We start from the raw sequence: 230,686 nt of genomic DNA, 5'->3' as shown, positions 1-230,686 counted from the left end.
CCCGCCTGGAGCAGCGTCTCCGGCGTGCCGGTGTCGAGCCAGGCGAAACCGCGGCCGAGGTCCACCAGCTTGGCGCGGCCCTCACGCACGTAGGCGAGGTTCACGTCGGTGATCTCCAGCTCGCCGCGCTCGGAGGGTTTGAGGTTCTCGGCGATGTCGACGACGTCGCTGTCGTAGAAGTACAGGCCGGTGATGGCCCTGTTGGAGCGGGGTTTCTCGGGTTTCTCCTCGATGGAGATGAGCCTGCCGTTCTCGTCGGTGAGGCCGACGCCGTACCGGCCTGGGTCGCTCACCGGGTATCCGAACAGCACGCATCCCTTGACGTCGCGGGCGTTCTCCTCCAGCACCTCCGAGAACGACGGCCCGTGGAAGATGTTGTCGCCGAGGATGAGCGCGGAAGGCCCGCCGCCGATATGGGAGGCGCCGATGAGAAACGCCTGTGCGATGCCGTCCGGCGATTCCTGGGCGGCGTAGGAGATGTTCAGCCCGAAGCGTGAGCCGTCGCCGAGCAGGCGCACGTAGTTCGGCAGCTGGTCGGGCGAGGAAATGAGGAGGATATCCCGGATACCGGCCAGCATGAGCACCGATATCGGGTAGTAGATCATCGGTTTGTCGCTCACCGGGAGCAGTTGTTTGGAGACCGCGGCGGTGATCGGATGCAGCCGCGTCCCCCGGCCTCCCGCGAGCACGATTCCCTTCACGGCCTGTACCTCTCTGCTGCGTGGAAGTGGTCCCGAGGCTAAGCAGCGGCGAAGGCGGGCGGCAAGGTCGCGGGCCGGAGAAGGGGGGTCCATTAGGGGTTTCGGTAACGAACCTCCTGGCCCGGGAAATCGCTGAATAGGGGACCGTGCACGGGCCGTCGCGAATGGGTGCGGCAAGGGGCCGGATTTAGGGGAGGGTAGGGGCTGACCGGCATCGCCCGGCCCACAAGAATTTCGTGATGAGCACATGGGAAAGGAGCCCGGCGGTGCGGAATAACGCTTTACGCCGTGCCGTCGCCGTGTTAGCGGCAGCGGTGCTGGCACTCACACCGGCCGTTCCGGTCCGGGCGGAGCAGGGGGCGGGCGACGCGCGCACGCTGCAGGTGCCGGGGCTGCGCGAGCCGGTGCGGCTGGTGACCGATCGCTGGGGCGTGCCGCACCTGTACGCGCGCAACACCGACGACGTGTTCCTGGCGCAGGGCTTCAACGCCGCGCGGGACCGGCTGTTCCAGCTCGACCTGTGGCGGCGGCGCGGGCTCGGCCTGCTGTCGGCCGCCTTCGGACCCGCGTACGTGGAGAAGGACCGGGCCGCGCGGCTCCTGCTGTACCGCGGTGACATGAAGAAGGAGTGGGCCGCCTACGGGGCGGGCACGCAGCGCGCGGTGACCGCGTTCGTCAACGGCATCAACGCGTACGTGGACTGGGTGAACGCGCATCCGGATGCGCTGCCGCCGGAGTTCCGCCGGCTCGGCCACCGTCCTGAGCGGTGGCGGCCCGAGGACGTGGCGCGGATCCGCAGCCACGGGCTGGCGCTCAACGCGTACCCGGAGATGCTGCGCGCGGCCGCGATGTGCAAGGGCGGGCAGAGCGCCGCGCGGGCTCTGGTGCGGCTGGAGCCGGCGCACGAGCCGCAGGTGCCGGACGGGCTCGACCCGTGCGACGTGCCGCTGGACGTGCTCGACACGTATCTGCTGGGCATCACGCCGGTCACCTTCGACGGCGTCACGTTGCGGCAGGCGCCGCTGCCTTCGACGGAGGGGTCGAACGCGTGGGCGCTCGCGCCGTCGCGCACCGCGACCGGCAGGCCGATCCTGGCCGGCGACCCGCACCGGTCCTTCACCGCCCCGGCGCTGCGCTACGTCGCCCACCTGTCCGCTCCCGGCCTGGACGTGATCGGCGCGGGCGAGCCCGCGCTGCCCGGCGTGTCGATGGGGCACAACGGCCGCGCCGCGTTCGCGCTCACCGTGTTCGCCGCCGACCAGGAGGACATCCAGGTGTACCGGCTGCACCCGGACGACCCCGGCCGCTACCGCTATAAGGGCCGGTGGGTGCGGTTCACGACGGTGCGTGAGGAGGTTCCGGTGGCCGGCTCGCAGCCGCGCCAGGTGGAGCTGACCTTCTCCCGGCACGGCCCGGTGCTCAAGGTGGACGCCGCGCGGGGCCTGGCGTTCGGCCTGCGTACGGCGTGGTCGGAGCCGGGGACGGCGCCGTATCTCGCCGGTCTGGACGCCATGACGGCGCGGAGCTGGCCGGAGTTCGCCGCCAAGGTGCGGCGCTGGGGCGCGCCGCCGGAGAACCTCATCTACGCCGACACCTCGGGCGCCATCGGCTGGGTGCCCGGCGCGCTGGTGCCCAGGCGGACGCGGCACGACGGGCTGCTGCCGGTGCCCGGCGACGGCCGCTACGAGTGGGACGGCTTCCACGACGGCTCCGAGCTGCCCAGGGTCAGCAACCCGAAGAGCGGCATCGTGGCCTCGGCGAACGAGTTCAGCATGCCGCCGGGTCATCCGCTGCGCGTCGGCTACGAGTGGGAGCCGGCGGTCCGCAAGGAACGCATCGTGGACGTGCTGTCCGGCTCGACCGAGCACACCACGTCCGCCATGGCGCGGCTCCAGCGCGACCACGCCGACGAGTACGCCAGGCGCATCGTCGCGATCCTGCGCGACATCCCCGCAGGTGACGACCCCGACACGGCGGCCGCGCTGGAGCTGCTGCGCGGCTACGACGGCACGGCGGACACCGGCTCCCCCGGCGCGGCGCTGTACGAGCCGTGGCTGTCGGGGCATCTCGGCCCGGCGTTCCTCGCCGCGTTCGTGGATCCGGCGGTGGCCGTCAGGGTGCCGCGCGCCGACGTCCGCCAGATCATCGACGCGCTGGAGCGGCCGGAGCGCTGGTTCGGCCCCGGCGGCGCCGCGGCGCGCGACCGGCTGGTGCAGCGGACGCTGAGCACCGCGTACGCCGAGGTGCGCGGCAGGCTCGGCGCGGACCCGGCCGCCTGGCGCTGGGGCGACCTGCACCATGTGCTGTTCCCCCACCCGCTGGGTGCGCACGTGGGCCCGATCTCCCGTGGCGGCTCGCCGACCACGGTGGACGCCTCGACCTACACGCCCGGGACCTACCAGTCCACGTCCGGCGCGGCGTACCGGATGGTGCTGGACGTCGGAGCCTGGGACAACTCGACGTTCGTCAGCGCGCCCGGCCAGTCCGGCGACCCGGAGAGCCCGCACTACGACGACCTCGCCGCCGCCTGGGGCTCCGGCACTCAGGTGCCGCTGCTGTACAGCCGGTCGGCGGTCGCGAAGAACACGGAAAGCGTCATCACCCTGGTGCCCGCGGCGTCCGGCCGCGGGTGATCGCCGCCCCGCACGGCAGCCCTCCGGAGACGGCTCCGGAGGGCTGCGTGCCGAGCGGTGAACGGATCACCGCGGAAGGAACGACATGGACGAGCGTTGGATCAAGCATTTCCACCCCGCGCCCGAGGCTCCGGCGCGGGTCATTGTGCTGCCGCACGCCGGAGGCGCGGCGAGCGGCTACTTCAAGCTGTCGGCCGCGCTGCACCCGGCGCTCGACGCCCTCACCGTGCAGTACCCGGGCCGTCAGGAACGCCGGCACGAGCCGCCGCTGACGGACGTGCGCCTGCTGGCCGCCGGCATCGCCGGCGCGCTGCCCCCGGATGAGCGGCCCACGCTGGTGTTCGGGCACAGCATGGGCGCGCTGGTCGCGTTCGAGCTGGCGCTGCTGCTGGAACGGCGCGGCGCGGCACCCCACGCGCTGATCGCCTCGGGCCGGCGTGCCCCGTCCACCTACCGGGACGAATGGGTGCATCGGCGGGACGCGGCCGGGGTGGCGGAGGAGCTGCGCAGGCTCAACGGCACCGACCCGGTGTTCCTGCAGGATCCCGAGCTGTTCGAGATGGTGCTGCCGGCGTTGCGGGCCGACTATCAGGCGGTGGAGACGTACGAGTGTGCGGAGGGTGCCGCCGTTTCCTGTCCGCTTGTGGTGTTCGTGGGGGACGACGATCCGAAGACCACGGTGGATGAGGCGCGGGCCTGGGAGCGGAACACGACCGGTCCGTTCGATCTGCGGGTCTTTCCCGGTGGGCACTTCTACCTGGAGGATCAGGTGAACGAGGTCTCTGACGCGCTCGTCGCGCTGGCCACGTGAGCCCGCGTGTCACCCGCACGTCTCCGATAGCCAGTCCTCGATCGCGGCGGCGGTCTGCCGGGCCTCGGACTCCAGCATGCTGAAGTGGTCGGCGGTGACATCGCGCACCGCCGTACCCGGCGTGATGACGGGATGCCAGCCCGCGCCGGCCGCCGCCCCCGTGCCCTGGGACGTCGCCACGTCTTGGACGGCGCGCACGTACAGGGTCGGCGCGGCGAGCTCGGCGGGCCGCCACTGCGCGAGCAGGGCCGCGTACCAGCCCATCGCGGACAGCCGGGCGGCGGTGAACGGCCCGAACACCGCCTCCCTGTCGAGCAGGCCGCCCACGATCGACGACCAGACGGCGGGGCTCTCCCCCGGCTGGGGGACGTGCGTGTCGAGCAGGATCACCGCGGACGGCCCCTGCCCGGCCTCCGTCATCGCGGCGGCGAGCGCGTGCGCGAACACCCCGCCGGCGGAATAGCCGACCAGCGCGTACGGCTCCCCGTCCGCCGTGACCGCCTGGGCCAGGCCGTGCACGAGGGCGTCCAGCGAGGCCGGCAGGCTCTCCTCGCGGACGAAGCCGGGGATCGGCAGCACGGCGAGGTCGCGCACGTCGCGGAACTCGGCGGCCAGCGGCCCGAACTGGTGCGGCCCGCCGAAGGCCATCGGCGAGTTCAGGCAGAACAGCCGCGGGCGGCGCGCTCCCGTGGCCAGCACCACCGGGGTGCGGGCCGGGGCGTCGGCCACGTCGTAGCGGGGGCGGACGGCGGCGGCCGCGTGCAGCAGCGCCATGCCCTGCTCGATCTTCCCGGCGGCGGCCGCCTCGCGGAACAGGCCGCTCAGCGTCTCCGCCGCGCTCGGCACGTCCTGCGTCACCGGGTCGTCCGTGGCCGGTGCGGGGGCGATCTCCTCGGCCAGCAGACCGGCCAGGGCGCTGACCGACGGGTAGTCGAACGCGGCGGTGGCGGGCAGCCGGACGCCGGTGTCGGAGGCGAGCACGTTGCGCAGTTCCATGGCGGCCAGGGAGTCCAGGCCCAGCCCGACCAGGTCCGCGTCCGGCTCGACGGGCGCCGGGTCGGCGTGGCCGAGCACCTGGGCGGCGCGCCTGCGTACCAGGTCGATCAGCCGCTCGCGCCGTTCCTCCGGGCTGAGCGCGGCCAGCGGCTCGCGCTCGTTCTCCCGGGCCGCCGCCGCGCGCCGCACGGCTGGTGCCAGCTCCTGGAGCAGAGACGGCACGCCGTCCGTACGGGCGCGCAGGGCGGCCGGATCGAGCCTGATCGGCGCCAGCACGGCGGTGTCCGACCGGCGGGCCGCGTCGAACAGCGCCAGCGCCGCGTCCACCGGCAGCGGCAGCATGCCCCAGCGGCGGATGCGGGCCAGGTCGTCCTCGCGCAGCTCGGTCTGCATGCCCGCGTCGCCGCCCCACAGGCCCCAGGCCAGCGTGCGCGCCGGCAGTCCGGCGGCCCGGCGGTGTTCGGCGAGCGCGTTGAGTAAGGCGTTGGCGGCCGCGTAGTTGCCCTGGCCTGGGCTGTCCACCAGCGACGCCGAGGAGGAGAACAGCACGAACTCGGCCAGGTCGTGCTTCTGGGTGAGCTCGTGCAGATGCCAGGCGGCGTCCGCTTTGGGGGCCGCAACCCGGTCGAGCAGGTCGGGGGTGAGGTCTTCGATGACGGCGTTGGCGCTGACGCCCGCCGTGTGGACGACGGCGCGCAGGGGGTGGGCGTCGGGGATCTGCTCCAGCAGGGCGGCGAGGGCGTCGCGGTCGGCCACGTCGCAGGCGGCGATCGTCACCTCGGCGCCCAGCCCGGCCAGCTCGTCACGGAGGTCGGTGGCTCCTGGGGCGTCCTGGCCGCGGCGGGAGACCAGGAGCAGATGGCGTACGCCGTGCTGGGTGACCAGATGCCTGGCCATCAGGGCGCCCAGGCCGCCGGTGCCGCCCGTGATCAGAGTGGTTCCGTCCACCGGCCAGGCGGGGGCGGGATCCTCGGTGAGGCGGGCGCGGTCGAGTCTCGGGGCCCATGCCTGGTTCTCACGGAGTGCGATCTGGGGCTCCCCGGTCTTGAGCAGGGCGGCCTGTGCGGCGGTGTCGAGGTCTTGGGCAGGGGCCAGGTCGATGAGGGTGATGCGGCCGGGGTCCTCCGCCTGGGCGGCGCGTACCAGGCCCCAGACCGCCGCCTGTGCCGGGTCGGGCGTCTCATCGTCCGTTACGGCGACCGCGCCGCGCGTGATGACCGCCACCGGGCGCGTGTCGCCCTCCGACGACCAGCTCTGCAGCTCGGCCAGCACCTTTCCGACGGTCTGTCGCACCCGGGTCGGCAGATCGCTGTTCGGTGTCGCCGCTGAAGCGTCCAGCACTCGGATTCCGTTCGCGGGCGCTTTGTCGTTGCCTGTGGCGAGGGGCCGCCAGGCCAGCTCATACAGCCAGCGCGTTCCGGTCGCGCTGGTCAGCTGGGTTTGTGCCAGCGGGCGGGCCGTCAGCGCCTCGACCGACACCACCAGGCCGCCTGCCGGGTCCGCGATGTCCAGGCGGGTGACCGCCTCGCCGTCCAACCGGCGGAGTCTGACGCGCAGCGACGACGCGCCCGATGCGTGCAGGGCCACGCCGCGCCAGTTGAACGGGATCAGCGGGCCGTCGTTGTCGTCCCCCGCCCCGCCGTCCGCCTCGGCTTCCAGTCCTGCGAGCATGCCCACGTGCATGGCCGCGTCGAGCAGCGCGGGGTGCACGCCGTACCCGGCCGGGCCGGCTTCGTCCTCTGGCAGCGACACCTCCGCGTACAGGTCGTCACCGTGTTTCCAGGCGCGGGTCAGCGCTTGGAAGGATGGGCCGTAGCCGTAGCCGTGGTCGATGAGGCGGTCGTAGAGGCCGGTGGCGTCGAGCGGCTGGGCGCCTGCCGGCGGCCATGCCTGCCGCAGCTCACCCGGCACGCCGGACGTCGCGGCTGCGGAGGTAAGGGCGCCGGTGGCGTGCTGCGTCCACTCGCCGTCGTCTTCCGGCTTGGAGTGGATGGCGATGTGGTGCCGGCCGTCCTCGTCGGGGGCGGTCACCGTGATGCGGAGGATGGCGCCGCCGGTGGTGTCGTCCTGGCCTGTGGCCGTGTCGGGGATGGACAGGGGTGCGTGCAGGGTGAGCTCGTCGATGAGCGGGCAGCCGAGCAGTTCCCCGGCGCGCAGCGCCAGCTCGACGAACGCGGTGCCGGGCAGGATCGGGGTGCCGTTGATCACGTGGTCCGTCAGCCATGGCTGGGCCGTCGCCGACAGGCGGCCGGTCAGGATCGCGCCGCCGTCGGGCTGCTCCACCACCGCGCCCAGGATCGGGTGATCGACGGCTGTCTGGCCGAGCGCGGCCGGGTCGCCTGCCGAATCGAGCTGCAGCCAGTAGCGGCGGTGCTCGAAGGGGTAGGTGGGCAGGTCCGGGTGGCCGAGGCGGGCGCCTCCTGGGGTGTTCCAGGCGGGCCAGGCCGTCCAGTCCAGGTCGGTGCCGCTGGTCCAGGCCTGGCCGAGGCCGGTGATGAGGTGAGCGCTCTCATCGCGGTCGCGCCGCAGCAGCGCCACCACCTGCGAGGCCGGCTCCTCGTGCTGGGTGAGGGTCTGTTCGATCATGGGGGTGAGCTGGGCGTCGGGGCCCGCTTCGATGAAGCAGGTGACGCCTTGCTCGTGCAGGGTGGTGACGCTGTCGGCGAAGCGGACCGGGCGGCGTACGTGCTCCACCCAGTAGGAAGGTTCGGTGATCTCTTCGCCTGCCAGGTCGCCGGAGACGTTCGAGACCACAGCGAGCTCCGGGCGGCGCAAGGTCAGCTTTGTCACGACCTGTTCGAACTCGGCCAGCATGGGCTCCATCAACGGCGAGTGGAAGGCATGCGACACCCGCAGCGGGCGGGTCCGATGCCCCTGCTCACGCGCCCACGCGACCACCTCATCGACCTGAGCGGCGGCACCGGAGACCACGACCGCGCCCGGCGCGTTCACCGCGGCGATGGCCACCTGATCGTAACGAGCCAGCACGGAGGCGATCTCGTCCTCACCGCAGCCGATCGCGGCCATCGCACCACCGGCCGGCAACGCCTGCATGAGCCTGCCGCGAGCGGCCACCAGACGGCACGCATCCGCCAGATCCAGCACCCCGGCGACGTGCGCGGCGGTGATCTCACCCAGCGAGTGCCCAGCCACGAAGTCCGGCCGCACACCGAACGACTCCAGCAGCCGGAACAAGGCAGTCTCGAAAGCGAACAACCCGGCCTGCGCGAACACCGTCTGATCCAGCACCCCGTCAGGGGCCGAATCGCCGAGGATGATGTCGCGCACGCTCAGCCCACCGGCCAGCCCGGCTACGACATCCGCTCCGGCGAGTTCGGCTTGCAGCAGCTCGCAGGCTTCGTCGAAAGCGCGAGCGAAGACCGGCAACGCCGCATACAGCTCCCGCCCCATCCCCGACCGCTGAGCACCCTGGCCCGAGAACACCACAGCCAAACGCCCCGCCCGCGCCCGACCCTGAACTCCAGAGGACGCCTCCAGCTCGCCAGCGGCCAAGGCTCGCAGCCCGGCCAGCAGGTCGTCCCGGCTCGTTGACGGCAGCACCGCCCGATACTCCAGCGCGGCCCTGCGAGCCAGCCCAGCAGCGACCTCTACCGGTTGCGCCTTCTCGTGCTCAGCCACGAAGGCGGCCAGCCGGTCGGCCTGAGCCCGCAGAGCAGCCTCGGTCTTGGCCGACACCATGACCGGCACAACGGAGCCGGTGGTGCCGTTCGTTGCAGCCGGTTCGCCTACACCGGCCGGTGCTTCCTCTGCGGGTGGTTCCTCGATGATGACGTGGGCGTTCGTGCCGGAGATGCCGAACGACGACACGCCTGCCCGGCGCGGCCGATCCGGGTTCTTCGGCCAGGGGCGAGGTTCGGTCAGCAACTCGACCGCCCCGGCGGACCAGTCCACCTTCGACGACGGGGCGTCCACGTGCAGGGTCTTGGGCAGCAGCTCGTGCCGCATCGCGAGGATCATCTTGATGATCCCGGCCACGCCGGCGGCCGCCTGGGTGTGGCCCAGGTTCGACTTCACCGACCCCAGCCACAACGGCTCCTGCCGACCCTGACCGTAGGTGGCCAGCAACGCCTGCGCCTCGATCGGGTCGCCCAGCGAAGTGCCGGTGCCGTGCGCTTCAACCACATCGACATCACTTGGTGCAAGACCGGCCGCCGCCAGCGCCTGAGCGATGACTCGTTCCTGGGAGGGCCCGTTAGGGGCGGTCATGCCGTTGGAGGCGCCATCCTGGTTGACCGCACTCCCCCGCACCACGGCCAGCACGCGATGCCCGCGACGGCGCGCATCCGACAGCCGTTCCACGACCAGGACGCCCACACCCTCGCCCCAGCCGACACCATCGGCCGCCTCAGCGAAAGACTTGCACCGCCCATCAGCCGCCAGGCCGCGCTGCCGGGAGAACTCCACGAACGCGTCCGGCGTGGCCATCACCGTCACCCCACCCGCCAGCGCCAGATCGCACTCACCATTACGCAGCGCCTGCGCGGCCAGGTGCAAGGCCACCAGCGAGGACGAGCACGCGGTGTCCACCGACACCGCAGGCCCCTCCAGACCGAACGTGTAAGCCACCCGGCCCGAAATCGTGGCACCACCGGTCCCCGAAGGCGCGTAATCGTGGTACATCACACCCGCGAAAACACCGGCACTGCTGCCTTTCAGCGAGGTCGGATCGATCCCAGCACCTTCCAGCCCGGCCCAGCACACCTCGAGAAACTGCCGCTCCTGCGGGTCCATCTCCGCAGCCTCACGCGGACTGATCCCGAAGAACGCCGGATCGAACTCCGCCGCCCCATACAGGAACCCACCCTCCCGCGCATACGTACGCCCCGGCCTGCCCGGCTCAGGATCGTACAAACCGGCGACATCCCAACCCCGATCGCCCGGGAAACCACCCACGGCATCCACACCGCCCACCAGCAACCGCCACAACTCCTCCGGGCCATCAACCCCACCCGGATAACGACACGCCATCCCCACGATCGCGATCGGCTCCCGAGCGCGGGCCGTGAGCGCGCGGTTCTGCTGGCGCAGCTTGGCCGTCTCACGGAGAGAAGCGCGCAGTGCCTCGACGAGCTTGCCCTCGTTCTCCGCCATCTCTTCAGCCCTCCTCGGTCTCGTCATCCGGCTGCCCGTCGTGCAGCGCCATCCTGATCAGGCTTTCCGCGTCCAGCTCGTCGATGGCGTCGAGGTCCTCCATCTCGTCGGGAGGTGCGGTTCCGTTCGTACCTGCCGGGGTCACTCCGGCGAGTTCCAGCAGGCTGTCCAGCAGTCCGGCGGCGCGCAGCTTCGCCAGCGGCACGGTCTGCAGCGCCCTGCGGATCGCCGCCTCGTCGTGGCCGTTGCTCTCGGGGTCAGGCATCGGCGCGATCTGCTTGAGCACGTAGTCGGCGACGGCTCGGACCGACGGGTGATCGAACACCAGCGTGGTCGGCAGCCGGAGCCCCAGCGCCGCGCCGAGCCCGTTCCGCAGCTCGACCGCGGCGAGCGAGTCGACCCCCAGCTCTTGGAACGCCTGGTCCACGGGTACGGACGCGGGTGAGTCGTGGCCGAGTACTGCGGCTGCTCGGGCGCGTACGAGTTCGATGACCGCCGTCCGGCGTTCGGTCTCCGACAGCTCGGCCAGCCGATCGGCGAACGAGCCCGCACCGGCCGCGACCTCCGCCGTGGCCCTGCGGCGTACCGGGACCAGCTCGCGCAGCAAAGCCGGCAACCGGTCCGCCCCGGCACGCAAGGCACTGACCGACCAGCCGGCCGCCACCACGACCCCGCTGCGGCCCTCACCCACCAGCCGATCCAGCACCGCCAAGCCCACATCAGCCGTAACCGGGATCAGCCCCTCACGCAACATGCGCTCCCGATCCCGATCCGACAGCCGACCGGCCATGCCCTCCTCGGCGTCCCACACACCCCACGCCACCGACACACCCGGCAACCCAGCACGCACACGATCGACGACCAGCGCATCCACCGCCGCGTTCGCAGCCGCGTAATTACCCTGACCCGCCGCACCCAACGTCCCCGCCAGCGACGAGAACACCACGAACCGGGCCACCTGACCGTCGCGCGTCAACTCATGCAGATGCCACAACGCATCCACCTTCGGCCGCAGCACCCGCTCCACACGCTCAGCCGACAGCGACGACATCACACCGTCGTCCACGACACCCGCCGTATGCACCACCGCGCACAGCGGCCGGTCGTCGGGGATCTGCTTGAGCGCACCGGCCAGGGCGTCCCGGTCCGCGACGTCGCAGGCGGCGATCGTGACGTCGGCGCCCTTGCCGACCAGCTCGTCGCGGAGGTCGGCGGCTCCTGGGGCGTCCAGGCCCCGGCGTGAGACCAGCAGCAGATTGCGTACGCCATGCTCGGAGACCAGGTGTCTGGCCACCACGGCGCCCAGACCACCTGTGCCGCCGGTGATCAGCGTCGTCCCATCGACCGGCCACACGGCGTCGGTCGTATCGATGGATGCTTCGGTGGATGTGGCGTGCGTCATGCGGGACACCCACAGTCGGCCGTGGCGCAGCGCGACCTCCGGCTCGCCGGACGCCAGTGCGGCGCGCACGTCGGCCGTGAGGAGGTTGTCGTCGCCGGCCGATGCTCCGTTCATGCTGAGAGCGTTCGGAGCGAGGTCGATGAGGGTGATGCGGCCGGGGTCTTCGGCTTGGGCGGCGCGTACCAGGCCCCAGACCGCCGCCTGTGCCGGGTCCGGCGTTTCGTCGTCCGTTACGGCGACCGCGCCGCGCGTGATGACCGCCACCGGGCGGGTGTCGCCCTCCGACGACCAGCTCTGCAGCTCGGCCAGCACCTTTCCGACGGTCTGTCGCACCCGGGTCGGCAGATCGCCGTTCGGTGTCGCCGCTGAAGCGTCCAGCACTCGGATTCCGTTCGCGGGCGCTTTGTCGTTGCCTGTGGCGAGGGGCCGCCAGGCCAGCTCATACAGCCAGCGCGTTCCGGTCGCGCTGGTCAGCTGGGTTTGTGCCAGCGGGCGGGACGTCAGCGCCTCGACCGACACCACCGGGCCGCCTGCCGGGTCCGCGATGTCCAGGCGGGTGACCGCCTCGCCGTCCAACCGGCGGAGTCTGACGCGCAGCGACGACGCGCCCGATGCGTGCAGGGCCACGCCGCGCCAGTTGAACGGGATCAGCGGGCCGTCGTTGTCGTCCCCCGCCCCGCCGTCCGCCTCGGCTTCCAGTCCTGCGAGCATGCCCACGTGCATGGCCGCGTCGAGCAGCGCGGGGTGCACGCCGTACCCGGCCGGGCCGGCTTCGTCCTCTGGCAGCGACACCTCCGCGTACAGGTCGTCACCGTGTTTCCAGGCGCGGGTCAGCGCTTGGAAGGATGGGCCGTAGCCGTAGCCGTGGTCGATGAGGCGGTCGTACAGGCCGGTGGTGTCCAGCCGCTCGGCGCCCGCAGGTGGCCAGACCTGCCGCAGCTCCTCCGACACGTCGGGCGGCACGGCGGCCGGGGTGGCGCTGAGCGTGCCACTGGCGTGCTCGGTCCAGCTTCCGCCGTCGTCCCGGGAGTGGATGCCGATCTGGTGACGTCCGTCCTCGTCGGGCGGGCTCACGATGACCTGGAGGGTGATGCCGTTGGCGGTGTCGGGGACGGGCAGGGGTGCGTGCAGGGTGAGCTCGTCGATGACCGTGCAGCCGATCAGCTCACCGGCCCGCAGCGCCAGCTCGACGAACGCGGTGCCGGGCAGGATCGGGGTGCCGTTGATGGCGTGATCGGCCAGCCACGGCTGGGCCGTCGCTGACAGACGTCCGGTCAGGATGGCCCCGCCGTCGGGCTGCTCCACCACCGCACCCAGGATCGGATGGTCGGCCACCCCCAGGCCCAGCGCGGCCGGGTCGCCCGTCGGGGTCGAGTGCAGCCAGTAACGCCGGTGCTCGAAGGGGTAGGTGGGCAGGTCCGGGTGGCCGAAGCCAGCGCCTCCTGGGGTGTTCCAGGCGGGCCAAGCGGTCCAGTTGAGGTTGACGCCTGACGTCCAGGCTCGGCTCAGTCCGGCGACCAGCTGAGCGGTCTCGTCCCGGTCGCGCCGCAGCAGCGCGATCACCGAGGCGGGCTCGGCACGGCTGTCGTCGGCTTGGTCGGGAGCCGAGCTTTCATGCGACGCCAAGGTCTGCTCGACCATGGGGGTGAGCTGGGCGTCGGGGCCCGCCTCGATGAAGCAGGTGACGCCTTGCTCGTGCAGGGTGGTGACGCTGTCGGCGAAGCGGACCGGGCGGCGTACGTGCTCCACCCAGTACGCGGGCTCGGTGATCTCTTCGCCTGCCGGCTTGCCGGAGACATTGGAGATGAGCGCCAGCTCCGGGCGTCGCAGTGTCAGCCCGGCGACGACCTGTTCGAACTCGGCCAGCATCGGCTCCATCAACGGCGAGTGGAACGCATGCGACACCCGCAGCGGGCGGGTCCGATGCCCCTGCTCACGCGCCCACTCGACGATCTCGGTGACCTGAGCGGCGGCACCGGAGATCACGACCGCGCCCGGCGCGTTCACCGCGGCGATGGCCACCTGATCGTAACGAGCCAGCACGGAGGCGATCTCGTCCTCGCCGCAGCCGATCGCGGCCATCGCACCACCGGACGGCAACGCCTGCATCAACCGCCCACGGGCGGCCACCAGACGGCACGCATCCGCCAGATCCAGCACCCCGGCGACGTGAGCGGCGGTGATCTCACCCAGCGAGTGCCCGGCCACGAAGTCCGGCCGGATGCCGAAGGACTCCAGCAGCCGGAACAAGGCGGTCTCGAAGGCGAACAACCCGGCCTGGGCGAAGACGGTTTGATCCAGCACCTCAGCGTCGCCGAGGATGATGTCGCGCACGCTCAGCCCACCGGCCAGCCCGGCTGCGACATCCGCTGCGGCGAGTTCTGCTTGCAGCAGCTCGCAGGCTTCGTCGAAGGCTCGGGCGAAGACCGGGAACGCCGCATACAGCTCCCGCCCCATCCCCGAACGCTGAGCACCCTGGCCCGAGAACACCACGGCCAAACGGCCCGCCCGCGCCCGACCCTGAACCCCAGAGGACGCCCCCAGCTCGCCGCCAGCCAAAGCGCGCAGCCCGGCCAGCAGACCATCCCGATCCGACACCGGCAGCACCGCCCGGTGCTCCAAAGCAGCCCGGCGCGACAGCCCACCCGCCACCTCCAGCGGTTGCGCCTCCTGATGCTCGGCCACGAAAACCGCCAATCGGTCGGCATGGGCCCGCAGCGCAGCCTCAGTCTTGGCCGAGACCAGCACCGGCAGCACGGTGCCGCCCGCGTCAACCGGCTTCGGGCTTTCCTCGGCGGGTGGTTCCTCGATGATGACGTGGGCGTTCGTGCCGGAGATGCCGAAGGAGGACACGCCCGCGCGGCGCGGCCGATCGGCCTGCTTGGGCCAGGGCTTCGGCTCGGTGAGCAGCTCCACCGCTCCGGCGGACCAGTCCACCTTCGACGACGGCGCGTCCACGTGCAGGGTCTTGGGCAGCAGCTCGTGCCGCATCGCGAGGATCATCTTGATGATCCCGGCCACGCCGGCGGCCGCCTGGGTGTGACCCAGGTTCGACTTCACCGACCCCAGCCACAACGGCTCCTGCCGACCCTGACCGTAGGTGGCCAGCAACGCCTGGGCCTCGATCGGGTCGCCCAGCGCGGTACCGGTGCCATGGCCTTCGACCACGTCCACCTGATCCGGCTTGATCCCGGCCGACGCCAGCGCCTGAGCGATGACCCGCTCCTGGGAGGGCCCGTTAGGGGCGGTCATGCCGTTGGAGGCGCCATCCTGGTTGACGGCACTCCCCCGCACGACGGCCAGCACGCGATGCCCGCGACGGCGAGCGTCCGACAGCCGTTCGACCACCAGGACGCCCACACCCTCGCCCCAGCCGACACCATCGGCCGCCTCAGCGAAAGACTTGCACCGCCCATCAGCCGCCAGGCCGCGTTGCCGGGAGAACTCCACGAACGCGTCCGGCGTGGCCATCACCGTCACCCCACCCGCCAGCGCCAGATCGCACTCACCATTACGCAGCGCCTGCGCGGCCAGGTGCAAGGCCACCAGCGAGGACGAGCACGCGGTGTCCACCGACACCGCAGGCCCCTCCAGACCGAACGTGTAAGCCACCCGGCCCGAAATCGTGGCACCACCGGTCCCCGAAGGCGCGTAATCGTGGTACATCACACCCGCGAAAACACCGGCACTGCTGCCTTTCAGCGAGGTCGGATCGATCCCAGCACCTTCCAGCCCGGCCCAGCACACCTCGAGAAACTGCCGCTCCTGCGGGTCCATCTCCGCAGCCTCACGCGGACTGATCCCGAAGAACGCCGGATCGAACTCCGCCGCCCCATACAGGAACCCACCCTCCCGCGCATACGTACGCCCCGGCCTGCCCGGCTCAGGATCGTACAAACCGGCGACATCCCAACCCCGATCGCCCGGGAAACCACCCACGGCATCCACACCGCCCACCAGCAACCGCCACAACTCCTCCGGGCCATCAACCCCACCCGGATAACGACACGCCATCCCCACGATCGCGATGGGATCGTCGGTGACCGCCGCCGTGCGCCTGACCTTTCTCTGGTCGGCCTGCCGCCCCAGGAGGCGGCCTAGGAGGAAGTCCGTGATCGCGTTCACGGACGGGTGATCGAAGATGAGCGTGGCCGGCAGGGTGAGCCCGGCCGCGCGGCCGAGCCGGTTGCGCAGTTCGACGGCCATCAGCGAGTCGACGCCCAGCTCTTGGAAGGCTCGGTCCACCGGGACCGCTTCGGCCGCGCCATAGCCCAGCACGGCGGCCGCCTGCGTACGTACGAGTTCGGTGACCGCCGTCCGGCGTTCGGTCTCCGACAGCTCGGCCAGCCGATCGGCGAACGAGCCCGCACCGGCCGCGACCTCCGCCGTGGCCCTGCGGCGTACCGGAACCAGCTCGCGCAGCAAAGCCGGCAACCTGTCCGCCCCGGCACGCAAGGCACTGACCGACCAGCCGGCCGCCACCACGACCCCGCTACGGCCCTCACCCACCAGCCGATCCAGCACCGCCAAGCCCACATCAGCCGTAACCGGGATCAGCCCCTCACGCAACATGCGCTCCCGATCCCGATCCGACAGCCGACCGGCCATGCCCTCCTCGGCGTCCCACACACCCCACGCCACCGACACACCCGGCAACCCAGCACGCACACGATCGACGACCAGCGCATCCACCGCCGCGTTCGCAGCCGCGTAATTACCCTGACCCGCCGCACCCAACGTCCCCGCCAGCGACGAGAACACCACGAACCGGGCCACCTGACCGTCCCGCGTCAACTCATGCAGATGCCACAACGCATCCACCTTCGGCCGCAGCACCCGCTCCACACGCTCAGCCGACAGCGACGACATCACACCGTCGTCCACGACACCCGCCGTATGCACCACCGCGCGCAACGGCCGGTCGTCGGGGATGTCCTGCAGGAGAGCGGCGAGGGCGTCGCGGTCGGCCACGTCGCAGGCGGCGATCGTCACCTCGGCGCCGAGTCCGGCCAGCTCCTCGCGGAGGTCGGCCGCGCCGGACGCTTCCAGACCTCTCCGGGAGGCCAGCAGCAGGTGCCGTACGCCGTGCTCGGAGACCAGATGCCTGGCGACCACAGCGCCCAGACCACCCGTGCCACCGGTGATCAGCGTCGTCCCGTCCAGCGGCCAGGCCGACGTGGGTTCCTCGCCTAGGCGGGCTCGCTCCAGGCGAGGCACCCATGGCCGGTCGCCGCGGATGGCGACTTCGGGTTCGTCGCCGGGTAGGGCCGTGTTCTGCAGAGTCGTCAGGTCAAGGTCCGCGGTCCGCGCCGTCGGCTCGAGGTCGAGCAGCGTGATGCGGCCGAGGTGTTCCTGCTGGGCCGCACGTACCAGGCCCCAGACCGCGGCTCCCGCCGGGTCGGGGGTCTCTCCGTCCGCGACGGCGACCGCTCCGCGGGTGGCCACGACGATGGGGCGCTGATCGTCTTCAGCGAGCCGGGCCTGCAGCTCCGCCAGTACCGCGCCGACGCGTCGGCGTACACGGGTCGGCAGGTCATCGGGGCCGTCGCCGGTGGTGGCATCGATCACGGCCGTGCCGTCGAGCAGTGCCGGCTCTGCTGAGGATTCGGGCAGCGGTCGCCAGGCCACCTCGGTGAGCCAGCGCGCCACCGACCCCGCGGCGGGCGTCGTGCTGTCCCTCTCGGCCACCGGCCGGGACGCCACGGTCCCCACGGTGATCACCGGCTGGCCGGTGGGGTCGGCCAGGTCCAGGCGGAAGCCGCCATCCGGGTCCGGGTGCAGGCGTACGCGCAGGGAGGTGGCACCGGTGGCGTGCAGGGTGACGCCGTTCCAGTTGAACGGGATCAGCGGCGTACCCCCTGCGGTCTCGTCGCCGGCCAGGAGCGCCAGATGCGTGGCCGCGTCGAAGATGGCGGGGTGTATGCCGTAGCGGGAGGGTTGTCCGGCTTTTTCGGGGAGTGTTATGTCGGCGTAGAGGTCGTCGCCGTCTCTCCAGGCCCGGGTGAGGCCGTGGAAGGCGGGGCCGTAGCCGTAACCGTGGTCGATCAGGCGCTCATAGAGGCCGGTGGTGTCGACGGGCTCGGCGTTGGGCGGCGGCCAGGCGTGGCGCAGGTCGGCCGGAGCCACCGTGGAGGTGGCGGTCAGGGCGCCGGTGGCATGCCGGGTCCACTGCTCGGCGTCGTCCTTGGAGTGGATGGTGATCTCGCGTCGGCCGTCCTCGTCGGGGGCGGTCACGGTGACCTGGACGGCGACGTCGCCGCTGCTGTCAGGGATGGGCAGGGGCGTGTGCAGGGTCAGCTCGTCAAGGAACGGGCTGCCGACCTGGTCGCCGGCGTGCAGGGCCAGCTCGACGAAGCCGGTGCCGGGCAGGATCGGGGTGCCGTTGATGGCGTGATCGGCCAGCCACGGCTGGGCGGTCACCGACAGGCGGCCGGTCAGGATCGCGCCGCCGTCCGGCTGCTCCACGACCGCGCCCAGGATCGGATGGTCGGATGCGGCCTGGCCGACTGCCGTCGGGTCGCCGGCCGGGGCGGGCTCCAGCCAGTAGCGGCGATGCTGGAACGGGTACGTGGGCAGGTCGATGTCGCCGATGCGGACACCCAGCGGCCCGGCCTTGGTCGGCCAGACGGTCCAGTCCACGTCGGTGCCGCTCGCCCAGGCTTGGCCTAGGCCGGTGATGAGGTGAGTGGTCTCGTCGCGGTCTCGGCGGATGAGGGGTACGACGGCGGGATCGGCGTCGGTGAGGGTCTGTTCGACCATGGGGGTGAGCTGGGCGTCTGGGCCCGCTTCGATGAAGCAGGTGACGCCTTGCTCGTGCAGGGTGGTGACGCTGTCGGCGAAGCGGACCGGGCGGCGTACGTGCTCCACCCAGTACGCGGGCTCGGTGATCTCTTCGCCTGCCGGCTTGCCGGAGACATTGGAGATGAGCGCCAGCTCCGGGCGTCGCAGTGTCAGCCCGGCGACGACCTGTTCGAACTCGGCCAGCATCGGCTCCATCAACGGCGAGTGGAACGCATGCGACACCCGCAGCGGGCGGGTCCGATGCCCCTGCTCACGCGCCCACTCGACGATGTGGTTGACCTGGTCGGCGGCGCCGGAGATCACGACCGCGCCGGGTGCGTTCACCGCGGCGATGGCCACCTGATCGTAACGAGCCAGCACGGAGGCGATCTGGTCCTCGCCGCAGCCGATCGCGGCCATCGCACCACCGGCCGGCAGCGCCTGCATCAACCGCCCACGGGCGGCCACCAGACGGCACGCATCCGCCAGATCCAGCACCCCGGCGACGTGAGCGGCGGTGATCTCACCCAGCGAGTGCCCAGCCACGAAGTCCGGCCGCACACCGAACGACTCCAGCAGCCGGAACAAGGCGGTCTCGAAGGCGAACAACCCGGCTTGGGCGAAGACGGTCTGGTCCAGCACCTCAGCGTCGCCGAGGATGATGTCGCGCACGCTCAGCCCACCGGCCAGCCCGGCTGCGACATCCGCTCCGGCGAGTTCGGCTTGCAGCAGCTCGCAGGCTTCGTCGAAAGCGCGAGCGAAGACCGGGAACGCCGCATACAGCTCCCGCCCCATCCCCGACCGCTGAGCACCCTGGCCCGAGAACACCACAGCCAAACGGCCGGATCGCACTCGGCCCTGGACTCCAGAGGACGCCCCCAGCTCGCCGCCAGCCAAAGCGCGCAGCCCGGCCAGCAGACCATCCCGATCCGACACCGGCAGCACCGCCCGGTGCTCCAAAGCAGCCCGGCGCGACAGCCCACCCGCCACCTCCAGCGGTTGCGCCTCCTCGTGCTCGGCCACGAAAACCGCCAATCGGTCGGCATGGGCCCGCAGCGCAGCCTCGCTCCTGGCCGACACCACCACAGGAAGTACGGCGGTGTCCTCCGTATCGGTGGAGGCGACCAGCGGACGTTCCTCTTCACTGCACGCCGTGGACGGCGGTTCCGTACCGTCGCCGACTACCGATGCCTCTTCGGCGGGCGGCTCTTCCAGGATGATGTGGGCGTTCGTACCGGAGATGCCGAAGGAGGACACGCCCGCGCGGCGCGGCCGATCGGCCTGCTTGGGCCAGGGCTTCGGCTCGGTGAGCAGCTCCACCGCTCCGGCGGACCAGTCCACCTTCGACGACGGCGCGTCCACGTGCAGCGTCCTGGGCAGCAGCTCGTGCCGCATCGCGAGGATCATCTTGATGATCCCGGCCACGCCGGCGGCCGCCTGGGTGTGACCCAGGTTCGACTTCACCGACCCCAGCCACAACGGCTCCTGCCGACCCTGGCCATAGGTGGCCAGCAACGCCTGCGCCTCGATCGGGTCACCCAGCGCCGTCCCCGTGCCATGCGCCTCGACGGCGTCCACTTCACCGGGGGTAAGCCCGGCAGCCGCCAGCGCCTGACCGATGACCCGCTCCTGCGCGGGCCCGTTGGGGGCGGTCAGACCGTTCGAGGCGCCGTCCTGGTTGACGGCGCTCCCCCGCACCACGGCCAGGACCCGGTGGCCGCGACGGCGAGCATCCGACAGCCGTTCCACGACCAGCACGCCGACGCCCTCACCCCAGCCGACACCATCGGCCGCCTCGGAGAACGCCTTGCACCGGCCGTCGGCGGCCAACCCGCGCTGCCGGGAGAACTCTACGAACGCGTCCGGCGTGGCCATCACCGTCACGCCACCGGCCAGCGCGAGATCGCACTCGCCGTTGCGGAGCGCCTGCGCGGCCAGGTGCAGAGCCACCAGGGACGACGAGCACGCGGTGTCCACCGACACCGCAGGTCCCTCCAGGCCCAGTGCGTACGCCACCCGCCCCGACACCACGCTGCCCTGCGTTCCGGTGGCCACTAGGCCCTCGGCCTCGGGTGAGGCGACCGCGCCCGAGCCGTAGTCGTTGGCCATGACCCCGGTGAACACCCCTGTGGGAGTGCCGCGCAGCCGGGACGGGTTGATGCCGGCGTGCTCCAGGGCCTCCCAGGACGCCTCCAGGATGAGCCGCTGCTGGGGATCCATCGCCACGGCTTCGCGCGGGCTGAGCGCGAAGAACTCGGGGTCGAAGTCGGCGGCGCCGGTCAGGAATCCGCCGGTACGGACGTAAGACGTGCCCGGGTGGTCGGGGTCGGGGTGGAACAGCGATGCCAGGTTCCAGCCCCGGTCGGTGGGGAAGCCGGTGATGCCGTCGCGGTCCTCGATCAGGAGCCGCCACAGCTCTTCGGGGTTGGTGACCTGGCCGGGGAAGCGGCAGGCCATGCCGACCACCGCGATCAGATCATCCTCGCGATCCCCGCTCGTCTTCACGGTGACGGTGGGGGTCGTGCGGCGCGTACCGGACAAGGTCCTGTCCAGGTGCGCCGCCAGGGCGCGAGGCGTGGGGTGGTCGAAGACCAGCGTGGGCGTCAGCCGCAGCCCGGTCACCTGATGCAGCCGGTTACGCAGCTCCACGGCGGTCAGCGAGTCGAAGCCCAGGTCCTGGAACGGCCGATCCGCATCGATGGCCTGCGCACTGTCGTGCCCCAGGGTGGCCGCCGCCTGAGCGGACACCACCTCCAGCAAACGCCGCCGCCGCTGCGCCCCCGGCAAGCTCATCAGCTCCGCGACGAGCGCCGAGCCACCCGTACCGCTCTCCGCAGGTGCGGAAGGCGCGGCGGCGGGCTTGCCGATGTCGGCGGCCAGCTCACGCAGCATGGGCGGCAGCTCGGGCCCGCGCCGTCCCAGCGCCACCGCGTCGAAACGAGCCGAGACCAGGAACGGCCGCCGCGACCGCACGCCGGCGTCCAGCAGCGCGACCCCTTCTTCGGTGGTCAGTGCGAACAGCCCGGCGGCGCGCATCCGCGCCTCGTCCCTGGTGCCGATGCGGCCGACCATGCCTCGCTCTTCGGCCCACGGCCCCCAGGCCAGCGACACGGTCGGCAACCCGGCCGCCGCCCGCGCCACGGCCACGGCGTCTGCGAACGCGTTAGCGGCGGCGTAGTTGCCCTGACCCGCACCGTCCACCACCCCGGCCAGCGACGAGAACACCACGAACCGCTCCAGAGCACGGTCCTGCGTCAGCTCGTGCAGATGCCACAGCGCATCGGCCTTGGGCCGCAGTACCGCATCCACACGCTCCGGCGACAACGAGGAGATCACCCCGTCATCGACCACACCCGCCGCATGCACCACCGCACACAACGGCCGATCCTCAGGAATCCCCGCCAGCAAAGCGGCGAGCGCCTCACGATCGCCCACGTCACAGGCCGCGATCGTCACCTCGGCGCCGAGCCCGGCCAGCTCCTCACGCAGCTCGGCAGCGCCGGACGCGTCCGGCCCCCGACGGGAAACCAGCAGCAGATGCCGTACGCCGTGCTCGGACACCAGATGCCGCGCCACCACGGCACCCAGACCACCCGTGCCGCCCGTGATCAGAGTCGTCCCGTCAACGGGCCACAAGACATCGGCATCATCACCCTGGCCGGCCTCGCCACCAGGGTTCACGGACTCGACGTGCGACAACCGGGGTGCCCACAACCCACCGCCCCGCAGCGCGACCTCCGGCTCGCCGGAGGCCAGCGCCGCACGCACGCCCTCCGCAAGGCCGCCCGCACCGCCATCGGCGGTGGCCTCGACATCGACGAGCGTGATACGTCCGGGCTCCTCAGCCTGCGCCGCACGTACCAGACCCCAGACGGCGGCCTGCGCCGGGTCCGGCACCTCGTCATCAGCGACGGCCACCGCGCCCCGGGTCACCACCACGACCGGCCGCGAGCCCCCTTCGGCCGACCAGCCCTGCAGGCCGGCGAGCGCCGTACGCAGCGCACCCCGCACCCGGTCGGGTACGTGGGCCTCCTCGGCACCAGTGACGTCGATGACGAGGGGGTCGCCACCGGTGGCGGCCGCCGGGGCCGGTTCGAGCCGCCGCCAGGCGACCTCGAACGTGGCAGGCCGGCTGGTGACACCGGACGCCCGCGCTTGCGAGCCGCCCGGCGGGAGCAGCCAGTAGTGCCTCCGCTGGAAGGCGTAGGTGGGCAGGTCGAGATGGCCGGGCCGGGCGGCGGCCAGCGAAGGCCAGGTCATCCACTTCACGCCGGCGCCGGACGTCCAGGCCCGGCCCAGCCCGGCGACGAGCTGGGCGGTCTCCTCCCGGTCGCGCCGCAGCAGGGCGACCACCGAGGCAGGCGCGTGAGCCGCATCCGCGCCGGACACGTCGGGGTCGTCGTGGTATGCGAGGGTCTGCTCGATCATGGGAGCGAGCTGGGCGTCGGGGCCGATCTCCAGGAAGCAGCGGACGCCGTTCTCGCGCAGGGTGGTGACGACGTCCGCGAACCGCACCGCCCGGTGCACGTGCTCCACCCAGTAGCCGGGCTCGGTGATCTGCGAACCGGCGAGTTGCCCGGTCACGCCCGATACGAGCGCCACAGAAGGCGAGTTGAACGTGAGCGACGCCGCCACCTGGGCGAACTCGCCCAGCATCGGCTCCATCAACGGCGAGTGGAAGGCATGCGACACCCGCAGCGGGCGGGTCCGATGCCCCTGCTCGCGCGCCCATTCGACGATCTCGGTGACCTGAGCGGCGGCACCGGAGATCACGACCGCGCCCGGCGCGTTCACGGCGGCCACCGCGACCTGGTCGTATCGGGCCAGCACGGAGGCGATCTCGTCCTCGCCGCAGCCGATCGCGGCCATCGCACCACCGGACGGCAACGCCTGCATCAACCGCCCACGGGCGGCCACCAGACGGCACGCATCCGCCAGATCCAGCACCCCGGCGACGTATGCGGCGGTGATCTCACCCAGCGAGTGCCCGGCCACGAAGTCCGGCCGCACACCCAACGACTCCAGCAGCCGGAACAGCGCCGTCTCGAAAGCGAACAACCCGGCCTGCGCGAACACCGTCTGATCCAGCACCCCGTCAGGGGCCGAGTCGCCGAGGATGATGTCGCGCACGCTCAGCCCACCGGCAAGCCCGGCCACGACATCGGCACCGGCGAGCTCGGCCTGCAACAGCTCGCAAGCCTCATCGAAGGCCCGCGCGAAGACGGGAAACGCCGCATGAAGCTCTCGCCCCATCCCCGAACGCTGCGCACCCTGGCCGGAGAACACCACGGCGAGACGGCCAGGCCGCACCCGGCCCACGACGCCCGAAGGCTCACCGGCCGCCAGCGAACGCAGCCCGGCCAGCAGCCCATCCCGATCCGACACCGGGAGTACGGCCCGATGCTCCAGAGCGGCCCTGCGGGTCAGCCCGACGGCCACCTCCAGCACCTCGGCCTCGGTATGCGACTCCACGAAGCCGGCCAGCCGCTCGGCCTGCGCCCGCAGCGCGGCCTCGGTCTTGGCCGACACGACCACTGGCACCGCCAGCCCGGCGGCGTCACCCGGTTCGGTCTCAGCGGGCACCTCCTCATCGGCGGACGCCTCTTCGAGGATCACGTGCGCGTTGGTGCCGCTGAACCCGAACGACGACACGCCCGCCCTGCGCAGCCGCCCCTCGGCCCGCGGCCACGGCCTGGCCTCGGTCAGCAGCTCCACCGCACCGGAAGACCAGTCCACCTTCGACGACGGCGCGTCCACGTGCAGGGTCTTCGGCAGCAGGCCGTGCCGCAGCGCCATGACCATCTTGATCACGCCGGCCACGCCCGCCGCCGCCTGCGTGTGGCCCAGGTTCGACTTCACCGACCCCAGCCACAGCGGCGTGCGCCGCCCCCGCCCGTAGGTGGCGAGCAGCGCCTGCGCCTCGATCGGGTCGCCCAGGGAGGTGCCGGTGCCGTGGGCCTCGACCGCGTCCACGTCCGCCGCCACCAGCCCGGCGGCGGCCAGCGCCTGCTGGATCACCCGCTCCTGGGAGGGGCCGTTGGGGGCGGTCAGGCCGTTGGAGGCGCCGTCCTGGTTGACGGCGCTGCCGCGGATCACGGCCAGCACGCGGTGGCCACGACGGCGGGCGTCCGAGAGCCGTTCGACGACCAGCATGCCGGCGCCCTCGCCCCAGGCGGTGCCGTCCGCCCCGTCGGCGAACGCCTTCACCCGCCCGTCGGGCGCAAGGCCCCGCTGCCGGGCGAACTCGGTGAACGTCTCGGGCGTGGACATCACGGTCACGCCGCCGACCAGCGCGAGATCGCACTCGCCGACGCGCAGCGCGTGCGCCGCGAGGTGCAGCGCCACCAGCGAGGACGAGCAGGCGGTGTCCACCGAGACCGCGGGCCCTTCCAGGCCGAGCGTGTACGCCACCCGCCCGGACACCACGCTGCCGTGCGACCCGGTGCTGAGCAGGCCCTCGGCCTCGGGCACGTCCCGGCCGTAGCCGATGGCGTAGTCGGGGGCCATCACGCCGAGATAGACGCCGGTGCGGCTGCGGCGCAGCCCCGTCGGGTCGATGCCGGCGTGCTCCAGAGCCTCCCACGAGGTCTCCAGGACGAGCCGCTGCTGCGGGTCGGTGGCGGTGGCCTCGCGCGGGCTCATGCCGAAGAAGTCGGCGTCGAACTCGCCGGAGCCGTGCAGGAACCCGCCACGGTCGACGTACGTGGTGCCGGGCCGGGTCAGCTCGGGGTCGTAGAGCGCGTCCACGTCCCAGCCGCGGTCGGTGGGGAAGCCGGAGATCCCTTCCCGGCCGTCGGCCACCAGGTTCCACAGCTCCTCCGGCGTGCTCACGCCGCCCGGGTACCTGCAGGCCATGCCGACGATCGCGATCGGCTCCCTGGCCCGTTCCGTCACGTCGCGCAGTTGCCTGCGCGTCTCCTGGAGATCCGCGGTGGCCCTGCGCAGGTAGTCGCGCAGGCGGTCATCGCCCGACATCAGTCATCTCCCCCGTCGTTCAGGACGTTGCGTCCGAGCCGCCCAGCTCGCTGTCCAGCACCGCGAACAGCTCCTCGTCGGAAGCCGACGCGAGGTCCGCCACCCGGCCGGGCGCGGCGCCGTTGCCGCCGGCGCGGCCGTGCGCCTCCCGCCAGCGGCGGGCCAGCGCCTCCAGCCGGGCCGCGACGGCCTCCACGTCGGCGGGCTCGGGCGGGGCGTCGGCGATCGGCTCGGCCATGGTGGCCTCCAGCCGCTCAATCTCGTCGAGTACGGCGCGCGCCGGATCGGCGTGCTCCGGGTCGAGCTCTTCCAGGAGGAACTCGACCAGCGCCTCCGGGTTCGGGTAATCGAAGATCAGCGTCGCCGGGAGCCGCATCCCCGCGGCGGCGCCGAGCCGGTTGCGCAGCTCGACCGCGGTCAGCGAGTCGAAGCCCAGCTCGGCGAAGGCGCGGTCGGGGCCGATCGCCTCGACGCCGGAGTGCCCGAGCACCGCGGCGACGTGCGAGCGGACCAGGTCGAGGAGGATGCGGCGCTGCTCGGCGGGCAGCAGCCCCGACAGCCGGTCGGTCAGCGACTCCTCCGCCGCCGGAGTGTCGGCCGCCGCGCGGCGTCGCGACGGCGCGGTCACCAGCTCGCGCAGCACGGGCGGGACGGGCCCGGCGGACAGCGCGTCGGCGTCCACGTCCGCGGCGAGCACCACCGGGGCGTCACCGGAGACAGCGGCGTCGAAGCGGCGCAGGCCGGACTCGGTGTCGAGCTCGCGCAGCCCGCTCGCGGACAGCCGGGCGGACTCGCCGGCGCCCACGTGGGCGGTCATGGCGCTGCGCTCGGCCCACAGGCCCCAGGCCAGCGAGTGGCCGGGCAGGCCGAGGTTGCGCCGGTGCTGGGCGAGCGCGTCCAGGAAGGCGTTGCCCGCGGCGTAGTTGCCCTGTCCCGGCGATCCGAGCAGGCCGGCCGCCGAGGAGAACATGACGAACAACGCGAGGTCGTCGTCCCTGGTCAGGTCGTGCAGGTGCCAGGCGCTGTCGGCCTTGGGACGCAGCACCTTCGCGAGCCGGTCGGGGGTGAGCGAGGCGATCGTGGCGTCGTCGAGCACGCCGGCGGCGTGCACCACGCCGGTCAGCGGATGCTCGACGGGGATGCCGTCGAGCAGCGCGGCGAGCGCGTCGCGGTCGGACACGTCGCATGCCGCCACGCGGACGGACGCGCCCAGCCCGGCCAGCTCGTCGCGGAGGGCGGCGGCTCCGGGGGCGTCGGCGCCGCGCCGGGTGACCAGCAGCAGGTGCCGGGCGCCGTACCGGGTCACCAGGTGGCGGGCGACGTGCCCGGCGATGACGCCGGTGCCGCCGGTGATCAGCACGGTGCCGTCCGGGTCGGGGTCGCGCGGCACGGCCAGTGCGAGCTTGCCGACGTGGCGGGCCTGCTGGAGGTGCCGGAAGGCGTCTCTGGCGCGCCGGGCGTCCCAGACGGTGACGGGTGCGGAGCGCAGCACGCCCTCCTCGTAGAGGCGCACGACCTCGGCGAGGATCTCCTGGACGCGTTCCGGGGTGCCCTCCGGATGCTCGGTGCGGGACTGGGCGACCATGTCGTACGCCCGGTAGACGACGCCCGGGTGGGCGGCGGCCACCTCGTCCGCCTGCCGGATGTCGGTCTTGCCCATCTCCAGGAAGTGGCCGCCGCGCGGCAGCAGCTCCAGCGAGGCGTCCACGAACTCCCTGGCCAGCGAGTTGAGCACGACGTCCATGCCCTTCCCGCCGGTGACGGCGAGGAACTTGTCGCGGAAGCCGAGGTCCCTGGAGGAGGCCAGGTGGTCGTCGTCGAGGCCGAGCGCGCGCAGCACCGGCCACTTGGCGGGCGATGCGGTCGCGAAGACCTCCGCGCCCAGGTGCTGGGCGAGCTGGATCGCGGCCAGGCCGACGCCGCCGGCGCCCGCGTGCACCAGCACCCGGTCGCCCGCGCTCACCCCGGCCAGGTCCACCAGGCCGTAGTAGGCGGTGAGGTTGACGATCGGCAGCACCGCGGCCGACGTGAACGACCAGCCGCGCGGCATCGGGACGAGCAGCCGCCTGTCGGTGATCGCCACGCTGCCCGCGCCGCCGTCCACCAGGCCGGTCACCCGGTCGCCCGGCCGCAGGTCGGTGACGGCGGAGCCGACCTCCAGCACCACGCCCGCGGCCTCGCCGATCAGGCCGTCGTCCTCCTCGGTGATCATGCCGAGGGCGACGACCAGGTCGTGGAAGTTGATGCCGGCGACGCGGGGCGCCAGCCGTACCTCGGTGGGGCGCAGCGGGCGCAGCGCCTCGGGTGCCGGCAGCAGCGCGAGGTTGGACAGCGTGCCCTTGCCGGTGGTGGCCAGCCGCCACGGCCCGGACGGCGGGACGAGCGCGTCGGTGTCGCGCACCAGGCGCGGCACGTGCACCGTCCCTGCGCGTACGGCCAGCTCCGGCTCGCCCGCGTCGATCGCGGTGCGGATCGCCGCCCACGGCAGGTCCTCGCCGTCGGCGTCGAGCAGGACGATGCGGTCGGGGTGCTCGGCCTGGGCGGCGCGCACCAGGCCGACGGCCGCCGCGTGTGCGGGATCGACGTCCTCGCCCGGGACGACCGCCGCCGCGCGGCGCACGATCACGACCAGCCGGGCGCCGTCCTGTTGCTCGGCGGCGAGCCATGTGCGCAGCGCGTCGAGGGTGGCCCGGGTCGCGGCGTGCGCGGCGGCTGCCGGGTCCTCGCCGGAGTCTCGCGGCACGTGGAACGTCTCGATGCCCGGGGTCTGCGGGGCCGCCGCTTCGGCGGCCTGCGCCGCCTGGGGCAGCGGCGTCCAGGTGAGCCGGGGCAGCGCGACGTGCACCGCCGCGCCCGCCAGCTCGCCGTCGGTGATCGGCCGCACCACCATGGCGTCCACCGAGGCCATCGGGGCGCCCGTGGAGTCGGCCAGCTCGATGGTGTAGCGGTCCGGGGCCGAGCCGTCGGCGGCGCGCAGCCGTACCCGCGCCGTGGTGGCGCCGGTGGTGTGCAGGCGCACGCCGCGCCAGGTGAACGGGAGCTTGGGCGCGCCGGAGCCGTCGCCGTCGATGAGCCCGGCGGCGTGCAGGGCGGCGTCCAGCAGGGCCGGGTGGATGCCGAACCGGTCCGCGTCACCGGCTGCCTGCTCGGGCAGGGCGACCTCGGCGTAGACGTCGTCGCCGCTGCGCCAGGCACGGCGCAGCCCGCGGAAGGCGGGGCCGTAGCCGTAGCCGCCGGCGGCCATGGTCTCGTACAGGTCGCTGACGTCCACCGGCCGGGCGTCCGCCGGGGGCCAGGCCGGGCCGGTCCCCTGCGGGGCGGGGGCTTCGCCCGCCGTCTTGGCCAGGCTGCCGGTGGCGTGCCTGGTCCATACGGGGGTCTCCGCGTCGGGCGCGTCCGGGGCGGCGTACACGGAGATCTGCCGGTGGCCGTCCTCGGCGGCGCCGACCACCACGCGTACGCGGGTCGCGCCGTCGTCGGGCAGCACGAGCGGACGTTCCAGGATCAGTTCTTCCAGTACGTCGCAGCCGGCGCGGTCGGCGGCGTGCAGCGCCATCTCGACCAGCGCCGCGCCGGGCACCATGATCCGCTCGGCCACGCGGTGGTCGGCGAGCCACGGCTGGCCCGCGACGGACAGCCGGCCGGAGAAGACCAGCCCGTCGCCGTCCGGCTCGTCCAGCACCGCGGCGAGCAGCGGGTGGCCGGCGGCGTCGAGGCCGGCGGCGCTGAGCCCGGCGGGTCCGCCGAGCGTGCTCGGCTTCCAGTACTTGTCGTGCTGGAAGGGGTAGGTGGGCAGGTCGACGCGCGGCGCGGCGGGCAGGACCTTCGACCAGTCCACCTGTGCTCCGCGCAGCCAGGCCTCGGCCAGCGCCGTGGTGAACCTGCCGCCCTCGTCGCGGTGCAGCGTGCCGAGCGCGGCGACGTCCACGCCGTCGGCGGCGGCGGTCTCCTCGATCGCGGGAGTGAGCATCGGGTGGGGGCTCATCTCCAGGAAGAGCCGGCGTCCGCGGGCCAGCAGCGCCCGGGTGGTCTCGGCGAACCGTACGGTCCTGCGCAGGTTCGTGTACCAGTACTCGGCGTCGAGCCCGGTCGTGTCCAGCTCGGCCGCCTCCACGGTGGAGTAGAACGGCACCGCGGCGGCCTGCGGGCGCAGCCCGGCGAGGTCGCGCAGCAGCGGCTCGCGCAGCACCTCCACCTGCGCGCCGTGGGAGGCGTAGTCCACGGCCAGCCGCTTGACGCGGGTGCCGTCGGCGCGCAGCCGGGCCTCCAGGGCGTCCAGCGCGTCGGAGTCGCCGGCCAGCACCACCGATCCCGGGCCGTTCACCACGGCCACGGAGATCGCGTCGCCGTGGTCGGCGAGCAGCTCGGGCATGCGTTCCGCGGGCAGCGCCACGGACATCATGCCGCCGTTCAGGCCGGACAGGCGCTCGGCGACCGCGCGGGAGCGCAGCACCACCACCCGCGCGCCGTCGGCGAGGGACAGCGCCCCGGCCACGCAGGCGGCGGCGATCTCGCCCTGGGAGTGGCCGACCACGGCGGCCGGTTCGACTCCGGCGGCGCGCCAGGTCTCGGCCAGCGCGACCATGACCGCCCAGAGCACCGGCTGGACCACGTCGACGCGTTCGAGCAGTTCGGCGTCGCCGAGCGCGTCGCGCACCCGCCAGTCCACCAGCCGCTCGATCTCGGCGGCGCAGCGGTCGAGGGCGGCGGCGAACGCGGGCGAGGAGTCCAGCAGCTCGAGCGCCATGCCGGGCCACTGGCCGCCCTGCCCGGGGAAGACGAACACCGGCTGGTCCGCGCCCTCGTGCACCTGGCCCCGGACGAGCCCCGCGTCCTGCTCCCCTGCGGCCAGCGCGCGCAGCCCGGCCAGCGCGGCCTCGCGGGAGTCGCCCAGTACGGCGGCACGCTTGGGCAGACCGGCCCTGCGGGTCAGCTCGGCGGCGATCTCGGGGAGTCCGGTCTCGTCGTGCTCGGTCATGAAGGCGGCGAGCCGGTCGGCCTGGGCGCGCAGCGCGGGCTCGGTCTTGGCCGAGACCAGCACCGGCAGCACGGCGCTGCCCGCATCCACGATCGTCGGGCCTGCCTCCGCCGGGGCGTCCTCGGCGGGCGGCTCCTCGATGATGACGTGGGCGTTCGTGCCGGAGATGCCGAAGGAGGACACGCCCGCGCGGCGCGGCCGATCGGCCTGCTTGGGCCAGGGCTTCGGCTCGGTGAGCAGCTCCACCGCTCCGGCGGACCAGTCCACCTTCGACGACGGGGCGTCCACGTGCAGGGTCTTGGGCAGCAGCTCGTGCTGCATGGCCAGGATCATCTTGATCACACCGGCCACGCCGGCGGCCGCCTGGGTGTGGCCCAGGTTCGACTTCACCGAGCCCAGCCACAACGGCTCCTTGCGGTCCTGGCCGTAGGTCGCCAGCAGCGCTTGGGCCTCGATCGGGTCGCCCAGGGAGGTGCCGGTGCCGTGGCCTTCGACCACGTCCACCTGGTCAGGGCCGATCCCCGCCGACGCGAGCGCCTGCGCGATCACCCGCTCCTGGGAGGGTCCGTTGGGGGCGGTGATGCCGTTGGAGGCGCCGTCCTGGTTGACCGCGCTGCCGCGTACGACGGCCAGGACCCGATGCCCGCGGCGGCGGGCGTCGGACAGCCGCTCGACCACCAGCACGCCGACGCCCTCGCCCCAGCCGACTCCGTCGGCGCCCTCGGAGAACGCCTTGCACCGGCCGTCGGCGGCCAGGCCGCGCTGCCGGGAGAACTCGATGAACGCCCCCGGCGTGGACATCACGGTCACGCCACCGGCGAGGGCCAGGTCGCACTCGCCGCGCCGCAGCGCGTCCGCGGCCAGGTGCAAAGCCACCAGCGAGGACGAGCAGGCGGTGTCCACGCTGATCGCGGGACCGCGCAGGCCGAGCGTGTAGGAGACGCGCCCGGAGACCGTCGCGCCGCCCGCGCCCGCGGGCACGTAGTCGTGGTACATCACGCCGGCGAACACCCCGGCGCTGGTCTCGCGCAGCGACGTCGGGTCGATACCGGCCCGCTCCAGTGCGGTCCAGCTGACCTCCAGGAACTGCCGTTCCTGCGGGTCCATCTCGGCCGCCTCGCGGGGGCTGATGCCGAAGAAGTCCGGGTCGAACTCGGCGGCGCCGTGCAGGAAGGCGGCCTGCCGCGTGTACGAGGTGCCCTCGTGCTCGGGGTCGGGGTGGAACAGCGAGCCGAGGTCCCAGCCGCGGTCGGCGGGGAAGTCGCCCACCGCGTCGACGCCCTCGGTCACCAGCCGCCAGAAGTCCTCCGGCGTCTGCACGCCGCCCGGGTACCGGCAGGCGAGCCCGACGATCACGATCGGGTCGGTCCCGGCCGGGGCCGCCGCCGCAGCCGGTGCCTGCGCGGGCTCCGGCTTGCCGCCGAACCGGTCGGCCAGGAAACCGGCCAGCGCGGTCACCGTCGGGTGGTCGAAGACGAGGGTCGCCGGGAGCGCCATGCCGACCCTGCGGCCCAGCCTGTTGCGCAGCTCCACGCCGGACAGCGAGTCGAAGCCCAGCTCCTGGAAGGCCCGGTCAACCGGCACCGCGTCGGGCGAGCCGTAGCCGAGCACGCCGGCGGCCTCCGCGCGTACCACGCCGAGCAGCAGCTCGCGCCGCTCGGCCGGGGACATCGCGCCGAGCCGGTCGGCCAGCGAGCCGGGTCCCGCCGCGGCGGCGCGGGCGGGGCGGCGGCCGGCGAGCGCGCGCAGCACCGCGGGCGGTTCCGTGTCGCGGCCGCGCAGCGCGGCCAGGTCCAGGCGGCAGGCGACCGGCGCGGGATGTCCGGCGGCGAGCGCCGCGTCGAACAGCGCGAGCCCCTCCTCGGCGGTGAGCGGGCGCATGCCGGAGGCGGCGAGGCGGGCGGTCTGGCGGTCGTCCAGCCGGCCGGCCATGCCGCTCTCCGCCTCCCACGCGCCCCAGGCGATCGAGATCGCCGGGAGCCCGGCGGCGGCGCGCTCGGCGGCGAGCGCGTCCAGGGCGGCGTTGGCGGCGGCATAGTTGCCCTGTCCCGCCGCGTCCATGAGCCCGGTCGTCGAGGAGAACAGCACGAACGCGCGCAGGTCCAGGTCGCGGGTCAGCTCGTGGAGGTGCCACGCGCCGTCCACCTTGGGCTGCAGCACCCGCGCCAGGCGCTCGTCGTCGAGGGTCGGGATGGTGCCGTCGGCCAGCACGCCCGCCGCGTGCACCACGGCCGCGAGCGGCTGCCGCCGCGCGGTTTCGTCCAGGAGGGCCGCGAGCGCGGCGCGGTCGGCCACGTCGCAGGCGGCCACCGTCACCTCAGCGCCGAGCCCGGCGAGCTCGTCGCGCAGCTCGGCCGCGCCGGGCGCGTCGAGGCCGCGGCGGCTGGTCAGCACCAGGTGCCGTACGCCGTGCTCGGTGACCAGGTGCCTGGCCAGCAGCGCGCCCAGGCCGCCGGTGCCGCCGGTGATCAGCGTGGCGCCCTCGGCGGGCCATGCGGCGGCGCCGTTCTCCGGTGCGCGGCGGGTGAGCCTGGGGATGTGCGGCTTTCCCGCGCGTACGGCGATCTCCGGCTCTCCCGCGCGCAGCGCGGCGGCCGTGGCCGAGTCGATGACGGAGCGGTCCTGGTCCTGCTCGGGGTCCAAATCGATCAGGACGATGCGCCCCTGGCTCTCCTCCCTGGCGGCCCTGGCCAGTCCCCAGACCGCCGCCTGCGCCATGTCCGGGGCAGCGCCGCCGATGGCGACCGCTCCCCTGGTCACGATCACGAGGGTGTCGTCGGTTGACGGGTCGGTGGCCAGCCAGCGCCGTACGCGCTCCAGCGTGGCCGCCACGGTGCGGCGTACCCGCTCGGGCGCGGAGGTGGCGGTGCCGGTGTCGTCCCAGGCCAGATGGACCTCGGCGTCCCGTGCCGCCGGGTCGCCGTCCTGCGTGGCCAGCGGGCGCCATTCCACCTCGTACAGGGGTAGCGCCGCCGCTCCGCCCGCCGGGAGGGAGTCGGCGAGCGGGCGGGATTCGAGCGACGTCACGGTGGCCAGGGGGCCACCCGTCGCGTCGGCGAGGTCCAGCCGTACGGCTCCCGCGCCGTCGGCGGGGCGCAGCCGTACCCGTGCCGCGGCGGCGCCGGTGGCGTGCAGCTCGACGCCGCGCCATGCGAAGGGGACCACCGGCCGCCCGTTCTCGCTCGCCTTCTCGTCCGCTTCGGGCAGCAGGCCCACGCGCAGCGCGGCGTCGAGCAGCGCGGGGTGCGCGTCGTAGCCGGTGGCGTCCACGCCTTCGGGCAGCGCCACCTCGGCGTAGAACTCCTCGCCCTTGCGCCAGGCGGCGCGCAGCGCGCGGAACGTGGGGCCGTATTCGTAGCCGCGCTCGGCCAGCCGGTCGTCGAGCCCGTCGATGTCCACGGCCACCGCGCCGGGGGGCGGCCACGCGGTGAGGTCGGCGCCTTCCGCAGTGGCGGGGGCGAGGGTGCCCTGCGCGTGCCGGATCCAGCCCTCCCCGTCGGCGGAGTGGATCTCCACGGTACGGCGGCCGTCGTCGTCCGGGGCGGCGACCGCGACCTGGACGGCCACGCCGCCCGCGTCCTCCCCGGTGGGGATGACCAGCGGGGTCTCCAGGACGAGCTCGTCCAGCCTGCCGCAGTCCACCTCGTCGCCGGCGCGGAGCGCCAGCTCCACGAAGCCCGTGCCCGGGAAGATCACGGTGCCGTTCATCGTGTGGTCGGCCAGCCACGGCTGAGTACGCGGGGACAGCTGCCCGGTGAGGGTGACGGCCCCGTCCGGGTGGGTCACGGCGGCGGCGAGCAGCGCATGCTCGACGGGCGACTGCCCGGCCGCCGACACGTCGCCCGACTTGTGAGCTTCGAGCCAGAACCGACGCCGCTGGAACGGGTACGTGGGCAGCGCGACGGGACTTGGCGGGGTCTCGCGGTCGGCGAACCAGCCGGCCCAGTCCACGCTCACGCCACCGGCCCAGGCCGCGCCGAGCGCTTCGGCGAAGTAGGCCACCTCGTCGCGGCCGCGGCGCAGCAGCGCCACCACCGGGGCATCGTGACCGGCGAGGGTCTGTTCGATCATGGGGGCGAGCTGGGCGTCGGGACCCGCCTCCAGGAAGTGGGTGACGCCGCGCCGCCGCATCACCTCGACGCCGTCGGCGAACCGCACCGGACGGCGCACATGCTCCACCCAGTAAGAAGGCTCGGTGACCTCCTCACCCGCCAGCTCGCCGGAGACGTTCGAGACCACGGCGAGCTCCGGGCGACGCAACGTCAGCCCGGCGACGACCTGCTCGAACTCGGCCAGCATCGGCTCCATCAACGGCGAGTGGAACGCATGCGACACCCGCAGCGGGCGGGTCCGATGCCCCTGCTCACGCGCCCACTCGACGATCTCGGTGACCTGGTCGGCGGCACCGGAGACCACGACCGCGCCCGGCGCGTTCACCGCGGCGATGGCCACCTGATCGTAACGAGCCAGCACGGAGGCGATCTCGTCCTCACCGCAGCCGATCGCGGCCATCGCACCACCGGCCGGCAACGCCTGCATCAACCGCCCACGGGCGGCCACCAGACGGCACGCATCCGCCAGATCCAGCACCCCGGCGACGTGCGCGGCGGTGATCTCACCCAGCGAGTGCCCGGCCACGAAGTCCGGCCGCACACCGAACGACTCCAGCAGCCGGAACAAGGCAGTCTCGAAAGCGAACAACCCGGCCTGCGCGAACACCGTCTGATCCAGCACCCCGTCAGGGGCCGAGTCGCCGAGGATGATGTCGCGCACGGTCAGTCCACCGGCCAGCTCGGCTGCGACATCCGTCCCGGCGAGTTCGGCTTGCAGCAGCTCGCAGGCTTCGTCGAAGGCGCGCGCGAACACGCCGAAGCGCTCGTACAGTCCGCGGCCCATGCCGGGCCGCTGCGCGCCCTGCCCGGAGAACACCAGGCCGAGCCGCCCGCTCCTGGCCTCTCCGACTGTGACGCCGGGCGGGGTCTCGCCGGCGGCCAGGCCGCGCAGCGCGGCGATCAGGCCGTCCTTGTCGTGGGCCACCAGGGCGGCGCGGTGGGCGAGCGCCGCGCGGCGGGTCAGCGTCCAGGTCACGCCGGGCAGGTCGGCGTCGGCGCCGTCACCGGTGAGGAACCCGGCGAGCCGTTCCGCCTGGGCGCGCAGCGCGGCCTCGGACTTGGCCGACACCACGATCGGCAGCGCCGGGGAGCCCTCGGCAGGCGAGGGCTCCGTGGTCTCCTCGGGGGCCTCTTCGAGGATGACGTGGGCGTTGGTGCCGCTGACCCCGAACGCGGAGACGGCGGCCCTGCGCGGGTGCCCGGCGCGCGTCCACGGCCGGGGCTCGGTGAGCAGCTCCACGTTGCCGGCCGACCAGTCGACCTCGTGGCTGGGGGCGTCCACGTGCAGTGTCTTCGGGAGCGTGCCGTGCCGCATGGCCAGCACCATCTTGATGACGCCTGCCGCGCCGGAGGCCGCCTGGGCGTGTCCGATGTTGGACTTGACCGAGCCGAGCCACAGGGGCCGGTCGCGGCCCTGCCCGTACGTGGCGAGGAGCGCCTGCGCCTCGATGGGGTCGCCCAGCCTGGTGCCGGATCCGTGGCCTTCGACGACGTCCACGTCCGACGGCGACAGTCCGGCCGCCGACAGCGCGGCGCCAATCACCCGCTCCTGGGAGGGGCCGTTCGGCGCGGTCAGGCCGCTGCTCGCGCCGTCCTGGTTGACGGCCGAGCCGCGGATGACGGCGAGCACGGGGTGGCCGTTGCGCTGGGCGTCGGAGAGGCGTTCGAGCAGCAGCAGGCCGACGCCCTCGCCCCAGCCGACCCCGTCGGCCGCGGCGGCGAAGGACTTGCAGCGGCCGTCGGGCGAGAGCACGCCCTGGCGGCCGGAGTCGACGAACAGCTCGGTGGTGGACAGCACGGTGGCGCCGCCGGCCAGGGCCAGCTCGCACTCGCCGCCGCGCAGCGCCTGCGCCGCCAGGTGGAGGGCCACCAGCGACGAGGAGCAGGCGGTGTCCACGGTGACCGCGGGTCCTTCGAAGCCGTACAGGTAGGAGATGCGCCCGGAGGCGACGCTGCGGTGGCTGCCGTGCGCGATGAAGCCCTGGACGCCGCGGGGTATCCGGTCGCTGCGTGAGCCGTAGTCGCCGTACATGACGCCGACGAACACGCCGGTACGGCTGCCGCGCAGCGCCGTCGGGTCGATGCCCGCGCGCTCGACCGCCTCCCACGTGGTCTCCAGCAGCAGCCGCTGCTGCGGGTCCATGGCGGTGGCCTCGTTGGGGCTGATGCCGAAGAACTCCGGTTCGAAGCCGGCCACGTCGCGCAGGAAGCCGCCCTCGCGGGTGTAGGTCTTGCCCGGTTTGCCGCGCTCCGGGTCGTAGATGGCGTCGATGTCCCAGCCGCGGTCGGCGGGCATGGGGGTGACGGCGTCGACCTCGTCGGTGATGAGCCGCCACAGGTCCTCGGGCGTGGTGACCCCGCCTGGGTAGCGGCAGGCCATGCCGACGATCGCGATCGGCACGGCGCCGTCCGGGCCGGCGCCCAGTTCGCGCAGGCGGTCCTCGGCCGCGCGCAACCGCCGCCGGGATTCCCGCAGATCCGCCGTCGCTCTTTTCAGGTAATTGACAAGTCTCTCTTCGTTGTCCATTACCAACCTAGGAATATGAGGAGCGTTGAGCTCACCGGGCTTGTACGTTCTGACCCTTTCGGTGCCGCCACCAAACTACGAAAAGTTCGGAGCCGCACTAACCCCTATGCGCCCCCTAAGACCAATTAATTGTGGGGGCTCAGGAGTTCGCCGGCGCGTTCGGCGAGCGCCTTTCTGTCGACCTTGCGGTTGGCGTTGAGCGGCAGTTCTCCGAGGTGGTGATATCGCTTGGGGACCATGCCGTGCGGCAGTGTCCGGCGCAGCCTGTTGGCGAGCTCGACGGGGGGTCGCGGCTCGCCGGTGTAGAAGACCACCAGCTCCGTTCCGGCGGGGCCGTCCACCCCTACCGCGGCGGCCTCGGCGACGCCGTCTCCTGCGGCCAGCAGCGCGTGCTCGATCTCGGCCAGTTCGACCCGCCAGCCCTGCACCTGGACCTGGGCGTCGCGTCTGCCCAGGTAGGCGAGCTCGTCGCCGGGAAGGCGCCGTACGCGGTCGCCGGTGCGGTAGAAGGTGTGGCCGTCGTGCTGGAGGAAGCGGCCCTCGCCGTCGCGCGGGTCGAGGTATCCGGGGGTGAGCTGGGGTCCTGCGACGCACAGCTCGCCTTCCTCCTCGTCGGTCACCTCGCCGTCCTCGGTGACGAGCAGCACCTGGTGTCCCGGGTGCACGGCGCCGATCGGCACGACGCCGTTGACCGCGAGCTTGGCCGACTCATCGGACCAGCGGTGGCCCGCGATGGTGACGGTCAGCTCGGTGGGGCCGTACAGGTTCTCCACGGTGGCGTGCGGCGCGGCCGTGATCCAGTCTTCGACGTCCTGGCAGCGCAGCGCCTCTCCGGCGAAGAAGCTCCACCGCAGGCCGGGCAGCGCGCCGGGGCGCAGGGCGCCGAGCCGGCGGGCCAGGCTGATGCCGCTGGGCGTGGAGAACCAGACGGTGACCTGGTGGTCGTCCAGGAAGGCGGGCAGGTCGGCGTGGCCGCGGGGCGGCACGGGCACGGCGGGTGCGCCCGCGCCCCAGGCGCAGAACAGGTCGAAGATGGCGCAGTCGAAGGTCAGGTCGAAGGTCTGCGAGAAGGCGTCGCCGGGGGTGAAGTCGTAGCGTTCGTCCAGCACGCCGAAGTAGTGGGTCAGGTTGGCGTGGGTGAGCGTCACGCCCTTGGGCCTGCCGGTGGAGCCCGAGGTGAACAGGATGTACGCGGGCGCGTCGGGCGGCGCCGCGACCGGTTGCGCGAGGGCGTGCGCGGCCGAGATCGCGACGCTGCCTTCGCCGCCGCCCTCGGGCAGCAGCACGGAGCCGTAGAAGCCGCGTTCGCGCAGCTCGGGCAGCAGGCGCGCGCCGCGCTCGTCGGCGATCACAGCGGTGACGCCGGCCGCCGACATCATCCGCGCCGTCCTGTCGGGCGGGAAGCCGACGTGCAGCGGCACCACCGTGGTCCCGGCGTACAGGGTCGCGAGCAGCCCGGCGTAGGCGGTGGTGCCCTTCTCGGCGAGCACCCCCACCGGTCCGGTGACGCCGGCGTGGAGCAGCGACCCGGCCCACAGCAGGGCGAGCTCGTGCAGCTCCTCGAAGGTGACCGTGCGGCCGCCGAGGCGGAGCGCGGCTCCTTGCGGCGCGGCGGCGAGACCGTTCAGAAATCGCCCGTGCAGGTTCCGCTGAATTTCTTCGCCCATTTTCTTTTCCCCAGCGCGAGAATATGAGGCATAATGCGAGCCATGTGGGATGAAAAGTTCGAGGAGTTGCTGCGGCACCGACTTCCCTTGCTGTCTTCCGACGACGAGCTCACCGCGGACACCAACCTCCGGGAATTCGGACTGGATTCCATGGGCGCGGTGGAACTGCTGAGCGCGCTGGAAGCCGATTACTCCGTGCAGTTCGACGAGCAGGCACTTGTTCTTGACACCTTCGCCACCCCCGGGGCGTTGTGGACGGCGCTCAGCTCGGCCCGTCCCGTCTCCTGACCCCGCGATCAACCGGCCGCCGAGCCCCGTTCAGCGACCGCTGAGCGGGGCTCAACTGTTGCGGGCGGCGAGCAGCGGCCGCTTGGGGCCGACCGGCACCACCGTGAAGTTCTTGGTGGTGGCGGGCACCCGGCTGAAGAGGGCGTCGGGCCCGGCCACGCAGACCGTGCGCACGCCGTGGGCGCGCAGCGCCTCCACCGTCCCCGGCCAGTGCATCTGCTTGACGAAGCCGTCGAGCAGCAGGTTCCGCACCTGCTCGCCGGTGGTCAGCGGCGACCCGTCGTGGTCGGAGATCACCGGCAGCCGCGGCTCGGCGAAGTCCAGCTCGTCCAGCACCTCCTTCTCCGCGCGTTCGCGCAGCCAGGAGAAGGCCGGTGAGTGCATCGGCGGGCGCATCGTGTAGAGCGACAGGCCGCCGGCGGCGCGGATGCCCTTCTCCAGCCCCGGCAGGTCGTCGGCGGACAGTGTGATCATGAAGAAGTCGCGGTCGACGCGGCAGGCGACGTCGGCGATGCGGCCGCGCGCGGTCAGCTCGCCGAGCATCTCCTCCACCACGTCGGGCTGTACGCGGACGAACGAGTGGGTGACCAGGCCGCTGTGCTCCCTGCTGAAGTAGTCGGCCACGCAGCGGGCCAGCCGGGCGGTCATCCACACCGCGTCGGAGAAGCTCAGCGACCCCGCGTACGCGGCGGCCGGCTTGCCGCCGAAGCTCGGCCCCGCGCACACCCCGGGCGGGGCGGGCAGCGCCTCGCGCTCGGCCCACTCGGCCAGGGCCAGGCAGGTGACGAGGAACGCCACCTGGGCGTACTCGGAGTAGTCGCCCTCCGTGTCGCGGAACCGCTCCAGCACCGGGTATCCGAGCGCTTCATCGGCCTCGGCGAACAACCGCCACGCCGACGGCACCTCGGTGGCGAACCGCTCGATGTCGGCGTACGCGGTCGGCCCCATCCCTGGGAAGACCATCGCGATCTCGTGACTCGATGTGTTGTCCACTCCGGCACGCTAACCGCGGCCGACCTGCCTGCCCCACCCCTAGTACCCCTGCTCGTGATCCCCGCGGCCCCCACATTCTGCGGGCTTCGGCCGTTCATGCGAGGCCGTCGAATTTGCGCTGGACGTAGTGGAGCGCGTGCAGCAGCTCGGCGGAGCCGACCGGGCGCAGGCGGTGGCGTTCGGCCAGGTCGTCCAGCGGCAGCGCGCCGACGTCGGCCCACAGCAGCCGGCCGTCGGCGTCGATGCGGCTGCGCGCGGCACCCCTGTTGTCGGGGTGCAGGCAGTAGGGGATGTCGAGGTAGCCGAGCTTGAACGCGCGCAGCAGCGCGCGGCCCACGTCCTCGTGCAGCTCCAGGGTGGCCTCGATGAGCCGCCGCGCCTCGGCGTACACCTGCGAGTCCGTGCTGGGCGGCGGCGGCGCGGCGGGGCGGGCCGCGCGGGCCGCCCGTCCGGCCAGCTCCAGCGCGGCGACGTTCTCCTCGATCGTGGGGATGCGCTGGGACTCCGCCTCGGTCTTGACGATGAGCCGCTCGGCGCCCGTGCGCACGGCCAGCTCGGCGGCGGAGGTCAGCAGGGCGGCGGCGCCGCGCGGCGTCTCGGGGTAGACGCCCATGTACGCGTAGACGACGACGTGCCAGCGCACGCCGGACAGGAACTCCTCGGCCAGCGCGCGCAGCGCGAGCACCGCCTCGACGTCCTGCTCTGGGCTGGTCTGCTGGGCGTAGCTGAGCGAGATGTCGCGCAGGCCGTGCGCCTGGAAGAACAGGCCCTCCAGGACGCTGAGCGCGACGAGCTGGCCGGGCGGGCAGAGCTGGCCGAGCACGCAGCCGCCGAACGTCTCCAGGTGCGGCTCGCGCCCCTCCTCCTGCCCGCGGGCGACCAGCAGCTCGCAACCACGCGCCCAGTGGTCGACCGCCTGGCTGAGCGGGATCCTGCTGTACGGCAGGCAGTAGGAGACCGGGCCGCCTTCGGTGGCGTCCAGTCCGGCGTCCAGCAGCGCCTCGAAGATCCTCACCGGGTTGGCGGAGCCGTGCCGCACCTGCACGGGGAAGCCGTCGTCGCGGACGCCGTGCAGCAGCGCCCTGTTGACGACGACGCCGTGGCTGACCAGGGGGTAGCCGTTGAGCGCGGCGCCCGAGGCCAGCGCGGCGGCGGCCGAGCCCAGGTCGCCGACCCGGGTGTAGCTGTCCACGGTGATCGTGCCGGCGGTGGCCGCGCGGGCGCGTTTCGTGGCGAGCAGCCCGGCGCGCATGGCCGCCACGTCGCCGAATCCCATGCGGGGCTGCACCACCAGCTCGCCGGCCGCGGCCGTGGCGGTCACGTAACCGCCGAATCCAGCGGCCATGCGGGCTCAGCCGGACTGGACCGGCGTGCGCGCGGCGGCGTCGTCCGCCTTCCAGGTGACCGCGGCGGCCAGCGTCCTGAACTCGTCGATGTCCTCGGGGCCGCCGCGGTCGAAGACGCGGTCGCAGCCGGCCGCCTCGAGCTGATCGGCGAGCTCCTTTTCGCGGCGTCCGGTGACGCCGAGGCGGCCGCCCATGACGATGGGGACGCCGGCCAGCTCGGGCCGGGCGCGCAGCTTGGGGACGACCCGCAGGCCCTCGCGGTAGCCGTGGCCGTTGACGGTGCTGAGCACCACAAGGTCGGGGCGCTGGTCCACGCATTCGGCGACGAGCAGCTCGTCGGGAACGCACGGGCCGAGGTTGACCACGTCCAGGCCCTCCTCTTCGCAGACGAGCTGCAGATAGACGAGGTTCCAGGTGTGCGAGTCCGATGCCACGCCGCTCACCAGGGCGCGCGGGCGGCGGCCCTCGATGCGGGCCGGGTTCTGATCGGGGAACATGCGGGTCACGTCAACTCCCTGTCGCGGCGTCGCTTGCGCGGGTCCCCGGTCGGGTCCCGGTGACGGTGGCGAGATAGGCCAGCAGCACTTCCCTGAACCGGTCGGGTTCCTCCAGGTGCGGGAGGTGGCTGGAGTGCTCGAGGATCTCCCAGCGGGAGTCCGGGATGAGCTCGTCGAACGGGCGTACGGTCTCCGGTGTCGCCTCGTCGTGCCGTCCTGAGATGATCAGGGTGGGCACCTCGATGGAGGGCAGCAGCTCTTCGACCGACCAGTCGCGCAGCGTGCCGACGACGTGGAACTCGGTCGGCCCGTTCATCGTGTAGTAGACGGTCGGGTTGTTGTGCATCTCCATGAAGGACGCCTGATACTCGCGCGGCCACGGGTCGACCAGGCAGACGTACCGGGCGAAGAAGACGCGCATGGCGTCGAAGTACTCGCGGGTGGCGGTGGTGCCGGCGGCCTCGTGGCGGGCGAGCGTCTCCTGCACCTCGGGCGGGAGGGTGGCGCGCAGCCGTTCCATCTCGGCCCGCCAGGTGATCATCGAGGCGGGCGAGTTGGCGATGACCAGCCCGCGCAGCCCGCTGGGGCGGGTGGCGGCGTGCGCGGCGCCGAGCATGCCGCCCCAGGAGTGGCCGAAGAGCAGGTAGCCGTCGGCCACGCCCAGTTGCTTGAGCAGGTTGTCCAGCTCGTCGAGGAAGAGCCGCACGGTCCAGAAGTCGGCGCCCTCGCCGGGCAGGTGGGTGGAGCCGCCGTTGCCGAGCTGGTCGTAGTGGATGACCGGCTGTCCGGTGTCGCTCAGCTCGGCGAGCGGCAGCAGGTAGTCGTGGGTGCTGCCGGGCCCGCCGTGCAGCACGACCAGGGGCGGGCGGCCGCCGGTCAGGTCGCCGGTCACGCGGTACCAGGTGCGGTACTCGCCGAACGGCACCGTGCCCTTGGCGGTGGGCCGCCGGGTCGTCGCGGCCGTCCTGCTCACCGCAGCGCCCCCTCGGCCAGGGCGGGCTCCTGCGCGGGCGCGCCGGCGCGGTGCTCGGCGACGAGGCGTTCCAGGCGGGGGACGAGCTCGGCGGGGGTGGGCTCGGCGAGCATCTCCTGCCGGAGCCGTTCGGCGGCGGCGCGCGGTCCGGGCTCGTGTACGAGCGCGGCCAGCGTGTCGCGGAAGCCGCGGGGGTCGAGCCGGGGCGGCGGGATGTACGCGCCGGCGCCGATGGCGGCCAGCCGCTTGGCCTTGACCGGAGGGTCCCAGGTGTTGGCGATCATGAGCTGCGGCACGCCGTTGAGCAGCGCGGCGCTGAACGTGCCGGCGCCGCCGTGGTGCACGACCGCCGCGCAGGTCGGCATGAGCAGGTTCATGGGGACGAAGTCGACGATGCGCACGTTGTCCGGCACCTCGCCGAGGCCGGCGCGCTGCTCGGCGTCGAGCGTGGCGACCACCTCGATGTCGAGTTCGGACGCCGCCCGTACCAGCTCGGCCGGGCTGAGCGCCCAGTCGTGCAGGAAGTCCGCGCCGGTGCCGCCGAGCGTGAAGCACACGCGGGGGCGGCTCGGCGGCTCGGCCAGCCAATCGGGCTGCACGGAGCGGCCGTTGTACGGCAGGGTCCGCATGCCGACGATCGGCACCCCGACGGGGAGGCGCAGGCTCGCGGGCATCGTGGTGTCGATGGTGAGCCGCCCGGTGACTGCCTCCTCGGTGAAGGGGCGGCCGTATCGGGCCAGGGTCAGCGTCAGCCACTCCCCCACCGGGTCCTCCCAGTGCGCCTTCGGCTGCTGGGCGCGCAGCTCGAGGAAGGTGCGGCGGGCGCTGCCCAGCACGTCCAGGCCCCACAGGGCCCGTACGTGGACCGCGCCGCACGCCTCGGCCGCGATCGCGCCGGCCAGGGTGAACGGCTCCCAGATCACCAGGTCGGGCCGCCAGCTCCGGGCGAAGCGGACCAGCTCGTCCACCATCTCGGTGTTGTTGGTGGCGGCGAGCAGCAGCGGCGCGATCACCGTGTCGAAGTCGAGCGCCTGCTCCCAGGTGACCGGCTCGTCGCGGTCCTCGTGCACCCGGGGCGGCCCCATGGCCGCGCCCGGCTGCTCGCGCACCTCCTCGAGCTCCGGGTCGGTGCCGACGGGGACCGCGACGAGCCCCGACGCGGTGATCGCGTCGGTCAGCGAGGGCTGGCTGGCCACCCGGACCTCGTGTCCGGCGGCGGTCAGCGCCCAGCCGAGCGGCACCAGGCAGTTGTAGTGCGAGGCGAGGGCGAACGAGGTCAGCAGGACACGCATCAGGTCTCTCCAAGCCCGAGCACGGGCAGCTCGACGGGGCCGCGCACCACGGGGGCGCGCCGCCGGTACACCGGCGCGCCGGACGGCCGCACGTCCGGCCGGGTCTCGGCGAGTATCCGCAGCGCCACCTCGGCCTGGGCGCGGGCCAGCGGGGCGACGGGGAGGTGGTGGAGGCCGCCGGCGAAGGCGAGCGGCTCCGGCTCGCCCTGCCGATCGAGGCGGAAGCGGCCGGGCTCCGGGTGCCGGGTCTCGTCCCGGCCCGCGGCGGCGGTGACGAGCACCAGGTGGCTGCCGGGCTCCAGCCGGGTGCCTGCCAGGTCGGCGGGTCCGGCGGCCACCCGTGCCTCCATCTGCACCGGCGGGTCGTGGCGCAGCGTCTCGGCCACGGCGGCGGGCGCGAGCCCGGGGTCGCGGGACAGCGCCTGCCACGCGTCCGGCTCGGCCAGCAGCGCGCGGACCGCGTTGCCGATGAGGTGGGCGGTCGCCGGGACGGCGGCGGTGGACAGCAGCACCCGTACGGCCCTGTCAGGGTCGTGGGTCCCCTCCCCCGGCGTGCCGCCGAACAGCTCGTCGAGCCCGGCCACCGCGTCCTCGATCCGGCGGACGAGGGCGAGCGGCTGGGCGGCGAGCAGGGAGTCGGGCAGCGCGGCGGCGTCCTGGCAGAGCTCGGCGTATCGCGGCAGGTCCGCCGCGGGGAGCCCGAGCAGCGCGGCGGTGGCGGCGGTCGCGACGGGCCAGGCGTAGCCGGTCATGAGGTCGCCGCCGGTGACGCGGTCGAGGCGGGCCAGGCACTCCCGCTCGACGGTCTTGCGGTGCGCGGCCAGCGGCTCCGGGTCGAGCAGGGCCTGCCAGTGGGGGCGCAGCCGCTCGTGCTCATCGGCCTCGCCGCCCAGCGTGCCGTGCCCGTAGAAGGGCAGAAGCTGCTCGGCGGCCGGCGAGCCGTCCCGGCCCGACATCCGCCACACCGGGTCCGCCAGGGCCGCGGCCGCCACGTCCGGGTCCGCGGTCACCCAGCTTCCGGTGGTGCTGCGGTGGATCGGGCCGCGCTCGCGGATCGCGGCGTAGAGCGGGTAGGGATCATCGGTGCCGCGCAGCACCAGGGCGAACGGGTCGCCCAGGATGCCCAGCACCCGCTGCGTGGCGCGGGCGTTGAGCAGGCGCAGCCCCAGTTCGTAATCGGCTGCCGGGTTGGCGCCTTCGGGCATGGTGCCTCCACCTAGCCGGCGATCGGATCGACGATGGCCACGGTAGAGGCGGACGTTCCCCCTAGATCAACCCCTAATGGGCCTCGCCCCGGCCCGCCGAACCACGTAGGGGGCCGGGGCGATCTGCGGGGGAACGCACGTCGCCGCAGGTGAGCGGCGGCTCAACGCGCCTCGGACATGCCGGGCTCCTCGGCGGCCTCCGCGGGCTTGATGTCGGCGCGGCGCAGCGCGAACAGCGCGATGGCGCCCAGCGCCAGCATGAGCGCGGCGGTCACGTACAGCGGCACCTGCATGCCGAGGGTGAACGCGGCCCTGGCGGCGTCGGCGAGCTGCGCCCCGATCTCCCCCGGCAGCTCGGCGGCGATGGCGAGCGCCGCCGCGAGGGTCTCGGACGCCGCCGCCGTCTCGGCCTGCGGCACCCCCTGCGGGGTGGTGTCGAGCAGCGTACGGCTGTAGACGACGGTGCTGATGAGGCCCATGAGCGCGATGCCCAGGGCGGTGCCGAGCTCCAGGCTGGTCTCCGACAGCGCGGAGGCCCGCGCGGACCGCTCGGGCGGCACGCTGCCCAGCACGATGTCCACCGCGACGGTGGCCACGATGCCGGTGCCCGCGCCCACCAGGATCATCCCCGGCACCAGCGCCGCCAGCCCGGCGTCCACCTCGACCTGCGACATGATGAGCAGGCCGACCGCCATGATGAGCGGGCCGGCGGCGAAGATGGGGCCGGGCCGCAGGCGCTGGGCGAGGTAGCCGGCGACCACGGCGGCGACGATCACCCCTACGCCGGCGGGCATCTGCCACAGCGCCGCGGGCAGCGGGCTGAAGCCCAGCACCTGCTGCAGGTACGGCGACGCGAGGTAGGTGCCGCCGGTCAGCGCGAACATGACCAGCGCGTAGCCGCCCACGGCCGTCGTGAAGACCGGCCGGCGGAAGAGGTCGACGTCGACCATCGGATCGGCCTTGCGGCGCTGCTGGTAGACGAAGGCCACGCCGAAGGCGACGCCCGCGACGAGCGCGCCGACCGACCAGATCGACGGCTCTTCCAGCGCGACCTGCTTGAGCCCGTAGATGAGCGGCAGCACGGCGGCCAGCGACAGCAGCACGCCGAGCAGGTCGAAGCCGCCCTTCTTGGGATCTCGCGACTCCGGCAGCAACAGCGGACCCGCGATCAGCAGCAGCGCCATGAACGGCACGTTCAGCAGGAAGACCGACCCCCACCAGAAGTACTCCAGCAGCAGGCCGCCCAGCGGCGGGCCGAGCACCACGCCGCCGGAGGAGCCGGCGGTCCAGATGCCGACCGCCATCTTGCGTTGCCCGGGATCCACGAACAACGTCCTGATGAGCGCAAGCGTGGACGGCATGAGGGTGGCGGCGCCGATGCCGAGCAGCACCCGGGCGGCGATCAGCAGCTCGGGCGAGGTGGCGTACGCCGCGGCGGCGGAGCCCACGCCGAAGACCACCGCACCGCCGAGCAGCACCCGGCGCCGGCCGATGCGATCGCCCAGGGCGCCCATCGGTATCAGCAGCCCGGCCAGCACGAACGTGTAGATGTCCATGATCCACAGCAGCTCGGTGGCGCTGGGCCGGAGCCCCGCGGTGATCCAGGGGACCGCCAGGAACAGGATGGTGATCGAGTTGGACAACAAGATCACAGGGAGCGTCAGTACGGCGAGGCCGAGCCATTCGCGTCGGCCCGCGGTGGGGCGAGTTGTCTGCGCCATGCCCCGAATCATACAAGCGTCTTGGACGGACGTATGAATGAATTCGTGGTAAGGTTGCCGGCATGGGACAACGAGAGCAGCTCCTTGAGGGGGCGAAGCGGTGCATCGTGGAGCGCGGTTACGCCCACACCACCGCCCGGCACATCACCGCCGCGTCAGGAGCCAACCTCGCCTCCATCGGCTACCACTTCGGCTCGAAAGAGGCGCTGCTCCGCGAGGCCCTCATCGACATGGTTCAGGACTGGACCGACCTGTGGCAGGTCATGGTGCCCACCGACGCGACGGACCCGCTGGTGGGCTTCGAGGAGACCTGGCAGCAGATCGTCGACAGCTTCAAGGACAACCGCCCGCTGCTGGCCGCCAACTTCGAGGCGCTCACCGCCGCCGAGCACGCGCCCGATCTGCGCGAGCGGCTCGGCGAGGCGCTCGCTTCCGCCGCCGCGCCCGAAGGGCTTCCCAAGCTGCTCGGCGCGGACGAATCGCTGGACGAGAAGTCCACGCGCGCGGTCGGCCGGCTCTATCTCACCCTGCTCCAGGGACTGATGGCCCAGTGGCTGATCAACCCCGAGCTGGTGTCCGTGAGCGACCTGACCGAGGGCCTGCGCGTGCTCCTCGGCCGCCCCTCGGCCGACCGGCGCGAGGACGACCAGGGGGAGGAGGATTCGCGCCCAGCACGTGAGGCACTCGGCACCGCATCTTCGGCGAACAACAGTTGAGTTGATTCTTGGGGGACTCCTGTGTTCCAAATGCTCCTTTCGTCGGTCACTGCCCCACCCGCATTCGTTGACTACTCGGACGTTCCGGAGCACTGGACCGGACGTGACCTGCTGACCTCGGTCATCTCCTGGTACGGGCTCGACCCCGTGCTGGCGGCGCAGCGCGCGGAAGAGCTGCTCGGCCCGTGGGATCTGGCCGAGGCGGAGATCACCCCGGTGCGCGAGTACTCCCCTGCGATGATGAAGAAGGTCAGCCTGCTGATCACGCTTCTGCCGGAGCCGCAGCCCCTGGCGGTCGACGCCCTGCTGAGCGACGCGGGGTCGCCGCCGACATCCTGGATGAGCGCGTGATCAGCGTGCCGTTCTCCCCGCCGTACGCCGCATGTGGCCCGCGCCGCGCCGGGTCATGCGGGAGACGTCCGTTTCGGCGAACCCCGTGCCCAGCGACAGCTCGGTCGGCAGGTCGGCGCGGCGCTTCACGTTCAGCTTGCGATAGACGCGGGTGAGGTGCTGCTCGACCGTGCTGACCGTGATGAACAGGCGCTCGCTGATCTCCCTGTTGGTGTAGCCGAAGGCCGCGAGCGCGGCGACGCGCCGCTCGGCGTCGCTGAGCGCGGCCGCCTCGCCGAGGCCCTCGACGCCGTCCTCCTCGCGTGGCTGCAGCCGCGCGAGGAGCGGCCCGGCCTCGCACGCCTTGGCGATCTGCTTGGCCCGCCTGACCATCAGCCGCGCCCGGGTGATGTCGCCGAGCTCCTGGTAGGCGTCGCTGAGGTCCGCGTACGCCCAGCCGAGCTCGAGCAGGTCGCCCGAGCGCTGCAGCAGGGTCATCGCCTCCTGCAGCCGCGCCGGCCGCTGCCGCAGCTCGGTGACCGACGCGAGCAGCCGCAGCGCCCTGCCGTGCACCCGCGGATGCGTGCCGCCGGCGATGGACAGCTGCTCGGTGATCTTCTGCCGGGCCTCCTCGACCGCGCCGATGTGCAGGTACGTCTTGGCGATGGCGTAGCGCCAGTCCACGAGCGCCGGGATGTCGAGGTCCCAGCCGCGCAGCAGCGCGCCGCACTCGTGGAAGTCGCTGAGCGCCGCCCTGGTGCGGTTGGTGGCGAGGTAGTAGTCGCCCCTGGCCTGCAGGAAGAGCGGCCACAGCGTGGTCTGCGGCAGGTCGCCGGGCACGCCCCGCTTGATGATCTCGGCCGCCTCGTCCAGATCGCCCATGGCGACGGTGGCCCGCAGCAGCACCGTCAGCGGCAGGCCGAGGAGCACGCCCCAGCCCGTACGCGACATGCCGCTCAGCGCCTGCTGGGCGTAGCGCCGGGCCTCGCCCAGCTCGCCGTGCTGCACGGCCAGCCACGACCGCATGCCGGCCAGCGCCGCCGTCCACCTGGTGAACCCGCGCGCCGCCCCCTCGGTGCCGAGCATCTCGCACCAGCGCACCGCCTCCTGGTAGCGGCCGGTCTGGCCCAGCGTGAGCAGCGCGCCGAAGACCGCCTCCAGCTCCGCCTCGGCGAGGTTGCAGCTTTCCAGCAGCTCCTGGGCGGCGCCGACGATGTCCTCCTCCGACTTGCCCAGCAGCAGGTTGCTCAGCGAGAACTCCCGGGTGTCCGCCGTCTTCGGCCCGTCGGCCTCCCGCTCCACGAACATCGTGGGGAAGAGCAGCCGGATCCACTCCCTGGTGAAGCAGAGCCTGGCCTGCTCCCGTGGCTGGACGCCGCAGGCCCGCGCCGCCGTCCAGTCGTAGACGACGGCCGCGCGGCGGGTCCAGCCGTGCCACAGCAGATAGCGGCTGAGCGCGCGGGCGTCGGTGGGGGCGAGCTGGCCGCGCGCGAACGCGTCCTCGAGCGGCGCGAGGAAGCGCAGCGCGGCGGCGGGGCGGTGGCACCAGTTCGCCCGGGCCAGCTCGGTCAGCATCGCCGCCCGCGTCGCCTCGTCGTCGCAGATGAGCCGGCCGAGCTCCAGGCAACTGATCGCCCGGCCCTGGTCGTCGTGCACGAGCGCCGCCTCGGCGGCCTCGCGCAGCACCGACACCATCCACGGGTCGGCCTCCGCCGGCGTGGCCGGGCTGGCCGCCAGCAGGTGGTCGGCGATGTCGCCGGGCTCGGCCCCGAGCTGGTACATGATCCGTGCCGCCCGCATGTACATGACGGACTGCCGGTCCGGGCTGAGGTCTCTGAGCACGGCCTTGCGCATCGTCGGATAGCGGAACTGGCAGCCCTTGAGCAGGCCCGCCGCCTCCAGCGCCTCCAGCGCGGGCAGCACGTACGCGGGCTTCACGCCGAGCAGCTGCGCCACCGAACCGGTGCTGGCCGAGCGCCCGAGCAGTGCGACGCCGCGGGCCGCGTCGAGTATTCGCGGATCCCACCGGTGCAGGCAGGACAGGACCGCCTGATGCAGATGCCGGCCGACGCCCACCTGCGGGCCCTCGGGCGTCCAGCCGCCGTGCGCCACGTCCCAGTAGTCCTGCACCATGGCGTGCAGCAGCAGCGGGTTGCCGCCGCTCAGCCGGTGGTACTCGGGGGCCAGCCGGGCGGCGGGCTCACTGCCCACCTTGTCCCGCAGCAGCTCCTCCACGCCCTCGGGCGACAGGCGGGTGACCCGGACCTGGACGCAGTTGGGGCGGCCCGTCAGCTCGGCGTTGAACAGCGAGTTCACCGGGCGGCGCTGCGCCAGCGCGGTCACGGCCAGCAGCAGCGGGGCGTTGGCCATCCGCCGCTGGATGTAGAGCAGAGCCTGCAGGCTGGGGCCGTCGACGTTGTGCACGTCGTCGACGGACAGCAGGATCGGCTGCCGCTTGGCCAGCTCCACGAGGACCCCGCACAGCCGTGCCGCGACGTTCGTGAGGTTATGCCCCAGCGCCACCGGGTCGGGCACTCCGGAGATGCCGTTGACCGGTTCCGGCGCGAGGGTCTGCTCCACCTCGTCGGCCAGCTCCTGAGGTAACTCGACGGAACGAAACAACTGTCCGAGCGTTCCCAGGGGAAACATTCGCTCCGCACGCGACCCGGCGGCTTTCATCACAAGGAACCCGGCCGCACCGGCCTCACCGGCGCACGCCTGCAGTAATGCACTCTTACCGGTGGCGCCGGGCCCGGTCATCACGATGATTCCACCGGTCCCGGCCAACGCCTTGTCCATCAGGTTTCGGAAGTTCGCCAGTGCCTCTGCACGTTCGATGAGCTGCATGGCCCATGCCTCCAGCCGGCCACCCTAGTCGTCGTACTCGACCTGTTTACTTTCCTTTTCAACTGAATTTCTGCGATCGCCTCGGCGCCCTTCGTCCGAGAGAAGGGGTTGCGGGGCAGGGTGACACGCAGGGGAAACGTCATTATTCGACCGTCCGGATCGTGATTTCGGGACGGTGGTACGCCGTATGGCCCTCGCAGACGATGCAGGGCAGGACGGGGTGCCCGCCGTTCCGGCGGTGACTCCTGCCCTGGCCGCCGCGTGCTCGATCTCGGCTACGAGGCCTGCCGCGGTCGCCGCGGCCCCCTTGACGGCGCGCCGGTCTTCGTGCCGCACGCGCACGCCCCCGCAAGCCTCGCCCTTCAGCATGTCATGCTGAAGGGCGAGCATAAAGTGCAATAATCGCCGGAGCATCTGATCCTCCGGCATTCGACGATGTCACCGTACGTATAGCCACACGTCCCCCGTCGGCGTCGCGGATCATCCTCCCCTTCAGACACCACCCCTGACAGCCTGTCGGCATTTCCTGACAGACTGCCCGAAGAGGGATCTGTCGGACAACATGACGGCAGTATATGTGGATAGATCACTTTTCGACCCCTAACGGCCCCCCTATATCCCCTCGAATCATGGAGCCATGTGGGACAACCGGTGGTTAAGGTGTGCAGGATAGGGAAGTGTTCGCGTTCAGCGATCTGTACGCATCGTTCACACATCCGCACCCTTGAGTGTGCGCTTTCCACCGGCTTCACCGCGCCTGCGCGCCCCATTAACCCGCCCGCCATCTTGGCGGGGTGGAGGTCGCAGCGATCACGGGCGCGACCGGTCGGGGCCGGTCAGCCACCTCCGGAGTTCGCCGTACCGGAACTGGTACGTGGCCCCGGCGACGCGCAGCAGCCCGGCGTCACACGCCCATCGGCAGAACGCCGCCGGCCGCCACGGCAGCCGCCCGCGCACCGCCGCGCAGATGACGCCGAACACGTACCGCAGCCCGGCTTTGTACGCGATGAGCGCGACCACGAGCCCGAATACGAGCCCGAGCGCGAGACCGAGCCCGAGCCCGGACACGAGCGAGGTCAGCGCCCAGACCGGATCTCCAGTGAGGGCAGCGTGTACAGGATTCCCACCGTCATCAGCACCACGCCGATGATCTGCCCCTGGTTCGCGGCGGTCTGCAGGTCCCCGCTCATGCCCTGGGCCGCCCATGCGAGCGACGTCACCAGGATCCCGACCGCGACCAGCCACAGCCCGCGGTTCCACCACCGTGACGACGGCGCGCGTCCCCACCGAGTCCCCACCAACGTATGATGTGCCGCCCTGCGCCGCTGAGCATCGCCCCGATGGCTGATTGTTCTGAATCGGTGATCGGGGTGGCCGTCCTCGCCGTTCCCGCGCCGCCGAACAGGTCGAGATCGTGTTCGGCTCACGCGATGGCGACGCGCAGAAGGCCCCCACTCGCCGCAGCGGGTGGGGGCCTTCTCAGTCTGGTCGGCCGCAGTTTATGGCAACCGGTCCAAAACGACCACCCGTCCGGCCTGCCCCGCCTCGCCGGCGCGTGCACGAGTCGTCGGACGCCGGCCGTGCCGGCGGTGCGGAGGCGAAGCAGGCGCTGGGCAAGCGCAGGCGGCCGCACTCTCGGCTGTCAGAGGCCGGGGGTGCTACGTGAGCCGGCGCGGCGATCAGCGCAAGCGGCCATGCGCTGTGGATCATCGCTCCTGACCACTGTCGCGATCCTCATCGGTGGGCGTACGCGTGCCTGGCGTGCGGAAGAGCGGGCGACGGACCTCGTGAGGGCCCCTCCTACCGCGGTCGGCTTCTACGCAGGTGCACTGGGGTCCAACGGTGCAGCGGTGGAAGACGCCTCACTTCGGGCCGCAGATGCCCATGGCCTTGCCGATCAGGTCGGGGTCCTCGGCCGCGTCGAGGAGCGCCATCGCGTAGTCGGCGCGGGACAGCTGCATGGCGCCGCCCGTCGCGTTGTCTTCGAAGTCGATGTGCACTCTGCCGGCGGGCGGCTTGTCGTTCAGCATGGTCGCTCGGGCGATGGTCCAGTCGAGGTCGCTGACCTGCAGCATGCCCTCGGCCCTGGCCAGGTCCACGTAGGCCTGGCGGAAGAACAGCCAGGCCAGCGTGACCGGGAGCCGGGGGCGGGTGGCGGGGATCGAGCGGCTGCTCGTCATCACCACCCGCCGTACGCCTGCCTCCCGCATGGCGGTGATGAGCGTACGTGCGATGCCGCTGCCGCCGACCGCTGAGATGACGGCGTCCTGTCCCTGGACCGCCGCCCGTACGGCGTCCAGGTCGTGCGCGTCGCCCTGGTGCACCCCCGCGAGGGCGCTGCGGTCGGTGAGCAGTTCGGGGCGGCGGGCGAACGCGGTGATCTCGTGCCCGCGCTCGGCGCCTTGGGTCAGGACGTGCTTGCCGGTACGGCCGGTCGAGCCGATGACGAGGATCTTCATGACGATGCACCTTTCCATATGGCTGTTTGCACTATAACTATGGAAGCAGGCTATAGTGCAAATTGCATTAGTGAAGTTGATCCACCAAGGCGCCTGTCCCGCCTGGAGGCGCATACCTCAAGGGCGGGCGCCAACGGCAATCCCTCAGGAGTCACACGATGTCTGACAAGATCCGGACAGAGAACGCCGCGTCCGACCACTCCGCGTCCGACCACTCCGCGTCCGACCACTCCGCGTCCGACCACTCCGCGTCCGGCCAGGCCCTCTCCCCCGGCCAGGGCGCGTCCCCGGGCACCGCATCCGCGAACGGCGAGTACGCCGAGATCGCCACCCTGCTCACCCGCCTGGCCGAGGCGTGGAACGCGGGCGACGCGACCGCGTACGCCGCCCTCTTCACCGAGGACGCCGACTACATCACCTTCGACGGCAGGCTCACGCAGGGCCGCGACGCCATCGAGTCCTCGCACCGGTGGCTGTTCGACGGGCCGCTCAAGGGCTCCACCATGGCCGCCCCCGCCGACACCCGGTTCAAGAGGCTGGCCGACGGCGCCGTACTGGTGATCTCCACGGGCGGCACCACCCTCAACGGGCAGCTGCGCACCTCGACGGTCTCCTTCACCGCCGTCCGCACCCCGCAGGGGTGGCGTTTCGCGTCGTTCCAGAACACCAGGGTGTCGCACTGACCTGGAGCGCGCTCCAGGTCCTGGGTCAGGATGTCGCCTTGACCTGGAGCGCGCTCCAGCTCCTAGCGTCGATCTCACCGCCGACGCCTCGCTCTGGTCGACGGATCATTCGCCCCCTCTTAGCCAATGGGAGAAGACGCATGAAGACCGTACAACTGGGCCGTACCGGTGAACAGGTCAGCCAGCTCGCCCTGGGCTGCATGATCATGGGGACCGTCACGCCGGAGGACGAAGCCGTCACGATGCTCGACCGGTACGTGGACGTCGGCGGCAACTTCCTCGACACCGCCGACTGCTACTGCTGGTGGGAACGTCCGGGAAGTTTCGGCGGTGAGAGCGAGGAGCTGCTGGGCCGCTGGCTGAAGAAGTCGGGCAAGCGTGACGAGGTGTTCCTCGCCACCAAGGGCAGCGCCGTCGTACGTGACCTTGACGCCGTGTGGAAGGACGGGAAGGCGGACTGGGACGCCGCCTACCGCACGTTCGTCGGCGCGGGGGCCAAGACGTTGCGCGATGCGATCGACGGCAGCCTGCGCCGGCTCGGCACCGACCACGTCGACCTGTACTACGTGCACGTCGACGACCGTTCCACGCCTCTGGAGGAGACGCTCGAAGCGCTGGCCGGCATCGTCCAGGCGGGCAAGGCCCGCTACATCGGCTGGTCGAACGTACGGACCTGGCGGCTCGAGCGGATCCGGCAGCTGTGCGCCCAGCACGGCTGGCCGGCGCCGGTCGCGCTCCAGCAGCAGCACTCCTACCTGCGGCGCCGCGCCGGAGTCCGGCACATCTCGATCGTGGACGACGAGCAGCTCGACTACCTGGAGACGCACGACGACCTGACGCTCGTGGCCTACTCCCCCATACTCAAGGGCATCTACGACGACCCGGAGAAGCGGCGCGGGCACGGCGCGATGATCCCGTACGAGGGGCCGGACGCCGAGGCCAGGATCGCCGTGCTCACCGAAGTGGCCAATGAGGTCGGCGTGACCCCGAACGCCCTGGTGCTCGCCTGGCTGATGCACCAGACCTCGCCGGAGATCGTGCCGCTGATCGGGCCGCGCACCCTTCAGCAGTACGAGGCCGCGCTGCCGGCGCTCGACGTCAAGCTCACCGACGAGCAGCTCCACCGCCTCGACGCCGCCGGCGCCTGAGCAGGGGCACGAGCGGGAACGCCGCGGCCGGGCGGACGGCACGGTCGGGCAGGCTCGCGGCCGAGCGGACGGCACGGTCGGGGAGGCTCGCGGCCGGGCGGACGGCACGGTCGGGCAGGCTCGCGTGGGGACGGGGGCGCGAGTCTCCCCGGGCGCCCTTCAGCGCGCGATCGGCACGTTCTGGACCTTGCCGAGGCCGTCCACCTCGAACGTCATCGCGGTGACCTCGGGAGGCGGCGCGGGGAAGTAGATGTAGCCGCGCTGGACGCCGCCCGGGCGGATCGTCGTCACCGCGTTCTGCACGTAGAACCCGTCGCCCGCCCTGGTGCCGTAGTAGCGGGCCTTGCTCGACTCGTCCACGAGCGTGATGCCGCTGTAGGCGGCGCCGGTGACGAACTCGTGCGGAGTGCCGGCCCTGAACGGCTGCGGCACGGGCACCGCGATGCCTTCGGTGTCGGTGTTCTCGATCTCGAAGGGGGCGACGAGGAAGGCGCCGTCCCGGTAGAGCGGGTGGACGTGCAGCTTCAGCTTGTCGCGGGTCAGCGTGCCGGCCTCCGGCCCGAGATCGGGGCGGAAGGGCGCGGGTCCCGCGGCGCGTGCCGTGCCCGGGCTCGCCGTCGTCGTCCGGGTGACCTCCGGCGCCTGGGTCTTCAGCTTGTAGGAGATCTCGACGCGGCGGTTGCGGGCCCGGCCCTCGGGGTTGTCGCTGCCGTCCTTCCTGGCGTTGGGGGCGATGGGCTCGCTCTCGCCCTTGCCCGCGGCGCGGTACTCGTACTCGGTGCCGAGCAGGCGCCGGAGGTGGTCGAGGACCGCCTGGGCGCGGCGCTCGGACAGCTTCTGGTTGTAGGCGTCGGAGCCCTTGCTGTCGGTGTGGCCCTCGATGAGGATCGGCGGCCTGGCCGGGTCGGCGCGCTCGCGGGTCTCGCGGGCCACGTCCTCGAGCACGGCCGCGGCCTTGTCCGACAGGGTCGCCTTGTCGAAGGCGAAGAGCACGTCGGTCCGCAGGGCGACGGTCTCGTCGGTGCCCTCCTGGGTGCGGGACTTCTCGGGCGTCTCCACGTACTCTCGCACGTCGGCGACGTACGACCAGGCATCGGACGGGGGCGGCGTGACCGGCCACCGGTACACCGAGCCGGGCTCGGGGGTGCCGTCGTCGCCGGGCGCGGCGGACGGCTCGGGCGCGCCGTCGGTGACCGGGATGCCGGTCAGCTCGCCGAGCCCGCCGGCGAGCACGGTGACCTGGCGCACGCCGGCGGGCAGCGGCGGGAAGTAGACCTCGACCGGGTAGCGGGTGCCCTTCCTGAAGGACTCCGTGGGGTTGTGCTTCCTGGTGCCGTAGGCGGTCTCGCCGTCCTGCTCGCGCAGGGTGAAGTACACCTTCCTGCCGACCGGGTCCAGCAGCCAGAAGCGGGCGAAGTCGCTGTTCAGCGTGCCGTAGCCGAAGGTCGGCGTCTGGTAGTCGGCCGTGGGGACCGACAGCTCGAGCTTCAGCGCGGTCAGGTGGCGGTGCCGTTCGACGGCCTTGACCGTCAGGTCCACCGGGGCCGCCGCGCCGACCTCGCCCGTACGGGAGAACGTCTGCGCCGGGACCGCGGGCGTCGGGGGTGTCGGGGGCGCCGAGGGCGCGGTGGTCTTCCGCCCGGCGTCGGGCGTGGCCTGCTCGGGCGTGGTGCATCCGGCGATCATTGCCACGACGGCGAGGGACGCCGCCACCAGAGCGCTGCGCACCACAACCTCCCCCAGAGCGGGATCGTTCGCGCCGGTATGGTACCGGGTTCCGCTCAGCGGCTCGCCTTGATGAGCAGAGCCGTGAGCCGCTCGCCCAGCTCGTCGTCCAGGGGCGCGTGCTCCAGGATGAACCGGTACCACAGCACGCCGTACACGATGTCGATGAGCAGTTCGACGTCGGTGCCCGCGGCGATCTCGCCGCGCGCCACCGCCCTGTCGAGCAGCACGCGCAGCGCATCGCGCCGCTTGAACAGGAACTTCTCCTTGAACTCGGCCGCGAACGCGGGGTCGAGCAGCGCCTGCGCCATGAGCCCGATCAGCGTGGGCCGCTGCCCGCGCTGCGCGAACGTGGCCTTGAGGAACGCCATGAGGTCATCGGGCAGCGACCCCTCGTCCGGGAGCTGGATCGCCGTCTCGGCGCGCTCCAGCAGCGACTCCAGGACGACGTCGGCCTTCGACGACCACCAGCGGTAGATGGTCTGTTTCCCGCATCCGGCGCGCCGCGCGATGCCGTCGATCGTCAGCGCGGCGTAACCGCGTTCGTCCAGCTCGGCCAGCGCGGCGGCGAGGATCGCCGCCCGCGTGGCCTGGCTGCGTGGGCGTCCCAGCCGTCGCTCGCCTGTCATGGAACCGACTTTACAAGACGCGGCGTCTCGAATAGAAACGAGACGAGACGTCTAGAAAAGGAGACGACAGTGCGAGTAGTGATCATGGGCGGCACGTCGGGCATCGGGCTGGCGACCGCCGCGCTCCTGGCGGGCGAGGGCGCCGAAGTGATCGTCACGGGACGCGACCCGGAGCGGCTGGCCGCGGCCAAGAACGCGGTGCCGGGTGACCTGGCGGGGGCCGAGCAGGTGGACGGGACGTCCGAGTCCGAGGTGGCCGCCTTCCTGGGGCGGGTCGGGACGTTCGACCATCTGGTGCTCGCCTTCAGCCCTGGCCCGGTCGGCGCCGGGACTCTGGCGGAGACCGACCTGGCCCACGTCAGGGCGGCGTTCGACGGCAAGCTCTTCCCCTACCTGTACGCGATCAAGCAGGCGCAGGTGACCGGGTCGGTGACCATGGTGTCGGCGGCCAGCGCCCGCGCCGGCCTGCCCGGCACGTTCACCTTCGCCGCCGTGAACGGCGCGATCGAGCGGGTCGTCTCGCCGCTCGCGGCCGAGCTGGCCCCGGTCCGGGTCAACGCCGTCTCACCGGGCGTCGTGGACACGCCGTGGTGGTCGTTCCTGCCGGAGGAGCAGCGGCGGGCCCAGTTCGCGGCCGCCGCCCAGACCATCCCCGCGGGCCGGGTGGGCAAGCCCGAGGACGTGGCCGCCGCGATCCGCTACCTGATCGGGGCACCGTACGTGACCGGCTCGATCCTCCCGGTGGACGGCGGCTTCACCGTCGCCTGACCCGCGGACGAGCCGGCGTCAGCCGAGGTCGTCGAAGCGGCGGAAGGCGGCCTCCACCTGCGCGGGCAGGTCGGCCGGGTCCTCCGCGAGCCGCATGGCGGTGTGGAGGCAGGCCAGCGAGACCTGAGTGGCGAGCGTTGCCGCCATGGGCGTGGCGTCGTGCGGCGGGCACCCTGCCGGAACCCGCGGGCTTCTTCGCCGACGCCCGCCTCCCGCTCGCCGATCACGAGATCCGCCACTACGGCCAGATCGTGGCGGTGGTCGTCGCCGAGACGCTGGAGCAGGCACGCGACGCCGCGGCGCGGGTCGAGGTCGCCTGCGAGACGCGGCCTCCGAACGCCGACTTCGGCCGGGCCAAGCGCCACGCGGTGCGGCCGCCCGAGATCCCGGGGCTCCCGCTCGGCCGCGTCATCGCCAAGCCGGAGGACGTCGACATCGAGGCGGCGCTGGCCGCGAGCGAGGTCAGGGTGGAGGCGACCTACGACGTCCCGCCCAGGCACCACATGATGATGGAGCCGCACGCGGCCGTCGCCGCCTGGGACGACGGCAAGCTGACGATCTACAGCGGCACCCAGGGTCCGGTGGCGCACGCGATGGAGCTGGCCGCCGTGCTCGGCGTCCCGCCCGCCGATGTGCACGTCATCAGCCCGTACGTGGGCGGCGGGTTCGGCGGCAAGGCGTTCACCTGGGCGCCCGCCATGCTGGCCGCGGCCGCCGCCCGCGCGCTCGGCCGCCCGGTCAAGATCGTGACGAGCCGGGAGCAGCTGTTCACCGTGACCGGGCACCGGGCGGCGTCGTCGCAGACGATCGGCCTCGGCGCGTACCGGGACGGGCGGCTCCACGCGATCAAGCACCACACGGTCAGCGAGAGCCTCGTGGAGGACCCCGGCTACCGCGCCGCCCAGAAGTACTACGCCACCCCGAACGCGCACATCGAGCTCTCCATCACCCCTGGCATGAACCTGCCGCCCGCCACGATCATGCGCGCCCCCGGCGACGAGGCGGGTTCCTACGCCCTGGAGAGCGCCATGGACGAGCTGGCCGACCGGCTCGGCATGGACCCCATCGAGCTGCGCGTGAAGAACCACCTGGCGAATACGCTGATCGGCGGGATCCCGTACGCGAGCAAGCACCTGGAAGAGTGCTACCGCGTCGGGGCCGAGCGCTTCGGCTGGTCGCGCCGCCCCGCGCGGCCCGGTTCCCTGACCGACGGCGACGACCTGGTCGGCATGGGCATGGCCACCGCCGTGCTGGACGCGGGACGGGCACCGACCACCGCGCGGGTGACCTTCCGCCCCGACGGCACCGCCACGGTGGCCTGCGCGACATCGGACGCCGGCACCGGCATGGCGACGATCATGGCGATGACGGCCGCCCGCGCCCTGGGAGTGCCCGCGGATCGGGTCGTGCCCGCGCTCGGCGACTCCCGGCTGCCCGTCGCGGGCGCCGACGACATCTACGGCGCCATCGGCTCGGCTGCCACGGCGACCGTGACGGCCGCGATACTCGCCGCCGCCCGGGAGGCGATCGACGCGCTGGTCCGGCACGCCGCCACGGCCGAGGGCTCGCCACTGCGCGGGGCGGGCGACGTCCGGTACGAGGAGGGCTGCCTCATCGGCGCGGGCACGTGCACCGGGGCCGGCGAGGCGCGGCACGAGAAGGGCCGCCTCATCGGGGCGGGCACGTCCATCGGGTTCGGCGAGCTGCTCGGGCTGACCGGGACCGCCGAGATCGGCGCCGACGGCACCAGCACGGCCCCGGACGACGGGCACGCGCACGCCTCGTACGCCGCGCACTTCTGCGAGGTCAGGGTGAACCGGTGGACGCGCGAGCCCCGCCTGTCCCGCTTCACCACCGTGGTGGACGCCGGGGCGATACTCAACGCCGTCACCGCCCGCAACCAGATCACGGGCGGCGTGCTGTTCGGCCTGGCGGCGGCCCTGTGCGAGGAGGGCAGGGTCGAGGCCGCCACCGGCCGGATCTCGAACGCGGACCTCGCCGGCTACCTGCTCCCGGTCAGCGCCGACGCCGTGGAGATCGACGTGCACTTCCTCGACCATCCCGACACCGGGCTCGGCCGGCGGGCGCGCGCGGCATCGGCGAGCTCGGCACGGTCGGCGCCGCCGCGGCCTTCGCGAACGCCGTCTTCAACGCCACCGGCGTCCGCGTCCGCACCCTCCCGATCACCGTGGACAAGCTGCTCGGGTAAGGGGTCTAGGTCTGCGGCCCGCGCCGGGTCAGGGAGCGGGCCAGGGCGACGGCGACTTCGGCGTTCATCGGGGCGTGGCCGATGAGCAGGCGGTACCACATCAGGCCGAGGAGCTGGTCGACGAGCAGATCGAGGTCGGTGTCCGGGGACAGGTCGCCCTGCTCGACGCCGCGGGCGAGCAGGGCGCGCAGCTCGTCTCTGCGGCCCGCGGTGAAGCGGCGCAGCCCCTCGGCGGCCACCGGGTCGCGCTGGGCCTCGGCCATGATGCCGCGCAGCAGCCCGGAGACCTTCTCGGCGGTGGCGAAGGTGGCGGCGAGGAAGGTCTCCAGATCGTCGGCGAAAACGCCGGTGTCGAGGCCGGGTGTCTGCTGTCTGGCGCGTTCGGCCATGGCCTCGAGCAGGACCGCGCCCTTGGAGGGCCACCAGCGGTAGATGGTGTGCTTGCTGACTCCGGCGGCCTTGGCGATGGCGTCGATCGGGACGGCCGCGTAGTCGTTGGCGATCAGCAGGTCCGCGGCGTGGTCGAGGATGGCCTGCCGGACGGCCGGGTTGCGCCGCCGTCCGGTGTGCGGGCGTGGCGCGGGGTCGGGACTCACGCGGCCGAGCCTAACACTTGCGGGAACCGCCGGTTTCGGTATGTGTTTTTCCAGAGTTAACGCATCGGCTCTTGGGGCGGCGTGGAAAGAAGGTTCGAGCGATGCAACCGTGACGATACATGCGCGTTCGCGATCTCTTTCTTATTCTGAGCCGGACGCTCAGGGGTTTGGCCGCAGCCGAGAAAACCTCGCCATGGCGGCCATCCGAAGAAACAGGGGATTTTCGCGATGACCGCAACGAACGCGCACGTGCCGTCTTCCTGCCCGATCACCCATCCGCTGGATCTCGGCGAAGACGGGGTGAATCGTCCCGGCCTTTACATCAATCCGCTTTACCACGAGCTGTGCGCGGCCGGGACCGGCGTCCACGAAGTCGTCCGGCCGAACGGCTCCCCCGCTTACCTGGTGACCCGATACGACGACGTGATCACCGTGTTCCGGGACCAGGACGCATTCTCCAGGCAGCAGGCCCTCGGCGACGACGACATCGATCTCGAAGGCACGATTCTCAGCCTCGACAAGGCCGAGCACGCCGCGGTGCGCGGCGTCGTGGCGGATCATTTCACGCCGCGCGCGGTGGGGCGGCTCGCCGGACAGATCGACGCCCACGCGTCGGCGCAGCTCAAGCACATGCTGCGGGCCGGCGAGCTGGCCGACCTGATGGAGACGTTCGCGCTGCCGCTCGCGCTCAACGTCATCAGCGACCTGTTCGACCTGCCGCCGCAGGACAGGGAGCCGTTCCGGGCCTGGGGCGAGGCGTTCCTGGCCACCAGCACGCTCGGCCGGTCGGAGGCCGCCGAGGCTCAAATGGCGATGGTCGGTTATCTGGCGGGCCTGATCGAGAAACGGCGCGCGGAACCGGGTGACGATCTTCTGTCCACGATCGCCGCGCGCGGCGAGGGCATTCCTCCCGACCGATTGATCAAATTGCCGCTCGCCCTGCTCGTGGGCGGCTGGGAAACGACCGCGAGCAGCATCGGCACGTTCATTCAGGTGCTGCTCTCTCATCCGTACGGCGATTATCCGACCGCTTACGCGTATCTGGTCGATCATCCGGAGAATGTGGAGAGCGCCGTGGTGGAATTGGAACGCATGTTCACCACGGCCGCGGCGGACGCGTTACCGCGCCGCGCCATTCGCGACACCACGCTGCCGAGCGGGGCGCGTTTACGGGAGGGCGATCTCGTCATCCCGTCACACGTGACCGCCAATTACGATCCGCGGGCATTCCCGGAACCGCGCCGGATGGACTTCGGCCGCGCGCCGAACCGTCACCTGTCGTTCGGCCACGGCGCCCACCACTGCATCGGCCGGCATCTCGGGCACGCCGAGGTGGTGGCGGCCGTGAGCCTGCTGCTGCGCGAGCTGCCGGCCCTGCGGCTCGCGGTCCCGGCGGAGGAGATCCAGCGCAAGCCCGGCCAGGTCATCGCGGGACCGGTGAGCGTGCCTGTCGCCTGGACGCCCGGCGCCGCGGACGGCCCGGCGGCGGCGTGACGGCTGGCCGGTCCGGCTCCTCAGAACCGCTCCTCAAAACGGCTCCCCGGAACGAACTCCTCAGCACGGCTCCCCGGAACGACTTTCCAGGACTGCTCCTGGAACGGCTCCTCAGGAAACCGGCCGGACGGGTCCCCGTCCGGCCGGGTCACCTACTTGGTAACGCGGCCGGGCAGGGTCAGGTAGAGCAGGTCCTCGCCGTAGTCGCTCAGCGGCCGCAGGTCGCCGGTCATGACGTCCAGCGCGAACATCTTGGTGCCCTTGCCGTGCCCCTTGACGACGACCTCCCTGTCGTCGAGCCACCAGAGCGGCTCGGGCCCTCCGGACGTGGTGGGAGTGGGCAGCCGCCGCACGATCGCGCCGGTCTTGGCGTCGAGCACGGTGAGCACCGGTGCCTCTTCCGGTTCCGGGGTCTTGTCGAGCGCCACCACCGTCCGGCCGTCCGGCGCGACTTCGCTGAACATGATGAACCTGCCGTCGAAGCGCACCGGCTTGCCGCCGCCGGTCACGGGCATCAGCCACAGGTCGGTCTTGATGTACCTGACGAGCTGGAGCACGCCGTCTTTGAGGATGAACGGCTCGAAGTCGCCGCGCAGCGCCGTACGCTCGCCGGTCCGCATGTCGATGATCGCTCCGGGGTAGTCGTCGAACTCCATCGGGTCGTCGACGACGAGGTACCGGCCGTCGTCGGAGACCAGGAGCAGGGCGCCGACCGGAATCTTCTTCTCCGGCATCTTGACCGGTGAGACCTTCTCGGCGCCGGTCTGCATGTCGCGGACGACGTACGCCTGTTCCTCGCGGCTGTAGTAGGCGAGCACGCCCCCGTTCTTGCTGATCGCGATGGGCACGCTCCTTCCCTTGGCGGTTCTTGCGACGGCCTTCTGCAGGCGGTAGGTCGTGCCGGCGGTGGTCACCACCCGCCACTCGTCGTCGCGGTCACACGGGACGGCTTTGCATCTCGGCATGTACGCGTGGCTCAGTCTCCCCACCGGCTCGTCCGGCAGGTCGGGCGCCACGTCGGCCCGGTCCTCGCCCGGCGCGGTCCGGTCCTCACCTGGCCCGGCGGGGTCCACGACCTGCACGGCGGGCTGCGTGACCGCCCGCCAGGGCGCCGTCATGACCACGCCGGTGGCCGCCACCGTCGCGGCGACCGCCACCGCGGCGAGCGACACCGTGGCGCGCCGCCTGCGCCGGTGCCGGGCGATGGCCGCATCGGCCAGGTCTACCAGGGGCGCCTCGGCGGCGATGCCGTCAAGCGCGCGACGCAACCGCGTCATCGGGCCACCTCCTCGATCTCGGCTTCGGTGAGCATGGGCGCCAGCTCCGGCGCGATCGCCCGCAAGCGGTTCAGCGCGTGATGGGTCTGGCTCTTGACGGTGCCGATGGAGCAGCCGAGCGCTTCGGCCGTCTGCGCCTCGGTCAGGTCCTCGTAGAAGCGCAGCACGATCACCGCGCGCTGCCTGGGGCCGAGCTTGGCGAGCGCCTGCCGCAGCACGATGCGGTCGAGCGTGGCGTCGTCGTGGGAGGCGCCGTGGTCGGTCAGCTCGGCGCTCGGCTGCTCGGGGCGCGGCCGGCGCCGCCAGGACGTGTACTGGTTGACCAGCGACTTGCGGATGTACGCCTCGGGGTTGCCGTCCCTGGCCAGCCTGCCCCAATGCCTCACGACCTTGGACAGCACGCTCTGTAGCAGGTCCTCGGCCTGGTGGGCGTCTCCCGTGAGCAGGTACGCGGTCCGCATCAGCGCTTGCTGGCGGGCGAGCACGAACTCACGGAAGCCGTCGTGACGGTCCAATGTGATCTCCTCTCGCCCGTACCCAACGCCGCCGGGCGGGCGAAAGGTTGTATGCGACGTCAGCCTTGTTGCCAGTGTTCCGGGTCGTGCGCCCGCGGCAGCCGGGTCAGCGACGCCGTCACAACCGGAGCCTGGGGGGCATGCGCCACGCCGCTGCTGTACCTGCGCGGCGCGTACCGCATCGAGAAGGCGACCACCGGCCGGGACGTGGGGGGCCATCGGCCGCTTCCTCTCCGGCTGAAAGCGTCAGACGCGCAGGATCTTGGGGCCGGCCTCGCTGTAGCGCTGCGCGGCCGCCCTGGGCAGCTGCTTGCCGGTGACGATCCAGGTCACCTGATTGAGGTCGGCGAACTTGGCGAAGCTGGCCACGCCGAACTTGGTGTGCTCGCACACCAGCACGCACTGCCGGGCCGCCTCCAGCGCCGCCGTCTTGGCCTGCGCCACGGCCGGGTCCGGCGTGGTCAGCCCGCGCTCGAGCGACACGCCGTTGGTGCCCATGACCGTGAGGTCGACGTTCAGCTCGCTGAGCATCGACGTGGCCCACCGGTCGACGGTGCCCATGGTCGTCGGGCGCAGGCGGCCGCCGACGATGATGACGTCGTGGTCGGTGTGCCGGCTGAGCTCGGCGGCGACGGTCAGCGACCGGGTCACCACGGTCATCCTGCTCAGCCGGCGCATGGGCCCGATCAGGTCTTCGAGCAGCGCCCCCTCGTCGATGAGCACGGTGCCGACCTCGGCGATCATCGCGATGGCGGCCTCGGCGATCGCGAGCCGCTCGGCGGTCTTGGCCTTGTGCCGGTGCTCCAGCGGCGTCTCGTAGCGGCCGCTGTCGGTGGGGTAGAAGACGCCGTACGAGCGGGCGATCAGCCGCTGCGACTCCAGCGCCCGCAGGTCCCTGCGCAGCGTGGCGGGCGAGATCGCGAACATGTCGGCGATCTCGGAGACGACCGCGCGCCCCTCGCTGCGTACGTAGGCGAGGATCCGCTGCTGGCGGTCGAAGGCACGGCCTTGAAACATGCTTGACATCTCGCGGACACCCTTGCACATCTGATTGAAACGTTCGCGCAATGGTCACAGATTCGGCACCAAATGACCAGATTCGAGCACATAACCGCAAGTAAAGTCGGCACACGTTCGTTCCCGACGCGGATGGGTGGTAGCCCGTGAGCAGTGGAGTCAGCGATCTCGAAGCGGGATCGGCACGCTCCGTCAGCGCCGGCAGGCCGACCGGCACCGCGAAGGAGACTTCCGGATCGCTCAGTGCGGCACGACGGCGCCGGCGCGGCTATTTGCTGTTCGCCGCGTTCGCGTTTCCTAACCTGGCGTTGATCGCCGTCTTCGCGTACTGGCCGATCATCCAGAACGTCTACCTGAGCTTCACCACGTGGGACTTCATCTCACCTGCGGCCGAGTGGTCCGGTCTCCTCAACTACCAGGCGCTCTTCAGCAGTTCGACCTTCCCCGCGGTGCTGTTCAGAACGCTGGTCTGGGTGGTCGTCGTCGTGGTCGTGACCCTGGTGCTCGGCCTGGCGCTGGCGATGCTGTTCTCCCAGCGCATACGAGGCACCAACGCGGTCCAGACGCTCGCCTTCGCCCCGCACGTGCTGTCCGGGGCGGCGATCGCGACGATCTGGCTGTTCGTCTTCGACCCCAACCACGGTCTCAGCCGGCTGGTGTTCGAGGCGTTCGGTTCCAGCTCGCCGAACTGGATCACCGACGACTCGTGGGCGCTGTGGGCGCTCATCATCGTCTCCATCTGGAAGGGCCTCGGCTTCGTCGCGATCGTCTACCTGGTGGGCATCCAGCAGATCCCCTCGGAGGTGCTGGAAGCGGCCAGGATCGACGGCGCCGGCCGGTGGACGCAGTTCAGGCGGATGATCCTGCCGCTGCTCTCGCCCACCACGTTCTTCCTGGTGATCACCCAGACGATCTCGGCCTTCCAGGCCTTCGACGTCATCGCCATGATGACCGGCGGCGGGCCCGCCCGCTCCACCACGACGCTGAGCTGGTTCATCTACGACGAGGCGTTCAACCGCAGCAACGTCGGCGGCTCCAGCGCGGCCTCCATGATCATGTTCGTGGTGCTGATGGCGATCACCGTCCTGCAGTTCCGATTCGTCGAGCGGAGGGTTCACTACTGATGACGGTCATGCCGACCGCGGCCGCGACCGAGCCCGCCGCGCGGAAGCCCGACAACCCGCGGCGAGCGCCCTGGTGGGGCGTGCTCGCCCTGGTGCTCACCGCCCTGGTCTTCCTCGGGCCGCTCTACCTCTTCGTCACCACCGCGTTCAAGACGAACGAGGACATCAACAGCTGGCCGATGCGTCTGATCCCGGAGTCGCTGACTCTGGAGAACTTCGTCACCGCCTGGGAGCTTGCCCCGTTCGGGCAGTTCCTCATCAACTCGGTCGTGGTCGCCGCGATCGGAACGGTGCTGAAGGTGGTGCTGGCCATCTCCACCGCCTACGCCTTCGCCTTCCTGCCGTTCCCCGGCAAGCGCTGGCTGTTCGTCTTCATGCTCGGCGCGCTGATGGTGCCCGGGCACGTGACGCTGCTGGTCCACTACATCACCATCGGCCATCTCCACCTGCTGAACACCTACGCCGGCCTGATCCTGCCGGGCGTGGCGTCGGCGTTCGGCACGTTCCTGCTCCACCAGTTCTTCCGCTCGCTCCCGTACGAGGTGCTGGAGGCGGCGCAGATCGACGGCGCGGGGCACCTGCGCACGATCTGGTCGTTCATCATGCCGATGTCCCGGCCGGCGATCATCACGGTCGGGCTCATCGCCCTGATCGACGAGTGGAACAACTTCGTCTGGCCGCTGATCGTGACCAACTCGGTCAACATGCGGACGCTGCCGATCGGGCTGCTCTACCTCAAGGAGAACGACGGCATCAACGACTGGGGCGCCCTGATGGCCGGGACCCTGTTCGTCGTCCTGCCCGTGACCATCGTCTTCCTGCTGGCGCAGCGCTACATCGTCGCCGGCCTGGCCGGGAGCGCGCTACGCCGATGACGACCACGTATTCGCGATCCGGCTCGATCAGAAAGGAACCAGCGTGACGGGGACGAGTTTCAGCCAGCGCCGGCTCCTGACCGCCGCCACCGCGGCCGCGGCCGGCCTGGCGCTGAACGCCTGCGCGGGCCGCAGCCTCGGCGACTACGCCCAGGTGAGCGGCCAGGTGCCGGACAAGTTCGCCCGCCGCCAGCGGGTGGTGCTGTGGAGCGCGTTCACCTCGCACAACGCCGAGGTGCTGCAGACGATCATCGACGGGTTCAACGCCTCGCAGACGGACATCTACTGCGAGATCCAGCTGTTCCCCGGGTACACGGCGCTCGACTCCAAGCTGGCCGCCAGCTTCGCCGTGGCGCAGGTCCCCGACCTCGTCACGCTCAGCGACGTGAACTGGAACCGCTACTTCCTCGCCGAGGCGCTGGAACCGCTGAGCGGCTACTTCGACGCTAGCTTCCGGCCCGACTTCTTCCACCCGACGTTCCTGGCCGAGGGCACGATCAGGAACGAGATCTACTGGCTGCCGTGGGCCCGCTCGACGCCGCTGTTCTACTACAACAAGGAGATCTTCGCCGGGGCCGGGCTGCCCGACCGCGGGCCGAAGACGTTCACCGAGCTGCGCGAGTGGGGTCAGCAGCTCAAGGGCTACAAGCACCGCGGCTCGCCGGTCAAGATGCGCGCCTACAACGGCAAGGACGACTGGTACTTCCAGGGCTCGGCCTGGGCCTTCGGCGGCGCCTACTCCGACGGCATGACGTCGAAGCTGGCCTCCGAGGAGACCATCGCCGCCCTGGAGTTCGACCGGGCGTTCATCCACGACGACCAGATGGCCTACCTGGCCTCCGACGTGAACGGCGACTTCGCGTCCGGCGTGGCGGCGACCATCTGCACCTCGACCGGCGCGCTCACCTCGCTGCTCAAGGCCACCGACTTCGAGTTCGGCGCGGCCTTCCTGCCCGAGCAGGTGCAGCCGGGCGTGCCGACCGGCGGCAGCGGGCTGGCGATCATGCGCAACTCCACCAAGGAGCGCAAGCAGGCGACCTGGGAGCTGGTCAAGTACCTGGCCCAGACCGGCGCGCCCGAGTGGAGCCTGAACACCGGCTACCTGCCGGTCACCACCAGCGCGCTCGACTCGCCGAAGATCAAGGAGCGCAACGCCAAGACACCGCAGTACCAGGTCGCCCAAGACCAGCTCAGCCGGGCCCGTCCGCCGGACACCATGCGCCGGTACGTGAACGAGCTCATCTCCGAGATGCTGATCGTGCTGCAGAAGGTGTACTCGGCCAACGCCGATCCGGCCGAGACGCTGCGCGAGGCGGTGCGCAACCTCGACCCCGCCGTCCAGCGGGTGATGCCGAAGTATCGCCGGCTGGTCGCGCCCTGACCTGGACCTCTCGTGCCGCCGCTGCACCGGCCACCCCCACACGGGACGTCATGGACACAACAAGTCACTGAGGAAGGAAGATCGTGGCATTTGCCATCGTCGGGCACCGAGGCGCCATGGCCGAAGCGCCCGAGAACACCATCGCGTCCTACCGCGTGGCCGAGGAGGTCGGCGTCGACGAGCTGGAGACCGACGTCCGCATCAGCTCCGACGGGCAGCTGTTCATGCTGCACGACGCGACGCTGGACAGGACCGCTGCCGACGCGACCGGCAAGGACCTCGGGCCGGTCGCGCGGCTGCCCTGGTCGCGGATCAGTGCGGTGGACGTGGGCGGCGGCGAGCGGGTTCCCACGCTGGAGCAGATGTATCAGGCGACGACCAGGTTCGTGCAGCTCGAAATCAAGGACCTGGCCGCCATCGAGGCCCTGACGGACTTCTTCCTCCGGCACCCCGACCACGCCGAGCGGACGATCCTCACCGGGTTCTCGGTCGAGGCGATGGCGACCGTGGCGCAGAAGCTGCCGCACATCCCGCGCGGCATCATCGTGTCCAAGTGGACCGACGCCGAGAAGCACCCGGGCGGCTACCGGCAGCTCCTTGAGGACACCGGGTCGAGCCGGATCCACAGCGGCGGCGAGGGGCTGACGGCCGAGATCGTCGAGCGGCTGCACGAGGAGGGCTTCCCCGTGCACGGCTGGCCCACCCGTACCCAGGACGACCTGCGCCACTGGATCGAGCTGGGCGTGGACGGCACGACCGGCGACGACCCGCGCACGGTGCGGCGCTGGCTCGCCGAGGAGCTGGGTTGACCGTAAGCGCGGACGGCGTCCCTCATCCGACGGGCAGCGCTCATCCGGCGGGCGGCGCTCATCCGGCGGGCGGCGCCCCTGATCCGGCGGGCGGGAGCGCCCATCCGGTGGGCCGCGGCGTCCCGCCCATGGCGGCGGTGCTGTTCGACATGGACGGCACCCTGTTCGACAGCGAGCCGCTCTGGGACGTCAGCCTCGCCGATCTCGCGGAGAAGCTCGGCGGCACGCTGCGGCCGGAGATCCGCCGCCAGGTGGTCGGCCGCAACCTGCGCGACTCCGCCCAGCTCGTGCAGGACGACCTCGGCGTCGTGGCCGACGCCGACGAGTCGGCGGCGTGGCTGCTGGAACGCACCAGGGAGCTGTTCGCCCTCGGGGTGCCGTGGCGGCCCGGCGCCCAGGAGGTGGTGGCGTCGGTACGCCGGAGCGGCGTACCGACGGCGCTGGTGACGTCGAGCCACCGTGTCCTGGTGGACGAGGTGCTGGCCCAGCTCGAACCCGGCACGTTCGACACCGTGGTGTGCGGCGACGAGGTGAGCCTGCCCAAGCCGGATCCGGAGGCGTACCTGACGGCGGCCCGGCGGCTGGGGGTCGATCCGCGTCACTGCGTGGCGCTGGAGGACTCGCCGCCGGGCATCGCGGCGGCGCTGGCCGCGGGCTGCCTGGTCGTGGCCGTCCCCGAGGGCGGCACGACGGGCGGCACCGCAGGCGGCACCGCGGGCGACGGGCACGGCGCGGTGGTGATGGAGCTGGCGGATGTCACCGTCGACCGCCTCTCCTCGCTGCTGGCCGCCAGAGCCGGCTGACCCGCAGGCGCGGGCTCAGCCGAGCTTGAGCAGCAGCCCGGCCAGCTCGTCCGGCATGGTGATCATGCAGTCGTGGCCCGTCGGGAGCTCCCACACCTGGGCGGGACTCCCGTCGGGCTGGACCTCGGGGACGGGCCGGCGCACGATGCCCTCGGGCACGCCTGCCGTGCAGTGGATGTGCGTACGCGGGATCATGCGCGCGGCCGGGTCGCCCAGCCTGACCGGCTGCTGGAAGCAGCGCAGCGGCATGTCCGACAGCATCCCCCGCAGCCACGCCTGGTCGGCCGGGTCGGTGACCCCGAACAGGCCGGCGGGCGGCGGCAGCTCGGGCATCGGCGGCACCCGCCAGCCCTCCCCGGACGCGGCCGCGGCGTCGAGCAGCGCCTGGGTCATGGGCTGTACGTCCACCGCACGCTCGCCGTCCTCGGGGACCATCGCGTCGAGGTAGACGAGCCGGCCGACGCGTCCCGGCACCCGGCCCGCCGCCCCCGTGATGACGAGCCCGGCGTAGCTGTGGCCGACGAGGATCACGTCGGTGAGGTCCTCATCGGCGAGCAGTCCCGCGACGTCGGCGACGTGGGTGTCCAGCCCCACGTGCGGGCCGAGCAGGCAGGCCCGGTCGCCGCAGCCGGTCAGGGAGGGCGCGAGCACCCGGTGCCCGGCCTCGGCCAGCAGCGGGACCACCCGATCCCAGCAGCGCCCGCCGTGCCAGGCCCCGTGGATCAAGACGTACGTCGACATGGTGAAGCTCCAGACTCGTGTGCGACGGTGTTCGTGCGGGACACGAGGCTTCCCGGGTAGCGGTGGCCGGGCCAGAGCCCCCGCGATCCTGGGGGCGGCAGGACCAGGCACGCCCGCCGGGGCACGGCGTAGCGTGGGGCGCATGAGCGACAGAGCCAACCTTCTCGGCGACTACGTGCGCGCCCGGCGGGAGCTCGTCACTCCCGAGCAGGCGGGCATCCCCGCATCGGGCGTACGGCGCGTGCCCGGCCTGCGCCGTGAAGAGGTGGCGCTGCTCGCCGGCATCAGCGCCGACTACTACCTGCGCCTGGAGCAGGGGCGCGACCGCAACCCCTCACCGCAGGTACTCGAAGCGCTCGCCCGGGCGCTACAGCTCGACGACGACGCGACGGCCTACCTGCTCCGCCTCGGCGCGCAGCGGCCGCGCAGGCGCCGGCGGCGGCCGCGCAAGGAGTCCGTCCCCGAGGGCGTGGCCAAGCTGATCGCCGCGCTGCCGCTGCCCGCGTACGTGGAGGGCCGCTACCTCGACGTGCTGGCCGCCAACGACCTGGCCACCGCCCTGTCACCGCGGCTCGCGGCGGGCCGCAACCGGCTGCGCGACACGTTCCTCGACCCCGCCGAGCAGGCCCTGCACCCCGGCTGGGAGAACGCCGCGCCGGGCATGGTCGCCGGGTTCCGCGCGTCCGTGGGCACCGACATCGACGATCCTCGCTTCATCGAGCTGGTCGGCGAGCTGTCGCTGGCCAGCCCGCGCTTCGCCCGGCTGTGGGCGCGGCACGACGTCGGCACCTGCGAGGGCGCGGCCAAGCTGCTCGCTCATCCCCAGGTCGGCGAGCTGTGGCTGAACCGGGAGCGGCTGGGCGTGCAGGGCGCGCCGGGCCGGACGCTCGTGGTCATGCACCCGGATCCCGGCACCGGCAGCGCCGAGAAGCTGGCGCTGCTCGCGTCCATCACACGCGCCCCCGCCTGAGGCCCCGGCGCCCCATCACACGCGCCCCCGCCTGAGGCCCCGGCGCCCCATCACACGCGCCCCCGCCTGAGGCCCCGGCGCCCCATCACACGCGCTCCCGTCTGAAGCTCCGGCGCCCCATCACGCGCGCTCCGACCGAAGACCTCGGTGTCCGTTACGCGCGTGCCCTCCTGAGGCTCCCGGGGGCTTATGACCCGGACTCGACCCTGGCGGGCGCCGTCAGCCGGGCGATGCGGAACGTGACGGGCCGGCGAATGCGGAAGCCGAGCCGCTCGTACAGGCGGATCGCCGGATTGCCGTCGGCGACGTGCAGGAACGGCTGCTCGCCGCGCTCCCTGACGACCGCGATGACGGCGAGCATCAGCCGCCGCGCCAGCCCCTGACCCTGGTGCGCGGGGTCGGTGCAGACGGCGCTGATCTCGGTCCAGCCCGGCGGGCGCATCCGCTCGCCGGCCATCGCCGCCAGCGCGCCGCCCCGGCGGATGCCGAGGTAGACGCCGAGCTCGACGGTGCGCGGGAGGAACGGCCCCGGCTGGGTGCGGCGGACGAGGTCCAGCATCTCCGGCACGTCGGCGGGCCCCAGCCGCACCACCTCGTCGTCGTGCTCCCCCGCGACGTCCTCGCCGGTGAGCTGGTAGCCGGTGATCTCCGTGACCTCGGCCAGGCCGTCGGGCGGCGCCGGCATGGGGCCGGTCATCAGCACGGTGCCGTCCGCGCCCGCCAGCGCCGCCGCGTCACGCCAGTCGGCGAGGCCGGGCTCGGGCGGCAGCGACACGAACGGGGAGACCTCGAAGGCGTAGCGCAGCACCTGGCCGCGCCGTACGGCGAAGTGCGCCTGCGGCCCGAGCAGGGCGGCGCGCACCGGGTCGTCCAGCACGTCCTCGACAGGAGAATCGGGGGCATCACCGCGGGCTGCGCAGGAGGTGGATGCGGTCATGCCCCGACCTTATCCGGCACGATCCGGCCGTCGCGGGCCGCCTCGGCTCCAGTGATCTCGCCGTGCATGGCTCCCCTTCACCTCCATGAACCACGGCCCAGCTCAGCACGGGCTGCGAAAATCCGTCAAGGTCTACTTGTTATTAGGGATTTTATTCCATGCATAACCCACTTGATTTATCGAGAATTCCTTCTTACGTTGAAGCTGCAGCAGCCGGAGAGGATGCCATGCGTCACGTGACCGTGTTCGATCTCGACGGGACGCTCGTCGACACGCCGCGCGCCATCGTCGAGACCTTCACCGCCGCGTTCGGCGCGCTCGACGCTCCCGCCCCCGCCGCCGCGGCCATCCGCACCACCACCAGGCTCCCGCTCAAGCGCGCCTTCGGCGACCTGCTGGGCGCGGATCCCGGCGGCGCGCTGGTGGCCGAGGCCATCGCGCACCGCCGGCGCCTGTTCAAGGAGACCGAGCTGCCGCGCGCCCGCGAGCTGATCTTCCCGGGCGTGGCCGAGGGGGCGGCGGGGCTGCGTGCCCGCGGCAGCGTCCTGGCCGTGGCCACCAGCGAGGCCACCTTCGGCGAGGTCGTCACCCTGGCGAAGGCCGAGCCGGCGGGCGGCGAAGCGACCCGGCGGGATGCGCCGCAGGCCGCCGGCCCACGACAGACCGTCGAAACACCGCAAGCCGTCGAGTCGCCGCAGACCGCCGAATCGCGACAGACCGTCAGGTCGCCGCAGGCCGCCGAATCGCGACAGACCGTCAGGTCGCCGCAGGCCGCAGGATCGCGGTAGGGCGCCGGGGAGGAGGCCCGATGAGCGGGGGACGCGCGCTCGACTGGGCGCTCGCGATCGCCGGCGGCGTGCTGCTCACGCTGATGACCCAGGCCAACGCCGTGCTCGCCGGGTACACCGACGCCCTCTACGCCTCGTGGGCCGCGCACGGGCTCGGGGCCGTGGTGGCCGCGCTCCTGGCGCTGGCGCTCGCCCGCCGTGCACCGGCTCCCGACCCGGCGACCGGCGATGGCCCGGCCCGCGCGCCGCTCTGGTACTACCTGGGCGGCATCCCGGGCGCTCTCGTCGTCATCCTGTCGGCCATCGCGGTCAACAGCGAGCTGGCCCTGGCGGGCACCGTCGCGCTGATGCTCACCGGACAGATCATCTTCGGCACGGTCTCCGACCGGTTCGGCCTGCTGCACACGCCGCAGCGCCGGATCACGCTCATGGACCTGGCGGTGGCGGCCTGCGTGCTCGCGGGCAGCGTCCTCATCGTCGCGGGAGGGGCGTGACCATGCTCTTCCTCGTCGCCCTGGCGCTGTTCAACGGCGTCCTCATCGGCACCAGCCGCACGATCAACGGCCGGCTCAGCACCCGCAAGGGCGCGTTCCGCGCGTCCGTCTGGAACCACGTGGTCGGCTTCGTCTTCCTCAGCGCGGTGCTGCTCGTGCTGCGCACCTGGCCGGACGTGACGGACACGCCGATCGCCGCGTACGCGGGCGGCGTGTTCGGTGCGTTGTTCGTCGCGGTCAACAGCTACGTCTTCCCCGGCTCGGCGCGATGAGCGCCTCCGTGCTGGTGATCAGCGGGCAGGTGCTGTCCGCCGTGGTCATCGACTGCATACAGCAGGGCGCGCTGCCCGCGCCGATCAGGCTGGCCGGCGTGGTGCTCGTGCTCCTGGGCCTCACCCTGCCCGGCTTGTCAGCCCGTCTCCGTCAGAGGGAGATCCATCCGTGCCCGACCGAAAAGAAGTGATCGGCCCCCGTGACCGAGGACCCCGTGGCCGAGGACCCCGCGGCCGAGGACCCCGTGGACTCCGCCGTGGCCGAGGCCGCCGTACGTGAGGCGCCGGCCGCCGCGGAGCGCGACGGCGTCACCGGCAACGCGATCACCCGATATCTCATGCGAGCCGCCGACGAGGTCACCGGCGGGCGGGCCTCGCAGGCCACCATGGCGGTGCTCATCAGCACCGCCGAGGTCGGCGGCGTGCTCGCGGCCGCGTACACCCGCCATCGATCCGCTCTCCGACAAGGACGCACCCATGCCCGTTGAGTTCCTCGGCATCGCCTACACCAACAACTCCTCGGAGACCACCGCCCGCTCGGGCCCGTCGTTCGACAAGGACTACACCCTCAAGCTCGCCCGCGCCCACGAGGACCACGGGTGGGACCGGGTCCTGTTCGCCTACGGGTCCGACACGCCGATCCCCACTCCGGCCGCGGCCTGGCTGGCGGCGAAGGTGGAGCGGCTGCAGATCCTGCTCGCGCACCGGCCGAACGTGTCCTACCCGACCTACGCCGCGCGCTCGTTCGCGACGCTCGATCACATCAGCGACGGGCGGCTGACGATCCACTTCATCACCGGCGGCAACGACCACGAGCAGCGCCGCGAGGGCGACACGCTGACCAAGGACCAGCGCTACAGCCGGACCGAGGAGTACATCCAGATCGTCAAGAAGGTGTGGACCAGCAAGGAGCCGTTCGACCACGAGGGCGAGCACTACCGCTTCTACGACTACGTCAGCGACGTCTTCCCGGTGCAGCGGCCGCGTCCCGGCGTCTCCTTCGGCGGCTCCTCCCCCGCCGCGTACGCCGCCGGCGGCGCTGAGGCCGACATCTACTGCCTGTGGGGCGAGCCGCTCGCCGACACCGCCCAGCAGATCGAGTCGGTGTGGGCGGCGGCGCGGGCGGCGGGCCGTACGGACCGGCCGCGCATCCAGGCGGCCTTCCGGCCGATCATCGCCCCTACCGAGGAGCTGGCCTGGGAGAAGGCGCACCGCACGGTCGAGGCCATCAAGGCGCGGCGGGCGACCAGGAGGCCGCCGCGCGGCCACGCGCCCGAGGGGCCGGAGAACACCGGCGCGCAGCGGCTGATCGCGATCGCCGCCAGGGGCGAGCGCTTCGACCGGGCGTTGTGGACGCCCACGTCCGCCGCGACCGGCGGCGAGGGCAACTCCAACGCGCTGGTCGGCACTCCCGAGACCGTGGCCAAGGCGCTGCTCGACTACTACGACCTGGGCGTGGACATCATCTCCGCGCGCGGCTACGACCTGCTCGGCGACGCCATCGACTTCGGCCGGTACGTCATCCCGATCGTCAGGGAGGAGGTGGCCAAGCGGGACCGCGAGGGCGCGGAGCGCGGCCCGCACCTGCTGGAGAAGATCGTCGCCGGGATCTGACCGGCCGGGGCGCCCGGGTCCGGAGGAGGGGCGGGCGCTCCGGCCCCGGGTCAGGACTGGTCGGGAGCAGGGGCACGCGCAGGCGGGTGAGCAGGTGGCGGCGCAGCGCGCCGAAGGCCGGGTCGTCCTGGGCGCGCGGATGCGGGAGCGTCACGGCGGTGTCCTCGGCGATGCGCCCGTCCTCCAGCACGAGCAGGCGGTCGGCGAGCAGCAGCGCCTCGTTCACGTCGTGCGTCACCAGGAGGGCGGCGAAGTCGTGCTCGTCGCGCAGCCGGAAGAACAGCGCCTGCATCCTGAGCCGGTTGAGCGCGTCCAGAGCCGCGAACGGCTCATCGAGCAGCAGCAGGTCGGGCTCGCGGACCAGCGCGCGGGCGAGGGCCACGCGCTGCGCCTGGCCGCCCGACAGCTCCGCGGGCCAGGCCCGCCCGCGGTCGGCCAGCCCGACCTCGGCCAGCGCGGCGGCCGTACGCTGGGCCAGGTCCGGTCCGCGCAGCCCGAGCGCGATGTTGTCGGCGACCCGTTTCCACGGCAGCAGCCGATGCTCCTGGAACACCACGGCGATGTGGCCGCTGGTGCGCACCTCGCCGTCGGCGCCGGAGTCGAGGCCCGCGATGATGCGCAGCAGCGTGCTCTTGCCCGAGCCGCTCGCACCGAGCAGCGCGACCACCTCGCCTTTGCCGATGCGCAGGTCGATGCCGTCGAGGACGAGCCTGTCGCCGTACGCGCGGGTGATGCCCCGCGCGTCGACCACCGCCGTGTCCGACGCTGCGTCCGCCCCTGTCTTCGCCGCAGTGTCCGCCACAGTGTCCGCCACAGTGTCCGCCGCGGGTGCGGCCTCGCTCAGCTCGCCTCCAGACCGCGCCGCCATGCCAGCGCCCTCCCTTCCAACGTGCGCAGAGCCAGATCGGACAGCAGGCCGAGCAGGGCGTAGATGACCAGCCCCAGCACGACCACCTCGGTCTGGGCGAACTCGCGGGCCTCCATCATCATGAAGCCGAGCCCGCTGTCGGCGTTGACCTGCTCGCCGACCACCAGGCTGAGCCAGCCCGCGCCGAACGCGAGCCGCAGGCCCAAGAAAAGCGACGGCAGCGCGCCGGGCAGCACGACGTGGCGCAGCCGGGCGGCGGCGGACAGCCCGCAGGTCCGCGCCGCCTCCACCAGCCGCTCGTCGATGCCCCTGATGCCGCTGTAGGTGTTGAGGTAGACGGGGAAGAACGCGCCGAGCGCGACCAGCGTGATCTTCAGCGGCTCGCCGATGCCGACCCAGATGAGCAGCAGCGGGACCAGGCCGAGATGGGGCAGCATGCGGGCCATCTGCACCGGCGGGTCCACGAGGTCGTCGCCGATGCGCAGCAGCCCGGCGATCGAGCCGAGCGCGAGCCCGAGCCCGCCGCCGACGGCCAGGCCGATGACGGCCCTGAGCAGCGAGTCGACGAGGTTGACCCACAGCGTGCCCTCGGCGGCCAGCCGCCAGCCCGCGGCCAGCACGTCGCTGGGGGCCGACAGCTTGTCCGGCGGCAGGATCCCGGCCCGCGAGCAGCCCTCCCAGACCACCACGAGGAGCACCGGGGTGACGGCCCGCCGCCAGCGGGCGGCGCGCGGGGCTTTCCGGTTGCGCCGCACGCGGGTGCGCTCGCCTTCCGTGCGCGCGGGCCGTACGGATGTGGCGGTCATCGCAGCACCTCGCTGAACCTGTCGTCCACCCGCCCGGCGATGTCCACCTTGCCGGGGATGAGCTTCAGCGCGGTGAAGCCGTCGGCGATGCGCTGCAGCTCCGCCCCGATGCCGGCGTTGACCGGGGCGATGGGCCTGGCGCTGCGGGCCAGGGCGCGCTCGGCGACGTCTTCTGGGATCTTCAGCTCGGGCGCCATCGCCTGGGCCCGCTCCTTGGGATGGGCGATGCCCCAGTCGGTGGTCTCGCGGAGCTGCTTGAGCAGCCGCTCGATCTGCGCGGACTTGGTCTCCAGCGCCTCGGGCGAGGCGAGCAGGTACTCGCGGTTGCCGGCCAGCCCGGTCGCGTCGGCGAGCACCTTGACGCCGGGCCGTTCGGCGAGCGCGAAGTACGGATCCCAGATGATCCACGCGTCGACCTGCCCGTTGTCGAACGCGGGCCGCCCCTCCGCCGGCTTGAGGTATTTCACGTTCACGTCGTCGATCGACATGCCGTGCTTCTCGAGGAGCCGGACCAGCAGCCAGTGGACGTTGGAGCCCTTGTTGAGCGCGATCGACTTGCCCTTCAGATCCTCGAAGCCGTTGATGCCGCTGTCCTCCTTGACCAGGACGGCCTCGCCTTGCGGCACCTCTTCCGAGGTGCTGATGATCTTGAAGTCGATCCGGCCCGCCGCGGCGAAGATCGGCGGCGCTTCGCCGGTGTAGGCGACGTCGATGGAGCCGGCCTTGAGCGCCTCAGTCGCCGCAGGACCGCTCTCGAACAGTGACCACGTCACATCCGGCGCCACTCCCCTGGCCTTGACCAGGGTGAGGGCGCCGAATCGCTGATAGCCCACCCGTAGCGGCTCGTCGCGGCCCGCGGCCTGCGACGCCTCGCCGCCGCAGGCGGCCAGGCCGATGAGGAGGACGAGCACGCCCATGACATTCAGGAACAACCGTGAGGGCCGATTGCGCATGCACCGCATACTACCTACAAAACCTACTGATTTACTAGGTTTCGATAGGCGGCGCCCGGGTGGCTGTCCGGCAGCCGGTGGATGCCCGGGCCGAGCAGGCGTTCGCGCAGCGTCGAGTCCTCGTACGAGGTGCGGTAGCGGCCCCGGCGCTGCAGCTCGGGCACGACCAGCTCGATGAAGTCCTCCGCGGTGCCCGGCGACAGGTACTGCATGAGGTTGAACCCGGTCGCGCCGGTCTCGTCGGCCCAGCGCTCGATCTCGTCGGCGACCCGTTCGGGGGTGCCGGCGACGAAGAACGGGCCGCGCCCGATGCGGCCGATGGACTCCAGCACGTCGCGCACCCGCAGCCCGCGCCCCACGAGCTGCCGCACGGCCCGCTCGGTGAAGTCGCCGCCGCGCGCCACGATGTCGTCGATGAACTCCTCGGGGTCGTAGGCCGCGAGGTCGATGCCGCTGCCGCGCTGCGCGAGGAAGCCCTCGACCCGGATGTGCCGCTGCAGGTCGGCGATCTTGGCGTCCACCTCGGCCTGCGTTCGGCCCACGATCACGGAGGCGCTGGGGAAGAACGTGATGTGGTCCGGGTCGCGGCCGTAGGCGGCGGCGCGGCGGCGGGTGTCGGCGATGTCCTCGCGCAGCGCCTCCAGGGACGCCGCGCCGGTGAAGACGGCCTCGGCGTGCCTGGCCGCGAACTCCTTGCCCCGGTCGGAGTTGCCCGCCTGGTAGAGCACGGGCGTGCGCTGCGGCGACGGCTCCGACAGATGCGGGCCGGCCACCCGGAAGTGCTTGCCGACGTGGTCGATGGCGTGCACCTTGGCCGGATCGGTGTAGATGTGCCGCTCCCGGTCGCGCAGCACCGCGCCGTCCTCCCAGCTGCCCTCCCACAGCTTGTAGAGCACCTCCAGGTACTCCTCGGCGATCTCGTAGCGCAGGTCGTGCTCGATCTCGTCGTCCAGGCCGAAATTGCGCGCGGCGTTGCGCAGGTAGGAGGTGACGATGTTCCAGGCGACCCGGCCCTTGGTCAGGTGGTCGAGGGTGGACATGCGGCGGGCGTGCGCGAACGGCGGCTCGTACGTGGTGGAGAACGTCACCGCGAACCCCAGGTGCTTGGTCACCGCGGCCATGGCGGGCACGACGAGCAGCGGGTCGTTGGCGGGGATCTGCACGGCCTCGCGGATGGCGGTCTCGGGCCCGCCGCGGTAGCGGTCGTAGACGCCGACCACGTCGGCCAGGAACACGGCGTCGAACAGGCCGCGTTCCAGCAGCTTCGCCAGGTCGGTCCAGTACTCCAGGTCGGTGTAGCGGTGGCGGTTGTTGTCGGGGTGCGTCCACAGTCCGTGCTGGATGTGCCCGACGCAGTTCATCTCGAAGAGGTTGAAGTGGATGATGCGGCTCATCGGGGATAGCTCCTGGGGGCGATGCCGTTGAGGTGGTAGTTGCCGACGTCGTGCACCTTGGCCCGGCGCGGGTCGTGCACGGTGTGGGTGCGCGCGTTGCGCCAGTGCCGGCTCAGGCCGAGCGGCTCGCGTACGGCGGAGGCGCCGGCCAGCTCGAACCATTCGGCGCTCACCCGGTTGGCGGCGCGGTCGGCCTGCGCGCGGGCGGCGGCCATGGCGACGGCCGCCTCCGCCGCGAGCTCGGGGAAGTCCTCGGGCGGCGCCGATCTGGCCCGGTCCACGGCGTCGCCGGCGCTCTCCAGCAGCGCGCGTGCCGCCCTGGTGAGCACCGCCAGCTCGCCGAAGAGCTGGATGACGACCGGGTCCTCGACCACCTTCTCCGGCTGGGCGCCCGGCCAGCCGCCCCTTCGGTAGCCGCGCAGGAAGGCGGCGGCGTCGGCGAGCGCGCCTTCTGCGATGCCGGTGTCGATGGCCGCGTGGATGAGCAGGCCGAAGGTGCGGAACGTGCTGACCTCGGCCCGCTTCACCCGCATCACGTGCTCGGCGGGCACGAACACGTCGTCGAGCAGGACGGTGCCGCTGGCCGTGGTGCGCTGACCGAAGCCGTCCCAGTCGTCGACGACGGTGACGCCCGGCGCGTCACTCGGCACGAACGCCACGCGGTGGGAGTCCTCGTCGAGCGCGGTGACCGGGATCCAGTGGGCGAACAGCGCGCCGGTCGAGTAGATCTTGCGGCCGGAGATGAGGTAGCCGTCCTTGTGCGGGCGCAGGGTGGCACGCTCACGCTCGCCATTGGGGCCGCGGGCGTCCACGGCGGCGTTGCCGAAGCGGCGTCCCGCCAGCGCTTCGGCGTAGAAGAACGCCTGCTGCTCGGGGCTGCCGTGCTCGCGCAGCGAGTCGAGGTACCAGAAGTGGTTCTGCGGGATCTGCCCGATGCTGGCGTCGGCCGCCGACAGCTCCCTGATGACCGCGCCCAGCGTGGCGGTGCGCACGCCGGGGCCGCCGTGCTCGGCGGGGACGGTGATGCCGAGCAGGCCGCTGTCGGACAGCGCCTCCAGCTCGGCCACGGGCAGGACGCGCTCGGCGTCGCGCCGCACCGCTCCCTCGGCGAAGGTCGCGGCCAGCTCGCGGGCGATCGCGATCGCCTCGCCATCGGTCTTGATCACATGTGCCATGTCACACCGCCGTCGTCAGTCTCGGAATCGCCGCCACCAGCTCCTTCGTGTACGGGTGCGCGGGCTCGCGGAAGACCGTCTCCACCGGCCCTTCCTCGACCACGCTCCCGTCCTTCATGACCAGCACCCGGTCGCACAGGTGGTGGACCACGCCCAGGTCGTGGGAGATGAACAGGTAGGCCACGCCGGTCTCCCGCTGCACGTCCTCCAGCAGGTCGAGGACCTGCGCCTGGACCGACACGTCGAGCGCGGAGACCGGCTCGTCGCAGACGATCACCGAGGGCGACGGTGCCAGGGCCCGCGCGATGGCCACCCGCTGCCGCTGCCCGCCGGAGAGCTTCAGCGGCCTGCGTCCCAGGTGCTCCTCGCCGAGCCCCACGAGCTCCAGCAGCTCGATCGAGCGGGCGCGGCGCCGTTCGCGCGGCACGCCGGCCACGTCCAGCGCCTCGGCGAGGATCTTCGCCACCGTGTGGCGGGGGTCGAAGGAGGCCAGCGTGTCCTGGTAGACGACCTGGACGTCGCGGCGCTGGGCGCGGTCGCCGCGCGTCCACGGCCGTCCGTGCACCTCGACCGCGCCGGTGTCGGGCGGCGTCAGCCCGAGCGCGATCCTGGCCGTGGTGGTCTTGCCGGAGCCGGACTCGCCGACGATGCCGAGCGTCTCGGCGGCGCGCAGCTCGAACGACACCCCGTTCACGGCCACCCGGTCGCCGAAGGACTTGCCGATGTCCCTGGCGCGCAGCACGACCTCGCCGCGGGGCCGCCGCGGCCCGGTCGCGCCCGCGGGCGGGACGGTGCCGGACAGGCGGGTGCCCTTGGTGTGCTCGGCGGGGATCGCCCGCAGCAGCTTCTTGGTGTACTCGTGCTCGGGCCGGGTGAGCACCTCACTGCTCGGCCCCTGCTCGACGATCACGCCGTCCTTCATGACGGCCACCCGGTCGGCCAGCCGGGCCACCACCGCCAGGTCGTGGCTGATCACCAGCAGCGACCTGCCCTCGGCCTTGATCCCGGCCAGCAGGTCGAGCACCTGCGCCTGGATGGTGACGTCCAGGGCGGTGGTGGGCTCGTCGGCGATGATCAGCTCGGGGCCGGCGGCCAGCGCGGTCGCGATCAGCGCCCGCTGGCGCAGGCCGCCGGACAGCTCGTGCGGGAGCTGCCCGGCGCGCAGCTCGGGCTCGGGCACCCCCACGGACGCCAGCAGCTCCACCACCCTGGCCTTCCTGGCCGGGCCTGACAGGTCGGTGTGGGCGGCCAGCACGTCCTCGATCTCCTTGCCGACCTTGCGCAGCGGGTCGAGCGAGACCAGGGCGTCCTGCAGGACGAAGCCGATGCGGCCGCCGCGCAGCCTCCGCCAGCCGCGCTCGCGCAGCCGGGTCAGGTCCTGGCCGTCGAAGGTCAGCCCGGCGGCGGTGACGCGGGAGCCCGCGCCGGTGAGCCCGACCAGCGTGCGGGCGGTGACGCTCTTGCCGGAGCCGGACTCCCCCACCAGGGCCAGGCACTCCCCCGCCCCGATCTCGAACGACACGCCGTGCACGACGGGTGTGCCGCCGAAGGCGACGCGCAGGTCGTCCACCGTGACCAGGCTCATCCTGTCCTCCCTTCCGATCGCAATCTGAGCGCCCTGCCGACCACGGTCACGCTGATCACGGTCAGCGTGATGGCCAGGCCGGGGAAGAGGCCGTACCACCAGGCCCGGGAGATGAAGTTGCGGGCGGTGGACAGCATGGAGCCCCATTCGGGCTCCGGCGGCGGCGTGCCGAGGCCGAGGAAGCTCAGCGCGGAGCCGGCCACGAGGGCGGTGCCGACGCCGATGGTGGCCAGGATGAGCACCGGTTTGACGGCGTTCGGCAGCACGTGCCGGAGGATCACGCGCGGACCGGGCAGGCCCAGCGCGTACGCCGCCTCGACGTAGCCCGCCCGGCGGATCGCCAGCGTCTGGGCGCGGACGAGCCGGGCGTACGACGGGATGTTGGCCACGCCGATGGCGAGGATGGCGTTGCCGGTGCCGCCGCCCGCCACGGTGATGACGACCAGGGCCAGCAGCAGCTCGGGGAAGGCCATGCCGACGTCCGACAGGCGCATGATGACGTTCTCGACGATCCGGTTGCCGAGCCCCGCGGCCAGGCCGAGCAGCCCGCCGAAGACCAGGGCGACGGCGATCGCGCCGAAGCCGAGCAGCAGCGAGGCGCGGGTGCCGTGCACGATGCGGGCGAACACGTCGCGGCCGTTCTCGTCAGTGCCGAGCAGGTGCGCGGCGCTGGGCGGCTGGAGGGTGGCGCCGCTGTCCACGGCGAGCGGGTCCTGCCCGGTGAACAGGCCGGGCACGAGCGCCGCCAGCACGAGCACGGTCAGGACGGCCACGGCGAGCCACACGCCGATCCGGTTCACGCCGCCTCCTTCAGCCGGGGGTCGATGACCAGGTAGAGCAGGTCGACCAGGAGGTTGACCAGGACGTAGACCAGCGCCGACAGCAGCACCACGCCGAGCACGAGCGGCAGGTCCTTGGCGTTGACCGCCGAGACGAGCAGGCGGCCGATGCCCTGCCGGGTGAACAGCGTCTCGGTGACCACGGCGCCGCCGAGCAGCGCGCCCACCCAGAAGCCGGTCATCGTGACCAGCGGGGTCAGCGCGTGCCTGAGCGCGTGGCGCAGCCGTACGACGGTGTCGCTGAGCCCGCGGGCGCGGGCGCTGACGATGAACGGCTCCTCCAGCACCTCCTCCAGGGCCTCGCGCAGCACGTGGCCGAGCACGCCCGCGATGGGCAGCGCCAGGCAGAGCGCGGGCAGCACCAGGGAGGCGAAGCCCTGGCCGCCGGTGGAGGGAAGCAGCCGCAGCCCGAAGGAGAAGACGGTCAGCAGCACGATGCCGAGCCAGAACGTCGGCGTCGAGGCCGCCACCAGCTCCACCACCGAGGCCAGGCCGCGCCAGCGGCGGCGGCCCGCCGTGGCCAGGGCGATGGCGACGGCCAGGAACAGCCCGGTGAGGGCGGCCGCCACGGCCAGCTCGACGGTGGCGGCGGCCTGCTCGCCGATGGCCTGGGTGACCGGGGTGTGCAGGCGGTAGGAGGTGCCGAAGTCGCCGTGCGCGATGCGCCACAGGTGGGAGACGTACTGCTCGAACCAGGGGCGGTCGAGGCCGTACTCGGCTCTGACCTGGGCGAGCACCTCGGGGGTTGGCGCGGCGCCCTCGCCGCCGACGACGGCCTCGGCCGGGTCGCCGGGGGTGAAGTGCACGACGAGGAAGGTCAGGGTGGCCGCGCCCCACAGCACGCCGAGCCCGGCGAGCAGGCGCCATCCGATGAACGTCAGGGTCTTCATTCGTCCAGCCAGGTGTCGTAGAAGTAGGGCGACGGGTAGGCGGGCGTGAAGGCGAGGTCGCGGACCTTCTTCTGGTAGGCGACCGGGCGCGGGTCGTCGTAGAAGGGAATGGCGGGGACCAGTTCCAGGAGCCTGGCCTGCGCCTTGTTGTACAGCTCGGTCGGGTCTTTGGCCGCCCTGGCCTGCTCCAGCAGCTCGTCGAGCTGAGCGTCCTTGAGCCTGGCGACGTTCTGGCCGCGCCGCTCGGGGGTGGTGATGTTCTTGGAGGAGTACTGGATCCACAGCACGTCGGCCGTGTTCGTGGCCCACAGGCCGGAGCTGAGGTCGTAGTCGCCCTTGATGGAGCGGTCGGTCAGCTCCTGCTCGGGCGGCGTCTGGATCTGGATGTCCAGGCCGATCTTCCGCGCGGCGGCCTGGGTCTGCACGGCGATCTGCATGCGCTGGGCGGGGAAGTTCGCGGCGATCGGGAAGTACGCGGTCAGCCGCTTGCCGTTCTTGAGCCGGATGCCGTCCTTGTCCCTGGCGGTCCAGCCGGCCTCGTCGAGCAGCTTGTTCGCCAGCGTCTCGTCATGCTTGATGCTGCCGCTCAGCCCCTGCGCGTAGCCGGGCGTCGAGGTGGTGACGAAGCCCTGCGCCACCTGGTACTGGCCGAAGGAGATGCCCTTGATGATGGCCTCGCGGTCCACGGCGGCGAGCAGCGCGCGGCGCACGCGGACGTCGTCGAAGGGCGGGCGCGAGGTGTTGAGCCAGAACGACATCGGGTGCCCGGGGCGGATCGCCGTGAGGAAGCCGAGGCCGGGGTTGGCCTTGACGTCCTCGACGTTCTGCGGCGGGGTGAAGTCGATCGCGTGCACCTCGCCGGAGGCGAGCGCGTTGTAGCGGGTGCCGTCCTCGGCGAGGAAGCGGATCTCCAGCCGGTCGAGGTAGGCGGGGCCGGTGTGCTTGGCGCTCTTCGGGCCCCAGTTGTAGTCGGGGTTCTTCCGGTACGTGATGCTCTGGCCCTTGGTCCACTTCTCGAAGATGAACGGGCCGGAGCCGATCGGGTGCGTGCAGATGCTCTCCGGCGCCTCCTTGATCTGCTTGGGCGAGATCATGCCGAGGTAGCCCTGGGCGAGGATGTCCAGGAACGGCCGGTACGGCGAGCGGAGCCTCACCTGGAGCGTGTACTCGTCCAGCACCTTCGCGTCCTTGTAGGGCGCGATGTAGGAAGCGGCCAGCGGGGACTTGGTCGCCGGGTCGCGCATGTGCTCGAAGTTGGTCTTCAGCGCCTCGGCGTTCCAGGCCGCTCCGTCGTGAAATCTCACGCCTTTGCGGAGCTTGAAGGTGTAGGTCAGGCCGTCGTCGGAGACCTCCCAGCTTTCGGCCAGCCACGGCTGGATCGTCCCGTCGGTGTCGAACCACACCAGCGAGTCGGCGACCGGGACCGTGGTCACCGGGCCGTCGGAGCTGGCGTTGCCGTGCGGGTCGAGGCAGGGCGGCTCCTGGCCGTTCTCGCCCAGGATCAGGGTGCCGCCGGACTTGGGGGTGCCGGGGTCGTCGTTCGTGCCGCCCGAGGTCCCGGCCGCGCTGCCGCATCCGGCGAGCAGCAGCGCGAGCGCGAGCGCGGCGAGGGGGGTCTTGGTCATGTCAGCTCACCCATGCGTCGTGGAAGATGACAGCGCCGTAGGCGTGATCCCAGGTCAGGCCGTGCACCCGGGACTGTGCCGAGACGAGGCTCGGCCGGTCGTACAGCGGGATGGCGGGCGCCAGGTCGAGCAGCCTGGCCTGCGCCTTGGCGTACAGCTCGGTCGGGTCCTTGGCGGCTCGGGCCTGCTCCAGCAGCTCGTCGAGCTCGTCGTCGGAGAGCCTGGTGATGTTCTGGCCGCGCCGCTGCGGCGTGGTGATGTTCTTGGAGGAGTACTGGATCCACAGCACGTCGGCGGTGTTGGTGGTCCAGATGCCGACGGAGACGTCGAAGTCGCCCTTGCCGGTGCGGTCCTGCGACTCCTGCGAGGTGACGTTCTCGATCGTGATCTCGATGCCGGCCTTGGCGGCGGCGGCCTGGGTCTGCACGAGGATCTGCGTGTTCTGCGGGTTCACGCCGGTGTCGATGGCGACGGCGCTCAGCCGCCTGCCGTTCTTGAGGCGGATGCCGTCCTTGTCCCTGGCGGTCCAGCCGGCCTCGTCGAGCAGGGCGTTCGCGCGGGCCGGGTCGTAGTCGATCCGGCCGCCCTCGGCATGGTCGGGGGTCGCGGCGGTGACGAAGTTCGTGGCCACGTTCCACTGGCCGAAGGAGACGCTGTCGATGATGGCCTTGCGGTCCACGGCCAGCGTGAGCGCCTGGCGTACCCTGCGGTCGTCGAAGGGGGCGCGGCCGGTGTTGAGCCAGACCGAGAACGGATGTCCGGGCCGGTCGATCGTGATGAAGGTCAGGTCGGGGTTCGCCTTGACGTCCTCGACGTTGGCCGGCGGGGTGTTGTCGATCACGTCCACCTCGCCGGAGAGCAGCGCGTTGTAGCGGGTGGCGTCCTCGGCCAGGAAACGGATCTCCAGCCGGTCGAGGTACGCGGGCCCTTCACGGCCGGTCGGCCCCCAGACGTAGGCGGGGTTCTTCTTGTAGGTGATGCTCTGGCCCTTGGTCCACGTGTCGAGGACGAAGGGTCCTGACCCGATCGGGTGCTCGCAGGTGCTCTCCGGGGCCTCCTTGAGCTGCTTGGGGGAGATCATCGCCAGGTACGACTGCGCGAGCACGTTCAGCAGCGCCGAGTACGGCGAGCCGAGCCGCACTTCGAGGGTGTGCTCGTCCAGGACCTTCGCGTCCTTGTAGGGCGCGATGTACGAGGCGGCCAGCGGCGACTTGGTCGCCGGGTCGCGCATGTGCTCCAGGTTGAGCTTCAGCGCCTCGGCGTTCCATGCCGACCCGTCGTGGAACGTCACGCCCTGGCGGAGCCTGAAGGTGTAGGTCAGGCCGTCGTCCGAGATCTTCCAGCTCTCGGCCAGCCAGGGCTTGATGTTCCCCTCGGCGTCCTGCCACAGCAGCGAGTCGAAGATCGGGCGGCTGACGACCGTGGTGTTGGTGGTGGACGTCTGGTGGGGGTCGAGGCAGGGGGGTTCGTCGGCGTTCTCCCCGAGCACGAGCGTGCCTCCGGGCTTCGGGCCGGAGCCGGCGGCGGCCGGTCTCGGGGTGGCGTCGGCGCCGCAACCGGCCAAAACCGCCATGACCAGGGCTGCGACGAGGAGCGTTGTGGAGCGGGTGAGCATGGAGGTCCTTAAACAGGCATTGCCTACCTGCATTGCAGGGATTACGGTGAACCCTAACGTAACACGCAGAACGGGCGAAACAACATGACCCACGTGATCGCCGTCGGCACCGAGGTGCTCGCGGAGGAGAGACGATGACTTTGACGTTCCACTGGTTCCTGCCCACCTACGGCGACAGCCGTGACATCGTGGGCGGCGGTCACGGGCTTCCCGCGGGCGCGGCCTCGGGCGCCCGGCCCGCGACCCTGTCCTACCTGCGCCAGATCGTGGAGGCCGCCGAGCAGACCGGCTTCGTCGGGGCTTTGACGCCCACCGGCGCCTGGTGCGAGGACGCCTGGCTGACCACCGCGATGCTGGCCGGCACCACCGAGCGGCTGAAGTTCCTGGTGGCCTTCCGCCCCGGGCTGGTCTCCCCCACGCTCGCCGCGCAGATGGCGGCCACGTTCCAGTGGCAGTCGGGCGGGCGGCTGCTGCTCAACGTGGTGACCGGCGGCGAGGCGCACGAGCAGCGCGCCTACGGCGACTTCCTCGACAAGGACTCCCGCTACGCCCGTACCGACGAGTTCCTGCACATCGTGCGGGCGCTGTGGCGGGGCGAGAGCGTCAGCTTCACCGGCGAGCACCTGCGGGTGGAGGACGCGCGGCTGGCGCGGCTGCCCGACCCGGTGCCGCAGGTGTACTTCGGCGGCTCATCCCCCGCCGCGGGCCGGGTGGCGGCGCGCCATGTGGACGCGTACCTCACCTGGGGCGAGCCGCCGGACGCCGTGGCGGAGAAGATCGCCTGGATCAACGGACTGGCCGCCGCCGAGGGACGTACGGTGCGGCACGGCATCCGCCTGCACGTGATCACCCGCGACACCAGCGAGCAGGCGTGGGCGCAGGCCCGCAGGCTGCTCGACGGCATCGACGAGGCGACCGTGGAGAAGGTGCAGGCGGGCCTGCACCGCAGCGAGTCCGAGGGGCAGAAGCGCATGCTCGCCCTGCACGGCGGCAAGCGGGACCGCCTGGAGATCTATCCGAACCTGTGGGCGGGCGTCGGGCTCGTGCGCGGCGGCGCGGGCACGGCGCTGGTCGGCAGCCACACCGAGGTCGCCGACCGGATCGAGGAGTACCACCAGCTCGGGCTGACCGAGTTCGTGCTGTCGGGGTACCCGCACCTGGAGGAGGCGTACTGGTTCGGCGAGGGCGTGCTGCCGATCCTGCGCGAGCGCGGCCTGTGGCGGCATCCTGCCGAGTCCGGGAGCGCCGAGCCCGTGTCCGTCCCGTTCGCCACGGCGGGGGCCCGATGAGCGCGACAGCACAGGGCGCGACGGCACAGGACGCTGCGGCCGAGAGCGCATCGAGCGCGAGCGCGCCGGCCAAGGGCGCGCCTGCCGGGGACACGCCGGTCGAGGGTGCGCCGGGTGAGTCGACGCTGGCCGAGCTGCGGAAGCGGGCGGATGAGCTGCTTCCCGAACTGGCGGCGGGGGCCGCGCGGCGCGAGCTGGAGCGCGAGCTGCCGCACCGGGAGATCCGCGCGCTGGCCGACGCCGGCCTGCTCACCTTCCGCATCCCCGCCTCGTACGGCGGCGGCGGCGCGAGCGTGGCCGAGGTGTTCGATTTCCTCATCTCGCTGGCCGCCGCCGACTCCAACATCGCCCAGGCGCTGCGCCCCAGCTACGGCCGGGTCGAGCACCTGCTCGCCGCCCCGGAGGCCGACCGCGAGCGCTGGTTCCCGCGCTTCCTGGCCGGTGACGTGTTCGGCAACGCGGGCTGGGAGATCGGCGGGGCCAACGGCGAGGTGCGCACCCGCATCGACGGCGACGGCGTCGTCAACGGCAGCAAGTACTACAGCACGGGCGCGCTGTACTCCGACTGGATCAGCGCGTCGGCCGTGGACGACGCGGGCGAGCGGGTGTTCTTCACCGTGCCGCGCGACCGCGAGGGGCTTGAGCTGCTCGACGACTTCGACGGGATCGGGCAGCGGCTCACGGCCAGCGGGACGACCCTGCTGAACGGGGTCAAGGTGGCGCCGGAGGAGATCGCCGCGCGTCCCGGCGGCGGGGGCCGCTCCCCCGTCAGCGCGTTCATGCAGCTCTACCTGGCCGGCGTGCTGGCCGGGATCGCGAGGGGCGCGCTGGCCGACGCCGTCGCCTTCACCCGTGAGCGGGCCCGGCCGATCCAGCACAGCGGCGTCGCACGGTCGGTCGACGATCCGTACGTGCGGCACACCGTCGGCGAGATCTCCGCCCGCGCCTACGCCGCCGAGTCCGCGGTCCTGCACGCCGCGTCGGCGATCGACCGGGCGTGGGCGGGCGGGCTGGACTCCGGCCTGCTCACCGATGCGGCCGTGAAGGTCGCGCAGGCGCAGTTCGTCGCGGCGGAGTCGGCGCTGAAGGCGTCGGAGCTGGTGTTCGACGTGGGCGGCGGCTCGGCGGTCGCGCGCAAGCACAACCTCGACCGGCACTGGCGCAACGCCAGGACGGTCGCCAACCACAACCCGCGCGCCTGGAAGGCGGCCGTGGTCGGCGCCTACCGCCTCACCGGCGAGCAGCCGCCGGTCAACGGCCTGTTCTGAGCCGTTGCTCGCCTGAGCTCCGGCGGGTGACGGCCCCCACGGCAGGCCGTCACCCGCCGGTCCCGCATGTCGTACGGGGCCTCGCTGCGGACGCGCTCCCGCACCGGTCCCGCATGTCCTGCGGAGCCTCGTTGCGGACGCGCTCCCGCGCCGGTCACGCGTGCCCGGCGAAGCCTCGCGCGGCCCCTCGCACGCCCGGCGCGGCTTCGTGCGCGCCTGCGCGCCGTTCACGCGTGCGAAGGCGCACTCCCGGGCCGGTCAGGGGTGCCCGGTGGAGACGCTCGGGAACGGCAGGACGGGGAACGGGTTGTCGGGCAGGAGCAGCACCCGGCGGGCCTGGTCGGGCTGGCCCGCCGCGTCGAGGTGGAGCAGGGCGGCACCGATGCCGGCCGCGCCGACCATGTAGCCGGTGTCCGCGCTCACCTCGCCGGGCCGCACCCGGCGGTACGCCTGGTACCAGCGGTAGCCGCCCCCGTCGTGGTCGTCGGCCCTGGCGACCAGGTCGGCGGCGAGCGTACGGGCGAACTCCAGGCAGGAGGCGCGCCCGGTGATCGCCCAGAGCCCGACGAACAGCTCGACCAGGCCCGCCGTTCCGCAGCACTGGCAGGCCGAGTTCCAGTAGCCGGGGGTGCGGCGCGGCGGGGCCGCGCTGTCGACGACGCCGAGCGCGAGCCGTTCCATCCAGTCGAGGTCGTCGAGGTCGCCGGTCACCCGGTGGAGTTCGTAGAACATCCTGGCCACACCGGCCGCACCCGAGCAGAACCCGGCGTAGAACAGCTCCCCGGTCCTCGGCACGTGGTGCGGGACCAGCGCCCGCCCTTCGCCGGTGACGCTCACCTCGCGGATGAAGGCGGCGCCGCTGCGGGCGGCGCGCAGGAAGCGCTCGTCGCCGCTCACGCCGTACAGGCGGGCGAGGAGGAAGGCGATGCCGGCGGATCCGGTGAGGAAGCCGGGGGAGATCGCGTCGGACGGCAGGCCGTCGAGGCCGCCGTGCCGGCCTCCGGGGACCGGCAGTCCGGCGATGCGCAGGCCGGCCTCGACGGCGGCGGCCTCGTACGCGGGCTCGCCGAACCTGGCGGCGGCGCGCAGCAGGCCGAGTACGATGCCGCCGTCACCGCTCAGCGCGGGGTCGAACGTCCAGCCGGGGCCGTCCACGCGGGTGCGACCGCCGTCGACGATCGTCTCGGCGATGGCCGCCGCCTCGGCGTCGAGGCGTTCGTCGCCGAGCGCCCATCCGGCCTCCATGAGCGCGACCATGATGCCGGTGCGCCCGTGGTGCAGGCTCAGATCGTCCTCGCGCCGCCAGGTGGCCGCGAGCCACTGCGCGCCGCACCGGGCGTCCTCCAGGTAGGAGTCGTTGCCGGTGGCGGCGGCCAGTTCCAGGAAGAACAGCACGATCCCGGCAGCTCCCGAGTACAGGGATCGCGGTCGCGGGGGCACCGCCGACCTGCCGTGCCGGTCGGGGTTGGCCCGCCAGTGCCTGCCGTCCTCGTCGTCCACGGCGGCGGATCTGATCCAGCGCGCCGTGGAGAGGGCGGCCGTCATCGGAGAGTGGGCACGAGCACTCATGGGGCGCAGCTCGTCCAGGCTCATGACCGGACTCTGGCACACATAGGACACATTTCGCAGGCTTTTCCGATTATTTCCGTAGGTTTGATGGAGAAGGCGGCGGGCCTCGTCGTGGCCGCGCGCGCTCATAGAGCCGCCGGAGGGTGGTCGGCAATCACAGGTGCTTTCATCGCCGGCCCGCGCCTGTAAGTCTCGGTCGAGTCCTGAGCGGGCTTCAGTACCCGGTGCCACGAGTATAACCTATAAAGCTAGTAGGAATTGTTGACTTTGCTCGGAGGCCGCCGTAGCTTCACGGTCATGAAGCCTCCGACCAGGCGCCCGGCGTGGTGACCGCGGCGGCGCCGCCGCGGACGACCGTCCCCGGCGGCGCACCCGAGCCCGCCACCCGGCGACGGCGGACCGCGGCCCGCGGAATCCGGCCGCGCGCGTTCCCCGCCTGCTCCGCCCTGCGGGCCACCGTCAGCCACGCCGTCCGTCAAGCCGCCGGATGGCCGTCACAGAACAGGAGCGCACCATGTCCACGCCGACCGACACCCAGCTGAACCTGCAGCCGCTCGGACCGCACTTCGGCGCCCGCGTCGAAGGGCTCGACCTGGCGACCGCCTCCGACGAGGAGCTGGCCGCCGTACGCGCCGCGCTCGTGGAGCGCAAGGTGCTCTTCTTCTCCGGCCAGAACCTCGACGAGGACGGCCAGGTCGCGCTCGGCCGCCGGCTCGGCGAGCTGACCGCCTCACATCCGGTGGTCGCCGGCGTGGACGAGGCGCATCCGGAGATCTACGCGCTCGACAGCGCCGACGACGGCTTCGCCGACGTCTGGCACACCGACGTCACCTTCATGCCCCGGCCGCCGCTCGGCTCGATCCTGCGGGCCGTGATCCTGCCGCCCACCGGCGGCGACACGAGCTGGGCCGACAGCCAGCTCGCCTACGACTCGCTGTCCGCGCCTGTCCAGCGGCTGGCCGACCAGCTCACCGCCGTGCACGACGGCAACCGCGAGTTCGGCTACTACCTGGCCCAGCGGCGCGGCGGCAAGGGCAACGAGTGGGACGGCAAGGTCGTGACCCGGCTGGACCCGGTGGAGCACCCCGTCGTCCGCGTGCATCCGGAGACCGGGCGGAAGGGGCTGTTCGTCAACCCCGGCTTCACCTCGCACATCGTCGGCGTCTCCGAGGCCGAGAGCCGGCATCTCCTCGACCTGTTCTACGCCCACCTGACCAAGCCCGAGCACATCGTCCGCCACCGCTGGAGCCTCGGCGACGTCGCCATGTGGGACAACCGCAGCACGATCCACTACGCCAACCGCGACTACGGCACCGCGCGCCGGGTCATGCACCGCATCACGCTGCGCGGCGACCGCCCGTTCGGGCCGGCGTCCACGCCCGGCTGACGTCGGGGGGTGCGGACGAGCCTGCCTTGGAGGTGGCCGGCGGCGACGCAGCCGGTGCGCGCCGGCCACCGGACCCGGCTGAGGCATGGGGCCGAGGGATGCGGCGGAGGCTCAGCGCGCGCCGGGCCGGGCGGACAGCAGAGCCGACAGCAGGGCCGTGCGCCGGAGCCCGACGTTGGCGCCGTCGCCGCGGCCGGGCGACATGGTGTGGACGGCGTCGCCGAGCAGGGTGACAACGGGTCCGTCCAGGGCCCCACGGGGCGGGCCGAGGCGATGGGGCCACCGAACGTGCCGGGCATCCGGCGGCGGCGACGATCTCGCCGTCGCCGGATGCCCGGACTCGACCGTACGGGCGGCCGGCCCGTGCAGCTCGCGGGGCTCGGGCGGCGCGGGCCGCCGGCGGGTGGGGTGACGGCCCAGGAGAGGCAGCCGGGGATGTCGGTCAGGCGGGCTCGCGGTGCGATGCGGGCGGCGGCTTGTGCGGGAGGTTCCGGGGGTACGGCAGGTGGCCACCGAGAACGTGGCGCCGCCGGCCACGATGACGTGGAGCGGCGACCACCGCTCGGTACTGGTGGGCTTCGATGGTGTCAGGTCAACCTGACACCATCGTCAGGTCAACCTGACACCCGTGGGCGGTGTCCCCGCTCGGCTAAGGTGGCGGGCGTGAGCGCCAACACCGACCGCGGCACCGAGTTGCGGGAGAACCGGGCAACGTTCCCGGAGCGGGTCCGGCTCAAGGACGCGCTGGAGGCCGCGCGTACGGCCGGGCGGGGCGGGGAGGCGGCACGGCTGGAGGCACGGCTCGCCGAACTGCCGGAGATCGGCCCGCTGGAGGCGCTGCAGGCCAACGCCGGCCTCATGGGCATGCTCACCGCCCAGCGCTGGATCGCCATGCGCTCCGCCCAGGCAGAAGGCGCCGGCCCGGAGCAGATCGGCCGCGGGCTGGGCATCTCCAAGCAGTCGGCGTGGGAGTTCATGAAGCGCCGCATCGACGTCCGCAACCACGACTGAGACCCCGCGATGAACGATCACTCCCCGGGAACGCCCGCCATGCGCAGCGACGCGCGCCGGAACTACGAGCGGCTGCTGCACGTGGCCGAAGACGCCTTCGCCAGGCAGGGCGTCAACGCCTCGCTGACCGAGGTCGCCAAGCGCGCGGGCGTCGGCATCGGCACGCTGTACCGGCACTTCCCCACCCGCGAGGCGCTGATCGACGCGGTGCTGCGCGAGCGGTTCGACCGGCTCAGCGCGCGGGGCGGCGAGCTGCTCGAGAGCCGCTCACCTGAGGACGCGCTGCTCGCGGCGAACTTCGCGGAGGGCGCGCCGCGTACCCGGGCGCTCGCGGTCTTCTCGTCGGTGTCCGGCCTGAGCCTGTCGGCCGGGCTGATCCTCGGCGGGCTGCTCACCTCGCTGGCGTCCTGGCGCTGAGTCATGTTCGTCAACGTGCCGGTCGGCGTGGTGATCGTGGCGCTCGCGCTGCGGTACGTGCGCCCCGTCGCGAAGCACCGGACCGGGCTCGACGTGGCCGGCGCGGTCCTCGGCACGGCCGGCATGACGGCGATGGTCTACGGCTTCGTCCGCGCGGGCGAGGCGGGATGGGGCGATCGGAGCGCGCTGGCCGCGCTCGCCGTCGCGCTCGTCGCGCTGGTCCTCTTCCTGGTCGCCGAGGCGCGCGTGGCGCACCCGCTGCTGCCGCTCGGGCTGTTCCGCGACCGCAACCGCGCCGCCGCGTACCTCGACATGTTCCTGATCTCGGCGACCATGCTGGGGATGTTCTTCTTCCTCACCCAGTTCCTGCAGACCGTCGAAGGCTTCACCCCGCTGGCGACCGGGATCGCGTTCCTGCCGCTGGCCTTCACCGCGCTGGTCTCCGCACGCGCGGTGCCGTGGCTGCTGTCCCGGCTCGGTCCCAAGGCCGTCACCGCGTCCGGCACGGTGGCGATCGCGGCGGGCATCCTCTGGCTCACCCGGCTCTCCGCGATGTCCGGGTACGCCACCGGCATCGCCGGCCCGTTGATCCTCTTCGGCCTCGGCATCGGCATCACCTTCGTACCGCTGAACTCCTTCATCCTCGCCGGGCTGCGCCCGCACCAGACCGGCGCGGCCGCCGCGACCGTGCAGACCATGCAGCAGGCGGGCAGCTCACTCGGGCTCGCCGTCCTCGTCACGGTGTTCGGCGCCGCCGTCCGCGACGCCGCCCCCGGCTCCCCGCCGGCCTGGCCGACGCCATCGCGACCTCGTTCGCCGCGGCGAGCGCGTTCGCGGCCTGCGCGCTGGCCGTCGCGGTCATGGCGGTCCGCCGGCCCGGCTAGCCTCCATGATCCGCGGCGCCCACGACCGCGACGGGGCAGGGTGCGTTCAGCAGCAGGTCGCGGGCGATGCCCGGCCGCCGGCCGGGGCGCGGCGAACCACCATGAGCGTGGCGGGCGGGTGGTCGGCGGCGGGCTCGATCCGCACGCCGGGATGGCCGCGCTCCCACTCCGTGAGGTCCGCCTCGGCGGCCAGGGCGACCTGCCGGAGCCGCGCCTCGTGGTAGGCGAACTCCAGGACGGCGGCGTCCGGCTCGGGGCCGGTGACGACGATCGGCCCGGGATTCTCGGGCAACGGCAGCGGTCCAGGCCCGCGGACGACGATGACGGGGCAGGCGGCGTGCGCGGCGGTGTACTCGGCGACCGACCCGACGACCGCGCGGGGCAGCGCGCCGAGCCCGCGCGAGCCGACCACGATCAGCTCGGCGTCCTTGGAGAGCTCGACCAGGCGCTCGGCGGCGGAGCCCTCGTACAGGTCGGTGTCGACCCGCAGGCCCTGGCTGGTCTGCCTGGCGCACTCGGCGCCGTGCCACATCACGTGCTCGGCCGCCTTGCCCAGGTGGGATTTGGCCTCCTCGTCCGCCTCACCGTACGGCCACTGCCAGGCGTGCACGACCAGCAGCGGCAGCGTGCGCAGCTCCGCCTCGTCGAGCGCCCAGTCCAGGGCCTGCATGGAGAAGTCCGAGCCGTCGTAGCCGAGCACGACATGTCCGGCCATCACGCACCTCCTCCGTGGCGCCGCGCGGGTCGTCTCACTCGTGGCGTCATGTCAGGACATCGGAGAGCGGGCGGCGCGGCATGTCCCTGACGTCGTCGAAGGTGACGCCGAGCCTCATGATCATCTGTGGGTGCTCCCCCGACAGCAGCTCCCGCCGCAGGAAGTCCCGCAGCGGGTCCATCTCCAGCGCCTGGGTGTGGAAGGCGGCGCTCACGCCGTACGCGGAGGCGTGCAGCAGGACGTGCTGCAGCGCCTGGCCCGCGGCGATCCAGTCGGCGCGGCCGTCGCCCCGGGTGGTGAGCACGGCCACCACGCCCGTCTCCGTCTCGGCGGGCGCGCCCTCCGTGCCCCAGCCGTGCCGCCAGGCGTAGTGGCGCTGCGGGAAGTCGGGCTCGGTACGGGCGGGTTCGCGCGGGTAGGCGGTGGCGGGCACACCGTCGGCGCGGTTGCTGCCCGGCGGGCGCGCCCAGGCGATGACCTCCAGGTCGAAGCGCCGATCCCGCCGCTGCACGCCCTGGGCCGCCTGGGTGAGCCCGGCGATGACGCGGATCGCCTCCGGATCGCGTACGGGCGTCAGCCGCGCGCCCTCCTCCGTGGCGCTCCTGGCCAGCGCGTCGATCAGCCGGTCGGGCACCGGCATGGCGGCGAAGCCGGCCCGGTGGGTGCGGCGCCGCTCGATCTCCCCGCAGAGCATCCGCGTGGACTCGTCCGCCTCGATCTCCTCGCCCAGCGCGATCGTGGCCAGCAGGGCTGGACGGTCGGGGTCGGGCAGGATCCGTACGACGGGTTCGTAGCCCTCGCAGCGCAGCACCGTGCGGATCGTGAACAGCGCGGCGCCACAGCTGATCAGCAGCTCCCTGCCGGAGGCGTCCTCGGCGGTCAGCCGCCTCGCGGTGTCGGCGCGCAGCGCGATCTCCTCGCCGGAGACGGCGAACGTCCAGGGCTGGGTGTTGTGCACGGACGGCGCCCAGCGGCCGGCGTCCACCGCGGCCTCCAGTGCCTGCTTCGGCGATCGGGTTCTCATGGCTGCCTCCAAGGTCGATGGCCTGCCGCTACAGCAGCGGGGGCAGGGCCATGAGGTCGTCGTCGTCGAAGCTGACCTCGCAGACCACGTCCACCACGCCTTCGACGCCGCGTACGGCCTCGGCGACCGCGATGACCTGCGACCTGCGCCGCACCCGGCCGCCGAGCCGCACCACGCCCCCGTCGATCCGGACCGTGAACGTGCCGTCCTCCGGCAGCACGGCCCGCACGTCCCGCTCCAGTTCCGCGGCCGGGCGGGTGAAGACGCGCAGCACGTCGCGCTGGTGCAGGGTGCCGACGATGCGCCCGGTCTCCGGATCGACGACCGGGAGCTGCTTGACCTGTTTGGCGTGCATGAGCCGGGCCGCGTCCCGCACCCTGGTCTCGGGGGTGACGGTGATCGGCGGTGCGGTCATCAGCTCGCCCGCCGTCACGCCTGCGGCCTTGTCGTACTCGCGGCGCTGCGTACGCGACTCGAACATCGACACGCCATGCCGCACCGGGTCGATCTCCTTGAGCATCAGATCGGTCTCCGACACCACGCCGATCGGGCGCCTGTTCTCGTCGATCACGGTGACCGCGCCGACCGCGTAACGCCGCATCGCGGCCACGATCTCCGCGAACGCCGCATCGGGCAGCACGGCGATGGCCACCCGGCCCATGACGTCCTTGACCAGGATCGACATGACGTCCACCTCGCTTCCACGTCCTACGTTCCCTCGTCCTCGCCTGCCCCGTGAGCGGCGAACGACCCCGATCGGAGGGACGAAGGTCCCGCACCCCGCCCGGCTCCTAGCGGCGCCTGCCGGGCAGCAGGGGTTCGAGGCGGAACATCCCGGTGATGATCTCGCCGGGCTCCTCGACGTCACGGATGCGCCCGGCGACGGCCGACAGCACGTCGCGCGCCGTCACCAGGCCGATCAGCCCGTCTTCCGACAGCACCGGCACCGCGTCGCAGCAGGTGTCGACCATGAGGGCGGCGATCCTGGTCAGCGGCGTGTCGGGGCGCACCCGGGGCAGCGGCACGCGTTGCAGCAGCGAACGTACGGGGCGGGTGGACTGCTTGTCCGGCTCGCACGTCCAGGAGGAGGCGAGCCGCTCGCGGGTCAGGATGCCCAGCACGTGACCGTCCTCCACGACGGGCAGGTGGTGCACGCCGGCGCGGCGCATCAGTTCCCAGGCCATCAGCGGCGACTCGTCGGGCGCGACGACCACCAGGATCCGGCTCATGGCGTGCGCGGCGGTCATCGACTCGACGTTCACGGCCCCTCCTCAGCGCGGCGCACCACCGCGACGGCGCGGCGCGCGTGGTGGAGCACGCCCCTGCTGACCGAGCCGAGCAGCAGCGAGCCGATCGGTCCCCTGCCGTGGGTGCCGACGACCACCAGGTCGAAGTCGGCGCCGGTGAGGGCGTCCACGGGGTGCGCGCACGGGATGTCCGTCACCGTCCGCACCTCGGGGTGCTCGGCCTGCCAGCGCGCGGTGCGGGAGCGGACCATCTGCTGCACGGAGTCGCGGATCGTGTCGGCCTCGTACGAGATCTCGGGCGCGAAGGCGTGCACCGGGACCTGCCAGGCGTGGATCAGGTGGAGAGTCGCGCCGCGCAGGGCGGCCTGCTCGAAGGCGTACGCGATCGCCGGTTCGCTGTGCTCGGAGTCGTCGACGCCGACGGCGATCTCGCCCGACGGCTCGCCGGGCTCGGTGCGCACCACCACCACCGTGCACGGGGCGTGCACCGCCAGCCGCGTGCTCACCGAGCCGAGCATGGCCCGGGCGAAGCCGCCGAGCCCCCGGTCGCCGATGACGAGCTGATCCGCCTCGCGCGCCTGGTCGAGCAGGACGGCGGCGGGCACGCCTTCGATGACCTTCGTGGTGATCCGCACCTCGGGCTGCCGGGCGCGCGCGGCCGTCTCCGCCTGCTTGACCACCTTCTCCGCCGCGCGCATCAGGATGTCCTCGGGCTCGATGGGGACGGCCACCCCGGCGATGGCGTACGGCCCGCGGTCGAGCACGTGCACGATGCGAAGCTCGGCGCCCGTGCGCCTGGCGTCGTCAGCGGCCCACTCCACCGCCGCGGTGGCGGGTGCCGAGCCGTCGGTGCCTGCGATGACGAGTCCCCCATGGACACCCTCTGACCAGCGGCCATCCCGGCAAACCCGGCGCGGTGCAAGCATGGCGGGGCCGAGCCTTTACCGTCCCGTGAGGCTCGCGACCGCGTACCTGGGCAGCCGTTTCTCAGCCGGGCACGCGTGAGGAGGAGTGGAGTGAGCCGACCGATCGTAGTGGGCGTGGACGGCTCCACGCCGTCCCACGCGGCCGTGGAATGGGCGGCCGCCGACGCCCGGCGCAGACGCCTGCCGCTGCGCCTGGTGCACGTGTGCGAGCAGCGGCGGGGCAGCGCCGAGGGCCTGAAGTACTGTGAGGGCACGCTGGAGGCCGCCGCCGACCGGGCGCGCGCGGCGGGCGCGCAAGAGGTGGTCAGCGAGCTGCTCGAAGGCAACGTGGTGGAGGCGCTGCTCGGCCAGGCGGTGACCGGCGACTGCGTCGTGCTGGGCAGCCGGGGCGTCGGCGGGTTCGCGGGGCTGGCGCTCGGCTCGGTCGGCCTCGCCGTCGCCGGGCACGCCGAAGGGCCCGTCGTCGTCGTACGCGCGGGCGCGGAGACGGCCGGGCACGGCAAGATCGTGGTCGGCGACGACGGCTCCGACACCGCCCGCGAGGCCCTGCGCTACGCCGTCGAGCAGGCCCGCGCCCGCGACGCGACCTTGCTGGTCGTGTACGCCTGGTCGCAGCCGATGCTGGCCACCTACGGGCCGCAGTTCACCGACCTGTTCACCGACACCTTCGACGAGGACCGCGACGCCGCGCAAGAACGCCTGGACATCTGGGCGAGCGAGTACCCCGACGTGCGGTTCGAAGGGTCGCAGGTGCGGGCGCACCCGGTCGCCGCGCTCGCCGACGCCTCCGCCTCGGCCGAACTCGTCGTGGTCGGCTCGCGAGGACGGGGCGGCTTCGCCGCCGCCGTACTGGGCTCGGTGAGCCACGGCCTGCTGCACCACGCGGTGTGCCCGGTCGCGGTGGTACGTCCGCGTACGGCGTGAGGGCGTCGTGCGTGGACGCCGCGGCGCTTCGGCACGAGCGCTCGGCGCGGCGCGTTGGCGCGAGCGCTCGGCGCGGCGCTTCGGCGCGAGCGCTCGACGCGGCGCTTCGGCGCGAGCGCTCGACGTGGTGGGAAGGCAGGGTGCGGTCAGGCCGACGGGCTCGGGCCGTTGACCACGGCCACCGGGCAGTGCGCCCGGTGCAGGACGCTGTGCACGACCGAGCCGAGCCGCCCCGGCGGCAGCCCGGTGAGTCCCACCGCGCCCACGACCACGAGATCGGCCGCGCGCGATGCCGCCGACAGGGCCGCTATCGGATGCTCGAAGCTCAGCGACACCGACAGCTCCACGCCGGGATGCGTGTCCCGCCACTCCCCCAGCCGCCGGGCGATCTCATCGCCGTCGTCCACCGTCATCAGCGGGCCGAACCCGGCGGGATGCGGAGCGGCGGGCGGGCAGCGCAGGCCGTGCAGCGCGAGCAGGCGGGTCCGGCGGGCGACGGCCTGCTTGGCGGCGTACTCCAGGGCCCGCTCCGCCGCCGGTGAGCCGTCGAAGCCCACGACGACGTCGCCGCCCGGCGCGCGCGGCATCCGCCTGACCACGACCACAGGGCACGCCGCGTGCCCGGCCAGGCCGATCCCGACCGAGCCCAGCACCAGGCCGGCGAACCCGCCCAGTCCCCTGCTGCCCACCACCACGGTGTCGGCCGACTCCGACTCGGTCACGAGCCGTTCCGTCACCGCCCCCGTGATCAGCGCCGTCGAGATCGGCGTCTCCTGCGCCATGTCGCGGGCGCGCGCGGCGGCGTCGGCGAGCATGCTCTCGCACCGTGCGGTCATGGTGTCGGTCTCGACGGAGGCGTCCATCGGGTGTTCGGCGCACCAGGGTTCGCGTACGTGGACGATCCGCAGGCCCAGCCCCCGGCGGGCGGCGTCCTCGGCCGCCCAGCGGAGCGCCGACCACGCCGTACGCGAGCCGTCGAAGCCGACGACGGTCGATGCGGGCATCTTGCGCCTCCTCCCCCGAGGCGGTGCGTGCGCGGCATCCCGCACGCCCGCGTCCTCCGCGTCAGCGTCCCTCCGCGTCAGCGTCCTGTACGCCGGGCGCCGACGCCGACGCGTTCCACCGCCGGCTGGGCGGCCCGGCCTTGCGGGCGTGCCGGTCGCAGTTACGCACGGCCTTATCTGCCCATTTCCCCAGGTGGCGGGCAACTATCCGCTTCCGGCGGCGTACCGGCGCGTCAGTGGCCGTCCTTGAGTGCGCGCAGGATGGCGGCCAGGCCGTACTCGAAGGCGCGCTCCACGTCGCCGCCCATCCGGAACAGGCCGTTCAGCTCCATGTCGATGAAGCCGGTGGCCCAGGCCGTGACCGTACGCGCGGCCTCCAGGGCGTGCTCCTCCCCGCCAGCCGCCCGGACGCCTCCAGCACCGGTGTGATCAGGCGGACGAGCGCGTCGCGCGGCGCCTCCGGCGCGAACATCAACCGGAACCCCTCCGGACGGGCGTGGGCGAAGCGCCGGTAGGAGCGCACCAGCTCCTCCAGCGATCCGTCGGTCGCCTCGCCCTGGGCGACCAGGTCGTTGATGGTGGCCTCGGCGACGGCCCGCAGCAGGTCCGCGCGGTTGCCGACGCGCTTGTACAGGGATGGGGCCCGCACTCCCACCCGCTCGGCCACGCTCTGCATCGTCAGTCCCTGGCGGCCGACCTCCTCCAGCAGCTCGCGTCCGGCAGCGACGATCTTGCTCAGGGAGGTCTTCTCGGGAGTGGGCACCCGTAACAACCCTTCTGATAGCTATTTACGTTAGCCATGATGGCTAATTACCTTAGCTATCAAGGTAGCCCGTTCGGGGCTCGGAAGAGAAGGCCCACATGCGACTCGCACCCCATCTGCACCGGCTCGGCAACGACATCGTGGCGTGCTACCTCATCGACACGCCCGAGGGCATCACGCTGATCGACGCTGGCCTGCCCGGCCACTGGCAGGACCTGCAGCAGGAGCTCCACGCCATCGGCAAGACCGTGGCCGACATCCGCGGGCTCATCCTGACGCACGGCGACTCCGACCACATCGGCTTCGCCGAACGCCTGCGCAGCACCCACGGCGTGCCGGTGTTCGTGCACTCCGGCGACGCCGTACGGGTCCGTACGGGCGAGAAGCCCAAGGTCTCCACGCCGCCCATGCGGATCGGCCCGACGATCCAGTTCTTCGCGTACGGCCTGCGCAAGAACGGCCTGCGCCCGAAGTACGTCCGCGAGGTCATCGAGGTCAACGACGGTGACGTCCTCGACCTGCCCGGCAGCCCGAAGATCATCGCTCTGCCGGGGCACTCGCCGGGGAGCGTGGCGATCCACGTGGAGATCGCCGACGCGGTCTTCGTCGGTGATGCCCTCACCACGCGGCACGTCCTCACCGGCCGCGTCGGCCCCCAGCCCGCGCCCTTCACCGACGACCCGGCCATGGCGCTGTCCTCACTCGAACGGCTCGCCGGCCTGAAGGCGTCCTGGGTCCTGCCCGGCCACGGCGCCCCCTGGCAGGTCTCCCCGGACGAGGTGGCCGAAACCATCAAGAAGGCCGCCGCAGCCCGGTGACAACCGACGCAACCTGCAGACGACTCGGCCCGAGCCGCCAACGCCCGGCTCGTGCTGACGACGACTCGACGGCTCGGGCGGAACACGGCAACGCCTCCGGCGGACGGCGGCCTGGACTCGAAGGTGTGACGGCTCGCGCGGTCTGAGGGTGGCAGCGGGAGGGCGGCCCGAGGCGGGTCTCCGTCCTCGGGCCGCCCCGCTCAGCCGGCGATCACCGGGGCGCTGTCCTCCGCAGGCGGCGCCTCCGCCTTCGGCTTCTCGCGGCGAGACGTGAGGAGGCCGGCCAGGTGGGCGGCGATGGCGGCGATCGTGGGTTGCTGCCAGAGCAGGGTCGCGGGGAGGCGGCAGCCGAAGCGGCGTTCCAAGCGGCGGCGGACCATGACGGTCATCACCGAGTCCAGGCCCTGCTCGACGAGGGGACGACGGATCGCGAGAGCGTCGGGGGTGAGCCGCATGACGGCGGCGATCTCCGCGCGGACCTCGGGCAGCACGCGTTCGCGCAGCGCCTCGGGCGGCAGTCCGGCGAACGACTCGGCGGGGCCGCCCAGGTCGTCGTCGGCGGGGGCGGGGCGTCGATCACCGGGTAGCGCAGGCCCGTGAGGTGGCCGAGCACGCGGCCGTCCACGTCGGCGATCAGCGCCCGTACGGTGTCGCCGGCCGCCGGATCCATCGCCGCCTCGATGATCACCGCGGCGGGCGGGGTGCCGGTCAGCACGACCTCGTCGATGCGTACGACCATGCGCAGCACCGGGTCGCCGGGGAACACACAGGGCGCGACCGACATGGCCGCATCCAGCGCCGGTGCCCAGCTCCCCGGCCCCTCCGCGTTCCTGCCTCTCCCTGCGACGGTGCGGACCGTGGCGCGGAGGATGCCGTCGCCGCCCAGCAACGTGTCGATGGTCCAGTCGAAGCCCGTCGAGGGCACGCCGACCGAGGCGAGGCGCTGGTGTACGTAGCCGGGGTCGAGGGGGCGCAGGGCGCCGGGGTCCGGGAGGACGTCGGGTTTGGCGGGGCGGGCGGGGGCGACCTGGGCGCCCGCGTGGACCAGCCAGGCGGGTTCCGGCTCGCCGGGGGCGGCGGGGGTGCGGGCGGCGAGACGGACGGCCGGGGGTTCGTGCACGACCTGGATCTCCCGGCGTTCGGCGGTCATCAGCGGATGGAGCATCTCGACGCCGGTCAGCGTGACGTCCTCCTCCGGCGACCGGGCGGCCGCCCGCAGGAACGTGTTGACCAGGACGGCGGCCGGCACGATCTCGACGCCGTTGAGCGCGTGGCTGCCCGGGTAGGGCCGGTCGGCGTCCTGGAGGCTGGTCCGCCACACGCGGGTGCCGCTCCCGGCGATGCTGGTCGCGGCCCCGAGCAGGGTGAAGGAGGCGGGGTTGTGGCCGGGCCGGTCGTTGAAGGTGGAGGGGTCGCGCCAGTGGCGGCGACGCTGCCAGGCGTACGGGGGCAGGGTGACGAGCCCGCCGGACGGGTGGAGCCGCCGCCAGTCCACCTCGACGCCGTGGCAGTGGGCGGTGCCGACCGCGACGTGGAAGGCCGGCAGCTCGGGCTGGTTGCGGCGCAGGGTGGTGCCGACGAAGACGTCCTCGTACCCGTGTTCGGACAGCGTCTCGGTGACGGAGTGCGCGACGACGGGGTGCGGCGAGATCTCCAGGAACACGCGGTGTCCGTCCTCGGCGGCGGCCGTCGTGGCGGCGGCGAGGCGTACGGGGTCGCGCAGGTTGGCCGCCCAGTACGCACCGTCCAGCACGGGCGTGGACCGGGGATCGGGCAGCGTGGTCGTGTACATGGGGATGCGCGGCGCGCCGAAGGCGAGGCCGGCGGTGGCGGCGGCCAGCTCGGCGGCGAGCGGCTCCATGTGCGGGCTGTGGAAGGCGACGTCGGAGGCCACCCGCCGGACCACGATGCCCTCGGCGGGCCACTCCTCCAGCACGGCCTCGACGGCGGGCAGATCGCCGGAGAGCACGGTGGATCCGGGCGCGGACGCGATGGCCGCCACCAGGTCGGTACGCCCCGCGAGCCGTTCCGACGCCTCCTCGAACGACAGCCCGACCATGACCATGCCGCCTTTGCCCTCGGCCCGGCGCAGCAGCCGGGAGCGGCGGCAGATGAGGCGGGCCCCGTCGGCGACGCTCAGGGCTCCGGCGGTCACCGCGGCGGCGATCTCGCCGACGGAGTGCCCGATGACGGCGACGGGAGCGACGCCGCAGGCGTTCCAGAGCCGGGCGAGGCCGAGCTGCATGACGAAGATCATCGTCTGGACGCGGTCGATGGAGCCGAGGTCGCCTTCGGACAGGACCTGGCGGGGCGAGAACCCGATCTCCTCGGCGAAGATCGGCTCGACCTCGTCGACCAGGGCGGCGAACTCCGGCACGGCGAGCAGCTCGCGTCCCATGCCGCGCCATTGGCAGCCCTGCCCGGAGAACACCCAGACCGGCCCCGGCCCGAGGTCGGGCAGCACATCGCCGGTGATGACGGTCTCGGCGGGCACGTCGTCAGCGAGCCTGCGCAGGGCGGCGGCGAGCTCGTCCCGGCCGCCGGCCGCCACGACGGCCCGGCGGGCCAGGTGGGTACGGCGCAGCGCCAGCGTGTGTCCCAGCGACGCCAGGTCGAGCCCGCCGTCCACGTGGTCGGCGAGCCTGCCCGCGTACTGGCGCAGAGCCTGCCAGGATGCCGCCGACAGCGGGTAGAGCCGCTCCCCCGTCTGCTCTTCCACCGGCCGCTCGGGAACGACGGGGGCCTGTTCGAGCACGATGTGGGCGACCGTGCCGCCGTACCCGAAGCTGGAGACGCCGGCCCTGCGCGGGTGGTCGCGGCGCGGCCAGGCGGTGGGCTCGGTCACCACGCGCAGACCCGAGCCGTCCCACGGGATGGCCGGGTTGAGGGTGGTCAGCACGGTCGGCGGGATCTCGCCGCGGTCGAGCGCGAGCACGGCCTTGATGACGCCGGCGATGCCTGCGGCCCCTTCGAGGTGGCCGATGTTGGACTTGACCGAGCCGATGAGGCAGGGGTCGCCGGGCGGGCGGCCCGCGCCGTAGACGGCGGACAGTGCGGCGGCCTCCAGCGGGTCGCCGAGCCGGGTGCCGGTGCCGTGCGCCTCAACGTAGTCGATGGTGGACGGCTCGACGCCCGCCTGGCGGCAGGCGCGCAGCATCACGTGTTCCTGGGCCTCGCCGCAGGGCGCCATGATGCCGTTGGTGTGGCCGTCCTGGTTGACGGCGCTGCCGATGACGAGCGCGAGCACGCGGTCGCCGTCGCGCCGGGCGTCGGCCAGCCGCTTGAGCACGACCACGCCGCAGCCCTCGCCGCGTCCGTAGCCGTCGGCTGCGGCGTCGAACGACTTCGAACGCCCGTCGGGCGCCAGCGCCCCCGCGGTGCCGAGCGTGAGGGTCTGGCCCGGCGTGGCCAGCAGGTTGACGCCGCCGGCCAGGGCGACGTCGCTCTCGCCGAGCCGCAGGCTCTGCGCGGCGAGGTGGAGCGCGACCAGCGACGCCGAGCAGGCGGTGTCGATCGCCATGCTGGGGCCGCGCAGGTCGAGGGAGTAGGAGACGCGGTTGGCGACGGCGCAGGTGGCGGCGCCGATCCCGGTCCACGCCTCGATCTGGGGCAGGTCTTCGAGCAGCCGCCCGCCGTAGTCGGCGGTGCACACGCCGATGAACACGCCGGCGTCGGTGCCGGCCAGGGTGTGCGGCGGCAGTCCCGCGTGTTCCAGCGCCTCCCATGCGGTCTCCATGACCAGGCGCTGCTGCGGGTCCATCAGCTCGGCCTCGCGGGGCGACAGGCCGAAGAACTCGGCGTCGAAGCCTTCGATGTCGCGGAGGAAGCTGCCGTAGCGTACGGCGTCGCGCAGCGCGGCGGCGTCTTCGGGGCTGCGCCGCTCGTACGGGCGCCAGCGGCCGTCGGGCAGCGGCCCGGTGGTGTTCCGGCCGGCGCGCAGCAGGTCCCAGAACTCATCCGGCGCCTGCACGTCTCCTGGCAGGCGGCAGCCGATGCCGATCACCGCCACTGGTTCCTGCCGGGCTGCGCGGGGGCTGTCGGCCATGCGCGTCGGTTTCCCTTCGATGTGTCGCGATGTTCAGGCCCACTGAGGGGTGTCGATGATCTCGATGACGGCGCCGGAGACGGTCACGCCCGGCCCGGTGCCGAGCATGAGCAGGTGGTCGCCGGGGCCGAGCCGCCCGGTCAGCAGCAGGTGGTCGAGTGACAGGACCTGGTCGGCGGCGCCGCAGTGGCCGATGGTGCGGCCGTAATCCCAGGTGGAGCGGGACATGGGCAGGTCGAGCAGGGCCATGCAGCGCTGCTCGACGATCTCTTTGGAGTAGTTCATGAACGCCACGCGGGTGAGGTCGGCGGGCGTGATGCCGCTTTCCGCGAGCAGCCGTTCGACGACCTCCTCCAGCGCCCGCTGGATGGAGAAGAGCGCGGCGGTGGCCTCGCCGGTGGGCATGATCTGCTGCCGGAACTGCTCGTTGCGTGCGGTGAAGCTCATCTTCCTGCCGACGGTGACGCCGGGCGGGAAGAGCGGCTCGCTGCCTCGGTGCAGCTCTTCGGCCTCGGTGACGGTCGTGGTGCAGATCGACGCGAGGCGCGCGAAACCTGGCTCCCTGCTGAGCACGAGCGCGGCGGCGGCGTCGCCGCCGATGTAGCCGGGGCCCATGCGCCAGCGGTCCATGAGCGGGGTGCCGTAGTTGTCGGCGGCGACCAGCAGGGCGGCGGGCCGGCCCGGCCGGCTTTCGAGGTGTTCTGCCGCGAGCTCCATGGCGATGAACATGCCGTTACAGCCCTGCCGGATCTCGGTGGCCAGGGCGTCGCCGCCGACGAGGTGGCGCTGCAGGTAGGAGTGCGGGGGCCAGCCGTCGGGGCCCTGATGCCAGGTGGAGGCGTACAGCAGGAGGCCGAGGTCGCCCGGCGCGCGGCCGCTGCGCTTGAGGGCGCTGCGCGCGGCGTGCAGGGCCATCTCGGGGGCGGGCAGGTCGCCGGCCACGGCCGCTCCGGCGAGCTGGTGCAGGTCGGCCTCCTCGGCCGGGTACCAGCCCTTGGCGACGGCCTTCTCGACGCTGACGACGGTGCGCGGGACGAAGGCTCCCACGCCGGCGATGTAGGTGTCGGCGTACCGCATGAACGCTCCCCCCGCTAGACGGCTTCGAGCTCGGCGACCATCGCGACGATGGTGGCGACGTCGCGGAAGTTCTCGGGGTCGAGCTTGGCGGCGGGCACGGCGATGCCGAGGTCCTTGCGGAGGTAGGTGAGCAGCCGCGCGGTGCGCAGCGAGTCGAGCAGCCCGGAGGACAGCAGCGGGGTGTGCGCGTCGATGGTGAGGTCGTCGCCGTCCTGGACGAGGTTGTCCTGGACGAACGCGACCAGCTTGCCGGTGAGGTCGTCGGTCATGCGCGTGCTCCTTGCGTGACGGGGCTGGGTGACAGGACGCGGAAGGCCGCCGCGGCGACGGACGTGCCGGAGCCGAACCCGACCGCGAGCAGGTGGTCGCCGGGCTTCAGCGCACCGGTCGCGAGCAGGTGCTCGAAGGCGATGAACTGGTCGGCGGCGCCGCAGTGGCCGACGCGCCGCCCGTACTCCCAGGTCGTCTGGTCCTCCTCGATGCCCAGCCAGGCCATCTGCCCGTCGAGGTCCTCGCGCCTGCCGTGCGGGAACGCCACCCGCGTGATGTCGCCGAGCGTGATGCCGGCCTCGTCGAGGGTCTGCTCGACCTGCTGCATCATCGTCTTCTGGATGGTCAGGTGGATGCCGGTGCCCTGCTTCTTGAGCAGCTGCTGCCGGAACTCCTCATGCCGGTCGGAGAAGCTGAGCCCGCGCCCGACGGTGGCGTCCGGCGGGAACAGCGGGTACGCGCCGGCGTTGACCGCGTCGGCCTCGGGGATCACGGCGACGTTGACCGACAGCAGTTCCGCCATGCCGTAGTCCTTGCCGAGCACGAGCGCGGCCGCGGCGTCGCCGATGAGCGCGCCCGGCGTCATCCGCCAGCGGTCCACCAGCGGGGTGCCGTGGTTGTCGGCGGAGACGACCATGGCGGTCTCGCGCGCGTCGTCGGCCCGCAGGTAGCTGGCCGCCAGCTCCAGCGAGCTGATCATGCCGACGCAGCCCGCCCTGATCTCGAACGCGGGCACGCCGCCGCCGAGCAGGTGCTGCTGGAGGTAGTGCTGGGGCTGCCAGCCGTTGGGGCCCTGGTGCCAGACCGACGCGTAGAGCAGCAGATCGAGCTCGCGCGGCGCGGACTCGCCCCAGCGGTCGTAGGCGTCGAGCACGGCGAGCCGCGCCATCTCGGGTGCGGGCATGTCACCGGCGACGGCCGCGCCGAGCTGGCGGAACCGCTCCGCCTCCTCCGCCGGGTACCAGCCCTCGCGTACCGCGTGCTCGACGCTCACGCTCTCCGGCACGTGGACGCCGATGCTTCTGACGTAGATGTTCGAGATGCGCACACGTCCCCTTCATTCATCGACGATCCCGGACGGCGGCCTTCTGAGAAGGGGAAGGCGACCGCTGTGAAATGGCGCGGGGCCCGGGGATTTCAAGGGCCCGTCCGGCGGGCGGGAAACCGCGAAATAGGCCGGCGGGCCGATTTCACGGCAAGGATAGGGGCGGCCTGCCGAACGAGGCAATGGTGATGTCCAGCATTTGGTCGGCGACATATCGTGACCGCCGCGCGCCCGAACGTGTTGAATTGCGGAAATCCGATTTTCCACAGGGGTCGATCAAATTTCACCGAGCGGAATTCGGCGGAAGGAATGCATGCGGCGGCGGGCGCGCGCCTTAAGGCGCGCGCCGTTCACCTGGCGGGCACTCAGGAGGGCGCCGTGGTGCAGGTGATGCCGTTCACCTTGAACTCGGCCGGTCGCTCGTTCGAGCCGGTGGCGGTCGCCGAGAAGCCGAAGCTCTGGCTGGAGCCGGGGCCGATGTAGGAATTGTGGCCGTCGTCACGGGCGACCACCTGGGCGCCGGTCTGGGTCACGACGGCGTTCCACGCGTCGGTGATCTGCTGGTCGCCCGGCCAGATCCAGGTGACGGTCCAGCCGGAGACGGGGGTGGTGCCGGTGTTCCTGACGGTCACGCTGCCGTTGAACGCGCCGTTCCATGCGCCGGTGGAGTAGGAGACCTCGCAGGAGGTGCCCATGCGCAGCCCGCCGCGCAGGAACGTGACGAAGTTGGGCCAGGTCGGGTTGAGCGTGCCGGTGCCGGCGGTCTCGCCGCAGTCGGCCGTGGTGCGCACGGTCTCCGAGCCGTAGTGGGCGGGATCCATGATCTGGTCCATCATGTGGTCGGCCCCGGGCACCGAGACGAACGTGGCGCGGCCGCATTGCGCCTTGACGCGCTCGAAGAGCAGCACGCTCTGCCCGTGCGGCACCAGGAAGTCGGCCTGGCCGTGCAGGAACAGCAGCGGCGGGTCGTTCGCGTCGACGTACGTCATGGGGTTGGCCTGCGCGACCTTGTCGGGGCAGGTCTGGATGGCGCAGCCGACCAGCAGGGACTCGGGCGAGGCGGGCGAGTCGTGGTCGAGGCCGCCGCCCGGCAGGTTCTGGGCGTTCATCTGCAGGAAGTCGGTGGGGCTGTAGAAGGCGAGCCCGGCCTGCACGGCGCTGGAGACGCCGGTGACGCCGATGTCGCCCTCCAGCGCGGCGACGCCGCCGGAGAAGACCGTCATCTCCGTCAGCCAGCCGCCGGATGAGTCGCCGGCGATCGCGAAGCGGTTCGGGTCCAGCCCGTACGTGGCGGCGTTCGCGCGCAGCCATCGGATGGCCGCCTTGATGTCGTGCACCTGGGCGGGGAAGGTCGCCTGGGCGCTGCTGCGTACGCTGACGCCGGCCACGGCGAAGCCGAGCGGGCCGAAGACGTCGGCGATCGCGTCCGCGCCCTCCTTGCCGTCGTCGCTGCTCCAGGCCGAGCCGGTGTGCCAGATGAGCAGCGGCCTCGGGGTGGTGCCGGCGTCCGGGAGGTAGAGGTCGAGCAGGTGGCCCCTGCTGCCGGTCGGCTGCGCGGGCGCATAGGCGATGTCGGTGATGACCTGCGCGGCCTGAGCCGGCCGGGAGAAGGCCGCGGAGAGGCCGACGGCGGCCAGCAGCGCCATCGCCATGCAGACGATCACGGCCGTGCGGGGTCGAGCGTGCATGGTGCGGCTCCGGATGATCGGCTCACTCGATAGGGGCGGGGCGACGATATGACACCAGAGCGAGAATGGTCAAAGATCTCCGCCTTGCACGCTAATAAGGCGAGAAAACGCCATAAAGCGTACTTAGTGGGCACAGAGCGCCAAGATCAGCACGGGCGCGCACAGGCGGTCGGATACCCGCCCCCGAGGCATTTCCAGGCCGTTATGACACGACGGCCGGGCACCCCGAAAAGTGACGCCCGCATCACCCGTGGTGATCACGCCAGAAAAAGCGCGTGAATAGCCGCTGTCGAATCGGCTCTGACAATTCTCACGGCGCTCGGTAAGTGATAATGTCCGGCGTCACGACCCCCAGCCCCAGGAGGACGAATGCGTAAGGCACGCGCTGTTGTCTGCACCACCGTGACGGCGCTCGCGATGTCGCTGACCATCGGCGCCGCGCCGGCGCAGGCCGCCGACCGGCTCGTCGGCGTCTTCAAGCACTACGCCGACTGCGAGCGGGTGGGTCACCAGGGCATCACGCAGGACTGGTGGCAGGACTACTCGTGCGTGTGGGAGAGCCGCTACCGGTACTTCTTCCTCTACGCCTGAACACACTTCTTCCTGTACGCCTGACACGCGCACGCCCCGCGCACGCCGGCGGCCTCACGGTTCACGCCCGGCACACGCCCGCCGACCCCGGGTCCACGCCCGGCACGCGCACGCCGCCCCCGGGTCCACGCCCGGCACACGCCCGCCGACCCCGGGTCCACGCCCGGCACGCGCACGCCCGCCCGGGGTCCACGACTGACACGCGCACGCCCGCCCGGGGTCCACGACTGACACGCGCACGCCCGCCCGGGGTCCACGACTGACACGCGCGCGGCCGCCCCGGCCGCATGAGAGGGGCCGGGGCGGGCGGCAAGCGTGCCGTCGGGACGGCTCGGCGCGCCATCAGCGGACCTCGGCGCACCGTCAACAGGGCTCGGCGTGCCGTCAGGAGCGGTCGGCGGGGACCGGGATGCGCAGTTGCGCGCCCTCGTCCCCGGGCGCGGTGCCCCGCACATCGGACCGGTGCCGGGCCAGCAGGTCGAGACCGAGGCGGGCGCGGCGGACCCGCTCACGCGACAGCGCCACCGTGGTGGCCAGCAGGTGGGTGCCCGCCGGGTAGACGTCGGGCGCGTTGCGCAGCCCGAACTTGACGTGCACCGGCGCGGCGACCTCGACCAGCGTGGGCAGCTCGTAGTGGCGGACGAACCCGCCGACGTTGTCGGGCGCCTCGACGTACACGTCGAGCGGGATGTCCACGGCGGCCCGGATGGCGGCGATCTGGGCGAGCGTCAGGTCCGTGGGCAGGTTGAGGCTGTCGGCGCCCAGGTCCTCGAGTATGCGCGCCGACTCGGGGTTGGCGGCGGGCAGCATGACCGAGACTTTGGCCTGCATGTCGGGCGGCAGGTACCCGGCCGCCCGGAGCCTGCCGAAGATCGACAGGACGCCGATGTCGGCGATGAGCACGCTGCGGAAGCCATGCTCAGCCGCCCGCAGGATCTCGTCGAGCACGGCCGCGACCTGGTCCTGACCGCGCGCGGCAGGCGCGAGTATCGAGCCGGCGGTGCTGCGCGCCATCGCGGAGGCGTCCCAGCCCGCGCAGGGCCGGGCGAACAGGCTGACCTCGACGCCGGCGGAGGCGGCGAGCGAGGCCATCTCCGCCAGCTCGTCGCCGGTGAGCAGGCCGACACCGGTGCCCTGGGAGACGCGGGTGACCGGAACGCCGAGCGTGCGGGCCGTCTCCAGCACCGCAGCCAGGCACTCAGGGCCCTCGACGCTGGGGATCTCCACGCGGTATTGCGCCCCGTCGGGGAAGCGCTTGGACGAGGCGGGCAGGTCGTGGAGGTCGCCCGCGGGCAGCCCGAGCGAGGCCAGCAGCTCGGCCGGGCGCGGCATGCCGCCGCCGACGCCGCTCATGCCCCCACCCCCGTCACCGCCGTCGCACCGGCGCCGTCGCGGCGTTCCCAGCCGTCGCGTACGAGGTTGAAGTGCGCGTTCGTACGCGGATGCCGGGCGCACGCCTGCCTGTCGAGCGTGACGCCGAGCCCCGGCTGCGTGGGCGGCGCGAAGCAGCCGTCGGCCGCGTCCACCTGGGGCGCGCCATGGACGAGGTCCTTCACCCACGGGTCGGCGAAGTCGTTGAAGTGCTCAAGGATCTTGTGGTTGGGGGACGCGACGGCGAGGTGCACGTTGGCCGCCGTGCCGACCGGGCCGCAGACGTTGTGCGGGGCGATCAGCACGTTGTACGCCTCCGCCCACGCGGCGAGCTTGCGCAGCCCGGTGAAGCCGCCGATGTGCGTGAGGTCGGCCTGCACGATGTCCACCAGGCCCTGCTCGAACAGCTCGCGGAACTCGGGAACCGCGTGCACGCGCTCGCCGGTGGCGATGGGGATGGAGGTCGCCGCGCGCACCTGGCGCAGGCCGGGCACGTCGTGCGGCGGGACCGGCTCCTCGATCCAGGCCGGGTCGTACTCCTCGATGGCGCGGGCGACCTTGGCGGCCGTCGCGGCGGTGAAGCGGCCGTGCATCTCCACCATCAGCTCCACCTCGGGGCCGACGGCCGCGCGTACGGCGGCGAGGATGTCGCACGCCCTGCGCAGCTGCGGGGCGGACAGCTCGGCGGTGGCCGCGCCGAACGGGTCGATCTTCAGCCCGCGGTAGCCCTTCGCCACCACGCCCGCGGCCATCTCGGCGATCGTTCCGGGGTCGCGCTCGCCCTGGTACCAGCCGTTGGCGTAGGCGGGGGTGCGCTCCCTGAAGCGCCCGCCGAGCAGCCGGTAGACGGGTACGCCGAGGTGCTTGCCCATGAGGTCGTGGCAGGCCATGTCGATGGTGGCCAGGGCGGTCTGGGTGACCTCGCCGGCCCGGCCGTACTCCTCCCAGGAGAACCGCCACGCCAGGCGCTGCACGTCGAACGGGTCGCTGCCGAGCACGTACCGGCGCGACATCTCCTCGATACAGGCCAGCAGGGTGTCGGTCTTGTTCAGCATCCTTGCCTCGCCGAGGCCGCGGAGCCCGTCGTCGGTGGTGAGCTCGACGAACGTCAGCTCCCGCCACGGGGTGCCGACGACGATGGTGTCGACTGCGGTGATCTTCATCTTTCTCCAGGAGTGCTGGGGACTGCTTGCGCTCGGGGTCAGCCCTGGCCGTCGCCGGTGGGCAGGGCGAGGAAGGCGCGCAGGTCCATGCGGGTCTGGACGAGGTGCTCGCGCATGGCCTCGGCGGCGGCGCGGGCGTCGCGCTCGCGTACGGCGGCCAGGATGCGGGCGTGCTCGTCCATGATGTCGTCCATCGAGCGGCCCCTGGCGAGGTGACCGCGCAGGCTGCGCAGCCGGCTCTCGTGCATGGGCTCGTCCATCGCCTCGATGAGGAAACTGATCATCTGGTTGCCGCTTGCGGCGGCGAGCATGGCGTGGAAGCGCACGTCCGCCTGGTTGAACGACTCCTCGTCGGTGGCCTGGCGCATCGTGTCGAAGGCCAGCTCCAGCGAGGTCAGCGCGGTGCGGGTGGCGTGCTGGGCGGCGAGCGTGGTGGCGTGGACCTCCAGAGCGAGCCGCACTTCGACGAGTTCGAGCAGGTTGCGGGGGTCGCGGCGCAGGGAGGCGGCGAAGAAGCCGCTCAGCGGCGCCGCGTTGGGGTGGGCGACGGCGGGCCTGCGGCCGCGCCGCACTTCGAGCAGGCCGCGGGCCTCCAGCGTGCGGACGCCCTCGCGGACGGTGAGCCGGCTGACCCCCATCTCGGCGGCCAGCTCGCCCTCCGAGGGGAGGAACTGGCCGGGCTGCAGGTCGCCGTCGAAGATGAGCGCTTCCAGGTGCCGCACCACGTTCGCGGTGCGGGACTCACCGCTCTGCTCGCTCTCGGCGTCTCTCCCGCCGCGACTCGTGTCGACCATGATCCCCTGCCGGTGCGGCATCACGGGCTCCGGTCCTTCCGGTTCCCTGCCGCTGCTCGACCCTTCCACGTCTAGGACTTTCACACATATCTGATACGTTCACAACAGGCAGCCGATACCAGACGGCATTCGAGCAGCGGTTTCACCGAGACATCGCAGGCCGGATCCGCTCGGGAACCGGCGAGATGGCACCTATGCCTTGCAGAGTTGTCTGATGGATTCCAAGGTGGCCGGAACCATCCCACCTCCGCCTCGCCGTTCCGCGCCGCCGTGCGCGGCGTCCGGCTCTTTGGCGCAGACCACCGTCGACGAAAGAGATCCCCGCACCCCCGGCGGCTGCTCGCGGCAGGGCTGCCGACGGGCGGTGCGCGCTCAGCGGCTGCGGCGACGGCGCGACCGGGTCGGGCACCGGCAAGGCGGCCGACGACCGGCCGGGCCGCCCGGTGGAGCCGACCTTCGTCCCCTTCCACCGCTGGGGCGACAGGGTGCCGTCCGCCATGCGCGCCTGGACTCCCGCCCGGTGGCGGTCAGGCCGAGTCCGCGTGCCGGTCGCGGGCGAGCGAGAGCCCGTGCTCGTCGGCGTAGGCGCGGCGGCACAGGCCGCTGCAGAAGCCGTACGTCACGCCGTCGTGCACCAGGGTGAGCGCGGTGTCGTCCAGCACCACGGACATCCCGCAGATCGGATCGACCGCGGTCTCCGGCTCGGCGCTCTCTCCTTCCTCTTTGGCAGTGTCGCGGTACGGGCGGGATACGTACTCCATGAGGTCCATGCTGCTCATCGACCTGCCGAAGATGCCGATGCCGCCTTCGGTGATGCCTTCGAGCAGGACGACCGCGTGGGGCTCGCGCTCCAGGCGGCCGGGTTCGCGCCCGGCCGCCCGCTCGGTCTCGGCGAGCGCCTTCATGACGAGGCCGGGGACGGGCTCGCACATCTCCTTGCGCCACGACGCGGGGACGGTGACGCGGACGAGGTAGCGGGGCGGATCGGCGGGGTCGGCGGCCGGGCGGTCGCCGAGCACCCAGGTGGCGGGCTCGTGCACCAGCACCTGGGTGATCGTGCGCTGGGCGTTCAGCACCTCGACGGCGTGACTGCCGTCGTCCTCGACCATGAACGTGTCGATGAGCCGGCGTCCCAGCTCCTGCCGTTCCGTCTCGCTGAAGGCTCCCTTGGGGACGTACACGTCGATGAGCAACATCCGCGCGCCTCTTTCCTTTCGGCCGGATCGTTTCCGTCGCCCTTCCCACGATGCCCCCTAGGGGTATGTCTCGGCCTCCTTCGCGAGGATGAGCCGCGCCTACCGCGCGGGGAGGAGCGCGCGAGCCCGGCCCGGCCTCACCGCACGGAGGCGAGATCGACGATGAGGTAGGCGCCGTCGGCGCGGGTGAAGCGCACGAAGTCGTCGCCGGCAGCGGTGCGGTCGCCGACGCGCGTGTTGATGCCCTTGACGACGACGCTGGTCTTGGATCGAAGATCGTGGATCAGGGCCCGGTCGGGATGTTGCGCCACCGCGAACCGGTCGCGCAGCAGCGGCTGCGGCCGCATCCCGGCCACGTTCACTGCGCCCTGTGGGCGGCCGTCGCGGCCCAGCACGCGTCCCGCGGGCGAATCGCCGGCCCGCGCGATGCAGCGGGAGACGCCGCAGGCCACGGCGGTGCCCGAGGCGGGATCGGCGCGGGTCTCGCCGGTCTCGACGTTCTTGATCGACTGGTACGGGGCCTTGATCGGGTCGAAGGGGCCGGGCGAGCCCGCCCACGGCCAGCGCATCAGGTGCAGGCCCTTCGTCCCCGTGATGCTCCGGGGCCTCCCACCGGCGGCGGGAACGGTGAAGACGCCCCAGTCGCCCGCCGACCAGGCGAAACCCTTCCGCGTGACGGCCAGGCCGGTGATGTGTCCGGAGCGCGAGGGCGGCGGCAGCGGGGCCGAGGCGACCCTGCGCGCCTTGCCGCCCTTCTCCGGCACGGCCCAGATGTCGGCGGTACGCCCGCGCGCCGTCCACCAGGCGATCTTGCCGTGGCCCACGGTGAAGCCGGAGGGGAAGAGCGTGGTGCCCTTGGGCAGGGGGATGTCGGCGAGCTTCACCGTCCTGCCGCTGCGGAGCTGGCGGACGTACAGGGCGTTCGCCCTCTCGTGACGGTTCTCGGAGGTCAGCAGGAGCCGCCCGGCGCCCAGCATGGTCACGGGCCGCGCCAGCCCGCCGCCGGGCAGGCGGCGCGGCACCTTGTGCACGGCCTTCGGCCACGCCTTCTCGATCGGCCGCTCGGGAGCGACGGTCACCATACGGCCGGCGGCGGGCACCGGCCGCGCGGCAGCGGCGGCCACGGTACGGCCGGCGGGCTCCGGCCGCGCGTACGCCGGCACGGCCACGATCGCCCCCATCACGATCGGCGCCATCACGATCGGCGCCATCACGACGCCGCAGGCCGCCACGGCGAACCCGGCGCGCAGGCCCCGCATCGAACGACGGCCCGGCGCGTTCTGCTCTAAGTCATCGACCATTTCGCATGTCCTCCCGCGAAAACGTTGCGGAATGCAAGAAGCAGTTGATCGTACTGCGGACGCCCGGCCCGCGCCCCCGGCTTGAGTGATCAGTCGAGGAGTTCGACGTAGCCGTCGCTGCCGTGGACGCGGATGCGCTGCCCGTCGCGGATCAGCCGGGTGGCGCGGTCCACCGCGACGACCGCGGGCAGCCCGTACTCGCGGGCGACCACCGCGCCGTGCGTCATGAGCCCGCCGACCTCGGTCACCAGCCCGGCGGCCGCCACGAACAGCGGGGTCCAGCTCGGGTCGGTGTAGGCGGTGACGAGGATGTCGCCCGTCTCCAGCCGGGCCTCGGCCATGTCGGTGACGACGCGGGCGCGGCCCTCGACGGTGCCGGCGGAGACCGGCATGCCGGGCAGCGCCCCTGGCGGAGGCCGGCGCGGCGGTAGCGGCCGCTGAGGGTCTCGCCGTCGGAGGTGATGACGCGGGGCGGGGTGAGCGCCTGGCAGGCGCGGAACTCCTCGCGCCGCCGGGCGATGAGCGCGGCGTCGGCCCGGCCGGTGGCGACGACGTCGCGCAGCTCGTCGAGGCGCAGGTAGTACACGTCGGACGGCTCGCGCAGCACACCGGCGGCGACGAGGCGCTCGGCCTCGCCCAGCAGCGCCTGCTTGTAGACGAAGTAGCGGCTGATCATGCCGAATTTGGGGTATTCGCGGTATCCGGTGAAGGTGCGGACGCGGTCGATCATCCGCTTGGTCTCCTCGGCCTTGCGCTCACCGCCGGGCAGGGCGCGCAGGCGGGTCAGTACGTCCTGCTCCTTGCGCCGTGCCTCCTCCAGGCCCCGCTCGAAGTGCTGCTTGCCCGCGCCGGGCGGGAAGTTCCTGACGTTGCCGAGGAGGGTGGGCAGCAGTTCGGCGGGGTTCTCGCTCCACCGGGTCTTGGTGATGTCGATCTCTCCGGCGCAGCGCATGCCGTACGCGTCGAGGTACCCGAGGATGGCCTCGCGCGCCTCCGGGCCGCCGGGCAGCCCGGCCAGCTCGTCCAGGAAATCGCTGCCGCGCCGGCCCTCGGCCGCCACCCGGTCGAGGAACGCGACGACCTCCGCGTGCGGGCGGACGACGTCGGCGACGTCGAGGAGCGCGAGCCCCATCTCCGAGGTGACGTTGTCCGGCACGGACTGGGAGAGCACGTTGGCCGCGTTCTTCTCGCCGAGCCACTCGTCGAGGTGCTCGTTGAGCCAGACGGCCGCGTCCATGCCGGCCATGATGACCTGCCCGCTGCGCTGGTCGAACAGCAGGCGGCGCAGCTCGGCGAGGTCGTCCCGGATGAAGTCGATCAGCGCGGTCCCCGACAGTCCGGTGATCTCGCGCCGCAGCTTCGCCACGGACTCGGCGTTGCGCCGGATGAGCTCGGTGACGATGGCCGGGTCGGTCGGAACGGGCTCGCCACGCGGGGCGAGGCTCTGCGGCAGCGGTGCCCCGTCGTCCTCCTTCAGCGGGACGAAGCCGCGGTCGAGGACGGTTTCGAGGGCGTCGTGGAACAGCGGGTCCGCCGTCCGCATGGCGTCGAGCAGCGCGGCGCGGCCCGAGCGGGTGGACAGCAGCGGCGTGCAGTCCACGAAGAGCCGCCCGCCCGCCTCCTTCATCGGCCGTGGCGTGGTGAGCTGCCAGAACGACAGGCCCAGCGGACGCATCGCGTCGGTCATCATCTGCTGGTGGCCGACCGACAGGTAGACGTGGTTGCCGTCGTCGCCGGCCTCCGGGATGGGGAAGAGGGTGGTGATGGGCCGGCTCTGCACGATGTGCAGGTCGTCGCGGGTCAGGCACCATTCGATGTCCTGGGGGCGGCCGAAGTGCGCCTCGATGCGGCGGCCCAGCCGTACCAGGCGGACGGCCTGCTCGCCGGTGAGCACCGGCCGGTCCCGCCGCTCGGGCTCGACCGGCACGTCCTTGGTGCCGCCCTCCGGCGACGCCTGGACGACGCTGGTCTTGGCGGCGATCTCGGAGGAGATCACGCGGTCGTCGCGGACGGTGTAGACGTCGGCGGTGACCTGGCCGGAGACGAGGGCGTCGCCGAGCCCCCACACGGCCTCCACCGTGGCGACCTTGCGGTTGGAGGTGACGGGGTCGGCGGTGAACAGCACGCCGGCGGCGTCGGGGAACACCATGCGCTGCACGACCACGGCCATGCGCACCTTGCGGTGGTCGAAGCCGTTGCGTACGCGGTAGGTGACCGCGCGTTCGGTGAACAGCGAGGCCCAGCAGCGCAGGACGTGCCGCAGGATCTCGGGCAGGCCCGTGACGTTGAGGTAGGAGTCCTGCTGGCCGGCGAAGGAGGCGGTGGGCAGGTCCTCGGCGGTGGCGCTCGACCGCACCGCGCAGGGGGTCGCATCGCCGAGTTTGGCGAGCGCGGCGGCGATCTCGGCGGCGACGTCATCAGGGATGTCGAGGTCTTCGACGGCCGCGCGCACCTCCGCGCTGAGGGCGGCGATCGCGGCGCGGTCGCCGGGGTCGGCGCCTTCGAGCCGGTCGAGCCGCGGTCCGATCGCGGCGGCCACGACCCGCTGGTAGGCGTCGGTGGTCACGCAGAAGCCGTCGGGCACGCGAACGCCGCCGACGCGGGAGAGCTCGGCCAGGTTCGCTCCCTTCCCGCCGGTGCGGGCCGCGTCCGTCGCGTCGGCCTGGTCGAAACCCAGCACATACTGCACGTCCATTGCTCCATCGTTCGTCGGGGCGGCTGGCAACGGGCAAGTATGGACGACATTCCGATTTCTCATGAGGCCCGGCGATCTGCTATACAGTGAAAGTGGCGGAGGTCTCGTGACCACCGCCTTATTTGTGCTGTTGAGCGGTGTGCGGCTCCAGCAGGGCGGCGACCTCCGCCGCCTCCGGCGCGTTCGTCGCGCGTAACACCTCCAGCGCCTCTCGCCAGGCGTCAGAAGCCGCTTGCAGATCCCCCTGTCGCGATGCACGTCGCCCAGCGCGCGCAGCGCCAGCCCCTGGCGGCGCGGTGCGGGGATGGCCCGGCAGATGCCGATGACCTCGCGCAGCGTGGCGGCGGCCTCGGGTAAGCGGCGCTGCCTGCGCCGCAGCTCCGCCGTGGTGAACAGCACGCGCGCCTGGCCCACCCGGTCGCCGGTGTCGCGGTAGATCCCCAGGCTGCGCCGCAGCAGCCGCTCGGCGCCCGCGACGTCGTGCTGCGCCAGCCTCGCCTCGGCGAGCCCCAGGGCCGCGTACGCGATGCCGCTCGGGAAGCCGAGCGTGTCGAGCCCGTCCAGCGCCCGGCGGAAGCTGCCCTCGGCGGCGGCGAGATCGCCGCGGGCCAGCTCGATCTCCCCCAGCACGATCCTGGTGAACTCCCGCGAGCGCACGTCGCCGGTGTCGTCGGCGAGCCGGATCGCCCGCCTGATGAACGGCTCGGCCAGCTCCAGCCTGCCCTGGTTGAAGTGGATGCGGCCGATGCCGCGCACCACGGTGATCTCCGTGCTGCGGTCGCCCGCCCGCGCCAGACCTTCGGCGGCCTGCTCATAGCGGGCCAGGGCGTCGGCGTTGCGGCCCTGGATGCGGTCGACCTCGGCCATGGTGACCAGGGCGAGCGCGTGCCCGTGCCGGTCCCCCGCCTTCTCGAACAGCTCCAGCGCCTCCTCCAGCGCGGCCGCGCAGCCGGCCAGGTCGTCCTGGGTGAAGCGCAGCCTGGCCAGGCCGTGCAGCATGGCGGCCTGGCCGCGGATGTCGCCGGAGGCGCGGGCGGCGTGCAGGGCGGCCTCGTGGGTGGCGCGCCACTCGTCGTGCAGGCCGCGGGTCTCGAACAGGTTCATGGCGCTGGTCGCCCAGTCCCAGGACAGCTCGCCGAACCCGAGCGCGGCGCACTGGCGGACGCCCGCGACGACGTTCGCCCGCTCGGCCTCGATCCAGGCCAGCGGGTCGCCCGCCAGGCGGTCGGCGCTCGCCTGGCCGGGCCGCCAGGTGATGCCGTCGCCGTGGACCACGCGGTAGTCGCCGCCGCACAGACGGCCGTGCGCATGCCGGGTCAGCGCCACCCAGCCGCTGAACGCGCGGCGCAGCGCGGCGGCCCGCTCGTGCTCGTCCTCTTCCTCCTCGGCGCGTTCCCGCGCGTACGCCCTGGTCAGGTCGTGGAAGCGGAACCGCACCGCGCCGTCGGCGCCGTGGCCCGCCACGTCGAGCAGGCGGACGTCGGCGAGCTGCTCGATGAGCTGCTCGGCCGCCTCCTCGGTGGTGTCGAGCAGCGCCGCGCCCGCCCAGACCGGGAACTCGGGCGCCTCGAGCAGGCCGAGCCGGCAGAACATGCGCTGGGCCTGCGGCGGCAGGCCCTGGTAGCCGAGGCCGATGCTGGCCCGCACCTCGTCGGAGCCGTGGGAGAGCTGGCTGAGCCGGCCGCGGACGTCGCTCATGCGCGAGACCAGATGGCCCAGGCTCCAGTGGGGGCGGGCGGCGAGCCTGGCTCCGGCGATCCGCACGGCGAGCGGCAGGCCGCCGCAGAGCCGTACCAGGTCGCGGGCGTCGTCGGGTGACCGCGCGGTCCTGTCGGCCCCGATGATGTTGCCGAGCAGCTCGACCGCGTCCTCGACGGGCAGGACGTCGAGGTCGACGCGCTGCGCGGCGGGCAGCGCGGCCAGGCGGTGCCTGCTGGTGATGAGCACGGCGCAGCCGCGCGTACCGGGTATGAGCGGGCGTAGCTGGGCCTCGTCGGCGGCGTTGTCGAGCACCACGAGGTAGCGCGAGTCGGCCAGGCGCTCGCGGTAGAGCTCGGCGCGCTGGTCGAGATCGCCGGGCAGCGCCGAGCTGTCCAGGCCGAGCGCGCGCAGGAAGCGGGCCAGCGCCTCGGCGGGGTCGAGCGGGTGCCGTTCGGCCCCGCGCAGGTCGATGTAGAACTGGCCGTCGGGGAACTCGCCGCGCAGCCGGTGCGCGACGTGCACGGCGAGCGTGGTCTTGCCCACGCCGCCGGGACCCGAGATGGCGCTGACCGGCGGCGCGGACGAGTCGTCGCCGCGCACCGATGACAGGGCGGCCGTCACCGTGGCCACTTCGGCCTGCCTGCCGACGAAGTCGGCGTGCACCGGCGGGAGCTGGCAGACGGGTCTGCGCCGCTCCGGCCCGGCCGCCGGGAGAGCGTCGGCCAGGATGACGGCCTGCAGCCGCCGCAGCTCCTCGCCCGGCTCGATGCCCAGCTCGCCGACGAGCCGCTCGCGGGCCTGCCGGTACGCCTCCAGCGCCCGGTGCCGCTGCCCCGCCCGCGCGTAGGCGAGCATGAGCAGCCGCCAGGCCCGTTCGCTGAGCGGCTGCTCGGCGAGGAACGGCCGCAGCTCGCCGATCACCTCGGTGTGCAGGCCGATGCCGAGCATCGCCTCGGCGCGGTCGAGCCGCGTCTCGCCGAGCCGCTCCTCCAGCTCGGCCGCCCGGGACAGCGCCCAGTCGTGCAGCTGGACGCCCTCGGCCGGGCGGCCCCGCCACAGCCGCAGCGCCTGCTCGAAGCGGTGCACGGCGGCGGCCAGGTCGCCCTGCTCCATTTCGGCACGCGCGCGCCGCGTCTCCTGCTCGAAGACGAGCAGGTCGAGCTCGCCGGGCGCGACCTCCAGCAGGTAGCCGGGGCCGACGGTGGACAGCCGGATGTCGGCGGCGAACGTCTTGCGGACGCGCGCGACGTGCGTCTGCAGGTTGGGCACGGCGGAGGCGGGCGGCGTCTCCCACAGGGCGTCGATGAGCCGCCTGCGCGAGACCGGCACGCCCGCGTTGAGGAGCAGCGCGGTCAGCAGCGCGTACTCCTTGCCCTTGAGTGCGACCTCCCGCCCGTCCGCCCGGCGCGCGTGGACGGGGCCGAGGATGCCGAACGTCGCTCCCGCCATGGCCTCCCCTGGATCGGACTCCGGGTCACCAGTAAGCGGGCAAACGCCCGCACCCGTCAAGATTGCCGATCATGATCGGCGGCCGGCGTCCTGCCGCCATGTGACGTACAGGCGGGTGATGGTGGTCCGCACGAGGGGATGGGCCCGGCGAGGCCGGGGGTTGCGCGGAACGCCGGCAATCTTCGCGGCTTTCGTCCGGATAATGAGGTATGCGGGGTGATCCTCTACGATGCCCGCGACACTCGATTACTTGATTACACGCCTCCTGGAAGGCCCGGCATGCGGCTCCCCCACTGGTTCACCGAGCGGCCCGGCGACGCCGACGACGAGCCCGACCTGCGCGTCTCCACCCTGGAGCTCTTCTTCGACCTGGTCTTCGTCTTCACCGTCACCCAGCTCACCGCGCTGCTGACGGTGGGCATGGAGGAGCCCCGCCCCGGGCATCCGGCGGTGAGCGTCGCAGAGAGCGCGCTGCAGGCGCTGCTGGTCTTCGGCGTGCTGTGGTGGATGTACGCCGGTTACGTCTGGCTGCTCAACGCGGTGCCGCCCGCCCGTCCGGCGCGGCGGATCCTGGTGCTGCTCGGCATGGCCGGGTTCCTGCTCATGGCGCTGGCCATCCCGAGCGCGTTCGACGGCGGCGGGGTCGCGTTCGCCGCCGGCTACCTGCTGCTGATCCTGGTGCACGGCGCGCTCTACGCGCAGGCCACCAACGCGATCGTGCGGGTGCTGCCGTTCAACCTGGCCGCGGCGGCGCTGGTCGGCGTCGCCGGATTCCTCCAGACGCCCTGGTCGTACCTGCCGTGGACGGCCGCGCTGCTCCTGCTGTGGGGCAGCCCGTACGTCATCGGCCAGCGCGGGTTCGCGCTGCGCGCCGCGCACGTGGTGGAGCGGCACGGGCTGCTGGTCATCGTGGTGCTCGGCGAGTCGATGCTGGCGCTCGGCATCGGCGCCAAGGACCTGCCGGTCGACCTCGGCCTCTGCGCGGCGGGGGTGCTCGCGCTGTGCCTGGCGGCCTGCCTGTGGTGGGCGTACTTCGCGGGCGAGGACGAGACGGCCGCCGAGCGCACCCTGGCCGCCACCGAGCCGGTGCGGCGGACCAGGATGATCCTCGGCGCCTACTTCTACGGCCACATCCCGATGCTGCTCGGCGTGGTGGCGGTGTCGGCCGGGATCAAGAAGGTGATCGGGCATCCCGTCGATCCGCTCAAGCCGTCGGCGGCGCTCGTGCTGGCGGTGGGCGTGACCTTGTACCTGGCGGGCGACTTCTGGTTCCGCCGGGTGCTGGAGCTGCCCTGGGCGCGGGTCAAGGGCGTGGTCGCGGTCGCCGCTCCGGCCGCCGCCCTGGCCGGCCTGTGGGCGGGGCTGGCGGAGCTGGCGGTCCTGGTCGCGCTGCTGGTGGCGATGCTGCTCGCCGAGCGCCGGCGGGCTCCCTCCGCCGGATGAGCGTCAGTCCCAGTCGTGGCCGGTGGGCAGCAGCACCATGTTGTGCGCGCCCAGGATGTCGATCATGCCGTTGAACTTCTCGTCCGTCCACGGCTGTGGCTCGCCGTCGGTCTCGCCGTACGCCAGGAAGAAGGACTCGGGGCCCGCGGGCAGGTAGAACACGAGTAGCTGGGCGGGCGCGTCGCCGGCGTTCCTGAAGCCGTGGCGGGTGCCCTTGGGGATGTAGAGGAAGTCGCCCGCGCTCGCGGTGATCTTGCGGTCGCCGTTGATGAACTCGAACGTCCCCGAGACCACGTAGAACGCCTCGTCCTCCTCGGAGTGGACGTGCGGAACGTTGCCGTGCCCCGGCTCGATCATGCCGTCCATGAAGGCGAACGCGCCCTCGGTCTGATCGCCGGTGACCTTGACGGAGAAGACCTCGTGGCCGGTACGGCGGATCACGCCGTCGCCCTTGCGCACGATGAAGCCGTTGGCCGCCGTCCAGACCGGGTTGTCCTTGGACGGCAGCGGCAGGTCCAGAGCCATGGCGGGCTCCTCTCGTAGAGGGTCGTATTTTCGTTGAATATAAGTCAATGAATGACAGTCAATCAACGGGCCACCGCTACTCTGAGAGCCGGACATTCCGCCCGAGTGCCGGAAGGAACACGACGTGACCCCGCCCGTCACAGGCAAGCCGCCCACCCGGCGGCAGCTCGCCGCCCGGGAGACCCGCCGCAAGCTTTTGGAGGCGGCGCTGGAGCACTTCACCCGGCGTCCGTACGCGGAGGTCACCGTCGGCGACATCGCCCGCACCGCCGGGGTCGCCCACGGACTGCTGTCCCACCACTTCAACGGCAAGGAGAACCTGTACGCCGAGACCGTCCGCGAGATCGACCGCCGCCTGCGCGCCGCGGCCGCCATCGGCGACGACGGCGCCCCCGTCGAGCGGCTGCGCCGCCATATGGCCGGCCACCTGCGTTTCCTCGCCGCGAACGAGGACGCCGCGCTCAACCTGATCCTGCGCCGCGCGGAGGCCACCGACATCGCCCAGGAGGCGTTCGAGGCGACCCGCCGCGAAGGGCTCGCCGCCATCTGCGGGCTGCTCGGCCTCGACCCCGCCGAGCCGGCTTTGCGGCTGCCGCTGCGCGGCTTCGCCGCGGCCTGCGACGAGACCGCGCTGAGCTGGCTCAGGGACGGCCGGCCCTGCTCGATCGATGACCTGGTGGAGCTGTGGCTCACCTTCCTGAAGGCCGCCGTCGCCGCAGCCCGGGACGCGGCGCGCACGCCCGCCCTCGACGCGGCGTACGAACTGCTCACACCCGGCTCCTGAGGGCCGTGGACGCGGCCGGCCCCGCGAAGCCCGGCCCGGCCCGTGAAACAGCCGGCCGTGAACGCGGGGAGCCCGCCCTGGAAAGAGCCGGAACGCGGGGAGCCCCCGCTCCGGACGGGGGTTCCGTCCGGAGCGGGGGCTCGGTGCGTCCTTTCTCTTGCGTATCCGATCGATCAGGAGGGAGGCGTGGCCGGCGGCCGCAGGATCTCCCAGATGCGGTAGGCGATCACCCAGCCCCTGCGGTCCGAGCGCGGCGTCTCCGACACGTACGGCTTCGACGCCGGGCCCCAGCCGGTGCCCTGGTGCGCGATGGTGTCCGCCTCCCTCGGCGTCGCCCTGGTGTACGACCCGGTGGGATGCACCCGGCCGAGCTGCTGGTCGATCGAGCGCTTCTGCGCCTCGGTCAGCCCGCGCGGCTGGGAACTGTTCGTCGGCGTCCGCTGGGCCTTGGGCGGCGCCTGCCGCTGCACGGCCTTGCGGCTGGTCGGACGGACCGCCGGACGGTGCCGGTAGGTGGTCTTGGGCTTGCTCGCCCGCCTGGTCACGGCCCTGCGCGCGGCCGCCGCGCGCCGCTTGGCCGCCGCCGCCCGCCGTGCCGCCGCCGCCGCACGCCGCTTGGCCGCCGCCGCCCGCGCCCGCTGCCGGGCCAGCGCCGCCTTACGCCTGGCGATGGCGGCCGCCCGCCGCTTGGCCGCCTCCGCGGCGCGCTTCCTCGCCTCGGCCGCCGCCCGCTTCCTGGCGGCTTCCGCGGCGCGCCGCCTGGCCGCCTCGATGGCGCGCTTCCTGGCCAGGGCCGCCGCCCTGCGCCGGGCCGCCGCGAGCGCCGCACGCCGGGCCGCCGCCGCTGCCGCCCGCCGCGCCGCGGCCTGGGCCGCCTTCTTGATCGCCCACCGCGCGGCCACCCGCGCGGCGATGCCGACCACGAACCAGACGATCTGGCCGTCGGGGTCGCTCATCGACACCGGGCTGTTGTTGGCGTAGGCGTAGCCGTTGAGCTGCTGCGGGTCCGCCGCGTCGATGATCGGGTCCACCGACAGGAAGCGGCCGTTGGCGGGGTCGTACTCGCGGGCGCCGAGGTGCACCAGCCCGGTGGTGGCGTCCTTGGTGCCGCCGACGAAGCCGCGTTCACCCGGCCACCATGGTGGCGGTGTCCCGCGATCCTCACCGAACGGGGTCTGCCTGCGGATGGCCACCTCACCGGTGCCGGCGTTCACCATCGCCTGCGCCGTGCCCTGGTGGTCGTTGCCGATGAAGTAGACCTGGTTGTCCGGCGTGCGGACCGCGATGGCCTCGTTGCCGATCGTGTAGTACCGGGTCTGCTCGACGGCGTTCTTGGCGTAGTCGAACCGCAGCTCCATGTCGTCGATGTAGAGGGTGGCGTCGGTCGGCGTCTTGCGCAGCAGCCGATCGCCGTCGGCGTCGTAGATGAACGACGTCGTCTTGCCGCCCTCGGTCACCGACTCCAGGTTGCCCTCGGCGTCCCAGACCAGGGTCTGGTCGGCGTTGCCGACCTTGCGCCTGATCGTGTTGCCCGCCTCGTCATAGGCGAACACGTCGGAGCCGACGCTCTGCAGCGCGTGCGGCTGCTTCTCGCCCGCCTTCGGGTAGGTGAAGGTGCGCACCTTGTCGGCGGTGCCGCCCCAGCCGTGCTTGACCTCCTTCGTACGGTTGCCGGTGACGTCGTACTCGTAGCTGACGGCGTACGGCGCCACGCCGCCGATCTTGTCCGCCTGCGGCGAGCCGCTCGCGCAGTCATCGGTGGCCGTCCACGCCGCGGTGAGCCGGCGCAGATGGTCGTGGGTGAAGCACTGCGTGTCCTGGTTGGCCCGGTCGGCGATCTTGGTGATGTTGCCGACCGCGTCGTAGCTGTAGGTCAGGTCGAGGTCGCTCTTGGACGCCCCGGCCCGGTCCATCCGCATGCTGGTGAGCCTGCGGTTGCCCTCGTCGTAGGTGTAGGTCAGCCAGGTCTTCTTGCTGCCCTCGCCCAGCTCGTACTGGAGCGTCTCGCCCAGCTTGCTGTAGCGGGCCGCGGTCACGTACGCCGACAGGCCCGTGACCTTGACCGGCTGGTTGAGGTCGTCGTAGGTGTAGACGACCTGCTCGGCCTCCAGGCCGCCGCCGGCCGGGAAGCTGATCGACTGCACCTGGTCGTCGAGCGTGTAGCGGGTGTTGAGCTGGTAGGAGCCGGCCAGCTTGCCCTCCCGTTCCGGGATGGTGATGGTCTGGCGCAGCGTGCGGTAGTCGGCGTCGATCGCGTTGATCTCGGCCTTGTACGCCTGCCCGTCCACGTACCGGATGGAGGCGTGCATGTGCCCCTTGGCGAGCCCGTCGTACTTCCACTCCGCCAGGAGCGTGCCGTTCTCCGAGCCTTCGCGCATCTGGGTCTTGCGGCCGAGCGCGTCGTAGCCGTACCAGAGGGTCCTGCCGCGGGCGTCGGTGGTGGTGACGACCTCGTCGGCGTCGTTGTACGTGGTGGTCGTGACGCCCTTGTCGGGGTCCTCGGTCTTGATCTGGCGGCCGCGCATGTCGTAGTGGTACCGCCAGACGTTGCCCGCCGGGTCGGTCACCGACGCGACCGGCCGGCGCGGTCATAGGTGTACGTGGTGGACTCGTACTCCCCTGTCGGCGTGGAGCCCTTGTACTGGCGCAGCTCGATGAGCCGGTCGTGGGCGTCGCCGATCCTGGTCGTGGCGGTGTCGCCGGGCAGCGGGGTGATGTGGATCCTGTCACCCTCGTCCTTGACCGAGACGCGGTACTTCTCCACGCCCTTGACCTTGAAGACCTCGGCGTTCGGCTCTCCCGCGCCGTCGTAGAGCTTGACGACCTGGGAGGGCACGGCGGTGTCCGCCACGCCGAGCAGCTCGGTCGAGGGGTTGCCGGTGGCGAAGTAGCCGGTGTTGGCCTTGGACTCCTCGCCCTGCGAGTTGTAGAAGGTGTCGGTGATCGTGCGGCCCTCGCGCAGCGCCGGATCCGGCGCCGTCTCGTCGATGGGCGCGGGTTCCTGGGTCTGGCGCTCGCGCATCAGACCGTCGAACAGCTCGTGGCTGGTGGTGTAGGTGCCGTCGGCGTTGAGCGTCTTGGTGGTGATGACGCTCGGGCCGTCGTTGCGCACCAGGTAGGAGTACTCGGTGCTGGGCGACTGGCCTGCGGCCTTGCTGCGGTCCGGCTGCCAGACCTTGATCAGCCGGCCGAGCGCGTCGTACTCCATGTCCACGCGCCGCCCGGCCGCGTCGATCTCGGCGACCGGCTCGCCCAGGCCGGCTGGAGCAGCGTGCGCTCGGTGTGACCGAGCTGGTTGGTCTCGGTCGTCTCCGTCGGCAGCGCGCCCGTGGCCGGGCTGTAGGTGGTGACCGACTTGGTGCCGACCGGGTCGGTCTCGGTGAGCTCGCGGCCGTACACGTCGTACGTGTGGGCGCTGCCGGTGATCGTCTTGCCGTCGGGCGAGACGAGCTCCTGCACCGCCGTCACGTCACCCTTGGTCGGGGCCTGGCCGTTCGACTGGCCGTCGTACTGGATCCTCTCGTCGGAGACGATCTCGTCGGCGGACAGCTTGGCCAGCCCGGTCGCGCAGGCGGCCGCCACCTTCTGCACCCTGCTCGGGAAGTCGAGCATCCAGCTCGTGTCGTTGCGGGCGTAGGTGTAGCGGATGCACTGGTCGTCCTCGCCGGTGGCGAGGTCGCCCTTCTCCTCGACCTGCAGCAGCAGGCCATTGGTGTCGTACGTGCGGTCCTCGCCGGTACGCCGCCACTTGCCGCCCGAGACCGCGGTGCGGGTGACCATCGAGCTCGGCTGCACCATGTGCGCGGCCTTGGTGACGCCGCCCTGCGTGGACTCGGCGGTCTTGGCCGACCAGGCGTCCTGGACGGTGGCGGTCAGGACCGAGCCGCCGTCGCCGTCGTAGAGGATCTCCTCACGCTCGAACCCGGCGAGCTGGTCGAGGTCGTCCTTCTTGACGCCCTCGGAGTCCTCCACCTGGACGTTGCGCTTGGAGCCGTCGGCCAGCCGGTCGCCGTGCATGCCGCGGAAGTAGCGGAACTCCGTCAGCGTGCGCTTGCCGTCCTGGCCGTCGCCCTGGCGGACGCGGACCCGGCCGTAGCCGCGGAAGTCGGCCCACGTGCGGTGCTCGGGCTTGACGAGGATGTTGTCGGCGTAGTGCCAGGCGGCGCCGTCGAGGTACTCGTAGTCGGTGACCACGTTCGGCGAGCCGCCCACCCGGTCCACCTCGATGGTCTGGGTGACCACGTACTTGTGGAACCAGTCGGTGACCTCGGACTCGCCCGGCGGCGCCCAGCGCTGCGGGAAGCAGCGCCTGGTGTTCTTGTCGGCCGCCGCGGGCACGTCGCCCGGCTCGCAGTCGGCCGCCGAGTAGTTGATGCGCAGCTCACCGCCGTACTCGTTGTTGATGGCCTGCACCCGCCACTTGACCAGCGGGGCGCGGCCCTCGTTCGAGTCGACCCTGTTGGGCAGCTGCACGCCGGTGAACGTCACCGGCGGCAACGTGATCGTGCCGCCCACGTGCCCGGTCTGCTGGACGGAGGCCAGCCACAGCGCCGGGCTCATGCCGTCGCCGGAGGCGGGGAAGCTGTGCGTCAGCGTCCAGGAGTCCACCGGGGTGAACTGGCCCGAGCTGTCGCGCACCTGCGTGGTGACCTTGGTGAGCCGCTTGCGGGTGAAGAACGTCGGCGCCAGCCGGTCGGTGCACTTGGCGCCGCTGTCGCAGATCTGGTCGAACGGAACGTCCGGCCAGTGACTCGCGGTGTCCTTCTTGAGCTGGTCGGGCGCGCAGGTGATCGAGCCGCTGGGCAGGCAGCGCTCGGCCACGTCGAACACGACGCGAGCGGCGGGCTGCTTGGTGAACAGCTCGCTGCTCAGGTAGCCGTAGTCGATGCGGGTGAGGTAGGCGGCGCGCACGTACTGGGTGCCCTGCTCGGGCTTCATGTTGCGGCCGTAGTAGTTGGTCTCGCGCTCGTACCAGTACGTGGTGGCGTTGCCGTGGGTGTCCACCTCGTAGTCGAGGTTCCAGCGGTAGGCCTGCTGGCACCAGGCGTTGGCCGGGGTGCTGCTGTAGCAGGGCTCGCCGCTGTTGTTGCCGAACACCGGCACGGTCTGCACGGACTTGGTCTCCGGCTTGCCGCTGCTCCAGCCGGGCAGCCGGTTCATGCCGAAGGTGTACTGGGTGCCGTCCGGCGTGGTGACGCGCCAGTACTCACCGTTGTTGTCGCCGTTGGTGGCGCCGGTGAGCAGCTCGATCCTGGTGCCGTCGTCGCGCTTGGGCCGCCACTGCTTGGTGGTGGCGTCCTTGATCAGCTCGACCGACGAGTTGCCGAGCGACATCGTGGCGTTGTCCTGGTCCCAGCACAGGTCGCCGGTCTTCTTGCCGTCGAGCATGCACGCCTTGTAGCGGCGCTCGATGAACCCGCCGGGGTTCAGCTCGAAGCCCTCACCGACCCAGGACGTCTGGTTGTTGGTGGAGACGGTACGGCCGTCCACGCTCTGCGAGGAGTAGCCGAGCGAGATCTCCGGCTCCTCGCCGCCGAGCGACGGCGGCACGCGCATGTCGTAGCTCCAGTTGAAGTCGCCGGACTGGGTGCCGACGCTCCAGTCGGACGCGGGCGACAGCGACGTGGCGGAGTGGTCGCCCGACGGGCCCGACGCGGCGGCGGTGAGCGCGTACAGGCCGTTGGTCTCGACCTCGGCGGTGACCGTGCCGGCGGTGGCGTTGTTGTCGCTCTTGACGGGCTCCGGCGGGGCGCAGTTCGCCGCACCGGTGAGCGCGCACTCCTCCAGCTTCACCACGCGCAGGCGGGAGCCGTAGTCGCCGCCGAAGGCGTGGCGGAAGCCGGAGTAGTCGATCTCGATGCGGGTCTTCTCCGCCGCCTTGGCGGTCGCGGCGCCCTGTCCCGGCGTGATGCGCATGGCCAGGCCGAGCAGGTCGGTGTCGAGCAGCTCGACGGTGATGGGAGCGGCGTCCTTGGCGCTCTCACCAGATTTGGCTGCTTTCTCGGACTTATCAGCACGTGGTGCCAGTCGGACTGGGAAGTCCGACGCGGTGGTCTTGGCGGTGGCGGCGCCGCCCAGCTCGGCCTTCTGGGGCTTGGGCCAGCTGACGGCGGGCGCGGCCTGCCACGCCTGCTTGGCGGCGGGGTCGGGAAGCGGTGGCTTGACCGGGACCTTGGTGCCGGTCACCGGCTTCTCCCGCTGGACGGCGGGCGCGGAACGGGGTTCGGCCTGGGCGGGCATGGCGAAGACCATGTCCACCATCAGGACGACGGAGAGGAAGGGGGCTAATCTGCGGGGCCAGCGCGAGGGCGGTTTGGCCTCCGCCGTCGCGAACCGGTTCCAGGACTGATCCGGGGCGTCGGTGCCGTCGGTACTGTCCGGTGGCCTCTGGCGCAGGCCGGTCCATCGGGAGTCGGGCAGGGCTAACTCGTCTGGCAGATCCATGAGGGCTCTCCAGTGCTTCGGGACGCCGACCGGGCAGGGGTGCGGTGCCCGGCGCGCCGTGCGTACGAGACCCTCGCGGGTCTCGCTTACGGGGGTGAGGAGACGATCACGACGGTGATCGCATCGTCACCTGCGACAAGCCGGAAATCCAGACTTCTGCTCGTTCTGCTCACGATATTTTCCAGCCACACCGTCGCCGTTGAAAATTTTCGCCCGCCACACGCCCGCCACATCGGCGGAGCGTCCCGCGCGGAGCAGGCGCCCGAGCTGCGCCGCGACAGCGGGTACGTGCCGCTCCTGGACGGGCCCGCTTCGTCATGTCCGCAGGAAAAGATGCTTGCGCTCTCGCCGGTATTCAGCATTACTATGTACCGGTACCTAACATTGCTGAGTAGCTGATGAAGGGCGTCCATGGGCAGGCAGCTGACGGAGATGCTGAAGGGCACGTTGGAGGGGATCGTGCTCGCGATCCTGTCCGGCCGCCCGGCGTACGGCTACGAGATCACCGCGTGGCTGCGCGACCAGGGCTTCTCCGAGATCGCCGAGGGCACCGTCTACGCGCTGCTCGTGCGCATCGAGCAACGCGGGCTCGTCGACGTGGAGAAAGTCCCGTCGGAGAAGGGTCCGCCGCGCAAGGTGTACACGCTCAACGCGCAGGGCCGCGAAACCCTCGACGAGTTCTGGAGGAACTGGAGCTTCCTCGCCGAACGCCTCGACCAGCTCCGCGAAGGAGGCCACCCATCATGACCACGGAAGGCGAGCCCAGGAAGGGCCTGCGGCGCTACGTGGAGGTGCTCACCGGATCGTTCGAGCACAAAAAGCGCTACCGCGACTATAAGGCGCGGGTCGAACGGCTTCCCGCGAGCCACCGCACGGCCGTCGAAGCGCTGCAGCGCTACATGGTCTACTTCGGCCCCGGCACCGGCGAGAGCCTGCTGGCGATGCTGGAGGACCTCGCCGACCTCTTCGAGCAGAGCGCGGCGAGCGGGACGCCGGTCCGCGAGATCGTCGGGGACGACCCGGTCGAGTTCGCCGAGACGTTCCTGCGCAACTACCCGGAAGGCCAGTGGCTGAGCCGCGAGCGCAACCGGCTGGCCGACGCCATCGATCGCGTCACCGACGACCGGCCGTGACCCGGCGGACGTGACCCGAGAGAACGGACCTGACATGACCACCCACCAGGGGCCCGCCATCAGCGTGCGCGGCCTGGAGAAGTCGTACAAGGACCTGCAGGTGCTGCGCGGCGTGGACTTCGAGGTGGCGCGGGGCAGCGTCTTCGCGTTACTCGGCTCGAACGGAGCCGGCAAGACCACGATCGTGCGCATCCTGTCCACGCTGCTCAAGCCGGACGCCGGCCGCGCCGCCGTCAACGGCCTCGACGTCGTCACCCAGGCCGCCGACGTGCGGGCGTCCATCAGCCTCACCGGCCAGTTCGCGGCCGTGGACGGGATGCTCACCGGGCGGGAGAACCTCGTCATGGTCGCCAAGCTGCGCCACCTGAAGCGGCCGGGCGAGGTCGCCGACGACCTGCTCGCCAGGTTCTCGCTCACCGACGCGGGCGGGCGCAGGGTGGCGACCTACTCCGGCGGCATGCGCCGCCGGCTCGACATCGCGATGAGCCTGATCGGCGATCCGCCGGTCATCTTCCTCGACGAGCCCACCACCGGGCTGGACCCCCAGGCGCGCGTCGAGGTCTGGCGGGCGGTCAGGGAGCTCGCCGGACGCGGCACCACGATCCTGCTCACCACGCAGTATCTGGACGAGGCCGAGCAGCTCGCCGACCGCATCGCCATCCTCCACCAGGGCCGGATCATCGTGGACGGCACGCTCGACGAGCTGCGGCGGCTCCTGCCGCCCGCGGAGGTCGAGTACGTCGAGAAGCAGCCGACCCTCGAAGACGTCTTCCTCGCGCTCGTCGGCGCCGGCTCCAAGGAGGCCACATGACCCGGCACTTCCTCGCCGACACCACCGTGATGCTGGGCCGCTCGCTGCGGCACATCGCGCGCAGCCCTGACACGATCATCACCACGACGATCATGCCGATCGCGATGATGCTGCTGTTCGTGTACGTCTTCGGCGGCGCGATCGACACCGGCCCCGTCGCGTACGTGGACTACCTGCTGCCCGGCATCCTGCTCATCACCGTCGCGTCCGGCATCGCCTACACGGCGTTCCGGCTCTTCCTCGACATGCAGAGCGGGATCTTCGAGCGGTTCCAGTCGATGCCGGTCGCCCGGTCGTCGGTGCTGTGGGCGCACGTGCTGACCTCGCTGGTGGCGAACCTGATCTCGCTGGCGGTGGTCGTGCTGGTCGCCGCGCTGATGGGCTTCCGCTCGCCCGCGGGCCTGCCCGCCTGGCTCGCCGTGGCGGGGCTGCTCGTGCTGTTCACGCTCGCGCTGACCTGGCTCGCGGTCATCCCCGGGCTCACCGCCAAGAGCGCCGACGGCGCCGGCGCGTTCTCCTATCCGCTCGTCTTCCTGCCGTTCGTCAGCTCGGCCTTCGTGCCCACCGCCACGATGCCGGGCCCGGTACGCGCCTTCGCCGAGCACCAGCCGGTGACGGCGATCGTCAACGCCATCCGCGACCTGCTGGCCGGGCACCCGGCGGGTCCCGGCGTGTGGAGCGCCGTCGGCTGGTGCGCGGGGCTGCTCGTCGCGACGTACGCCCTGGCCATGGTCATCTACCGCCGCAAGATCGCCTGATGCCGCTGGTCAGGCGATGAGCAGGCGCAATCCCATATCCGCCGCGTCGAGGCCGAGCAGGTCCCGGTTGCGCTCGGCCCACCGGCCGGAGTCCAGGTCGGCGCGGAGGTCCCGGACGGCTCGCCGTTCGGCCTCCGCGCCGGCCTTCGTCCACACCGAGACGCCGCGGCGGACGCGCTCCTCCAGGTACGCCTCGGGCCGCCGCCAGAACGCCTCGAAGAAGCCGTCCGCGCAGTCCCACGGGATCGGCACCGGCTCGATCCCGGCTCCGATCGCGGCGGCGAGTTCGCCGATCGACGGCCGCCCGATCAGCAGATCGGCCACCTCGGGCAGGTAGTCGCGGGTGAGCCAGAACCGGTCCAGCCATCCGGCGCGGCCGGTGTCGTGGGTGAACACCACCACGCGGCGCGCCACCCGCCGCAGCTCGCGCAGCCCGGCGATCGGGTCAGGCCAGTGGTGCACGGACGCGACGGACATCGCGGCGTCGAAGGCTCCGTCGTCGAAGGGCAGGCTTGCGGCCGAGCCGATGAGGCACGGGGCCGCCTCCGGCGGGCGCTGCGACCGCATCACCGCCGACGGCTCCACCGCGAGGACGTAGCGGTCGGCGGGCTCGTACGAGCCGGTACCGGCCCCCACGTTCAGCACGGTCCCGGCGTCGCCGAGCGCGGCCAGGATCCGGGCGGCGATGCGCGGCTCGGTGCGCCGGGTCGCGGTGTCAGCCGGCTCCGATGGTGTCGTACAGCCAGGCTTCTGACATCGGCGCCGCCGCCCTTCGCCCGCGATTCCAGGATGCGTCTTTGCCTCCATCCCAGCATCCCGAGCGCTGTTGAAGAAGGAGGCGGGCGCGAGAAGGGGGTGCGGGGCGCGCGAAGAAGCGCGCGGGCACACGAAGAAGCGCGCGGGTACGCGTCCGCAAGCCGCGCGGGCGTGGAGCGAACGCGCGTACAGCCGCCGCGCGGGCGCGCGGAAATGAGGCGCGGGCGCCGCTGCGGGGCGCCCGCGCGCTTTCCCGGCGGAAGATGCCGGCCAGGGCGAGTCCGGCGGGCGCCTGGCCGGTCAAGGGGGAGGTCGCCGGGAGGAGTCGGCGCGGCCGGCCGTGGAGGGGGTGGGGCCGACCAGCCGCGCCTTCCGAGGAGAGCACAGAGTGCACCGGCTCTGCGTCCGCGCCCCGATGTCCGGCGGGGCGCGGCGGCGGAGGCCCGGCACGCCGTCAGGGTGGGTTCGTCAGGGTCCCCTTTCCGCAGGTCCTCGCTGGCGTGCGCCAGCCTAGGAACACCCGCCACACGTGCACCACAATTCCGCTATACGCACGGTCATGCCGTCGTGCTGACGGCCTCGACGTGCACCAGCACCGACTGCTCGGGGAAGAGCGGCGGGGCGGCGATGCCGGCGGCGGCCAGCGCGGAGCCGGGCAGCTCCAGCTCGCCGGAGGCCCAGGCGGGTGCGGCGCCGCGCGAGGTGAACGGCATCAGCGGGCGGACGCGGTAGACGGTCTCGGGGTCGAGGCCGGGCAGCCGGACAGGGCCGGGCGGCCAGGTGGCGGGACGGCCGAGCACGGCGATCTCGTAGACGGCCTCCGATGCGTCGGCGGCGACGACGCCGTGGGCGCGCACGCTCTCCGGGGTGTCGTCCACGCGGACCATCGTGCCGGTGTGCAGCAGCTCGCGGTGGCGCTTGTGCAGCGCGACCCAGGCGGCCAGCTCGTCCAGCTCGGCGCCGGTCAGGGAGGTGAGGTCCCATTCGATGCCGTAGTGCCCGAAGAACGCGGTGGCGGCGCGGAACGACAGGTCGTGCCAGGCGGCCGGTGGTGTGGGAGCGCTCGGCGCCGATGTGGCTGCCGATCAGCTCGGGCGGCAGGAGCTGGGCGGTCCAGCGCAGGATGTCCTGCCGTTCGACGGGGTCGATGCAGTCGCTGGCCCAGACGCGGTCGGTGTGCTGGAGCATGCCGAGGTCGACGCGGGCACCGCCGGAGGAGCACGCCTCGATCTCCAGCCGGGGGTGCGCGGCGCGCAGCTCGTCGAGCAGCCGGTAGACGGCCTCGGTCTGGGCGTGCACGGCGGGCCTGCCGCCGTGCACGGTGGAGCCGGCGTCCACGAGGTCGCGGTTGTGGTCCCACTTGAGGAAGTCGATCTCGTACTCGCCGACGAGGGCGAGCAGCCGCTCCTTGATGTAGGCGTACGCGTCCGGGTCGGTGAGGTCGAGCACCTGCTGGCGGCGGGCGGGCGGGGGCAGCCGGTCGCCCGCCTTGAGCATCCAGTCGGGGTGGGCGCGGGCCAGCTCGGAGTCCGGGTTGACCATCTCGGGCTCGACCCACAGCCCGAACTCCATGCCGAGCGTGCGCACCCGCTCGACCAGGGGGTGCAGCCCGTCGGGCCAGACGGCGGGGTCGACGTACCAGTCGCCGAGCCCCGCGCCGTCGTTGCGGCGGCCGAGGAACCAGCCGTCGTCCAGCACGAACCGCTCCACGCCGACGCGGGCGGCCCGGTCGGCGAGTTCGAGCAGCCGGTCGAGGTCGTGGTCGAAGTAGACGGCCTCCCACGTGTTGAGCACCACAGGGCGGGGGCGCACCGGGTGGGCAGGGCGGGCGCGCAGGTGCTCGTGGAAGCGGTGCGCCGCCTCATCAAGGCCGCGCCCGTACGTGGCGTACACCCAAGGAGTGCGGTACGTCTCCCCCGCGGCCAGCACGATCTCGCCGGGCAGCAGCAGCTCGCCGCCGCCGAGCATGGTGCGGCCGGTGGCGGTGCGCTCGGCGTAGTGGCGGTGGTTGCCGCTGTGGCCGACGTGCACGCCCCACGCCTCGCCGCGACGGAAGCCGATCCCGGCGGTGGCGGCGAACAGCACGGTCGCGGCGTCGGCCCCGGTACGGCCGCGCCGGTTCTCCCGCAGGTGGGTGCCCACGGTGAGGGCGCGGCGCTGCGGCACGCGCTCCTTGGACCACCGGCCCGCCTGGTCGAGCAGCTCGGTGGGGTTGCCGTGGACGGGGAAGACGAGGTTCAGCGCGTCGAGCGTGTAGGGCAGGTCGTGCCCGTTGCGCAGCTCGGCCTGGGCGCGCAGCAGCCCCGACGGGTCCAGCTCGACGGTGACGGTGAGGCCGAGCCGGGAGTGCGGGTCGCCGCCTGCGGCGACGACGCGCTGCCCGTGCTGCTCGCAGGTGACGTCGGTGAAGGCGGGCGACCAGCCGGTCCCCCCGTCGTGGTGCCCGGACAGCCCCGGCTCCCCCATCCACCCGGTACGCGCCTCCGGCACGATCGCGGTGCGGATCGGCACTTCGACGGTCTGGTCGGACCTGGGCCGCAGCTCGGCGGCCAGGTGCTCCAGGTCGTCGCCGCCGAGCGGCCCCAGATCCGGCCCCCAGTGCAGGATCGCGGGGAGCGCGCCGGGCGGGCATTCGAGCACCACCGACACGCCGGCGGCTCGGAGATGGTGAAGATGCATGCAGTGCTTTCCGTTCGGGGGTGGTTCGTGCGGGCGGCCGGTCAGCCCTTGAGTCCGCCGCTGAGCAGGTCGAGCCGCCAGAAGCGCTGCAGGAAGAGCAGCAGCGCGATGAGCGGGATGACGGACACGGCGGCGCCGACGATGGCGATGCCGTACAGGGCGGGCTCGGAGGAGCCCTTGGCGAGCAGGGTGTAGAGGCCGACGGTGATCGGGAACTTCGACTCGTCGGAGAGCATGATGTACGGCAGCAGGAAGTTGTTCCACGTGCTGACGAAGTGCAGCATGAAGATCGTCACCATGCCGGGCACCATCATGGGCAGCCCGATCGAGCCGAAGATGCGGTACTCGCTCGCGCCGTCGATCCTCGCGGCCTCCAGGGTCGCGTCCGGCACCGACGCGATGGCGTACACGCGGGCCAGGTAGATGCTGAACGGCGAGATGAGGCCGGGCAGCAGGACCGACCAGTACGAACCGACGAGCCCGATCTCCGACATGAGCAGGTACTGCGGGATGGCCAGCGTCATGCCGGGCACGAGGACGCCCGCGAGGATCGCGTAGAACAGGACGTTGCGGCCGCGGAAGTCGTACTTGGCCATGCCGTAGCCGGCCACCGTGGAGATGAGGGTCGAGACGACCGAACCGAGACCGGCGTACAGGGCGCTGTTGCCGGCCCAGGTGAGGAAGCGGCCGTCGCCGTAGGTGAACAGGTCGTGCAGGTTCTCCAGCAGGCCCGTGCCGGGGGCGAAGGTGAAGGTGGAGAACAGCTCGGCGCTGGACTTGGTGGCGGCCACGACGACCCAGGCCACCGGCACCAGGCAGTAGAAGGCGCCGATGAGCAGCACGACGGTGGGCAGGATCTTGGCCCGCTGGTGCGGCAGCGGCTTGGCGGCCACCGCCGCGCCCTTCTTCCCCGTCCTGCCGGGGCGGCTCGCGGTGACGGCGCTCATGACATGCCTCCGAAGGCGCGCTTCTGGGTGACCTTCAGCAGCACCACGGAGACGACCAGCGTGCCGACGGCCAGGACGACCGAGGCGGCCGAGGCGAGCGGCAGGTCGTCGCGGACGAAGGCGCTGGTGTAGATGTGCATGAGCGGCACCCAGCCCTGCGAGATCTCCGTGGTCATCGGTTTGAGCGTGGTCGGCTCGCCGTACACCTGGAGGGTGCCGATGAGCGCGAACAGGCCGGTGAGCACGAGCGCGGGCGCCACCAGCGGGATCTTGACGTGCCAGGCGATGCGCCACTCCGATGCGCCGTCGATGCGGGCGGCGTCGGACAGCTCGGCGGGGATGCCGCGCAGCGACGTGAAGATGATGATCATGTTGAAGCCGACGCCGCCCCAGACCGCGATGTTGGCCAGCGCGGGGAAGATGCCGCCCGCTCCGAGGAACGGGATCTCCCCCAGCCCGAGCCGCTCGGTCACATAGCTGAACGGGCTGGTCGAGGGCAGGTACATGAAGCCCCACAGCAGGGAGGCGGTCACGCCGGGGATCGCGTACGGCAGGAAGATCGCCGTACGCGAGAAGCGGCGGGCGCGCGTGCCCGCGTGGTCGAGCAGCAGCGCGAACAGCAGGGCGAGGCCGAGCGTCAGCGGCACGCTGATCAGCCCGTAGACGGCGAGCCGCCCGAACCCGGCCCAGAACTGCGGGTCGGTCAGCGTGGTGGCGTAGTTGTCCAGCCCGACGAAGACCTCCTCGCGGGTGCCGAAGATGCCGCCGCCGGTCAGCCGCAGGCCGCGCACGCTGAGGTAGAGCGCGTAGCCGATGGGGATCGCGAGGAACAGCAGGAACAGCAGCGCGGCGGGCGCGACGAAGACGTACGGCGCCCGCGTCCCGCGCCGGGCCCGGGACGGCGCGCTCACTGGCCCGCGACCTTGAAGCCCGTGGACTTCATGTCGTCCACCACCACCTGCTGCGTCTTCTTCAGCGCGTCGACCAGCGGCGTCTTGTCGCGGATGGCGGCGGACACGGCGTCTCCGAAGGCGCTCTCCGCGGTCTTGACGTTCGGTCCCCAGGTGATGTGCGGGATCGTGCGCTGCGCGGCCTTCGTGGCGACCTCCCAGTAGTCCTTCTGACCGGCGACCAGCGCGGGCGGGTCGCTGTCGGCGGTGGCCTGCTGGCCCGCGATGGCCGCGGGGTACTCGCCGGCGGAGATCTGAATGTCGTAGGCGGTCTTGTCGGTGTTCATCCACGCAGCGAACTCGGCGGCGGCCTTGGCGTGCTTGGAGTTCTTGGACACGGCGATGGCGCTGCCGCCCTGGAAGGCCACCCGGTCGTCGCCCTCCTTCCACTGCGGCAGGGGTGCGATCGCCCAGTCGCCCGCCTGCTTCTCGGCGACGCTGTAGAGCACGCCGGGAGCCCACAGGGCGCTCGGCCAGCTCAGGATCTTGCCCTTGTTGAGCTGGTTGTTCCACTCGGGGGTGAGCAGCGGCTGGGCCTTGACCAGGTCTCTGTCGATGAGGTCCTGCCAGAACGCGGCGACCTCGGTGGAGGGGCCGTCGGCGATGCCGACCGTCCAGGTGTCGCCGTCGAGCTTCCACCAGGAGGAGCCGGCCTGCTGGGCGAGCCCGGCGAAGTTGCCGAACTCGCCGGGTGCGAAAGTGGCGAGGTAGGCCTCGGGGTCCTTCTTGCGCACCTCGGCGGCGACGTCGGCGAACTCCTTCCACGTCTTCGGCGGCTCGATCTTCAGCTCGTCGAAGCGCTTCTTGTTGTAGACCATGACCATCGGGCCGACGTCCTGGGGCACGCCGTAGACGGCGCCGTCGAAGCTGGTCAGCGACCACACCTCGGGCGTGAACGCGTCCTTGATGCCGCCGGTGTAGGCGGAGATGTCGGCCAGCGCGCCGGCCACGATCATGGCGGGCAGCGACTGGTACTCCAGGCAGGCGGCGTCGGGCGCGTTGCCGGCCCGGCTGGCCGTGAGCAGTTTCGTGGCGGTGTCGGTGCCGCCGCCGACGTCGGTGTGCCGCACCTGGATGTCCGGGTGGGCCTTGTTGAACGCCTCGACCTTCTCCTTCTTGCCGGAGCCCCAGCACCAGAACTGCAGTGTGACCGGGCCCGTCTCCGCCTCCTGCGCGGCCGTGTCGCCTCCGTCCGCGCCGTTCCCGCCGCCGGACGAGCAGGCGGCGAGGAGCACGGCCATGCCGAGCGCCGCGACGGACCGGGAGACCCCTTTGATACGCATCTCGCGTCTCCTTCCAGCAAAGCCGCCAACTTGGCTTTGCAGGGAAGCCAACTTAGAGAACACGTGAGGTCTATGTCACTACTTCTGCACAAATTTCCGGTGACAGGAGTGAGCTCGGCGGCGTGTTAGCTTTGCAGCGAAAGCAACAGGGAGGGAGTCTGGCGTGATGGCCGTCCGGCCCCGAAGATGGGGCGGCATGTGGGACACGTTGCCCGACGCCGCGCGCTCCATCGTCAAGGAGCTGATCATCCACGGCCCGCAGTCCAGGACTGCGCTGGCCAAGACCCTGCACCTGTCCACCGGCAGCCTGACCCGGCTCACCAAGCCGCTGGTCAACGCCGGCCTCCTCGTCGAGCGGGACGTGGTGCACGACCCGGTCAACGGCCGCCCGACCCGCCCGCTCGACGTCGCCGCGGCCGAGCACCGCTTCCTCGGGCTGAAGCTCACCGCCGACCGGATCCACGCGGTGATCACCGGCCTGCGCGCCGAGGTGATCGCCGCCAAGGACGAGCCGATCGATGACCACGACCCCGAGGCGGTCTGCCGGCAGGCCAGGCGGCTGCTGGACGAGCTGACCGGCGCGCCGGTCGTCGGGGCCGGCGTGACGATCGGCGGCAACGGCCGCGCCGCCACCCAGGTCGGCGGCGAGCTGCTGGTGGACGCGCCGTACCTGGGCTGGCACCAGGTGGAGCTGCGGCCGCTCATGGAGCGGGCGCTCGGCGTGCCGTGCGCGGTCACCAACGACGTGGCGGCGCTCGCGCATCAGCACCACTGGTTCGGCCCCGGGCGGGGGTTGCGGGACTTCGCGCTGGTGACGATCGGGGCGGGCATCGGCTACGCGCTCATCCAGCACGACCACCTGGTGGCGGCGGCCGAGGCCGACCTCGGCATGTTCGGCCACCTGGTGCTCGACCCCGGCGGGCCGCCCTGCCCCGAGGGGCATCGCGGGTGCCCGACGGCGTACCTGGCGAGCCGGTCGGTCGAGATGGCCGCCGGGCTGGCGCTGCGGCGGGAGGTCGGCTACGACGAGGTCATGCGGCTCGCCGCGTCCGGCGAGCGGAGCTGCCGGACGCTCGTCCGCGAGTCGGGCCGGGCGCTGGGCAGGCTGATCGCGCTGGTGGCGACGATCTCGCTGGTCAAGACCGTGATCCTGGCGGGCGAGGGCGTGGAGCTGGCCCGCGTCGCCAAGGACGACCTCGACGCTGCGCTCACCGAGCACCGGCGCGGCCTGCCCGGCTCGGTCGAGGTGGTGATCGAGGACGACGACTTCCGCGAGTGGGCGCGCGGTGGCGCGGTGGTCGCCATCCAGAGCTTCGTCACCGGCAGCGACTAGGCCCCGCCGGGCGCGGCTCGCACGAGCCCACCCGCGCGAGCCCACCCGCGCGCAGCCCGCACCAGCCCCACGCGCGCAGCCCGCACCAGCCCCACGCGCGCAGCCGGCACGAGCCCACCCGCGCGCAGCCGGCACGAGCCCACCCGCGCGCAGCCGGCACGAGCCCACCCGCGCGCAGCCGGCACGAGCCCACCCGCGCGCAGCCGGCACGACGGCCCCGGTTAGCGTCATGGAACAGCCCCCGTACGGGGTGCGCGCGCGTACCTAAGGAGACCGCTTGAAGATCACCGACGTCGAAGTGCTCGTCACCAGCCCGGGACGCAACTTCGTGACGATCCGCATCCGCACCGACGAAGGCGTGTACGGGCTCGGCGACGCCACGCTCAACGGCCGCGAGCTGGCCGTCGCCTCCTACCTGCGCGACCACGTCGCCCCCTGCCTGATCGGCCGCAACCCGTTCCAGATCGAGGACATCTGGCAGTACCTGTACCGTGGCGCGTACTGGCGGCGCGGCCCGGTCACGATGACCGCGATCGGCGCGGTGGACATGGCGCTGTGGGACATCAAGGGCAAGGCGCTCAACGTGCCCGTTTACGAGCTGCTCGGCGGCGCCTGCCGCAACGGCGTCATGGTGTACGGCCACGCCAACGGCCAGAGCGTCGGCGAGGCGGTGGAGGCCGTCGGCCGCTACATCGACATGGGCTACAAGGCCGTGCGCGTGCAGGCGGGTGTGCCGGGGCTGAAGGCCACGTACGGGGTGGGCAGGGGCGACCTGTTCTACGAGCCCGCCGGTGAGGGCCTGCCCAGTGAGGACGTCTGGAGCACGGAGAAGTACCTGGCCACCGTGCCCGAGCTGTTCGCCAGGGTCCGCGAGGAGTACGGCAGGGACGTGCACCTGCTGCACGACGCCCACCACCGGCTCACCCCGATCGAGGCGGGCCGGCTCGGGCGGGAGCTGGAACCGTACTCGCTGTTCTGGCTGGAGGACGCGGTGCCGGCCGAGCAGCAGGAGGCGTTCAGGATCGTCCGCCAGCACACCACGACGCCGCTGGCCGTCGGCGAGATCTTCAACACCATCCACGACGCGACCGTGCTGCTGCGCGAGAACCTCATCGACTACCTGCGCATGACCGTCGTGCACGGCGGCGGCATCACCCACCTGCGCACGGCGGCGGCGTACGCGGCGGTGCACCAGGTACGTACCGGCTGCCACGGCGCCACCGACCTGTCGCCCGTCACCATGGCCGCGGCGCTGCACTTCGACCTGTCGATCCCGAACTTCGGCATCCAGGAGTACATGCGGCACACGCCGGAGACGGACGAGGTGTTCCCGCACGCCTACACCTTCTCCGACGGCTACCTGCACCCCGGCGACGCGCCCGGCCTGGGCGTGGACTACCGGGACGACCTGGCCGAGCGGTATCCGTACAAGCGGGCGTACCTGCCGGTCAGCCGCCTGGAGGACGGCACGATGTTCAACTGGTAGGACGGGGTTTGCGGCGGCCGGGCCGTTGCTTTAGCGTCGATCCGAAATCGCGTGCCTGCCCGCGAAGGGTCCCCGATGACACTTTCTCCCCGCCCCGCTGTCGAGCCGCTGCTGGCCGGTGACGAGCTGGAGCTGGCCGTGGAGGCGGGCGAGCGGTGGTGGGGCGGCTCGGTGGACGACGGGCTGTCGATGCCGTACGGCACGCGGCCCTTCACCCGCGATCTCGGCGGGCCCCGCGAACCCGGGGGGCCGTCCAACCAGAGCGCTCCCGTGCTGCTGTCCACCCGGGGGCGGGTGGTGTGGTCGGAGCGGCCGTTCGCGTTCGCGTTCGACGGCGGCCGACTGCGGCTGTCGGGGCGCGGCATCGAGGTGAGCAGGGCGGGCGGCACGCTGCGCGAGGCGTTCCTGTCCGCCGCGCACCGTTTCTTCCCGCCGTCCGGGCGGGCCCCCGCCCGGCGGCTGTTCTCCGGGCCGCAGTACAGCACCTGGATCGAGCACCCGTACACGCCCACCCAGGAGGGCGTGCTGCGCTTCGCCCGCGACCTCCTGGACGCCGGCCTGCCGCCGGGCGTGGTGCTGATCGACGATCTGTGGGCGGAGGACTACGGCACCTGGCGGTTCGACCGCGCCCGCTTCCCCGACCCGGCCGCGATGGTCGCCCGGCTGCACGAATGGGGCTGCTCGGTGATGCTGTGGGTGGTGCCGTTCGTCAGCCCCGACTCGGCCGCGTTCCGCGAGCTGGAGGGGCGCGGGGTGCTGCTGCGGGACGCCTCAGGCGAGACCGCGATCCGGCGGTGGTGGAACGGGTTCAGCGCCGCCCTCGACCTCACCGACCCCGGCGCCGTCGAGTGGATCACCTCCCGGCTCGACGCGCTCGTCGAGGAGACGGGGGTGGACGGCTTCAAGTTCGATGCCGGTGACGTGCGCGACTACCGGGCCGATGACCGCACCGCCGAGCCGGCCGAGCCGGTCGATCTGTGCGAGGCGTGGGCGCGGGTGGGGCTGCGGTATCCGTACAACGAGTTCCGGGCGTGCTGGCGGATGGGCGGTCAGCCGCTCGCCCAGCGGTTGCAGGACAAGCCGGCGCTGTGGGGGCCGGACGGGATCGGGTCGCTGATCCCGGAGATGCTCGCCCAGGGGCTGATCGGGCACGCGTTCGTCTGCCCCGACATGATCGGCGGCGGCGAGATCGGCTCGGTGTCCGCGCAGGGGGCGACCGATCAGGAGTTCTTCGTCCGGTACGCGCAGGTCGCCGCGCTCGCCCCCATCATGCAGTTCTCCGTGCTGCCCACCCGCGTGCTCGACGCGACGCACCTGGCCGCCGTCCGCGAGGCGCTGGCCGTCCGCGCCGCGCTGCTGCCCCGCATCCTCGGCCTCGTGGACCACGCCGCCGCCACCGGGGAGCCGATCGTGCGCCCCATGGCGTACCACGCGCCGGGGCTCGACGACGTGACCGACCAGTTCTTCCTCGGCCCGGACCTCATCGTGGCCCCAGTGCTCGCGCAGGGCGCCACCGAGCGGGAGGTCGTGCTGCCGGAAGGCCGCTGGCGAGCCGACGACGGCACGGCGGTCGAGGGGCCCGCCCGCGTCACGGTCGCCTGCGACCTGACGCGGCTCCCCCGCTTCGAGCGCCTGCCCGCCCGCTGAGCGCGGTCAGGAGCCGGGATCGTCCGGCTCGTCGAGGAGGCGGAGGTCGGCGGGGCCGATGGTGGCGCTGACCAGCAGGGCGGTGATGAGGTTGTGGTTGAGCGCGTTGCCCAGCGGCGGCGGGATCTCCTCCTCAAGCAGCCCCGGCACCTTCTTGCTCAGCCGCTTGCGCGTCTGGGTGACGATGTGGGCGGCGCGCTTGGCGGTCCACTGCTCGCCGGGGCGCAGGCGGCTCAGCTCGTCGGCGACCTGCGACCAGGTGAGCGGCTGCGGCCACGGCTCGGGCCGCAGGTAGCGCTGGCCGAGGCAGACCAGCACCAGCCGCTCGACCTCGGTGAGCACCCAGCCGTTCGGCTCGCGGGTCTCGGCCTCCAGGCGGGCGCGCGTCTCCGCGTCCGCGCCCCGGGGCACGGACGCCCTGACGATCCGCACTTCGAGCAGGTGTTCCTGCTCGGGGGCGACGATGAACAGCGGCGTGTACGCGGCCGTCAACGGTGTCCTGTGCCCGGTGAGCACCAGGCGGCCGCCGGGCAGGCGGATCGGCAGGTTGCCGAGGTTGCACAGCACCCATTGCCCGTCCTCGCGGACGATGGAGCCGTGGCGGCGGCTGACGTACGGGTCGTCGGCGCCCACGCAGACGTGCACGTCCGGCTCCGAGCGCCCGAACACCACCTCGAACCCCGCATCGGGGGCGACCCTGATCCCGCCGCGGCCGCCCCGGACGTACAGGGTGCCGGGCACGTCGGGTGGCAGGCCGGTGATGTCGTCTCCCTGGGACGTCGGCAGCAGGTGCACCTTGCTGCGCGGCCGACGTTCGGTGCGCGCCATATGGCGATCTTTTCTGTCCCTGCCGCACGAAGTCAACGTCAGTCCTGACCAGCCGGTACGAAAGGCGGTCGTCACGTCTCCGGTACCGCAGACGCGATCTCTCTTCGTGACTCTCTGTTGGAGAGCGGACACATCGTGCAAGATGGTCTCTGCACGACCGCGCCTTTCCGGGGGAGGGCTGCGCGGTGAGATGCGTCACCAGGCCACGGCGGATCGCCTCATCCGTGACGGCGAACGCGCCCTGGACAACGGGGAGCAGGAACGGCTGCGTGCCATCAACATCGAGCTGCGGTCCCTGCTCCCCGAGCCTCCGCCGTCGCCCAGCCTGAGCACGGTGCGGGCCACCTGAGCACGGTACGGGCTACCCGAGCCCGCCCGCCCCCGCCTGGCCGGCCCGCGCCTGGAGCGGCTCGGCGGCCCCGCTCCCCCGGCCCCGGCCGGTCAGACCGCGACGGGTTCGCGGCGGGCGGCGTAACGGGAGGGCGGCCGGGGCAGGCCATAGTGGGCGCGCAGGGTGCGGGTGTCGTACTCGTGACGGAAGAGCCCGCGTGCCCGCAGCTCCGGTACGACGTGGTCCACGAACACCTCCAGGCCGCTGGGCAGCAGGGGCGGCATGATGTTGAAGCCGTCCGCCGCGCCGTTGAAGAACCACTCCTGGAGCTGGTCGGCGATCTGCTCGGGCGTGCCGGTGACGACGCGGTGGCCACGCCCGCCCGCGAGCCGCGACAGCAGCTGCCTGACGGTGAGGCGTTCGCGTCTGGCGAGCTCGACGACGAGCTTGCGGCGGCTCTGCGCGCCCTCGGTCTCGATGGGCACGTCGGGCAGCGGGCCGTCCAGGTGCTCCTCGGTCAGCTCGATGCCGGTCAGGTAGGACAGCTGCGCCAGCCCGTACGCGGGGATGATGAGCTCGTCGAGCTCTCGTTCCAGGGCGCGCGCCTCCTCCTCGGTCGAGCCGATGATCGGTGAGATGCCGGGCAGGACGAGCAGCTCGTCGTGCCGCCGCCCGTAGGCGGCCAGGCGGCGCTTGAGGTCGGCGTAGAACTCCTGGCCGTCCTGCAGGGTCTGCTGCGCGGTGAAGACGGCCTCGGCGTGGCGGGCGGCGAACTCCTTGCCGTCCTCCGACGAGCCGGCCTGGACGAGCAGCGGGCGGCCCTGCGGGGTGCGCGAGGTGTTCAGCGGGCCTTTGACGGAGAAGTGCTCGCCGGTGTGGTCGATGGGGTGGATCTTGTCGGTGTCGGCGTACGTGCCGGCCGCCCGGTCGGCGAGGATCGCGTCGTCCTCCCAGCTGTCCCAGAGCTTGGTGACGACGTCGAGGAACTCGGCGGCCCGCGCGTAGCGGGCGGCGTGTGCGGGGCGCTCGATGCCGAAGTTGGCGGCCTCGGCCTCGCTCGCCGAGGTGACGATGTTCCAGCCGGCCCGGCCACCGCTGATGTGGTCGAGCGAGGCGAACTTGCGCGCCACGTGGAAGGGCTCGTTGTACGTGGTCGAGACGGTGGCGATGAGCCCGATGCGCTCGGTGACGGTGGCCAGGGCCGTCAGCAGGGTCAGCGGTTCGAGGCCGCCGAGCGCGTTGTGGCGTACCTTGCCGCGCAGCGCGAGCCCGTCGGCGAGGAACACCGAGTCGAGCGCGCCGCGCTCGGCGATCTTCGCGAGCTCCTGGTAGTGGCGGACGTCGGCGATCTTGCCGGGTTCGCTACGGGGGTGGCGCCAGGCCGCCTCGTGGTGGCCGACGCCCATGAGGAAGGCGTTGAGGTGCAGTTTTCTCGTCACGTGGTCCTCCAGGTGGAAAGCGGCGCTCGGCGGTGGTCAGGCTGCGGGCGCGCCGATGCCCGGGTGCCCGGGTGAAAGAGGGGTTCCTCCCCCGTGCCCGCCCCCGAGGCGGGCACGGGGCGAGGAGGATCCGTGATCAGCGACACTGCGCGCTGGAGACGTGGCCGTGGTCCACGTGCGGGCGCCGGGTCAGGAGAAGGCCCTGGCTCATGCACTCGAAGGTACGATCACGCCCTCATAAAGTCAATATTTCCTATAGGCTATACATGAAATATCAGCTCGATGGTCCCGGGCGGGGCTCAGCGGCGGCCCCAGCGGCCTCGGCGGACTCCGGCTGGAGACCGAGGCGGCAGAACCATCGGTGGCGGGGCGGCGGCCTCCGGCCCGTGCTGCGGGCATCACCGGCGCGCGCCTGCGGAGAGGTCGGGCGCGTTCGTCAGGTGAGGACGACGCAGCCGCGTTCCTCCAGCGCGGCCAGCAGGGAGGGGTCGGGGTCGCAAGGGTTCCAGCGCAGGTCGAGCTTCTCCAGGGCGGGCATGCGGGCGACCCAGCCGGGCAGCCGGGTGATGCGGTTGCCCCGCAGGTCCACCTGGCGCAGCAGCGGCAGCTCGGCGATCGGCTCCGGCACCTCGGCGAGCCGGTTGTCGCGCAGCTCGAGGTGGCGCAGCTCGCGCAGATCGGCCACCGAGGGCGGCAGGTGCTCGATGCGGTTGCCGCGCAGCCACAGCTCGCGCAGGCGGTTGTCGTGCAGGTAGAGGCAGCCGCTCAGGCCGGTCAGCCCACCCAGCTCATCGGGCAGGGACGTCAGCTCGTTGTGTCCCAGGTCCAGGGTGACCAGCCGGCGCAGCCGCACGATCTCGGGCGGGAGCGCCATGAGCCCGGTCTCGGCGAGGATCAGCACCTCCAGCCCGGTACGCTCCCAGACCTCGCCGGGCACCTCGCCGAGCGGCTGTCGCCACAGGTTGAGCACGTCGCGCATGCGGTCCTTTCTCGAACGACCGTTCGTGGCCGCACGCACGGGTCCCCGTCAAGCGCCCTCCGGCGTCCGATGCCCGGGTCCCGTCTGACATGCTGCAACCGGCTTGTCCTGACGTGATGCTTGGAGCGTACGATGACCGATCCTCTCGCCGTCGACCCGCCGCTCGACGCCGAGTTCCCCGCCACCACGCCGGCGGTGACGTTCGAGAGCGCGGGCGAGGACCTGCTCGGCGTGCTGCACGTGCCGGCCGGGCGCGGGCCGCACCCCATGGTCGTGCTGCTCCACGGCTTTCCCGGCAACGAGCGCAACTTCGACCTCGCCCAGGCGCTGCGCAGGGCGGGATACGCGGCGCTGGTGTTCCACTACCGCGGCTCGTGGGGTGTGGGCGGGTCCTGGTCGTGGGGCAACGTGCTGGAGGACGCGGCGACCGTGGTGGCCAAGGTCCGCGAGCCGGAGTTCGCCTCCGCGCATCGGCTCGATCCCGCGCGGCTCGCGGTGGCAGGGCACAGCCTCGGCGGTTTCGCCGCGCTGATGACCGCGGCGGCGGACCCGCATATCGCCGCCGTCGCCTCGATCGCCGGTTTCGACTTCGGCGCGGCCGTCGCGCAGTGCCGCGAGGATCCCGGCCGCCGCGCCGCGTACGTCGAGGCGTTCGCCGGCTCGCTCACCCCGCTCAAGGGCACCAGCGGGGAGGCGCTCGTGGCCGAGATGGAGGCCGCCGGTGACGCCTGGCGGCTCGCCGGCCTCGCGCCCCGGCTCGCCGACCGGCCCGTGCTCCTGGTGGGCACCGGCCGCGACGACGTCACTCCGAGCGAGGTGCACCATGACCCGCTCGTGGCGGCGTACGAGAAGCATCCCGTCGAGCGTCTCCACCACCGGGTGCTGCCCACCGACCACGCGCTGTCGGACCAGCGGGTGACGCTGGCCCGCACGCTCTCGGACTTCCTCGCGCGCTACCTCTGACGGCGTGTGCGGCCGGGGCCGGTCGGCCTGGCCTCGGCGGTCGGCGCCGGTGAGCCGCGGCCCCGCAACCCGTACCCGATGGTCGACGTCACCATCGGCGGACGCCACTACGAGCGGCTGCGGGGAGCCGGCCTTCCGGGGGCGGTCCGGCGGGCGTCCATGCGGCAGGCGCTGGCGCTCACGCCGGAGGCCGCCTTCGTCGCGCCGGACATCGCACGCTTCGGCGGCTGCCGCGAGCACTGCCCGCCGCGATCAGCGCATGCCGGAACGGCGGGTCCCGGGGTGGTCGCGGTGCGGGCGGCGGCCACCCCGGGCGCGCCGGTCAGCGGCGCCGGTCAGGCAACGCCGGTGAGACGGCTCCGGTGCAGCGGCTTCGGTCAGGCGGCGGCCTCCTCGCGGCGTACATGCGAACAGCTCGCGCAGGCCGTACGGTCCGGAGCCTGGAGCAACTGGTCGAAGGGGATGAAGATACCGCAGCACTCACAGATGCCGTAGAGCCCGCGGTCCATGCGGTCCAGGGCGTCGCTGATGCGGTGGGCGGCGGCGTGGTCGAGCACGGGGTCGGTGGCGGCGAGCCGCTCGTCGAGCAGCTCGCGCAGCTCCTCGAGCCGGTTCAGGTGCTCGGTGTAGTGCTGCAGGTGGGTGTGGACTGATCTGTCGTCGGCCATGACGCTGATCTGCTCCTCGCTGTACGCGAAAAGGGGATAACGGCGCGTCCGCGTCGGATGCGGGGGCCTCCAGCGCTGCGCTGGAGTGATGGTGATCATGAAGACAGGGGTGGCGTCAGATCAGGGGTGGGCTGCGTGAGCCCGTGGTGCGGTGCCCGAACTGCTGGGGGTCGCCGGTCAGGTCCGCGTCGGGGCGCGGGCCGGGCAGCAGTGCGAGGTGGGCGGCCTCGTCGTGCGTGCCGCGCAGGGGCGGCCACAACGTCAGCACGGGGTGTTCACGGACGCTGGTGGCCTGCGGTGGCAGGCTGGCCAGGCCGTCGTCGCCGGCGTGTTCGTCGTCGGTCGAGGTCGGGGCCAGGGCTGAACGGGTCACCAGGTGAGGGCCGTTCCAGCCCGAGGGCGCGCCGGCCATCAGGCCGGCCGCGAGCAGGGACAGCAGGAGCAGGCCCATCACGCCGCATAGCGCGAGGGAGCCTCGTGGTGTCGTGGTGCCCCACGGTCCCGCCATAAGCCCGACCATAGCCCAGACCGTATGAAAAAGGGCATCCATCCGCGGAACTGAGTACGGCCCGATTCGGCGTACGCGCCCTCAACCGATCTTCTCCGCAGCGCGGTTTCCCCGTGGACGGCGCGGTTTCGTGCGGCGCCCACCCCTGCGGCGGGCAGGGTCAGATTTTGCAGATCGTGAACGTCAGCGTCTTCGACGCCTTGGCGTGGGTGAGCAGGCGGAAGACGATTGTGTGCCGGCCGGGGAACGAGCTGAGCGGACTACGCCGCAGCACGTCGGAGCCGTTGGTGAGGTATCCGGTCAGCCAGCCCTCGTCCTGGCCGTCCACGACCCAGCGGTAGCCGTACGGGATCTGCTTGCCCGTCGGTCCGGACAGCGTGGCGACCGGGAACGCGCTGGGGCTGTAGCAGCCGCCCATCTTCACGCCGTCGAGCGTCACCGACACCAGCCGGACGGTGCCGCCGGATGAGGTGCCGGTCTTCGTGGCTTTCGGGGCGGTGGTCTTGGGCGCGGCCGCCGTGGTCTTCAGCGTGCTCGGACGGGGCGTGGAACGGGCGGTCCGCTCAGGGGTCCGCTCGGGGCTGCTGCTGTGGCGGGGCGTGGGCCTTGTGGAGGGTGAGATGTTCGCTTCGGGGCCTCCGGTCGTGGCGGCCGGCTCATCGCTCTCCTCCGTCCGTTCGAGGGCGGGCGTCTGTACGGGTGGCGCGGCCGCGCCGCTCGTGCCCGGTGGCAGGAACACGACCGCACCCGCCACCAGGGCACCGGCCACCGCGCCCGCACCGATCAGCACCGCCGTCCCTTTGCCGCGCCTGTGAGACCGCCCCGGGGGCGGCACGGTGGCGAGGCCGATCGGCTGCCCGAGCTGCGGCGCCATGGCCGGCCCAGCGGGCGGCACCTGGGAGATCGGGGGTGCCGGGGGCATCGGCGGGGCCGGGCGGGAGCCGAGCAGCCAGAGCAGCACGTCCTGCATGCTCGGCGGCCGGGTTCTTGGCCAGACAGGCCAGCAGGATCGGGCGCAGCGGGGCGGGCACGTCGCCGAGGTACGGCTCGTCGTGCAGGATCCGGCGGATCACGGCGGGCAGCGAGTCGTTGCCGAACGGCGGCGTCCCCGTCGCGGCGAACACCATCACCCCCGCCCACGCGAACACGTCGGCGGCCGGGCCGACGGGCTCGCCCGCGAGCTGCTCGGGAGCCATGTACGCGGGCGTCCCCATGACGCCGCTGACCCCGGACGGCCCGGCCGCCGCCGAGCGGGCGATGCCGAAGTCGATGACGCGCGGCCCGCCGGGGCCGAGCAGCACGTTGGCGGGCTGGAAGTCGCGGTGCACGATGCCGGCCTGGTGGATGGCGGCCAGCGCCGACGGGCGGATCTTTCTCCCAGAGCGGTTCGGCCTGCGGCATGAGTCCCCCGTGTCAGCACTCTGGATCTTCAGCACCTTAGCCGGAAGATCGTGAGTAACACGGAATGTCATAGAAATTCACCGGCCGCTGACCTCGCATGGCCGACATCACGCCGCCATGCCCCGGCCGGCCCAGGGTCAGGACGTCGGCCGCCTCGGCGTCCCGTACGCATCGTGCGGCGTGTCGGCGTACGCCCACTGGTGGTCGCGGGCATGGCGGCAGGCCGCCTCCACGTCCCCCGTGCGCATGACCTCCAGCAGCTCGCGGTGCTCGTCGGCGACGTGCTCCAGCTCAGGCCGGGTGACCATGAGCGCGATGGCGGTGCGGGCCTCGATCTGCAGCGCCTCCCAGGCGCGGGTCAGCAGGCCGTTGCCGCCCGCCTGTACGACGTGGCGGTGGAAGCGGGCGCTGGTCAGGCCGATGCCGGTGACGTCGGAGGCGCGGGCGCAGGCGTACATGTCCTGGACCGCCTCCTCAAGCCGGTCGAGCGGCAGCGCCCCGGCCAGCATGGCGAGGCGCGTCGCGGTCTCCTCCAGCGCCGCCCGCAGGATGTACGCCTCGCGGATCGTCTGCTCGGCGAAGGGCAGCACCCGGCTGCCGTGCCTGGGCAGGCTCTCGATGAGCCCCAGCCCTTCGAGCTGCCGCAGCGCCTCGCGTACGGGGGCCTGGCTGGTGCCGTACTCGGCGGCGATCCTCGTCTCGATCAGCCGCTCCCCCTCGCCCAGTTCGCCGGTGACGATCCGCCGTAGCAGGCCGTCGCGGATCTGCAGGCTCAGGGTCGGCCGGGCGGAGCGCGGCGCGGTGGACGGGTGGACCGGGGATTCCGCCACCAGACCTCCCCTCGAAACTGCCTCTTGACTCTCAAATCCTCTCATCTAGCTTCAAATTATCGATATCGATAATTGGAGCGCAGATGCTGATATCGGTTGAGATGCCGGACAGTGCGGACGCGGCCAGGACATACCTCCGAGACGGAGCCCTCCCCCTGGGTGGCGGCACCCACCTGATGCCCCGGTTGAACGACGCGGCCGGCACCGACGTCCGGCTGGTCAGCCTGCGCAAGGCCGGGCTGCGCGGCATCCAGGTCCAGGACGGCAGCGTGGCGATCGGCGCGGCCACCACGCTCGCGGACGTCGAGGACGACCCCCGGCTCCCCTACCTCTCCCCTTGCGTGCGCTCGATCGCCTCCCCGCCGGTCCGCAACCTCGCCACCGTGGCGGGCAACCTCTTCGTGCCGCAGCCGTACGGCGATCTCGCGGCGGCGCTGCTCGCCCTGGACGCCGAGCTGGACGTGCTCGGCGCGGACGGCGTACGCGGTGAGCCCCTGGAGCGGATCGCCGCCGGCGGACTACCCGCCGGCGAGCTGGTGACGCGCATCCGGTTCACCGCCCCTGAGCAGGGCGCCTTCCGCTTCCACAAGGCGGCCAGGCGGCACCTCAACTCGGGCTCCATCGTCACGATCGCGGCCAGGATCGCGGTCGAGGACGGCGTGGTGGCCGGCGTGCGGCTGGCCGTCGGCGGCATGGCGCGCCGCCTGGTACGGGCCGTCGAGGCCGAGCGGGTGCTGCTCGGCGAGCCGCTCACCCCCGAGGTCATCGCCCGCGCGGCCGCGGCGGACGCCTTCGAGCCGTTCGACGACGCGTACGCCTCCGCGTGGTACCGCGCCAGGGTCTACCCCGTCCACCTGCGTCGCGCCCTGCTCGGGGCCTGAAAGGGGATCGCATGCCGTCACAGATCGTCACGCTCACGCTGAACGGCGCGGAGCGGGAGCTGATCGCCCGCCCCTCGATGACGTTGCTGACCGCCCTGCGCGAGACGTTCGGGCTGACGGGCGCCAAGCGCGGCTGCGCCCAGGGAGGCTGCGGCAGCTGCACGGTCCTGCTGGACGGCCGGCCGGTGGTGTCGTGCCTGGTCCCCGTGGTGACGGTCGACGGCTCGTCGGTGGAGACGATCGAGGGCCAGGCGGACGGCGAGCGGCTCAGCGACGTGCAGCAGGCCTTCGTAGATGGGTTCGCCACGCAGTGCGGCTTCTGCACCCCCGGGATGATCATGTCGGCCACGGCGCTGCTCGACCGCAATCCGGATCCGACGCGGCAGGACGTCATAGAGGCGATCTGCGGGAACGTCTGCCGCTGCACCGGGTACGAGCCGATCATCAACGCCGTCCTCGATGCGGCCCGACGCCGCCGCCAAGCGGCGTCCGACAGCGAAGAGCGCGAGCCCGCGGGGGCCGAGCGATGAGCCTCCGCCTCACCCCGATCGACACCTCGTACTTCGCCCGGGAGCGGGGGACGGCGGTTTCTCCGTCATCGGCTCCCCCGTCCAACGCTCCGACGCCCGCTCCCACGTCACCGGCCGCACGGTCTTCTTCGAGGACATGACGCCGCCGGGCCTGACCCACGTCAAGATCCACCGCTCCACCCGGCACCACGCGCTCATCAACAGCGTGGACGTCTCCGGCGCGCTGCAGGTGCCGGGTGTGCTGCGCGTCATCACGTACAAGGACGTGCCGAACAACTGGTACGTCGTGCTGCGCCTGATCGGGGTGGGGCCCGACGACGAGCCGGTGCTGGCCGAGGATCGGGTGCTCTACCGGGGCGAGCCGATCGTCGCGGTGGTCGGCGAGACCGAGGAGGCCGCCCGCGAGGGCGCCGCCCGGGTCAAGGTGGACTATACGGATCTGCCCGCCGTGCTCGACGTGGAGGAGGCGCTGGCCGAGGGCGCACCGATCATCAAGCAGGCCGGCACCAACCACTTCGTCTACGAGGGGCACCACTGCCGGAGGGTGCGCTTCGGCGACGTGCAGCGGGCCTTCGCCGAGGCCGACCGGATCATCGAGGGCCGCTACGACTCCTCCCCCATCGAGCACGCGCCGGTCGAGCCGACCGGCTGCATCGTCGTGCCGCAGGGCGACGGGCGGCTGCGCATTCACAGTGACACGCAGGCGGCGTTCTTCACGCTCGACAACACCGCGCTCATCCTCGGCGTCCCGCCCACGGACCTGCGGGTGGTCGGCGGCACCGTGGGCGGCGGTTTCGGCGGCAAGGTGGACGTCATCGTGGAGCCGCTGGCCTGCCTGGCGGCGATGCTGACCGGCAGGCCCGCCAAGTACGTCTACAGCCGCGCCGAGGAGATGCAGGTGTCGTCCACGCGGGCGGCCGAGCGCATCTACATCAAGGACGGCGTGATGAACGACGGCCGCATCATCGCCCGCCAGGTCACCTTGTACGTGGACGCGGGCGCGTACTCGCGGCACAGCCCGTACGGCGTGACCAAGGCGGCGGCGCACATGCCGGGCCCGTACACGATCCCGAACGTGCACGTCGACTGCTACTGCGTCTACACGAACCGGACGCCGTCCAGCGCCATGCGCGGTTTCGGCGTCACGATCGGTGACTTCGCGCTGGAGTCGCACATGGACCGGGTGGCCAGGGAACTGGGCATGGACCCGCTACGGCTGCGGCTGCTCAACGCCTACCGGGACGGCGACATGAAGGCGCACCGCAAGATCGCGTCGGGGACGGCGCTGGTCGAAGTGATCCAGCGCGCCGCCGACCTGGTGGGTCACGAGCTGCCGGACGAATACCGGGCGATGTCGTCGGGCGAACGGGCGGAGGGCTGAGCGATGGCGTTGCGGCGCGGGCGCGGGTACGCGGCGGTCAACTACCCGACCGGGATGAACCTGGGCGGCGACCCCTCACAGGCCCTGGTGCACGCCACCACCATGGGCGGGTTCGTGGTGACGCTCTCCTCGGTGGACCTCGGGCAGGGGCTGCGCACGGTCGTCGCGCAGTGCGCGGCGGAGACACTCGGCGTCCCGATCGAGAACGTCATCGTCGACACCGCCGACACCGACACGGGACCGCACTGCATGGGGACGTTCGCCAGCCGCGGCACCCACCGCGTCGGCAACGCGGTGATCATGGCGGCGCGCGAGGCCAGGGAGGTCATGCTGCAGGTGGCGGCCGACGAGCTGGAGGTGGACGCGGACGACCTGGAGACCGACGGCACGGGCCACATCAGGCTCAAGGGCGCGCCGGAGAAGAAGATCCACGTCAGCGAGGTGGCGCTGGCCGCGCACTTCCGCCAGGGCCGCACGATCTCCGGCCGGGGCATGTTCCTGAAGGAGCCGAGCACGGTGGTGCCGGAGACCGGGGAGATGGACCCGGACTCCTGCCAGGCGCACGCGTGCACGGTGGCCGAGGTCGAGGTGGACGACGAGACGGGCGTCATCGAGGTGCTGCGGCTCTACAACACCTACGAGGTGGGCAGGGCGCTCAACCCCGCCATCGCGACGCAGCAGGTGGAGGGCGGCGCCTGGATGGGGCTGTCGCACGCGCTGTTCGAGTCGACGGAGCCGTACTATCCGCACTCGCGCGAGCACGGCCCGCTCGACTTCACCGAGTACCTGATGCCGGGCCCCGCCGACCTTCCGGTGCAGACCAGCGTGTTACTCGAACGTCCCGCCGACAACGGGCCGTTCGGGGCGAAGGGCATCGGCGAGATGACGGCGAACGCGCCGATCCCCGCGATCGCGAACGCGGTGTACGACGCGGTCGGGGTGCGGCTGACGAGCATGCCGTTCACGCCGGAGAAGGTGCTGCGCGGGCTGGACGAGCTGCGGGCCGGCCGTGCGGGCTGAGGAACCGGCCGACGCGGTGCTCGCCGACCAGGACGAGCTGGGCCGGCGGCTCGGCGCGGAGGGCTACCTGGCGGGCGAGGGCCTGCTGACCGCCGTGCACCTGGCCGGGGTGCTCGGGCTGCCGCTGCTGCTGGAGGGCGAGCCCGGCGTCGGCAAGACCGAGATCGCGAACGTGCTGGCCAGGGTGCTCGGCCGCGAGCTGATCAGGTTGCAGTGCTACGAGGGCCTGGACGCCTCCCAGGCCCTGTACGAGTGGGACTACCCGAAGCAGCTCCTGGCGCTGCGGGCCGCCGAGGCCGAGGGCCGGGGCGTCGGCGCGCTGTACCGGGAGGAGTTCCTGCTGCAGCGGCCCCTGCTACGTGCCCTGCGGACCGAGCGGGGCGCGGTGCTGCTGATCGACGAGATCGACCGCGCCGACAGCGAGTTCGAGGCGTTCCTGCTGGAGTTCCTCGGCGACTTCCAGATCACGATCCCCGAGCTGGGCACGATGCGGGCGGCGAGCCGGCCGTTCGTCGTGCTCACCTCCAACAGGACGCGCGAGCTGCACGACGCGCTCAAGCGGCGCTGCCTCTACCACTGGATCCCCTTCCCCGACGCCGAGCGGGAGCGGGCGATCATCCAGGCGCGCGAGCCCGGCCTGGACGAGCGGAGCGCGGCCCGGCTGGTGGCCGCGGTGCACCGCATCCGCGCGCTGGAGCTGCTGAAGCGGCCGGGCATCGCGGAGTCGGCGTCGTGGGCGCGCGGCGTGCGCACGCTCGCCGGCGAAGGGGCGAGCTGGCCGGAGGCGATGCGCAGGTCGGCCGGGCTGCTCGTCAAGCACGAGGAGGACCTGGCGCTGGTCGAGCGGCACGCGGCGGAGGTGTTCCGTGACTGACCCCGGGTTCGCCGGGCGCGTCGCCGAGCACGTGCACGGGTTCCTGCGCGATCTGCACGAGCAGGGGCTGCGGGTGCCGGTGCCCCGGCGGCTGGTCTTCCTGCGGGCGATCGAGGCCGCGGGCCCGCGCGACGTCACGCACCTGTACTGGATCGGGGCGAGCACCCTCACCGCGTCCCCCGAGGACCTGGAGGTCTACACCCCGGCGTTCGAGCGCTGGTTCGGCACGGCGCGGGCGCGGCCCGTACCTGAGGAGGAGTCCCCCGACGACGAGACGCCCGCGCCGCGCGACAAGGGGGACGAGACGCCCTTCGCGGCGGCGCTCGGCGGCCGGGCGGGCCGCGAGGCCGGGCAGGCCGAGCACGAGCGGCGGCCGGCGTTCGGCCCGGCGAGCGAGGCCGAGCGGGCGGTGCTCACGCTGCTGCGGCGGGAGGTGCGCCGCGCGGTGCCCGTCGTGCGCTCGCGGCGCCGCAGGCCCGCACGGCGCGGCCCGTGGATCGACCTCGGCAGGATCTGCCGCGAGTCGTGGCGCACCCACGGCGAGATCGTGACGCTGCGCCGGCGGGACCGGCCGCGGCGGCCGCGCCGGGTGCTGCTGCTCATCGACGTCTCGGGGTCGATGAAGCAGCACAGCGCCGCCTACCTGCGCTTCGCGCACGCCGTGACCGCGCGGCTGGAGCGGGCCGAGGTGTTCACCTTCGGCACCCGGCTGACCAGGGTGACCGCGACGCTGCGGGCGCGGGATGTGGACACGGCCGTCGCCGCGCTCGGCGAGGTCGTCCTGGACGCCGAGGGCGGCACCAGGATCGGCGCCTCGCTGCGGGCGTTCCTGGGCAACCCGCGCTACGTCACGATGGCGCGCGGCGCGCTGATCATCGTGCTGTCGGACGGCCTGGAGCGCGGCGACTGCGAGCCCATGCGGGCGGCGGTGCGCCGGTTGTCGCTGCTCGGCCACCGGCTGCTGTGGTGGACGCCGCTGGCCTGCGATCCGGCGTACCGGCCGGTCACGCGCGGCATGTCGGCGGTGCTCGGCCATCTGGACGGGCTCGCGGGCGTCCGTGACCTGCGCACGGCGTACGAGCAGCTGAAGACCCTCAGCAGGGAGTGATCGTCATGTACACGGGTCCCATCGTCGACGCGCACCACCACATCTGGCGGAAGGCGGACCTGCCGTGGCTGTCGGGGCCGATGGTGCCGCGCATCTTCGGCCCGTACGAGGCGATCAGGCGCGACTACCTGATCGACGAGTACGTCGCCGAGGCCACCGCCTGCGGCATCACCGAGTCCGTCTACGTGCAGACCAACTGGCCGCTTGACCGGGTCGAGGACGAGGTGCGCTGGCTGCGCGAGGTGCACGAGGAAAGCGGCTGGCCGATGGCCGTGGTCGCGGCGGCGGACATGTTCGACGAGGACGCCCCGCAGGTCATGCGGCGGCAGGCCGCGATCACCCCGCTGGTGCGGGGCGTGCGGCAGCAGCTGCACTGGCACGAGCGGCCCGAGTTCCGCTTCGCCGACGAGCCCGACCGCATGAAGGACCCGGTGTTCAGGAAGAACGTCGGCGCGCTCGCCGACCTCGGCTGGCTGTTCGAGCTGCAGGTCTTCCCCGGCCAGATGGCCGACGCCGCCGACCTGGTGGCCGACTTCCCCGGCGTCACGTTCGTGCTGGTGCACGCCGGGATGCTGATCGGCGACGAGGAGGCCGAGTCGTGGCGGTCGGGGATGGCCGCGCTGGCCGGGCTGCCGAACGTCGTCGTCAAGCTCACCGGGCAGGGCACGTTCGTGCACCGGGTGGACCCGGGCCTGATCTCCATGGTCACCGACGAGGTGATCGCCCGGTTCGGCGCCGGCCGCGCGATGTTCGGCACCAACTTCCCCGTCGAGAAGCTCTGGACCACCATGCCCCCGCTGGTCGGCGCGTGGAAGGACGCGCTGGCCCACCTCCCGCCCGCCGACCAGCAGGCGGTCTTCGCCGGCACCGCACGACGGGTGTACGGGCTGGCACGGTGACACGTATGACACTGATGAAAGGAATCAACCCGCCATGGCACTGTTCGTCCTGACCTACGGCTATCACGACACCCCGCTGCGCGCCGAGCGCCGCGACGACCATCTCGCCCATCTGAACAAGCTGTACGAGCAGGGCAGCCTCGTCGCCGCCGGACCGTACACGGACCTGACGGAAGGCATGATCGTGTTGCGTGCGGAGGACGAGAAGGCGGCGCAGGCGCTCGTCGAGCAGGACCCGTACACGCAGCTCGGCGTCACCAAGGACCGGCGGCTGCGCGAGTGGCGCGTGACGGTCGGCGCCCTGTCCGCCGGATCCTGACACCATGGACTCCGCCGCCGTCGCCTCTTGTGCCGGACGGGCGACGGCGGCGGGCTCGTCACTGCGGATCGAGCACGAACACCGGGATGCGGCGCTCGGTCTTCTCCTGGTACTCGGCGTACGGCGGGAAGGCCGCGACCGCCCGCTCCCACCAGGCCGCCCGCTCCTCGCCGTCGACCTCGCGGGCGACGTAGGTGCGGGTCACGGTGCCGTCCTGAAGCCGGATCTCAGGGTGGGCCTTGATGTTGTAGTACCACGTCGGGTGCTCGGGAGCGCCGCCCTTGGACGCCACGACCGCGTAGCTGCCCTCGTGCTCCACCCGCATGACCGGCGTGTAACGCAGCTTGCCGGTCTTCGCTCCGCGCAGGGTCAGCAGCACCACCTGCCGTCCCCCGACGTCAATGCCTTCGGTGGTGCCGGTCTCCAGGATCTTCTTCGTCTGCTCCCGCACCCAGTCGGTGGGGCTCAGCTCGACGTTCTGGTCAGCCATGGGAGCGATCAACAACGGGCGCGCCGATCTCATTCCCGGTTGTGCGGGTCAGGCGGCCACCCAGTCGTGGTTCTCGCGTACGAGGGTGAACCCGGCCGAGCGGTAGAGCGCCACCGCCGGTGTGAGCGACTTCGGAGTGACGACGGCGACCGCGCTCGCCCCGCGCTCGACCAGCGCCGCGCACGTGGCCAGCACCGCTTCGCGGCCGTAGCCGTGGCCCCGGTGATCGGCGTGGGTGCCGACGGGTTCGAGCAGCGCGCACCTGCCCTCGCCCGCGAACCAGCCGGTCACGGCGGCGGCGGGCGCCCCTTCCGGCGTGCGTACGAGCGCCTCCACCGCGAGGTCACCCGCCGGTGAGCGCTTCATGGCGTGCCAGCGCTCGACCGTGAACGTCGAGCCGGGGAACGCCGAGCGCTGCACGAGCACCCGATCGGCGGCGGAGCCGGCGTCGACGAACTCGGCGCGGGGCGTGGCCACCGGGCGCGGGGTCCACGTCAGGGCGACCCAGGGGTCCTCAAGCTCGCGCCGGAACCCGGGCATCGGCAGGCCGTCGGTACGGCGCTCGTCCGGTGCGAGCAGCTCCTCGGCGTCCGCCGCGATCGCCTCCACGTCGGCGCCCGGCGCGGTCGTCACGCGCAGCGCCTTGCCGTCGAGGAACCCGGCCGCCACCGGCGTGCCGCCGGCGGTCCAGAGATACACGACCGCGTCCTCGAACCGGAGATACCACCCGATGTCGCCGGGGTGCACGCCGCCGGCGGGGACGTCTTCCGGGGTCCATTCACTCAGCGCGCGCAGCGCCGGGCCGGCCTGCTCGGGGGCCAGGTGGTGCCGGACAAGCGGAATCATGAACGGCAGGCTAACCATCGCTCTCCGGCCGTCTCAAACGCTTTTCCGGCGCCGCGACCGCCTGGCGTGCACTGTTCCCCTGGGCGCCAGCGCGGCTTCATACGTCGTTCATGCCCGTATCAGAGATTTGTCGGCTGTCACCCTCTTTATTGCAGGAAAGGCAGCACCGTGAAGAACAAGAAGGCCGAGGAGACCGAGCACTCCGGGCTTTCCCGCCGCCGGCTGGTCAAGTACGCGGGCATCGGCGCGACCCTCGCCGCCGCGGCGCCCCTCGCAGGCGGCACCCCCGCACAGGCCGACGACGAGCGCAAGTTCGGCCACGGCGGCAATCAGGGCCGCATGTGGCGGGCCGGCGACCACCACGTCCACTCCGAGTACAGCGGCGAGTTCGACACCAAGACGAACCCGCCCACCTTCCACAAAGGCGCGGACGCCGTCTACCCGATCGTCACCAACGCCATCATGGCCAAGTACTTCGGCCTGACCTGGGCGATGTGCACCGACCACGGCGGCCCCACGCACTCCAAGGTCAACCTCGAGCAGGCCTACCCCGACCTGCTGCGGTCGCGGGTGCTGGTGCCCGAGGTGCTGCAGTTCTGGGGCATGGAGTTCGACGCGCCCGCGCTCGACCACCACACGCTGATGATCCCCCACCACGAGGGCGAGGCGCAGCAGCTGTTCGAGCTGGAGAGCCGCTTCGCCAAGCACGACGCCTTCCCCGCCGACCCCGGCCGCGACACCGAGGCCAAGATGGTCGAGTTCCTCAAGGCCGCCCGCGCCATGCCGCGCAAGCCGCTGGTGATCGCCCACCACGCCTCCCGGTCGGCGACCGGGCTCGGCGTGTGGGGTCAGGACACGCCGCGCGAGTTCCGTAACGGCAACAACGCCGCACCCGACGTGTACGTCGGCTTCGAGGGCGCGCCCGGACACCAGGCAGGACCGCTCAACGGCGGCGCGCGCGGCGGCTACGGCAACCACCCCACCTACGGCGGCTTCGACCAGATGACCGCCCGCGTCGGCGGCCTGTGGGACGCGCTGCTCGGCGAGGGACGCCACTGGTGGATCACCGCCACGTCCGACTCGCACGTCCACTGGACGCGCGGCGGCTCCGACTTCTGGCCCGGCGAGTACAGCAAGACGTACGTGGCGGCCCGCCAGGACTACGACGACATCATGGACGCCCTGCGCAACGGCCGGATCTTCGTCACCACCGGTGACCTCATCACCGCGCTCGACGTCACCGCCGCCGCCCAGGGTCGCCGCGCCACGGTCAGCGAGACGCTCGTGATCAACTCGCGTGGCCGCGACGACGTCGAGGTGGAGATCCGCTTCCGGCCGCTGAACGGCAGGAACGCCAACGGCGACCACCCCGAGGTGCGGCGCGTCGACCTCATCGTCGGCCAGGTCACCGGCGTCAGCGCCGACCTGGACGCCGACACCAACCCCACCACCAAGGTCGTGGCCCGCTTCGGCCCGAACGACTGGCGCCGCCAGGGCCAGGACCGCGTCATCCGCTACACGCTGCGCGACGTCGGTCACGACAGCTACCTGCGGGTGCGCGGCACCAGCACCGACGAGATGGAGCCGCAAGCGGACGGCAAGGAGAGCCCGTGGGAAGACCTGTGGTTCTACTCGAACCCGGTCTTCATCCGCGTCCGCTGACCCGCCACGCCGGGGACACGCGCCGGTCGCCTCACACCGGGGACACCCGTCGGCGCCTCACACCGGCTGCGGCCCCGCGGCGAAGAACCGCAGCGCGGCCGCCCGGTCCCGACGCAGCGCCGGGCGGATGAACGCGCGCCGCGCACCAGCGGCCTCGAACAGCTCGTCCACCAGCCGGCCGCTGCACGCGGTGCCAGGCCGCGACGCGACCCCTTCCCGAGATGCGGAGAACACCCGTACACCCGCGCGCCCCGGCCCTTCGGCACGACGGGCGCCAAGGTGAAGCTCAACCGGCCGCCCGCGGCGCCTCCTGAGCGGCCCGCCGCAGCACCTCCCGCCCGACCTGCCCCCACTCCTCACCCACGGATCAGCCACGAACCGGACCTGCCAGGGGGACGAAGATCGGCATACCGGCCATGCTGGCACACCTCGGCCTCCCAGCGTCGGCCTCACCGGAACGCGTCTGCATGGTTTCCACCCGCGGAGATGGGTGCTGAGCCCGATGGTGGCGGCATCAGGCGCCGACCAAGCTGGTAACCAGGCGAACCCGATTCCCGGCAAACGGAACGAACGGTGAGGGGGTGAGGGTATGACGAACGACCGGACGACCTCCCTCTATCAGGCGTTCACGGTGGCGGAGCCGCTGATGTGGCTGTTCGTGGCCCTGCTGCCGCTCGCCGCGCTCGCCGCCCGGACGCTGCGCGTGGTCGGGGAGGACGAGCGGCTCGTGGTGCACCGGCTCGGGCGCGCGGCCGGGGTGCGCGGTCCCGGGCTCGTCGTCGTGTGGCCGCTCATGGAGCGCGCGGTACGGGTGTCGCTGCGCCTGACCTACCTGGACCTGTTCGCCAAGGAGCTGGTCACCCGCGACGGCGTGACCGTGCAGGTCAGGGCGACCGCCGTGGCGGCCGTCGAGGACCCCGTACGGTACGCGAGCGCTGCCGACGGCCCGCTGACCGCCACCACGATCGCCGCCGAGGCGGAGCTGCGCAGGGAGGTCGGCCGTCGGGACCTGGCCGACCTTCCCGGCCTGGTCACGCACGCCGGACCCGACCTCGCGGAGCGGGTCAGCCGGGCGGCGCGGCGGTGGGGCGTACGCGTCACCCTGCTCTCCGTCACCGACGTCCAGGTCCCGCTCCGGGGCGAGCTGATCGCCCGCGTCCGGCGAGCGGAGGTCCCGCGCCGTCCCGACCCCGCCCCCGCGGCAGCAGTGCCCCTCACGGAAGGAGACACCCACCGGTGAACATCACGCACACCCACGTCCCAGGCAATGGCACCGTCCATCACTGCGACACCCGGCGAGGCGACCACCTCGCCGTCATCGTCAGCGCCGGCGGGCAGCGCACGATCATCCTGTACGACCGGCAGAACCCCGACACCCCGGCGGTCACCCTGGAGCTCGACCAGGTGGAGGCCGACCAGCTCGCCGACCTGCTGCACAGCCGTCCGCTCGCCGACCGGCTGGCCGCGGTCGAGCAGCGCCTGGAGGACATCCTGCACGAGGCTCGCGGGTAGCGTCCCGCACGGCGGCGGCGTGCCGCCCTGAGCGGCGGCCCACGGCGGTGGCGGGCCGCCCCTGAGCGGCGGCCCGCCACCGCCAACCTGAAGCCGGCCACCACTCAGCGCGGCCGCACCGCCGGCCAGGACCCGGCCACCACTCAGCGCGGCCGCACCGCCGGCCAGGATCCGGTCGTGTCGGGTCGACGTCGGGTCAGCAGGTGTTCGCGCCGTCGAAGGAGCGGACGCCTCTGAAGACCTGTGAGGAGATGGTCTTACCGGGATCGACGGTCTGGCAGTCGCCGTCCATCCCGCGTCCCCACATGATCTTCAGGCGCAGGCGGGTCTTGCAGTCGTTGCGGGCGAAACCGGTCTTGGTGAACCGGCCTGTGGTCTGCCAGACGGCCACGCACATCGGGGCGTTGCCCTCGGGCGCGGCGCTCCACGCCGGAGCCGGGGCCGAGGCGAACAGGCAGGCCAGGGCGGCGAGTCCGGTGGTCATCGTTCTTGCGGCAAGGTTCATCGGGTTACTCCATCCAAAAGGTCAGGCGTCCATCGAGGTCCCAGCAGGTCAAGGCGTCCCTCGAAGCCCCAGCGGGTCAGGCGTCCGTTAAGGGCCTGGTGGGTCAGGCGTCGGTCGAGGTCCCGCCGGGTGAGGTGTCGGTCGAGGTCTTGAGCGCGCTGCCGGCCAGCCACTCCTCCCACGTCTTGGTCCAGGGCGTCGGGCCGTTGCCGAAGCGCAGCTTGCGCGAGGTACCCGTGATCTTGATGATGTCGCCGCGCTGGGTGAAGTTGTAGAACCAGTGGGCGTTGGCGGTGCTGGCGTTGACGCAGCCGTGGCTGACGTTGCGGCGGCCCTGGTCGCCGACCGACCAGGGCGCGGCGTGGAAGAACATGCCGCTGTAGGTGAGCCGGACGTTCCACTTGGTGCGGTGCAGGTACTCGCCCGGGATGCCGATGGTCGCGGAGTCCATGAGGAAGTCCGGCGCCTTCTCCTGGGCGATCATGGTGCCGGAGTAGCTCTCGTAGCCGGGCTTGCCCAGGCTGACCGGGATGGTCTTGACGACCTTGCCGTTGCTGCGGACGACCGCCCTGTGGGTCTTGTTGTTGATCGTGGTGATGTGGCGGGGCCCGACGGTGAAGTGCACGGTACGATCCTTGGCGCCCCACACGTCGCGCCCGATCCGCAGCCCGGCCATGTGGGCGACCACGGTGACCTTCTCCCCGACCGGCCAGTACGTACGGGGCCGGTACTGCACCTCCCGATCGCTCACCCAGCTCCACGCGCCCTCGACCGGTTTGGACATGTGGACCGTGAGCGACCGCTCGACGGCCGCGCGGTCCTTCTGCGTGGTGACCGGCTTCGACAGCAGGAGCTGGATGGGCATGCCGACGCCGACCTTCTCGCCCTCGAGCGGCGACATGCCGGTCTCGAGCACGCGCTTCGGCTTCAGCGTGGTGAACGCGGCCCGCTCGGTGACCGTCTTCCCGCCGTCGGGCGCGGCGGCCTGGGCCCGTACGGTGTAGGCGGACGACGGCTTGAACGGCCACGCCGGACGCCACGTCCCGTCGGCGGCCAGGCGGCCGGGCACCTCGCGGCCTTTGGCGTCGGTGACGGACACCGAGGTGATCTCGCCGCCGGTGACCTTGAGGCCGATCCTGGTGTCCGGCGGCACCCGCTTCGCGCCGTGGGCCGGGGTGATCGACAGCGCGGGCGGCGGGAGCGGGGCCCGGCGCGGCTTCTCCGGCGGCGGGCCGGAGTCACCGGCCGGTGCGCAGGCGGCGGTGCCGAGCAGCACCGCCGCGCAGGTGCTGATGAGTATGGTGCCGCCGTTCCGCATCGCCGACGCCTCCGATTCCCCCATATGTCCGACTAGGTAGCCCCTTGGCGGGACGGTGAGCGTTATGCCCGTGACTGAGGGTAATCATGCTGACATTCTGTGACCAGTCGGTGATCATCGGTGATGCACGTCTTGGGACCCCTGTAGCCGGTCGGCGTCCGGACACCTTCAGGGCCGCGCGCGGGGCGGCGGCCGGGCCGGGCTCGGCCGCGACGGTCAGCCCCAGCCGTACACCTTCTTGATGGCCGCGCCGATCTCCGTCACCAGCGCCGTGTCGCTGCCGTTCGCCAGCACCGCATACCCGGCGCCCAGCTTCGGGAAGCCCTCGAACAGCGACCTGAAGCCGTAGTTGGAGCCGTCGTGCCGGTACGAGAAGCGGTCGGTGCCGGCGCCTGCGAGGAACACGCCGCGGCCCATGGTGGGCTGCGGGCCCTTGGTGAGCATGGTGTGCACCGAGGCCCTGGTCAGCGGGCCGTCGATGTCACCCGACGCGGTGTAGGCGCGGTTGAGGTAGGAGATGAGGCGGCACAGGTCGAGGACCGTGGTGTAGAGGCCGGCGGCGGCCGACTCGGGGTAGCGGTTGCGCTTGCCGGGGATGACCGCGCCGGTCGAGGTGTGGCCGGCGGCCAGCTCGAAGCCGGGCGACAGGGCGTACGAGCTGGACGTCATGCCGAGCGGCGCGAACACCTCGTCGGCCATGTACGCGGCGAAGGGCCGCCCGGTCTGCTGCTCCACCATGCGCTGCAGCAGGACGAACCCGGCGCCCGAGTAGTGGTACTCGGCTCCGGGCGCCGTGGTCAGCTCGATCTTCGGCGAGTTGCCCTCGCCGTTCATGACCTGCAGCAGCGTCGGCACGGTGGCGCTCGGGCCGTAGCCGGCGAAGCCGCCGCCGCCCGCGTCGAAGCCGGAGCAGACGCGGCCGGCGAGGTGGAGCCGCGGCCGATGACGCCGGCGCGGTGGGTCAGCAGCCGGTCGATGGTGGGCACGGCGTTCGAGGTGAGGCAGGAGCGGCGGCCGAGCGTCCAGCCGAGGAGGGGGCGGACGTCCGCATCGAGGGCGATCTTGCGGGTCTGCAGCAGGCGCAGCACGCCGACCGTGGCGACCGCCTTGCTGATGGAGGCGGCCTGGAACGCGGTCTCGGGGTGCGCCGCCGCGCCGCTGCCGGCCTCCAGCCAGCCGTAGCCGGTGGACCAGGCGATCTTGTTGCCGGTGACCACCGCGACCGCCACGCCGGGCGTCTTGTAGGCGTTCATCCGCTGCCAGATGGTGCCGCCGCCCACGGAGTTCTCGACCTTGCGCACCTTGTCGGCGGGCAGGGACGGCATCTTGCCGCGCGTGCTGAGCGCCCAGCCGCCGGACGGGCTGAAGGCCAGCGAGTGCGTCTGCCAGCCGCCGTTGTAGAGGGTGCCCATGCGGGAGAAGCAGGCGTCGGGGATGCCGCGGGCGAAGTAGGTGTCCTGCGCGACGACCACCCAGCCCTTGGCCTTGGGGAAGGCGACGTGCGTGATGCGGCGGCCGCCCTGCGTCAGGTTGCGCATCATCTGGTAGCACTCGTCGTCGACGCCGCGCGCGTAGAAGCCGTTGGAGGCGAGGACGACCCAGCGGTCGCCGCCGGCCGGTGGGAAGGCGACGCACACGACCTGCTGCCCCGCGTCGTAGTACGCGTCGATGCGCTGGCGGCACTCTTCGGGCAGGCCGCGCGCCGACACGCCCTTGTCCGTGGTGATCACCCAGCGGTCGCCGCCCTCGGGCGGGAAGGCCACGCAGGTGATCTGCCGACCGGCCTTCACCAGCGAGCCGAGCTCGGCGAAGCACGCGTCGGGGATGCCGCGGGCGAAGTAGCGGCCGTCCTTGGTGACGATCACCCAGCCGCCGGACGGCGTGAAGGCCAGCGCCGTGATGCCGTACGGGGCCAGCTCGGCGAGCTTGCCGTGCATCTCCTCCGGTACGCCGCTGTCATAGCAGGGGTAGCTCGCGGCGTAGGCGGGCGCGGCGATGCCCGCACCTGCGGCGGCACCGGCCAATGCCAGAAAACGGCGGCGGTCCATATCGATCACTCACTCCTCGCAGAAGGCAATAGCGGGTGATCTTAGCGGCAGACCCATCGTCATGCGCGCGTCCGCGAACCCCCTGGAACGGGCCAACGTTCCGGACGCGGTGGCCGCCGCGTGGCCGCCGCCGTGGAGCCGGGCACGACCGTGGTGGTCGCCGGCGACGGCGCGGCCGGGCTGTGCGCGGTGCCGGCCAACCGGCGGGCGATGAACGCGCGCCGCACCGTCGAGGTGCTCCTCACGCCAGAGCCGTGACCAGGCCGGGGACGCGGTCCTGCAGGGCGAGCGTGGCCGCGGTCTCGGCGGTCGCGCCGGGACGGCTGACGTAGCGCACGATCTTGAAGGCGGCGGTCAGCGTGGTCATGGTGACGTCCACCATGAGGTAGCCGCGGTGGCTCAGGTGGAGCTTCAGGTGCGGGTTCCCGTTCAGCAGCGCATCGGTGGCCGGGTCGATGTCGCGGCCGTCGCCGCCGCTGGTGATGGAGGTGACGGCGAGCTCGGCGCCGATCGGGCGCGATGCCGGGTCGTCGTAGTCGAGCACGATGTCGCCCGCCCAGTGCGCGTGGACGTCCCCGGTCAGCACGGCGACGTTGCGAGCGCCCGCCTGCAGCCAGCCCTCGCTGACGCGCATCCGGGCGGCGGTGTAGCCGTCCCAGGCGTCCTGGCGCACCAGGCGGCCCGGTCCGGGGTCGCGGTCGCGCTGGCCGAAGAAGATCTGCTGGCAGACCAGGTCCCAGCGGGCGCGCGAGCGGTGGAAGCCGTCCAGCAGCCACTGCTCCTGGTCCAGGCCGAGCATTGTCCTGCTGGGCCCGTCGGGCGCCGGGCAGTCGTGGAAGCCGGCGCCGCACAGGTGCGGGTCGCGGTACTGGCGGGTGTCGAGCACGTGCAGGGTGGCCAGGCCGCCCCAGCGCAGGCGGCGGTAGAGCTGCATGGCGGTGCCGCCGGGGCGGGCGGCGGGCCGGAGCGGCATGTGCTCGTAGTAGGCGCGGAAGGCGGCCGCGCGGCGTACGGCGGGGATGAGGTTGGTCCAGTTGTTGAGCACCTCGTGGTCGTCCATGACGGCCACCCACGGGGCGGCGGCGTGGGCGGCCCGCAGGTCGGGGTCGGTCTTGTAGAGGGCGTGGCGGCGCCGGAAGTCGGTGAGCGTCATGGCCTCGGGGCCGCCGTGGTCGCGGACGTTGCCGCCGGGGCCGAGCAGGTGGTCGCTGCCCTGCTCGTAGATGTAGTCGCCGAGGTTCACCACGAGGTCGGGACGCTCCGCGGCGAGCGCCGCGTACGCGGTGAAGTAGCCGTGCTGGTAGTTGGCGCAGGAGCAGACGGCCATGCGCAGCGGGGTGCCGGTCGTGCCGGGCGCGGGCGCGGTGAGCGCCCGGCCGATGGGCGAGACGTACGGGCCGGCCTTGAAGCGGTACCAGTACGGCCGGCCGGGCCGCAGGCCCGTCACGGTGACGTGCACGCTGTGGACCCATTCGCGTACGGCGAGGTGGGTGCCGCTGCGGACGACGCGCTTGCCCGCCGGGTCGGCGAAGACCTGCCAGTCGACCGGCACCGGCGTGTCCGGCATGCCGCCGAACCCGTCCTCGGCCAGCGGCTCCGGCGCGAGCCTGGTCCACAGCACGAACCCGCCGGGATCGGGGTCGCCGCTGGCGATGCCGAGCGTGAACGGCTCGCCGAAGCCGGCCGACGGCACCAGGGACGGCAGGCCCGAGGTGAGCCCGGCCGCCAGGAAGGATCTCCTGCTCAACACAGCAAGCATGATCGCCGCGATCGGCATCTATGCGGACGATGACACGCCAGCCACCAGGCAAAGAGCAGATCCGGATCACCCGGTACGGCGGATTATGTCGGTGATGTTACGGCAGTAACACAAGACCCTCGCCTACCTGACACCCCGGTGTTAACCTGACGGCGCGCCTTACCCCCAAGTGCGCGCCCAGCCTGGGCTGTTGAGGAAGGTGACCGTCACGCATGCTTCCTGTAAACGTTTCCCGCAGGCACCTGTTCACCATCGGCGCAGGAGCGGCGGCCGCCGCCGCGCTGGCGGCCGAGCCCGCCGCGGCCGCCGAAGGCCGATTCCAGCTCACCGCCCCATCGACCTCGCTCATCTGGAAGAAGCCGCTGTATGACGAGACCGTCATGCAGTCCTTCGCCTTCGACAACCGCAACGGCCACATCTACACGCTCCAGGTGAAGAACGGCTCCGGCTCCAACGCGGCCGGTGACCTCTGCCTGACCAAGCTCAGCCTGTCCGGCTCGATCCTCGGTCACATGTACCTCATGGGCTTCGGCCACGGCGTGCAGTTCGGCGTCGAGCCGTCGGGCTCGAGCGCGTACATGTGGACGGAGACCGATGGCGTCAGCGACGGCGACAGCTCGCGCGGCACCAGGCTGGCGCGGTTCAAGTTCGTCAACGGGCAGACGCTCACCACGTCGTCGTCGGCGCTCACCAAGCACACGCCGATCCCCGGCGTGCGCAACGTCACCTGCACGATCGACCCGTCGACCAACCGGCTGGTCATGCGCTACTACGACGGCAGCACCTTCCATTTCGCGGCCTACAACCTGGCGGACGTCAAGGCGGGCAGTTACGAGCCGATCTTCCACATCGCCCAGCCGTCCGGGCTCGGCACCTTCCAGGGGTACGCCGCGTACGGCAACTTCGTCTACTTCCTGACCGGCACCGCCTACAGCGACGACAATCCCCCGCCGGGCAACACCTACATCACCTGCCTCGACCTGCGCACCGGCGCCCAGGTGCAGCGGGCCCGCACCGAGGCCGGCCGGTCGCTGGACTTCCGCGAGCCCGAGGGCATGGGCATCCAGATCGCGAGCGGTCAGCCGCGCCTGTGCCTGGGCCTCGCCTCGGGCGTGGCGGGGGCCCGGCTGGCCAGCATCTTCTACAAGAGCCAGATGATCTGACCCGTTCGCCGGTGAGGGCCGGGCGTGACCGGCCCTCACTCCGGTGGGTCCGTGCCCTCACCCCGGCCAGTCCACGCCCTCACCCCGGCCAGTCCACGCCCTTACTCCGGTGAGTCCGTGCCCTTACTCCGGTGGGTCCGTGCCGACGTCCGGCCACCGCTGGAGGTAATCCGCGATGGGGCGGATCGCGGCGAGCAGGTCGGTGCCGCGCGGCGTGAGCCGGTAGCGCACCGAGACCGGGGTCGTGGGGATGACCGTGCGCTCGACCAGCTTGGCGGTTTCGAGCTGCTTGAGCCGGACGGTGAGCATGCGCGCGGAGATGCCGTCGACCGACGCGGCGATCTCGGTGAACCGCTCGGCGCCCCTGGCCAGCGCGAGCAGTACGCCGGGGGCCCAGCGCTGCCCGACGACCTCGATCGCGCGACCGGCGCGGCGGCACTCGGCCTCGTCGCTGTGGTCCCACAGGGTGCGCGGCGCGTACGTTCTCGGGATGGTCACTTACCCAGCGTAAGTCGGTTCCCAGAAATCTGCGTACTTACTTTTCGTAAGTCGGTTACCGGGCGTTTGTGCGGTCTCGCGGGCGTCGGCAAGCCTTGAGCCATGCCCGACTACGGTCACGAGCTGCGCTCCGGCAGCTTCGTCACACCCATCGCCGACCGGCCGCAAGCGCACGACATCCCCATCTGGCTGGGCGCGTTCAAGCCGCGCATGCAGCGCGTCATCGGCCGCAAGGGCGACGGGTGGCTGCCCAGCCTGCCCCGGCTCGAGCCGGGCGGCCTCGCCCGCGGCAACCGCGTCATCGGCGAGGCCGCCACCCGGGCGGGCCGCGACCCGCGCGCCATCACCCGCCTGCTCAACGTCACCCCCGCCGACAAGGCCGAGGACCTCGCCAGGCTCGCCGTCGAAGACGGGGTGCGCGTGTTCATCGTCGCCAGTGACGATCCGGACGAGCTGCGCCGGTTCGCCCGCGAGATCGCCCCCGAGATCCGCGAACGCGTCGCCGAGGCCCGCGCGGAGGACGGCGGCGGCCGGGCCGCCACATTCGACGGCGCGTACCTGAGCTGCGAGACCGACACCGGACCGCAGGCCCTGGCCCGCGCCTTCCCGCCCGGCCACCTGCGGCGGCTGCGGGAGCTCAAGCGCCGCTGGGACCCGACCGGCCTGTTCCGCGACAACTTCCCCATCGACCCTGCGGGCTCCTGACCCGCCACATCCCCGAGGAGAGACAGATGAGAGCCATCCTGTACCGCGAGATCGGCGACCCGTCCGTGCTGAAGCTCATCGAGCGCGACGTGCCCGAGCCGGGGCCCGGCGAGGTCCGGGTACGCGTGCTCACCTCCGGCGTCAACCCCACCGACTGGCGGTCGCGCTCCACGCCCGGCTGGCCGATGCAGTACCCCGAGGTCATCCCGCACCACGACGGCGCCGGCGTGATCGACGCGGTCGGCCCCGATGTCGAGACGTTCGCGCCCGGCGACCGGGTGTGGGTGATGGCGGCGAGCTTCGGCCACCTCACCGGGACCGCGCAGGAGTACACCGTGCTGCCCGTCTCCAAGGTGCGGCCGCTTCCGGACGACGCCTCGTACGAGCTGGGCGCGGCGCTGGGAGTGCCCGCGCTCACCGCGCACCGGGCGCTCACCGTCGCCGAGAACGGGCCGCGCCGCCTGGCCCCGAAGGCGCTGGACGGCCGCACCGTGCTGGTGGCGGGCGGCGCGGGCGCCGTCGGGAACGCCGCGATCCAGCTCGCCCGCTGGGCCGGGGCCACCGTGATCAGCACGGTCAGCGGCCCCGGGAAGGCGGCGCTGGCCACGGCCGCCGGCGCGCACCACGTGGTCAACTACCGCGAGGGCGACCCGGTGGCCGGGATCCGCGCGGCGGCCCCCGAGGGCGTGGACATCGTCGTCGAGGTCGCCATCGCCCACAACAAGGACCTCGACCTCGCGGTCATCAAGAACGGCGCCACGATCGCGGTCTACGCCGACGACCGGCCCACGATCGAGCTGGACATCCTCAGCAACCTCCGGCTCGACGTCCGCTACCAGTTCCTGATCCTCTTCACCGACTTCGCGCGGATGGCCGCCGCGGCGGACGACGTCACCGCGGCGCTGCGGGACGGCGCGTTCGGCGCGGGCGAGGAGCACGGCCTGCCCATCCACCGCTTCCCGCTGTCCGAGACGGGCGCGGCCCAGGACGCCGTCCAGATGGGCGCGGTGGGCAAGGTGATCGTCGACCCCACCGCCTGACGTCTGGGTGGTGTCCGCGCGCCGCCTTCGCCCGTACCGGTCCCGCCGAGCGGCAGTGCGGCAAGGCGAGCGGTGGCGGCGCCCCGGCTTACCGCCCCCAAGCGCACACCGGAAATATCATCATTCGTCCCGTTCGCACCTTCGCCTACGCAACGGCAACCGAATGGTCATCTGGTCGAAATGAACGGTGCAGAGACTGGCCACCCAGGCGTCACGCGGGAGGAGTCACGTGAGAATCGATCACTTGGTCATGCGCAACAGCGGGCTGGAGATCCACGACGGAGCGATCGAGTTCGCCATGGCCGTGAGCCGGACCCGGGGGGACCTCGAGCCGCTGCTCCCCTATTTCGGCAACCCCGACAGTGACGAGGCCGCGCGCATCTTCCGCCACGGCACGGAGGGCCACCCCGGATTCAACAACGCCCTGGAGGACCTGGACCAGGCGCTGCGCAACCTGGCGGAGTCGTACAAGGCGATCGGGCAGGGCGTCGTGGCGATGAGCACGAACGTCAAGACGGCCGAGTGGGCCAGCATGATCGACAAGAACGCGTACCTGAAGAACCTCATCGAGTTCGCCCACCGCGGCGACGATGAGATCCCCGTGCCGTCCACCCCCGTCGAGCGAGACTGAGGAGCGGCACGTGCCCATCGGGCTCGCGACCAAGGTCGCCCTCGGCGGCATGGCGGGCGCCGGCGCCGCCGGCATCCTGGCGCCCGAGTTCCTGTTCGGCATCTCCTACCTGGAGGGCGACCCCCAGAAGATCAGTGAGGCCGCCGACATCCTCGACGAGATCGCCGACGCCATCGACAAGCAGTTCCGCGCGGCGAGCGAAGAGGCCGCCAAGGTGTGGAGTGCGAACGGCGGCCCCGCCGTCGAGGAGTTCACGAGGTTCTGGAACGAGGACTTCGGTCCGGCCGTCATGGCGGTCTCGCTCAAGTACCGCCGGGCCGCCAACGCCTGCCGCGCCTATGCCGACGTCATCGAGAAGGTCAACCACGCGCTCAGGGTGCTGTGCTACATCCTCACGGTGGACATGATGTACACCATCGGCTACCAGGTGGTCACCTGGAAGCTGTTCCAGGCGATCATGAAGCGGCAGGCGCTGCTGCTCATGTTCACGGCGAAGCGGTTCGTCACCATGTTGCTGCCGGCGTTCGCGTACTGGGTGGCCGACAGCGCCCTCTACGCCTCGGGCGAGGTGCTGCTGCCCCTGGGCATCAACAAGCTGGGCGGCATCAAGACCGACATGTCGGGCAACGAGGTGCAGTCGCTCGACCACAACCTCCGGACGTTCCGCGAGAACTTCGTGGCCAACATGGTCTTCGACGGGGTGGTGGACGGCGGCGCCGCGCTGATGGCCAAGGTGCCCGGGCTGCGCGCCGTGGCCACCAACGTGGAGCTGCCGAACGGCGTGACGCTCAACACCGGCAACTTCCTGCCCCGCCTGACGGCCTCGACCGCGTACTCGATGACGCTGGACGTCCAGCACGGCGACAACCCGCTGCCGGGCACCGAGCACGGGCTGACCAAGGAGGACATGTACCAGAAGTTCATCGTGCACGGCACCCGCAGCCTCATCCCGCGCCTGTGACGCGCCGGCCTGCCGCACCTTCGACGCCGGGACGCCGGCCTCATCGCCGGGCGCGGGTCCTGCACTGCCCGGGTCGCGGGCCTACGCCACCCGGGTGCGGGACCTTCGCCACCGGGCGCGGGCCGCGCTCGTCGGCGCGGGTCCCGCGTCACCGGTGCCGGCGGGTCACAGGTAGGGGCGGGTCACCTCCATGAGGCGGCGGGCCGCGTCCTCCGTCGCCCGCCGCGACGCGTCCAGGATCACGTCGGCCAGCTCCTGCGAGCCCATCCGCATCGCGCGCGGGTCGATGTGCAGGCCGGTCAGCTGGCCCGTCGCGGTGACGCGCACGCGGACCTTGCCGTCACGACTCGCCGCCTCGCCGGTGACCTCGCCGACCTGGGCCATGACGTCGGAGAACTCGCGGGAGTTCGCCCGGAACTCCGCCATGACCCGGTCGAGCTCGAGGTCGCCGGTCCGTAGATCACGTTCTGCCATCCCGCATTATTTACAGATCACCCATATAGGTGGCAATGGGTAAAAATCGGGATATAGCGGGTGTGAGGGTGGACGTCCCCGACGCACGGGCACAGACCCCACGGTCGGCCCCGTCACGGCCGCCCGGCCCCGTCACGGCCCCGTCACGGCCGCCCGGCCCCGTCACGGCCCCGTCACGGCCGCCCGGTCACGGCCGGCCCCGTCACGGCCCCGTCACGGGGCGCCCCCATCACGAGGCGCCTCCGTCACAGCCGTCCGGCCAGGTGGTCGGCGAGATGGGCGATCACCTCGCGGGCGTCGTCCTCGATCCCGTTGATGAACGTGGACCTGCGCCGCCGCAGCACCGGCAGGCCGAGCGCGTACATCCCCGGACTGTCCACCACCCCGCCGTCGTGACGCAGGTGACCCTTCTCGTCGAGCACCGGCACGTCGAGCCACCGGTAGTCCGGCCGGAAACCGGTCGCCCAGATGATCGTGCTGAACTCGCCGCTGCCGAGGTCGATCTGCCAGCGAGCCGACGCGGGCACCCGGGTCGGCTCGAACCGCTCGACCGGCCCCACCTCGCCGTCGCGGCCGCTCTCGCGCGCCCATTCGTCGAACGTGCCGAGCAGCCGGTTCATCTTCAGGTCGGCGAGCGAGAACACGTTGCGCAGGCCGCCGGAGAACAGCGCCTTGCCATCGCGTACCGCGGCCCAGCGACCCACGAGTTCGACGCCCATGTCGGTGAGCGCGTTGAGGTCGAGCGTGGCCCGCTCGGGCGTGCCCACGAGCTGCGGCGACGGCAGCCGCCGCGCCCTGGTCAGGTCGTCGAGCTCGTCGTAGCGCTGGTCCCATACGCCGGAGGCGTCCATCCACCACAGCACGTCGCGCCCGCGGTAGGTGCGGGGCAGCCGGACGTGCTCGCCCACCGAGAGCGTCACCGGCCTGCCGGAGGCGCGGACCTCGGCGGCCAGCTGCACGCCGGTCGCCGAGGCGCCCACGACGAGCACGCCCCCGTCGGGCAGCCGGCCGGGCTCGCGGTACTCGTACGGGGTGATCTGACGCACCCCCGCCGGCACCGCCTCGCTGAAGGACGGAACCGACGGCAGGTTGCAGGCACCGCTGGCGATCACCACCGTGCGGCAGGCGATCTCCCCGCGGTCCGTGGTCACGTGGTAGCCGTCGCCGGAGCGACGTACGGACGTGACGGTCGTCCCGGTGCGCACGGGCGCTCCGGCAAGCGCGGCGAAGCGCTCGATGAACTGCGTCACTTCCTTCGTGGTCATGTAGCCGTCGGGGTCGGGCCCGTCGTAGGCCAGGCCCGGCAGGCGGCTCTGCCAGTTGGGAGTGAGCAGCCGGAAAGAGTCCCATCGCTCGCGCCGCCAGGAGTTGGCGACCTCGCCGCGCTCTATGACCACGTGATCGATCGAGCGCGCGCCCAGGAAGCAGGAGGCGGCGAGGCCGGCGTGCCCCGCGCCGATGACGACCGTCGTGACCCGTTCGATGATGGCCGGCTCCCTCAGGCGACTTCGACGGTGACGTTCGTCGGGTTGGTGAGGGCGTCGAACACGGCCGAGCGCTTCTGCGACTGGGCGACCAGGGCCTCGATGTCCTCGCGGGAGGCGTCGGCGTCGATGTTGAACGTCACCTTGATGTCGTTGAAGCCGTTGCGCACGTCGCTGTCGGCACCGAGGATGCCGCGGATGTCGTGGGTGCCTTCGAGCTTGGCCTCGACCGAGCGGAGCTGGATGCCGCGGTTCTGCGCCACGGAGGCGACGCCGGCCGTCAGGCAGCTCGCCAGGCCGACGAGCAGGTACTCGATCGGGGTGATGCCGTTGTCCTCGGCCGCGAAGACCTCGGGGTGGTCGGCGTCGAAGACGGACTCCTTACGGTGGGCGCGCTCCTCGCCGAGACCGTAGAACTCCTTCACGGTGATCGTGCTGTGCACGCCGTTCTGCCACTTCGAGGTGGCCTTCCAGACGAACTGGGCGGCCTCGGGCGCGCCCTTCAACGCGTCGCGCGCCTCAAGGAGTGCCTGCACGTTGACACCGTTGCTGACCGTGGTCATACCTTCGCCCTTCCAGCAGTTCCCGGTTTTCCGGTAGGTATTTGACCATATACCTGGCGTGGCGGCTAGCATAAGCGTCATGTCGCAGCCAGCAAGGACGCCCGCGACCGGCCAGGCCGGCTCCGTGGGCGTCGTCGAGACGCACTATCTCGACCTGCCGGACCCCGTACGGCTCGACTGCGGCACACAGCTGCACCCCGTGCGGGTGGCCTACGAGACCTATGGAACGCTCTCCCCCGAGCGCGACAACGTCATCCTCGTCTGCCACGCGCTCAGCGGCGACGCCCACGCGGCCGGCATCGCCAAGGCGCCGCCCGAGGCGGGCACCCGCGACGGGTTCGGCGCCGAGGAGCGCGACGGCGCGAGCGCCAAGGCACTCGGCTGGTGGGACGGCATGATCGGCCCCGGCAAGGCGTTCGACACCGACCGCTACTTCGTGGTCTCCACCAACCTGCTCGGCGGCTGCCGCGGCACCACGGGCCCGTCCTCCATCGACCCGGCCACCGGCCGCCCGTACGGCTCCGGCTTCCCCGTCATCACGGTCGGCGACATGGTCCGCACCCAGCGGGCCTTCCTCGACGCGCTCGGCATCGAGCGGCTCGCCGCGGTGGCCGGCGGCTCGCTCGGCGGCATGCAGGCGCTCGAATGGGCGGTCAGCTATCCCGACCAGGTCGACTCCATCGTGGTCATCGCCAGCACCCACGCGCTGCACCCGCAGGGCGTCGCATGGAACGCGATCGCCCGCGAGTCGATCATGCGCGACCCGGCCTGGCAGGGCGGCCACTACTACGGCACCGGCCGCGCCCCCGACGCCGGCATGGGCGTCGGACGCATGGTCGGCCACATCACCTACCTGTCGGGGCCCGCGCTTGAGAACAAGTTCGGCCGGCGGCTGCAGTTCTCCGACGACCTGCGCTACACGATCACCGAGCCCGAGTTCGAGGTGGAGAGCTACCTCCGCCACCAGGCCGACTCCTTCGTCAAGCGCTTCGACGCCAACACCTACCTGTACATCTCGCGCGCGCTGACGTACTTCGACCTCGCGCGCCAGCACGGCGGCGGCTCACTCGAACGCGCGCTGGAGCACGTGCGCGCGCGGACGCTGCTGATCGCCTTCAGCTCCGACTGGCTCTACCCGCCGTCGGCGTCCCAGGACATCGAGCAGGCGCTGCGCTCCCTGGGCAAACCGGTAGAGTTCGAAGTGATCGACGCGCCGTACGGCCACGATTGCTTCCTGCTGGAAGAAGCGCGACAGACGCCCATCATCCGCCGGTTCCTTGCCCGTGGCGGGGCCGGGTGAACGTCGAGGAAGAGGCCCTGGTGACCGAGCAACACCCCCGTCAAGAGCAGGCCCGCGCGTTCGGGTTCGAGACCCGGCAGCTGCACGCCGGGCAGCGGCCCGATCCCAACACCGGAGCGCGTGCCGTACCGATTTTCCAGACCACCAGCTACGTCTTCGAGGACCCCGAGTCCGCCGCGGCGTACTTCAACCTCCAGGAGTACGGCAACACCTACTCCCGGATCATGAACCCGACGGTCGCCGTGCTGGAGGAGCGGGTGGCCAACCTGGAGGGCGGCAGCGGCGCGGTGGCCTTCGCCAGCGGCATCGCCGCCCAGGCGGCCGCCCTGTTCACGCTGCTGCAGCCCGGCGACCACGTGGTGTCCTCATCGGCCCTGTACGGCGGCACCGTCAACCAGCTCAAGCACCTGCTGCGCAAGATGAACGTCGAGCTGAGCTGGGTCGATCCCGACGACCCCGACGCCTGGCGCACGGCGGTGCGCCCCAACACCAAGGCGTTCTTCGCCGAGACGATCGGCAACCCGGCGGGCAACGTGCTCGACATCGAGACCGTGGCCGGCATCGCCCACGAGCACGAGCTGCCGCTGATCGTGGACAACACGTTCGCCACGCCGTACCTGTGCCGGCCGATCGAGTGGGGCGCCGACATCGTGGTCCACTCGGCGACCAAGTTCATCGGCGGCCACGGCACCAGCATCGGCGGCGTGGTCGTCGAGGCCGGCACGTTCGACTGGTCCAACGGCCGCTTCCCGGTGGTCGCCGACCCGTCACCCGCCTACCACGGGCTGCGCTTCCACGAGACGTTCGGCATGTACGGCTACCTGATGAAGCTGCGCGCCGAGACGCTGCGCGACCTGGGCGCGGCGATGTCGCCGTTCAACGCCTTCCTGTTCCTGCAGGGCCTGGAGACGCTGTCGCTGCGGATGGAGCGGCACGTCGAGAACGCGCTCGCGGTCGCCGAGTTCCTCGACGGGCACGAGCTGGCCTGTAAGGTCACCTACCCGGGCCTGCCGAGCAGCCCGTACAAGCCGCTGGTCGACAAATACCTGCCGCGCGGCGCGGGCGCGGTGTTCTCCTTCGACTGCGCGGGCGGCCGGGCCGGCGGGCAGGGCCTCATCAGCGGCCTGACGCTCTGGTCCCACCTCGCCAACGTGGGCGACGCCAAGAGCCTGGTCATCCACCCCGCGAGCACGACTCACCGCCAGCTCAGCGACGACGAGCTGACCGCCGCCGGCGTCGGTCCCGGCACGGTGCGGCTGTCGGTCGGCACCGAGTCGGTCGCCGACCTCATCTGGGACCTCGAGCAGGGCTTCGCCCGCGTCGCCGCGACGATCGGCAAGGAGGAGACGGCATGACCGACCTCGCGCGCTACCAGGACCCGCTGACGATCCAGCGGGTGCTGCACGCCACCCGCACGATCGCGATCGTCGGCCTGTCCGGCAACGAGCTGCGGCCCAGCAACTTCGTCGGCTACTACCTCAAGCGCCACGGCTACCAGGTCATCCCGGTCAACCCGCGCGAGAAGGAGATCCTCGGCGAGACCAGCTACCCGAGCCTGTCCGACGTGCCGGTGCCGATCGACCTCGTCGACGTCTTCCGCGCGCCCGACGCCCTGCCCGGCATCGCCCGCGAGGCCGTGGAGGTCAAGGCGGGGGCGCTGTGGTGCCAGTTCGGGGTGATCAACGAGGAGGGCGCGCGGATCGCCGAGGACGCCGGCCTGCCCGTGATCATGGACAGGTGCCTGAAGGTCGAGCACGCCCGCTACGTCGGGCGCATGCACTGGCTCGGCTTTAACACCCAGCGCATCACGTCCGTGCGGTCGGGGCTGCAGTAGCCGGTCCGGGCTCCGATGAGTTTCCCGCGGGTCTCTGGTCTGTCCAGGTGCGGGTAGGAGGCTCCTACCTGGACACACACACCGGAGGACACCGTGACCACCACGCCCGGCGGCACCGGCCGCCCGCCCATCGTCGATCTGGCCACCTGGCAGGCCGCCCGCGACGAGCTGTTGCTCCGCGAGAAGGCCCACACCCGCGAGGGCGACGCCATCGCCGCCGCCCGCCGCAGGCTGCCGATGGTGGAGTTCGACGGTTCCGTGGAGGTGACCGGGCCCGACGGCCCGGTCCCGTTCATCGAGCTGTTCCAGGGGCGCGACGAGCTCATCGTCTACAAGCACATGTGGTACGACGGCGCGCCGCCGCAGGGCCAGTGCGAGGGCTGCACCACCACGGCCTGGCACCTGCGGGACGCCGTCTACCTCAACGCGCGCGGCGTCTCCTTCGCCATCGTGACCACCGGCGCGTGGGACGAGGTCGCCGAGTACGTCGCGTTCATGGGCTACACCCAGCCCTGGTACTCCGTGCGCGACATCGAAGGCCCTGCCGGCGGGCCGATGGGCTACCTCACCAGCTACCTGCGCGACGGCGACCGCACCTTTCTCACCTACTCCACGACCGGCCGCGGCACCGAACCGGCCAACCCGACCATGGCGCTGCTCGACATGACGCCGTACGGGCGCGGCGAGACCTGGGAGGACAAGCCCGACGGCTGGCCCGAGGGGCGGCACGCCTGCTGGTACTGGCGCACGGACGCCGACGGGAACTCCACGTGGGGCCCCACCAGCCGCCCCACCGCGCAGTGGACCCGCCCCGGCGCCACCCCCGTCACCACCCTCGGCCGCCACGGCACCTACCACTGACCCTCGCCGGCCGCGCCATCCGGCGGCCGCCGCGCCTTCTCCGGCCGGATCGTGACCGTGCGCTGCCACGAGGCCAACGCCCTGCTCAAGTCCGTGCTGTCGGAGCCCGGTGAGGGGCGCGTGCTGGTGGTGGACGGCGGCGCCAGCTTCCGGCCAGGGGCCGAGCTGTTCTCCGACGACGACGGCATCCTGGTGACGCGAGGTTGAGCGCCCCGGCCTTTACAACGTAGATCACCGAATGTGCCGACCGGGCCCGTTGCGGCGGGCAGGGCCATCGAGCCTTCCACGGCCGCCCGGCGCGGCGAGCCGGCCGCGGCGGCGGCGGCCATCAGCGTGACGGCACCATACGCGGCGCTCCGGCGGGCGGGCTCACCGCACGACGCTCGGGGAACAGCGCGTCACAATTCGGCAGAGTTACGGGGCAAAACCCCCATTTCGGGGCATTCTCCCAGCGTTTTTTGTGGTCCGAGTGATAGAAGTTTCCGAAGTGCCGAGACGCCGATTCGTTCGAGGTTCATGGTCGGACGGCGGCGCAAGATCGTGATGGCCCGGCTTGTGCAGGACATGGGAGGTGCCGGTGACGGAGGAGCGGCAGGGCGCCATCGCCGAACCGGTGATGGAGCGGCGGATGTCGGCCCGGCCCGCGACCGGCGAGGAGGCCGGCCGGAGCCTGCCACGGCGAACGGGGGAAACGCTGGACGCCGCTGACCGGTTGCGCGCCGCGATCGACAGCACGTTGCAGACGGACGCCGACATCCGGCACGGCCTGACCCGAATGACGCGGGAAGTCTGAACGGCGGTTCATGGCGGCGCACTCGGGGGGCCCGAACATCCAGACCCCTGGCGGGTACTTCGCCGGGGACCAGATCGTCCGGATCGACAGCGACGTTCAGCCTGCTTGGGAGAGCGAGTCGCTGCCGGATTGGGTGAATCACTGGCTGATTCCGATGTTGTCGGCCGGTCAGAAGTGGCCGGAGGCCAGCGAGGCCGGGCTGTCGGAGCTGGCGCGCCGTTACGCGGCGCTGTCGGACGGCTCTATGTCGTCTGCCGAGCCGGCGGGCCTGGCGGTGCGGACGATCGTGTCGGGGTGGGCGACGCCGGCGACCGCGACGTTCGCGGGCCGGGCGCGTGAGCTGTACGGCAACAAGGGCGGCATCTCGGGGGTCGGCAACAACGCGCGCGCATACGCGGTGCAGGCCAGCAACTTCGCGGTGCAGACGCAGTACTCGAAGCTGACGATCAACGTGGCCTTCTGGGTGACGGTGACCGCGATCGCGATCACGCTGCTGGCGGCGTTCTTCAGCGCGGGCGTCTCGACGCCGTTGATCGGTCCGTACGCGGCGGCGGCACGCGCGGCGATCAGCCGCATCCTGGCCAAGCTGGTGGCCGCTGCCGGGCAGAAGGTCACTGCGGCCCACCTGGCGAAGGTGGCGGCGTTGAGCGGCCCGACCGGGAAGGCTCTGGTGCTGCGGCTGCTGGCCTCGCCGTTCGGCAGGGAGCTGGTGGAGGAGGTCGGTGAGGAGTTCTTCATCGAATTCGTCGCCCAGCTCCAGCAGAACCAGATGGGCACCAGGAACGGCTTCGACTGGCAGCAGCTGGCCGTTGCCGGGCTGAGTGGCGGGACCGGTGCGGCGGCGGGCTCGGTGGTGGCGGGGCCGCTCTCGCGGGTCACTCAGGTGATGCCGGGGTTCGCCGGGCGGGCGCTGACGACGGGTGCGACGAACGTGATCGCGTCGCCGGTCGGCGGCTTCGTGGGCAACGGGCTGGTGTACGGGCAGTGGTCGAACCCGTTCACCGCCGAGTCCATGGTGGGCGCCTTCATGGGTGGTGTGGGGCGTACCGGGACGATCAGCCCGTTCAGCCCGGATGTGGCCCTGGCTCTGGCGGACCCGGTGACCACGCTGGCCTCCGCGTACGCCGCCGCCAACCGGACCGACGCCGCCCACGCCGCCGCCTGGGCCGCCGCGACCGGAACCACCGCAGCCTCGACCGGCGCGCCGACCGGCCCTGACGCCAACCCGTCCCACGCCACGGTGAACGTCCGCACTCCGGACCTGGCCACGGTGCCGGCCACCGTGGGTCCGTCCAGCACGACGTCCACGGGTGGCTCCTCCAACATGACGTCCACGGTGGGGTCGTCGTCCGGCGCGACCTCCCGTACGTCCACGGCGGGCTCGTCCAGCGCGACCCTCCGCGTGGGCGCCGATCTGCCCAACGCCGACTCCTCGCCGCGCCGTCACACCCCGAGCCAGCCGTCCGCCCCCGGCCTCGGCCACCCGAACCCGGACCAGACTCCTGACCGAACCTCTGGAACCGGCTCCGGCCGCCCGCCCGCACCCGGCATCGCCGCCACTCCCCCACCCACCACCGGCCAAGGCCCCACCAGTCAAGGCCCCACCGCTCAAGGTCCCACCGCTCAAGGTTCTACCGGCCAGGGTTCTACCGGTCAGGGCTTCACCGGCCAGGGTTCTGCCGGTCCAGACTTCGCCGGCCAGGGTTCGGCGAGCCCCGGCCCCTCGCCTCAAGCCAACCTGCACAACCAGCCGCAGCCCGGCAGCCCCGAGCCGCAGCAGCCGGGGCCCGAACCCCGCCAGCCGAGGACCTCTCCGGAGCCGCACGCAAGCACGACGCCCGCGCCGCACACCGGCAGCACACCGCCCAGCACCGCAACCGGGGGTTCGACCGCCGAGGGCAGACCGACCGTCGCCACGACCGACGCCCCGACGGGGCACACGACCAGCCCGAACACGACGGTGACGGCGGGCGAGCCTGCCGGCCCGCTCCCGCCAGGCCGGCCGCAGCCGCTCACCGGCCCTCACTCCACCACCCCGCCCGCCCAGGGGCCGCTCGACGAAGGCCAGGCCACCGGTCAGGCAGTGCAGGCACCGTACAGTCTCCGCCCAGAGACTCCCGGCAGGCACAGGCCGGCCGATGCGCGCCGGGCTTCGGACGAGGCCCGCCAGAGTGAACCAGCGGGTACGGGCGCCGCCGACCAGGCCGCCTCCGAGCCCGAAGAGGCAGCGGACGGTCCTGCGCAGGGCCACGCATCCGCCGTTCCCGTAACCGCCGAGCCTGACCAGGCTGCGGACGGTCCGGCTCGGCACCACGCGTCCGCGTCGCCCGGCGAGGTCTGGGACACGGCGCTCAGCGAGGGGTACTCGCCGATAGCCGCGCCACACCCGCGCACCTTCGCCGAAGCGGCGGCGATCGTCCACCGCTGGACGCCCGGCGCCCAGCCCGACCCCGACCGCGGCGCTCAACCCGACACCGACGGCCGCCCCGGCCCCGGCAACCGCCCCGAGCCCGGCGCACAGCCCAATCCCGCCGACCGCCGTGACCCCGGCATGCAGCCCGACCCCGGTGTCCGCCCCGACGCCGAGGGTCAGGTCGGTCCCGACCAGCACTCCGGCAGCCAGGTCGGCACCAGCGAAGATTTCTCCCATATCGAGCGGCTGCTCAGCGGCGAGACCGACGACGCCTCCGAGCCGCAAAGCACCCTGGCCCCCACCACAGCGGACTCGGCAGCACCGCAGTCGGTCGCGCCGCAGTCGGAAGCTCCGGAACGGGAAGGGCCGAACCCCACAACCCCGGCCCTCGCCCCGGGAGAGCCGGAAGCATCGCAAGGGGAGACGCCACAGCCGGCAGCCCCATCACCGGAAGGGCCACAGCCGGCAGCCCCGTCACCGGAAGGGCCACAGTCGGCGGCGCCGCGATCGGAGGCGGCGCAACCGGCAGCCGCGCACCCCACCGCCGCCGACCCGGCCCTGGTCGAGAGCGGGCGGCGGCTCATGCGGTCGCTCTTCGTGGCGAACCAAGACGACACCTCGGCGGCCGTCCTGGGCACGCTGCGCGAAATCGTCGCAGACGGAGATCCGAAGACGGCCATACAGGACCTGGCGGACAGGTTCTTCGGCACCCGCCTGGCCATCACCCCCCTCATCGAGCTCTACCAAGACGCCCAACGCCAGGGCCTGAAGCCCGAGGCGGCACGCGACAGGTTCGAGCTCATCGACGTGCTCGACCGCGCCTACCCGGCCGATCATCACCGCTGGCTCGGCTACCGGTACGACGCCGCGTTCTCCGTCAGAACCCCGGAGCAGGCCCGCGCGGCCGGGGTCCTGGCGGAGATCATGGTGACCCCGGACGACAGGAACACCTACAAGGCGTTCATCACGCCCGTGCTGCTCGCCTACGGCCTCCGCAACATCACCGAGCTGCTCCCGGTCGTGCGGGAGGCGTACGACCAGGGCCACCTGCCGCCGCGGGCGGACGGGCCGCAGGCGTTCCACGACGCGTTGCGCCGCTTCTACCAGGAGGACCCGACGTGGTGGGAGGGCCTGCGCGGTCAGGAGACGTACGGGCTGCGCGGTCTCGACGACGCCGGCATCCGGCTGCTCGGCGCCATGATCAGGATTCTCCCGCAACGGGCCACCGCCCGGCCGTCCGCCCCGCTGCCGATGGAGACGCTGGCCCACGAGGTCGGCCTGGCGGGTTCCGTCGCGCACGTGTTCCGCCTGGTCAGGGACGCGCAGGAGCACGGCGCGGACCCGGCGGGCGCGGCGAACCCCCGCGAGCTGGCCGACGTGCTGATCGCGCACAAGGCGCACGACCCCTACCTGTGGAACGGCCTGCGGCTCACCGTCGAGCACGGCCTGACGCCGTCGGACGACGACGCGGTGCGGGTGCTCGCCAGGCTGGCGGAGCTCGCGGGTCCTGAGCCGGCGCGGCCGATCTGGACGTTCCAGCCGCTGCGGCGGCTGGCCGACCGCGCCGGGTACGGCTACGACGTGGGCGAGCTGATGGCGCGCGGGGCCGAGGCGGTGCGGAACGGGTTCGATGTGTTCGGCCCGGTCGATCGCGAGCAGGTGATCGACGCGCTGCGACGCCTGCAGCCGCCCACCGCGCCGGACCCGCGCGCGACGGAGCCCGGCCCGCACGACCCAAGCGCGACGGAGCCCGGCCCGCACGACCCGCACGCCACCGCCACCGGCCCGCACGACTCAAGCGTGACCACTCCTGGCCTGCGCGACCCGCGCACGATCGCTCCGGGCCTGCACGATCTGTCGCCTTCCGCCGTCAGGGAGGCCAGGAAGGCCGCGGCGGCCGAGTACGAACAGGCGCGCAAGAAGCTGCGCGGCGGCTCCCGGCTGCGCCGTTTCCTGCGGCCGGGCTCCACCCTGTGGTGGTCGCCCGATCCGGGGATGGACGAGCTGTACCTCGAGTCGTTGCAGGCCCGCGTCCAGGCGTGGCAGCGCCTGCCGAGGGCTCCCGAGGTGTCGTTCACCCACGACTTCCCCGCCTACCTGCGGGCCTACGAGGCGGCGGCGCGGCGTGCGGAGAGCGGCGAGCCGGTGATCCCGTACATGTACGAGGACGCCACCGCGGGCCTGGGCGCCAGGGACGGCGGGCGCGGGTTCGGCGTGGAGATCGAGTTCGTCCTGCCGCCCGGGGAATCGCTGACGGCCATCGCGGAGGAACTGCACAAGGCCGGTCTTACCGGCGACGCCGACGTGCATGCGTACCACACCTCGGCCGAGACCGGCTACCGGACCGGCCGGAACGGCGGGCGCGGCCTGTGGCGGCTGGAGGAGGACAGCACCGTGTCGGGCGAGCTGGTCTCGCCGATCCTGTACGACGAGCCCGAGACGTGGGAGAACCTCCGCCGCGCCTGCGAGATCATCCGCGCTCACGGTGGCCTGGCGACCGGCGAGACCGGCGGGCACGTGCACGTGAGCGCCGGAGACTACGATCACCTCGTGGCGAACTTCGTCAGCGTGGCCGAGTACGCCGACCACCACGGCGACACGCTCTACCGGCTCGGCCACAACCCTGAGCATGAGGACCATCGAGGGCTGGGGTACTGCATTCCGAGCACGCCGCCGGCCGAGGGATACGACTCGATCGAGCTGGTACGCAGTACGCACGAGCACCACGCGGCGCTGAACCTGTCGGCCGTGAACGGATCCAGGCGGGACCACGTCGAGTTCCGCATGTGGGACGGCTCGCTCGACCCCGCCATCATCCAGGCGCAGGTGAAGGTGTCGCTCGCCCTGGTCGAGGCGGCCTTCCGCACCGCGGCCCTGGGCCTGTCGCCCAACGCGGGCCGGCGGGAGCCTGCGGGTAGCCACGCAGCGCTGCGCCGCCTCGGCTCCGCACCGGACCTCACCGAGGCCGGCAGTCTCTCCTTCCGCCTGCTGATGGACGAGCTGTTCTGGCGGGCATCCGACAAGGAGCAGCTCACCGCCCTGTACGCGATCACGCGCTGGAGCCCGTACCGGATGGAACCATGACCGGACCCGCATCCGGAGGAGTGCGCCCATGGCCGTGATCGTGCGGAACGTCCCCGCCGCGCAGGATCCGCCGCCCGCGCCGCGCAAGGCGGACGGCCGGCCGTACCGCTACGAGATGATCCACGCCGACGGCGCGCTGCGGGGTTACGCGGACGAGCCGGCCCAGCTGGTCGGGATGCTCATCCCCGGCTACGGCGAGATGGGCGAGGGCGCCGAGCGCGCGGCGGCGCGGCTCCGCCTCGCGCTGGACGCGCAGGCCCGGTTGCAGGCGCGGCTCGCGGTGGGGCGGCTGGGCGAATGCGATGAGAGCGAACGTGCGGTGCTGCTGGGCGGACGGCACGAGCCGCCGGCCCCGAGGAGTGGACGGCGCCCGTGCCGCTCGTCCTGGTGACGTCCTTCTACCGGCCTGAGGGGACGTTGCCGCGGCCGTCGGGACCGCAAGAGTTGCAGGTTTGGCTCGACCCGGCCGACGACTGGACGTTGCTCACCAGCCTGCACAGGGCGGGCGTGATCACGGTGGGCGCCCGCTGACAGAGGGCGGGGTCAGGCGGCGCTCGGCGGGACGCGGCTCATCGTCGGCAGCGCCCGGTCGAGGCCGGTGATGCGCAGCAGCCGCACCATGAACGGGCGGGGCTCGGCCAGCGCGAGCGTGATGCCCATCGGCCGGGCGCGCTGCTGGACGTCGACCAGCACGGCGAGACCGGCGGCGTCGCAGAACGTCACCTCCGACAGGTCGAGGACGAGCAGGCTGTTGCTGTAGTGCAGCGCGCTGAGCAGTTCTTCGCGCAGGGTCGCGCTGGTGTAGAGGTCGATGTCTCCGTAGATGCGCAGGACGGTCGGTTGGCTGCTGCCTGCGACGCCGAGCGGGGCGGTGTCGATGACCCTCATGAGAACACCCCCTCGGACGGGCTGGACGTGGGCGGGGTCACTCCGGGGGCGGCGCCGGCGCGGGCGCCGGTGCTTCGCAGGTCCTCGGTTTCTTCAGCGTAGTCGCCGGTTTCCCGGATGCCGGGCGAGCTAAGCAATCCAGGCCGAGGACTGCCGGAAATTTGACGAAATATCCGATTTGAGGACGCGGCAGCCCCGCCCGTACCCGCCGGATGAAAGTTTCATCGCTCATTGACAGGCGGAAAGCGCTTTCCTACGGTGGCGCTACTTCCACCAACACGGACGTGTTCACTCATGTGAGCGGTGCGCACTCGCTGGGGGGACTCCGGTCGGCGGGTCATCCCGTCGTGCCCGGACCAGCAGGACCGGCTGCGGGCAGCAGCCGGCATCGGACGACGAGATGGGACGAGCATGAGACGAGCAGTCGTGTTACGCGCCGGCGCGGCACTCGCCGCGGCGGTCTTGGCCGCGGCGGCCGGTACGGCCGTGACGGCGATGCAGGCGTCGGCCGCGGCCGGCAGCGCCACCGGCTTCGCCTCCGCCAACGGCGGCACCACCGGCGGGGCCGGCGGGCAGACCGTGCGCGCCACCACGGGAACCGCGATCCACCAGGCCCTGTGCAGCCGGGCCAGCAGCAGCACCCCGATCACCATCCAGGTCGAGGGCACGATCAACCACGGCAACACCAGCAAGGTGTCCGGCGGCAGCTGCAACACCGCGGACGGCGTGATCGAGCTCAAGCAGATCAGCAACGTCACGATCATCGGGGTCGGCAGCGGCGCGGTCTTCGACCAGATCGGCATTCACATCCGCGAGGCCAGCAACATCATCATCCAGAACGTGACGGTCAGGAACGTCAAGAAGTCGGGCTCGCCCACCTCCAACGGCGGCGACGCCATCGGCATGGAGAAGGACGTCCGCAACGTCTGGGTGGACCACGTCACGCTGGAGGCGTCGGGCGGCGAGCCGGAGGGCTTCGACGGCCTGTTCGACATGAAGAACAACACGCAGTACGTGACGCTGTCGTACAGCATCCTGCGCAACTCCGGCCGGGGCGGGCTCATCGGCTCCAGCGAGAGCGACCGCTCGAACGGCAACGTGACGTTCCACCACAACCTGTACCAGAACATCGACTCCCGTACGCCGCTGCTGCGGGGCGGGATCGCCCACATGTACAACAACCACTACCGGAACATCAACGAGTCCGGCATCAACTCCCGGGCGGGCGGCCGGGCGAAGGTGGACAACAACTACTTCGAGGACTCCAAGGACGTCCTCGGCACCTTCTACACCGACGAGGCCGGCTACTGGCAGGTCAGCGGCAACATCTTCGACAACGTGACCTGGGGCGCCCGCGACGACGACCACAACCCGGCCGGTCCCGACCCGCAGTCCAACACCAGCGTCAGCGTCCCCTACTCCTACCGCCTCGACGGCGCGAGCTGCGTGCCGGACATCGTGAGCAGGACGGCGGGCGCCAACAAGGGCCTGCAGGTCTCGGACGGCAACTGCACCCCGACCAACCCGACCGACCCGCCCACCGACCCCACGGATCCGCCGACCGATCCCACGGACCCGCCCACCGGCACGAACCTGAGCATCGGCGCGGGCTCCGACGGGTCGAGCAAGGCCGGCGGCACGAGCTACGGCAACGTGCGTGACGGGAACATGAGCACGTACTGGTCGCCAAATGGCTCGACGGGCGACATCTCGATCAAGTGGGGCTCGGCCACGACGGTCGGCAGGGTCGTGATCCGCGAGGCGTCCGGCGCGACGGGCGTGATCGGGTCGTGGCAGCTCATCAACGCCGACAACGGAGCCGTGCTGAAGTCCGGCACCGGGGCCGGCACGATCAGCTTCACCCCGACGTCCCTGAAGAAGATCACGTTCAGGATCACCGGCTCGAACGGCACCCCCAGGGTCGCCGAGTACGAGACCTACGCCTCCTGACGCCCTCCGGGGGCCGCCCGCGCGGCGGCCCCCGCACCGATCCGGCCGATCAGGCGGTGGCCGAGGCGCTGCGTGGGCGGCTCGATCGCCCGGTGGCTGAGCCCGCTCAGCGGCAGCAGCAGGCGCGGATCGGCCCGCCCCGGCGCAGTTCGGCCGCCCCAGGCAGGGATCGGCCCGCCTCGGCGCGGGGGTCAGCTCGCTGCGGCGGTGGCGCGGCGGTGGCCCCACTCCACCAGGGGTTGCAGGAGCCGCATCAGCTCCTCGCCGTCGGGCGACAGCTCGTAGCGGACCTGCACCGGCGTGGTGGGGATCACCGTACGCACCATCAACCCCTCGGCTTCGAGCTCCTTGAGCCGCTGGGCGAGCAGCCGGTCGGAGATGCCCGGCACCGACAGGCGGTATTCGCCGAAGCGGCGCGCGCCGCGCTGCCCGGCCAGCAGGATCGCGCTGGTCCAGCGGCGGCCGACGGTCTCCATGATGTTCTGGAAGCTGCGGCAGCTCGGCTCGTGGATCATCGGGTCGCGAGGCTGGAATGCGGTGGTCACTTACTCAAGATTAGTACCTAACCTGACCTTTGCCCAGAAGCGCCGCCGTCCGGAGCATGGAGGCATGACTGACTACGGACATGACCTCTCCTTCGGTGTGAGCCTCGACCCCGGCGTGCACCGGCTCTCCGAGAGCCTGCGCATGGCGGCCGTCGCCGACGAGAACGGGATCGACTACCTGGCCGTTCAGGACCACCCGTACCAGCCCGGACACCTTGAGACGCTCACGTGGATCACGCATGTGGCGGCGGTGACCCGGCGCGTGTCGTTGCTGACCGATGTGGCCGACCTGCAGTTGCGCCCGCCGGCGATGCTGGCCAAGGCCGCGGCCTCGCTCGGCGTGCTGTCCGGCGGCCGGCTGGTGCTGGGCGTGGGCGGCGGCGGGTTCGCCGACGCGATCACCAGCATGGGCGGTGGACGGCGCACCGGCGCGCAGATGGTCGCCTACACGGAGGAGTCGCTGCACATCCTGCGGGCGGCGCTGGCGGGCGGCGTTGTGCGGCTGCGCAGCGAGCACCACGACGTCGAGGGCTACCAGGCGGGCCCGGTGCCGCCCTCCCCCGTTCCGCTGTGGCTGGGCAGCATGAAGCCGAAGATGCTGGGCGTGACCGGCAGGGCCGCCGACGGCTGGATCTCGCCGATGAACATCTACGTCGCCCCTGACGAGGTGCCCGGCAAGCAGAAGCTCATCGACGAGGCGGCCCGCGCCGCCGGGCGCGACCCGGCCGCGATCCGGCGGGCGTACAACGTGCTCGGCACGATCGGCGACGTGCGCGGCGGGCACGGCCTGGCGGGCGACGTACGCCTGTGGACGGACACGCTCACCAGGTGGGCGCTCGAGCTTGGCTTCGACACGTTCATCTTCTGGCCGGTGTCCGACCATCTGGCGCAGCTTGAGGTGTTCGCGGCGGAGGTCGTGCCGGCCGTACGCGAGCAGGTGGCCAGGGGGCGGCGATGAGCCTCACGCCGGTCCCGCCCGGGCTGCGGGGCAGGTCGTCACGCCCGGCGACCGGCGGTACGCGCTGCTGCGCTCCACGTACACCGCCGTGTCGAGCCCCGCCGCGGTGCTGCTGCCCGAGAGCGCCGGGGAGGTGGCCGCCGCGCTGCGCTACGCGCGCGAGCAGGGGTTAGCGCTGTCGGTGCGCAGCGGCGGGCACGGCCTGTCGGGGCGGTCGTCGAACGACGGCGGCATCGTCATCGACCTGTCCGCGATGAACCGGATCGAGGTGCTCGACCGGGAGGCGCGGCTGGTCCGGGTCGAGGCCGGGCACGAGCCCGACCTGCTGTGGGCGGCGGTCGAGCCGCTGCTGGGCATCGGGCCCATGCTCGACCGGCACGCGCAGCTCGCGCCGTACCCGGCGCTGGTCTCCACCGCGCACCTGCACCCCCACATCGGCCGGCAGCCGAACACCACCACCAACGGGCTGCTGAGAGCCATGACCGACGAGGACGCGGCGGCGGGAGCGGATCCGCGGTCAGCCCTTGAGCCCGGTGTGGGCGAGGCCCTCGATGAAGTGGCGCTGGGCGAGGACGAAGACCACCAGGATCGGTACGGCGGTCATCGAGGCGGCGGCGAGCTGCACGTTCCAGAGGGGTCCGCCGTAGGCGTCGACGAACTGGGTGAGCGCCTGGGGCAGCGTGAACATGTCGGGCGTCGACAGGTACACGATCGGCTCCAGGTACAGGTTCCACGAGTGCAGGAACGTGAAGATCGCCACCGCGCCGAGCGCGGGCCTGGCCAGCGGCAGCGCGACCCGGTAGAAGGTGCCGAAGCGGCCCAGGCCGTCCACTCTGGCGGCCTCCTCCAGCTCGCCGGGCAGCGTGAGGAAGAACTGCCGCATGATGAACGTGGCCAGCACGCTCGGCGCGCCCAGGATCGGCACGACGATCAGCGGCCAGTGGGTGTTGATCAGGCCGAGCCGGTTGAACATCTGAAACAGCGGCACGATCGTGACCTCGCTCGGGATGAGCAGGCCCACCAGGACGACGACGAAGAGCACGTTCTGGCCGGGGAAGCGGATGCGGGCGAAGGCGTACCCGGCCATCGCGGCCACCGCCATCGTGCCGGCGGTGACCACGGCGGCGATGTAGAGGCTGTTGAGGTACTGCTGCCCGAACGGCTGCATCTCGAAGACGCGGGCGTAGCTGGACAGGTCCCACACCTGGGGGATGAGGGAGAAGTCGAAGACCTCGCTGATGGGCTTCATCGACGTGGTGATCATCCACCAGGTCGGGAAGACGAACGGCACGCAGAGCACGCACAGCACCGCGTACAGGATGAGCTTACGTCTCAAGGTGGACCCACTTCCTCCGCATCCGCCACTGCACGAGCGTCAGCGCACCGACGATGAGGAACAGCAGCACGGAGATCGTCGCGCCGTACCCGAAATGGTGAAACGGGAAGGCCTGCTGGTAGAGGTAGTAGACGAGGACGGTGGTGGAGGTGCCGGGGCCGCCCTGGGTGAGCACGGCGATCTGGGCGAACACCTGGAGCGAGCCGACCACCGTGATGATCGAGGTGAGCAGGATCGTCGGGCTGATGAGCGGCACCGTGATGCGGCGGAACCTGGTCCAGGCGCCGGCCCCGTCGAGCTGGGCGGCCTCGTAGAGCTGCTTCGGCACGCCCTGCAGCGCGGCCAGGAAGAGCACCATGTTGAGGCCGACGTTCTTGATCACCTGGACGACGATGACCGACAGCATCGCTGTGCCCGAGCCGCGCAGCCAGTTGGGCCCGCCCCCGAAGAGAGCGTTGATGCCGCCGTTCGGCTGGAGCAGGAACTGCCAGACGATCGTCCAGGCCACCAGCGACACCAGCACCGGTGAGAAGAACAGCGCGCGGAAGACCACGGTGCCGCGCAGCTTCTGGTTGAGCAGCACCGCGAGCAGCAGGGCGAGGGTCAGGTTGAGCGTGACGAGCCCGGCGGAGAAGATCGCGGTCGCGGTCAGCGAGTCGCGCAGCGCCGGGTCGGCGGCCAGCCTGGCGTAGTTGTCCAGGCCGACGTACTCGAACGTGCCGGCCAGGACGTTCCACTCGTTGAGGCTGAACCAGCCGACCAGCGCCAGCGGCAGCAGCACGAACAGCACGCTGCCGGCGAGCTGCGGGGCGATGAGCAGGTAGCCGACGAGGTTGTCGCGGCGCCGCACGGTCCAGAAGCGGCTCGCGCTGCGGCTCCCGGCCTTCGCGGCGGTGAGCACGGCCATCGTTACGACCCCAGCAGCGGCTGGATCTTCGTACACACGCCGTCGAGCACCGCCTTGACGTCGGCGCCGGGCTGCCAGAGCGGGTCGAGTGCGGCGCGGGCGGTCTGGATGAGCTCCTCCTGGCCCTTGTGGCTGGGCTTGACCACGCCGTTGGGGATGCCGTCGATGACGACGGCCTGCAGCTGCTCGGGCTTGAGCAGCGGGTTCGACTTGGCCAGCGTCTCGACGTTGAGCTGCGAGGTGCGGGCGGGCGGGAAGTACTGGGCGAGCTTGGCGGAGTTCTCGGCATTGGTGAAGTAGCCGAGGAAGTCGGCGGCCAGCTCGGCGTTGGGCGACTTCTTGATGACGCCGATGCCGGCCTGCCCGATCACGGAGTACTCCCCTGCGGGGCCGTGCGGCAGCGGCAGCAGCGTCCAGTCGAACGTCGCGTCCTTGAGCAGGCTCGCCCGCGAGATCTGAGTGACGATCATGGCGGCGTCGCCGGAGTAGAAGTCGACGGTCTCGCCGGGGCCGGGCAGCGCCTTGTCCGTGAAGATCGACTTGTGCAGGAACGTCATCGCCTCGACCATCGGCGGCTGGTTGAAGCCGCAGGTCGCGCCGTCCTCGCTCCACGCCTTGGCGCCCCAGCCCTCCCACAGGGTGGCGAGGTTGGTCCAGTTCTTGTAGTCCCAGTCGCCGACGATCAGCCCGGCCTTGCCCTTCTTCGCCACGGCGGCGGCCGCGTCCATGGCCTCCTGCCAGGTCCAGCCCTTGGCGGGCACCTTTTTGCCGGCCTCGCGCAGCAGATCGGTGTTGACGAACACGCCGAACGGCGAGGTGGAGAACGGGTAGGCGTACAGCTCGCCGTCCTTCTGCCACAGCCGGGTCGCGGCGGGCGCCAGCTCGGCGGCGTTCTGGATCTTGCTCGACAGCGGCGCGAGCGCGCCGGACTCGACGAAGTCGGGGGCCGAGCCCTCCAGGATCCAGGCCAGGTCGGGCGCCTTGCCGCCGGCGATCTGCGTGGTGAGCGTGGTGGTGTAGCTGTCGATCGGGATCGACTCGAACGTCACCTTGGCCTTGGTGTAGCCGGCGGCGATCTCGTTGAAGAGCTTGAGATGGTCCTCGTTGGCCGTCCAGATCGACATGCGCAGTGTCGCGGGGCCGGACTGCGCGGTCTGCTCCGCGCCGCTTCCGCAGGCGGCGGCCAGGGTGAGCAGGGCGACGGCGGGGATCAATGCCCTCATGGCGGGGTCTCCCTAATACGCGGTGACAGCGGGCCAGCGCAGCTCGACGCCGTCCCGGGTGAGCCTGTGCTGGAAGTCGGCGAGCAGGGACTCGCTCTCTCGTACGGCGTGCGGCGTGGTGCCGTGGTCGAGGCAGAACGCCGCCAGGGCGCCCGCGGCCTCGCCGATGTTCCACTCGACCGGGTGCAGCCGGTAGGCGCCGTTGGTGATGTGGGTGGTGCCGATGTTCTTGGAGGCGGGCAGCAGGTTCGTCATGCGCTGCGGGATCAGCGCGCCGAGCGGGATCTCGAACGGGCAGCTCGCCACGTCGATGTAGTTGTCGCCGCCGGTCGACGGGTGCAGGTCGATCCGGTACATGCCGACGCCGACCGAGTCGGGGTAGCTGACCGCACCCCTGTCGCCGCGCACCGCGTACGACAGGTCCTGCTCGACCACCGTGTAGAGGGCCTTGATGCGGCGCGACTCGCGGATGTAGGGCGCCTGGGCGAGACCGTCGGCGCTGCCGGTGATGTCGCCGCGCAGCCGCAGCCCGGGGAAGCCGGCCTCGGTCTGCATCCAGTACAGCACCGACAGCGACAGCTCGCGGGCGGCCTTCAGGTGCCGCTCGGCGTCCGGCACGTCGATGACCGGGCCCTCCAGGTAGTCGATCATCGGCCAGTTGACCAGCGTGATGTCGCTTTCGTACGCGCCTTCGACGAACGTCTTGCGCGCGGCGATCCGCCGGAACGTCCACAGGTTGGCGTCGCCCGGGTTGACCCGCTGGTCCGCCTCGACGAGCAGCGGGTCGTCGTCGGGGTTGGGGGTGAAGGCGCGTTCGACGATCTCCAGCGTGCGCGGGTGGGGGCAGCGCCACGACAGCAGCTTGTCGCCCCAGAACGGCGGCTGGTACTCACGCCAGAAGTCGTACGACTCCGGCTTGTCGATCGTGTGGTCGCCGTCCACGTGGTCGATGGCGAAGCACACCGAGATGGCCTGCATGTTGAGCGGCTGCGCCTCGCTGGGGGCGCTGGGCTCGCCGGTGTCGGCCTGCGACTCGAAGCCGGTGACGTACTCGGTGCCGGTCAGCGGCAGCAGCTCGCCGGTCTCGGTGGCGTCGATGATGTACGGGGCGCTCGCCCACACCTCGCGCCCCTCGCCGCTGAGCAGCACCGCGCTCACCCGGTCGCCGTCGTAGGAGGCCGCGATCGGCCGGTACGGCTGCAGCACCCGCAGCCTGCCGCAGCCCCGGTAGGGCGCGAGCATGGCCTCGATGACGGCGACCGCGACGCGCGGCTCGTGACAGAGCCTGCTCACGTGGCCGCCGCCGGGGTTCAGGTCCCGCTTGGCCCTGGCGGCAGGGGTGAGCGGGTAATGGTCGCGGTAGTACTGGCGGATGCCGTCGCGCAGCGCCCGGTAGCTCGCGGTGACGCCGAAGCGCTCCACCCAGGAGTGCTCGTCCGGCGGCACGGCCTGGCTGGTGAGCTGGCCGCCCAGCCAGGCGTACTCCTCCGACAGCAGCACCGTGCGGCCCGCCCGCAGCAGGGCCAGCGCGGCGGCCACGCCGCCCAGCCCGCCGCCGACCACGACCGCGTCCGCTTTCATCTCGACCACGTGAGGGGTCACCTTCCGATCAGTGTGGAGCCCTCGATCAGCTCGCAGGGCAGGAGTTCCTGGGGTGTGCCGCCGGACTCGATCACCCCGGTCAGCAGCTCGACGGCCCTGCGGCCCATCTCGCGGCGGGGGATGAGGAAGCCGGTGAAGTCGATGTCGGTGTGCACGGGGCGGGTCGCCGAGCCGAGCGTGACCAGGGACAGGTCACCGGGGATCGCGAGGCCGCGTTCCTTTGCCGCCTGGACGAAGAGGACCGCGTCGGCCTGCTCTTCGAAGAAGGCGGCGGTGGCGCCGGTGTCGCGTACGGCGTCGAGGAGATCGGACACGTCCGGAGCCAGGTGGAGCCCTTCCACGTCGAACTCCGCGACGGCGGCGCGGAAGCCGGCGTACCGGTCGGCCGTGGACTCGGCCCCTCCCCCGGTGCCGACGTAGACGAGCCTGCGGTGCCCGAGCCGCACCGCCCGTTCCACCAGCGCGCGGGTGGCCGTGGGGTAGTCGGCGCCGACGTACGGGACGGGCCCGCCGGCGTCGTCGCGGCGGCCGACGGACACGAACGGGATCTGGTCGGCGATCAGCCTGGCCAGGTCGTCGCGGTCGACCATGCGGCCGAGCAGCACGCACCCGTCGGCGAGCCGTACCCGGCTGTCCTCGTTGAAGATCCGCCGCCGCCCGCCGCCCGAGGCCCGCGCGCTGGTGAACAGCAGCAGGTCGCAGCCGACCTCCTCAGCGCACTCCTCGATGCCGACCAGGAACGGGTGGTAGAAGTCGGCGCTGGTGGCGGGGAAGACCGCCTCGTAGGTGAAGACGCCGAGTATGCGGTTGCGTCCCTCGGCGAGCCTGCGGGCCGCGGGGTCGGCGATGTAGCCGGTCTCCCTGATCACCCGCAGCACCCGTTGCCGGGTCTCGGGCGAGATGCGCACCTCGCTGTCGGCGCGATTGTTGAGCACCAGCGACACGGTGGTCTGGCTCACTCCCGCCATGCGGGCGATGTCCTGCTGGGTCAGGCGTCTTGCCACGGTTGGGTCTCCTCGCTAATGCGCATTAGCCAACGAGTGTGGGACCTTGCCGTGCTTGCCGTCAAGAGGTGATGGCCCAGTAATAATTCGTATTAGCAGATCGGCAGGAGGTCTCCTGGGCGATCGCGGCCGTTCTGTGAGAGCCGTTCTGTGAGATCGGGGACCGCTCAGCGGCCGCCGGCCTCGTGCAGGGGCGCCTGCACCGTGACGGGCTGCGACGGGGCGGGCGACGGGCCGGACGGCGCGGGCGACGACGCGTGCCCGGTGAAGACGACCAGGAACACCATCAACAAGGTCAGGACGGCGACCGCCGCCAGCAGGCCCGCGATCTCCTTGCGGCTGGTCCCCGGGCCGAAGCGGTACACCCTCTTGCGGCGGGCGGCGGCGGCGTTGAGCGCGTCGATGCGGCGGGCGAAGGCACGATCGCTCCTGCGCAGCGCCATCTCGATCTCGGCGAGGATCCGGCGTTCCCGGTCCGACAGGTGCATCGCTCATCACCGCCCTACATCGTCAATTGTGGTCCGCTCGGCCGCGCTCGCCGCCGCCGGGGTGCTCACGTCCGGAGGTGTGGTGGTCGTGCCGCGGGAAGCGGAGGGGCGGCACGGCGGCTGCGGGCAGGCGGCGGCCCGTTCGAGTGAGCGGCGGCCCGTACGCGTGAGTCGCCGGGGCCCCACGGATCATCCACAGAGACCTTCATGCCCTTTCGGGCGGTATGCCAGACGTTGTAGGGGAATGCGAGTGTGCGCCGGATCGGCCGCTCGGCAGGGCGGGCAGGCGGCGGCCGGGGCGTCCGCGGCGAGCCGCCGGCCTGTCGCCCTGCGCGCGCCTCGCCGGCTGCGGGGGCCGGTGTGAGAAGCGCCCTGTGGGCTCCTGCGGCGCCACCCGAAATCTCCGCCTCTTTCGGGCGGGCTCCGGCGGCGAAGCCAGGGCGCCACCCTCCAGAAGGCGGTCGCAGCGGCGGAGGAGCCCCGGCGCCTCAGAGGCTGTGGCGCCTGGGGGGATGGTCGCGGCCGGGGAACGGCCGGGACGGCGGGTGGCCGCGCCGAGCCGACCACGTGGTCACGACGGCAGGGCGACCACGTGGTCGCGGCATGGAGCGCGGTGGGCGGGGGCGCGGCAGGGGTTGCCGTGGCGGCAGGCTACCTCTCAGGGGCGGTCGTAGATGCGGTACACCGGGTGGCGGTCTTCGATGCGGCGGAAGGACGCCAGCGGCGCATCCGGGCCCAGCCCCACGTGGGGGCGGGCGCCGGGGGCGATGGCGACGTACCGGCGCAGGATCTCCGCGCGCTGCCCGACGGGGACCTCGCGCAGCATGATCGGCTGGTCGCGGCCCCGGCGGCGCAGTACGGCCGCGCCACCGGCTGCCTGCACGTTCAGCACCCAGCTCGCCTTCGACCCGAGCATCGAGACGAGGTACTCCCCGCCGCCGTGGCGGGCGACCGCGACCGGCACCGACGTGACGGCCCCGCTGCGCCGCCCGACCACCTTCAGCACGGCGGCCTGGCTCGGCGTCAGCCACCCGGCCCCGTACATCAGTGCGTCGAGCCTGTTCACGAGCCGCATGAACGCGTTCGGACGATCGCCCCTGTACATCGCCCGCTTGAGCGCTCCGGCCGCGCGTGCCACGACACCGATCAAGCCGCCCGGACCGCCTGGACTCCTCCCCAAGTCGCCCGTGCCGCCCTGACCTCGTGTGATCTTCTGCGTCATCGCGCCCTTCTCCACAGCGCGACCGCGGCGAGCCCGGGAACGCACGGCAGGGCCAGCAGCCAGCCGAACAGCGGCGCCAGGCCGACATCGCCCGAGTTGTCCTTCACGGTCAGCCCGGCGATCGCGATGAGCAGTGCGATCACCAGCAGCCCGACGGCCATCCAGATCGCCCAGTCCTTCCCGGCGTTGACGGCCCAGACCGTGCTGAACCAGCCGAGCAGCCCCAGGAACCCGATGGTGCCGAGGATGATCAGGTACGCGTTGACGGCGGCGTCGATCTCGCCGGGCGTGTAGGCGGGGTAACCGGCCCTGATGTGGTCGGCGAGCGTCCCCTTGGCGAAGAACGGAAGCAGGGCGGCGATCGCGGTGAGCGCCGCGCCCACGTACAGCAGCGCCGGGACGGCCCGGCCGCGTGGCGTGGTCATGGCATGACCCCTTTCAGAAAGTGACTGTCTGGAGCAAGTGACTCTAAGCACGCAAGTTTTAGAAAGTCAATTTCTAGAGACAGCGACATGCTTGAGACAGTGACTTGCTGATAAGGTGAGTGCATGAGCGGGCTTCGCGAGCGCTGGCGACTCAAGGCCATGCGCGCCATCCAGGAACACGCCCTCGACCTGTTCGACGAGCGTGGATTCGACGCTGTCACCATCGAGGAGATCGCGGCGGCCGCCGAGGTCTCGCCCTCGACGGTCTACCGGATCTTCGGCACCAAAGAGGGCATCGTGGTCACCGACATCGAGTTCGACGCCATGAGCCCCGAGGCGCTGGCCGCCATCTTCGACCCGGCCGACCCGGTGGGCAGCCTGGTGCAGGCCGTCCGCGCGTACGAGGCCCCGCGCGAGGAGCGGCAGGCCGGCAAGGGCCCGTGGCGGCGGGTCCGCTACTTCTTCGCCACGCCCTCGGTGCGCATGGCCGTCTGCGCCACCCTCGACCAGGCCGGGCAGCGCATCGCCCCGCTGATCACCAAGACGGGCAAGGTGAACGAGACGCAGGCCAGGGTGATCGCCAACGCCCTCGCGTTCGGCTACTTCGCCGCGCTCGAACAGTGGTATCTGAACGGCAGCGACCGCCCCATCGCCACCTACGTGGAGGACGGCCTGCGCCCCCTGCGCGACGTGCTCAGCGCGTCCTCCTCATGATCGCGCGGGAGATCTCCGCGCGTGCGGGAGCGGAGACCGCGAACTTCCGCCCCGCCAGGCCGCCCGCCCGGCCGGCCTGCGGACGATCCACGTCGACCCGTGGCACATCCGGCCGGGCGAGACCCTGGTGATGGAGTTCCGCGGCAACCGCAGGCGCCGGGCTGCCGCGGGCTCGCCCGTACGGCCGTGCACGCTCGCCGGACGACACCCGGCCGTCCGGCGAGAACGGGCCGCCCGCTGACCGTCCGAGCCCTCAAGGGCGGACGACGGCCACCGGGCAGGACACGTGATGCAGCACGTTCCTGCTGACCGAGCCGAGCAGGGCCGAGCCGAGCGCGCCCCGGCCCTGCGAGCCGACGACCAGCAGGTCCGCCTCCCGTGAGGCGGCGACGAGCGCATCGACCGGATGCGCTCGTCGCACGTCCTCGACGACCGTGACCTGCGGGTGGGCCTCCTTGAGCCGCTTCAGCCGGTCCCGTACGACCTGCTGCTGCGCGGTGCGCACCTCGTCCATGGTGAACGGGGCCTCAGGCGTGTACAGGGCGGGAAGCTGCCAGGCGTGGACGGCTCTGAGCGTGGCGCCGCGTGCCGCGGCCTGTTCGAAGGCGTAGGCCAGGGCCGCCTCGCACTCGGGCGCGTCGTCCACCCCGGCCACGACCTCGCCGCGTTCCTGCCGCCGCCCCTCGCGTACCACCACGACGGGGCAGCGGAGGTGACCGGCCAGGCTCGCGCCGACCGAGCCGAGCAGCGCGCCGGAGAACCCGCCGAGCCCGCGGCTGCCGACGACCAGCGCCTCGGCGCCGTCCTCCTCGGCCTGGTCGCGCAGGACGGCGACGGGCTCGCCCTCCACCTCGTGCGTGACCACCTCGACGGACGGCCGCCGCTCCCGGACCAGCGCCTCGGCCTCGTCCAGCACCCGCCGCCCCTCGCGCAGCACCTTCTCCGACAGCGTGGCGTCGGGGCGGGCGCCGACGAGGTACCACGAGGTGTCGGCCGCGTGCACGAGCCGCAGCGCCGAACCCCTGCGGAAGGCGTCGTCCGCGGCCCACTCCACGGCCGCGCGGGCGGCGTCGGAGCCATCGACACCAACGATGATCATGCTTGTCCTCCTTCGCTCACCTCCCATCGCACCTCAAGAACGGCCGCGAAGACAGGGCCCCAGGTCACGTGCGGGTCAGAAGTCGTCGGGGGTGCGGATCCTGTCGCGGATCCACACGCCGGCCTCCTTCAGCCTGCTCGTTCCGGCGAACGGGCCGTTCGGGCAGGTGCCGGTGGTGAAGACCGCGCCGGAGCGGAAGTCGTCGGAGAAGTTCCAGTTCACCCAGCTGATCTTCTTCTGGGCCAGCAGGTCGAGGTATTGCTGTGACCTGGTGAAGTTGTTCGCCCCGTCGCCGGAGGCGCTCTGCGTCCCGAACTCGGTGACGAAGATGGGCAGCCGGTCGGCGGCGCGGGAGAGGGTGTTCAGGTATTCGGTGCCGTGCGAGGCCGCGTAGAAGTGGAACGTGTACATGATGTTGTCGGCGTTGACCGGGTTGCTGACGATCTCGGTCTCGTCCGAGCCGGCCGAGACGCCGAGCGACGACCACGCGCGGGTGCCGATCAGGATCGGCGCGTCCGGGTCGTACTGCCTGATCACCGGGATGAGCTGGTGCGCGTAGTCGCGGATGACGGCCCAGGTGACGGAGTCGCCGTTCGGCTCGTTGGCGATCTCGTACAGAACGTTCTTCTTGCCGTTGTGGCGCTGGGCGATCTCCGTGAAGAACGTCTTGGCCCTGCCGAGGTTGTACATCGGGTCGCCGGGGTCGAGCATGTGCCAGTCGACGATCGCGTACATGCCGCGGGCGGTGGCCATCTCGATCAGGTTGTGCACCCGGTCGGTGAACAGGCGGGGGTTGGTCTCGTACCCGTCCTCCTGGATGTACATCGAGATGCGCAGCACGTCGGCCTTCCAGTCGCCGGCCAGGGCGTCGAGCGAGGCGTCGGTGAGGCACTGCGGGTACCACTGGATGCCGTGGCTGCTCATGCCGCGCAGCTGGATCTGCTTGCCGTGCTCGTTGCAGAGCTTGATGCCGCACACCCTCAGCTGGCCGTTCGCCTCGACCGGGGTGCCCCCGCCGCCGCCGGTGGGCGTGCCGTAGACCTCCAGCTCCCACAGGCTGTAGCCCCAGGGTGTGCCGCGCTGGGTGCCGTACACGCGGACGTAGCGGCCGGTGCCGCTGACCGTGAGATCGTCGGTGCCGCCGTCGCCGGTGGTGGTCGAGTAGACGTCGGTCCAGGTGGATCCGTCGGGCGAGGTCTGCACGCGGTAGGCCGTGGCGTACGCGGCCTCCCAGACCAGCCGTACCCGGGAGACGGTGTGCGTGGAGCCGAGGTCCACCCGGATCCACTGCGGGTCCGCACCCTCGGCGCTGGCCCACCGCGTGGCGGTGCTGCCGTCCACCGCCTTACCCGGCTCCAGTCCCGCCGCCTCGACGGAGGAGGCCGTCGCCGTCTTACCCTGCGAGACCAGGGGGTCGGCGGCCGCCGCGCTCGCGCCCGACGGCGCCGAGAGCGGCACCATCAGCGCGGCCAGGACTGCGACGAGGCCCGCACGTGCGCTTCTCCTCACGAACGACTCCGTTTCCGTTAGGAAAGTTTCTTAACTTCCGGCGCAGCATAAGTTGACACCCGACCTCACACAAGGCCCAATTCTCAGAAAACCCGGGTGATGGGGCCCGCATCTGGCGAAGGCGGACACACCAAGCGAAGGGAGTAGCGGGGTTCCGTCCTTCGGGGTGGGAGGGGCACGGCGAACCCAGATGCTGCCGGTCCGTATCGGATATGGCCCAGGAGAAGCGGCGACGAGAGGCGCGACGGCGGCAAGGAGAAAGTCCCCCGCCGAGGCGCATCCGGCGTGGCAGGCGACGGCACACGCGCCGGGTGAAGGCGGTCAGCCGAGCGGCCGCCGAGGCGCGCGCAGAGCGACAGGCCGGCGGCTCGCCGTGGACGCCCCCACTCTCGCCGTGGCGGGTGCCGAGGTTAGCGGCGGCGCTGCTGAGGTAGCTGTTCGAGGTTCCCCCACCGGCACGATTGGGGACGCATGGTGAACGGCATCCGGATCACGGCCCTGGCGGCGCTGGCCTCGGCCGCGCTCCACCCCGCACCGGCGCAGGCGGGCAGCCCCGCGCCCTGCCCGGCGCAGAACGGCACCAGGCCGACGGTCGTCCTGGTGCACGGGGCGTGGGCCGACACGTCGAGCTGGAGCGGCGAGGTGGACGCGCTGCGCAGGGCCGGGCTGACCGCCCGCGCGATCGCCAACCCCCTCCGTGGCCTCGACGGCGACGCCGCAACCGTCGCCGACTTCCTGAAGACGGTCTCCGGCCCGGTGGTGCTGGTGGGCCACTCCTACGGCGGCTCGGTCATCACGAACGCCGCCGCGTCGGCGCCCAACGTCAAGGCCCTGGTGTACGTGGACGCGGCCGTGCCCGACGTCGGGGAGACCACCGCCCAGCTCAGCGGCTCGGGCTCGGCGCTCGAAGCCTCACCCGAGTCGCTCTACGACACGGCCACCTACCCGGACGCTCCCCAGGGCGCCCAAGACCTGTACCTGAAGCGGGACGTGTTCGTGCGCTCGTTCGCCTCCGACCTGCCCCCGGACACCGCGATCCGGCTCTGGGCCACCCAGCGGGCCGCCTCCACCAACGCCTTCCAGTCGCCGTCGAAACAGGCGGCGTGGAAGAAGATCCCGTCCTGGTACTTCGCCAGCACGGGTGACCGCATCATCACCCCGCAGTCGCAGCTCGCCATGGCCAAGCGGGCCGGGTCGAAGGTGACGACGTTCCCGGGCGGCTCCCACCTGACCCTCGTCTCGCACCCGGAGGAGGTCGCCCGCGTGATCACCACGGCGGCCTGCTCGGTCAAGGGCGGCTGAGCCGGGGTTCAGACGGCCTGGGTGGAGTCGCGGACGATCAGTTCGGTGGCGAGCTCGAGGTGGCGGGACTCGATGCGTTCTCCGGCCGCCAGGCGCAGGGCCGTGCGCAGCGCCACCGCGCCCATCTCGCGCAGCGGCTGGCGTACGGTGGTCAGCGCCGGGGCGTGCATGGCGGCGATCTGGGTGTCGTCGAAGCCGACCACGCTGAGGTCCTCGGGAATGCGCAGCCCCTTGCCCCTGGCGACCTGGATGGCGCCGAGCGCGCTCTCGTCGCTGGCGGCGAAGACGGCGGTGGGCGGCTCCGGCAGGTCGAACAGGACGGCGCCCTCGCGCACGCCGTCCTCGAAGCAGTAGCCGGGGGTGCGGACGTACTCGGGGCGCACGGGCACGCCGGCGGCCTCCATGGCGGCGCGGTAGCCGTGCATGCGGGCCTGGTTGGAGGCGGCGTGGGCGGGACCGCCGAGGTAGGCGATGCGGCGGTGGCCGAGCGAGAGCAGGTGCTGGGTGGCGGCCATGCCGCCGGCGAAGTTGGTGGGGCCGACGCTCGTGACGGGGCTCGCGGGCACGTTGAGCGGGTCGATGACGACGATCGGCAGGTTGGCCTCCAGCAGCACGTCGAGCTGGGCCTGGCTGGGCGCGGCGACGAGGGTGATCACGGCGTGCCGTCCCGAGTCGACCAGGCCGCGCGCCCAGGACAGGCCGTCGGACATGTGGTCGGTGCTGGTCACGACGAGGGCGGCGCCGGCCGTGGCCGCCTCCTGCATCGCGCCCATGACGATCTCGGCGGAGTGTCCGCAGAGCCGGCCGTCGAGCTGCAGCTCCACCGTGGTGCCTCGTTTGGCGCGGGCCTGGCGCTGCACGTAGCCGTGCTCGGCCAGCAGCCGCCGCACCAGTGCGCGGGTGGCGGGGGCGACGTCGCCGCGGTCGTTGAGCACCTTCGACACCGTGGCCACGGACACGCCCGCGGCGGCGGCGACGGTGGCCAGGGTGGCCGGTTTGGTCGCGCTCGTCATCGTCGTCTCCTCCTCCGCGGCACCCGTGTGCTGCGGGTCCCTCGATGCCGCGGCATTCACCGTAACGTCGCGCGCGTCCCCGACGCATCCGCGTTCTGCGACGATTTCGAGCAGACGATTCGAGCGGACGATTCCGAGCAGGCGTGCGGAGGATCAGACGGCGGAGGAGGCGCAGGACTGCGCGGGCGGCGCCCCGGACCGTGCGGCGTGCACGGCGTCGGCGGCGCTGTCGTGGACGTTCAGCAGGTCCCACAGGCCGGTGATCTGCAGCAGCCGCGCCGGCATGCCGCGCACGCCCGCCAGGTGCAGCGCCGAGCCCTCCTTCGAGCAGGAGGTGTGCAGGCGTTCGATGACGCGCAGGCCGTTGCTGTCCATGAACGTCAGAAGGGTCAGGTCGAGCACCATCGGCCTGCCGGGAAGCATCCGGCGGCGCAGGTAGGTCTCCAGGCGGGAGGCGTTGGTGATATCCGCCTCGCCGCTCGCTGTGATCAGCACGCCGTCATCCATCGTGTGGCATCCCAAGGTCAGGGGCGATGCGGCGGACTGCCGTCCGCCACCAGACAGGCAAGCGATGAGTACGTGCATGACTTCCTCAGGGGCATGTGACCGGGGGCCGGCTCGCTTCTCCTACTCTGAAGCATATTACCCGAAATGTAATACCGGAAGCATTCTTCGTATGTGATCATGAGTAGAGGCGCTCGATCACGCTGCGCCGAGCCGCCGCCCGGCAGAAGAGGAGAGAATCGGTGAGCGCATCCGCCGACCGTCAGAACGGCTGGACCTTCCTGACGAACCACGCCCGGGTGCTGCTGGAGATCGCCCGCGCCCCCCAGGCCAGGGTGCGCGACATCGCGGCGAGCATCGGCATCACCGAGCGCGCCGTGCAGGGCATCGTCTCGGATCTGCACCAGGCCGGGTACGTCACGATCGAGCGCGTCGGCCGGCGCAACCAGTACAAGCTCAACCCCGACGGCCGCTTCCGCTACCCGACGGAGGCCGGCCTGCCGGTGCGGCTGCTCATCGACATGTTCGCCGAGCACGACCTGCCGGACCCGGGAGCTCAAAGCACTGGCTGACCGCCGGGGCGCCTCCCTAGTATGCGGATGATGTTGTACTTCGAGGACCCGTACCGCACCGAGGCCGACACCTCCGTGGTGCGGTCCGGCACGGACGACCGCGGCCCGTACGTCGTGCTCGCCGAGCCGCTCTTCTACCCGCAGGGCGGCGGCCAGAAGGGCGACCGCGGGCGGCTGCGCCTCGCCGGCGGCCTCGTGCTCGACGTCGTCGGCACCCGCAAGGCCGAGGACGAGATCCGCCACTACCTCGCCGCCGGCCAGGAGCCGCCCGCGCCCGGCCCGGCCCGCCAGGAGCTGGACTGGCCGTTCCGCTACCACCAGATGCGGCTGCACTCGGCCGCCCACTTCCTGCACGTGGCGCTGGAACGCGAGATCGGCGCGAGCCTGCCCTACCCCGTACGCGCGCCGCTGTCGGAGACCGGCGGCGAGTGTCACTACGCCTTCGCCGGCCGCTTCGGCCCCGACCAGCTCGAACGCGCCGTCAAGGCGGCCAACGCGCACACCGCCCAGGGCCATCCGATCGTCACCAGGGCAGATGAGGAGCGCGGCCCCGGCATGCGCTCGTGGCACTGCGCCGGCGACACCGTGGCCTGTGGCGGGCTGCACCCGCGCGACTCGTCCGAGGTCGGTGACATCACGGCGAGCATGCGGATCAAGCGCGGCAAGACACTGGTGTCGTTCGCACTCGCCCACCCCTGAGCACCCCTGAGCGCCCCTGAGCGCCCCTGGCGTCTGTCCGCGCCCTCGCGCGCCTGCTTCCGGCACGCCCCTCACGCGGCCGCCGGCGGCTTCTTACCATCCGGCGTTTCGTGACGCGCTTCTGCCGGAGTTTCACGCACCCCTTTCGCCCCGCCATATCCCGACTTTTATCGATTTCCAGCGAAAGGGTATGGGCAAGTCATAAATCCGGGCTTACATTACGACGCAGAGCAGCGTTATCCCCCGTACTTACCGATTCACGAGACCCGGCATCCGCCGACGGCCGGCCCGGCGGTGCCGCACCCCCACCGCGCCGCACCATGGGCGCCCTCTCGAGATGGGATAAGTCATGCGGAGATCACCCCTCTTATCCGCTGCGCTGATCATCGCGCTCTCCTTCCTGACCGCTCCCGCACGCGCGAACGACGACCTGCCGCCGCAGGAGCCCGGCGTCACGCTGCGCACGTACGACGTCCAGATCGAGCTGTCCCGGTTATGCACGCTCAAGCCCGGCCAGACGCCGAACGTGGACAAGCTGATGCCCACGATCGACTGGACGTCCGACGCCGACTTCGGCCTCACCGACATGTTCGTCACCGAGGTGACCGGCTATCTGCACACGCCGTCCGCCGGGACGTACGAGTTCCGGCTCACCAGCGACGACGGCTCCCGGCTGACCATCGGCGACACCGCCGTGATCGTCAACGACGGACGACACGCCCCGGTCTCGGTCGACGGTACGATCACGCTGACCGAGGGCCATCACCCGCTGCGCATCGACCACTTCGAGCACCTGTACGGCCAGCAGCTCAAGCTGGAGTGGAAGCCGCCGGGCGCCCAGGCGTTCACGCTGGTGCCGACCGAGGCGCTGAGCACGGACGCCGACGTGGTGCGGGTGACCTCCCCTGGCCGCAAGGAGTGCGAGAGCGGCGCCGACTCCCCCGGCGACGGGCTGCCGCTGCGGGACGTGCACCCCGACTACACGCTCACCGACCTGCGGCCGGCCGGGTTCGAGCCGCAGGTGAGCGCGATGGACTGGCTGCCTGACGGGCGGCTGGCGATCACCACGTGGGGCGGCTCGGAGACCAGGCTCGGCGAGGTGTACCTGCTCAGCGGCGTGACCGGCGCGACCTCACCCGAGAAGGTGACGGCCAAGAAGATCGCCGAGGGGCTGCAGGAGCCCATGGGCATCAAGTACGTGGACGGCAAGCTGTACGTGTCGGAGAAATCCCGCCTTGTCGAGCTGAACGACACCGATGGCGACGAGGTCATCGACGACTACCGAACCGTCGCGACCTGGCCGTTCGGCGGGAACTTCCACGAGTTCGCCTTCGGCCTGCTCTACCGCGACGGCCACTTCTACCTGAACCTGTCGGTGGCCATCGACTACGGCGGGGCCACCACCGTCCCGCAGCCGGCCCGCGACCGGGGCGTCACGATCAAGGTCAGCGAGAAGACCGGGAAGATCGAATACCTCGCGGGCGGCCTGCGCACCCCGAACGGCATCGGCTGGGGACCGGGCGACGACCTGTTCGTGCTGGACAACCAGGGCGGCTGGCTGCCGGCGTCGAAGCTCGTGCACATCGAGAAGGGCCGCTTCTTCAACCACTACACGACGCCGGAGGGCCCGTTCGACGCGAACGCGGTGACCCCGCCGGTGCTGTGGCTGCCGCACAACGAGATCGCCAACTCCCCTAGCACGCCGGCGCTGATGAAGCGCGGCAGGTACGCGGGGCAGCTGCTGTTCGGCGACGTCACCTACGGCGGGATCCAGCGCGCGTACCTGGAGAAGGTGAACGGCGCCTACCAGGGCGCGGTGTTCCGCTTCACCCAGGGCCTGGAGGCGGGGGTGAACCGGATCAGCCTCGGCCCTGACGGCGCCATCTACGCGGGCGGCCTGGGCGCGGGCGGCAACTGGGGGCAGCCGGGCAAGCTCACGTACGGGCTGCAGAAGCTGACGCCCGGCGAGGAGAAGGCGTTCGACATGCTGAAGATGCGGGCCATCGAGGGCGGCTTCGAGCTGGAGTACACCGAGCCGCTGTCGGCGGAGACGGCCGCGTCGCTCGCGAGCCGCTACCGGCTCACCCAGTGGCGGTACGTCGCCGCCGTCACCTACGGCGGCCCGAAGGTGGACGAGGAGCCGCTGACCGTCACCTCGGCGAAGGCGAAGGGCAGGAAGGTCACGCTGAAGGTCGCGGGCCTGAAGCCGGGGCGGGTGGTGCACCTGCGCTCGCCGCGCCCGTTCACCTCGGCGTCGGGGCGGCCGCTGTGGAGCACGGAAGCCTGGTACACGCTCAACTCGCTGCCCGGCGCCACGACCACGGAGACCACGGAGACGCTGTACGAGGCGGAGAGCGCGGCGCAGAGCGGCGGCGCGACGTTCAACACCGACCACCGCTCCTACTCGGGTGCCGGTTTCGTGGACGGCTACTGGAACGAGGGGGCCACGACGCGGTTCGCCGTACGGGTGCGCGAGCCCGGCACGTACCACGTGGGCCTGCGCTACTCCAACGGCCCCGACCCGTCGCCCGGCACCAAGTCCTTGACCGTGTACGTCAACGGCACCAAGGTCCGGCAGGTGCCGCTGCCGTCCACGGGCACCTGGGACCTGTGGGCCACCAGGGTCGAGCCGCTGGCGCTGAAGGCGGGCGTCAACACCATCGCCTACCGGTACGATCCCGGCGACGCGGGCAACGTCAACCTCGACGCGATCACCGTGGCCGCCCGCCCGGTGCTGGAGGCGGAGCGGGCCACGCTGCGCGGCGGCGCGACCGTCAGCAGCGCGCACCGGGGCTTCACCGGCACGGGCTTCGTCGACGGGTACACCAAGCCGGGCGCGAGCACGTCGTTCACGGTGCGGGCCGAGAGCGCCGGCACGTACAACGTGGGCCTGCGCTACGCGGCGGAGTCCACCACGTCGGTGAGCGTGCACGTCAACGGCAAGAAGGTCAGGCAGGTACGGCTGGCCGCCACCGGCGGTCGGGACGCCTGGGCGGTGCAGGCCGAGCCGCTGCGGCTGCGGCGCGGCACGAACACCGTCACCTACCGCTACGACGCCGGTGACGGCGGGAACGCCGGGCTCGACCACATCACGGTGGCCAGGGCCGAGCGGATCACGCTGTTCGACGGCTCTCACCTCGCGGCGTGGGAGAAGCGGTCGGGCGGGGCGGCGACGTGGCCGGTCGCGGGCGGCTCGATGGAGTCGTACGGCGGCGACATCCAGACCCGGCGCACGTTCGGCGACTTCCGCCTGCACGTCGAGTGGTACGAGCCGGACTACCCGCCGGACGTGACCGGCCAGCAGCGCGGCAACAGCGGCGTCTACCTCCAGGAACGCTACGAGGTGCAGGTGCTGGAGTCGTACGGCGACACCACGCCGGCGGCCGATGAGGCGGGCGCGATCTACTCCAAGCGCGCACCCGACCGCAACATGGCCACCGCGCCCGGCACGTGGCAGACGTACGACATCACCTTCCGCGCGGCCCGCTACACCGGCACGGGCGAGAAGGTGGACGACGCGCGGGTCACCGTCGTCTGGAACGGCACGGTGGTGCACGACGACGTCGCCATCGACGGCGGCACCGGCGACAGCATCCCCGAGAACGCGGCCGAAGCCGGCATCCGCCTCCAGGACCACGGCGACCCCGGCGAGAACCCCCGCTTCCGCGACATCTGGATCGAACCCGTCACCTGACCCCGGTGAATGCGTGAGCCGCCCGCCCCGCCGAGGGCCGGGCGGCTCACGCCTTGGGGCCCGCCGCACGGGCCGCTGCGGCTCTGTCCTGGCGGGCGACTCTCGCTGGATGAGCGCCCCTCGCTGGGTGAGCGGCTCTCGCTGGGTGGGCCAGGGGCTTCGCCGGACGGGCCCGTGCGGCTTGTGCCGGGCGGCCGGGCCGGGCTGGCAGCGGGCTCTTGCCGGGCCGGGCACCTGAGCCGATCATCAAGGCAGCACCCCCGCCCCTCCAGGAGGAAGCCCATGATCCGCCGCCTGCTGCCCGCCACCGTCCTTGCCGTGGCCGCCGTCACGGCCGTCACCGCGAGCCCCGCCGAAGCCCGCGCCTGCAAGATCGGCCATGCCTGCGTCACCGTCTTCTACAGCGACTCCACCAAGACCACCGTGGTCGGCGAGAAGTACGAGGAGTGCGACGGAAGGGTGGACTCGTGGGGCGTCCGCACCGGCTACCTCGACTTCTACGAGAGCCCGTGCTGACCGGCTGACCACGAGGACCTTCACCCGGGGGCCGGGGGCTGCGGTCGGCCCCCGGCCTGGCGGATCAGAGGTCGCGGACGCTCAGCGGGTCAGAGGTCGCGGGCGCTCCGCGGGTCAGAGGTCGCGGACGCTCCGCGGGTCAGAGGTCGCGGGCGCTCCGCGGGTCAGAGGTCGCGGGCGCTCCGCCGCCTCACGGGGAGCGTCACTCCGGGAGCGTCGCGGGGATGACGGCCGTGATCACGAAGGTGCCGTCCGGGCGGCGCTCCTGGTGGAACTCGCCGCCCAGCGCCTCCACCCGCGCCCGCACCCCCGCCAAGTCCTGCCCGGTCGCGGCGTGGAAGACCGCGCCGTCGGTGCGCACCCGCAGGGTGACCTCCCGTACGCCGTGCCGCACCTCGACCGACGTACGGCTGCCGGGCGCGTACCGGAGCGCGTCGACGAGGGCCGCCTGGATGACCCGGTAGGCGACGAGTTCGGCGGCGCGGGAGGACGGCGCCGCCTGTCCCGCCTCGGCGAACTCCACCGGCTGCCCGGCCCGGCGCATCTCCTCGACCAGCGCGTGCAGGTCACCATCGCAGGGCGCCCCGATCTCAAGCCCGCCTGCCCGATCGGAGGAAACCACGGCGGCGCCCAAGCCGACGGACTCGGCCGCCATGACGGTCCCCGCGCCGGCGGCTCCCGGAATCCCAGCCGCTCCGGGCCTCCCGGTGAAGCCCGAACCAGACATCCCAGCCGCTCCCGGCATCCCGATGAAGCCCGAACCAGACATCCCGGTGCTGTCCGGATCAGGCATCCCGGTGCCGCCCGGACCAGCGGTGCCCGGCCTCCCGATGGCGCCAGGGGTCGCGGTCCCGAACGTCCCCGTGCTGCTCGGACCAGCGGCTCCGGATGTCCCGGCGGCGTCCGGGGCGGCCGGTTGGGGTGGGATGACGGCGGTCTCCGCGTTCTGGGCGGCGGAGGTGAGCGCTCCTCTCGTGGCTTCACCGACCGCGGCCCTGCCCGGGCCGGGGTCGTAGGCGAGCAGGCCGTACAGGTATCGCAGGTCGGCGATGGCCCGTCGGCCGGTGTCGGTGACGGCGGTCAGGGCGGCGTCGAGGCGTTCCGGGGTGCCGGACAGGTAGCGGGCCGCCTCCGCCTGCACGATCATCGCCGCCACCTGGTGGGTCACGACGTCGTGGAGGTCGCGGACGATCCGGTGGCGTTCGGCGTCCCAGGCGGACGCGGCGTCGCCCGCCCCTGCGGCCTCGGTGCCGCCGGCGGCAGCGTCGGCCTCGGTGGGCGGGGTGCTTTCACGGCGGGGTTCGATGGTCAAGGCACTTTCCGGGCGATCGTGGGCGGTGGATGCGCGGTGTGCGGCGGCGCGAGCGCTGTCAGAACGGCGCTCGGGGGCCGGAGCGGGCTCAGGAGGACGATCAGGGGCGGGTTCAGAGCGATGTGCGGCGAGGGCCCGGCGCGGGCGCAGCCACCCGCTGATCCCCCACATGCCGGCCAGCATCAGACAGAGCACGACGAATCCCTCTTCGGGCCGCACCGAGCGGACCCGCATCACGCCGCTCACCAGAGGTACGCGGGGGTAAGGCCGATCGGCAGACCCACTCCCAGGATCGGCGTGCGGAGCGCCGTCCCCGGCGCCGCCCCCGCGATGGCGCTGCCCACGAAGGAGGCCGCCGCGACGGCCACGAGTTGCGTCAACAATCGCATGACAACTCCCAGACGAGATCCGATCGGCCCCTAGCGGCCTCAGGAAAAACGCTAGAGATCGGGGAGTCGCCGATCGTCACCGTAGGGAGGACATTCGCGGGTAGCTCGCACGGGGGACAGCGCTTTTGGCAGAGTCTTCTCCGTGCCTATGAACGATATGCCGGATTGGCTGCCGGACTGGTGTCGCGCCCACCTCGGCAGCGAACCCGCGGGTGTGCTGTTCCGGCTGCAGCAGACGTCGATGGTGTTCGGCCTGCGGCTGGCCGACGGCGCCGACGTGGTGGTGAAGGCCCGTCCCGGCACCGGACGGGCGGCGTCGTGCGTCGCGGCGCAGGCCAGGCTCGCCGAACGCGGCTTTCCGTGCGCGCGGCCGTTGACGCCGGTGGTGGAGGTGGAGTCGCTGGCCGTGCACGCCGAGGAGTTCCGGCCCGGGGGCGAGGTGTGAGCAGGCGCAAGCGGCTGCTTGCGACCGGCCTGCCACGCGTGCTGGGACACGCCGACTTCGAGGCGCAGAACCTCCGCTGGCAGGACGGGCGGCTGTGGACGGTGCACGACTGGGACAGTCTCGCCTGGCAGCCGGAGGCGGCGCTGGTGGGTGCGGCGAGCGGGATGTTCGCCGGCTGGGGCAGCCGACGCTGGCCCCGATCGAGAGCTCGCAAGCCTTCCTCGCGGCCTATCAGGAGGCGAGGGGGCGGGCGTTCACCGGCGAGGAGCGTGAGGTCGCCTGGGCGGCGAGCCTGTGGACCGCCGCGCACAACGCCCGCTACGAGGCCCTGTACGGTCACACGCCGGTCTCCGGCGACGCGGTCCGCGCCCAGGCCGCAGAACGCCTCCGCCGCGCGAACGCCTGACGCCCCCTCGGGCTCCGGCGTTCGGCGAGGTCACGCCGGCCTCAGGGTCTGGACGGCTGCCGCCGGGACCGATCACCGAGCTCTGGTAGGTCGCGTTCGGCGGGAGGTCGCGCAGGCTTGGCCGGCATTCATGCGGCGGCCGCGGTGCGGTAGGCGTGCGCGAGGAAGCGCGCCGCGTCGTCGAGCGCCTCCCCTGCCTCCTCCACCAGGGCGGTGTGGTGCTGGAAGACGTGCGACAGGCCGCCCCAGACGCGCAGCGTCACGTCCACGCCGTCCGCCGCCGCGCGGCCGGCAAGGCGTACCGAGTCGTCCAGCAGCAGCTCGCTCGACCCGGCCTGGACGAGCAGCGGCGGCAGCCCCGTCAGGTCGGCGAGCGCGGGGCTGGCCAGCGGCGCGGCCGGGTCGCCCGCGCCCAGGTAGTGGGTGCGGTAGCCCTCCAGGTCGGCGCGGGCGAAGATGGGATCGGCCCCCAGCTTCTCCTCGATGCTGGCCCCGGTCAGCGTCAGGTCGGTCCACGGGGAGAACAGCACGGCTCCCGCCGGCATCGGCAGCCCGGCGTCGCGGGCCGCGAGCAGCGTCGCGACGGACAGCCCGCCGCCCGCCGAGTCGCCGGCCAGCGCGATGGCGGCCGGGCTCGTGCCGCCATCCAGCAGCTCGCGGTAGGCGGCCAGGGCGTCGTCCACCGCCGCGGGGAACGGATGCTCGGGAGCGAGCCGGTAGTCCAGCGAGACGATCCTGACGCGGGCGCGTCTGGCCAGCTCGCCGGTGAGGGCGGCGTGCGTGCGCGGTGAGCCGATGACGTAGCCGCCGCCGTGCAGGTACAGCACCATCGCGTCACCGGCCACATCGGCGGGCGTGAACTCCAGCGCCGGGCGGCCGGCGAGCGTGGTCTCGCGGACGGCCACGCCGTCGGGGGCCTGGGCGTCGAAGAGCGCGGCGAAGTCCGCACGGACCTGCTCGACCGTGGTGATCTGCGCCTTGGGCGCGTTGCGCAGCAGGGCGTCCAGCTCCTGGCGCTGCTGACGGCTCATCGGTGACCTTTCGTCCGGGAGATCACGGGGATGCCAGACGCAACACGCCGCTCGGCGGCGGCATTCCGTGCGGCGCGGTCACCGGACGAAACGACTGGTCACGCCGGTCGCCAGGCGGAGGGCGTCCTTGATCGCGGCGCCGGCGTCGGCGATCGGGTAGAGTACGTGGCGGATCGTCCGGCGAGCGTCGGCGACGATGACGGCGGGCTTGAGGTGCAGCGTGTGACCGGTACGGAACGTCGGCAGCCGCAGCGCGGCGCACAGCGTCAGCTCGGCGTCCGACAGCACCGGGAACGCCCGCCCCGGACCCGACTCCCTCGCAGCACGCGACTCCGCATCCGGCCGCCCCGCACCCGACGCCTCCGCGCCCGGCAGCTCCGTAGGCGCCTCCGCACCTGACGCGTCCGCGCCCGGCGGCTCGCCCGGCTCCCGCGTGGTGACCGCACGCACCGCCACCCCGGCCTCGGCGAACGCGGCGGCCGACGCACCCAGCGCACCCAGAAATGCGGCCAGCGCATCACCGGGAGCGGCGAGGAGGACCGTGACGCGGGCATCGGAGGCCACCACGTCCAGCCCGCCATCCCCGGCGACCTCGCCACCACCTATCACCGGCAGCGCCAGCGGATGCGGAACGGCGGTGCCGACCAGACCGTGCATGCGGTCGATCTCGGTGGGCGTCGCGCCGGGGCCAGAAGTGCCGTCGCCGAGGACGAAGCGTTCACCCCAGTCCTGCAGCCCGGCCAGCACCGGGGCGAGCGCCCGGCCGGCCGCCGTCAGCCGGTACTCGTAGCGGGTGGGCCGCTGCTGGTACGGCCGCCGTTCGAGCACCCCGTTGTCGAGCAGGTGCTTCAGCCGTTCGGCGAGCACCCGGCGCGAGATGCCCAGCTCCGCGTGCAGGTCGTCGAAACGGTGGCGGCCACGGGTGACCTCGCGCACGATGAGCAGGCTCCACCACTCCCCCACCACCGCCGCGGCCTGCGCGATCGCGCATCCGGCGTCCTGCTCCCGCAGCTCCCGTGCCACCAGCTCGCCTCCTAGCCCGCTTCCAAAGGGGGGTACGGGATGGCGCCCGCGCCCGGAGCAAGTGTAAGTTCCTTCCTGGAACTGAGTGAGTTCCGATCTGAAATCCACGCAGACGGGACCTCTGACGCAGGGGGTAGGCAGACATGACGACAATCGTCCGGGTGGCGGGCCGGGAGATCCTCGACAGCCGGGGCAATCCGACCGTGGAAGTGGACGTCATCCTGGAGGACGGTTCACTGGGCCGCGCGGCCGTGCCTTCCGGCGCGTCGACGGGCACGAACGAGGCGGTGGAGCGGCGCGACGGCGACCCGCGCCGCTTCCACGGCAAGGGCGTGCGCCGCGCGATCGAGTCGGTCACCGGGGAGATCGCCGCGGCCGTCACCGGCATGGACGCCGAGGACCAGGCGGCCGTGGACGAGGCGATGATCGCGCTCGACGGCACCCCGGGCAAGTCCAGGCTCGGCGCGAACGCGCTGCTCGGCGTCTCGCTGGCCACGGCCAAGGCCGCCGCGGCCTCGCATCGGCTGCCGCTCTACCGCTACCTCGACCCGGAAGCGGCGCTGCTGCCGCTGCCGATGATGAACATCATCAACGGCGGCGCGCACGCCGACAATCCGCTCGACTTCCAGGAGTTCATGATCGCGCCGGTGGGCGCGACGACGTTCGCCGACGCCGTACGGATGGGCTCGGAGGTCTTCCACACCCTGCGCGCCACGCTCAAGAAGGCCGGCCACCACACCGGCGTCGGCGACGAGGGCGGCTTCGCCCCCGACCTGCGCACCGCCGAGGAGGCGCTCGACCTCATCGTCACCGCGATCTCCGACGCCGGCTACTCCCCCGGCACGCACATCGCCGTCATGCTCGACCCGGCCGCGTCGGAGTTCTACCGCGACGGCGCCTACCACTACGCGGGCGAGGGCGTGCGGCGCACCGTCGAGGAGCACGCCGCCTACCTGTCGAGGCTCGTCTCCGCCTACCCCATCGTGTCCATCGAGGACCCCATGGCCCAGGACGACACCGAGGGCTGGCGGCTGGTCACCCGCGAGCTGGGCGCGACCTGCCGGCTCGTCGGCGACGACGTCTTCTGCACCAACGCCGCGCTGCTGCGCGCGGGCATCGACGCCGGCATCGCGAACTCCATCCTGGTCAAGGTCAACCAGATCGGCACGCTCACCGAGATGCTGGACACGGTGCGGACCGCCGAGGAGGCCGGGTACGGGGTCGTGATGTCGCACCGTTCGGGCGAGACCGAGGACACCACGATCGCCGACCTCGCCGTGGCCGCCGGCTGCGGCCAGATCAAGACCGGCTCGCTGTCCCGCTCCGAGCGGACCGCCAAGTACAACCAGCTCATCCGCATCGAGGAGGAGCTCGGCACGGAGGCCCGCTACGCCGGACGCTCGGCGCTCAAAAGCGGCTGAACCTCCGCACTCGGCGCGCAAGCGCAAGGGCGGCTGAACCCCCGCGCCCGGCCCGCATGAGCAGCAGAACCACCGCGCCCGGCCCGCAAGGGCGGCTGAGCCCCTCGCGTCAGCGGCCCTTACGGCCGACGCGCGCCTGCGGTAGGCGGCGACCTTGTGCCGGTTGAGGCAGGTGGCCGAGCAGAACCGGCGCTGCCCCGCAGGCGAGGAGTCGGTGAAGACGTCGGCGCACCTGGCCGCCTGGCAGATGCCGAGCCGGGCCTGCCCGTGGGTCATGAGCCAGGCGAGCAGGCAGGTGGCCAGCGCGGCGGGCAGCACGTCGGCGGGGTCGCCGACCGTCCAGCGCAGGCCGCCGGGGGCGGCGACGGGCAGCGGACGTACGGCGCGCAGCAGGGCGTTCAGCTCGTCGAGCGCCCGGCCGTCGCGCGCGGCGGCGAAGACGGGGAAGACGGCGTTCGCCGCCTTGACGAGGTCGCCGCCCGCGGGCAGCGGCAGGCCGTCGGGCCAGTCCAGCAGGGGGGCCGGGTCGGGATACGGTGTCTCCTGCTCGCCCGCGGCCTCGCGCGGCGGGTCGGCGTACTCGTTGACGAACGCGACGACGTGGCTCACGTCAAACGCGGGAACGACCGGCACCCGCACAGTGTAACCGGAACACGCGAATCTGAGGGTTACACGAGGGCCGCGTGGCCGCGCGTGCGACCCCCTGTTGTGGGCAGCTGACCAGCATGGGGGACGGTCACGTCTGCGGCAGGCCACGGGTGGCGGTGTCGAGCTGCCTGCTCGGCGAGCCGGTACGGCACAACGGCGGCCACAGCCGCAGCCGTTACCTCACCGACGAGCTGGCGCCGTTCGTCGACTGGGTGCCGCTCTGCCCGGAGATGGAGATCGGCCTCGGCGCGCCCCGCGAGGCGCTGCGCCTGGAGCGCTCGCCCTCCGGCCCCCGGCTGATGACCAGGCGCAGCCGCCGCGACCTGACCCCCGCCATGGCGGAGCTGGCGGCCGAGCGGTCGGCGGGGCTGGCCGCCGACGGTTACGTGTTCAAGGCCAAGAGCCCGAGCTGCGGCATCCACGGCATCCCGCTCTACGCCGGCGACGCCGCGGTGACCCGGCAGCAGCGCGGCATGTTCGCCGACGCGGTGATCGAGGCCCACCCGCTGCTGCCGGTCGAGGACGACGGCCGGCTGAACGACCCGGTGCGGCGGGAGGCGTTCACCGAGCGGATCTTCGCGCACGCCCGGCTGCGCGAGCTGCTGGCAGGACCGTGGCGGCCGCGCGACCTGATGGCGTTCCAGGCCCGGCACAAGATGCAGCTGCTCGCCCACAGCACCGAGGGCTACCGGGAGACCGGCAGGGTCGCGGCGCAGGCCGGCGTCCGGCCGCGCGAGGAGGTGGCCGCGGCCTACAGCGCGGCGTTCCGCTCGGCGCTCGCGGTGCCTGCGACGGTCGGGCGGCACGTGAACGTGCTCCAGCATTGCCTGGGCATGATCGGCGACGGGCTGGACCCGGTGCGCCGCGCCGACGTGGCCGAGGTCATCGCCTCCTACCAGGCGCGCCGGGTGGCGCTCAGCGTGCCGCTCGCGCTGCTGCGCCACCACGCCAGGGGCGCGGCGGCCACGTACGTGGCGGAGCAGACGTACTTCGAGCCCTATCCGGAGGAGCTGTGCCTGCGTAACCATGTCGTCTGAGGCGCGTATGCGGTAGAATGATCATGTCCCGAGCGGTCCGCCGCCCGGGATTCTCCGTTTCATGTCTTCTTCTTTCCGCATCGTGCTGGGCGCGGCCGTGCCGCTGCTGCTGTCCATGAGCGCCGGCATCGTCGCACAGCTTCTCGGCACCTCTCTGCTCGGCCGCCACGCGACCGCGGACTTGGCGGCGTTCGCGCTGGCGAGCGCCGTGCTCAACCCGGTGAACGCCGCGGTGGCGGGCGGGCTGCGCGGTCTGTCGCCGTTCGCCGCCGCCTGCCGGGAGCGTCCCGCCGAGGCGGTGGCGGTGCTGAAGGACGCGCGCTGGCTCGCGCTCGCTCTCGGGTCCGCGGGTGCCTGCGTGATGCTCGCCGTCCCCCTCATCGCGCGGGCCGGGGGTGCGCCTGAGGCGGCGGTCGCCGGGCTGGGCGCGCTGCCCGCGCTGCTGGCGGCGCAGGTGCTGCTGTCGGCGGCGGGCGGCGGCGCGGCAGGCATGCTGGTCGCGCTGCGGCACAGCAGGAAGGTGCTGTGGTCCGGGCTGGCGGGCACGGCGGCGCAGGTCGTCCTGCTGCTCGCGCTCGTGCCTCCGTACGGCGTGCCGGGCACCGGCGTGGCGATGGTGGCCGCCACCGCCGTGCACGTCGCGGTCTCCAACCTGCTGCTGCGGCGGCTGCCGGAGCTGGCGGGGCAGTCGTGGTGGCCGGGGCGGCCGCGCGTGCGGCGGATCGTGCGGATGGCCGGGGTGGGGCTGCCGCTGTCGGCCACGCTGATCGTCAAGTTCACGGTGATGGGCGGTGTCGCGTACGCCGCCGCGCGCACCGGCGTGCAGCAGGCCGCCGCTCACGCGATCCTGCTCTCGCTCGACGGCTTCCTGGGGCTCGCGGCGGCGTCCGCCGCGCGGGCGGTGACGCCCGAGGTGGCGCGGGCGACGTCGGCCCGCGAGGCCAGGCGGCTCGTCGTGGCGGCCGTCACGGTCGGCGCGGCCGGGGTGCTCGCGGGCGGGGCGGCGCTGCTCGTCGCGGGCGAGGCGGTGCTGCGGCTGTTCACGCGGGACGCGGCCGTGCTCGCCCTGGCCTCGGGGCTGTCGCCGCTGCTCGTGGGGTTCGCGCTGGCGAACGGCTGCGCGATCGTCACCGCGTACGGGCTGGTCGGACTCAAACGCTCGACCTGGCAACTCGCCGCGGTCGGCACCGGCTACGGCCTGCTCGCCCTGGCCATGATCCCGGTGTCCGGCACCTGGGGGCTGGCCGGGCTGTGGGCCGCCATGACCGCGACCGGCGCGCTCATCTGGGTGCTGCAGATCACCGGATTCGTCCGGCACAGCGCCGCCATCGCGCCCGCCGCGGCCTAAGATCGGAAGATCAACTGATCATGCCGGCCGGTCCCCACCCCCCGACCGGCCCCCGGCCGCCTTGAGGTGACACCATGGCCACCGCCACGTCCGTGACCTTCGACGACGTCCGCGCCGCAGCAGCCAGGCTCGACGGCATCGCCCACCGCACGCCCGTGCTCACCTCGCGCATCCTGAACGCCCGTGCCGGCGCCGAGGTGTTCATCAAGTGCGAGAACCTGCAGCGCGTGGGCGCCTTCAAGTTCCGCGGCGCCTACAACGCGGTCGCCCTGCTCTCCCCCGAGCAGCGGGCGCGCGGCGTCGTCGCCCACTCGTCGGGCAACCACGCCCAGGCCATCGCCCTGGCCGCCCGCGAGCTGGGTACCTCGGCCGTCGTCCTGATGCCCGAGGACGCGCCGCGTCTCAAGCGCGAGGCCACCGCCGGCTACGGCGCGGAGATCGTCACCTACGACCGCTACAAGGAGGACCGCATCGCGCTCTCCCGCGCCCTCGCCGACGAGCGCGGCATGACCCTCATCCCGCCCTTCGATCACCCCGACGTCATCGCCGGCCAGGGCACCGCCACCCTGGAACTGCTGGACGAGGTCGGCGAGCTGGACGCGCTGCTCGCGCCCGTCGGCGGTGGCGGGCTGCTCGCGGGCACCGCCATCGCGGCCAAGGCGCTGCGGCCCGCCACCCGGGTCATCGGCGTCGAGCCGGAGGCCGGCGACGACACCAAGCGGTCGCTCGAACGCGGCGAGCGCGTCACCATCCCCGTCCCCAGGACGATCGCCGACGGTCAGGCGCTGCCGACGCCGGGCGAGCTGACGTTCGGCATCAACCGGCGGCTCGCCGACGGGGTCGTCCTGGTGAGCGACGCGGAGATCGTGGAGGCGATGCGGTTCGCGTTCGAGTACCTGAAGATCGTCCTCGAGCCCAGCGGCGCGACGGCGCTCGCCGCCGTGCTGTCCGGCCGCGTGGAGGGCACACCGCGCCGGATCGGGCTCATCGCCTCGGGCGGGAACGTCGACAGCCGCCGCTTCGCCGACCTGCTCGCCGCTCACTGACCACAAGACCCCTGGAGCCGCGAGCACCAGCCGGTCCGACAGCTCACGCAGGCGGCCGAGGTCGGGGACGTACGCCATGAAGCCCGGCACGATGCGGCCGAGGAAGTACGGCCGTCGTCGGCCATCGTGCGGCGCAAGCGCGGGGGCGGCCGCTTCCCCGCGTGGCCGAGCCGGGGCGGGCGCTCGGAGGCCGGCCGCGAAGACGGCCGCCGCGGGCATCAGGCCCTCCCTGCGCAGGGTGTCCTGGACGCGGGCGATCAGCGCCCGGTGGGCGGCGGCGTCCGGCAGCACCTCGACCACCGGCGGCTCGTGCGCGATCACCCGTTCGGCCCGCTCCGGATGGGCGGTGAGCAGGTGGAGCGCGGTGATCGCGCCGGAGCTGCACCCGGCCACGCGGACGGGCGCGTCCGGCGACAGCCCCGCTGCCGCGTACCTCGTAGTGCAGGGTGGCGCCGTCGACGCGCAGCCGTCCCGTGGTCACGGGGGTCATCAGGGGTCTCCTCCGGTGCGGGAGGGCCAGTGTTCGAGTGCGTTGTGCAGGGCTTCCACGCAGCGGACCCAGGAGTCGCCGGCCGGTCGCGCGTGCGCGAACCCGCCCGCGGCCTCGATGCTGACGAATCCGTGCAGCGCGCTGCGGATCAGCCGGACCGCGTCGGTCAGGTCGGGCTCCTCCAGCCGGTACGCGCGCAGCATGCTGTAGGTCAGCTCGACCGCCCGGCGCGGCCCGGCCGCCTTGGCGGCCAGCTCGGGGTCGATGGGGATCGGGACCTGGGTCGCGGTGTACCTGCCCGGGTGGTCGTGGGCGTAGGACCGCCAGGCGTCGGCGTAGGCGACGAGCGCGTCCTTGCCGGCCCGCCCTGCGGTGGCCTCGGCGATGCGGATGGTCTTCTCGTCCGCGCCCAGCAGCGCGATGCGCCCGCGCAGGTCCTCCAGGTTGCGTACGTGGGCGTACAGGCTGGCGTCCTTGACGCCGAGCCGGCGCGCCACCGCCGACATCGTGACGTGGTCGAGCCCGACCTCGTCGGCCAGTTCCGCGGCGGCGAGCGTCACGCGTTCCACGGTCAGCCCGGCACGCGCCATAGGTCACCGACCCTTCCTAGGTTGTTGGCTTGCCTTCCTAGGCTATACCTAGGACTCCTAGGAACGGTGCGTCACAGGCGGGCCAGCGCCTCCATGGCCTCGCGCTCGATGCGGGCCAGGTCGCGCAGGACCGTCCCGGCCTCCTCCAGGTGGCCGGGGTCGCCGCTCTCGCCGGCCTTGCCGATCAGCGCCGCCACATCGGTCCACAGGGCCGCCGCCTCGGCGTACAGCCGGTGGCCCGTACGCAGGTCCGCACCGCCGACCAGCTCGGCGCACTGGGCGAGGAAGTCCCGGTACAGCGCGCGGAACAGGCCGCCGCCGGTGCCGCCCCGCTCCATGAGGAGGGCCGCCTGCGGCAGGTCGCGGCGCGGGTCCTGCGCCCGCTCCCACCAGCCGGGCACCTTCGTCGCGGCCTTGGCGACGCCCCGGTGACCGAGGTTCGCGATGGGCGGGGAGAGGAACGCGGCCGCGCAGTCCCTGATGGCGGGGACGAGCTGCTCCTGCCAGGCGACGGGGTGCGGCGGCAGGGTGATGGTGAACGAGCGGTTCCTCGCGGTCATCGGGCCGCGCTCGGCCCGGGCGCGGGCGAGCGCGTCGAGACTCGTGCGCACCGCGCCGCCCTGCTGCGCGGTGTCCACGAGGTAGGCGTCGCGGTCGTCGTAGCCGTACATGGCGACCACATGGCCGCCGAAGTGCACCTTCGAGGTGAAGTAGTCGAGGTGGTAGCAGTCGAGCTGGAGGCCGGCCGGGCGGCCGCCGTCGATGACCGCGGCCACGTTCTCCCAGGCCCGGCGGGGCGAGGTGGTCTCCTGGACGGCCAGCGTCAGCCCCAGCCTGGCGGCCAGGTTCCTGGTCAGCTCGAACGGCTTGACCCGGCCGCCGAGGAAGGGCACCGGCATCGCCTTGGCGTCCCAGTAGACGAAGGACAGGCCGGAGCCGAGCCCGAACATCAGCGGCTCCGGCAGGTCGAGTCCTTCGTGGCGGAGCAGCACACCGAGCGCCGTGGTCTCGCAGTGGTGCAGGCCGCGGGGCTCGACGCCGGTCACGATGGTCATACTTCGCTTCTCCTCAGGGCTGATCGTGCTCCGGGTAGCATGGGGTCTCCCCCAGGGGGAGAGTCCACCCGTCTCGACCCGGCAGGTGTCCATGGACGACGAACAGCGTTCCGCGGCGTACGACGAGTTCATCACCCATCCCGTGAGCCGCAGACGCGAGCTCTACCAGGACCTGCCGGCGGAAGTGCGCAGCGGGCTCTGGCTGGAGCAGCTCATCCGCTTTCGCGCCGCGCGTCCTGATCTGACCGCCGAGCAGCGAAGCCTGCTCGACGAGATGGAGGCGCTGGTCCGCGACGAGACGACGTTCGCGCCCGGCAGCCCGCCCGCGCCCGAGCTCGAGCGGATGGGCGAGGCGGCCATCGCCGCCTTCGGCAAGGACACCGCCTTCCAGCTCCTCGCCCGCCTCGGCCCCGCCGACGGCACCACCCGCCGGATCGCCTGACCGGTCACACACCTGAGCCCCGACCGGTCACACACCTGAGCCCCGGGCACCGAAGCCCCGCGCCCGCCCCTGCATGCCACCCTGCGCCCGCTGCACACCTGAGCCACCCGGGCACTGAAACCCTGCGGCCGCCCCTGCCCGCCGCCCCGCGCCCGCTCCTGCCCGCCGCCCCGCGCCCGCTCCTGCGCGCCGTCCCGGTCCTGACCTGGCCCTCCCGGGCCCGCCCTCGCCTGACCCCGGCGCGGCCGGGCCGGACACGGCGCGCCTTTCGCACAAGCCCGCCCCCTCAGCCCTCCCCCGCCCAGGCCAGACCGCGCCCGCCCCGGGCGTCTCGGGCACGGCAGCCACGGCGGGCCAGGCGCCCCGGGCACGGCGGGCCAGGCGCCCCGGGCACGGCGAGCGCGGCGAGCGCGGTGGCGGGCCGGGCGCCACCGCCGAGGAGTTCTTCCGCCAGGCCATGAGCTCCTCGGCCTGAGCGCTCCGTGGCGGCGCTTGCGTGCGGCGGGCGTCCGGCAGCAGAGTGGCGTCATGGATCGTACGGATATCGCCCGATTAAGAGGTGAGCGGGCGGTTCGTCGTGCCATGCGGCACCAGCGGCGGGTCAACCGGGCGCTGCGCCGGGCGTCGGTCGCGGCGGCCGCGATCGTGATCGCCTTCGCGGTGCTGCTCGCGGTCGTGATCACGGTCGTCGGCATCAAGCAGTGGTGAGAGCCTTCCTCGGAGCCCCCACGGAGACCCCCACGGAGGCGGCTCCGCCCTGTGAAGCGCGTCGGCGATCATGTACGGTGAGCCCCAGCGTATCCCCCCAACGGCCTGGAGTTCGCAGTGCCGCACATGTCCCGCCGCCAAGTGCTCACCCTCGTCCCCGCCACCGGCCTGCTGGCGGTGGCCGCCCCCGCCCGCGCCGCCACGACCGGCCCCGTCATGACCGGCCCTGTCATGACCGGCACGGCCGCCGCACAGGCCATCGACCACGCCCGGCTGCTCGCCAACTCCGTCGCCATCCTCGCCGGCACCCCCGAGGTCAACGCCCGCCCCGAAGTGGCGGGCAAGCTCGCCGCCATCGCCGGCACCGCCAGGCAGCGGCTGACCGCTATGGACCAGGCGGGCGACGGCGAGCTGTTCGCCGGCCTGGCGCTCGGCACCGACGACGTGAACCTCCGCCTGGCCTACCAGTACCTGTACGAGATCGCGCTGGCCACCCGCGCCCCCGGCAGCGCGCTGGAGGGCGACGCCGCCGCCGCGCGGCGGGTGGCCGACGGCCTGGCCTGGCTGCACGAGCGTTACTTCGGCGACCAGTCGGCCGGCGACTACGGCAACTGGCACAACTGGGAGATCGGCATCCCCACCCACGTCAGCAGGACCCTCGCCCTGCTGCCCGAGGAGCTGCGCGGCGAGCTGACCGCGCCGTACATCGCCTCGATGGACGCCTACCTGCGCAACGGCAAGGACGGCGACGTCGACCTCGACTCCCGCTTCCACACCGGCGCGAACCTGGCCGACATCACCGCCAACCGCATCCTGCAGGGCGCGCTGACCGGCGACGACGCCCGCGTCAACAAGGCCATCGCCGACCAGTCCACGGTGTTCGCCACGATCGATCCGTACAACCTGCAGCACGGCAACACCGACGGCTACTACGCCGACGGCTCGTTCATCCAGCACCACTCGGTCGCCTACACCGGCTCGTACGGCCGCGCCCTGCTGACCCGCGTCGTGCAGACGCTCAACATGCTGCAGGGCGTCACGTCCGGCTCCGGCGATCTGCCGTCCGTGGTGTACCGGTGGATCACCGACGGCTTCGCCCCGCTGATCTTCGAGGGTTGGATGATGGAGATCGTCAAGGGGCGGGCGGTCTCGCGTACCGCCAGCGGCTACACCGATCTCAACGTGGTCGTGGAGGCCATCGCCGACCTGACCGAGCACGTCGAGGACGCGCTGCCGCTGAAGAAGTACCTCAAATTCCTGCCGGCCGCCGACACCACCGCCTTCGTCTCGCCGGGCAGCATCGCCCGCTACGCCGCCGTGCGCGCCGACGCCTCCATCCCGGCGGCCGACCTCAACCCGCCCGCGCGGTCGGTGGCGTTCAACGCGATGGACCGCACCGTGCACCGCCGCCCCGGCTACGCGTTCGCGCTGGCCCGCAGCTCGGAGCGGATCAGCAAGTACGAGTACATGAGCGGCGAGAACCTCATGCCCTGGTTCCAGGGCGACGGCGCCTACTACCTCTACCTGTCGGGCGAGGACCAGGGGCAGGTGTACGGGGTCGACTACTACACGACCGTGTCGCCGTACCGGCTGGCCGGGGTGACCGCGCCGGTGGAGGAGCGGCGGACGGTCCCCGAGCTGTACGGGCGGCTGTGGTACGAGAACCCGGACCACCCGCTCAACTTCACCTCGTCGTCGGAGTCGCAGAACACCTACGTGTACTTCCCGCGCGGCGAGAACGCCTTCTCCGGCGGCGCCACGCTCGGCGCGTACGGCGTGGCGGGCATGGTGCAGTCGGACGACGTCGCCTACACCGCCAAGCAGCAGGGCCTGCTGCCCGACGACTTCGTGGCCTACCGCAACGCCCGCGCCACCAAGTCGTGGTTCATGTTCGACGACGAGATCGTGGTGCTGGCGGCGGACGTCGCAGGTCAGGGCGGCCGCGACGTGGTGACGACCGTCGACAGCCGCATCGCCGCGCCCGGCGACGCGGTCACGCTCACCGGCGAGCGCTGGGACGGGCGCGGCTGGCGGCCGGGCGGCGCGGCCACGCCCCTGCGGTGGCTGCGCTACGCCAACGGCACCCGCCGTACCTCCATCGGCTACGTCTTCCTCGACCGGCGGCCGGTCGCGGCCGGGCTGGAGACCGTCACCCGCAGCCGCAGGGTGGTGCGGACCGGCAACCCCGACACCGCCGTCACCAAGAACGTCTTCACCGCCACCATCGCGGGCGAGGGCGAGCTGGCGTACGCGCTGGTGCCGAACGCCACCGAGGACGCGCTGCGCCGCTACGCGCGCGGCCCGGTGAGCGTGCTGGCGAACAACCGCCACGTGCAGGCCGTGCGGCACCAGAAGCTCGGCATCATCGCGTGCAACGTCTTCTCCAAGGGCCCGCGCCAGGCCGGCCGCCTGCTCGTGGACGGTCCCGCCTCGGTCATCGTGCGGGAGTCCGGCAGACGCACGTCCGTCGCCCTGTCCGACCCGACGATGAAGCGCGACCGCGTCTCCGTGGTCGTGCCGGGCCGCCCGCTGCGGGTGGCGGAGGCCGACGAGGGCGTCACCGTACGGCGAGTGCCGGGCGGCACCCTGGTGCAGGCGACGACCCGGCACGCGTACGGCCGTACGTTCACCGCCACTCTTCGTTGAGCCGGTCGAGGAAGCCCGCGACGAGCGGGGCGATCTCCTCGGCGTGCGTCTCCAGCGCGAAGTGCCCGGTGTCGAAGAGGTGCAGCTCGGCATCGGGCAGGTCGCGCCGGTAGGCGCGGGCTCCGGCCTCGGTGAAGAACGGGTCGTTCTCGCCCCACACGATGAGGGCGGGCGGGGTGTGCTTGCGCAGCCACGCCTGCCAGCGGTCGTAGCTCTCGACGTTGGTGTGGTAGTCGAACAGCAGCGCCGCCTGGGCCTCCCTGTGCCCCGGCAGGCCGAGGAAGTGGTGGTCGAGCGTCCAGTTGTCGGGCGCGACCAGGCTCGGGTCGGGGACGCCGGTGAGGTATTGGCCGCGTACGGCCTCCAGGGTCAGCTCGGCGTGCACCCGCTCCGGGCCGCCGGGCGTGTCGGGACGCTGTGCGAGCAGGTCGCGGGCGGCCTCTGACAGGCCGTCTGCGTAGGCGTTGCCGTTCTGGACGATCAGGCCGGCGATCCACTCGGGGTTCCGCTCGGCGACGCGGAAGCCGATCGGGGCGCCGAAGTCGAAGACGTACAGGGCGAAGCGGGTCAGGCCGAGCGCGCGGACGAAGCCCTCGGTGAGGTCGGCGAGCCGGTCGAACGAGTAGGTGTAACCGGCGGGCGCCTCGGTGTGCCCGGAGCCCGGGTGGTCCGGCGCGATGAGCCGGTAGCGGGACCCGAGCCGGTCGAACAGCGCGCGGTACTGGTGCGAGGCGGACGGGAAGCCGTGCAACAGCAGCAGCACGGGCGCGTCGGCCCGGTCGGGCAGGGACTCGCGGTAGAAGACGCGGACTCCTTCGACGTCCACGTAGCGGTGCGCGGTGCGGGCTGGTGCGGTCATCTTTAATACTCCAGCCGCATTTAGTGATCGATGATTCGTCGCTGTCGCTGGTAATGGCAGCGGCGGGCGCGGGCTTGATGCCGACGTCGCCACTGTGACCAGCGGATTCGATGACTGGCAGGGTGC

At 72.2% G+C, this 230,686-nt stretch carries 186 protein-coding genes and 8 pseudogenes (1 of these 194 cut by a window edge); 85 read left to right on the top strand and 109 right to left on the bottom strand.

Annotated elements, in window-relative coordinates:
* Positions 1-701, bottom strand: the 5' portion of a protein-coding gene (rfbA, locus tag WBK31_RS11840) for a glucose-1-phosphate thymidylyltransferase RfbA (protein ID WP_364070060.1). It extends 175 nt beyond the left edge of the window; only the first 701 of its 876 coding nucleotides appear in the window; the start codon lies at positions 699-701; the stop codon falls past the left edge of the window.
* 314 nt (positions 702-1,015) lie between these two features.
* On the opposite strand from rfbA, the gene WBK31_RS11835 reads away from it, so the two are divergent.
* Both WBK31_RS11835 and WBK31_RS11830 read left to right on the top strand, forming a co-directional pair.
* Positions 1,016-3,334 carry a penicillin acylase family protein gene (locus tag WBK31_RS11835; protein ID WP_406674801.1) on the top strand — a complete coding sequence of 773 codons (2,319 nt, stop codon included), beginning with the start codon at positions 1,016-1,018 and terminating at the stop codon, positions 3,332-3,334.
* 85 nt (positions 3,335-3,419) lie between these two features.
* Positions 3,420-4,145, top strand: a complete 726-nt coding sequence (locus WBK31_RS11830) for an alpha/beta fold hydrolase (RefSeq protein ID WP_364070064.1) — start codon at positions 3,420-3,422, stop codon at positions 4,143-4,145.
* A gap of 9 nt (positions 4,146-4,154) precedes the next feature.
* Here the strand turns inward: WBK31_RS11830 and WBK31_RS11825 are convergent, their stop codons facing one another.
* The 4 genes from WBK31_RS11825 to WBK31_RS11810 form a co-directional block, all read right to left on the bottom strand.
* Positions 4,155-10,253, bottom strand: a complete 6,099-nt coding sequence (locus WBK31_RS11825) for an SDR family NAD(P)-dependent oxidoreductase (RefSeq protein WP_406674800.1) — start codon at positions 10,251-10,253, stop codon at positions 4,155-4,157.
* A gap of 4 nt (positions 10,254-10,257) precedes the next feature.
* A complete protein-coding gene (locus tag WBK31_RS11820) occupies positions 10,258-25,410 on the bottom strand; it encodes an SDR family NAD(P)-dependent oxidoreductase (protein ID WP_406674799.1) in 15,153 nt (5,050 codons plus the stop codon).
* A gap of 19 nt (positions 25,411-25,429) precedes the next feature.
* On the bottom strand, positions 25,430-37,027 hold the full coding sequence (locus WBK31_RS11815) for an SDR family NAD(P)-dependent oxidoreductase (RefSeq protein WP_406674798.1): 11,598 nt from the start codon (positions 37,025-37,027) through the stop codon (positions 25,430-25,432).
* 125 nt (positions 37,028-37,152) lie between these two features.
* Positions 37,153-38,694 (bottom strand): AMP-binding protein, encoded by a 1,542-nt coding sequence (locus WBK31_RS11810; protein ID WP_364067721.1) that lies wholly within the window; start codon positions 38,692-38,694, stop codon positions 37,153-37,155.
* Positions 38,695-38,736: 42 nt separating this feature from the next.
* On the opposite strand from WBK31_RS11810, the gene WBK31_RS11805 reads away from it, so the two are divergent.
* A complete protein-coding gene (locus WBK31_RS11805; protein WP_364067723.1) occupies positions 38,737-38,982 on the top strand; it encodes an acyl carrier protein in 246 nt (81 codons plus the stop codon).
* A gap of 51 nt (positions 38,983-39,033) precedes the next feature.
* Here WBK31_RS11805 and WBK31_RS11800 read toward each other — a convergent pair whose 3' ends face one another.
* From WBK31_RS11800 to WBK31_RS11770, 7 genes are all read right to left on the bottom strand, one after another.
* A complete protein-coding gene (locus tag WBK31_RS11800; RefSeq protein ID WP_364067725.1) occupies positions 39,034-39,975 on the bottom strand; it encodes an ACP S-malonyltransferase in 942 nt (313 codons plus the stop codon).
* A 94-nt stretch (positions 39,976-40,069) separates the two neighbouring features.
* Positions 40,070-41,320: a methylaspartate mutase gene (locus tag WBK31_RS11795; protein WP_364067727.1), complete on the bottom strand. Its 1,251-nt coding sequence runs from the start codon at positions 41,318-41,320 to the stop codon at positions 40,070-40,072.
* Between the two features lie 6 nt (positions 41,321-41,326).
* On the bottom strand, positions 41,327-41,818 hold the full coding sequence (locus WBK31_RS11790; protein WP_378790259.1) for a cobalamin B12-binding domain-containing protein: 492 nt from the start codon (positions 41,816-41,818) through the stop codon (positions 41,327-41,329).
* 10 nt (positions 41,819-41,828) lie between these two features.
* Complete coding sequence (locus tag WBK31_RS11785) at positions 41,829-42,791, bottom strand: proline iminopeptidase-family hydrolase (RefSeq protein WP_406674797.1); 963 nt, start codon at positions 42,789-42,791, stop codon at positions 41,829-41,831.
* Positions 42,788-44,083 (bottom strand): activator-dependent family glycosyltransferase, encoded by a 1,296-nt coding sequence (locus tag WBK31_RS11780; RefSeq protein ID WP_364067731.1) that lies wholly within the window; start codon positions 44,081-44,083, stop codon positions 42,788-42,790. Before WBK31_RS11780 ends, WBK31_RS11785 begins: the two co-directional genes overlap by 4 nt.
* Positions 44,083-45,288 (bottom strand): P450-derived glycosyltransferase activator, encoded by a 1,206-nt coding sequence (locus tag WBK31_RS11775; protein ID WP_364067733.1) that lies wholly within the window; start codon positions 45,286-45,288, stop codon positions 44,083-44,085. Before WBK31_RS11775 ends, WBK31_RS11780 begins: the two co-directional genes overlap by 1 nt.
* A 161-nt stretch (positions 45,289-45,449) precedes the next feature.
* A complete protein-coding gene (locus WBK31_RS11770; protein WP_364067735.1) occupies positions 45,450-47,009 on the bottom strand; it encodes an MFS transporter in 1,560 nt (519 codons plus the stop codon).
* 62 nt (positions 47,010-47,071) lie between these two features.
* On the opposite strand from WBK31_RS11770, the gene WBK31_RS11765 reads away from it, so the two are divergent.
* Entirely contained in the window at positions 47,072-47,725 is a 654-nt protein-coding gene (locus WBK31_RS11765; protein WP_364067737.1) for a TetR/AcrR family transcriptional regulator, read from the top strand.
* A 30-nt stretch (positions 47,726-47,755) separates the two neighbouring features.
* Positions 47,756-48,076: a hypothetical protein gene (locus WBK31_RS11760; protein ID WP_364067739.1), complete on the top strand. Its 321-nt coding sequence runs from the start codon at positions 47,756-47,758 to the stop codon at positions 48,074-48,076.
* On the opposite strand, the gene WBK31_RS11755 is transcribed toward WBK31_RS11760, so the two are convergent.
* The 4 genes from WBK31_RS11755 to WBK31_RS11740 form a co-directional block, all read right to left on the bottom strand.
* On the bottom strand, positions 48,077-50,902 hold the full coding sequence (locus tag WBK31_RS11755; protein ID WP_364067741.1) for an AAA family ATPase: 2,826 nt from the start codon (positions 50,900-50,902) through the stop codon (positions 48,077-48,079).
* Between the two features lie 810 nt (positions 50,903-51,712).
* Positions 51,713-51,970 (bottom strand): hypothetical protein, encoded by a 258-nt coding sequence (locus tag WBK31_RS11750; protein ID WP_378789699.1) that lies wholly within the window; start codon positions 51,968-51,970, stop codon positions 51,713-51,715.
* Positions 51,971-51,978: 8 nt separating this feature from the next.
* Positions 51,979-52,200 (bottom strand): hypothetical protein, encoded by a 222-nt coding sequence (locus WBK31_RS11745; protein ID WP_406674796.1) that lies wholly within the window; start codon positions 52,198-52,200, stop codon positions 51,979-51,981.
* 564 nt (positions 52,201-52,764) lie between these two features.
* Entirely contained in the window at positions 52,765-53,361 is a 597-nt protein-coding gene (locus WBK31_RS11740) for an NAD(P)H-binding protein (RefSeq protein WP_364067747.1), read from the bottom strand.
* Positions 53,362-53,519: 158 nt separating this feature from the next.
* On the opposite strand from WBK31_RS11740, the gene WBK31_RS11735 reads away from it, so the two are divergent.
* Complete coding sequence (locus WBK31_RS11735; protein ID WP_364067749.1) at positions 53,520-54,044, top strand: SgcJ/EcaC family oxidoreductase; 525 nt, start codon at positions 53,520-53,522, stop codon at positions 54,042-54,044.
* Between the two features lie 140 nt (positions 54,045-54,184).
* Entirely contained in the window at positions 54,185-55,192 is a 1,008-nt protein-coding gene (locus WBK31_RS11730; protein ID WP_406674795.1) for an aldo/keto reductase, read from the top strand.
* A gap of 159 nt (positions 55,193-55,351) precedes the next feature.
* On the opposite strand, the gene WBK31_RS11725 is transcribed toward WBK31_RS11730, so the two are convergent.
* Complete coding sequence (locus WBK31_RS11725) at positions 55,352-56,920, bottom strand: OmpA family protein (RefSeq protein WP_406674794.1); 1,569 nt, start codon at positions 56,918-56,920, stop codon at positions 55,352-55,354.
* A gap of 53 nt (positions 56,921-56,973) precedes the next feature.
* Entirely contained in the window at positions 56,974-57,546 is a 573-nt protein-coding gene (locus tag WBK31_RS11720) for a TetR/AcrR family transcriptional regulator (protein ID WP_364067755.1), read from the bottom strand.
* Positions 57,547-57,615: 69 nt separating this feature from the next.
* On the opposite strand from WBK31_RS11720, the gene WBK31_RS11715 reads away from it, so the two are divergent.
* A complete protein-coding gene (locus WBK31_RS11715) occupies positions 57,616-58,314 on the top strand; it encodes an SDR family oxidoreductase (RefSeq protein ID WP_364067756.1) in 699 nt (232 codons plus the stop codon).
* Positions 58,315-58,332: 18 nt separating this feature from the next.
* Here WBK31_RS11715 and WBK31_RS11710 read toward each other — a convergent pair whose 3' ends face one another.
* The gene (locus tag WBK31_RS11710; protein WP_406674793.1) at positions 58,333-58,461 is read right to left on the bottom strand and encodes a hypothetical protein; all 129 of its coding nucleotides are present in this window, start codon (positions 58,459-58,461) and stop codon (positions 58,333-58,335) included.
* Here WBK31_RS11710 and WBK31_RS11705 point away from each other — a divergent pair.
* Complete coding sequence (locus tag WBK31_RS11705; RefSeq protein ID WP_406674792.1) at positions 58,452-60,608, top strand: xanthine dehydrogenase family protein molybdopterin-binding subunit; 2,157 nt, start codon at positions 58,452-58,454, stop codon at positions 60,606-60,608. The two genes, WBK31_RS11710 and WBK31_RS11705, sit on opposite strands and share 10 nt — an antisense overlap.
* Here the strand turns inward: WBK31_RS11705 and WBK31_RS11700 are convergent.
* A complete protein-coding gene (locus WBK31_RS11700) occupies positions 60,529-61,119 on the bottom strand; it encodes a TetR/AcrR family transcriptional regulator (RefSeq protein ID WP_364067761.1) in 591 nt (196 codons plus the stop codon). The genes WBK31_RS11705 and WBK31_RS11700 overlap by 80 nt on opposite strands.
* Before the next feature lie 228 nt (positions 61,120-61,347).
* Between WBK31_RS11700 and WBK31_RS11695 the strand changes: the two genes are divergently transcribed.
* Positions 61,348-62,613: a cytochrome P450 gene (locus tag WBK31_RS11695; protein WP_378789711.1), complete on the top strand. Its 1,266-nt coding sequence runs from the start codon at positions 61,348-61,350 to the stop codon at positions 62,611-62,613.
* A 152-nt stretch (positions 62,614-62,765) separates the two neighbouring features.
* Here WBK31_RS11695 and WBK31_RS11690 read toward each other — a convergent pair whose 3' ends face one another.
* The 3 genes from WBK31_RS11690 to WBK31_RS11680 all read right to left on the bottom strand — a co-directional run bounded on the left by WBK31_RS11690 (position 62,766) and on the right by WBK31_RS11680 (position 65,422).
* A complete protein-coding gene (locus WBK31_RS11690; RefSeq protein WP_378789713.1) occupies positions 62,766-63,890 on the bottom strand; it encodes a hypothetical protein in 1,125 nt (374 codons plus the stop codon).
* The gene (locus tag WBK31_RS11685) at positions 63,887-64,405 is read right to left on the bottom strand and encodes a SigE family RNA polymerase sigma factor (protein ID WP_378789715.1); all 519 of its coding nucleotides are present in this window, start codon (positions 64,403-64,405) and stop codon (positions 63,887-63,889) included. The genes WBK31_RS11690 and WBK31_RS11685 overlap by 4 nt, the downstream gene beginning before the upstream one ends.
* 246 nt (positions 64,406-64,651) lie before the next feature.
* Positions 64,652-65,422 (bottom strand): DeoR/GlpR family DNA-binding transcription regulator, encoded by a 771-nt coding sequence (locus WBK31_RS11680; protein ID WP_364067771.1) that lies wholly within the window; start codon positions 65,420-65,422, stop codon positions 64,652-64,654.
* Positions 65,423-65,568: 146 nt separating this feature from the next.
* Between WBK31_RS11680 and WBK31_RS11675 the strand changes: the two genes are divergently transcribed.
* The 5 genes from WBK31_RS11675 to WBK31_RS11655 all read left to right on the top strand — a co-directional run bounded on the left by WBK31_RS11675 (position 65,569) and on the right by WBK31_RS11655 (position 70,414).
* Positions 65,569-66,546 carry a sugar ABC transporter permease gene (locus WBK31_RS11675; RefSeq protein WP_364067772.1) on the top strand — a complete coding sequence of 326 codons (978 nt, stop codon included), beginning with the start codon at positions 65,569-65,571 and terminating at the stop codon, positions 66,544-66,546.
* A complete protein-coding gene (locus WBK31_RS11670; protein ID WP_406674791.1) occupies positions 66,546-67,421 on the top strand; it encodes a carbohydrate ABC transporter permease in 876 nt (291 codons plus the stop codon). Before WBK31_RS11675 ends, WBK31_RS11670 begins: the two co-directional genes overlap by 1 nt.
* 43 nt (positions 67,422-67,464) lie before the next feature.
* Positions 67,465-68,802: an ABC transporter substrate-binding protein gene (locus tag WBK31_RS11665; protein ID WP_406674790.1), complete on the top strand. Its 1,338-nt coding sequence runs from the start codon at positions 67,465-67,467 to the stop codon at positions 68,800-68,802.
* Between the two features lie 83 nt (positions 68,803-68,885).
* Positions 68,886-69,611, top strand: coding sequence for a glycerophosphodiester phosphodiesterase (locus tag WBK31_RS11660; protein WP_378789720.1), 726 nt, complete (start codon positions 68,886-68,888; stop codon positions 69,609-69,611).
* Complete coding sequence (locus WBK31_RS11655) at positions 69,608-70,414, top strand: HAD family hydrolase (RefSeq protein ID WP_378789722.1); 807 nt, start codon at positions 69,608-69,610, stop codon at positions 70,412-70,414. Before WBK31_RS11660 ends, WBK31_RS11655 begins: the two co-directional genes overlap by 4 nt.
* Before the next feature lie 15 nt (positions 70,415-70,429).
* Here the strand turns inward: WBK31_RS11655 and WBK31_RS11650 are convergent, their stop codons facing one another.
* On the bottom strand, positions 70,430-71,155 hold the full coding sequence (locus WBK31_RS11650; protein ID WP_406674789.1) for an alpha/beta fold hydrolase: 726 nt from the start codon (positions 71,153-71,155) through the stop codon (positions 70,430-70,432).
* Positions 71,156-71,297: 142 nt separating this feature from the next.
* Here WBK31_RS11650 and WBK31_RS11645 point away from each other — a divergent pair, with 142 nt between their 5' ends.
* Positions 71,298-72,125 (top strand): helix-turn-helix transcriptional regulator, encoded by an 828-nt coding sequence (locus WBK31_RS11645; protein WP_364067780.1) that lies wholly within the window; start codon positions 71,298-71,300, stop codon positions 72,123-72,125.
* Positions 72,126-72,312: 187 nt separating this feature from the next.
* On the opposite strand, the gene WBK31_RS11640 is transcribed toward WBK31_RS11645, so the two are convergent.
* Positions 72,313-73,062 carry a GNAT family N-acetyltransferase gene (locus tag WBK31_RS11640; protein ID WP_406674788.1) on the bottom strand — a complete coding sequence of 250 codons (750 nt, stop codon included), beginning with the start codon at positions 73,060-73,062 and terminating at the stop codon, positions 72,313-72,315.
* A 236-nt stretch (positions 73,063-73,298) separates the two neighbouring features.
* Between WBK31_RS11640 and WBK31_RS11635 the strand changes: the two genes are divergently transcribed.
* The 5 genes and pseudogenes from WBK31_RS11635 (at position 73,299) to WBK31_RS11615 (ending at position 76,230) form a co-directional block, all read left to right on the top strand.
* Entirely contained in the window at positions 73,299-73,850 is a 552-nt protein-coding gene (locus WBK31_RS11635) for an HAD family hydrolase (RefSeq protein ID WP_406674787.1), read from the top strand.
* A gap of 20 nt (positions 73,851-73,870) precedes the next feature.
* Complete coding sequence (locus WBK31_RS11630) at positions 73,871-74,344, top strand: DMT family transporter (RefSeq protein WP_364067786.1); 474 nt, start codon at positions 73,871-73,873, stop codon at positions 74,342-74,344.
* Between the two features lie 2 nt (positions 74,345-74,346).
* Positions 74,347-74,807: pseudogene (locus WBK31_RS11625) on the top strand (DMT family transporter).
* Positions 74,808-74,816: 9 nt separating this feature from the next.
* Positions 74,817-75,104, top strand: a complete 288-nt coding sequence (locus WBK31_RS11620; protein WP_364067787.1) for a pseudouridine-5'-phosphate glycosidase — start codon at positions 74,817-74,819, stop codon at positions 75,102-75,104.
* Positions 75,094-76,230, top strand: a complete 1,137-nt coding sequence (locus WBK31_RS11615) for an LLM class flavin-dependent oxidoreductase (RefSeq protein WP_364067788.1) — start codon at positions 75,094-75,096, stop codon at positions 76,228-76,230. The genes WBK31_RS11620 and WBK31_RS11615 overlap by 11 nt, the downstream gene beginning before the upstream one ends.
* Here the strand turns inward: WBK31_RS11615 and WBK31_RS11610 are convergent.
* From WBK31_RS11610 to WBK31_RS11565, 10 genes are all read right to left on the bottom strand, one after another.
* Positions 76,148-76,981 (bottom strand): ABC transporter ATP-binding protein, encoded by an 834-nt coding sequence (locus WBK31_RS11610; protein ID WP_406674786.1) that lies wholly within the window; start codon positions 76,979-76,981, stop codon positions 76,148-76,150. The two genes, WBK31_RS11615 and WBK31_RS11610, sit on opposite strands and share 83 nt — an antisense overlap.
* A gap of 89 nt (positions 76,982-77,070) precedes the next feature.
* Positions 77,071-77,904, bottom strand: a complete 834-nt coding sequence (locus WBK31_RS11605; protein WP_364067791.1) for an ABC transporter permease subunit — start codon at positions 77,902-77,904, stop codon at positions 77,071-77,073.
* A complete protein-coding gene (locus tag WBK31_RS11600) occupies positions 77,901-78,857 on the bottom strand; it encodes an aliphatic sulfonate ABC transporter substrate-binding protein (RefSeq protein WP_364067792.1) in 957 nt (318 codons plus the stop codon). The genes WBK31_RS11605 and WBK31_RS11600 overlap by 4 nt, the downstream gene beginning before the upstream one ends.
* Before the next feature lie 23 nt (positions 78,858-78,880).
* Complete coding sequence (locus WBK31_RS11595) at positions 78,881-80,251, bottom strand: LLM class flavin-dependent oxidoreductase (protein ID WP_364067794.1); 1,371 nt, start codon at positions 80,249-80,251, stop codon at positions 78,881-78,883.
* Positions 80,248-81,426, bottom strand: a complete 1,179-nt coding sequence (locus WBK31_RS11590) for an SfnB family sulfur acquisition oxidoreductase (protein WP_406674785.1) — start codon at positions 81,424-81,426, stop codon at positions 80,248-80,250. The genes WBK31_RS11595 and WBK31_RS11590 overlap by 4 nt, the downstream gene beginning before the upstream one ends.
* Before the next feature lies 1 nt (position 81,427).
* Positions 81,428-83,011 (bottom strand): dipeptide ABC transporter ATP-binding protein, encoded by a 1,584-nt coding sequence (locus WBK31_RS11585; RefSeq protein WP_378789733.1) that lies wholly within the window; start codon positions 83,009-83,011, stop codon positions 81,428-81,430.
* On the bottom strand, positions 83,008-83,811 hold the full coding sequence (locus WBK31_RS11580) for an ABC transporter permease (protein ID WP_364067800.1): 804 nt from the start codon (positions 83,809-83,811) through the stop codon (positions 83,008-83,010). The genes WBK31_RS11585 and WBK31_RS11580 overlap by 4 nt, the downstream gene beginning before the upstream one ends.
* On the bottom strand, positions 83,808-84,740 hold the full coding sequence (locus tag WBK31_RS11575; RefSeq protein ID WP_364067802.1) for an ABC transporter permease: 933 nt from the start codon (positions 84,738-84,740) through the stop codon (positions 83,808-83,810). Before WBK31_RS11575 ends, WBK31_RS11580 begins: the two co-directional genes overlap by 4 nt.
* A complete protein-coding gene (locus tag WBK31_RS11570; RefSeq protein WP_364067804.1) occupies positions 84,737-86,365 on the bottom strand; it encodes an ABC transporter substrate-binding protein in 1,629 nt (542 codons plus the stop codon). The genes WBK31_RS11575 and WBK31_RS11570 overlap by 4 nt, the downstream gene beginning before the upstream one ends.
* 1 nt (position 86,366) lies before the next feature.
* Positions 86,367-87,980 carry an ABC transporter substrate-binding protein gene (locus tag WBK31_RS11565; RefSeq protein ID WP_364067806.1) on the bottom strand — a complete coding sequence of 538 codons (1,614 nt, stop codon included), beginning with the start codon at positions 87,978-87,980 and terminating at the stop codon, positions 86,367-86,369.
* 134 nt (positions 87,981-88,114) lie between these two features.
* Between WBK31_RS11565 and WBK31_RS11560 the strand changes: the two genes are divergently transcribed.
* Together WBK31_RS11560 and WBK31_RS11555 are read left to right on the top strand one after the other, a co-directional pair.
* Complete coding sequence (locus tag WBK31_RS11560; RefSeq protein WP_406674784.1) at positions 88,115-89,269, top strand: LLM class flavin-dependent oxidoreductase; 1,155 nt, start codon at positions 88,115-88,117, stop codon at positions 89,267-89,269.
* The gene (locus tag WBK31_RS11555; protein WP_364067810.1) at positions 89,266-90,537 is read left to right on the top strand and encodes an acyl-CoA dehydrogenase family protein; all 1,272 of its coding nucleotides are present in this window, start codon (positions 89,266-89,268) and stop codon (positions 90,535-90,537) included. The genes WBK31_RS11560 and WBK31_RS11555 overlap by 4 nt, the downstream gene beginning before the upstream one ends.
* A 258-nt stretch (positions 90,538-90,795) precedes the next feature.
* On the opposite strand, the gene WBK31_RS11550 is transcribed toward WBK31_RS11555, so the two are convergent.
* Entirely contained in the window at positions 90,796-92,130 is a 1,335-nt protein-coding gene (locus WBK31_RS11550) for a lanthionine synthetase LanC family protein (RefSeq protein WP_364067812.1), read from the bottom strand.
* Between the two features lie 490 nt (positions 92,131-92,620).
* Here WBK31_RS11550 and WBK31_RS11545 point away from each other — a divergent pair, with 490 nt between their 5' ends.
* The 4 genes and pseudogenes from WBK31_RS11545 to WBK31_RS11530 all read left to right on the top strand — a co-directional run.
* Positions 92,621-93,493, top strand: coding sequence for a TauD/TfdA family dioxygenase (locus tag WBK31_RS11545; RefSeq protein ID WP_364067814.1), 873 nt, complete (start codon positions 92,621-92,623; stop codon positions 93,491-93,493).
* Between the two features lie 663 nt (positions 93,494-94,156).
* On the top strand, positions 94,157-94,504 hold the full coding sequence (locus tag WBK31_RS11540) for a hypothetical protein (RefSeq protein WP_378789742.1): 348 nt from the start codon (positions 94,157-94,159) through the stop codon (positions 94,502-94,504).
* 9 nt (positions 94,505-94,513) lie between these two features.
* A complete protein-coding gene (locus WBK31_RS11535) occupies positions 94,514-94,921 on the top strand; it encodes a TetR family transcriptional regulator (protein WP_406674783.1) in 408 nt (135 codons plus the stop codon).
* 3 nt (positions 94,922-94,924) lie between these two features.
* Positions 94,925-95,584, top strand: a pseudogene (locus tag WBK31_RS11530) (MFS transporter); the annotation flags it as partial.
* A gap of 267 nt (positions 95,585-95,851) precedes the next feature.
* On the opposite strand, the gene WBK31_RS11525 reads toward WBK31_RS11530, so the two are convergent.
* The 5 genes from WBK31_RS11525 to WBK31_RS11505 all read right to left on the bottom strand — a co-directional run bounded on the left by WBK31_RS11525 (position 95,852) and on the right by WBK31_RS11505 (position 99,717).
* A complete protein-coding gene (locus WBK31_RS11525; protein WP_378789745.1) occupies positions 95,852-96,520 on the bottom strand; it encodes a universal stress protein in 669 nt (222 codons plus the stop codon).
* 46 nt (positions 96,521-96,566) lie between these two features.
* Positions 96,567-97,544: an Acg family FMN-binding oxidoreductase gene (locus WBK31_RS11520; RefSeq protein WP_378789747.1), complete on the bottom strand. Its 978-nt coding sequence runs from the start codon at positions 97,542-97,544 to the stop codon at positions 96,567-96,569.
* Between the two features lie 28 nt (positions 97,545-97,572).
* Positions 97,573-98,229, bottom strand: a complete 657-nt coding sequence (locus WBK31_RS11515; protein WP_364067821.1) for a CBS domain-containing protein — start codon at positions 98,227-98,229, stop codon at positions 97,573-97,575.
* Between the two features lie 106 nt (positions 98,230-98,335).
* A complete protein-coding gene (locus WBK31_RS11510; protein WP_364067822.1) occupies positions 98,336-98,806 on the bottom strand; it encodes a CBS domain-containing protein in 471 nt (156 codons plus the stop codon).
* Positions 98,803-99,717, bottom strand: a complete 915-nt coding sequence (locus WBK31_RS11505) for a universal stress protein (RefSeq protein WP_378789751.1) — start codon at positions 99,715-99,717, stop codon at positions 98,803-98,805. Before WBK31_RS11505 ends, WBK31_RS11510 begins: the two co-directional genes overlap by 4 nt.
* Before the next feature lie 90 nt (positions 99,718-99,807).
* On the opposite strand from WBK31_RS11505, the gene WBK31_RS11500 reads away from it, so the two are divergent.
* A complete protein-coding gene (locus WBK31_RS11500; protein WP_364067825.1) occupies positions 99,808-100,641 on the top strand; it encodes a universal stress protein in 834 nt (277 codons plus the stop codon).
* A 146-nt stretch (positions 100,642-100,787) separates the two neighbouring features.
* On the opposite strand, the gene WBK31_RS11495 is transcribed toward WBK31_RS11500, so the two are convergent.
* Both WBK31_RS11495 and WBK31_RS11490 read right to left on the bottom strand, forming a co-directional pair.
* On the bottom strand, positions 100,788-101,645 hold the full coding sequence (locus WBK31_RS11495; protein ID WP_364067827.1) for a universal stress protein: 858 nt from the start codon (positions 101,643-101,645) through the stop codon (positions 100,788-100,790).
* Between the two features lie 233 nt (positions 101,646-101,878).
* Positions 101,879-102,408: pseudogene (locus WBK31_RS11490) on the bottom strand (TetR/AcrR family transcriptional regulator).
* A gap of 98 nt (positions 102,409-102,506) precedes the next feature.
* On the opposite strand from WBK31_RS11490, the gene WBK31_RS11485 reads away from it, so the two are divergent.
* Positions 102,507-103,226, top strand: coding sequence for an MBL fold metallo-hydrolase (locus tag WBK31_RS11485; protein ID WP_378789755.1), 720 nt, complete (start codon positions 102,507-102,509; stop codon positions 103,224-103,226).
* A gap of 200 nt (positions 103,227-103,426) precedes the next feature.
* Here WBK31_RS11485 and WBK31_RS11480 read toward each other — a convergent pair whose 3' ends face one another.
* The 6 genes from WBK31_RS11480 to WBK31_RS11455 form a co-directional block, all read right to left on the bottom strand.
* The gene (locus WBK31_RS11480) at positions 103,427-103,681 is read right to left on the bottom strand and encodes an acyl carrier protein (protein WP_406674782.1); all 255 of its coding nucleotides are present in this window, start codon (positions 103,679-103,681) and stop codon (positions 103,427-103,429) included.
* Entirely contained in the window at positions 103,615-107,271 is a 3,657-nt protein-coding gene (locus WBK31_RS11475) for a type I polyketide synthase (RefSeq protein WP_406674781.1), read from the bottom strand. The genes WBK31_RS11480 and WBK31_RS11475 overlap by 67 nt, the downstream gene beginning before the upstream one ends.
* Positions 107,272-107,304: 33 nt before the next feature.
* On the bottom strand, positions 107,305-108,348 hold the full coding sequence (locus WBK31_RS11470; RefSeq protein ID WP_406674780.1) for a ketoacyl-ACP synthase III family protein: 1,044 nt from the start codon (positions 108,346-108,348) through the stop codon (positions 107,305-107,307).
* Positions 108,349-108,362: 14 nt separating this feature from the next.
* Positions 108,363-108,617 carry a phosphopantetheine-binding protein gene (locus WBK31_RS11465; RefSeq protein ID WP_364067837.1) on the bottom strand — a complete coding sequence of 85 codons (255 nt, stop codon included), beginning with the start codon at positions 108,615-108,617 and terminating at the stop codon, positions 108,363-108,365.
* A complete protein-coding gene (locus WBK31_RS11460) occupies positions 108,614-109,666 on the bottom strand; it encodes a ketoacyl-ACP synthase III family protein (protein WP_364067839.1) in 1,053 nt (350 codons plus the stop codon). Before WBK31_RS11460 ends, WBK31_RS11465 begins: the two co-directional genes overlap by 4 nt.
* A gap of 362 nt (positions 109,667-110,028) precedes the next feature.
* Positions 110,029-111,351, bottom strand: a complete 1,323-nt coding sequence (locus WBK31_RS11455; RefSeq protein WP_406674779.1) for a cellulose binding domain-containing protein — start codon at positions 111,349-111,351, stop codon at positions 110,029-110,031.
* A gap of 369 nt (positions 111,352-111,720) precedes the next feature.
* Between WBK31_RS11455 and WBK31_RS11450 the strand changes: the two genes are divergently transcribed.
* A complete protein-coding gene (locus WBK31_RS11450; protein ID WP_364067843.1) occupies positions 111,721-111,942 on the top strand; it encodes a hypothetical protein in 222 nt (73 codons plus the stop codon).
* A gap of 384 nt (positions 111,943-112,326) precedes the next feature.
* Here WBK31_RS11450 and WBK31_RS11445 read toward each other — a convergent pair whose 3' ends face one another.
* The 7 genes from WBK31_RS11445 to rph all read right to left on the bottom strand — a co-directional run bounded on the left by WBK31_RS11445 (position 112,327) and on the right by rph (position 123,612).
* Positions 112,327-113,295 (bottom strand): U32 family peptidase, encoded by a 969-nt coding sequence (locus WBK31_RS11445; protein ID WP_378789763.1) that lies wholly within the window; start codon positions 113,293-113,295, stop codon positions 112,327-112,329.
* On the bottom strand, positions 113,292-114,476 hold the full coding sequence (locus tag WBK31_RS11440; RefSeq protein WP_378789765.1) for a mandelate racemase/muconate lactonizing enzyme family protein: 1,185 nt from the start codon (positions 114,474-114,476) through the stop codon (positions 113,292-113,294). Before WBK31_RS11440 ends, WBK31_RS11445 begins: the two co-directional genes overlap by 4 nt.
* A 38-nt stretch (positions 114,477-114,514) precedes the next feature.
* Positions 114,515-115,270: an FCD domain-containing protein gene (locus WBK31_RS11435; protein WP_364067849.1), complete on the bottom strand. Its 756-nt coding sequence runs from the start codon at positions 115,268-115,270 to the stop codon at positions 114,515-114,517.
* Positions 115,271-115,797: 527 nt separating this feature from the next.
* Positions 115,798-116,466, bottom strand: a complete 669-nt coding sequence (locus tag WBK31_RS11430) for a hypothetical protein (RefSeq protein ID WP_378789767.1) — start codon at positions 116,464-116,466, stop codon at positions 115,798-115,800.
* Positions 116,467-116,603: 137 nt separating this feature from the next.
* On the bottom strand, positions 116,604-117,767 hold the full coding sequence (locus tag WBK31_RS11425) for a hypothetical protein (protein ID WP_406674778.1): 1,164 nt from the start codon (positions 117,765-117,767) through the stop codon (positions 116,604-116,606).
* Between the two features lie 89 nt (positions 117,768-117,856).
* A complete protein-coding gene (locus WBK31_RS11420) occupies positions 117,857-118,108 on the bottom strand; it encodes a PEP-utilizing enzyme (RefSeq protein WP_378789771.1) in 252 nt (83 codons plus the stop codon).
* Positions 118,012-123,612 carry a rifamycin-inactivating phosphotransferase gene (gene rph, locus WBK31_RS11415; protein ID WP_406674777.1) on the bottom strand — a complete coding sequence of 1,867 codons (5,601 nt, stop codon included), beginning with the start codon at positions 123,610-123,612 and terminating at the stop codon, positions 118,012-118,014. The genes WBK31_RS11420 and rph overlap by 97 nt, the downstream gene beginning before the upstream one ends.
* A 279-nt stretch (positions 123,613-123,891) precedes the next feature.
* Here rph and WBK31_RS11410 point away from each other — a divergent pair, with 279 nt between their 5' ends.
* Positions 123,892-125,055: a low temperature requirement protein A gene (locus tag WBK31_RS11410; protein WP_364067859.1), complete on the top strand. Its 1,164-nt coding sequence runs from the start codon at positions 123,892-123,894 to the stop codon at positions 125,053-125,055.
* Positions 125,056-125,058: 3 nt separating this feature from the next.
* On the opposite strand, the gene WBK31_RS11405 is transcribed toward WBK31_RS11410, so the two are convergent.
* Positions 125,059-125,580: a cupin domain-containing protein gene (locus WBK31_RS11405; RefSeq protein WP_378789776.1), complete on the bottom strand. Its 522-nt coding sequence runs from the start codon at positions 125,578-125,580 to the stop codon at positions 125,059-125,061.
* A gap of 124 nt (positions 125,581-125,704) precedes the next feature.
* On the opposite strand from WBK31_RS11405, the gene WBK31_RS11400 reads away from it, so the two are divergent.
* Positions 125,705-126,364, top strand: a complete 660-nt coding sequence (locus tag WBK31_RS11400; RefSeq protein ID WP_364067862.1) for a TetR/AcrR family transcriptional regulator — start codon at positions 125,705-125,707, stop codon at positions 126,362-126,364.
* Between the two features lie 173 nt (positions 126,365-126,537).
* Here the strand turns inward: WBK31_RS11400 and WBK31_RS11395 are convergent, their stop codons facing one another.
* From WBK31_RS11395 to WBK31_RS11385, 3 genes are read right to left on the bottom strand one after another with little or no spacing between them, the layout of a single operon-like run.
* On the bottom strand, positions 126,538-128,931 hold the full coding sequence (locus WBK31_RS11395) for an RHS repeat domain-containing protein (RefSeq protein WP_406674776.1): 2,394 nt from the start codon (positions 128,929-128,931) through the stop codon (positions 126,538-126,540).
* Complete coding sequence (locus WBK31_RS11390; protein ID WP_406674775.1) at positions 128,928-129,572, bottom strand: hypothetical protein; 645 nt, start codon at positions 129,570-129,572, stop codon at positions 128,928-128,930. The genes WBK31_RS11395 and WBK31_RS11390 overlap by 4 nt, the downstream gene beginning before the upstream one ends.
* Complete coding sequence (locus WBK31_RS11385) at positions 129,545-132,808, bottom strand: hypothetical protein (RefSeq protein ID WP_406674774.1); 3,264 nt, start codon at positions 132,806-132,808, stop codon at positions 129,545-129,547. The genes WBK31_RS11390 and WBK31_RS11385 overlap by 28 nt, the downstream gene beginning before the upstream one ends.
* A 411-nt stretch (positions 132,809-133,219) precedes the next feature.
* Here WBK31_RS11385 and WBK31_RS11380 point away from each other — a divergent pair, with 411 nt between their 5' ends.
* Genes WBK31_RS11380 through WBK31_RS11365 form a run of 4 tightly spaced genes read left to right on the top strand, consistent with a single transcriptional unit; the run spans position 133,220 to position 135,510 of the window.
* Positions 133,220-133,555 (top strand): PadR family transcriptional regulator, encoded by a 336-nt coding sequence (locus WBK31_RS11380; RefSeq protein ID WP_364067866.1) that lies wholly within the window; start codon positions 133,220-133,222, stop codon positions 133,553-133,555.
* Entirely contained in the window at positions 133,552-133,941 is a 390-nt protein-coding gene (locus tag WBK31_RS11375) for a DUF1048 domain-containing protein (RefSeq protein ID WP_406674773.1), read from the top strand. Before WBK31_RS11380 ends, WBK31_RS11375 begins: the two co-directional genes overlap by 4 nt.
* Before the next feature lie 34 nt (positions 133,942-133,975).
* Complete coding sequence (locus WBK31_RS11370; protein ID WP_364067870.1) at positions 133,976-134,752, top strand: ATP-binding cassette domain-containing protein; 777 nt, start codon at positions 133,976-133,978, stop codon at positions 134,750-134,752.
* Positions 134,749-135,510 carry an ABC transporter permease gene (locus tag WBK31_RS11365; protein ID WP_364067872.1) on the top strand — a complete coding sequence of 254 codons (762 nt, stop codon included), beginning with the start codon at positions 134,749-134,751 and terminating at the stop codon, positions 135,508-135,510. The genes WBK31_RS11370 and WBK31_RS11365 overlap by 4 nt, the downstream gene beginning before the upstream one ends.
* A 9-nt stretch (positions 135,511-135,519) precedes the next feature.
* Here the strand turns inward: WBK31_RS11365 and WBK31_RS11360 are convergent, their stop codons facing one another.
* The 6 genes and pseudogenes from WBK31_RS11360 to WBK31_RS11335 form a co-directional block, all read right to left on the bottom strand.
* A complete protein-coding gene (locus WBK31_RS11360; protein ID WP_406674772.1) occupies positions 135,520-136,146 on the bottom strand; it encodes a methyltransferase domain-containing protein in 627 nt (208 codons plus the stop codon).
* A gap of 677 nt (positions 136,147-136,823) precedes the next feature.
* The gene (locus WBK31_RS11355; RefSeq protein WP_406675479.1) at positions 136,824-137,255 is read right to left on the bottom strand and encodes a GH36 C-terminal domain-containing protein; all 432 of its coding nucleotides are present in this window, start codon (positions 137,253-137,255) and stop codon (positions 136,824-136,826) included.
* 106 nt (positions 137,256-137,361) lie between these two features.
* Positions 137,362-138,945 (bottom strand): annotated as a pseudogene (locus WBK31_RS11350) (alpha-galactosidase); the annotation flags it as partial.
* A 41-nt stretch (positions 138,946-138,986) separates the two neighbouring features.
* Positions 138,987-139,892, bottom strand: coding sequence for a carbohydrate ABC transporter permease (locus tag WBK31_RS11345; RefSeq protein WP_364067878.1), 906 nt, complete (start codon positions 139,890-139,892; stop codon positions 138,987-138,989).
* Positions 139,889-140,803 (bottom strand): sugar ABC transporter permease, encoded by a 915-nt coding sequence (locus WBK31_RS11340; protein ID WP_364067880.1) that lies wholly within the window; start codon positions 140,801-140,803, stop codon positions 139,889-139,891. The genes WBK31_RS11345 and WBK31_RS11340 overlap by 4 nt, the downstream gene beginning before the upstream one ends.
* Positions 140,800-142,125, bottom strand: coding sequence for an extracellular solute-binding protein (locus WBK31_RS11335; protein WP_364067882.1), 1,326 nt, complete (start codon positions 142,123-142,125; stop codon positions 140,800-140,802). The genes WBK31_RS11340 and WBK31_RS11335 overlap by 4 nt, the downstream gene beginning before the upstream one ends.
* A gap of 196 nt (positions 142,126-142,321) precedes the next feature.
* Here WBK31_RS11335 and WBK31_RS11330 point away from each other — a divergent pair, with 196 nt between their 5' ends.
* The 3 genes from WBK31_RS11330 to WBK31_RS11320 all read left to right on the top strand — a co-directional run bounded on the left by WBK31_RS11330 (position 142,322) and on the right by WBK31_RS11320 (position 146,591).
* Positions 142,322-143,458, top strand: a complete 1,137-nt coding sequence (locus WBK31_RS11330; protein WP_406674771.1) for an ROK family protein — start codon at positions 142,322-142,324, stop codon at positions 143,456-143,458.
* Between the two features lie 277 nt (positions 143,459-143,735).
* Positions 143,736-144,944, top strand: coding sequence for a D-mannonate dehydratase ManD (manD, locus tag WBK31_RS11325; protein WP_364067886.1), 1,209 nt, complete (start codon positions 143,736-143,738; stop codon positions 144,942-144,944).
* A 75-nt stretch (positions 144,945-145,019) separates the two neighbouring features.
* Positions 145,020-146,591, top strand: coding sequence for a glycoside hydrolase family 31 protein (locus tag WBK31_RS11320; protein WP_364067888.1), 1,572 nt, complete (start codon positions 145,020-145,022; stop codon positions 146,589-146,591).
* A 6-nt stretch (positions 146,592-146,597) separates the two neighbouring features.
* Here the strand turns inward: WBK31_RS11320 and WBK31_RS11315 are convergent, their stop codons facing one another.
* On the bottom strand, positions 146,598-147,419 hold the full coding sequence (locus tag WBK31_RS11315) for an FHA domain-containing protein (protein ID WP_378789785.1): 822 nt from the start codon (positions 147,417-147,419) through the stop codon (positions 146,598-146,600).
* A gap of 190 nt (positions 147,420-147,609) precedes the next feature.
* Between WBK31_RS11315 and WBK31_RS11310 the strand changes: the two genes are divergently transcribed.
* Positions 147,610-147,768, top strand: a complete 159-nt coding sequence (locus tag WBK31_RS11310) for a hypothetical protein (protein WP_406674770.1) — start codon at positions 147,610-147,612, stop codon at positions 147,766-147,768.
* A gap of 92 nt (positions 147,769-147,860) precedes the next feature.
* Here WBK31_RS11310 and WBK31_RS11305 read toward each other — a convergent pair whose 3' ends face one another.
* Entirely contained in the window at positions 147,861-149,189 is a 1,329-nt protein-coding gene (locus WBK31_RS11305) for an LLM class flavin-dependent oxidoreductase (RefSeq protein WP_364067894.1), read from the bottom strand.
* Positions 149,190-149,625: 436 nt separating this feature from the next.
* Positions 149,626-150,168 carry a leucine-rich repeat domain-containing protein gene (locus tag WBK31_RS11300; protein ID WP_364067896.1) on the bottom strand — a complete coding sequence of 181 codons (543 nt, stop codon included), beginning with the start codon at positions 150,166-150,168 and terminating at the stop codon, positions 149,626-149,628.
* 132 nt (positions 150,169-150,300) lie between these two features.
* Here WBK31_RS11300 and WBK31_RS11295 point away from each other — a divergent pair, with 132 nt between their 5' ends.
* Complete coding sequence (locus WBK31_RS11295) at positions 150,301-151,131, top strand: alpha/beta hydrolase family protein (protein ID WP_406674769.1); 831 nt, start codon at positions 150,301-150,303, stop codon at positions 151,129-151,131.
* A gap of 377 nt (positions 151,132-151,508) precedes the next feature.
* Here WBK31_RS11295 and WBK31_RS11290 read toward each other — a convergent pair whose 3' ends face one another.
* The 5 genes and pseudogenes from WBK31_RS11290 to WBK31_RS11270 form a co-directional block, all read right to left on the bottom strand.
* On the bottom strand, positions 151,509-151,799 hold the full coding sequence (locus WBK31_RS11290; RefSeq protein WP_364067900.1) for a TraR/DksA C4-type zinc finger protein: 291 nt from the start codon (positions 151,797-151,799) through the stop codon (positions 151,509-151,511).
* Between the two features lie 115 nt (positions 151,800-151,914).
* Positions 151,915-152,307 carry a hypothetical protein gene (locus WBK31_RS11285; RefSeq protein ID WP_364067902.1) on the bottom strand — a complete coding sequence of 131 codons (393 nt, stop codon included), beginning with the start codon at positions 152,305-152,307 and terminating at the stop codon, positions 151,915-151,917.
* 160 nt (positions 152,308-152,467) lie between these two features.
* Positions 152,468-153,268 (bottom strand): hypothetical protein, encoded by an 801-nt coding sequence (locus WBK31_RS11280; protein WP_406675581.1) that lies wholly within the window; start codon positions 153,266-153,268, stop codon positions 152,468-152,470.
* Positions 153,269-153,347: 79 nt separating this feature from the next.
* Positions 153,348-153,779: pseudogene (locus WBK31_RS11275) on the bottom strand (protein kinase domain-containing protein); the annotation flags it as partial.
* Positions 153,780-153,845: 66 nt separating this feature from the next.
* Positions 153,846-154,538 (bottom strand): GntR family transcriptional regulator, encoded by a 693-nt coding sequence (locus WBK31_RS11270; RefSeq protein ID WP_406674768.1) that lies wholly within the window; start codon positions 154,536-154,538, stop codon positions 153,846-153,848.
* A gap of 83 nt (positions 154,539-154,621) precedes the next feature.
* Between WBK31_RS11270 and WBK31_RS11265 the strand changes: the two genes are divergently transcribed.
* The 8 genes from WBK31_RS11265 to WBK31_RS11230 are packed head-to-tail and all read left to right on the top strand — an operon-like array spanning position 154,622 to position 161,550.
* Positions 154,622-155,419, top strand: coding sequence for an FAD binding domain-containing protein (locus WBK31_RS11265; protein WP_406674767.1), 798 nt, complete (start codon positions 154,622-154,624; stop codon positions 155,417-155,419).
* An 11-nt stretch (positions 155,420-155,430) separates the two neighbouring features.
* The gene (locus WBK31_RS11260) at positions 155,431-155,949 is read left to right on the top strand and encodes a (2Fe-2S)-binding protein (protein ID WP_364067905.1); all 519 of its coding nucleotides are present in this window, start codon (positions 155,431-155,433) and stop codon (positions 155,947-155,949) included.
* Entirely contained in the window at positions 155,879-157,330 is a 1,452-nt protein-coding gene (locus WBK31_RS11255) for a xanthine dehydrogenase family protein molybdopterin-binding subunit (RefSeq protein ID WP_406674766.1), read from the top strand. Before WBK31_RS11260 ends, WBK31_RS11255 begins: the two co-directional genes overlap by 71 nt.
* Positions 157,331-157,333: 3 nt before the next feature.
* Positions 157,334-158,350 (top strand): molybdopterin cofactor-binding domain-containing protein, encoded by a 1,017-nt coding sequence (locus WBK31_RS11250; protein WP_364067908.1) that lies wholly within the window; start codon positions 157,334-157,336, stop codon positions 158,348-158,350.
* Positions 158,340-159,224, top strand: a complete 885-nt coding sequence (locus WBK31_RS11245; RefSeq protein ID WP_406674765.1) for an AAA family ATPase — start codon at positions 158,340-158,342, stop codon at positions 159,222-159,224. The genes WBK31_RS11250 and WBK31_RS11245 overlap by 11 nt, the downstream gene beginning before the upstream one ends.
* A complete protein-coding gene (locus WBK31_RS11240) occupies positions 159,217-160,332 on the top strand; it encodes a VWA domain-containing protein (protein WP_364067911.1) in 1,116 nt (371 codons plus the stop codon). The genes WBK31_RS11245 and WBK31_RS11240 overlap by 8 nt, the downstream gene beginning before the upstream one ends.
* Before the next feature lie 5 nt (positions 160,333-160,337).
* The gene (locus WBK31_RS11235) at positions 160,338-161,231 is read left to right on the top strand and encodes an amidohydrolase family protein (protein WP_364067913.1); all 894 of its coding nucleotides are present in this window, start codon (positions 160,338-160,340) and stop codon (positions 161,229-161,231) included.
* 34 nt (positions 161,232-161,265) lie between these two features.
* A complete protein-coding gene (locus WBK31_RS11230; RefSeq protein ID WP_364067915.1) occupies positions 161,266-161,550 on the top strand; it encodes a YciI family protein in 285 nt (94 codons plus the stop codon).
* A 58-nt stretch (positions 161,551-161,608) separates the two neighbouring features.
* Here the strand turns inward: WBK31_RS11230 and WBK31_RS11225 are convergent, their stop codons facing one another.
* Both WBK31_RS11225 and WBK31_RS11220 read right to left on the bottom strand, forming a co-directional pair.
* Positions 161,609-162,040: a nitroreductase family deazaflavin-dependent oxidoreductase gene (locus WBK31_RS11225; protein ID WP_364067917.1), complete on the bottom strand. Its 432-nt coding sequence runs from the start codon at positions 162,038-162,040 to the stop codon at positions 161,609-161,611.
* A gap of 48 nt (positions 162,041-162,088) precedes the next feature.
* The gene (locus tag WBK31_RS11220) at positions 162,089-162,886 is read right to left on the bottom strand and encodes a GNAT family N-acetyltransferase (RefSeq protein ID WP_364067919.1); all 798 of its coding nucleotides are present in this window, start codon (positions 162,884-162,886) and stop codon (positions 162,089-162,091) included.
* Positions 162,887-163,054: 168 nt separating this feature from the next.
* Between WBK31_RS11220 and WBK31_RS11215 the strand changes: the two genes are divergently transcribed.
* The 3 genes from WBK31_RS11215 (at position 163,055) to WBK31_RS11205 (ending at position 166,060) form a co-directional block, all read left to right on the top strand.
* On the top strand, positions 163,055-164,548 hold the full coding sequence (locus WBK31_RS11215; protein WP_364067921.1) for a phosphoesterase: 1,494 nt from the start codon (positions 163,055-163,057) through the stop codon (positions 164,546-164,548).
* 589 nt (positions 164,549-165,137) lie between these two features.
* Entirely contained in the window at positions 165,138-165,788 is a 651-nt protein-coding gene (locus tag WBK31_RS11210; protein ID WP_364067923.1) for an SPFH domain-containing protein, read from the top strand.
* Complete coding sequence (locus tag WBK31_RS11205; protein WP_364067925.1) at positions 165,785-166,060, top strand: hypothetical protein; 276 nt, start codon at positions 165,785-165,787, stop codon at positions 166,058-166,060. The genes WBK31_RS11210 and WBK31_RS11205 overlap by 4 nt, the downstream gene beginning before the upstream one ends.
* A 196-nt stretch (positions 166,061-166,256) precedes the next feature.
* On the opposite strand, the gene WBK31_RS11200 is transcribed toward WBK31_RS11205, so the two are convergent.
* From WBK31_RS11200 to WBK31_RS11185, 4 genes are all read right to left on the bottom strand, one after another.
* Positions 166,257-166,565, bottom strand: a complete 309-nt coding sequence (locus tag WBK31_RS11200; protein ID WP_364067927.1) for a hypothetical protein — start codon at positions 166,563-166,565, stop codon at positions 166,257-166,259.
* A 103-nt stretch (positions 166,566-166,668) separates the two neighbouring features.
* Positions 166,669-167,907 carry an Ig-like domain-containing protein gene (locus WBK31_RS11195; protein ID WP_406674764.1) on the bottom strand — a complete coding sequence of 413 codons (1,239 nt, stop codon included), beginning with the start codon at positions 167,905-167,907 and terminating at the stop codon, positions 166,669-166,671.
* Positions 167,908-168,099: 192 nt separating this feature from the next.
* Complete coding sequence (locus tag WBK31_RS11190) at positions 168,100-168,738, bottom strand: serine hydrolase domain-containing protein (RefSeq protein ID WP_406674763.1); 639 nt, start codon at positions 168,736-168,738, stop codon at positions 168,100-168,102.
* On the bottom strand, positions 168,714-169,931 hold the full coding sequence (locus WBK31_RS11185; RefSeq protein ID WP_406675478.1) for a serine hydrolase domain-containing protein: 1,218 nt from the start codon (positions 169,929-169,931) through the stop codon (positions 168,714-168,716). The genes WBK31_RS11190 and WBK31_RS11185 overlap by 25 nt, the downstream gene beginning before the upstream one ends.
* Before the next feature lie 120 nt (positions 169,932-170,051).
* Between WBK31_RS11185 and WBK31_RS11180 the strand changes: the two genes are divergently transcribed.
* A complete protein-coding gene (locus WBK31_RS11180) occupies positions 170,052-170,189 on the top strand; it encodes a hypothetical protein (RefSeq protein WP_364067933.1) in 138 nt (45 codons plus the stop codon).
* Here WBK31_RS11180 and WBK31_RS11175 read toward each other — a convergent pair.
* The gene (locus WBK31_RS11175; protein ID WP_406674762.1) at positions 170,173-171,678 is read right to left on the bottom strand and encodes an alkaline phosphatase D family protein; all 1,506 of its coding nucleotides are present in this window, start codon (positions 171,676-171,678) and stop codon (positions 170,173-170,175) included. The two genes, WBK31_RS11180 and WBK31_RS11175, sit on opposite strands and share 17 nt — an antisense overlap.
* Positions 171,679-171,902: 224 nt before the next feature.
* Here WBK31_RS11175 and WBK31_RS11170 point away from each other — a divergent pair, with 224 nt between their 5' ends.
* On the top strand, positions 171,903-172,853 hold the full coding sequence (locus WBK31_RS11170; protein ID WP_364067937.1) for a teichoic acid biosynthesis protein C: 951 nt from the start codon (positions 171,903-171,905) through the stop codon (positions 172,851-172,853).
* A 123-nt stretch (positions 172,854-172,976) separates the two neighbouring features.
* On the opposite strand, the gene WBK31_RS11165 is transcribed toward WBK31_RS11170, so the two are convergent.
* Entirely contained in the window at positions 172,977-173,351 is a 375-nt protein-coding gene (locus tag WBK31_RS11165; RefSeq protein ID WP_364067939.1) for a helix-turn-helix domain-containing protein, read from the bottom strand.
* Positions 173,352-173,453: 102 nt separating this feature from the next.
* Here WBK31_RS11165 and WBK31_RS11160 point away from each other — a divergent pair, with 102 nt between their 5' ends.
* The 4 genes from WBK31_RS11160 to WBK31_RS11145 all read left to right on the top strand — a co-directional run bounded on the left by WBK31_RS11160 (position 173,454) and on the right by WBK31_RS11145 (position 176,688).
* Entirely contained in the window at positions 173,454-174,056 is a 603-nt protein-coding gene (locus WBK31_RS11160; protein ID WP_364067941.1) for an LLM class flavin-dependent oxidoreductase, read from the top strand.
* A 26-nt stretch (positions 174,057-174,082) separates the two neighbouring features.
* Complete coding sequence (locus WBK31_RS11155) at positions 174,083-175,096, top strand: NADPH:quinone reductase (protein WP_364067943.1); 1,014 nt, start codon at positions 174,083-174,085, stop codon at positions 175,094-175,096.
* Between the two features lie 229 nt (positions 175,097-175,325).
* Entirely contained in the window at positions 175,326-175,727 is a 402-nt protein-coding gene (locus WBK31_RS11150) for a hypothetical protein (protein ID WP_406674761.1), read from the top strand.
* A 10-nt stretch (positions 175,728-175,737) separates the two neighbouring features.
* Entirely contained in the window at positions 175,738-176,688 is a 951-nt protein-coding gene (locus WBK31_RS11145; RefSeq protein WP_364067946.1) for a hypothetical protein, read from the top strand.
* Positions 176,689-176,853: 165 nt separating this feature from the next.
* Here WBK31_RS11145 and WBK31_RS11140 read toward each other — a convergent pair whose 3' ends face one another.
* The 3 genes from WBK31_RS11140 to WBK31_RS11130 form a co-directional block, all read right to left on the bottom strand.
* A complete protein-coding gene (locus WBK31_RS11140) occupies positions 176,854-177,162 on the bottom strand; it encodes a YbaB/EbfC family nucleoid-associated protein (protein WP_364067947.1) in 309 nt (102 codons plus the stop codon).
* Positions 177,163-177,407: 245 nt separating this feature from the next.
* On the bottom strand, positions 177,408-178,622 hold the full coding sequence (locus tag WBK31_RS11135; protein WP_406675477.1) for an FAD-dependent oxidoreductase: 1,215 nt from the start codon (positions 178,620-178,622) through the stop codon (positions 177,408-177,410).
* A 38-nt stretch (positions 178,623-178,660) separates the two neighbouring features.
* Positions 178,661-179,209 carry an OsmC family protein gene (locus tag WBK31_RS11130; protein WP_364067948.1) on the bottom strand — a complete coding sequence of 183 codons (549 nt, stop codon included), beginning with the start codon at positions 179,207-179,209 and terminating at the stop codon, positions 178,661-178,663.
* A gap of 79 nt (positions 179,210-179,288) precedes the next feature.
* Between WBK31_RS11130 and WBK31_RS11125 the strand changes: the two genes are divergently transcribed.
* The 6 genes and pseudogenes from WBK31_RS11125 (at position 179,289) to WBK31_RS11100 (ending at position 183,997) form a co-directional block, all read left to right on the top strand.
* On the top strand, positions 179,289-180,509 hold the full coding sequence (locus WBK31_RS11125) for a homoserine O-acetyltransferase (RefSeq protein ID WP_364067949.1): 1,221 nt from the start codon (positions 179,289-179,291) through the stop codon (positions 180,507-180,509).
* Positions 180,506-181,864 carry an O-acetylhomoserine aminocarboxypropyltransferase/cysteine synthase family protein gene (locus WBK31_RS11120; RefSeq protein WP_364067950.1) on the top strand — a complete coding sequence of 453 codons (1,359 nt, stop codon included), beginning with the start codon at positions 180,506-180,508 and terminating at the stop codon, positions 181,862-181,864. The genes WBK31_RS11125 and WBK31_RS11120 overlap by 4 nt, the downstream gene beginning before the upstream one ends.
* The gene (locus WBK31_RS11115; protein ID WP_364067951.1) at positions 181,861-182,343 is read left to right on the top strand and encodes a CoA-binding protein; all 483 of its coding nucleotides are present in this window, start codon (positions 181,861-181,863) and stop codon (positions 182,341-182,343) included. Before WBK31_RS11120 ends, WBK31_RS11115 begins: the two co-directional genes overlap by 4 nt.
* Positions 182,344-182,436: 93 nt before the next feature.
* On the top strand, positions 182,437-183,204 hold the full coding sequence (locus WBK31_RS11110; protein WP_364067952.1) for a DUF899 family protein: 768 nt from the start codon (positions 182,437-182,439) through the stop codon (positions 183,202-183,204).
* Positions 183,205-183,225: 21 nt separating this feature from the next.
* A pseudogene (locus tag WBK31_RS11105) lies at positions 183,226-183,357 on the top strand (S-adenosylmethionine--2-demethylmenaquinone methyltransferase); the annotation flags it as partial.
* A gap of 424 nt (positions 183,358-183,781) precedes the next feature.
* Complete coding sequence (locus tag WBK31_RS11100) at positions 183,782-183,997, top strand: hypothetical protein (RefSeq protein ID WP_364067953.1); 216 nt, start codon at positions 183,782-183,784, stop codon at positions 183,995-183,997.
* A 219-nt stretch (positions 183,998-184,216) separates the two neighbouring features.
* On the opposite strand, the gene WBK31_RS11095 is transcribed toward WBK31_RS11100, so the two are convergent.
* Both WBK31_RS11095 and WBK31_RS11090 read right to left on the bottom strand, forming a co-directional pair.
* Positions 184,217-184,876 carry a hypothetical protein gene (locus WBK31_RS11095; protein WP_378789814.1) on the bottom strand — a complete coding sequence of 220 codons (660 nt, stop codon included), beginning with the start codon at positions 184,874-184,876 and terminating at the stop codon, positions 184,217-184,219.
* On the bottom strand, positions 184,877-185,419 hold the full coding sequence (locus WBK31_RS11090) for a hypothetical protein (protein WP_378789816.1): 543 nt from the start codon (positions 185,417-185,419) through the stop codon (positions 184,877-184,879).
* Between the two features lie 1,573 nt (positions 185,420-186,992).
* On the opposite strand from WBK31_RS11090, the gene WBK31_RS11085 reads away from it, so the two are divergent.
* The 3 genes from WBK31_RS11085 to WBK31_RS11075 are packed head-to-tail and all read left to right on the top strand — an operon-like array spanning position 186,993 to position 190,025.
* Positions 186,993-189,494 (top strand): amidoligase family protein, encoded by a 2,502-nt coding sequence (locus WBK31_RS11085; RefSeq protein WP_406674760.1) that lies wholly within the window; start codon positions 186,993-186,995, stop codon positions 189,492-189,494.
* Positions 189,495-189,522: 28 nt separating this feature from the next.
* On the top strand, positions 189,523-189,885 hold the full coding sequence (locus WBK31_RS11080; RefSeq protein WP_378789818.1) for a hypothetical protein: 363 nt from the start codon (positions 189,523-189,525) through the stop codon (positions 189,883-189,885).
* On the top strand, positions 189,867-190,025 hold the full coding sequence (locus WBK31_RS11075; protein ID WP_378789820.1) for a hypothetical protein: 159 nt from the start codon (positions 189,867-189,869) through the stop codon (positions 190,023-190,025). Before WBK31_RS11080 ends, WBK31_RS11075 begins: the two co-directional genes overlap by 19 nt.
* Positions 190,026-190,037: 12 nt before the next feature.
* Here WBK31_RS11075 and WBK31_RS11070 read toward each other — a convergent pair whose 3' ends face one another.
* On the bottom strand, positions 190,038-190,382 hold the full coding sequence (locus WBK31_RS11070; protein ID WP_364067956.1) for an STAS domain-containing protein: 345 nt from the start codon (positions 190,380-190,382) through the stop codon (positions 190,038-190,040).
* A 411-nt stretch (positions 190,383-190,793) separates the two neighbouring features.
* On the opposite strand from WBK31_RS11070, the gene WBK31_RS11065 reads away from it, so the two are divergent.
* Complete coding sequence (locus WBK31_RS11065) at positions 190,794-192,332, top strand: polysaccharide lyase family 1 protein (RefSeq protein WP_378789821.1); 1,539 nt, start codon at positions 190,794-190,796, stop codon at positions 192,330-192,332.
* A 191-nt stretch (positions 192,333-192,523) separates the two neighbouring features.
* On the opposite strand, the gene WBK31_RS11060 is transcribed toward WBK31_RS11065, so the two are convergent.
* Entirely contained in the window at positions 192,524-192,877 is a 354-nt protein-coding gene (locus WBK31_RS11060; RefSeq protein WP_406674759.1) for a winged helix-turn-helix transcriptional regulator, read from the bottom strand.
* A 64-nt stretch (positions 192,878-192,941) separates the two neighbouring features.
* Between WBK31_RS11060 and WBK31_RS11055 the strand changes: the two genes are divergently transcribed.
* The gene (locus tag WBK31_RS11055; RefSeq protein ID WP_364067959.1) at positions 192,942-193,835 is read left to right on the top strand and encodes an LLM class flavin-dependent oxidoreductase; all 894 of its coding nucleotides are present in this window, start codon (positions 192,942-192,944) and stop codon (positions 193,833-193,835) included.
* A gap of 88 nt (positions 193,836-193,923) precedes the next feature.
* Positions 193,924-194,091, top strand: a pseudogene (locus WBK31_RS11050) (FAD-binding oxidoreductase); the annotation flags it as partial.
* 261 nt (positions 194,092-194,352) lie between these two features.
* Here WBK31_RS11050 and WBK31_RS11045 read toward each other — a convergent pair.
* The 8 genes from WBK31_RS11045 to WBK31_RS11010 all read right to left on the bottom strand — a co-directional run bounded on the left by WBK31_RS11045 (position 194,353) and on the right by WBK31_RS11010 (position 202,042).
* On the bottom strand, positions 194,353-195,171 hold the full coding sequence (locus WBK31_RS11045; protein ID WP_364067960.1) for a carbohydrate ABC transporter permease: 819 nt from the start codon (positions 195,169-195,171) through the stop codon (positions 194,353-194,355).
* Positions 195,161-196,078 carry a sugar ABC transporter permease gene (locus WBK31_RS11040; RefSeq protein WP_364067961.1) on the bottom strand — a complete coding sequence of 306 codons (918 nt, stop codon included), beginning with the start codon at positions 196,076-196,078 and terminating at the stop codon, positions 195,161-195,163. Before WBK31_RS11040 ends, WBK31_RS11045 begins: the two co-directional genes overlap by 11 nt.
* Positions 196,079-196,080: 2 nt before the next feature.
* Positions 196,081-197,301, bottom strand: coding sequence for a sugar ABC transporter substrate-binding protein (locus WBK31_RS11035; protein WP_364067962.1), 1,221 nt, complete (start codon positions 197,299-197,301; stop codon positions 196,081-196,083).
* 12 nt (positions 197,302-197,313) lie between these two features.
* Complete coding sequence (locus WBK31_RS11030) at positions 197,314-198,882, bottom strand: FAD-dependent oxidoreductase (protein WP_406675476.1); 1,569 nt, start codon at positions 198,880-198,882, stop codon at positions 197,314-197,316.
* Positions 198,883-198,899: 17 nt separating this feature from the next.
* The gene (locus tag WBK31_RS11025; RefSeq protein ID WP_364067963.1) at positions 198,900-199,907 is read right to left on the bottom strand and encodes a LacI family DNA-binding transcriptional regulator; all 1,008 of its coding nucleotides are present in this window, start codon (positions 199,905-199,907) and stop codon (positions 198,900-198,902) included.
* Positions 199,908-200,074: 167 nt separating this feature from the next.
* Positions 200,075-200,395: a DUF3040 domain-containing protein gene (locus WBK31_RS11020; protein WP_406674758.1), complete on the bottom strand. Its 321-nt coding sequence runs from the start codon at positions 200,393-200,395 to the stop codon at positions 200,075-200,077.
* 658 nt (positions 200,396-201,053) lie between these two features.
* Positions 201,054-201,461 carry a nitroreductase family deazaflavin-dependent oxidoreductase gene (locus WBK31_RS11015; protein WP_406674757.1) on the bottom strand — a complete coding sequence of 136 codons (408 nt, stop codon included), beginning with the start codon at positions 201,459-201,461 and terminating at the stop codon, positions 201,054-201,056.
* A 152-nt stretch (positions 201,462-201,613) separates the two neighbouring features.
* Complete coding sequence (locus WBK31_RS11010) at positions 201,614-202,042, bottom strand: hypothetical protein (protein WP_364067966.1); 429 nt, start codon at positions 202,040-202,042, stop codon at positions 201,614-201,616.
* A gap of 123 nt (positions 202,043-202,165) precedes the next feature.
* On the opposite strand from WBK31_RS11010, the gene WBK31_RS11005 reads away from it, so the two are divergent.
* The gene (locus tag WBK31_RS11005) at positions 202,166-202,756 is read left to right on the top strand and encodes a TetR/AcrR family transcriptional regulator (protein ID WP_364067967.1); all 591 of its coding nucleotides are present in this window, start codon (positions 202,166-202,168) and stop codon (positions 202,754-202,756) included.
* Positions 202,757-203,009: 253 nt separating this feature from the next.
* Here WBK31_RS11005 and WBK31_RS11000 read toward each other — a convergent pair whose 3' ends face one another.
* Positions 203,010-203,855, bottom strand: coding sequence for a universal stress protein (locus tag WBK31_RS11000; RefSeq protein ID WP_364067969.1), 846 nt, complete (start codon positions 203,853-203,855; stop codon positions 203,010-203,012).
* 75 nt (positions 203,856-203,930) lie between these two features.
* Positions 203,931-205,364 carry a cellulase family glycosylhydrolase gene (locus WBK31_RS10995; protein ID WP_378789829.1) on the bottom strand — a complete coding sequence of 478 codons (1,434 nt, stop codon included), beginning with the start codon at positions 205,362-205,364 and terminating at the stop codon, positions 203,931-203,933.
* Between the two features lie 471 nt (positions 205,365-205,835).
* On the opposite strand from WBK31_RS10995, the gene WBK31_RS10990 reads away from it, so the two are divergent.
* A complete protein-coding gene (locus tag WBK31_RS10990; protein WP_364067971.1) occupies positions 205,836-206,666 on the top strand; it encodes an alpha/beta hydrolase in 831 nt (276 codons plus the stop codon).
* A gap of 8 nt (positions 206,667-206,674) precedes the next feature.
* Here WBK31_RS10990 and WBK31_RS10985 read toward each other — a convergent pair whose 3' ends face one another.
* Together WBK31_RS10985 and WBK31_RS10980 are read right to left on the bottom strand one after the other, a co-directional pair.
* Positions 206,675-207,679, bottom strand: a complete 1,005-nt coding sequence (locus tag WBK31_RS10985) for a substrate-binding domain-containing protein (protein WP_364067972.1) — start codon at positions 207,677-207,679, stop codon at positions 206,675-206,677.
* A gap of 153 nt (positions 207,680-207,832) precedes the next feature.
* Positions 207,833-208,186, bottom strand: a complete 354-nt coding sequence (locus WBK31_RS10980; RefSeq protein ID WP_406674756.1) for an STAS domain-containing protein — start codon at positions 208,184-208,186, stop codon at positions 207,833-207,835.
* A 239-nt stretch (positions 208,187-208,425) separates the two neighbouring features.
* Between WBK31_RS10980 and WBK31_RS10975 the strand changes: the two genes are divergently transcribed.
* The 4 genes from WBK31_RS10975 (at position 208,426) to WBK31_RS10960 (ending at position 213,664) form a co-directional block, all read left to right on the top strand.
* On the top strand, positions 208,426-208,755 hold the full coding sequence (locus WBK31_RS10975; protein ID WP_364067974.1) for a helix-turn-helix domain-containing protein: 330 nt from the start codon (positions 208,426-208,428) through the stop codon (positions 208,753-208,755).
* Between the two features lie 21 nt (positions 208,756-208,776).
* Positions 208,777-209,454: an alanyl-tRNA editing protein gene (locus WBK31_RS10970; protein ID WP_364067975.1), complete on the top strand. Its 678-nt coding sequence runs from the start codon at positions 208,777-208,779 to the stop codon at positions 209,452-209,454.
* Positions 209,455-209,803: 349 nt separating this feature from the next.
* The gene (locus WBK31_RS10965) at positions 209,804-213,148 is read left to right on the top strand and encodes a family 16 glycoside hydrolase (protein WP_364067976.1); all 3,345 of its coding nucleotides are present in this window, start codon (positions 209,804-209,806) and stop codon (positions 213,146-213,148) included.
* 282 nt (positions 213,149-213,430) lie between these two features.
* On the top strand, positions 213,431-213,664 hold the full coding sequence (locus WBK31_RS10960; RefSeq protein ID WP_364067977.1) for a DUF6289 family protein: 234 nt from the start codon (positions 213,431-213,433) through the stop codon (positions 213,662-213,664).
* Positions 213,665-213,866: 202 nt separating this feature from the next.
* Here the strand turns inward: WBK31_RS10960 and WBK31_RS10955 are convergent, their stop codons facing one another.
* Positions 213,867-214,976 (bottom strand): histidine kinase, encoded by a 1,110-nt coding sequence (locus tag WBK31_RS10955; protein ID WP_406674755.1) that lies wholly within the window; start codon positions 214,974-214,976, stop codon positions 213,867-213,869.
* 242 nt (positions 214,977-215,218) lie between these two features.
* The gene (locus WBK31_RS10950) at positions 215,219-215,365 is read right to left on the bottom strand and encodes a hypothetical protein (protein WP_378789837.1); all 147 of its coding nucleotides are present in this window, start codon (positions 215,363-215,365) and stop codon (positions 215,219-215,221) included.
* A gap of 142 nt (positions 215,366-215,507) precedes the next feature.
* On the opposite strand from WBK31_RS10950, the gene WBK31_RS10945 reads away from it, so the two are divergent.
* The gene (locus WBK31_RS10945; protein ID WP_364067979.1) at positions 215,508-215,810 is read left to right on the top strand and encodes a hypothetical protein; all 303 of its coding nucleotides are present in this window, start codon (positions 215,508-215,510) and stop codon (positions 215,808-215,810) included.
* 94 nt (positions 215,811-215,904) lie between these two features.
* Entirely contained in the window at positions 215,905-216,216 is a 312-nt protein-coding gene (locus WBK31_RS10940; protein WP_378789839.1) for a hypothetical protein, read from the top strand.
* Positions 216,217-216,344: 128 nt separating this feature from the next.
* Here WBK31_RS10940 and WBK31_RS10935 read toward each other — a convergent pair whose 3' ends face one another.
* Together WBK31_RS10935 and WBK31_RS10930 are read right to left on the bottom strand one after the other, a co-directional pair.
* Entirely contained in the window at positions 216,345-217,247 is a 903-nt protein-coding gene (locus WBK31_RS10935) for an alpha/beta hydrolase (protein WP_406674754.1), read from the bottom strand.
* Positions 217,248-217,325: 78 nt separating this feature from the next.
* The gene (locus WBK31_RS10930) at positions 217,326-218,270 is read right to left on the bottom strand and encodes a winged helix-turn-helix transcriptional regulator (protein ID WP_378789842.1); all 945 of its coding nucleotides are present in this window, start codon (positions 218,268-218,270) and stop codon (positions 217,326-217,328) included.
* A gap of 143 nt (positions 218,271-218,413) precedes the next feature.
* Here WBK31_RS10930 and eno point away from each other — a divergent pair, with 143 nt between their 5' ends.
* The gene (gene eno / locus WBK31_RS10925; RefSeq protein ID WP_364067983.1) at positions 218,414-219,691 is read left to right on the top strand and encodes a phosphopyruvate hydratase; all 1,278 of its coding nucleotides are present in this window, start codon (positions 218,414-218,416) and stop codon (positions 219,689-219,691) included.
* A 192-nt stretch (positions 219,692-219,883) separates the two neighbouring features.
* Here the strand turns inward: eno and WBK31_RS10920 are convergent.
* Positions 219,884-219,967: pseudogene (locus tag WBK31_RS10920) on the bottom strand (hypothetical protein); the annotation flags it as partial.
* A gap of 449 nt (positions 219,968-220,416) precedes the next feature.
* Between WBK31_RS10920 and WBK31_RS10915 the strand changes: the two are divergent.
* The 3 genes from WBK31_RS10915 to WBK31_RS10905 all read left to right on the top strand — a co-directional run bounded on the left by WBK31_RS10915 (position 220,417) and on the right by WBK31_RS10905 (position 223,770).
* Complete coding sequence (locus WBK31_RS10915) at positions 220,417-221,376, top strand: DUF523 and DUF1722 domain-containing protein (RefSeq protein WP_364067985.1); 960 nt, start codon at positions 220,417-220,419, stop codon at positions 221,374-221,376.
* 61 nt (positions 221,377-221,437) lie between these two features.
* Positions 221,438-222,724 (top strand): MATE family efflux transporter, encoded by a 1,287-nt coding sequence (locus WBK31_RS10910; RefSeq protein ID WP_406674753.1) that lies wholly within the window; start codon positions 221,438-221,440, stop codon positions 222,722-222,724.
* Between the two features lie 74 nt (positions 222,725-222,798).
* Entirely contained in the window at positions 222,799-223,770 is a 972-nt protein-coding gene (locus WBK31_RS10905; RefSeq protein ID WP_364067988.1) for a threo-3-hydroxy-L-aspartate ammonia-lyase, read from the top strand.
* A 489-nt stretch (positions 223,771-224,259) separates the two neighbouring features.
* Here the strand turns inward: WBK31_RS10905 and WBK31_RS10900 are convergent, their stop codons facing one another.
* Together WBK31_RS10900 and WBK31_RS10895 are read right to left on the bottom strand one after the other, a co-directional pair.
* A complete protein-coding gene (locus WBK31_RS10900; protein ID WP_364067989.1) occupies positions 224,260-224,850 on the bottom strand; it encodes a WHG domain-containing protein in 591 nt (196 codons plus the stop codon).
* Positions 224,851-224,921: 71 nt separating this feature from the next.
* Positions 224,922-225,905, bottom strand: coding sequence for a BtrH N-terminal domain-containing protein (locus WBK31_RS10895; protein WP_364067990.1), 984 nt, complete (start codon positions 225,903-225,905; stop codon positions 224,922-224,924).
* Between the two features lie 91 nt (positions 225,906-225,996).
* On the opposite strand from WBK31_RS10895, the gene WBK31_RS10890 reads away from it, so the two are divergent.
* The 3 genes from WBK31_RS10890 (at position 225,997) to WBK31_RS10880 (ending at position 229,701) form a co-directional block, all read left to right on the top strand.
* Positions 225,997-226,347 carry a bacteriocin fulvocin C-related protein gene (locus WBK31_RS10890; RefSeq protein ID WP_378789847.1) on the top strand — a complete coding sequence of 117 codons (351 nt, stop codon included), beginning with the start codon at positions 225,997-225,999 and terminating at the stop codon, positions 226,345-226,347.
* A gap of 528 nt (positions 226,348-226,875) precedes the next feature.
* Positions 226,876-227,055 carry a hypothetical protein gene (locus tag WBK31_RS10885; protein WP_364067993.1) on the top strand — a complete coding sequence of 60 codons (180 nt, stop codon included), beginning with the start codon at positions 226,876-226,878 and terminating at the stop codon, positions 227,053-227,055.
* Between the two features lie 126 nt (positions 227,056-227,181).
* Positions 227,182-229,701, top strand: a complete 2,520-nt coding sequence (locus WBK31_RS10880; RefSeq protein ID WP_406674752.1) for a polysaccharide lyase family 8 super-sandwich domain-containing protein — start codon at positions 227,182-227,184, stop codon at positions 229,699-229,701.
* Here WBK31_RS10880 and WBK31_RS10875 read toward each other — a convergent pair.
* Positions 229,682-230,560 (bottom strand): alpha/beta hydrolase, encoded by an 879-nt coding sequence (locus tag WBK31_RS10875; protein ID WP_364067995.1) that lies wholly within the window; start codon positions 230,558-230,560, stop codon positions 229,682-229,684. The two genes, WBK31_RS10880 and WBK31_RS10875, sit on opposite strands and share 20 nt — an antisense overlap.
* Between the last annotated feature and the right edge of the window lie 126 nt (positions 230,561-230,686).

Origin of the sequence: Nonomuraea sp. N2-4H, from assembly GCF_045291505.1 — a bacterium.
Lineage (GTDB): Bacteria > Actinomycetota > Actinomycetes > Streptosporangiales > Streptosporangiaceae > Nonomuraea > Nonomuraea fastidiosa.
This window is presented reverse-complemented; position numbering and strand designations above follow the sequence as displayed.

What these genes read in the sequence shown, in the direction of transcription:
- WBK31_RS11455 (WP_406674779.1), bottom strand. Translation starts at nt 111,351, where the DNA reads ATGCACGCTCGACCCCGCACGGCCGTGATCGTCTGCATGGCGATGGCG.
- WBK31_RS11560 (WP_406674784.1), top strand. Translation starts at nt 88,115, where the DNA reads ATGACTTTGACGTTCCACTGGTTCCTGCCCACCTACGGCGACAGCCGT.
- WBK31_RS11030 (WP_406675476.1), bottom strand. Translation starts at nt 198,882, where the DNA reads ATGAAAGCGGACGCGGTCGTGGTCGGCGGCGGGCTGGGCGGCGTGGCC.
- WBK31_RS11815 (WP_406674798.1), bottom strand. Translation starts at nt 37,027, where the DNA reads ATGGACAACGAAGAGAGACTTGTCAATTACCTGAAAAGAGCGACGGCG.
- WBK31_RS11225 (WP_364067917.1), bottom strand. Translation starts at nt 162,040, where the DNA reads ATGGCTGACCAGAACGTCGAGCTGAGCCCCACCGACTGGGTGCGGGAG.
- WBK31_RS11695 (WP_378789711.1), top strand. Translation starts at nt 61,348, where the DNA reads ATGACCGCAACGAACGCGCACGTGCCGTCTTCCTGCCCGATCACCCAT.
- WBK31_RS11585 (WP_378789733.1), bottom strand. Translation starts at nt 83,011, where the DNA reads ATGAGCCTGGTCACGGTGGACGACCTGCGCGTCGCCTTCGGCGGCACA.
- WBK31_RS11425 (WP_406674778.1), bottom strand. Translation starts at nt 117,767, where the DNA reads ATGGTCGATGACTTAGAGCAGAACGCGCCGGGCCGTCGTTCGATGCGG.
- WBK31_RS11200 (WP_364067927.1), bottom strand. Translation starts at nt 166,565, where the DNA reads ATGAACCTTGCCGCAAGAACGATGACCACCGGACTCGCCGCCCTGGCC.
- WBK31_RS10990 (WP_364067971.1), top strand. Translation starts at nt 205,836, where the DNA reads ATGGTGAACGGCATCCGGATCACGGCCCTGGCGGCGCTGGCCTCGGCC.
- WBK31_RS11645 (WP_364067780.1), top strand. Translation starts at nt 71,298, where the DNA reads ATGAGCGACAGAGCCAACCTTCTCGGCGACTACGTGCGCGCCCGGCGG.
- WBK31_RS11535 (WP_406674783.1), top strand. Translation starts at nt 94,514, where the DNA reads ATGAACGATCACTCCCCGGGAACGCCCGCCATGCGCAGCGACGCGCGC.
- WBK31_RS11130 (WP_364067948.1), bottom strand. Translation starts at nt 179,209, where the DNA reads ATGACCACGGTCAGCAACGGTGTCAACGTGCAGGCACTCCTTGAGGCG.
- WBK31_RS11375 (WP_406674773.1), top strand. Translation starts at nt 133,552, where the DNA reads ATGACCACGGAAGGCGAGCCCAGGAAGGGCCTGCGGCGCTACGTGGAG.
- WBK31_RS11385 (WP_406674774.1), bottom strand. Translation starts at nt 132,808, where the DNA reads ATGGATCTGCCAGACGAGTTAGCCCTGCCCGACTCCCGATGGACCGGC.
- WBK31_RS10915 (WP_364067985.1), top strand. Translation starts at nt 220,417, where the DNA reads ATGGGGGACGGTCACGTCTGCGGCAGGCCACGGGTGGCGGTGTCGAGC.
- WBK31_RS10905 (WP_364067988.1), top strand. Translation starts at nt 222,799, where the DNA reads ATGGCCACCGCCACGTCCGTGACCTTCGACGACGTCCGCGCCGCAGCA.
- WBK31_RS11525 (WP_378789745.1), bottom strand. Translation starts at nt 96,520, where the DNA reads ATGGCCGGACATGTCGTGCTCGGCTACGACGGCTCGGACTTCTCCATG.
- WBK31_RS10985 (WP_364067972.1), bottom strand. Translation starts at nt 207,679, where the DNA reads ATGACGAGCGCGACCAAACCGGCCACCCTGGCCACCGTCGCCGCCGCC.
- WBK31_RS11615 (WP_364067788.1), top strand. Translation starts at nt 75,094, where the DNA reads ATGCCCGTTGAGTTCCTCGGCATCGCCTACACCAACAACTCCTCGGAG.
- WBK31_RS11505 (WP_378789751.1), bottom strand. Translation starts at nt 99,717, where the DNA reads ATGCTTGCACCGCGCCGGGTTTGCCGGGATGGCCGCTGGTCAGAGGGT.
- WBK31_RS11160 (WP_364067941.1), top strand. Translation starts at nt 173,454, where the DNA reads ATGCCCGACTACGGTCACGAGCTGCGCTCCGGCAGCTTCGTCACACCC.
- WBK31_RS11570 (WP_364067804.1), bottom strand. Translation starts at nt 86,365, where the DNA reads ATGACCAAGACCCCCCTCGCCGCGCTCGCGCTCGCGCTGCTGCTCGCC.
- WBK31_RS11520 (WP_378789747.1), bottom strand. Translation starts at nt 97,544, where the DNA reads ATGAGAACCCGATCGCCGAAGCAGGCACTGGAGGCCGCGGTGGACGCC.
- WBK31_RS11195 (WP_406674764.1), bottom strand. Translation starts at nt 167,907, where the DNA reads ATGGGGGAATCGGAGGCGTCGGCGATGCGGAACGGCGGCACCATACTC.
- WBK31_RS11235 (WP_364067913.1), top strand. Translation starts at nt 160,338, where the DNA reads ATGTACACGGGTCCCATCGTCGACGCGCACCACCACATCTGGCGGAAG.
- WBK31_RS11125 (WP_364067949.1), top strand. Translation starts at nt 179,289, where the DNA reads ATGTCGCAGCCAGCAAGGACGCCCGCGACCGGCCAGGCCGGCTCCGTG.
- WBK31_RS11805 (WP_364067723.1), top strand. Translation starts at nt 38,737, where the DNA reads ATGTGGGATGAAAAGTTCGAGGAGTTGCTGCGGCACCGACTTCCCTTG.
- WBK31_RS11310 (WP_406674770.1), top strand. Translation starts at nt 147,610, where the DNA reads ATGCGTCACCAGGCCACGGCGGATCGCCTCATCCGTGACGGCGAACGC.
- WBK31_RS11320 (WP_364067888.1), top strand. Translation starts at nt 145,020, where the DNA reads ATGACACTTTCTCCCCGCCCCGCTGTCGAGCCGCTGCTGGCCGGTGAC.
- WBK31_RS11590 (WP_406674785.1), bottom strand. Translation starts at nt 81,426, where the DNA reads ATGGCACATGTGATCAAGACCGATGGCGAGGCGATCGCGATCGCCCGC.
- WBK31_RS11285 (WP_364067902.1), bottom strand. Translation starts at nt 152,307, where the DNA reads ATGGCGGGACCGTGGGGCACCACGACACCACGAGGCTCCCTCGCGCTA.
- WBK31_RS11295 (WP_406674769.1), top strand. Translation starts at nt 150,301, where the DNA reads ATGACCGATCCTCTCGCCGTCGACCCGCCGCTCGACGCCGAGTTCCCC.
- WBK31_RS11790 (WP_378790259.1), bottom strand. Translation starts at nt 41,818, where the DNA reads ATGTTCCCCGATCAGAACCCGGCCCGCATCGAGGGCCGCCGCCCGCGC.
- WBK31_RS11020 (WP_406674758.1), bottom strand. Translation starts at nt 200,395, where the DNA reads ATGCACCTGTCGGACCGGGAACGCCGGATCCTCGCCGAGATCGAGATG.
- WBK31_RS11070 (WP_364067956.1), bottom strand. Translation starts at nt 190,382, where the DNA reads ATGAGGGTCATCGACACCGCCCCGCTCGGCGTCGCAGGCAGCAGCCAA.
- WBK31_RS11450 (WP_364067843.1), top strand. Translation starts at nt 111,721, where the DNA reads ATGCGTAAGGCACGCGCTGTTGTCTGCACCACCGTGACGGCGCTCGCG.
- WBK31_RS11430 (WP_378789767.1), bottom strand. Translation starts at nt 116,466, where the DNA reads ATGTTGCTCATCGACGTGTACGTCCCCAAGGGAGCCTTCAGCGAGACG.
- WBK31_RS11795 (WP_364067727.1), bottom strand. Translation starts at nt 41,320, where the DNA reads ATGGCCGCTGGATTCGGCGGTTACGTGACCGCCACGGCCGCGGCCGGC.
- eno (WP_364067983.1), top strand. Translation starts at nt 218,414, where the DNA reads ATGACGACAATCGTCCGGGTGGCGGGCCGGGAGATCCTCGACAGCCGG.
- WBK31_RS11155 (WP_364067943.1), top strand. Translation starts at nt 174,083, where the DNA reads ATGAGAGCCATCCTGTACCGCGAGATCGGCGACCCGTCCGTGCTGAAG.
- WBK31_RS10900 (WP_364067989.1), bottom strand. Translation starts at nt 224,850, where the DNA reads ATGGCGCGTGCCGGGCTGACCGTGGAACGCGTGACGCTCGCCGCCGCG.
- WBK31_RS11720 (WP_364067755.1), bottom strand. Translation starts at nt 57,546, where the DNA reads ATGACAGGCGAGCGACGGCTGGGACGCCCACGCAGCCAGGCCACGCGG.
- WBK31_RS11405 (WP_378789776.1), bottom strand. Translation starts at nt 125,580, where the DNA reads ATGGCTCTGGACCTGCCGCTGCCGTCCAAGGACAACCCGGTCTGGACG.
- WBK31_RS11010 (WP_364067966.1), bottom strand. Translation starts at nt 202,042, where the DNA reads ATGACCACGCCACGCGGCCGGGCCGTCCCGGCGCTGCTGTACGTGGGC.
- WBK31_RS11005 (WP_364067967.1), top strand. Translation starts at nt 202,166, where the DNA reads ATGAGCGGGCTTCGCGAGCGCTGGCGACTCAAGGCCATGCGCGCCATC.
- WBK31_RS11475 (WP_406674781.1), bottom strand. Translation starts at nt 107,271, where the DNA reads ATGGCCGACAGCCCCCGCGCAGCCCGGCAGGAACCAGTGGCGGTGATC.
- WBK31_RS11440 (WP_378789765.1), bottom strand. Translation starts at nt 114,476, where the DNA reads ATGAAGATCACCGCAGTCGACACCATCGTCGTCGGCACCCCGTGGCGG.
- WBK31_RS11650 (WP_406674789.1), bottom strand. Translation starts at nt 71,155, where the DNA reads ATGTCGACGTACGTCTTGATCCACGGGGCCTGGCACGGCGGGCGCTGC.
- WBK31_RS10980 (WP_406674756.1), bottom strand. Translation starts at nt 208,186, where the DNA reads ATGGATGACGGCGTGCTGATCACAGCGAGCGGCGAGGCGGATATCACC.
- WBK31_RS11515 (WP_364067821.1), bottom strand. Translation starts at nt 98,229, where the DNA reads ATGTCGATCCTGGTCAAGGACGTCATGGGCCGGGTGGCCATCGCCGTG.
- WBK31_RS11765 (WP_364067737.1), top strand. Translation starts at nt 47,072, where the DNA reads ATGGGACAACGAGAGCAGCTCCTTGAGGGGGCGAAGCGGTGCATCGTG.
- WBK31_RS11345 (WP_364067878.1), bottom strand. Translation starts at nt 139,892, where the DNA reads ATGAGCGCCGTCACCGCGAGCCGCCCCGGCAGGACGGGGAAGAAGGGC.
- WBK31_RS11080 (WP_378789818.1), top strand. Translation starts at nt 189,523, where the DNA reads ATGGCCGTGATCGTGCGGAACGTCCCCGCCGCGCAGGATCCGCCGCCC.
- WBK31_RS11330 (WP_406674771.1), top strand. Translation starts at nt 142,322, where the DNA reads ATGTGGGACACGTTGCCCGACGCCGCGCGCTCCATCGTCAAGGAGCTG.
- WBK31_RS11250 (WP_364067908.1), top strand. Translation starts at nt 157,334, where the DNA reads ATGGCGTTGCGGCGCGGGCGCGGGTACGCGGCGGTCAACTACCCGACC.
- WBK31_RS11605 (WP_364067791.1), bottom strand. Translation starts at nt 77,904, where the DNA reads ATGACCGCCACATCCGTACGGCCCGCGCGCACGGAAGGCGAGCGCACC.
- WBK31_RS11755 (WP_364067741.1), bottom strand. Translation starts at nt 50,902, where the DNA reads ATGCAGCTCATCGAACGTGCAGAGGCACTGGCGAACTTCCGAAACCTG.
- WBK31_RS11825 (WP_406674800.1), bottom strand. Translation starts at nt 10,253, where the DNA reads ATGGCGGAGAACGAGGGCAAGCTCGTCGAGGCACTGCGCGCTTCTCTC.
- WBK31_RS10910 (WP_406674753.1), top strand. Translation starts at nt 221,438, where the DNA reads ATGTCTTCTTCTTTCCGCATCGTGCTGGGCGCGGCCGTGCCGCTGCTG.
- WBK31_RS11445 (WP_378789763.1), bottom strand. Translation starts at nt 113,295, where the DNA reads ATGAGCGGCGTCGGCGGCGGCATGCCGCGCCCGGCCGAGCTGCTGGCC.
- WBK31_RS11390 (WP_406674775.1), bottom strand. Translation starts at nt 129,572, where the DNA reads ATGGAGTACGACGCGCTCGGCCGGCTGATCAAGGTCTGGCAGCCGGAC.
- WBK31_RS11410 (WP_364067859.1), top strand. Translation starts at nt 123,892, where the DNA reads ATGCGGCTCCCCCACTGGTTCACCGAGCGGCCCGGCGACGCCGACGAC.
- WBK31_RS11185 (WP_406675478.1), bottom strand. Translation starts at nt 169,931, where the DNA reads ATGGACCGCCGCCGTTTTCTGGCATTGGCCGGTGCCGCCGCAGGTGCG.
- WBK31_RS11640 (WP_406674788.1), bottom strand. Translation starts at nt 73,062, where the DNA reads ATGACCGCATCCACCTCCTGCGCAGCCCGCGGTGATGCCCCCGATTCT.
- WBK31_RS11775 (WP_364067733.1), bottom strand. Translation starts at nt 45,288, where the DNA reads ATGCCCGAAGGCGCCAACCCGGCAGCCGATTACGAACTGGGGCTGCGC.
- WBK31_RS11740 (WP_364067747.1), bottom strand. Translation starts at nt 53,361, where the DNA reads ATGAAGATCCTCGTCATCGGCTCGACCGGCCGTACCGGCAAGCACGTC.
- WBK31_RS11545 (WP_364067814.1), top strand. Translation starts at nt 92,621, where the DNA reads ATGTCCACGCCGACCGACACCCAGCTGAACCTGCAGCCGCTCGGACCG.
- WBK31_RS11465 (WP_364067837.1), bottom strand. Translation starts at nt 108,617, where the DNA reads ATGACCGACGACCTCACCGGCAAGCTGGTCGCGTTCGTCCAGGACAAC.
- WBK31_RS11260 (WP_364067905.1), top strand. Translation starts at nt 155,431, where the DNA reads ATGCCGTCACAGATCGTCACGCTCACGCTGAACGGCGCGGAGCGGGAG.
- WBK31_RS10960 (WP_364067977.1), top strand. Translation starts at nt 213,431, where the DNA reads ATGATCCGCCGCCTGCTGCCCGCCACCGTCCTTGCCGTGGCCGCCGTC.
- WBK31_RS11495 (WP_364067827.1), bottom strand. Translation starts at nt 101,645, where the DNA reads ATGCCCGCATCGACCGTCGTCGGCTTCGACGGCTCGCGTACGGCGTGG.
- WBK31_RS11820 (WP_406674799.1), bottom strand. Translation starts at nt 25,410, where the DNA reads ATGTCGGGCGATGACCGCCTGCGCGACTACCTGCGCAGGGCCACCGCG.
- WBK31_RS10935 (WP_406674754.1), bottom strand. Translation starts at nt 217,247, where the DNA reads ATGAGCCGTCAGCAGCGCCAGGAGCTGGACGCCCTGCTGCGCAACGCG.
- WBK31_RS11290 (WP_364067900.1), bottom strand. Translation starts at nt 151,799, where the DNA reads ATGGCCGACGACAGATCAGTCCACACCCACCTGCAGCACTACACCGAG.
- WBK31_RS11480 (WP_406674782.1), bottom strand. Translation starts at nt 103,681, where the DNA reads ATGCGGCTCACCCCCGACGCTCTCGCGATCCGTCGTCCCCTCGTCGAG.
- WBK31_RS11485 (WP_378789755.1), top strand. Translation starts at nt 102,507, where the DNA reads ATGCGACTCGCACCCCATCTGCACCGGCTCGGCAACGACATCGTGGCG.
- WBK31_RS10895 (WP_364067990.1), bottom strand. Translation starts at nt 225,905, where the DNA reads ATGACCATCGTGACCGGCGTCGAGCCCCGCGGCCTGCACCACTGCGAG.
- WBK31_RS11420 (WP_378789771.1), bottom strand. Translation starts at nt 118,108, where the DNA reads ATGGCCGAGGCCCGGCTGGAGACGGGCGACATCCTCGTCACCGCCTAC.
- WBK31_RS11555 (WP_364067810.1), top strand. Translation starts at nt 89,266, where the DNA reads ATGAGCGCGACAGCACAGGGCGCGACGGCACAGGACGCTGCGGCCGAG.
- WBK31_RS11065 (WP_378789821.1), top strand. Translation starts at nt 190,794, where the DNA reads ATGAGACGAGCAGTCGTGTTACGCGCCGGCGCGGCACTCGCCGCGGCG.
- WBK31_RS11600 (WP_364067792.1), bottom strand. Translation starts at nt 78,857, where the DNA reads ATGCGCAATCGGCCCTCACGGTTGTTCCTGAATGTCATGGGCGTGCTC.
- WBK31_RS11085 (WP_406674760.1), top strand. Translation starts at nt 186,993, where the DNA reads ATGCGGTCGCTCTTCGTGGCGAACCAAGACGACACCTCGGCGGCCGTC.
- WBK31_RS11630 (WP_364067786.1), top strand. Translation starts at nt 73,871, where the DNA reads ATGAGCGGGGGACGCGCGCTCGACTGGGCGCTCGCGATCGCCGGCGGC.
- WBK31_RS11595 (WP_364067794.1), bottom strand. Translation starts at nt 80,251, where the DNA reads ATGAGCCGCATCATCCACTTCAACCTCTTCGAGATGAACTGCGTCGGG.
- WBK31_RS11710 (WP_406674793.1), bottom strand. Translation starts at nt 58,461, where the DNA reads ATGGCGGCAACGCTCGCCACTCAGGTCTCGCTGGCCTGCCTCCACACC.
- WBK31_RS11335 (WP_364067882.1), bottom strand. Translation starts at nt 142,125, where the DNA reads ATGCGTATCAAAGGGGTCTCCCGGTCCGTCGCGGCGCTCGGCATGGCC.
- WBK31_RS11255 (WP_406674766.1), top strand. Translation starts at nt 155,879, where the DNA reads ATGCGGCCCGACGCCGCCGCCAAGCGGCGTCCGACAGCGAAGAGCGCG.
- WBK31_RS11265 (WP_406674767.1), top strand. Translation starts at nt 154,622, where the DNA reads ATGCTGATATCGGTTGAGATGCCGGACAGTGCGGACGCGGCCAGGACA.
- WBK31_RS11760 (WP_364067739.1), top strand. Translation starts at nt 47,756, where the DNA reads ATGCTCCTTTCGTCGGTCACTGCCCCACCCGCATTCGTTGACTACTCG.
- WBK31_RS11690 (WP_378789713.1), bottom strand. Translation starts at nt 63,890, where the DNA reads ATGACGCGGTTGCGTCGCGCGCTTGACGGCATCGCCGCCGAGGCGCCC.
- WBK31_RS11680 (WP_364067771.1), bottom strand. Translation starts at nt 65,422, where the DNA reads ATGTTTCAAGGCCGTGCCTTCGACCGCCAGCAGCGGATCCTCGCCTAC.
- WBK31_RS10880 (WP_406674752.1), top strand. Translation starts at nt 227,182, where the DNA reads ATGTCCCGCCGCCAAGTGCTCACCCTCGTCCCCGCCACCGGCCTGCTG.
- WBK31_RS11300 (WP_364067896.1), bottom strand. Translation starts at nt 150,168, where the DNA reads ATGCGCGACGTGCTCAACCTGTGGCGACAGCCGCTCGGCGAGGTGCCC.
- WBK31_RS10950 (WP_378789837.1), bottom strand. Translation starts at nt 215,365, where the DNA reads ATGCGATTGTTGACGCAACTCGTGGCCGTCGCGGCGGCCTCCTTCGTG.
- WBK31_RS11770 (WP_364067735.1), bottom strand. Translation starts at nt 47,009, where the DNA reads ATGGCGCAGACAACTCGCCCCACCGCGGGCCGACGCGAATGGCTCGGC.
- WBK31_RS11730 (WP_406674795.1), top strand. Translation starts at nt 54,185, where the DNA reads ATGAAGACCGTACAACTGGGCCGTACCGGTGAACAGGTCAGCCAGCTC.
- WBK31_RS11470 (WP_406674780.1), bottom strand. Translation starts at nt 108,348, where the DNA reads ATGCGGTACGCCGACACCTACATCGCCGGCGTGGGAGCCTTCGTCCCG.
- WBK31_RS11230 (WP_364067915.1), top strand. Translation starts at nt 161,266, where the DNA reads ATGGCACTGTTCGTCCTGACCTACGGCTATCACGACACCCCGCTGCGC.
- WBK31_RS10965 (WP_364067976.1), top strand. Translation starts at nt 209,804, where the DNA reads ATGCGGAGATCACCCCTCTTATCCGCTGCGCTGATCATCGCGCTCTCC.
- WBK31_RS10875 (WP_364067995.1), bottom strand. Translation starts at nt 230,560, where the DNA reads ATGACCGCACCAGCCCGCACCGCGCACCGCTACGTGGACGTCGAAGGA.
- WBK31_RS11055 (WP_364067959.1), top strand. Translation starts at nt 192,942, where the DNA reads ATGACTGACTACGGACATGACCTCTCCTTCGGTGTGAGCCTCGACCCC.
- WBK31_RS11220 (WP_364067919.1), bottom strand. Translation starts at nt 162,886, where the DNA reads ATGATTCCGCTTGTCCGGCACCACCTGGCCCCCGAGCAGGCCGGCCCG.
- WBK31_RS11550 (WP_364067812.1), bottom strand. Translation starts at nt 92,130, where the DNA reads ATGAGCCTGGACGAGCTGCGCCCCATGAGTGCTCGTGCCCACTCTCCG.
- rph (WP_406674777.1), bottom strand. Translation starts at nt 123,612, where the DNA reads ATGGCGGGAGCGACGTTCGGCATCCTCGGCCCCGTCCACGCGCGCCGG.
- WBK31_RS11370 (WP_364067870.1), top strand. Translation starts at nt 133,976, where the DNA reads ATGACCACCCACCAGGGGCCCGCCATCAGCGTGCGCGGCCTGGAGAAG.
- WBK31_RS11170 (WP_364067937.1), top strand. Translation starts at nt 171,903, where the DNA reads ATGCTTCCTGTAAACGTTTCCCGCAGGCACCTGTTCACCATCGGCGCA.
- WBK31_RS10885 (WP_364067993.1), top strand. Translation starts at nt 226,876, where the DNA reads ATGGATCGTACGGATATCGCCCGATTAAGAGGTGAGCGGGCGGTTCGT.
- WBK31_RS11735 (WP_364067749.1), top strand. Translation starts at nt 53,520, where the DNA reads ATGTCTGACAAGATCCGGACAGAGAACGCCGCGTCCGACCACTCCGCG.
- WBK31_RS11035 (WP_364067962.1), bottom strand. Translation starts at nt 197,301, where the DNA reads ATGAGGGCATTGATCCCCGCCGTCGCCCTGCTCACCCTGGCCGCCGCC.
- WBK31_RS11810 (WP_364067721.1), bottom strand. Translation starts at nt 38,694, where the DNA reads ATGGGCGAAGAAATTCAGCGGAACCTGCACGGGCGATTTCTGAACGGT.
- WBK31_RS10970 (WP_364067975.1), top strand. Translation starts at nt 208,777, where the DNA reads ATGCGGATGATGTTGTACTTCGAGGACCCGTACCGCACCGAGGCCGAC.
- WBK31_RS10890 (WP_378789847.1), top strand. Translation starts at nt 225,997, where the DNA reads ATGGACGACGAACAGCGTTCCGCGGCGTACGACGAGTTCATCACCCAT.
- WBK31_RS11780 (WP_364067731.1), bottom strand. Translation starts at nt 44,083, where the DNA reads ATGCGTGTCCTGCTGACCTCGTTCGCCCTCGCCTCGCACTACAACTGC.
- WBK31_RS11115 (WP_364067951.1), top strand. Translation starts at nt 181,861, where the DNA reads ATGACCGACCTCGCGCGCTACCAGGACCCGCTGACGATCCAGCGGGTG.
- WBK31_RS11140 (WP_364067947.1), bottom strand. Translation starts at nt 177,162, where the DNA reads ATGGCAGAACGTGATCTACGGACCGGCGACCTCGAGCTCGACCGGGTC.
- WBK31_RS11380 (WP_364067866.1), top strand. Translation starts at nt 133,220, where the DNA reads ATGGGCAGGCAGCTGACGGAGATGCTGAAGGGCACGTTGGAGGGGATC.
- WBK31_RS11670 (WP_406674791.1), top strand. Translation starts at nt 66,546, where the DNA reads ATGACGGTCATGCCGACCGCGGCCGCGACCGAGCCCGCCGCGCGGAAG.
- WBK31_RS11315 (WP_378789785.1), bottom strand. Translation starts at nt 147,419, where the DNA reads ATGGCGCGCACCGAACGTCGGCCGCGCAGCAAGGTGCACCTGCTGCCG.
- WBK31_RS11565 (WP_364067806.1), bottom strand. Translation starts at nt 87,980, where the DNA reads ATGCTCACCCGCTCCACAACGCTCCTCGTCGCAGCCCTGGTCATGGCG.
- WBK31_RS11210 (WP_364067923.1), top strand. Translation starts at nt 165,138, where the DNA reads ATGACGAACGACCGGACGACCTCCCTCTATCAGGCGTTCACGGTGGCG.
- WBK31_RS11575 (WP_364067802.1), bottom strand. Translation starts at nt 84,740, where the DNA reads ATGAAGACCCTGACGTTCATCGGATGGCGCCTGCTCGCCGGGCTCGGC.
- WBK31_RS11040 (WP_364067961.1), bottom strand. Translation starts at nt 196,078, where the DNA reads ATGGCCGTGCTCACCGCCGCGAAGGCCGGGAGCCGCAGCGCGAGCCGC.
- WBK31_RS11000 (WP_364067969.1), bottom strand. Translation starts at nt 203,855, where the DNA reads ATGATCATCGTTGGTGTCGATGGCTCCGACGCCGCCCGCGCGGCCGTG.
- WBK31_RS11435 (WP_364067849.1), bottom strand. Translation starts at nt 115,270, where the DNA reads ATGGTCGACACGAGTCGCGGCGGGAGAGACGCCGAGAGCGAGCAGAGC.
- WBK31_RS11830 (WP_364070064.1), top strand. Translation starts at nt 3,420, where the DNA reads ATGGACGAGCGTTGGATCAAGCATTTCCACCCCGCGCCCGAGGCTCCG.
- WBK31_RS11365 (WP_364067872.1), top strand. Translation starts at nt 134,749, where the DNA reads ATGACCCGGCACTTCCTCGCCGACACCACCGTGATGCTGGGCCGCTCG.